The organism is Desulforhopalus vacuolatus (assembly GCF_016918505.1).
GTDB classification, from domain to species: domain Bacteria; phylum Desulfobacterota; class Desulfobulbia; order Desulfobulbales; family Desulfocapsaceae; genus Desulforhopalus; species Desulforhopalus vacuolatus.
In genome coordinates this window covers 1-230,686 of record NZ_JAFFPZ010000003.1, presented here as the reverse complement: position 1 = coordinate 230,686, position 230,686 = coordinate 1, and the positions used below count along the sequence as shown (strand labels likewise).

The following is a 230,686-nucleotide window of genomic DNA, read 5'->3' as shown; positions in this document are numbered from 1 at the left end:
GCCGCAGCAAAGCTGCTTCCTTCAAGGATCCGTCACCGAATACCCGTTGCAATAGCGCTACACCCTTCGCCTCCATCTGGCTGGGTCTGGGACTTGTCTAACATATAAGAGACTGCTATGCTAAACGCACCCTTAAGAACGTGTGCCGTGCCCGGCACACAACAAGGAGCTGCAAGGGACAAGCGGGCACGGCGGTTTTTCGAAGTTCAATCTTGCTGGCAACGTCTCAGTTTATTCAAAGTTCAGTGCTGCAAATCCCGCTTGCCCCTGAGCTTGAACGTTATGCAAAAAAGGAAATAATTATGTTCAAATTCAGTTCTTCTTCAGAGTGGTCTTTAGAAAATGAGTTAAGATGTTTTGTCATATTCAAACAACTCGAGGCTGAAAATTTTACCAGAGGGATGCAAAGTGATTTATGCAGGGAATTCGAAAGCAAATCGAATCTAAGTTTTAACACGATTAATGCAAAAGTTGGTAATTTCAAATCTGAGTCTGGAGTCACAGGAGACTCTCACGTATCAGAAGCGACAAAATACTTAGTGGCGCAATATGGTAGCATGTCACTTCCCGAAACCAAAGCATTGCTCTCTGGCTATTTACTCTGTCAAAAGGCAAATACATAACTTGCACATACAGTCGGACGGCCCTCGCGCATTTTGGTTCATACTTTGCCCAATGTAAAATGACTTGTTACTGCTCTGAACAAAACTCGGTGTGGGCCGCCGCTGATGACAATGTTATTGTAAAGAACCTATCTCAATCAATAATCATCTATATCAAATGCCTATATACATCGATTCTGAAGCAGATAAATTTATCGCCGAAAGTAAACAATTAGAAACCAATTATAAAGAAGCATGCGATTGGATTAATTCATTTGGCGTGAATTATAAAATCACAAGGTTTGGAGAGTATCAAAAAGATGTAGAATATTTTATCAAGAATAAAAATCAAGGTTCTGCGAAAGAAAGTGTTAAAACGTTTATGAACGCTCACCTAGAAGCGAATGAACTAATCCGTATAAAAACGACCTTTGAGAGTTTTGATAGCTCTCAATTGGTAGATACGATCAAGAAAATGGCTTCAGGAAAACGATTCAGAAATTCAAGTTCTACTGATCAATCTAGAGACTTTGCATTTGAACTTAACATTGCATCTAGATTTGCGAAAGCAGGTTTTCTTATTGATTTAAAAGGTATCTCCGATGTAGTAGTAATAATAGAAAACAGAAAACTTTTTGTGGAATGTAAACGACTAAAATCATACAAACAATTAGAAAAAAGAGTAAAAGCTGCAAATGTTCAAATATCAAAACGACTTGCTAACGATTTGTCTCCCAAATGTAGAGGTGTAATAGCACTTAACCTTACAGATATTTTAAATCCAGATGCTATGCCAATAATCGCTCCTAGTTTGAAAGAACATCAAACCATTTCTGCAAAAATACTGAGAGATTTCGTTTTATCAGAGCAAAATGCTCTATCAAGAAAACGTAATAAAAAATGCTTGGGTGTTTTTACGGAATTCTCAACTGAAGGATTTATTAACGCAGACACAGTTGAAGATGCCGCATTTGTATATATTCGTGAAGGAAATATTTATGAATATCCTTTAAACTCTGGTGATAGATCTTTTCTAAATAGTTTTTGGCCCAAATTAGGTAATCAGCATATTCTGTAAATTAATAAATAACCAGGCGTTTAACACCATTCGCTTCGGACTCGCAGAAGCTCGCAGGTTAACTTAACGTTAACGTACAAGAGGTGTCATGTTAAAAAAGAATAGGATTAGTAATCTTCAGAGGAAAGATCTCTCAAATTTATGGAAAGATTTGAATATAGAAGAAATGAAAGGATGAAAGGATGAAAGGAACGAGGGTCGGGTCAAGGTAAGTGCTTGTATTCGTGTGTAAGGTGTGTTCTTTTAACTCTTATACCTGTCAATAATGCGTTTTTTAGGCTCAAAAACGTTAATATAGATCTGCATTAGAAAATAATTTCTTATGGCGAGAGCAAAACGGCATTATATTCCTAGTCAAGTATGGCATCTTACCCACAGATGCCACAAGAGGGACTTTTTACTTAAATTGAAAATGGACCGTCGGAATTGGGTCCAGTGGTTGTATGCTGCCAAAAAGCGATACGGTTTGGTAATTCTCAATTACTGTGTTACTTCCAATCATATTCATTTACTCGTTCAAGATGCAGGAAAGAGAGATGTCATACCTCGATCTCTGCAGTTGATTGCTGGAAGAACCGGGCAAGAATACAATATGAGAAAAAAGAGGAAAGGAGCTTTTTGGGAGGATCGATACCATTCAACTGCAGTGGAGACTGAACAGCACCTGCTGAGATGCCTTGTCTATATTAATTGTAACATGGTTCGTGCTGGTGTCGTTGCACATCCCTCTGAGTGGCCTTTTTGTGGATATAATGAAATCCAGATGCCTAAAAGGAAGTCAGTGCTCATTGATTATCAAAAGTTAGCGAAATTTACAGGGTTTGCATCCTATAGTACCTTTCGAGAGATTCACAAAGAATTGGTAAATGAATCCGTTACCAACAGGACCTGCGGCAGGCAACCGGGTTGGAGTGAAAGTTTAGCTGTAGGAAGCCGAAGTTTTGTAGAAACAATTCATTCGAAATTGGGATTTCGTGGTAAAGGTCGGAAGGTTTTAGAACATGACATCGGATTTCAACTTCGTGAAAAACACAGAACCTATAATGTCGAATATGATGGTAGAAATGAAGATATAGGCTCAATAAACACCTCTGAATGGGACGTTAATTTCGAGTAATCAGATAGTTAACGTGGCCCGACCCCGTTCGTTGTCCGTCCCCATGCTGTAGGTAGTAAAGAAGAAGACTCGATAGCTCAGTTTGTTGGTTGCGATAAACAGTCTTTCCAATTGCCGGATAGAAAGGATGTCAGGAATTCTGGAAGTCTTTGGCGGTTTGATCAGGGGAAGTTTTTCCCAGCTTTTGTTCAGGACTCTGGCATAGAAAAACTTCAGGCCATACAAATCGAGTTTGACGGTGCTCCAGGAATGGTCATCCAGCAGGTCATAAAAATACTCAAGTAGCTGCTCAGAAGTGAGATCGTCTATTCTGGAATCAAAATAGTTGTCAATGCGCCTGATCGCTCTTGAGTAAGCATCAATGGTCTTGGGCTGCAGGCCACAGAGTTTTAAATATTTCTGATGTTTTTGGTACCAGACTGTAAATTGAGGATCAACAGGCATGTTCGTGTTCATTGTAACCTCCGCTTTATTCTGGATGATCTGTGTGGCAAATGGGTTTTGCCGATAGAACTTGATTCTATCACAGACAGCGCGGAGTGTTACAATTTGTCGATTATGAGCAGGTGAGTAGCACTTTGGTCTTTCTGCCGCGTAGCGGCTTCGTCCAACAAATTAATCAACCGGATGGAATATACGTCTGTGCTTTATTGAAAAGCAAAACCAAATTGCGGTGGGTCACGCAAGTTCGCGTCGCCGCCGGTTATCATGAACCGTTAGAGCAAGGGGAAATTTATGAGCGAAAACGCAACAACACAGCCAAACTGGTTTGTCCGAGCTCTCATTGTCGGATTGGCGCTGGTCATGATCACAATGGCATGTTTCGCGTTCTTTAAGGGGGAGCCTCAATTCGCCCTTTCGCCGAGTCTATTATCCCTTTTGGGGCTGATTATCGTCCTCTGTGTTTCGGAGTCTTTTGATAATCTTTCGTTAGGGAAATTGATCTCACTTCAGCGAAAAGTCGAAGAACAAGCCTCCGATAAGGCTTCGCTATCTGAGGAGAACGCGGGATTGCGCGGACAATTATTGACTCTTGTTTCAAATGTCCAACAGCGGCAGGTCAATGCCACCTTTAACGCCCCGCCGGATAGCTGGGGAAACCTCCTTGGGGTCGTTCAGGCGAAGGAACCGGTTGAAGAGGAGTCGAGCGATGCAGAGTCAGATGAACAGGAAAGCTCTCCTGCTCAGGTTCGTACACCCTCTGGTAGTGGTTCTGACAGAGTAAATCGATGGCGCGCCGCCGAAACATTAGCACTTCGAGCCTACTTTGATCGCCTAGATATTCCAACATCCGAGCGGATCAGGGACGCAGAGTTTTCAACAAACTTCCACGGAATTGATCCTATTATGGATCGTCGAATCGTATTTGATGCGTATGTGCGAGGTGATAACAAAGAGCATTTTGTGGAAGCCATGAGGGCCAACTCTCATTCGTTCATGATGGCTGATCGCTTGTACGTGATGCTCAACAAAATTCGCCTCTACAAGCAAGCAAAAAGCACGGATGCAGATCTCACGCTAATTTTTGTAGAGTTGGAAGATGACGACGAGGATCGGCCGGTGAGCCGCCGTGCGAACAGAATTCTGGAGTTTTTTCAGCCAGCAATTGCCAATAAGTTGCTTAAGGTAGAGACGGTCGGCGTATCTGCTGAAGAAATAGACGAGGAAATCAGTGATGGTCAGCGAGCCTTGCTCTAACAAATCGTTGCAGCGGGCATTTGACCCGCCACCCATTTTTGCTTCCGCAAAAACGGGCGTCGCCTCAAATGCCGCTGAACTCAGGCGTTATGTTTCAAAGGAGGATAAATGCGTATTCTGTGCATTCTGCTAAATGTAATTTTGTTTGCCGTTGTAGTATTTCTTGTGGCAAATGATGGTTGGCCAAGAAAAATAGAGCAACAACTAATGGTGTGTATTTTTTTCGCTACACCAGCTTTTAGTTTAATTACGTTGTGGGGTCTCAAGTTTGATAACTCAGATTCTTGGCTATCACTTTATCTCCAACGTAAAAAGCTAGAAGAGAAAACAAAATTGGAAAAACTGAAAAATAGTGAAGGCTAAAAACATAACAAATAAGGTTAGATCGTGAGAGCGGAGCGAACCAGGATCTGAACCGTTTGTTGGACAAGCCCGGCTATATATATATAAAATAGCTTTTTGGGTTTGAGGATTCTGGATTAAACAGAAGTGAAGTACAGCCTGTTTCGTTGCCAATCTCTCAAATTTTGGGAAAAAATGTTCTGATACATGAGGGTTTTCTCAATAAATGGAGCGTTTTTTGACAAAAGTATCCCTTGCCGGGAAATCCGGTTTTTTCAAAAACTGGTGATATCGAATAAAGCTTACACAGACACCCCCTTTTGTAGCATCAGATGTGGCGGGGGCATACACCTGGCTGGCGGACGTTGTATCCTGGTTTTTATGATTTTCATTGCCGCTCCACATACCGGACAAACAATTGTCGACCTCTTTTTTCGTTTACCGGCCAGCATCCTGAACGGATTGATCCGGAGTACCAGCTGCAGAAAACGGATAAGCTTCTTGCTGCATGGGTGGAGAAAACCGTAACATCTGACTTTGCGAAAGCCTTTCGGCAATACATGCAGCATGAGCAGGTAGAGAAAATATTCTCCAGTGACAGTCCTGGTCCTGTATTGGTTGGTTTTGGCATGAAGATACCTGAAAGTAACGTTGCCATTTTCGCACAGCAGAATATCTTTCTCGCGGATTACGCCCCGATAAAGATATCTCCCAAGATACACAATAGCTTTATCTCCGTTGCCAACATCTTTGCAGTCAACAACCCACGTTGAAGGGCAATCTTCTGGCACCTGCATTCCATGGCCGACCACAGCCTGCAAAAACTTTGCTCTGAATACCATGGCCAGGGGGTAAGGAACGAGGGGCGGGCCAAGGTAAGTGTTTGTATTCGTGTGTAAGATGTGTTCTTTTAACTCTTATACCTGTCAATAATGCGTTTTTTAGGCTCAAAAACGTTAATATAGATCTGCATTAGAAAATAATTTCTTATGGCGAGAGCAAAACGGCATTATATTCCTGGTCAAGTATGGCATCTTACCCACAGATGCCACAAGAGGGACTTTTTACTTAAATTGAAAATGGACCGTCGGAATTGGGTCCAGTGGTTGTATGCTGCCAAAAAGCGATACGGTTTGGTAATTCTCAATTACTGTGTTACTTCCAATCATATTCATTTACTCGTTCAAGATGCAGGAAAGAGAGATGTCATACCTCGATCACTGCAGTTGATTGCTGGAAGAACCGGGGAAGAATATAATATGAGAAAAAAGAGGAAAGGAGCTTTTGGGGAGGATCGATACCATTCAACTGCAGTGGAGACCGAACAGCACCTGCTGAGATGCCTTGTCTATATTGATTGTAAGATGGTTCGTGCTGGTGTCGTTGCACATCCCTCTGAGTGGCCTTTTTGTGGATATAATGAAATCCAGATGCCTAAAAGGAAGTCAGTGCTCATTGATTATCAAAAGTTAGCGAAACTTACAGGGTTTGCATCCTATAGTACCTTCCGAGAGACTCACAAAGAATTGGTAAATGAATCCGTTACCAACAGGACCTTCGGCAGGCAACCGGGTTGGAGTGAAAGTGTAGCTGTAGGAAGCCGAAGTTTTGTAGAAACAATTCATTCGAAATTTGGATTTCGTGGTAAAGGTCGGAAGGTTTTAAAACATGACATCGGATTTCAACTTCGTGAAAAACACAGAACCTATAATGTCGAATATGATGGTAGAAATGAAGATATAGGCTCAATAAACACCTCTGAATGGGACGTTAATTTCGAATAATCAGAGAGTTAACGTGGCCCGACCCCGTTCGTTTCGTTTGATATATTGTTAAGTTAGTAGTATATTGCTGGCTCAACTCAGTTGCTATGCACTATAGCAGCTTATTACAAGCCCCGTTAGCTTCCCAAGGAGTCTTGGTGGATCACGAACTGCGAAAACTGTTCGATTTGAGATGGAAAGAACGCGCTCAATTCCTTCAGAAGGAGTTTTTACGTGTAAAGCAGGAAATGAATGCCAGAGGCCTCTTGAATTCAAGCATGACCATCCAGGGTGGCCATGATGCCCTTGTGGAAGAGTTCAAGACACAACGAAAGTTGATTTCTACAACGATCATCGATTTTGTCGGCAAAACCCAGAAAGTATCATTGGTTTCTAAGTTTCAAGATCTAGCACAGGAAGAACTAACCAAGCGCCGATCAGTTCTTGAAAGTGAACTTAATACAGCGTTTAACAATCAAATAACTAGCCTGCAAAATTCAGCGATGATCGCCCCGCTTGTTTCACTTGATGATGTTTTTCCCCTTGCAACAGAGGAGCTGTCTGTAGAACTTAATACTGCTTTTGTGACTTACAATAAAGCATTCGGGAACAATCTTGCTGATCAGCTTAGGAATCGATTTTTGAATAACCCGATACTAGCGGTTTTGGTCTTGTCGGTTGCAGGTGCCACATTTATTCTTGGTCTACTGAATCTTTTGGGGATAGTTGATTTTGCTGAATAAAGCTAACAATCACATCAGCCGATCCACAACACTGCGCGGTTTTTTGCGCCTGCCTTCGGCATTGTTGCGCAAACGCCGCTACGTGTTGCGGTCGGCTGATGTGTGGCGTTATGTTCAATAATAAATCGATGCTGAAAAGAGACGTAAATGTCGCATAAAAAACTTAGTTATATTTTGATTTCAGGTGTGGTGGGTTGCGTAATATTATATGCAATAGTGATTCTATATTTTTCCTGGCCAATTTCATCATTCACAGTTACAAGCTCAGGTGTTTTTGGAGATAGTTTTGGATTACTTACAGCTCTATTTTCAGGCTTGGCATTTGCAGGTTTAATAATAACAATTGTAATGCAAAAAGAGGACCTGTCATTGCAGAGAGAGGAGTTATCCTTAACTCGTAACGAATTAAAAGCCCAGAAAGAAGAGTTTGCCATACAAAATGAAACCCTAAAATGTCAGCGTTTCGAAAATACATTTTTCCATTTATTATCACTACATAATCAAAATGTTGAGTCATTAAATTATAAGCCATCAAATAAACATGAGGTTAGCAAAAGAAGAGAATGTTTTCCAGATTTACTAGGCACATTAAGGCTTGATGTAATAGGGACTCACGATTTAGGGGATGGGGATGGGCCTAAAGAAATTACCGTAATTGACAATTACAATACGAACTATAGAAAAATTTCATCAATTATTGAGCATTATCAAAAAACACTTTATCAAATATTACTGTTTGTTGATAGTGACGTTGCAATTACAAACAAAAAAAAATACACTAATTTTATTAGAGCGCAATTATCACAACCTGAAATTGAATTACTGTTTTTTCATTGCTTAGGTGAATTCGGTGTAGAAAAATTCAAGGGCCTGGTTGAAAAATATGAGATGTTTGAACATCTTAAACTGACAGATCGTAGCTCAAAGTGTTTAAATTTTTACAATAGGCGAGCATTTGGCAAAAACGTTTTACTAATTAAAGAATACGATAAAGCATGAACCTTTTTGCCCAATAGTTTCTTGAAATAAATAATAAAAACATATCGGGATAGGAACGGCCATCACTGACCGCCCCTCCCGGGTGAGTAGCCCAAAGGAACTTCCCCTTCAGGCTCTCTCAAAACCGGACGTGAATCTCTCGACTCATCCGGCTCCAATCATTCAGCCGTTTTTATGCAAATTTTGGGAAAAAATGTTCTGATACATGAGGGTTTTCGAAGTAAATGAAGCGTTTTTTGACAAAAGTATTCTTTGCCGAGAAGTTCGGCTTTTTCAAAAGCTGGTGATATCTATAGTGCATAGCAGATGAATTGAGTCGGTAGATACTGCTAACTTACCAATATATCCATAGTTATAAATTCAAAATAGTATCGATTCATCAGCATGGGGCTATAGTCGTTGTCTTTCTTTCCTTCGCGTTCTTCGCGGTAAAAAATGTCTTATACCATTTACATTTTTTACTGACCCCAAAAAAACGACAGGACAAACAGGATGATAAATTAATTTCATTGCAGAAACGTCTGTTGTGAGATAAGCCACCTGTTGTGTTGAAGACGCCCAAATTGGGCGTCTCTACAAAGACCTTTTGCCTCCCTTCACCCCTTCCCGGTGACCTTCTTCTTCTCAGCCAGCAGGGTGCCGAACTTGCCATAGTTGACCTTAACGCCGTCGTCGAGATCAAGGGAAATCTGCTTGTCTGCATAATGGCGGAGTTCATCATCAAAGGTGCTCAGCTCGGCCAGCTTCTTTTTCATATCGTCGATCTCTTTCTGGAACTTCTTCCTGGCTGATGCGGAGTCGGCAGCATCCCATTCATTCTGCAGGTATTCCTGGCGGGCATGGAGGTTTCCGAAGAGGGGGGTCACGTACATACTTCGTACCCGTGACAGGGTGGCTTCATTATAGCGGTGCAGATAGATGAGGCACTGGAAGGCTTTCTGTTTGCCGCTGGAGAGGAGCCAGTAGATGGGACGTTTCTTGTAGGTCTGTACGTGGTCCTTGAAGAATTTGTCGCACAGGTAGCGGCGGATGGTGTCGCGACTTGACTCATTTTTCTTTGGAGAGAGGTTGTCGGCGAGGAAGGTGAGGTTGTCTTCGAGGTGGGACGCGCCCCAGGCAACAGAGATGAACTCAATGAGGCGGTTGGCTGTATCGTCGTCGAACCACTCGGTGTCGGTGAGCGTGAGGATGCCGTCGTCGTCTGCCGGGAAGGTGGTGTAGCGGGATGGATCAAAGTTTTCATTGCCGCTGCTGGCATAGATAAGTCCGGGTTCGTCAAGGCTGTAGCGGCCCATCATGCAGCCGATGGCGTAGGAGACCAGTTCGGCCATGGTGTCTTGGCGGAAGCGGGTCCACAACTCCTCGTCGGTGAGTTTGCCGCCGTAGCGGTAGGCGGGGTTTACTGTGAGGGTGATCTGTTCGATGGGGACGTCGGGGGTGAGCTCGTCGGTTAGGCCGTAGGCGTCGATGAAGAGGCGATTGTTCTCCTCTTCGAGGTGCTTCATCTCGGCGATGGTTTCGCGGTTCTGGTTTATCCAGGCGGTGTAGCTGGATTCGAGGGTTGGCGTTGGTTCGGTGGAAGCTTTCAGGATGGGGAGGGACTGGAAGTCCCACGAACGTTCGTAGGCGTTCCAATCCTGCTCGGAAAGAGAGACCAATCGGTCGATGACGACATCGCTGATGCCTACCAATTTGGTTGGAAAGGGCAGTTTTTGGAAGTACCCAATATCAAAGTGAAGAGTTGGACTGATAGAAGCAATGACATCGCTATAGAAGCAATTATTGCATGCGCTCAGGACTGCACTGGCATGATCTCGGGACAGTCGAAATACGGAGTGGCCGGTGTTTCCATGAATAAATCCCTGCGGATATCGACGGAATGCATTGATTGAAGATGTTACGTCTGTCCAGCTGACAGATTCCTCGAAATAATAATCACTTCCCTGGGGCCTAGAGAGAACCTTGTCTGCGTCATTCCGGTAGTTCCGTATCTCATAACCGTTGTTCTCCCAATTGACCACATGGGAATGGTTGCCAAACCATTTCCGGAATTCACCTCCTTTGTTAAACGGAAACCACTTCCGGCTGGACCTAATTGCGCCCTTCAATGACCCCAGCCCGAGACTAAGACAATTTAGGGATATCTCAGGCCAGAGTCGGACAAACCTCTCGTTGTTCGAAGTCTGCAAGCCTACAGCGGCCCTGACCATGCGGCCCATGGACGGTTCGGAGGCAAAAACGTTATGCACAGCATCACCAATCCAGTATGCGATCGGACTGCCTGGAATATCCCCAAAGTTGTCTTGAGTGGCCTCGAAGAACCACCCACACTCGCGATTCTGGATCGCTTCCACCGTCTTCGGTCCTTGACGATCAGAACCACGAAAGTTTGCCAAGCGGATATAGCAGCCCTTCTGTTTATTCACGTGGCTCTTCTGTAGTGTGAACGTACAAATGGGAACAGTGGCTCCATCAAAACCCGAGTATTCAAGCTGCACGAGAGAGGTGACAGTTTCCTCATTGATGAGTCGTGTTCGAAGATACTCATGGGCCGACAGGAACATCCATACAAAGGGCGACATAAATCCGAGTCTACCCCGCAGTTTACTAAATGTCAGGTCGCGGTCGATGAACGCTGAAAAAATGTCCCTCTCGTAACCTCTGTAATGATCTTTCAGATACTTTTTTAGAACCGGCGTTTGATATTGCCCTCCCATATAAGGTGGATTAGCCACCACCGCATCATACCGCGCCGCCAGCAATTCAGCCTGCTGTACAAGAAGCCCCAAACACTTCAGTGCATCGGACAAAAAGAGACCTTTAGCCGCTTCGCTCAACCTTTTCAGTGCTGGCAATTTCACCACCAACCCTTCAGGCACCTGAATCAACGAGCCAAAGGTAGTAGCGTGTTCAAAGAGCTCCTTCAGCTCAATGAGGTCATCTGGCTGCAACCCGTAGTCTCCCAGCTTCACCCCTTTCGCCACCCCCTCCACATCAAAGCCCGTGCTGTCCACCAGCGCCATCACATTAAGCTTCACTCCCCGCTCAAAAAGTCGCCGATCATCAGTCCGCCCCTTCATCATCAAGGCAAAACCCGTCAACTGTGCGGCCCGCCCGTCAATGTCGAGGCCAAAGAGGTTCTTCTCAAGGATTAGCTGCGGGACGTCTCTTTGTCGATAGCCGCGCTCCAGATAAATGGCCTTGAAGAGTTTGTATGCTTCCACCAAAATATGCCCGGAACCACAGGCTGGGTCGATAAGGGTCAACTCCTCAGGGTTGAGGGTGGCGGGTGTGATGGCCGCAAGCTGTGCCTTCACCTCATCGGTCTGCTCGGCAGGCTCAATGTAATACTCCATCTCTCCTTGAAGTGGTGAGTGCGGGTAGGTCGCCAGCCACTGCGCCCCCAGCGAGTTCTGCACCATGTACTTCACGATCCAGTTGGGCGTAAACAGCTGGGTCGCCGCCGGAATATCCTCCGACTTCACCACCGTGCCGATAACCTCATCCTTTTTCTCTGAGATATAGAACTGGTAGATCCAGCCGATGATTTCAATCTGCTGCCAGTCCTCTTCCGGGATTTTATTTACCAGGCTGCGAACCGGTGAATTGGAATGCAGCAGGTTGTCCGGCATTAGAAGCTCATCAGAGCCGCCAATCCTTTCAAAGAGAAAGGGCATGGCCCGGTTCAGCGCGTTGCATTGGGCGACAACAAGAATCTGGTAGAGTGTATTGTCTTCATCCCCGGCCAGGCGAAGACGAACAACCTCTTCTCTGTTGAGATCGGGCAGCTCTACGTCCGTGGCATGCTCCAGTATCTCCGGGATTTCCGAACCTGACCGATTACTCAAGACCCGATAGCCATGATCAAGGCAGTCATGCAGTTCCATATAGCGGATGGCAATAAAACGGTTGAACCAGGTATAGGCCATTTTCCGCATGGTCAGCTCAAAACCGTCCTGGCTGATGCGGTTTTCCAGATCCTGTCGTATTGTTCCAATGTCCTTCGGGTACGGGCGTCCGGCAATCAGAGCGACATTGCCCCTGGTTTCAATCGGCTCGATTTGATTTTCGGACAATCCCAGCAGATGAGCCTTTTCGGTTACCGCCTGGATGAAATCCCGCCGTGCCCCGGGGGCATAGGCTTTAATATTGGCTGTGTTCATTCTCTTTTCTCGACAGAGTTATTGAATTTTGACCCGCTTGTTGTCTTGAATTGCTTTGGTGATGGCTTCTTTCATGGTGTGCAGAAACTCATCCACATCCTCTTCCGTTTCCAGATAGGTTTTGGCAGAGAGGGTGGCAGGATGTATCGTTTTGACTTCTTTCTTCGGTGGTTTGGGAGTAATCGGATCTTGTGCATTTTCAATACGTTCAACAGCCGTTTCGTATATCTCTTCGATTCCAGCAGTGGTGTAGACAATGTTTGGAATATTTCCATCCTTTTGGCGGCTCTTCCTCGACTCCTGCAGGTCAAACAAAGCCTTGTTCCTTAAATCTGCAGAAGCATTGGCAGCATCCAGCAGTTTACCAACGTGAGCGATTTTCTTGTCGACAGCAAACAATGCCTTCTCCCGGGCATCCTGAACCAGCGTGTCATTCACCGTCTTTACAACGGTAACAAGAGTGTTGACCTCATGGAGCATTGCGTATGGGCGGGGAGCGGCAAGGATCTCCTCAAGCCGTGCGAGGGCACTGGCGGCACTGTCGTCTTTGGCAAGGGCCGCCTTGTTGGGCGTATACTCCGCAAGGGCCTTCCGGAGTATATGCCAGATGTTGATCTGGCTGGTGTAAAAATCGGTCAGGTCGTTGAGATCTTCGGCGACATCAAGCAGCTCGTTCTTTTTGGCATTAAAGGATTTGATACATTCAAAGGTGTCGCTGATGGCCAGAAGTGAGCGGATGCAGGCAAGACAGGCATCTATTTCACTGTTGCCCGGATAGTTTCCGGTATCTGCCAGGGTCTTGTATTTCTCCAGAGCGTTCAGCCATCCTGTCAGATTTTTACGGAGGAAGGCCGTGAGTTTGTCCGCACCTTCAGAGCAGATCGTTCCGAACAACTCCTTCCCGAGGTTTCTGGCGTTTTTTAATGCCTCCGGATTCGGAATCTTCCGCTTGATTATTTGTACATTTTTCCACTGGGAGGATTTGGAAAGAGTTGCGCAGGCATCCTTTGCCCGGGTTTTCACCTTGTCAATCAGCAGATGGATAAGGCCCCCGGTGAATATCTTTGCCACCAGCAGGACGATCTCCCATTCCGGCCAGCCATAGGGACGGCGGGCAAAATGGTCGATCAGTTCATTGAGCAACACCGGGTGATTGTTCTCTATCTTTAACTCGATGTACATCCTGATCTCTTTGATATCTGTCGTTTCTTCCCGAGCAAACTCAAGTTCAAACTGTCTCCGCCCCAGTTCGTCGGCGAGGAGAACAGCCTTTACTTCTTTCAGGGGTTCAGCGTGAAGCTGTTGAAGGTAACTGAATTTTCTGAACACATTGAGAATGATGTAATTCAACCCTTCATCAACCGCAGAGGTGCTCTTTGCTGCTTTGATCTCCAGGGTATTGCCCAGGGCGTAATAATCAGCTTTTTGCACGAGATCATCAAGCAGGGAAAACAATCTCTTCTGTCGCTGGCGGTTCTCTGTTGCCCGGTTACTCAATATCGTCTTTTGGGTGTCAGAGGCTGCCGCATCGCTTTTCAGCTTGATAAACTTATCTGTCTGCAGATATGTCCGCAGTTCCGTTTCCAGTTCTTTACTGTCCGGCAATTTGATCAGCAGGCAACCTTCTTTCTCTGAAACGTGGAAAATGCACTTTGGTGTTTCGTACATTGAATATTGATCATGAAACGGGGTGACAAACTCAAGAGACACATCCTCGCTGCCGCTGCCACCACACAGATGCTCGTCACAGATGCGGTTGAAGGGGTAGTCCCTGTGAAAGTCAACATACTTGTGTTTGGTTTTCCCCTTCAGGATATCCTCGAAAAGGATGTCACCGAGCAGCTTGTTTTCTTCTGTCGCCGAGATATCGACCTTTTTTATTTCCCGGGATATCTCCCGCTCCTCATTGGTGAGAAAGAAGAAGAGATTGCCGCTGCGGTTTATGAGGTTTTCACGCTCCAGACGCTGCAGGGCCGCCTCTATATTCCGCTTGAGGGTTATGCGGTCGGCATCCACCTGGTCAATGCAGAGGGTTATCAGGTTTTCGATATTCGGTGTAATGCTGTCCACATAGCGAATGAGGAAGAGGGCCTGCAGAAGTTGAATGTCAAAGGGGGGTTGCAGTCCGGCATTGCCCTTCGCCTGGTCAATGGAGAGTTTGACCGCCGTATCGAGAAAGCTCTCAATGCAGGGAAAGAACTCATACAGCGGTACCAGAACGCCGATTTCCTTCTCTGATACTTTTTTCGCCGCCGACTGGAAGGCATCGAGCATTGACCTCTCCCCACGGGCCAGGTGCAGACCGGTGGCTCCCGCCTTGCGGATTGATTCAAATATCTTCTGGACCAGCTGGAAGTGATAGGGCACAAAAGGGTAGTTTGCGGCAAAGTCTTTGCCATCGACATAGTTTCTCTGTGTGGCACTGTCGCTTGTAAAGCTCAGCTGGTTTTTCAGGATATCGCCCTTCGACGTGAAAAGTATTTCCAGTGTGTGCCTGGCAATATCCACCTTGTCAAGCAGCCGGGCTCTGATTACTTCAGCCACATCGGAACTGGAAAGAGAGAGTCTGGTGTAGAACCGGCCCTGGATCTTGGAAAAGTCATTGGCTTTTGCTCCTTTAATATCTCCAAGTACGGCGTCGATATCCTCCTGTGAAGTGACGATCACCCAGGCCCTGCCGTTGCAGAGGCGGCCCAGATCCTCTACGATAGTCTGGAGGTTGAGCATGAGGTGGGTGTCTTTGCCGATGAACTGCCCCATCTCATCTATGAGAAAGACAAGTCGGCTCTTCGGCCCTTTACTGTCCAGATATTCCCGAACCCGTCTGGCAAATCCTTCCACGGTGAGACTTGTTTCGTCTTCGGCCTTATCAAGCCATTTCTCCACGGCCTGTTGACTCATGCCCAGCGATTCATTGAGGGCGCTGCTGATTTCGTCGGCGTAAAAGTGGTAGGAGTCCCGCTGCTCTTCCCAGGCATCTCCTCCTGAGGCATCCCTGAAGGAATCACAGAAGATCTCATACGTGCCTTTTTGCATCAGGTGCCGTTCAAGTTCGGCGATATGGGGATGCTGGCTGCATAGTCCCTGCAGCTCGTTGAAAACCCTCCAGAGCACCAGAAGGATGGCCGCGCGGCCTTCGGAGGCATCGGCCCGGCTGTCGATATTGAAGAGGACAACATCGGTACTGTTTTGGGCGACTCGCTTGAAATCACCCAGCAGCAGGGGATCTTGTATCTTATCTGTGAAAAAGTCGATTGCCTTCTTCGTGTTGTCTGTGCCAGGCTCTTGAACGCTTCTGTTTTCAAGCAGGTAGGAGAGTATTTTCACAAAATGAGATTTCCCTGAGCCAAAAAAGCCCGAGATCCAGACACCCATTCTGCTGGTGACGTTTGGGTCTGTCACGTTGTCTATGGCGGAGAGATATGCCCGGAAAAGCTTCCTGAAGTGCTGGTTCAGTTCTTTGGTCACGACATATTCTTCAAGTTCCTGCCAGACAATCTCATCGTCCTGCTGCTCCGCCTTGACTACGCCGTTAATTGGTCTGGCAATATTTTTTGAGAAAATATCGGATATCAGCATATCATTCCTCTCCCTGTTCACGCAGGTAAATTGATAGAGTAACTGCAGTTCCCCTTTGCGGGGGTGTTGAAGGTTGCAAAACGTTTATGATACAAGGAATTTCTTAAAAAAGGGAGGGAGGAAAAAGGAGGCAGGAGACGGGAGACGGGAGACGGGAGACGGGAGACGGGAGACGGGAAAAAGCAAAAGACGGTACAGCGAAAAGACTTTTTGCCAACGAATAAAAGCTCGAATAATGCGAATAAGGGCTTTTATATGAAAAAGACAAAGGATTTCACCGCGAAGAACGCGAAGGACGCGAAGAGTAAAGAGAGAATAACAACAGCAATTCCCTGTTTAATTTACTTTTTCATGTATATTTGGAGATATCCTTTTGAATTTCTCCTTTTTGCTGTCCCTTCCCAGTATCCTTTACGAATATATTTTACTCTCGCAATTTCTTCACGACCTATGTTCCTGAAAATTATTACTGATGAACCTTGACGTTCCCACATTTTAACATCGCTGGAAAAGGGACATCTGCCACCAATACACCTGGCTTCAAATCTACTTCTATCGTGTTGTGATTTGTCATAAGTTAAATTTATCGAACCAGAAAAACTTCCTCCTACAGGCCCAACTTTCCAAAATCCTTTTACCTCTCCAGGAACATTTTTATTCTTTTCCTGCTTCAAATTTTCGCAGTATTTTTGACATTTCTGCCAATAAAGTTTTTTATTGTCTCTGTAAGATTTCCAGGATCTATAAATATCTGTTTGTATCCAGGTTCCATCAGCAGATTTTTTAGCTAACCCTTTTTGCTTAAGCCATTGAAACGCAGCATCTCCCTCTACAGAATAATAATGTACTTTGTATCCTTTTCTCTCACAATCACATGGATTCTGAGAATCTGTGATAATAGCGATTCGAAAAATATCCTCCCCACTTGTGTGGTGTGCCAGATCCTCCCATATATATTTCCTTTGGGGTTGAGCTTGAGTTGTTCCGGCTAAGAGGAGTACAATAAACGCAATGGAAAAAAAGTATGTAGAAAAGTGTTTTAATCGGTTGTTTTTTTTGTTGAGATATGCTCTTGCGCTCTCTTTTTGATTGTTCCTCATGATATGATTCTCCTTTTTTATCCATTAAGCAGAATAGACCATCTTGAAGAATTTCTACTGGCTACCTGTAGAATTACAATGGACATTTAGAATTTCTCTTTCCATGATTATAGATAAAACAACTGGCGGGGTTACCATTTTGAAAATAAGTTCTCATTTCTCCATGTAGCTTCCCCTTTACATAATGAGCTACACTCTTACGATTTCCATTGCTCCACCACACCTTTACCAGACCTTCACGTTGCCCCTGATCATTACGAAAACCTTGTTCTTGTATTTTTCCATTTGAAGTATGGTACGTTGTATAAAAACCATATTTATTTGCTGGAGAGGGTGTTGGGTGTGGTGGTTTAGGATTCGGGGAAACTTTATTTTTATGTGCTATATACGTATCCCAATCCACTGTAACTACAACATTGTAAAGATACATAGGGTACGTATCCCGAGGAGCCAAATTCTGTCCAGTCCAACCTTTCAAGCCATCTGGGCTGGGAGGACTGCTATACGCTAATTTAGCAAATCTTTCAAACCTTGGTGTCGTCTTCCAGGTGAGAACTCGTTTTCGATAAATTTTATTTCCAATTTTCTCATAATAAAATTTATAAACAGGGGCCTTTTCAATATACTCATTCTCAAGTAACCATTTTCTTGCATCATGCCCATCCAGTAACCTGTCTGCCTGCACCTCCGCAGGTGATACTACTATCAACATTAAAGCAGTTAAAACAGATGACATCAGCGTCATGAAGAGTATCTTTCTTTGTTCAAGTTTCATGTTATACCTCCTCTTTTAGAGTATGTAACATCTACCTGTTGTTATTATAGAATACTATTTTTACTTCACCAGCATATTTAAATTATTTTCTGTTCAGTCAGCAATATAAGGGGTATTTTATATAAAAACGTAACTTCTCAAAAAGCTACGGAAAAAGACAAAGACTTTCACCGCGAAGAACGCGAATAACGCGAAGAGTAAAGAGAGAATAACAACAGCAATTCCCTGTTTAATTTTAAAATCTTTATTCTCAAATACTTTTCCCTTTCTCCTGTCCTGCCCGCCTTAATTAAATAAAATCTTTGTCCTTAAATCTTTTTCGCTGTTCGCTTTCCTTCGCGTTCCTTAGCGTTCTTCGCGGTAAAAAATGTCTTACCGCTTTTTGCCTTTTCCCGTCTCCCGTCTCCCGTCTCCTGCCTCCTTTCTTTTTCTCCTTTCTTTGAAAAGTCACGGTACAAGCTGGAACGCCCTGTAGTAATTACTTTCTTCCAGAAGTCCGAAGAGCTTCATTCCCGCGCCGGTGTATTTCCCGGGAAAAAACAAGACTACCGGAGTTTTTTCTATCAGCGGGTGCAAATTATTGAGCAGATTATGGCTCCTCAGCATGGGCCAGGCACTGCCTGCTCCTGAGATCAGGATAAGGTCGTAGTTGTCTGGATCTACCCCCGCTGTGAAAATTCTGGCAATTTTCTTTGCATCAAGCGGTCCTTTGAGTGCCTTTGCCAGAGCCTGGTCTCCCTTTTTCTTTTGCATGGCAATTGCCTTGTCAAGAAACTTCGCCTCGGTGAGATACTCAACGATCAAGGTAAATAAATTGATATGTTTGACTCTGATTCCAGCCTTTTTCCTGCCGATATGCTTGAGGATGACCTCAATATAGTCTCGGACCTCAAGTTCATTTTCCGGGGGATAATCAAAGATGTAAAAACCTATATCGTTGCCCGGTCCCTGATTATTCAAGAGTTCATCAGATGTCAGACGGGGAATAATTTTGTTGAGTCGATCCTGAAGATTGCCAGTCATATATATTCTCTCATTTTGTACATTCCATACACCGCAGAACATGGTCCTCTGAATTTTTCACAAGATAATCCACTACTTCCGGGACCAGCGAGACCGGTTGCAGGTTCCGCTTCTTCGTAGTGTCAATATACCCCGCCTCGGCGAGCATACGAAAAACCACCTGCCGGAGCTTTGTGGTTGTTTTTGCAGTCCACGTCTCGACACTCGGATCCAGCAGGGCGCACGTTTCTAAAAACTCCTGCCAGTCTCTGAATGACAGCGCAGGGTTGAACGTCAGCCAGTGTTGTCGGCAGACGTTCTCCATAAAATCACTCAGCAGGTGACTCTGCTTCACGGCTGAGGCAAGCAGGGCCTGAGTGGTGACCTCTGCATTCCCCTCTTTGACCAGGACCCAGTGTTCCGGGGTCATGCGCTGCAGTCGGTTTCTGATTAAAACAGCCTGCCGTTGTGCAGAAGAAGGGCTTCTTTTCTGGAGAACATTGTGGATAACAACAGCATTATACCACTCTTCCGCCGATGTTTTTCGGAGAAGGAGGGCGGCAATTTTTCTGCTCTCTGGAATCAGTAAAGAACCCGCTGAGATCTCGCCGTTGTAGCGTTTTTGCCGGGCTTCTTTTTTGGTCATATTTTTACGATGTATTTTTCAAAGAGAGGACGTACAGAGACACCCTGAATTATAGCATAAAAAGAGTAGAGACGCCCACATTGGGCGTCTCTACCATGTCAGGGGATTAATTGTACAGGAAGGATTGTGCAGCTGACACCATTTACATTTTTTACTGATCCCCAAAAACACGATAGGACAAACAGGATGATACATTAATTTCATTGCAGAAACGTCTGTTGTGAGATGAGTCACCTGTTGTGCTGAAGACGCCCAAATTGGGCGTCTCTACAAGGACATCCTTTCCATAAAGACAACGCCATATTACCACCACGGGGTTCTCGTGGCAGAATTGTATCCGGATTTGTACAATCAATGCCCGTAAGATAAATTGCCGACATCGTAGAGACGCCAAATTTGGGCGTCTGTCCCACCTGCCTTTGAATTCGCCAATACATATTGAAAAAAATCTGTCAAATTCTCTCCCTTTTTGTCTCCGTAAGCTATCAATATCACGTCATTATATATAATAAGTAAAAATATAAGTTTTGTTTATATGCTTTTTAAGGGTATAAATATTGGACTAATGAGACTGCATGCCACCTAAATTTCCCCAAAATCAAGGTCACACAATGAATCAAAAGAACAGCACGGCCCTTACTCATGCGGAAAGACGGATATACCTGACTCAAAAATTGCATCCTGCTTCCTCCATGTGGAACGTCCCTGTATCTCTGCGGATAACGCTGGTTGATATGAAGCGGCTGCACAAAGCGCTGCGGTTCGTTATCGAACAAACGGTCGGGCTGCATGTTGTATTCACTGAAGAAAATGGTGCAGTGTGCAAGAGAATTGATGAAAACCTTCAGCCTGAAATTGAAATACTTGACTTCTCCCGGGAAGGCGAGCAGGCATATCTTGCGTGGGCAGAGACACAGGCGGGAAAGGCTCTCCCCATGCTCGATGTCCTGCCATACCGTCTCGGGATCGCCGATGTTGGTGACCAGACGACCTATCTGTTCAGCATTTATCATCACATCCTCGCAGATGGCACTTCCAGCGACCTGATTTTTCGCCATATCCTTGAAGTGTATGAAGCGTTTGGCAGGGGAGAATCCATTAAACTGCCTGAGGCTCTGCCGCTGCAGACCGCCTGGGAAGCTGAACAGGAATATCTTGCCTCCGCCGAGTGTGAAGAGGACAAGGAATATTGGAATACCCAGTTCAAGACCTTGCCCGATCCGCTGGATATCTCAGGCAAAACGGTGGCCGAATCAATAACCACTGCTTATTGTGATCATCGCTTCAGCCCTGGAAACGGGAAAGCTCTCCTCGCCTACTGTGCCGCAAACAGGGTGTCCCCCTTCCGCGTGGTCCTGGCGGGCATGTATCTGGTTCTCGCCCGCACCCTGCAGCGGGAAGACATCGTCATAGGTACGGGTACATCCAACCGTTACCCAAAAGAACTCATTCATTCCACAGGGATGTTCGTCAGCACTGCAGCCATGCGGATGCAGGTGGACCCGGATGCCACCTTCGACGAGCTGGTACACAATGCCAGCCAGTGCGTACGCAATACCCTGTCTCATCAGCGTTATCCATACGACAAGTTGACGGCTGATCTTCGCGAACGGTTTGGTGAGGCGCCCGATCTTGTGTCCTGCACGCTGGTCGAGATGGTCCGCACTCCGTATGCCGACAATGCAGAGACTGTTATCCATCGCTACGGCGAATCCCTGATCTCCCTGGCAGGATTCCTGACATATCCACACCGGTCGCAGAGGGATGACACCACCATCGATCTCCACCTCGTTTATAATGAGGAAATGTATGAAAAGTGGCGTATTGAAGAGCTGATTGAGCACCTCGAGCAGGCTGTTATGACGGGTATTTCCACCCCGGACAGCAAAATCAGGGATATCAATTTTTTGTCTGCTGCCGAGCGCCAGAAGCTGATCTATGATTTCAACGAAACCGATGCAGACTGGGAGGTGGAAACTACCCTGAACCAGTGCATCGCCGAGATAACACGCCGTTTCCCAGGCCACACGGCGGTTGTCTATCGAGGTGAAAGGCTCAGCTACGCAGAACTCGACGCCCGCTCCAACAGTATGGCTCGAACGCTCATGAACTTCGGAGCGGGGCCGGGCAGGGTGGTCGGCCTGCTGGCGGATCGATCCATCGATATCATCATCGCCCAGCTCGCCATTCTCAAGAGCGGCAGTGCATTCATGCCCATTGATGCCGAATACCCGGACTCCCGCGTCCAGTTCATGCTTGAGGATATCGCGGCTCCGCTCATCCTCACCCAGACCCGTTTCATTGAAGAGAAGGATTTCGGGGATGCCCTGGTGGTTAATATGGACGATCCGGTCATCTACAACACTGACGATTCGCCGGTAGAAAACCGTAACACCCCCCACGACCTGTGTGTCGTTATCTACACCTCCGGCTCAACCGGGAAACCCAAAGGTGTTTTGCAGGAACACCGGGCTATCTGCAATACCATCAACGCAACCATCAAAGACCATGGCATCACTCCAGACGACAAAGTGGCCAAGCATGCCAGCTTTTCCTTCGACGCCAGTCTGCTGGAGGTCTTCCTTGCCCTCATGAGCGGTGCGGAGCTGCATATTATTCCGGAGGAAATCCGTCTCTCCCTCAGCCATCTCAATGATTACTACGAGCAGCACGGCGTCACCTGGGCATTCTTAACTACTCAGCTTGGCGAGCAGTTCATGGATTTTATGGACAATAAATCCCTGCACACCCTGGCCATTGGTGGCGAGAAGATGCGTATCTTTACACCGAGGGACTACCGATTCCTCAACATGTACGGTCCCACCGAATGCGCCATCTATACCACCCAGTACACTGTCACGGAGTTTATGGACAACATCCCGATTGGCAGGCCCCTCCCCAATACCCGCATGTATATCCTGGACAGTTGTGGTCATCCACAGGCTCCGGGCTATGGAGGAGAACTGTGTATCGGCGGTCCGGGAGTGGCACGCGGCTACCATAATCGCGAGGACAAGACTGCTGAATGCTTTGTACCTGACCCGTTTTACCCCGGCGAGACCATGTATCGCACCGGCGACCTGGCCTGCTGGACGCCTGATGGCGATATTCTTCACCTTGGTCGTATGGACCGACAGGTCAAGCTGCGCGGCTTTCGTATCGAGCTGGGCGAGATTGAGAACGCCATGCTCTCTATTAACGGAGTTACAGAAGCTGCCGTCGGTGATTTTAAAGACAACGCCGGGCACGTTTACCTGTGCGGCTATTTCTGCGGTGATGCAGAACCTGAGGCTGTAACCAGGGGACTGGACGGCAAAGTGCCGCCGTTCATGATCCCGGCACAGATGATGCATCTCGATGCCATGCCTATCAACCCCAGCGGCAAGATTGATCGCAAGAAGCTGCCCGAGCCGAGGGCGTCACAGGAGGAAAAACAGGCGTATGTTGCCCCTGAAACTGCCCTGGAAGAAAGTTTGTGCGCCGTCTGGGCTAAAGTTCTGGGTCAGGAGAGGACCAGTGTAGAGGCAAATTTTTTCAACAGTGGTGGAGATTCTCTGCAGGCGGTAGCACTTCAGATCACTGTTGAAAAAGAGCTGGAGTACCAGATTGAGCTTGCCACGATTTTCGAATGTCCAACCCCGCGACTGATGGCCGCGCGGGTCCTGAGCGGCAAGATTTCCGGGGAAACCATTCTCCCTGCGGCACCGGCAGAGGCCTATCCCGCCACTGTCTCCCAGCAGCAGTTGTACCTTCTGAGTCAGATGAAGGGAATTGGCACCGCATACAATATACCGCTGTGCATTGCCTTTGAAGGCCCTCTTGACCACAAGCGTCTCTCCACAGCATTGCTGGCACTGCTTGATCGAAACGAGGCTCTGCGTACATCTTTTGTGATCAAGGACGGCAGATGTATGCAGCGTATTGCCGAAAGCTCCTGGCTGAAACTTGATTTCAGCCAGACGAACAGTGACGATCCGGCCGAGTTTGCCTCCGGCTTTTCCCGACCTTTTGACCTTGCAAGGTCGCCACTGATGCATGCCAGACTGGTAGCTCATACAGACGGTCGTCACTGGCTGCTGCTCGATTTTCATCACATCGTTTTCGATGGCGTCTCCTCCGGCATCTACCTGCGGGAATTGTTTGCTCTCTACAAGGGCGAAACACTGGAACCGCTGCCCATTCAGCAAAAAGACGTTGCTGCCTGGGAAGCAGACCATGTGGAAGAGATAACAGCCAGACATGAGTCTTTCTGGCACCAGCTTTTTGACGCTCCTCCGGAGTCTGAGTTGCCGACGGATTTCATCCGGCCTGGCCAGCAGGATTTTACAGGTGCCAATTATCGTCACCAGCTTGATGCTCAGACCACAACTGCGCTGCGGCAGCTGGCCAGGGATCGAGGAACGACCCTGCACCAGATTTTCATGACGTCCATCGGCATCCTTACCGGACGCTGGTCGGACAGCGAGGATATCTGCATTGGCACCAGTATGAGCGGGCGTGACCGTGCGGGTACCGCAGGGATCGTCGGCATGTTTGTGCGAACTCTGCCTGCGCGTATTCGTCCCGAGGGTAAGAAGAGTTTTGCCTGCCTGCTTGAGGAGACAAGGGAACAGCTGCTGGCCATTCATGAACACGGAGAGTATCCAATATCGAGCCTGTTCGAACATCTTGGGGCCAACCGTGGACCGGGGCGGCACCCTCTGTTTGATATCAACTTCGTCATGCGCAACATCGGCGCGAACGACCATTTCGAGCTCAACGACCTGAAGGCTGAGGTCGGCACCCTGGGTTCAGGTACGGCTAAATTCGACATATCCATCGCTGTGGAGGAAGGCGATCATGGCCTTGTGCTGGAGCTGGACTATCGCACTTCTCTCTATCGGCGTGAGAGCATTGCCCGCCTGACCAGTCACCTCTGTTCCATCCTTGCTGCTGTTGCTGACAACCCCGAGGTCCTGATCGATGCCATCAAAGTACTTGGTCCCGAGGAACGCATGGCCCTGCTTCATCAGTTCAACCCGAGACCGACACCTCCGCCGCAATGGGCGACGGTATGTCAGGCTATCGACGAACAGGCTCAAAAGCAACCGGATCACATCGCTGTAAGGGCTGAGAACGGCAGTCTGACCTACGGTGAACTGGTCAGACTTGCGAACCGCACTGCCCGTGGCATATCAAGAGCTGGAGGTACCAGGGACAGCATCGTCGCCGTGGTGGCGGACCGATCCACATGGCCGGTGGTTGGCATGCTGGCCGCCCTCAAAGCGGGGGCTGCCTACGTGGGGCTGGACACCCACTATCCGCCTGACCGGATAGCTTTTATCCTCGAAGACACCGGCGCACCCTGCGTCGTGGGAACGGAAGCCCAGCTCGCCGCCATTGATTTTAGCTGTGACAGTGTGACCATGGACGGCGAGCTGCCGGAAGACGACAGCGATCCGGGGCTGGCTGAAGGTGGCGATGCTCTTGCCTACTGTATTTTCACTTCCGGCTCCACCGGCAAGCCCAAAGGCGTCCTCATTGAGCACCACTCCATGGTCAATTTCATCGACTGGTATGCCACCCATCACAGGATGACGCCTGAATCCGGCTGTGCCGCCTTTGCCGCCTTTAGTTTCGACGTCTCCGTGGCCCAGATTTTTGCCCCGCTGATCTCAGGAGCCACGCTGCATGTTATCGAAGAAGATATGCGTCGTTCGCCCAAAGAACTCGATGCCTACTTCATGGCAAACGCTGTCACCCACGCACATTTCCCGACCCAGTTCGCCGAGCAGTTCATACAGATGTGCGACATGCAGTCCCTTAAATATCTCGTTGTTGGCGGCGACCGTCTCAAGTCATATCGTTTAGGTGATTTTCGCCTCACCAACGAATACGGGCCAAGTGAAACCACTATGGCCTGTCTCAGTTACGATGTGCCGGAGATCATGGTCAAACCTCCGGTGGGCTCTCCTGTGGCCAACACGCACATCTACATCCTCGATTCGAGGAGTCGACTCTGCCCCATCGGTGTCCCTGGTGAAATCTGTGTTTCTGGAACCCAGGTCGGTCGCGGTTATCTTAACCGGCAGGAGCTGACAGAAAAACATTTTGTGGAAGATCCCTTCCGGCCAGGCGAGCGCATGTTCCGCACGGGTGATAAGGGCAAATGGCTCGATGATGGCACCGTGGACTTTATCGGACGCATGGACTTCCAGGTAAAGATTCGCGGCTATCGCGTGGAGCCGGGTGAGATTGAATCGCGCATCAAAGAGATGGACGGAGTACTCGACTGCGTGATTGTCCCCCTGGAAGAGCCCAGCGGGAACAAGGTGCTGGCAGCGTACTGTACGGCTGTCGCCGAGCTGAACATGGAGGAAATAAAGACTGCCCTCAGGGATTCCCTGCCGGACTACATGGTTCCCGCCCATTTTGTTCAGCTCGAAAAGATGCCACTCAATCCCAATGGCAAGATCGATCGCGGTAAACTGCCACGTCCGGAGATCACCCCTTCTGCCTCAGGTCCACTGGAACCGCGCACTCCGAAGGAGGCCCGTATCGTGCAGGCGTGGGAAAACGTTCTCGGCCACAGGGGATTCGGCCTGTTCGATTCCTTTTACGATATCGGCGGCGACTCCCTGAGTGCTATTGCTCTGCTGGCTGCTCTGAGTGAGACCTTCGACATCTCGGCTTCCGATATCTTCGCGCACACCACTGTCGCAGACCAGGCAAGCCATTTTCAGGAAGCGGAGATCGGCCGTTCAGCCCGGCTGCTTCGTCTCAAGAATCTGGCAACACCGCCGGATGAAGACGAAGCTTTTGCCGCCCAGCTGAAAGCCTATGACAATGCGTGTGCTGCGGATGTGGCCCTCGATACTGACAGCGTTCGCCGGATAAACCACGTACTTATCACCGGCGGCACTGGCACCCTCGGTATCTACCTTCTGCGTGAGCTGCTTACAAACACCGACGCTCACGTTACCGCCATTGTTCGGGGCAAAGAGAGTGAAGCAGCCCGCAGGCGGCTCGCCGATCATTACCTGGAGCGTTTCGGCAGAGATCTCTCTCTCGACGGAGGTAATCGTGTCGAGGTGCTGACCGGCGATCTCTCGGTGAAGGGATTTGCCATGGAGAAATCGGTCTACGACAGGCTTGAAGCGGAAGTGGACACCATCCTGCACTCTGCGGCACTCACCAGCCACTATGGGAACTGGGACGTCTTTGTGGCTGCCAACATTACCAGCGTGGAAAATCTGGCAGATTTTGCCCGAAGTGGCACTCCCAAGACCATGCACCATGTTTCGACTACATCCATCGGCGCTGGCCTGATTGAAGGCCGAACTCAAGCCCTGTTCACGGAATTTGACGTGGATATGGGACAGTGTTCCGGCAATAACTACGTACGCTCCAAATTACTGGCCGAAGTTGCACTGGAAAAACTGCGCTCCGAGGGCTTTCCGGTCAATGTGTATCGCGCGGGTAATATCGCCTGCGACTCGGAAACTGGTGTCTTCCAGCACAACGTGGAAGACAACGCCTTCTACCAGCAAATCCGAGCCTACGTGAATCTCGGTGCGGCCCCAGACCTCATGGATGTCCGTAATCTCTCCTATGTGGATCAGTCGGCAAAAGCCATTGTCACCCTGATGACCCGTCCCGGACTTTTGGGGCAGACCTTCCACATTCACAACCCGCAGATGCTGTCACTTTCTACAGCACTTTCGGATCCGGCTGTCGGTCTGCGTGTGGAACGCATGCCTTTCAGCGACTTTATAGAGTTCTTTGCCGAACATGCCGGCTGCCCTGGCTTTGACGAGTATGTTGAACGTATTTTACTGCACCTTGGCTGGCAGGACTGGTTGTCCGAATCCGCCCGAACCGGTACCGTCATCCGGGTGGAACGATCGGCCGAACTGCTTGCGCGCTGTGGTTTTGTCTGGAAAAAACCGCAGCCCGAAGATCTGCGCCTGTTTGTGAACCACGCTCTGCAGGATCGTACTGAAAAGCTTGGCAGTATCCCGGGCTTCTCGCAGCTTGACGAAAAAGCACTTACTGACATCGCAGCCCGCATAAGGCCAGAGTATTTTGCTGAAGGGACATTACTGCAACAGGAGAATAACGCGGTGGACGGTGTGCGCGTGCTGCTGGAGGGAATGGTTGAAACCTATCGCCACAATATCAACGGCTGGGTGGGCACTGTTCGTGTCGGCGGCCCCGGATCCTGTACAGGGGAGGAGGCCGTACTTGAAGACGCAAATGCCATCAATTCGGTTGAGTCTCTGGACGACAGCTATGCGTACCAGCTGACCCTTGAAGACGTCCGCTCTCTGACCATGCGTCACCCAAAACTGGGGCTGGTTCTCCTTAAACTCGCAAACATGAAGACGGACCAGGCGGAACGTCTCTTCGTGGCTGTATAAACCGGAAGACTCTGATATGAATCGCAGCAATCACACAGCAACAAGAACCAGCGCTCTGCTGGACAGTAAATATTGGGAATTCTTTGTTCCTACTATTCTCATGGCCATGACGCTGACCATGTCCATCGTGGTGGACAGTATCATCGTTGGCAATATGCTCGGCGCGGATGCACTGGCCGCCGTGAACCTCGTCATGCCGTTGATGATGACGTACAACACAGTGGCGGTCTGCCTTGGTCTCGGGGCGGCCACTCTGATTTCCGTTGCCAAGGGCAGGCGCGACCCCAACTATGCCAACATCGTCTTCACCACCGTACTGTTCTTTCTCACCTTTATCGGTGTGTCCCTGCTGGCCTGCCAGGTGAGCTTTATCGACGGGATAATCCAGGTGCTGACCCGGGAGCCATCCCTTCGTCCTCTGGTGAAATCTTACGTACACGTTCTCATGTACGGCACGCCGCTCATCGTCATTGTGCCCGGGCTGGCCTATTGCCTTCGCGTAGACGGGCAGGTGAAACTCGCCTCCACTGTTTTGATCATCTCCAACCTGGTTAATCTGGCCCTGGATCTCGTTTTCATGGGCCCCTTACATCTGGGAATCGCCGGTTCCTCTCTGGCAACAGTTTCCGGCTACCTGATCGGCGCACTCTGTCTGCTGCCCTATGTTTTCAGTAAAACAAGAACCCTGCGTCTTGTCCCGGTTGCGTTCACCCGTGGGCTCGAGCTGCTGAGGGAATTGGTAACCATTGTCAAGACCGGCTTTCCAGCGGCCATGGGTTCCATTCTGATCACCTTCAAAATTCTGTGCATCAACCATATCGTCCTGGCCGTTGCAGATAAGTCCGGCATGGTTGCCTTTTCTGTCTGCATCTCCTGCCTCTCCTTTGTCTCCATGTTCATCTCCGGAGCGGCGCAGGCTATGACGCCTATCGTTGGCGTACTGTATGGAGAAAAGGATTACCTGGGCGTTCGTTTTATCGTCAGGCGTGCGGTTTTTACTCTGATGATCGCCAGCATCGCAGCAACGCTGCTGCTGGAAACAGCTCCCGCTCAGATTCTGGAAATCTTCGGTGTTCGCCACGCCATGGATATCGCCCTGGGTATACCCGCCATCCGTATTTTTTCTCTCAGTTTGATTGGGACGAGCACGACTTTTCTGTCCATGTACTACTACATGACCACGGGCCATACCAAACTCTCTACCGCCATCGCTGTTGTACAGGGGGCGGCGGTGGTTCCCATCGCTTTTGGCTTATCCCGTTTCATGGGCATTTCCGGGGTCTGGACAGCGTTTTCTCTGGCTGAGATTGTGACTATTCTCATGATCGCCGTCTGGTATCTCTCTCTCAAACGAAAGAACCCGGGGAAATATCAGTCTCCACTCCTGCTCGACCTGGAAAAGCTCCCGAAGGGGCCTTGCCTGGAAACGACAGGTACGGGGGAGGGGTTTGCAGAAGTGCTTCACCGGGTAGATGATTTCATTGAATCTCGTAAAACCAGCCGGGAAATCGCCGGGACTGTGCAGAGCGCGATAAGGGACACCACGGCCGTTATCTTTACCCACATATCAGGGCAGGAGCAGGCTGGACACGTGGATCTTAAGATGGATGTGCTTGAAGATAAAATTATTGTAACACTGCGCAGCAAAGGCAGAGGGCGATCCCAGAGCACTGATGCTGAACTTCTCGAAAAATTGGGGAAGACCTGTGATATCGAGTGCTCGCAAGCTATTGGCTTTAATAACTACACTGTCACGTTCGACATGGCGTGAGCATAACTGCACAGAAAATTTTATTCATATTTTACCATGAGGATCACCATGAAAACCGTCAGTCCCCAGGAAGCACTTAAACTGGTGCACGATGCCAACTCTTTATCCCGCGAGGCCATCGCCGCGCTGCAGAAGGAGCGACTGACCGCCATCGTTGCCCATGCCCGTGAGAACTCTCCTTTCTATCAGAAAAAATATGCAGGTCTACCGGACAACCCGTCTCTTGCGGATCTGCCGCCCGTCAGTAAACAGGAGTTGACCGCCTGCATGCAGGACTGGGTCACCGACCCTGAGTTTTCCGAAGAGGCGCTGGTGACATTTATTCGCGATATGGGAAGCCTGGGCCACCTGTTCATGGACAAATACAGCGTTTCCACCACCTCCGGTACTACTGGTGAACCACTGCGCATGCTGCGTGACAGTCGCCACATCAATATCAACGGTGCACTCCTCCAGGATCGCCTCTACAACAGCCCTTTGCTCAAGAATTTTCCAGAGATACTGGAGAAGAAGACAAAATTCGCCAGCATTCTTGGCACCGGTGGTCACCATGCCGCCGTCACCGCCTTTGAAAAACGCAGGACGGCGCTGGAAAAAGAAGGTATCACCGGTACCATGGAGCTGCTGTCCATCGGAGAACCGGTTGAAGAGATGGTTGCACGCCTCAACAACTTCCAGCCTGAAGTCATCACCGGCTACCCCTCGTTTTTACAGGTTCTTGCTGGCGAGCAGCAGGAAGGGAGACTGAATATCACGCCAAAAGTCATCCTGTGCAGCGCGGAACAGCTTACAGATGAGACACGACTCTTGATTGAAGACCGATTCTCCTGCCCGGTGGGCAACGTCTTCTGCAGTACCGAGGGGGGCGAGGTTGCCATCCTCTGTGATCACGGGCAGATGCATCTCAATTCTGACTGGATCATTGTCGAGCCCATCGACAGGGATGGCAACCCCGTGCCGCCTGGCACCATGTCCGACGCTATTCTCGTTACCAACCTGATGAACGCGGTACAACCCATTATTCGTTATCAGGTAGATGACTGCGTTATCCTCCATGAAGCACCGTGCGGATGCGGACTGCCGTTCCCTTACGTTGATATTCTGGGAAGGACCGACGATATGCCCGTATTCACGGGTGAAAAAACTACCGTCCGTCTCTCTCCCATTGTCTTTCTGAACGCGGTTTGTGATATTGAAGGGCTCTCCATCTTCCAGTTTATCCAGTTAGATCCCGAGACGCTGGTCATGCGGGTGCAATATTTAAAAGACGCCGATTCTGATGCTGCCAACCGCGAGATCAGAGAGAAGGTCCAGGAACAGTTTGTCAATCACGGCCTGAAAAACGTTGCCTTTTCCATAGAAGAAGGAGAGCCTCAAAGGGCTGTCAGGGGCAAGAAGATGAAGACATACATCAAAGATTTTCCAGGATAACCCGTATTGGATTACAGGTTCCTTTTGCTTTCAATTTTCATTATGCATGTTTTATACCATTCCTATTAAGTTGTGACCGTACTCAATGCCATTTTCACTTTCTATTGGCGAATTCAAAGGCAGGGGGATGGGAGACAGGAGAAAGGAGAAAGGAGAAAGGAGACGGGAGACAGGGAAAAGCAAAAGACGGAACAGCGAAAAACTTTTTGCCAAAGGAAAGCTCTAAACATGCGAATAAAGGCAAAAAAATTTAAAATTAAACAGAGAATTACTGTTGTTCTATCTTTACTCGTTCTCTGGTTAATACAAAATGTAAATGGTATTATTTATAAATACAACCGTTTAAGATAGTATTCTTTGAGTAAAAGTATCCTTATAACGTTCTACTATATACTACATTTTACTACATTACAAATGAATCTATACAATACCCAACATCCATCGAGAGAAAAGCACGGGAGCAGCAGGGTGTGTTCGCTCCTGCTGTTACTGATGATTTGTTTCTTTGTCAGTCCTGCTGCCGCTGCTGAGGGGAAAACTGTCCGTCTGGCTCTGCAATGGTATCCACAGACGCAGTTCGCCGGATACTACATGGCAAAGAAGAAAGGTTTTTACGCCGCAAATGGGCTGAATGTGGAAATCCTCCACGGCGACGCCGACAGCAATTCTTTAGATCGAGTGATCTCAGGTGAAGCCGAGTTTGGCACCGCTTTTCTCTCCACGGCCATGCAACGGTGGTCGCAAGGTGCCCCACTGGTCAATATCGCCCAGATCGTACAACGTTCCGCCCTTATGCTTGTGGTGCGTAAAGCCTCCGGCATAAAAACGATCAACGACCTGGACGGGGCGAGGATAGGTACCTGGGGCGATACCTTCCAATTGCAGCCTGAAGCTCTTTTTCTCCGAGAAAAATTGCACGTAACCTTTGTCCGCCAATCCCCGTCCTTCGAACTGTTCATGCGCGGCGGACTCGATGCGACTCTTGCCATGTGGTACAACGAATACCATCGCCTTATCGCCTATGGTTTGAACCCGGATGAGATGACGACCTTTTTTTTCAGTGACCTCAATCTGAACCAGCCGGAAGATGGCATCTACTGCCTTGATTCCACCCTGAAAAATGCACCAGAGAGTGCTGCCGCCCTGGTTAAGGCCTCTGTTCAGGGGTGGGAGTATGCCTTTGCTCACCCCGATGAGACTGTTGACAGCATTCTTGATATTATGAAAAAACAGAAAGTGCAGGCGAACAGAGCTCAACAGACGTGGATGCTGGCGCGTATGCGAGACATCATTCTGGTCGGAAAGCAGTCCCGGCTGACTCCTGTTCTCAACCCTGTTGACTTCGACAGCACTCAAAGAGAACTGCTGCGTTCCGGTGTCATAACGACCGATATTCCCTATAACGATTTTTACAAAGAGCTTCTGCGATGAGACTACACGGGATAGCATTTCGACTTGCTTCACTGACACTCGTGGGCGCTACATTGATCTTGACGGCGATCCTTGGCTATAATTATACCGTTTCACGGAGCATGATCGTCTCTTTAGCTGAAGAACGGGGAACACTGCTTGCGGATTATACTGCCGAGAACATTTCCGGTGTTTTCAACGCCATCCAGAAAGTGATGAATACCATCTCTTTTTCCCTGGAAGATGCAGGCTTGACGACAAAACAGGTTAATGACCTGGGCTGGATGGTGTTGAACGACAATCCCGAGATTTTTGGATCCGCCATTGCCTTTGAGCCGTATGCCTTCCAAAGTGACAGCAAATACTACGCGCCATATCATTACCGTTCGAATAACGATATTCTTTTCGAGAGGCTTGGCGGGAAGGATTACCAGTATTTTTACATGGACTGGTACCAGCTTCCGAGAGAACTTGAGCGTTCTGTCTGGACGGAACCGTATTACGACAAGGTCGGGGACTCTGAACTGATGACCACCTATGCCGTACCCTTTTACCGAATGAGAGACGGGCACAAGGTGCTGAAGGGAGTGGTCACTGCGGATATTTCTCTCAGCTGGGTACAAAAGCTTATCGCAGGTCTCAGCGATCGGGAATCCGGATATGTTTTCATGCTCTCCCGCTATGGGACCTTCATTGCACACCCGGATGCAAACCTCGTCATGAATGAGACTATCTTTACGAGGGCGGAAAAGTTGAAACATCCGCAGTTGCGAGAAGTGGGTCGCAGGATGGTGGCAGGGGAGTCCGATGTGGTGGAATTAAAGGATATGCCGGTTATTGGCGACAGCTTTCTGTATTTCTCTCCACTTTTAGACCAGCAATGGTCCATCGGCGTCGTTTTTCCCAAAAAAGAGATAATGGCAGACGTCTCTCGTTTGAACAGAGAGGTGGCAACATTGGGAATCCTTGGTTTTGTGGTACTGGTGCTGCTTATTACCTGTCTTGCCAGCCGGATCACCCGCCCTCTCCGAAAACTTACTGTTTCTGCACACGACATGGCTTCTGGCAACCTGGAAGCTGAGCTGCCTGTAACGACATCAAAAGATGAAGTGGGTGAATTGACCAGCGCATTCCAGACTATGCAGGACAGTATCAAGAACTACATCACCAACTTGACAGAGACCACTGCGGCCAAGGAGCGTATTGAGTCTGAGTTGCGCATTGCCCACGATATACAGATGAGTATTCTGCCAAAGCTGTTTCCTGCGTTCCCTGAGCGCAAAGAGTTCGACATCTATGCGTCCATAGAGCCAGCCAAAGAAGTTGGCGGCGACCTCTATGACTTTTTCTTTGTGGATGAGACGCATTTTTGTTTTCTGGTTGGTGACGTTTCTGGAAAAGGTGTCCCGGCGGCTTTCTTTATGGCCGTGACCAAAACCCTGTTGAAGGTGGTCGCCGAACGTACACTTGATCCTGGCGAGGTATTAATCAGGGTGAATAATGATCTTGCCGAGGATAATGACGCCTGTATGTTTGTAACGCTCTTTCTGGCGGTCATGGAGATCAGCACAGGCAAGGTTCGATATGCCAGCGCAGGACATAATCCGCCACTGTTGATGACAAAAAGAAAAGGTGTCGAGTGGATTCCACCTTTGAATGAGCTGGTAGCCGGGGTTATGGAAGATACTCACTACACTACGAAATCCATGACTTTGTCTCCAGGGGATACTCTCTTCATCTATACGGATGGGGTGACCGAGGCCATGGACAGTACGCAGGAGCTCTATTCTGAAGAACGATTAGAGGATGTAATGAATCAGTGTCAGGGGAAATCTGCCGAGCAGATCATCCGCACCATTGATGGGGCTCTGAAAGACTTTACCGGTGGAGCCGAGCAATCTGACGATATAACAATGCTTGCCATGCAATACCTTGGCACAAACAGCGAATCATGAGGAAACGACAAATGGATATTATATGTGACAAAAGAGAATCAGGAACCCTGTTGCAGGTGAGCGGCCGTCTGGATGCGTTAAGCGCTGCGACTTTTGAAAAGGATTTTTTGCAGGTTATGGAAGGTGGAGAGACAAAGGTGGTGGTGGATCTTGCCGATCTCAAATACATCAGCTCCGCAGGGCTGCGCAGTATTCTTGCCTCGGCGAAGAAGGCCAGGAAGGCGGGGTGTACCATGCATTTTTGTGGTCTGAAAGGAATGGTTCAGGAAGTCTTTCAAGTGTCCGGTCTGGGAACCATGTTCACCGTTTCTGCTACAGTTGAAGAGGCATTCGGGGCCTGATGTCAGAAACTGACGCTCATCTCAACATTACCGCCGATTTTGATAACCTCGCAGAAGTCACAGCCTTTGTCTGCCAGCGGGCGAGGGAACTGACGGTGCCTGAGCTGTTGTGGTCGAAACTTGAGCTGGTAGTGGAAGAGATTTTCCTGAACATTGTCAATCACTCCCGCCTGCCTCCTGAGGCGGTTGTCGATATCAGTTGCTCGTTGCAAAAAGTTGAAGATGTTCCTGATGATATGTTCTGTGTTTCCCTGCGAGACCATGGCCAGCCATTTAACCCTCTGAAGACTGAGGCCCCCGCGCTTGAGCAGGATGTGGATTCACGACCGATCGGCGGGCTGGGAATTTATCTGGTTACTCAAATGACTGACCATTGCAGCTATGCACGGCAGGATGACAGCAATATCTTTTCAGCCTGTTTTCGGATGAAACAGGCAGGGTGAAGAGAAAAGGAAGAAAGGAGAAAGGAGAAAGGAGAAAGGAGAAAGGAGACGGGAGACGGGAGACGGGAAAAAGCAAAAGACGGAACAGCGAAAAGATTTTTTGCCAACGAATAACAGCTCGAATAATTCGAATAAGGGCTTTTATATAAAAAAGACAAAGACTTTCACCGCGAAGAACGCGAAGAGTAAAGAGAGAACAACAACAGCAATTCCCTGTTTAATTTTTAAATTTTTATTCTCAAATGCTTTTCCCTTTCTCCTGTCCTACCCGCCTTAATTAAATAAAATCTTTGTCCTTAAATCTTTTTCGCCTTTATTCGCATTATTAGAGCTTTCCTTTGGCAAAAAGTTTTTCGCTGTTCGCTTTCCTTCGCGTTCTTCGCGGTAAAAAAATGTCTTACCGCTTTTTGCCTTTCCCCGTCTCCCGTCTCCCGTCTCCTTTCTCCCTTTTCCTCCCCCTGCCTTTGAATCCACCAATACAAAATAGGAATGGTATCACTCTCCAATGAGCTCTTTATACTTTTCGATCTCTTTCTGGTTTTTCAGCATAAGATTTTGACTTTTTTCTGGCCCGAGCCATTGCTTTCCCATGTGAATTTCCTGAAAAAGTTTCTGCGCATTGGGATTCAGCGTGGCCTGCCTGAACATCTCAACAAGTGTGTCGAAGTGTTCCGGATAGTTTCTTTTGACATCCGCGCTCACTGCGAATCCGCGCAGAACACCGGGGATAAGTGGAATTTCGAGCCCAAGAGGTGCAAGGGCTTCTTTTACGGTGGGGGTGTCCCACGCCGGATCTCTTTTTTCGCAGGAGATGGCGATGGGATGAAGCATCTTGCCGAGAAATTCTGTTCCCATGGAGCTGACCGCAATGATATCCACCTGACTCCCCAGAGCCATTCTTCTGACAACCTCATCTGAGTGGCAGAAAACGAGATGTATACTTCCTGGTGCCAGGCCCGCTTTCTTCTGGATCATCTTCAGCAGGAGATGGCCAGTTGAATTTCTCACGACTGCGGCACTTATCGATCCCGGTTCTTTTCTGAGCCTGTTGATAATGTCTGCAAGGGATCTGTATGGAGAATGTGCGGGGGCGGCGATCAATTCACTGTCCTGCCACTGAATATTGATGAAGGCAAGGTCATCCAGGGTATACCCGCTGTTTTTATGGAGGGTGTTGAGTGCAATGTAGGGAGAAAAGCTGGAAGCAAGAATCGTGTACCCATCGGCCGGTTTTTCCAGAACATAGTGCGCAGCCATGTTTCCAGAACCGCCGATCCTTGAATCGATGACGGCAAGCTGACCACTTGCATGGGAGAAAAACGGTGCCATTACGCGTGCCATTCTATCAGAGTTGCCCGCCACTCCGAACCCCGTTACAAAGGTAAAAGAACCGGAGGGAAAGGTGTCCGTTTTTGCCATGGCTGGCAGAACTGATAAAAACAGGAGAATGCAGAACCCGTAGAGAATTTTATGTTTCATTATTTCAGCCTTTAGAAAGTAAAGAGGCCCGCAGGTAACTCTATATTGAGTAATTTATTGAAAAAGAAAAAGAACAGCAGTGTTATGCTGATGCCTGAAATAAGAGCCATTTTCCAGCGGTGAATACCTTCAATGAAGAGAATGGTAATGGTTACCATGGCTGCCCCGCATAACAGATAACCGAGTTCCTGCATGACGGTGGTCATGAAAAAGAAGAGTATCCCTGTGATGACTCCCGCAAAAAGGTTTCCAATCGACACGCCCATCGGATATTTTCTGTCAATAACAGCGATGACTGTCCAGCAGATACTGAGAAGAGTAAAAAGTCCGCCGAGGGCATAGGGGAACGTCCTCGCGTTGGGAAGCGTGGTGCTGTAATCCTCAATCTGTGTTGGGATGATGTAGAAGAGAAATAAAATCCCGAGAAGAAACGCCAGCGTGGAGGCAATAATTTCAGATGTTCCTCGTCCTGTCGGTTGGATCATAGTAAACTCCCTGATAAGCCTTGAACCGATCCGGAATCTCTCTTCGCTAAAAAAGAGATTCCGGACTTCTTAAACTTCCTTTTTTCCTCTATTACTTCTGTTTCGAAGACTGGAGCAGCATATCCACCAGTTTACCACTGGAAGAAAGCATCTCCTCCAGAGGCTTTCCGCTCAGGTTGGCAGGCTGCATATCAAGTTTCTCAACAATATTGAGATATAACTGATCTTGAGACGCTTTTTCCAGCGCGGTGATAATCTGTTTTTCAATATCCGCAGGAAGCTCTTTGGGGCCAACAATAATGTAGGGTTCGCCATGAATGGTCAATTGCGGATAGCCCTCTTCAGCAATTGTCGGGACTCCTTCAAATGAAGGTTTGTCCCCAAAATCAAGAAGTTCCCGTGCGTTCCCAGATTTTATCTGCGGGATGTGACTTCCAGAACCGGCATATCCGGTGACCTGTCCGCCAAGAACCAGTTTCATCGCGGCGGAGCCCCCCTGGGCAGGTACCCCGTTCCATTGTATTCCCTCTTGTTCACCGATATATTTCATGACCAGAAACTGTGTTCCGGTCGTACCCACGGCTGTCCATGCAACTTTGCCGGGATTCTCTTTTGCGTAGGCGGTGTACTCTTTCCAGCTGTTCCACGGAGCATCTGCTCGTACGGCAAATCCGGACGGGGGACCGGCGTAGGCATAGATGTGCGTAAGATCGGTGGAGGGGGAATAGGGGAGTTTGAGCACATGCGGAGCGGTGGTTATTGTCGTTGCCTTGATAACTCCGAGAGTATATCCGTCCGGTTTTGCCTTGGAGACGGCACCGCCGCAGATAGTGGCGCTTGCCCCTTTCTTTTCTACGAGGACTACGGGTGTGCCGATCTCTTTTTCAAAGGCCTTCATCAGTGGCTGCAGAGAAGTGTGGCAGGTTCCCCCGGCCGAGTAGCCATAATAGACTTTGATTGGTTTTTCAGGATAGCCTGCAAATGCACATTGCGTACCGGCAAGGATGAGACTGAAGGAGAGAGCAAGTATTGAACCATATCCAGTTTTGAAGTGCATGAAAATACCTCCGGGAAACAGGTGTTGTTAAGATGCAGCGATTCTTTTATGAACAAGCAGAGCCTTTACAGGTCCCCAGAGAAGAATCGCGGCTGCCAGTCCCCACAGCACAAGAGCTATGGGTGATGTGAAAAATATTTCATATTGATTGCCTGAGATCATCAGTGCCTGACGGAAAGACCGCTCCATGATAGGCTCAAGGATAAAGGCGATAAGTGTTGGCCCGAGCGGGATGGAAAAGTAGCGGAGAATGCAGGAAAGAACGCCTGCGGCAGCCATTGAATAGACATCAATGATGTTGTTGTGTATCGCGTAGGAACCGGTGAAACAGAGCAGCAGGATAGCTCCGAAGAGAATCCCTTTGTTTATCTTGTAGATTCCTTTTGCGGCATAGCGGATGATCGACGTGGCCACCGGGTAAAGCAGGAAGCCGCCGAGGAGAAGGCCGATGAAGATGGCGTAGACCATGGGGCCGTTATCAATAAAAATTTTAGGCCCGGGGATGATTCCGTAGATTAAAAGGGCGCCGAAAAGAACCGCTGTGGTAGAACTGCCGGGGATTCCGAGGGTGAGAAGTGGAATCAGAGCGGGGCCGCAGGTCCCGTTATTCCCTGTTTCACAGGCAAGCAGTCCTTCAATACTCCCTTTGCCGAATTTTTCCGGGTGTTTGGACGTCTTCTTGGCAAGGCCGTAGCAGGTGAAGGCGGCAGCAGTAGAGCCAAGCCCGGGAAGTGCTCCGAGGCAGCAGCCGACCAGGGCGGATTGAATGATGGTTCTTGTGTAGGGAATGATCTCACGAAGTTTCAGGCGTTCGCCCTGAATCTCAATGGGATTAATCTCTTTTTCTTTCCCGCTTCTGCGTTCGTTCCATGCGTTGATCAGTGTGGCGATAACTTCCGGGATGGCAAAGAGACCGACAAGGAAGGGGATGAGGGAAATCCCGTCACTGAGTTCATAATTATTGAACGTGAGACGGGTGCTTCCAAGGACCGGATCGACACCGACGAGGGCAATGATTGCACCGAGTGTGGCGGCGATAAATCCCCTGATTTTCTCCTGCCCGAGAGTGGTGATGATGATGGTCATGGCAAGAAGGATCATCGGGACCATTTCTGCCGGGCCTATCTTCAGCGCATAGTGGGCGACAAAAGGAGCTGCCGTGACCAGAATCACGGTTCCGATCAGGTCCCCGCCGATAGAGGCATAGAGTGCCGCATCAAGAGCATGTCGCGCTCGTCCCTGCTGGGAGAGAGGATACCCGTCAAAAAGGGTGGCGGCGGCCTCCGGGGTCCCCGGGGTGCAGAGGAGAATGGCACTGATGGATCCGCCGTAGACTCCGCCTTTGTAAATTCCCAGCAGAAATGAAATTGCCGCGACGGGGGGCAGCCCAAAGGTAAACGGGGCAGCCAGGGCGATCGCCATGGAAGGCGATAATCCAGGCAGCGCACCAATAGTGCATCCCATGTACAGGCCGCAGACAATAGCGAGGATATTCTGCCATTGCATGATGATAAAAAAACCGGCTTCGAGATTTTCGAGCATCTTTCCCTCCTGTTGAGGTTGCTGTGAACGGTTTTTTACTGGACACTTGATTGATGCAATTATCAGTCCGGAATATAAGGGTACCTTGAATAATACCATTCCTATTAAGTTGTGACCGTACTAAATGCCATTTTCACTTTCTATTGGCGAATTCAAAGGCAGGGGGATGGGAGACAGGAGACAGGAGAAAGGAGACGGGAGACAGGGAAAAGCAAAAGACGGAACAGCGAAAAACTTTTTGCCAACGAATAAAAGCTCTAGACCATTTCTATTCAGTTATGCTCTTTTTACATCCTGCTTATTCATTCGTAATCACAAAAAAAGATGTCCACGCAGTCGCGCTCTCTGGTCAATATAAAATGTAAATGGTATAATACCATTTACATTTTGTATTGGCGGATTCAAAGGCAGGGACGGGAGAAGGGAGACAGGAGGCAGGAAAAAGCAGGGCAACAAAACCTGATGACATTCGTTGTGGGATGAAACGGCTTAAGGTGCTCTTGTGAAAGAGGGCACAGCGAAAAAGGGCATTTTATATAAAGGGAACCTTGAATAATCAGTCTTTCGCCCATCTTCTTCGTTACAGTCAAAAATTTATCCTCGCAATATCAAACATATAGCTCCGGTAAATTTTCTCCTGTGCCTCGAATATGAACGAAATACAAGATTATTCAAGGGACCCTAAAGAAGCTTTCGTGTATTTCGCGTGTTTCGCTGACCATCCAGTCTTTGTCTTTTCGCTTTTCCCTTTCTCCTGCCTCCCTTCTCCTGTCTCCCTTTCTGTCTTTGTCTTTTTTCGCCTGTTTATCATGCTCTGTCGATTCCGCAGGTTTTCATTTTTCTCCACAGGGTGGTTCTGCTCACTCCCAGCATGATGGCTGTCTTCTCTCTGTTGTATCTGCACTGCTGGAGAGCCTGGAGGATTTTTCCCTTTTCATTTTCCGGGTGGTGAAGCATTGCAGACGTGGAGGAGACAATTGGTTCCTGTGAAAAAGAGAGTGGAGACTGTTCAGTCTCTTTTTGTTTTGCTGGATGTACGGGCGGAAGATCTTTTGAATCCTGAATGTCCATGATTGCTTCAAGTTCCAAAAACCGCAGGGCAACGTTCTCTACGGGATTGCCGAAACTGGTGCTGAGAAGGAGCTGCTCGGCAAAGTTTCTCAGCTGGCGGACGTTGCCGGGCCACCTGTAGTCATGCAGTCTGGTCATGTATTCCGGCGGCAGGCCCGGAATAATAAGGTGGTGGGTATTGGCATGCTGGTAGAGAAAATGGGTGAAAAGGAGGGCAATATCCTCTCTCCTGTTTCGCAGCGGGGGGATAGTAATACGCAGGACATTCAGCCTGAAGAAGAGGTCTCTTCTGAATGTCCCTCTCTGGGTGGCTTCCCAGAGACCGCTGCCTGAGGCGGTGATGATGCGGACGTCAATCGGAATGGTGTGGTCCCCGCCGATGCGCATAACTTCTTTTTCCTGGAGAACCCGCAGAAGCCGGATCTGCACAGGTTTTGGCGTTGAATCAATCTCATCCAGGAACAGCGTTCCCTTATGCGCAAGTTCGAAGAGGCCTGCTTTCCCGCCTTTTTTGGAGCCGGTGAACGCCCCTTCCTCGTAGCCAAAGAGTTCACTCTCAAGAAGAGACTCAGGCAGGGCACCACAGTTGATGGTGACGAAGGGATTTTTTTTTCTGCTGCTGCAGTTGTGGATGCTCTGTGCGACAAGTTCCTTGCCGGTTCCCGTCTCTCCCTGAATGAGTACGGTGGAGCTTGTCCTGGAAATTTCTTTAATATTTTCAACCAGTTTGACCATTACCTGACTTTGGTGAAGAATATCATCTCTTTCATAACGGGCGACAAAGCCCCGGGACATTTTTCGCCGAACCTTGTTTTCCGCCTTCATGACCGCAGAGGCATCTCGAAAAGTGGCGACAAACCCTGCCGTTCGGTCTGCAAAAAAAACCGGTTCCTGGTTGAAGACATAGAGCTCACCGTTAATTTTTTCAATTTGATCCTGCACCGAGTTTCTGCGGGAAATGGCTCTTTTAATGGGACCCTCCTTAAACAGTGAAGAGGCACTCTGTCCGGTAACGAGCTGGTCTTTGAGATTGAGGATCTTTCGTGCCTTTTTGTTCAGGGTGATGATTTTTTTCTTCTCATTCATGGAGATGATGCCTTCGGCAACCATATCGTTCACGGTCTGATAACGCAGTCGGACAACTTTTTCCCGGCGGTTGGCAATGGTGACGGAACAGGCATTGTCGACGGTTTCCATGATCTCCTCATGGGTCGTCACCAGCTCCTGGTAGAAAAGGTTGTGACTTTCCGCAAAACGTTTCGTGGCTGTCCCGCCGATTACCCCTTGAAATCCTTCTTCTGCGGCTCTGGATATCAGTTCTTTCAGGCTTTCCGTGTCGTGATACACACCCTGGCGAAATTCGATGGGGAGCAGTTTATTGAGGATTTCCAGCCCGCTTATTCCAGCGCGGAAGTTGGGCATGAAGATACGAATCTTTTCATGTCCACGGTCCTGAATTCTTTTGGCGGCCTGATGTACAACGTTGATAATGCTGAGGGAAGACTGAGGAAGGCTGAGGACCGGGATTGTCAGATTTTCCCGAAGAAGCTGGCTGGTTCCCCGCCGGGCGATAATGATCTCAACGCCTCGTTTTTCAAAATTCTTTCCCACCTCAATGGCGTCTTCAAGGACCTCATCTGCCCGATAAAAGTACTCTTTTCTCTTCCGAATGATTTCGTTGAATTCAATATTTATAGAAGAGGCCGAGATAAAAACGCCGATATGGCAGGGAGCTTCTGACATGGATTCTTCTCCGAGAGAGGAAGGAAACAGGGGGTGGAGGGAGAAACATTATGTTTCATAAAGTAACGTTTCATTAAATTCGAAACAATATGTTTTATTTCGAACAAACAGTGCCTGACAGAAAGATAACCTCTGATATCGTTCCCTTTCCGTGTTCAAACAGGGCGAGGTGGTGAAGAAGAGGGTGCGGGAAGGCAGGAAAGGGAGAGAAAGACGATGGCCTGCATCCGCTGGAAGAGAGAATGCAGGCCATCGTGGAAGAAGAGGGAGAGTACGCTGTTCTTACATTGCTTTTTCCATATTCTCCGCGAGTTTCTCAAGAAACTCTTCAGTGGTGAGCCATTTTTGCTCTCCTTCAATGAGCAGTGCCAGATCCTTGGTCATAAAACCGGATTCGACGGTTTCAACACATACTTTCTCCAGCTTTTCCGCAAATTTGACAACTTCAGGGGTCTTGTCAAACCTGCCCCTGTAGCTGAGAGCTTTGGTCCATGCAAAGATAGAGGCAATGGGGTTTGTCGATGTTTTATTCCCCTTCTGATGTTCACGGAAGTGACGGGTTACCGTGCCGTGAGCCGCTTCTGCTTCTACTGTTTTGCCATCCTCGGTCAAAAGAACAGATGTCATGAGACCGAGGGAGCCAAATCCCTGGGCAACGATGTCGGACTGGACATCACCATCATAGTTTTTACAGGCCCAGACAAAACCACCATGCCATTTGAGGGCGGAAGCAACCATGTCATCAATAAGGCGGTGCTCATAGGTCATATTTTTTGCCTTGAATTTATCGGCAAATTCCTCAGTAAACACCTCCTCAAAAAGATCTTTAAACCGGCCGTCATATTTTTTGAGGATGGTGTTTTTGGTGGAGAGATAGAGCGGCCAGCCGAGGTCAAGGGCGTAGTTCATGCAGGATCTGGCAAAGCCGCGGATGGAGGCGTCAAGGTTATACATTCCCATGGCGACACCGCTTTCCTCAAACTGAAAAACTTTCTTTTCGATAACTTCCCCACCATTTTCCGGAACAAAACGCATGGTCAGTTCCCCTGCACCGGGGACCAGAAAATCGGTGGCTTTGTATTGATCGCCAAAGGCGTGACGCCCAATGACTATGGGTTTTTCCCATCCCGGGACCAGTCGCGGAACATTCTTGCAGATGATGGGCTGGCGGAAAATGGTCCCCCCGATAATATTGCGGAGCGTTCCGTTGGGAGATTTCCACATTTTTTTCAGATCAAACTCTCTTACCCGGCCTTCGTCCGGAGTAATCGTCGCACATTTCACGCCAACGCCATACTTCTTTATGGCCTCTGCCGCATCAACGGTTACCTGATCACTGGTCCTGTCGCGGTTTTCAATCCCGAGATCATAATATTTCAGATCAATATCGAGGTAGGGGAGAATGAGTTTCTGTTTGATGAAATCCCAGATAATACGGGTCATTTCATCTCCATCCAATTCAACAACGGGAGTATTTACTTTGATTTTGCTCATGAAGTTTTCCTTAAAATTCTCAGTGAAATAAAGCTTTTCGGTCGGCACTCTGCGGACCTTTACCTGTTTTATACCATAAAATGTTGTGCAAAATATATACCGAAGACTGGTGATGAAGGTTTCGCCGGTAGAAGACCCTCCATAAAATTCTTTTCAAAAAACACGAAAATAATTTCTAAGGTACTAATATACCTGCGGTAAATTTCCTCCTGTGCCTCGAATATGAAGGAATGCAGGCTGTTTCGAGGTACCCCTCATTCTTCTCTTTCTGAAAGGAAACGTTTCATCTCCTTGTGGACAGAATGTTCCATGTTGTAACAGAACGTTGTAACGGAAGTTTCTTTTTTCGTCGACTGGTCTTTCTCGTTTCCATTCCGTATGAGCAGGCGCGCCTTTATTCCTGCCTTTTTATCTCTTTGAAACAGTGGAATTAACAGCAGTCTACTGTTCTCTCCCAGGGAGAAATACACACCGTGGAGAAAAAGCACAGAAGGGAAGAGGGCTGTTTTTCCTTCACTGAGCATCCGTCTGGCACATTTCGTGAAATAAGCTTCTTGAAACAATTTTATCAGGCTCTTTCACAAAATTAATCCTGAAACAGGAGAATGTTATGACCAAAAAAAACAAGCCGGATCTGGAAAGGACATGGGATGTTCTGGTAATTGGCGGCGGGAATGCCGCTCTTTGCGCAGCCATGTCGGCGAAGGAAAACGGGGCGGGCTCGGTGCTGGTACTTGAAGCGTCTCCCAAAGATGTCCGTGGTGGAAACTCCCGACATACGAGAAATCTTCGTTACATGCACGGACAGGGCAACCGTTTTCTTACCGGCCCCTATCCGGAAGAAGAGTTTTATAACGATCTCCTTCAGGTAACAAAAGGGAATACCAACGAGGAGCTGGCCCGCTTTACCGTTCAGCAGTCAAACGATATCGGCGACTGGATGATGGCCCACGGCTGCATGTTTCAGCCGGCGATGAAAGGAACACTCAGTCTTGCCCGCACCAATGGTTTTTTCCTCGGAGGCGGCAAGGCTCTGATAAACGGATATTACCGCACTGCGGCGAAGCTTGGTGTTGCTGTGAGTTACGAAACAGAAGTGGTAGATCTGGAGATTGAAGACGGGGTCTTTACATCGGCCACCGTGGTTCATAAAGGGGAGAAAAAAAAGATCGTCGCCAAAACCGTAGTTCTTGCCTGTGGAGGTTTCCAGGCAAATCTTGACTGGCTTGAAGAGGCCTGGGGACCGGAGGCCCGCAACTTCCTCGTTCGGGGGACCCCGTTTGATAAGGGGACCGTACTCCGCCTGATGCAGAACAAAGGGGCTGTCACCATCGGTGATCCCACCCAGGGACACATGGTGGCCATTGATGGCCGCTCTCCAAAATACGATGGCGGAATTGTCACCCGCCTCGATTGTGTCTCGTTTGGAATTGTGCTCAATAAAAACTGCGAACGGTTCTACGACGAGGGAGAAGAGATCTGGCCAAAACGCTATGCAATCTGGGGACGTCTCGTAGGACAGCAGCCTGAACAGGTTGCCTACTGTATTATTGACGCCAAATCCATTGACCTTTTTATGCCGTCGGTTTTTCCGCCTGTTGAGGCTGGAACCATTGAAGAGCTTGCTGCAAAACTGGAACTTGATCCGATAAAAGTAAAAGAGACCGTGGATAACTTTAACAGGACTGCGGGTGGTGATCTGAGTCAGTTTAAACCCGGAGATATAAGTGACCCGCTTTCCACGCAGGGGCTTGAACCGCCAAAGACCCACTGGGCACGGCCCATCGACAAAGCTCCTTTCTACGCCTATCCGCTGAGACCGGGCATAACCTTCACCTATCTCAGCTTGAAGATTAATACCAGGGCTCAGGTCATCATGGCCGGGGATAAACCTGCTGAGAATATCTTTGCTGCGGGGGAACTGGTGTCAGGAAATGTACTCGGTCAGGGATATATGGCCGGATTTGGGATGACCATCGGCACGGTCTTCGGATGTGTCGCAGGAAAGGAGGCAGCCAATGTCTGAAAAAGAACGTTCTGAAGCTTTACAAGAGGCCGGTCGGGTGATGACCATCTGCAACTCCTGTCGTTACTGCGAGGGGTTCTGTGCCGTTTTCCCGGCTATGGAACTGCGCCGGACGTTTACCGACGGGGATTTGAAATATCTCTCCAACCTCTGTCATAACTGCAGGGACTGCTACTATGCCTGTCAGTTTGCACCTCCCCATGAATACAATCTGAACTTCCCGCAGGCCATGGCCAATCTGAGAGGGGAAACCTACCGCGAATTTGTCTGGCCTGGATTTCTCGCACCTCTGTTCAAGAGGAACGGGCTGACCATTTTTCTGGCAACCCTGTTTTCTGTTCTTGGGGTTTATCTTTTTGCCCGAATGAAAGAAAATGGTGTCGAAAATATTTTGGGAACATGGACCGGAGACGGTTCTTTCTACACTATTATTCCTGAGCATGAGCTCTTGATTTCCTTTTCCATTGTTGCTCTGTGGGCGCTGATTGCGTTTATTGGTGGAATCTGGAAGTTCTGGAAGACTATCAATCCGACAAACGAAAAATTCTTCAGTGGCTCCGGCAACAAGGGTGCACTTATGGATGTCCTGCGGTTGAAGTATCTTGAAGGCGGCAGTTACGGCTGTAACTATCCCGATGAGAAGTTCAGCATGTCACGAAGATACATGCATCATCTTATTTTCTATGGTTTTTTCTCCTGCCTTGCCTCGACAACCATTGCCGCAGTCATGGATCACGTGCTGGGCATGCCTGCGCCATACTCCTGGTACAGCCTTCCGGTGATTCTCGGGACCCTCGGCGGGACAGCAATAATTATCGGGCTTATCGGCATGATTTATCTGAAGACGAATCAAGATCAGCGTCCGCTGGCAGCAGAAGGCATGGTGATGGATTATGGCTTTATCATCCTCCTGCTGCTGGTCAATATCACCGGTCTCGCGCTGCTCTTTGTCCGTGATACACCGTTGATGGGTTCATTGCTCATTCTCCATCTCGGGGTGGTTTTCGCTTTCTTTTTGACTCTGCCCTGTGGCAAATTTGTCCACGCAATCTATCGTTATGTGGCTCTTGTCCGCCACAATCAGGAACAGGCGAACAGAAAATAAACACATACTGCCCGGTGCCGCCTTTGTGCTCTTTATACAAGAGAAAAGGCGGCTTTTTTTTACAGGAGAATCATGATGCTGGAAAAATATAAAAAAAATGCGATGAAAAGAGAGCAGAAGAATCTGCCTCCGCTTCCTTTGACGGTGGAAGAGACTGGTGCTTTTATCCAGCTTCTTGAGGCGAATGATAAAAGCAGTGAGGAGTTGCTGCAGTTGATTGCCGGTCAGATAGAGCCGGGGGTGAGCGCCTCGGCGAAAGTCAAGGCGGCATGGCTTGAGAAAGTGGCTCTCGGTGAGTCTGCCTGCACGGCTGCTGCTCCTGAAAAAGCAGTGGAGATGCTGGCCCTGATGGGTGGTGGCTATAACGTCGGTGTCCTTCTTAATCTGCTGGAAAAATCGATTCTTCCCACGCTGTGCGGTGAAGCTCTGAAGCACTGCATTTTGATCTACGAAGCGTTTGATCGTATACGCGCTCTCTCTGAAAAAGAGGGTGTTCCGGCCGGAGTTGCAAAAGAAATCCTGCAATCGTGGGCCGCAGCGGAATGGTTTACCTCGGCCATGGTGCTTGAGGAAGAGATGCGTTTTACCGTGTGTAAAATTAATGGAGAGATAAACACCGATGATATGTCCCCCGGAAGTGAAGTGCAGTCCCGGGCGGATATTCCCCTGCATGCGCAGAGTTTTTGTGCGAAGCGTTTTCCCGAAGTACAGGGGGAACTGCGGTCCATTCAGGAACAGGGACAGCTGGTCGCCTTTGCCGGTGATGTCATGGGAACCGGATCGTCAAGGAAATCGGCTTTGAACTCCCTTGTCTGGCTGATCGGTGAGGATATCCCCAATGTTCCCGGCAAGCGGGCTGGCGGCATTGTCATGGGGAACATTATTGCCCCTATCTTTTATGCCACGGCAAGGGATTCAGGAACGCTTGTCCTGGAATGTGATACCTCTAAAATTTCGTCCGGGGACGAATTGATTCTCAATTTTCCGGACTGGACTCTGCGCAAAAAAGATGGGGAGAAGATTGAACTTCATCCCGGACCTTCCACGGTCATTGATGAGTACCGTGCCAGAGGCCGGTTGAATTTGACCATCGGGTGCCAGTTAACGAAAAAGGCCTGCGCGTATCTTGGCTGCGAATTTCCAGCAATTTTTTCGGAACCGGAAAAGCCTGTTGCCAGACCTGGTCAGGGATATACTCAGGCACAGAAAATTGTTGGTCGCGCCTGCGGCGTGGAAGGCGTCTTACCGGGTACTGTTTGTGAACCTGAGATGACGACGGTGGGCTCGCAGGACTCAACGGGTCCCATGAATATGCAGGAAATTTCAGAACTTGCCTGTCTGGAATTTAAGACAGATCTTTTCATGCAGAGTTTCTGTCACACTGCGGCTTATCCGAAAGAGTCTGATTTTGGACGCTGGAAATTTCTACAGGAGATGACGGTTGCATGGGGCGGTGTGACCTTTCAACCTGGCGATGGTGTTATCCACAGTTTGATCAATCGGATGATTGTACCGGATACGGTGGGAACAGGGGCCGATTCCCATACGCGGTTTCCCATGGGATTGTCTTTCCCGGCGGGATCGGGACTGGTTGCCTTTGCAGCTGCTCTCGGATTCATGCCTCTTGAGATGCCGGAATCCGTGCGGGTACGCTTCTCGGGAAGGAGGGCACCGGGAATCACCATTCGGGATATGGTCAATGCCATTCCCTTCTTTGCCCGGGAGCAGGGGCTTCTCACCGTTGGGGGAAAAGCGAAAAAAAATGTTTTTTCCGGAGCGATTATGGAGGTGGAAGGGGTGGAAGATTTTACCGTCGCTGATGCCTTTGAACTGAGCAACTCTTCTGCAGAGAGGAGTGCGGCCGCCGCCACCTTGAAATTATCTCTTCATGCTGTTGTCGAACGCTTGAAAGAGAATATTGCCTTTCTGCAGTCTCTGCTTGCAGATGGTTATCAATCTGCGGAGGCGATACGCCGGCGGATAAAAAGACTGGAGAAATGGCTGGAGTCTCCGCGACTGCTTGAGGCGGATGATCATGCCGAATATCTCGCTACGCTGGATGTGGATATGAGCAGGGTGACCGAACCGCTTCTTGCCTGTCCCAATGATCCCGATGATGTTCGTTTGCTCAGTGCGGTTGCCGGAGACAGGGTGGATGAGGTCTTCATTGGCTCCTGCATGACCTTTCTGAAACATCTTCAGGCCGCAGAGGACATTTTAAAACGGGATGGAGGCTATGCGAAAACCGGACTGTGGATTGCTCCCTCAACAAGAATGGATCGTGATACCATCAGAGAAGATGGAGGCTTTGCTCTCTTTGTCGGATCAGGGGCACGGATAGAGACCCCTGGATGCAGTCTCTGTATGGGAAATCAGGCTCGGGTCCGGCCGGATTCTACTGTTGTCTCTACTTCTACGAGGAACTTTAACAACCGTCTGGGGGATGGCAACAGAGTGTATCTGGCCTCTTCTGAAGTGGCAGCGGTGACAGCACTCCTTGGTAAAATCCCAACGCCTGCCGAGTATCGGCAGAAGATGGGACTGGAATAATACCATTTACATTTTGTATTGGTAGATTCAAAGGCAGGGATGGGAAAAGGGAGACAGGAGACAGGAGACGGGAGACAGGGAAAAGCAAAAGACGGAACAGCGAAAAACTTTTTGCCAAAGGAAAGCTCTAAACATGCGAATAAAGGCAAAAAAAATTAAAAAAAGATGTGTACGCAGTCGTGTTCTCTGATCAATAAAAAATGTGACTGGTATGACTGGTTATTCCAGCTGCCCTGAAGCTTTTTCCGGCTGGCCTTCTACATGAAGGCCGGCCTTTTTTATGATATGGGCTGGCGGGGAATTACATTCGCCAGTGCATAAAAATCTTCGCCAGCAATGGTACCACCAGAAAGAGGGTAAACACACGGAACATGTGGAGGAAGGCGACCAGCGCCGCGTTGTGGCCTTCGGTCTGGGCGAGGACTGCCATGCCGGACATGCCGCCGGGAGAAAAGCCAAAGAGAGCTGTGCTGAAATCGATAATCCCCAGCCTGCTTGCCAGCCACGCCATCGTTATCGAAATGCCGAGCAGGCAGAGGGTACTGAGGATGGCCAGGGGCAGAGCTTTGGCTGCCACGGTAAAAAAGGAGCGGTCGAAGGTCATTCCGAGAAATACCCCGAGCATGATCTGTACGGCCAGACCGACTCGTGGTGAAATCCCGACGCCTGAAAAGAGCAGGGATGTCATTCCGGAACAGAGCATGGCACCAACCACGGCACCACCGGGGATGTGGAACCTGTTAGCGAGCATCCCGCCGATAACACCGGCGATGATGATGAAAAAATATCGTTCCATGGTCTTTGGTTTTCTCATTTTGTTGGAAGCGTTTACAGAGTCTGGAGAGTGCATTTAACCACTGACAATGCACCTGAGTTCAGGCAGGAAATCTCGTCAATTCACAGAAAAATATACCAGATGGACACTTCATTGAAAACGGGTAAAAAGAGGACGGGCTGGTTGCCTGTGGCGCAGCAGCGGAAAAGAGAAGCGCAAGGCGAAGTGCCGCAGAGGTTCCCTGAAGTTATTCTTCTCTCTTCCCGGTGTGGGAATTGCTTTTTAACTGGTGATGATGTTAAGGTATTCGGCCATTATTTGGGACATTCTGACAGCTGGAACAAGGAAAGAGTCTGCGAGGAGAGCACGATGAGTCAAACTACAAAAAAAGAAAACAAAAAAGGCTTTATCTCACTGCGTACAGGAGATAAAGCCTTGATTATTTTTTGGTGCCGAAGAGAAGACTCGAACTTCCATGAGGATACCCCCACCAGACCCTGAACCTGGCGCGTCTACCAATTCCGCCACTTCGGCAACGAGCTGACAATATGCTAAAAATGTCGGCCCTTGTCAAGAGTTTCTTGATACTAAATTGTGATAACCAGATTAAAAAGCAGAAAAAGGAATTTACTGCATGCAGATAATTCGCAGTCTCAATGAGATACCTCATAATATTCACTGTGCCTGTGTAACCATAGGCAACTTCGATGGTGTTCATCTCGGGCACCGCAAGCTTTTTTCACGTGTAATCGAACTGGCCGCCCGCTGCGGTGGGACCAGTATTGCCATAACCTTTGACCCGCATCCTCTGGAGGTCTTGCGTCCGGACGGAGTAAAGCGGATTTCGACGATGCAGCGAAAGATTGAACTGATTGAAGGTACCGGGATTGAAATTCTTATTCTCATTCCCTTTACACGAGAGTTTGCAGCTACCGGAGCAGATGAGTTTGTTCAGAAAATACTCGTTGACAAACTCGGGGTGAAAGAGCTGGTGGTCGGTTATGACTACGCCTTTGGGAGGGGGCGATCCGGCGATATCAATTTTCTGCGGGAGCAGGGAAAACAGTATGGATTTGCAGTGAATGTTGTTCCTCCGTTTCAACTCTATGGACAACCTGTGAGTTCCACGCGTATCCGGGAACTGGTCGCCGATGGGCGTATTGATCTCACCAGAGAATTGCTCGGCAGACCCTGGCAGATAAGGGGAAAGGTACAGAGAGGGCAGAATCGCGGCGGGGCGGAGATTGGGTTTCCAACGGCCAACCTCCAGTTCAGCGGCGAGGAACTGGTTCCTCGCTACGGTGTATATGCCTGTCGGGTACTGTTGCGCGGCAGGGAGTATGGCGGAGTGGCGAATATCGGTCGGAATCCAACGTTTAGAGAAGGCCTGCTTGTCGCTGAGACTTTTATCTTTGATTTTAAGGATGATATCTACGGAGAAGAGATCATTATCAGCCTGTTAGAGTACCTGCGGGGGGAGGTTCGTTTTGAGTCAATTGATGCCCTGCGCACGCAAATTAGTGCAGATGTAAAGGAGGCAAAACGTATCCTCGCCTGCAGGGCCTGAAACCTGCAGGGATTTCATGTTGCAACTCTGTGAGTTATGTCTATAGTAAAACCCTCTTTGCCGATTCTTTTTGTGTCGGTTTTCTTTGGAAAAATCCTGAATGACCTCAGGTCGCAGGGGTAACCTATAAGGAATGTTATGACAGATGAGTTGAAAGAAGACCTGGTGGCAGTAATCGCGGAACTTGAAAAAAAGTGCAAGGAACACCCCGATAATGTGATGGCATTTCAGCATCTTGGACTGGTTTATATGAAGGCCGGGCGGATGGAAGAGGCTGTTACTGCTTTGAAGCGTACTATAGAAATTGATGATCTGTGTACGGAGGCAATGATTAACCTTGGGGCCATTTATTTCGGTATGGGGGAGATTGACAAAGCACAGAAACTGAATGAGCAGGCTGTGGGGATTCAACCTGAAAATGCTCAGGCTCACGCCAACCTTGGCCTTATCTGGCAACAGCGCAATGAGCTGGAGAAAGCCCTCGAAGCCTATAACAAGGCTGTTCAATTTAACCCAAAACTGGCCAGCACATGGATCAATCTTACCTCCATTCTTACGATGAAGGGTGAAGATGAGCGTGCAGTAGAGGCGGCCCGCAAGGCTCTTAACCTGGAACCGGATTCCCCCCTTGGACATAACAATCTTGCTGTAGCACTGTACTTTGTTGAAAAGTATGAAGATTCAAAAAATCACATGCTTAAGGCAAAGGATCTTGGGTATTCGGTTGATCCGAATTTTGTCGAGAAACTTGAAGAAAAAATTTCATAATATCAGCAAAAAAGCATAAACATAAGGGGCCCTTGAAACAGTCTGCATTCGTTCATGTTCGAGGCACAGAAGGAAATTTACCGCAGGGATATGAGTACCTTGGAAATTATTTTCGTGTTTTTTTGAAAAGAATTTCGTGAAGGTTCTTCTACCGGCTTACTGTTCATCACCGGTGTTATTGATATCTCGACGTCTCGTTCCTCGCTTTGTCGGAGGATAAATTTTTTTTTGTACCGCAGAAGATGGGCGAAAGAGTGGTTCTTCAAGGTTCCCAAACAATAAAAGGGTACCTTGAAGAACCTTGTATTTCGTTCATATTGCGAAGTGCAGAAGGAAATTTACCCGCCTGTAACTTTGATATCGGAGTCTGGCGTTTCCCTCCGAGGGTAAATTTTTGACTGCAGCGAAGAAGATGGGCGAAAAACTGGTTCTTTGATGCTCCCATAAACATATAGGGCAGTTTTCTTCTTATGGCTAATAAGCACGAAACCGTACGCCCCTGGTGCCCATTTTGCGGATCCGATGTCGGCAGACCAACCGATGCTCCGGAACGCAGAATGACTGAGTTTCCTGTGGGACGTTGTCAATGTGGTGCTGTCTACAGTTGTGATGTTACCGGTCACAACGTTGGGGCTGCAATTGTTGAGACTCTTCTTTACGCCTGCGGAAACAATTCCGATCTGGCGTGGGAGTTGATGCCGGAGGATGATTATCTCACTGGACGTATTGAGAATTATGATCAGCCCCGGCATGAAGTCTTCGCCAAAGGGAATGTTGAAGGCCACGCGGCAAAAGGTGTCCTCTATTTTATTCGTCTGCATACTGAGATTCAGGAAATCGTTGAAAGTGTGAAGGGTAAAAAAGAGGCAACTCTAAGTACTGCAGCCGGGGATTCCCCCAAACAGCATCTTCCGGAAATGGAGCCGGCCGTTGAAAAAGGACATGTTCGCCGGAAGACAAATAAACGTGAGGTGAAAGAGCTGGTTGAAGCTGAAGATGAGGATACTCTTGTTGCTCTTTGCTTTGATGATAAAAAAACGCTTCGCCTGATGCAGCGCCTGCTTTATGATGCGGATGAAAATAATCGGTGGCATACGGCGTGGATGATCGGCTGTGTTTGTGCCCGGGTTTCAACGAGGGATCCGGGCAGTGTTTCCACATTCCTTCACCGTTTGTTTGAGTCATGTTCGGACTCTGCTGCAACTCCATGGGGTATGTTGGAGACTATAGGCTTCATCATTTCGAAACGACCTGATATCTTTGGTCCTTTTACCCGCTACCTGCTCAACTATGTTACTGAGGATTCAACCCGCAATCAGGCTGTCTGGGCACTGTGCGAAGTAGCCGAAATGCGGCCTGACCTCGTGCGCGACACGCCTTTTTTCACGGTATTTCATTTCCTTAAACATCCGGATGTGCAGATTCGGGGCCAGATGGCCCGCCTGCTCGGGAACCTCAAGGCGAGTGAAGCAACCATGCAGCTCATGGAGTGCAGTGAGGATAAAGAAACTTTTGTCTTCTGTCGCGAGGGAAAGATGATTACGTCTACTGTCGCTGTGGAAGCACAAAACGCAATTCAGAAAATACGTGGAGGATTAGATAAATGAGTGGGACTATTCAACCCCTGAGTAATATAAAAAAGATGCCGAATTTCGTTGAAAACAAAACTCCCCCGAATACTCCGGAACAGAAGGAATATGAGGAAGGGAAACGTTTGCTTGAGAACGGGAATTTTGGTCAGGCTGCGGCTGCACTGCATAATGCGCTGCTTTCCTTTGAGGAGAAAGAGAACAAGAGTGGTATCGCCAATGCCTCAAATCAGCTCGGACACCTGTGTCTTGAGAAAAAGGATTATGAGGGCGCGCTGAAACATTATCAGCGGGTACGGGACATCTGTGATGAGGCTGGCGACCGCATGAGTCTTATTGCTGTCCTTGATAAACGCATCGATGCCTGGCTCGGACTGGAAAATTACAGCAAAGCGCTGGAGGATAGTTTTACTATCCTGGATTTTCATGAAGATAATCGCAACGTCCAGGGAGTTGTGGTAATTATGGAACGTATCGCGGATATTCATCTGCTGGCGGGGGAGAAGGAGGAGGCTGCGGATACCTATCGTGTCATTGCATCCATCCACAGTAATTTTAAACACAAGGGATACTCCAAAAGGTTTGAAGAAAAAGCCGAAAAGGTACTGTCCTAGTCTGAACCGTCGAGGTCTTCCGTGTTTACTGGAATTATAGCAGGAGAAGGACGCCTTACAGGGCGGCGAAAGGTGGGCGGCGGCGTTGCTTTTGAGGTGGAAGCCGGATTTGATCTGGATAAACCTGAAGAGGGCGAATCTATTGCTGTGAATGGGGTTTGTCTGACGGCATACGATATCAAAGGGCGTTGCTTTTGTGCCGATGTCTCTCCCGAGACTCTTTCCCGGACAACCCTTGGCAAATTTATGCCGGGACAGCGGCTCAATCTGGAGCGGGCCCTGCGTCTTGCCGATCGACTTGGCGGACATCTCGTGTCCGGACATATTGACTGTACTGCCACTGTGAGCTCTATTCAACGGGAGGGAGACTATACCGTCTTCCATTTCATTGTCCCGGTTGAGCAGACTCGTTATATCATTGAAAAAGGATCTGTGGCAATTGATGGTATCAGCTTGACGGTGAACAGTTGTGATGCAAATGGATTCTCCGTCTCTATTATTCCGCATACCTTGAAATTGACTGCCCTCGGGCGAATGAAAGCGGGGAGCAGGGTGAATATCGAAGTTGATCTTATTGGCAAATATGTAGAAAAATTACTGTTGCCGAAAGGAGACGACAGTTTGCAGACAAGTGGACTGAACGGCACTTTCCTGGCAGAGAACGGATTCATATAAGGTTCCTGTAAAAAAACGGTATGAAGAAACGTTGTCTGTTGCTGTGTAACAAAAAATAATGAGGCAAGTTTATGGCTGTCAGTTCTATTGAAGAGGCAATTGAAGATATCAGGGCCGGAAAGATGATCATTCTGGTTGATGATGAAGACAGAGAAAATGAAGGCGACCTGACGATGGCCGCCGAGGCTGTGACCCCGGAGGCAATCAATTTCATGGCCCGTTATGGACGTGGCCTGATCTGCCTGCCGATGAGCGGTGAGCTTATTGATGGGCTTAAACTCCCGATGATGGTCGCTGAAAATACCTGTCGCTTCGGCACTGGTTTTACTGTCTCAATTGAGGCAAAAGATGGTGTGACTACAGGAATTTCTGCCGCAGATCGGGCAAAAACTATTAAAGTCGCAAGTTCTCCGGATGTCAACCCGCGGGATATTGTTTCTCCGGGCCATGTCTTTCCCCTGCGGGCAAAGAATGGCGGTGTGCTGGTGCGGACAGGTCAGACGGAAGGTTCGGTGGATCTCTGTCGGCTTGCCGGGATGCGTCCTGCAAGCGTTATCTGTGAGATCATGAAAGAGGATGGAGATATGGCGCGTATGCCGGATCTCGAGGAGTTCTCTAAAGAGCACGATATAAAAATTGTTACTGTTGCTGATCTTATTGAGTATCGCATGCACAAAGAGCGTCTCGTGCAGCGTGCTGCAGAGGCACGTATTCCCACGAATCATGCCGGAGAGTTTCGCGCTATTGCCTACAGTAACAGTGTAGATAATCTTGAGCATATAGCCCTTGTGAAGGGTGATATTAAATCTCAGGAGACCGTTCTCGTCCGGGTGCATTCTGAATGTCTTACCGGTGACGTATTTGATTCTGCCCGCTGTGACTGCGGAGAGCAGTTGCATGCAGCCATGAAACGTATTGACGAAGAAGGATGCGGAGTTGTTCTTTATATGCGTCAGGAGGGTCGTGGAATCGGGTTGATAAATAAGCTCAAGGCATACAAGCTGCAGGATGAAGGGCTTGATACCGTAGAGGCGAATCATCGTCTTGGTTTTAAGGCGGATCTCAGAGATTACGGGATAGGGGCACAGATTTTGCGCGATCTTGGAGTTCGGAAGATGGCAATTTTGACCAATAATCCTAAAAAAATCATTGGTCTTGAAGGATACGGACTTGAAGTTGTTGAAAGAGTGCCGATAGAGATAAAACCGGGTAAGGAGAATGAACGTTACCTTGCTACGAAAAGAGACCGTATGGGACATATTCTGAAGATGTGTAAGTGAAATGTTCTGCAAATCAAGATACCATAAGGGTCCCTTGAAACAGCTTGTATTTCGTTCATATTCAAGGTTCCCATAAATACAAAAGTGACTGAGATGGCAAATTTTATTGAAGGCGGTTTGAAAGCGGATGGTAAAAAGTTCGCAATCGTTGTATCTCGTTTTAACTCTTTCATCGTGGAAAAATTGCTTGAAGGGGCTCTTGATACACTGATGCGCTCCGGTGCGGAAGGAGATGACATTGATGTTGTCCATGTCCCGGGGGCTTTTGAGTTACCATTACTGGCAAAGAAGATGGCTGAGTCTCGGAAGTATGATGCAATTATAGGGCTCGGAGTTGTCATCCGTGGAGCAACTTCGCACTACGATATCGTAGTCAATGAGACATCCAAGGGCCTGGCCCAGGTGAGCCTGGCTACCGGCGTTCCTGTTTTGTTCGGTGTGGTCACAACAGAAACGATTGAACAGGCCATTGAACGCAGTGGTACCAAGGCCGGGAATAAAGGTTCTGATGTAGCATCCGCAGCGATCGAAATGGCAAACCTTATCAGTGGTCTTGATTGAGAAAATGGGCTGGTTTTCAGTTTGCGTTATTCAAGGTACACTGAAGGGTATTCTGAACTGAATACCCTCCCTTCAGGCCGGGGAGGGTGTCAAGGTGTTCTGATGTCTGCATCCTGCAAATCCGGCAATGGTATGAAGTTGTTTAATGAGGCCTGTCGGCATTCCAGCCGGCAGGCCTTCCTCTTATTTATTTATGGGATCAAATTATGGCTGCAGGAACACGGCGTATCGCACGAGAGACCGCTGTACAATTTCTCTATCAGGAAGACTTTACTGCCGGGAACGGTGGTTTCGGATGTGACCTCGCGGAGCGTTTTCCCCTGTTTTGTGCTCTGTTCAAGATAAACAAAAAAGCACGCAAGTATACGGAAGAACTCCTTTCTGGAATTTGTCCACGCCTTGCTGAAATTGATCAGCAAATTGAGGCATCTGCGAAAAACTGGCGGCTGGCCCGTCTTGCCGCGACAGACCGCAATATCATGCGGGTAGCTGTCTATGAGATAGTGTATCGAGAGGATATACCCGGACAGGTGTCTATCAATGAAGCGGTTGAGATTGCGAAAAAATATGCCAGTAAAGACTCACCAAAATTTATAAATGGCGTCCTGGATTCGATCTTAAAGTCTCTTTCTGTAAAAAGGGCACTTTGAAGAACTTTGTATTTCGTTCACATTCAAGGTACAGAAGAAAATTTACCGAAGGTATAATTTTGACCACGGAGTCTGACGCTTACCTGGAGTCTGACGCTTACTTCCGAGGATAAATTTTTGACTGTAACGAAGAAGAGAGGCGAAAGACTGGTTATTCGATGTTCCCAGAAGTTAATTTTGCTTTTCGGAAAGTTGAAGGGCCTTCTTTTGGGAGGAGGATGCGGCCTGTTGTTCTGTTGAAAAAAATGAGAGAAAAATAAAGCAATGACACGAAAAGCTCAAGCAAGTACCCGAAATCGAAAAAGACTGCGTAAACCTGTGAAAAAAGCCTCGAAGGTCAACAGAGGCAACGGTCGCCCGACATTCAGGCAGGAGGTTGTGGCGATGACGGGGATATTTCTCTCCTGTTTTATCTATCTCAGTCTGTTTTCATATGTCTATTCTCCGGATGCCAACTGGAGTGGCAGAGTTGGGGCAAATGTGGCCGCCAGCCTTTTTAATTTTATCGGCTGGGGTTCCTGTTTTCTTCCGACTCTTATCCTCATCTCCTCTGTCCTGTTTTTTCTTTCCCGTCTTTCCTGCAACCGTTTGCCTCATGTCTTTGCCGGGTTGTCCGGTGCTGTTCTCTCCTTCTGCGGCATCCTTTCAGCCTTTTCCTGGGATCAGAAAGCTGCCAATGCTCTCACGGACCCGACAGCCGGAGGTTTTGTCGGAAAGACTCTTTTTGTCTTGCTCAACCAGGTGGTTGGTTACGGTGGGGCACTGCTTATCTTTTTGTTGATTTTTATTGTTTCACTGATGGTGGCAATCCGTTTTTCTCCTTATGTCCTTGCCAATAAAACAACCCGTGGAATTGGAGTCCTTGCCAATAAAACAACGCATGGGATTGGAGTCCTTGCCAATAAAACAACCCATGAGATTGGAGTCGGGCTGAAAAAGTCAATCAGCAAGGTGGAAGAACTGCGGGCGGCGCATCATTTCGGAGGAGTTAAGGCTGCAGAGGAACAGGTTGGCATGTTGGCGCTGGAGGGAGGGGGGGCACCGAAACGCCGTCTCGGCAGCATTCCCAGAGACAAAGAGACAAACGAGAGACCGGCTGAGGTTGCACCCGTTGTGAAAATTGTTCTGCCTGCGGGAGAGGTTTCTGTTGTCTCTCCGGTCTCCCTGGTTGATCCAATAAAAATCGACCAGAGCTCGAAGGTGAAGCCTCGGACTGAGGTGAAGTCTCAGATTGAGGTGAGCCCTCAGACTGAAAAAGTGGCAGGTGACATTTCTGTTCTCCGGGAGAATAAAAAAGCTGTTTTAACCGCGACAGAGGATGACAAGTTTGCAGCTCAACCTGTTGCCCGGGGTGAGTGGGAATTGCCGCCGCTCTCTCTCCTGACAAAAGCTGAAGTGTCTGCTGACCAGATTGGTGAGGATGTTTACCAGCAAACTTCGCAGTTACTGGTGCAGAAGCTGCTGAATTTCAACGTGAAAGGCCGGGTAGAGGGAATTCGGCCGGGGCCGGTGGTAACGACCTATGAATATGCTCCTGCACCGGGGGTGAAAATCAACAAAATCGCCGGGCTGGCGGCAGACCTTGCCCTGGGCCTCAAGACGCCATCAGTACGGGTGGCAGGTTCGGTTCCGGGGAAAGCTGCTCTTGGTCTCGAAATTCCCAACAGGCATCGGCAGATGGTCAGAATCCGCAGTTTGCTGGCCTCTGAATCTTATCGAAAGAAAACTGAAAAAAAGAAACTCAACATTGTCCTTGGCCTTGATGTTTTCGGCGATCTGGTAGTCGCCAACCTTGCGAAAATGCCTCACCTGCTGATTGCCGGTGCTACCGGATCCGGGAAGTCGGTAGGCATAAATACCACGATTGCATCGTTGCTTTACAATGCTACGCCGGAAGAGGTTCGCTTTATCATGATTGATCCGAAGATGGTGGAACTTTCGGGGTATGAGGGCATTCCCCATCTCCTTCACCCGGTTGTCATTGATCCAAAACTTGCCGCCCGGGCTCTGAACTGGGCAGTGCGGGAGATGGAGCGCCGCTACAAACTCCTGCAGGAGGCAAAAGTAAAGAATTTTGACTCCTATAATGCCCACAGCAAGGAGAAACTTCCCTATATTGTGATCATTGTTGACGAGCTGGCCGATCTAATGATGGCAGCCTCGTCAAAGGATGTGGAGACGGCCATTGCCCGTCTCGCTCAAATGGCACGGGCAGCGGGAATGCACGTTATCATTGCCACTCAGCGGCCTTCTGTTGACGTCCTGACCGGTCTCATAAAGGCAAATTTCCCAAGTCGTATCTCTTTTACGGTTTCGACTAAAATTGATTCTCGCACTATTCTTGATTCCGGCGGCGCTGAACTCCTGCTCGGAAACGGAGATATGCTTTTCCTGCCAAACGGTGGAGCTCTGCGGCGTGTACATGGTGCTTTTATCAGCGAAGAAGAAAGTGCAAATATCGTGGAATTTTGGAAGAAACAGGGCAGCTCGTCTTACGACGAATCAATGATGCAGGCTATTGAGCATGATGAATCATCGGTGGGAGAGGGTGCTGATAAAGAGTATGATGAATATTACGATCAGGCTGTAGATTTTGTCACTGAACAGCGCCAGGCATCGATTTCATCGGTACAGCGTCGACTTCGAGTTGGATACAATCGGGCTGCACGGATGATTGAGATGATGGAACGGGATGGTATCGTTGGTCCTGCAGATGGCGCAAAGCCCCGTGAGGTTATTGTCACGCCTGCGTATGATAAATTTTAATTTAGTCAGAGGCTGAAAATGATTTTCATGGTAAAGTAAATTCGCTTGACAATCCGCAGGCAACTGAATATAAAAAGCTAAATAAATGAGGGCTCATTCATTTGTGAAGCAGTTCCTGTTGCTGTTTTTGAGTTCTCCTGTTTCAGTAGTGCAAGCGATAGATTACTTAGCTAAAAAGTGTTTTTTTAGAATTGTAGAGGTTTCACAGGCTTCGTCTCTACGAAGTCTGAACAGTTAATCCCAAACTGAGGAGGTATTTTAAATGCCAAGTTATGTAGATCCTTCCAAGTGTGACGGCTGCAAAGGTGGCGACAAGACTGCGTGCATGTATGTTTGTCCCAACGACTTGATGGTGCTCAATGTTGAAGAGATGAAAGCATACAACCAGGAGCCTGATGCATGCTGGGAGTGCTACTCCTGCGTGAAGATTTGTCCCCAGGGCGCAATCTTTGTTCGCGGTTATGATGACTTTGTACCGATGGGTGGCCAGGTTCATCCGCTGAGATCTTCTGACTCTATTATGTGGACTGTCAAGTTCCGTAATGGCAACCAGAAGCGTTTCAAGTTTCCGATTCGTACCACCGCTGAGGGCGCAGCTAATGCCTATGTCGGTCAGAACGGCGCAGACCTTGATAGTGAAAGTCTGTTCCTTGAGGGTGAACTTTCCTCTCCAGAATAAATCAGGCTTGTGCAATTGAATTCTGAACCTGCAGAAAAATTTTTATAGGAGATTTGAACATGGCATTACCTAATAAACCGAAAGGTGAATTGAAAGCCGTTGTAAACCCTGAGATTGTTGAGCATGATGTTGACATTCTCATTGTCGGTGGCGGTATGGCTGCATGCGGTTGCGCTTTTGAAATCAAAAAGTGGGCTCCTGCTGATATGAAAATTGTCCTCGTTGACAAAGCATGTCTTGAGCGTTCCGGTGCTGTTGCTCAGGGACTTTCCGCCATTAATACCTATATTGGCGAAAACAAAATCGAAGACTACGTCAAAATGGTTCGTAATGACCTGATGGGCGTTGTTCGTGAAGACCTTATCTACGACCTTGGTCGCCACGTTGATGAGTCTGTCATGCTGTTTGAAGAATGGGGCCTTCCTGTTTGGAAAAGAGCTGAAGACGGCGGCAACCTGGACGGCTCCAAGCCAGCCCCGACCCTGCGCGAAGGCGGTGCCCCGGTTCGTACCGGTAAATGGCAGATCATGATCAACGGTGAGTCCTACAAATGTATCGTTGCTGAGCCTGCTGCTACTTCTCTTGGTGCTGATAATATCTTTGAGCGTGTTTTCATCGTTAAAATGCTCCTCGACAAAAACACCCCGAATCGTATCGCCGGTGCAGTTGGCTTCTCTACCCGTGAAAATAAAGTACATGTCTTCCGTTGCAAGGCTTCTATGGTTGCCTGTGGTGGTGCTGTTAATATTTTCCGTCCCCGGTCTACTGGTGAAGGTAAAGGCCGTGCATGGTATCCGGTATGGAACGCAGGTTCCACCTACACCATGTGTGCTCAGGTCGGCGCTACTCTGACCATGATGGAAAACCGTTTCACCCCGTCCCGTTTCAAAGATGGTTACGGCCCGGTTGGAGCATGGTTCCTTCTTTTCAAAGCCAAAGTTCAAAACGGTCTTGGTGAGTTCTATGCCGGTGGCGATGCTGCCAAAGCAGAACTTGATAAATATCTGCCTTACGGCGCGTCTGCTGTTACCCCGACCTGCCTGCGTAATCACCTCATGATTAATGAGTTGAAAGAAGGCCGTGGCCCGATCTATATGGCTACAGATGTTGCCCTTGGTGCTTTCATGGATGAAAAGAAAGCTGCCGGTATGAATGAAAAAGACCTCAAGAAATTCTGGAAACATCTTGAGTCTGAAGCATGGGAAGATTTCCTTGATATGTCTGTTGGTCAGGCTGGCCTCTGGGCTGGTGCCAACATTGAACCTGAGAAAATCGGCTCTGAAATTATGCCGACTGAACCTTACATGCTGGGTTCTCACTCTGGCTGCTGCGGTATCTGGACTTCTGGCCCGAACGAAGACTGGGTTCCTGATGTAGGTGCAGACAAGGGTCGTTCGCATCAATACAAGTGGGGCTATAACCGTATGACTACCGTCGACGGTCTCTTCACTGCCGGTGATGGTGTTGGTGCTTCTGGTCATAAGTTCTCTTCCGGATCTCATGCTGAAGGTCGGATTGTTGCCAAGCAGATGGTCAAATTTGTTCGTGACCACGCAGATTTCAAACCAGAACTGAAGCAAACCGCTCAAGAACTGGCTGACGAACTGTATGCTCCCGTTAGACTCTATGACGAATTCTCTGGTGCATCTACTGCAGCAGACGTCAACCCGAACTACTGCAAACCCGCAGGTCTGATGATGCGACTGATGAAAGCCACTGACGAATATGGTGGTGGAGTTGCAACATATTATATGACCTCTGGAAAACTTCTTAACATCTGCCTTGATCTCCTCCTTCTCCTTCGTGAGGATGCTGCGAAAATGGCTGCCGGTGACTTGCATGAATTGCTCCGTTGCTGGGAAAACTATCATCGTATCTGGTGTGTTGAGACTCATATCCGTCATATCGAATTCCGTAAAGAATCACGTTATCCGGGCTTCTACTATCGGTCTGACTTCCCGAACATTGATGACGAAAACTGGAAGTGCTTCGTCAACTCTACTTACAATCCTGATACTGAGGAATGGAAGTGCGAGAAAGTTGACTGTATAAACATCGTTGAGACCGAACCCTGGATCTAATCCTGGAAGTCTTGACTTGATGTAAGAGAAAGCCTCCAGGAGTCGTGCGACTCCTGGAGGCTTTCTTGCTTTTCTGCGAGAGAGCTGCAGGGAAAGCAGTTAAATATGTGGATTCCCCGCTGATAAATATCAACAGGACTGAAGCGTTGCTTGCAACTCTGTCGCAGATAAGCTAAAAATTCAAAGTGGTAATGTGGCAAGGCCTGCTGGCTGATGTCGCGAGGTGATGCAATTTCAGTACAGCAGTTAATATTTTTTTCTATGGAGGTTAGGTATGACTGACGAGCAAGGTACCTCTGGTGCGGTATTGGTCGTAGGCGGGGGTATTAGCGGGTTAACCGCAACCCTTGAAGCCGCTGAGGTCGGAAAGGATGTATTTCTGGTTGAGAAAAATCCCTCCCTCGGAGGGCGAGTTTCTCAGATGTATCAGTATTTCCCAAAATTGTGCCCGCCGAGTTGCGGTCTTGAAATAAACTACCGTCGGATTAGAGACAATCGGGGAGTTCGCGTTTACACGATGACGACCGTGAAGTCAGTGAGTGGTACACCTGGAAATTATGAGGTGGTACTGGAAACCGCTCCGCGTTATGTCAACAGTAACTGTACCGCCTGTGGGGCATGCTCTGAAGCATGTCCTGACGAGGTGGACAATGAGTTTAACTTTGGCATGGACAAGCGTAAAGCTGCCTACATCCCTCACGAGATGGCTTTTCCCCGTCGCTATGTCATTGATAAGGAAGCTCTGAGCGCAGAGGGTGCCGAAGCAATTCAGGCAGCCTGCAAATATGATGCGATCGATCTTGATATGCCGGCAGAGACCCGTACAATCAGGGTCGGGTCCATCGTCTGGGCTACTGGTTGGAACCCCTATGACGCTTCAAAAATAGAAAACCTCAAGTTTGACCAGTCCGATGCCATAATCACCAACATGATGATGGAACGTCTTGCATCTCCGAATGGGCCCACGAAAGGAAAAATAGTGCGTCCGGGTGACAATAAAGAGATTGAATCGGTTGCGTTTGTGCAATGTGCCGGTTCACGGGATGAGAATAACCTTAGATATTGCTCCTACGTCTGCTGCATGGCAACCTTCAAGCAGATAACGTATATCCGTGAGCAATATCCTGCAGCAAAAATTTATGTCTATTACATCGACCTGCGAACTCCCGGAAAATACGAGCAGTTTAGTGATAAGCTGATGGATGATAAAAACTCATTCTTCATCAAAGGGAAAGTCGCAGATGTTATCCCCGAAGAAGACGGTGGTGTAACTGTAATTGCTGAAGATGCCCTGAACGCGAAGAAGATATCGCAGAAGGTGGATATGGTCGTTCTTGCTACCGGCATGCAGGCAGTTCAGGCACTTGCCCCTCTTCCGGTTGCTCTTCATACCGACAGTGATGGCTTTATCATCAGTGAAAATGAGAAGGGAATGATTGCTGCCGGTTGTGCGAAAAAGGCGTCTGACGTTGTTACATGTACTCAAAATTCAACTGCTGCCGCCTTAAAGGCGATTCAGATATCCGGGAGGTAAAAGACGATGGATAAAAAATATTGTGCTTATATTTGTTCCGGCTGTGGCATCGGAGACAGTCTTGATATTGATGCCTTGAGTGGAGTCGTTACCGAAGAAATGACCATGGAGTGCAAGGTTCACAAATGCCTTTGCAGTGCAGAAGGTCGTGCCCTTATTCAGCAAGACATTGATGACGGAGTGAACACGGTTGTCGTTGGTGCGTGTTCTCCGCGTGTAATGACGAATGAATTTAATTTCGGCGAAGATAAGATTACTGTCCGTGCCAATCTGCGGGAGCAGGTGATCTGGTCGGAAATGAAACCTGCGGAAGGTGAAGAGCCCTCTCCCGATGCAGCTGCATTTCTGAATGAATCGGCGGCGGACTACATGCGTATGGCCTGTGTCCGTGCCCAGAAGACGGAACTGCCTGATCCCTACCAGCTTGAGGTTTTAACGAGAAATGTGCTCGTTATGGGTGGCGGTATTGCTGGTCTCACATCTGCAAAAGAAGCAGCTGCAGCGGGATACGATGTTGTCCTCATTGAAAGAGAAGACGAACTTGGTGGCAAGGCCCTTGGCTGGAGACAATCTTTTCCGAGTCGGTCTCCATGGACGGCTCTCGAGACTAATCCCGTTAATGGTCTCATCGCAGAGGTTGAGGCTGATCCCCGTATCACTGTCAAGACTGGAACGGAGGTTGCCCGTATCTCAGGTGCCCCCGGGAATTTTGGAGTTACCCTCAAGGCTACCGGTACCACCTGTGAATGGGATGCACCGGCAAAGGTAACAGTCGAGGAACAGGACCTGATAAACAAGGGTGAGAAGAAAGATCCAAACGACGGTTTGCGTCCTTATACTCAACTTAATCCTGAAGCACTTAAAATTGGTGCGGTCGTCCTGGCAACGGGCTGGAAACCGGCGGATGTCTCACAATTCGAACATCTTGGTTATGGTAAAATCAAGAGCGTTGTTACCAATGCCGAGTTTGAGAAACTGGCCAAAGAGGGGAAAGTACCCGCAAAAGTCGCTTTCGTCCAAAGCCCCGGTGGAAAAGAGAACAGTAAGGATTTCCCCTACAGTAACTCTGTACTCTCCATGGTTGCCCTGAAACAGGCGCACTATGTTATTGATGACAATGAGGATGGGCAGGCATTTATCCTCTATCAGCATATGAGGACTCCGGGTTCCATGGAGCTTTTCTATAAAGACGCGCAGAATAATGACGGCGTTTTTCTGACGAAAGGTGCTGTTACTCTCGTCGAAGAAAAGGGCAGAGGGGCTTCCGTTACGGTAGAGGATACTCTCTTTGGAGAAACTCTGAATATTGATGTGGATATGGTTGTCCTTGCTGCCGGTATGGAGCCGATGACCCTGCATGAAAACTCTATTAATCTGGCGTATCGCCAGGGGCCGACGTTCAACGATCTTGACCTCTTTGACGGTTATGCCGACTCTCATTTTATCTGCTTCCCCTATGAAACTCGTCGAACGGGTGTCTATACCTGTGGTGGTGTGCGTAAAGCGGAGACCATGGAGGAGACAATTGATGATGCCACAGGGGCAGCTCTGAAGGCTATTCAATGTATAGAGTCTGCTGATCGCGGAGTGGCTGTTCATCCCCGCTCTGGTGACCAGACATACCCAGAATTTTTTATGCAGCGCTGTACCCAGTGCAAACGGTGTACTGAAGAGTGTCCATTCGGTGCTCTTGACGATGATGAGCGCGGTACGCCGTTGCCCAACCCGACTCGTTGTCGTCGTTGCGGAATCTGTATGGGAGCATGTCCTGAAAGGATTATCGGCTTCAGGGATTACAACATTGACATGATCGGTTCCATGGTCAAAGCCATTGAAGTTCCTGAGGATGATGCAGACCGTCTGCGGATTGTTGCTTTTGTCTGCGAAAACGATGCCTATCCTGCAATTGATATGTCAGGTATGAGACGTAATGGCATCAGCCACATGGTGAGGGTTGTGCCTGTACGTTGTCTTGGATCAGTCAACATGGCGTGGATTCGTGATGCTCTCTCCTCTGGGCTGGATGGTGTGCTCCTTCTCGGTTGTGCCTACGGTGACGATTACCAGTGTCACTTTGTTAAGGGCTCTGAAATAGCCAACCGGCGGATGGAAAACACTGCTGAGACTCTTACTACTCTCGGGCTTGAATCGGGACGCTGCAAAACAGAACAGGTAGCAATCACCGATTATGACAGAATACCAGGAATCATCAACGGCTTTGTTGACGAGATCGTTGAAATGGGACCGAATCCCTTCAAAGGTTTCTGATGAAGAATCCGGCCGTTTTATAAACCGGTCGGATTCTTTGAAATTCAATTCAGCTAAAAGCAGGAGAATGAAATGGATGTTCAACCGGATTTAGATCTTATCAGAACCTTGAAGGCGACAGGTGGTGACACCCTGAAGATGTGTTATCAGTGTTCAACCTGTGCTGTTGTATGCCCGCTGTCTACTGATGGAAATCCGTTTCCCCGTCAGGAGATGATTTACGCCCAGTGGGGGATGGCAGACAAGTTGCTCAAGGATCCCAACGTCTTTCTTTGCCATCAGTGTGGTGACTGCACAGCCAGTTGTCCCCGGGGGGCAAAGCCCGGGGATGTAATGAGTGCAATCAGGTCCTATGCCTACACCTTTTATGGCTGGCCGAAACCGCTGGCAAAATTGTGTGCCAATGAGAAAGGTCTGCCCTGGCTGGTAGGAATTCCCACCGTGATTATTCTTCTTATGTGGATGATCTCCGGGGGGATGACGATTCCCAGCCATGAGGAATTTGCACAGCATGGTTATACGCAATTCTTCGGGCATTGGGGTTTTAAATGGTATGCGAAGAATATTTTCTTTATTGTTCTTATTATGGTTCCAAGTCTTGGCCTTGCTCTCTATTCCGCCTGGAGAGGTTTGACCACCATGTGGAAAGCCATGCGGAAAGAGGCGGGTCTTGAAGGGGCATATCGGCCTTCGGCAAATCAGGCATGGAAAGAATTTATCTGGCCGTCATTTGTTGAGATTCTGCAACACAAACGGTTTGATGAATGCGGGGAACAACACAACCGGAAAACTGGGCATCTTCCCTTGATGCTGTCTTTCATCGGATTGCTTATTGTTACCCTGTGGTCTCTGTTTCGCCAGGATGTTCTCGGACTTATCTACCCGTCACTGCACGGCCCTCTGCCGATGACTGATCCTTTTAAAGTTTTTGCGAATGTTTGTGCCATTGCTTTAATCTTTGGGATTGCGGTTCTCTGGTCAAATCGAGTTAGACTGGAGAAGGACAATAAGACTCTGCCGACCTTTTTTGACTGGTTCCTGATCTGGGAAATTGCAGCTGTTGGTATCACAGGTATCGGTGCCGAGCTGTTCCGCTGGATGGGAATGCCTGTTGTCGGATATGTTATATATTTCCTTCACCTGGTGTCCATTATGATGCTGTTTCTCTATCTGCCCTATACAAAGCTGGCACATATCCTTTTCAGGACTACTGCCTATGCTTTTGACAAGTATAGAGAAAGCAGTTTTGCCAAACAATAATGCCTGCGCAGCTGCAGCATGATGAAGCCGCCCTTCGGGGCGGCTTTTTTTATGGGTATCCTTATCAGGAAGGTTTTTCTGCCAGCCGTTCTCCACGAGGGGAACGGAGGATCGTTGAAAGATTATGGGGGGAAAGTATTCTCTTAAAAAATGAAAATACGTGTTGCATAAAAAACATTCTTTGTGTAGAATTCTTCCTCTTGTGAGCTGGCGTAGCTCAATTGGTAGAGCTCCTCACTTGTAATGAGGTTGTTGTGGGTTCAAGTCCTATCGCCAGCTCCAATATAAAAAAAAGACTTTACAATTCGCAGGAAACACGATAAAAAGCTTCGTCTTATTCTTGACGATTAAGAAGAAAAGTGTGGAGGGGTTCCCGAGCGGCCAAAGGGAACAGACTGTAAATCTGTCGGCTCAGCCTTCGAAGGTTCGAATCCTTCCCCCTCCACCACTCCTGCAGGATTTAAATTTTGCTCAGCGGGCGGGAATAGCTCAATTGGTAGAGCATCAGCCTTCCAAGCTGAGGGTCGCGAGTTCGAGTCTCGTTTCCCGCTCCATACATTCCTGTTGCAGCAGGTGCCCACATAGCTCAGTTGGTAGAGCGCATCCTTGGTAAGGATGAGGTCACCGGTTCAATTCCGGTTGTGGGCTCCAGTGGGACACTGGTCGTAATTCTGAAGAAACACTTTTCAAAAAGCCTTAGGAGACAACAATGTCAAAGAAAAAATTTGAAAGGACAAAGCCGCATGTCAATGTAGGTACTATCGGGCATATTGACCACGGTAAGACCACCCTGACTGCTGCAATTACCGCTGTGCTGGCTACCAAAGGTCAGGCTGCGGCTACTGCTTTTGGCGATATCGACAAGGCACCGGAAGAGCGCGAGCGTGGTATCACCATTGCAACTGCCCACGTTGAGTATGAAACACCCAGTCGTCACTATGCACATGTGGATTGCCCGGGCCATGCCGACTATGTGAAAAACATGATCACTGGTGCCGCGCAGATGGATGGTGCTATCCTCGTTGTAGCTGCGACTGATGGCGCGATGCCTCAAACCCGTGAACACATCCTTCTCGCCCGTCAGGTAGGTGTTCCGGCAGTTGTCGTATTTCTTAATAAGTGCGACATGGTTGACGATGAGGAGCTGCTTGAACTCGTTGAGATGGAACTCCGTGAGCTTCTTGACAACTATGAATACCCCGGAGATGACATTCCGTTCATCAAAGGTTCTGCTTTGCAGGCACTTCAGAACCCGACAGATGAGGTAAAGACAAAATGTATCTGGGAACTCATGGATGCTATTGATACCTATATCCCTGAGCCGGTACGCGAAATTGACAAGCCGTTTATCATGCCGGTTGAGGATGTGTTCTCTATCTCCGGTCGTGGTACTGTCGCAACTGGTCGTGTCGAGCGCGGGATTATTCGCGTTGGCGATGATGTGGAAATCATTGGGATTCGTCCTACTCAGAAAACCACCTGTACCGGCGTCGAAATGTTTCGCAAACTCCTTGATGAAGGTCAGGCCGGTGATAATATCGGTGCGCTTCTTCGTGGTGTGAAACGTGAAGAGGTTGAGCGCGGTCAGGTCCTTGCTGCTCCGGGTACGATTAAACCTCACACCAAATTCAAATGCGAATGCTATATTCTCGGTAAAGAAGAAGGTGGTCGTCATACCCCATTTTTCAATGGCTACCGCCCGCAGTTTTACTTCCGAACAACTGACGTTACAGGTGTAGTTGAGCTTGCTGAAGGTGTTGAGATGGTAATGCCTGGTGATAATATCACTGCAGCGGTTGAACTCATTACCCCTATCGCCATGGATGTTGGACTTCGTTTTGCTATCCGTGAAGGTGGACGTACGGTTGGAGCTGGAGTTATCAGCGAGGTCATTGCTTAAGACTCTTTAGCATTAATAGAAGAGCACCCTGTCTGAATTGACAGGGTGTTTTTTCTGTATAGGAACCGGTTATGAGAGAGATTATTACACTTGCCTGTGAAACGTGTAAGCAGCGCAATTATACAACGACAAAAAATAAGAAAAGTACCCCTGGCAAGCTTGAATTGAAAAAGTATTGCCCTTTTTGCCGAACTCACACCCCACATAAAGAAACCAAATAAATAGTGCAGGCCAGTAACTCTAATTGGTAGAGTGCCGGACTCCAAATCCGGAAGTTGGGGGTTCGACTCCCTCCTGGCCTGCCATTTTGTGTCGAATGTGAGGATACGATTTATATCGGGAATCAGCAGGGAGTGCGTACGAGTATGGCTTCGAAAGGTAATAAGGCTGAAAACGTAAAAAAGACGATTCCATGGTTTGCTCCTTCGCAGATGAAAAAGTTTGCTGGCGAAGTTAAGGCAGAATCTCTGAAAATAGTATGGCCTAACTGGAAGACGACTCTTGGTTTAACCGGGATCGTCGTCGTTTTGTCTCTGGTCATATCAATTTATCTCGGTTCTGTGGATCTGCTCCTTGGACGTATTATCTCGTCTATCTTACGATAAGCTGACCGGCCCCCCCGCGTGTTGGTCTTTCAGGGGATTAATCTTTTATAAAGAGAAATATATGGCCAGGCAATGGTATATCATACAAGTCCATTCCAGCTTTGAAGAGAAGGTTAAAATTGCCCTCGAGAAGCAGATTAAAAAAGAGAATCAGGAGGAGTCCTTCGGCGAAATACTTGTTCCTACTGAACAGGTTGTCGAGATGGTGAAGGGTGTCAGGAAAACTTCTTCAAGAAGGTTCTTCCCTGGATATATGCTGGTCAGCATGGACCTTAACGATGCTACATGGCACACTATTCATTTGAATCATGTTGTGGGGTTTGTCGGAGATGATCAGAACCCTGTTCCACTGTCAGATGATGAGGCCGGTAAAATAATAGGACGCATTCAGGCTGGCTCAGAAAGACCTCGCCCCAAAGTAATGTTTGATATCGGTCAGGTCGTTCGAGTTATTGATGGGCCGTTTGCCAATTTTCAGGGTGCTGTTGATGCAGTATTTCCTGAGAAGGGCCGGGTGCGGGTCATGGTATCTATTTTCGGCAGGGAGACACCTGTTGAACTTGAGTTTGTCCAGGTGGCAAGCACATAATCTTTTATCAAGGCAGTGTTGGGTTTGCATCCGGCCTGCCATAAGTTTGTTTGGAGTAGAGCAATGGCTAAAAAAGAAATGGCGTACATTAAGTTGCAGATTCCTGCAGGGAAAGCCAATCCTTCTCCGCCTGTCGGTCCGGCACTTGGACAGCATGGCGTCAACATTATGGAATTCTGCAAGGCTTTCAATGCAAAGACACAATCTCTTGGTGATACAATCGTTCCGGTTGTAATTACCGTATATCAGGATCGTTCCTTCAGCTATATTACCAAGACGCCTCCTGCATCTGTATTGCTTCTCAAGGCTGTCGGCTTGCAAAAGGGCTCTAGTAACCCCAAAATTGATCGTGTCGCAGAACTGGGACGTGATAAAATTCGTGAAATTGCTGAGATAAAAATGCCCGATTTAAATGCGTATGATATCGAAAGTGCCATGAAAATTGTCGAAGGGACTGCTCGTTCTGCTGGAATCACTGTCGTCGACTGATTTAAAATTTTACTGCTGTCCGGACAAGATCCGGAAGAAGCAGGAGGCGAAGAACAATGCCGAAGCATGGAAAACAATTTAGAAATAAGCTGGAAAATATTGATCGTTCAAGTCAATACCGGATGGAAGAGGGGATTGCTCTTGTAATGAAGTCTTCTTATGCAAAATTTGATGAGACCTTTGATGTGGCAGTGAGACTTGGAGTTGATCCACGTCAGGCGGATCAAATGCTTCGCTCTTCAGTTTCTCTTCCCCATGGGAATGGGAAAGCCACTCGGGTTCTTGTTTTTGCGAAAGGACCAAAAGAAGAAGAGGCGAAAGAAGCCGGTGCCGATTATGTCGGTGGAGAAGATCTGGTTGAGAAGATTAAAGGCGGATGGCTTGAATTTGATAAGACTGTCGCTACTCCTGATATGATGGGGGTTGTTGGGAAGATTGGTCGTGTTCTTGGACCGAGAAATCTGATGCCGAATGCCAAGCTTGGGACTGTTACCATGGACGTTGGTACCATTGTCAAGGAAATCAAAGCTGGTAAGGTTGATTTCCGCGTTGACAAGGCTGGTATTGTCCATGCCGGCATTGGTAAAATCAGCTTTGGAGCAGAGAAACTTACTGAAAATCTCACTGCCTTTGTTGCCAAATTGATTCAGATGAAACCTTCCAGCAGCAAAGGTATTTATTTGCGCTCTATAACCATCTCTTCCACCATGAGCCCTGGGGTCAAGCTGGACCAGCTGGATGTTCGCTCCATGATAAAGAATTAATTAACGTAGAATTTCTTTTATCCCAACAGATACAAGAATATTTGGAACTGTAGTCGAAGACAGCAGGTACTTTAAGTTTAATCGTCGTATGGCGACCTGCCGAGACATTGGATTTGTGGAATTCTTTCCGCTGTGTCATGTAACTGCTGTTTCGAAAACCATTAATTTCAACTTAAGGAGGATTACTTTGAATCGTGATGAAAAAGTGGCGATTGTTTCCGCGTTGAGCGACTCGTTCAATCGAGCGAAGCTTACCGTTGTCGCTGATTATTGTGGTTTGAAAGTCTCTGAATTTCAACAGGTTCGTGTTGACCTGAAGAAATGTGATTCAGAGATTCGTGTGGCAAAAAATACTCTCCTGAAAAGAGCAGTTGAAGGTACAGACCTGGCGGGCATGGGTGATGCATTCACTGGTACTACCGCTGTCGTTACGGGTTATTCCGATCCGGTCGGGCCAGCTAAGGCGTTGGCTCAATTTGCGGATAAACACGACAAGTTTGTAATTCGTTCTGTTGCTCTTGATGGTCAAAGCATCCCCATTGAAGATCTGGTTGCACTGTCTAAACTCCCTTCCCGGGAAGTTATGCTTGGTCAACTTGTCTCGACATGGAACAATGTTCCTACTGGACTTGTTCGAGTCCTGAGTGGGGTGCCGCGTAATTTTGTCTATGCCTTACGGGCAATTCAGGAGCAGAAGGAAGCCGCTTGATTGTTTTTTTGAATGAGTGGCAAACTAATACAATACACCGTAAAACGATATAAAAGAGGGCAATATCATGGCTGTAACTAAGGAAGAAGTAATTGATTTTATCGCGGGAATGTCTGTTCTTGAACTCTCTGAACTTATCAAAGAATTCGAAGAAAAATTTGGTGTTTCTGCTGCTGCACCCGTTGCCGTTGCTGCTGCTGGTGCTGGAGATGGTGCTGCTGCTGTCGAAGCTCAAACAGAGTTTGACGTATTCCTGGCTGAAGTTGGCGGCGAAAAAATCAAAGTTATTAAAGAGGTTCGTGGTATTACCGGCCTCGGTTTGAAAGAAGCCAAAGCACTTGTTGAAAGTGCACCCGCTTCGTTGAAAGCAGGTGTCACAAAAGAAGAAGCTGAAGAGATCAAAGGAAAACTTGAAGCTGTAGGTGCCAAGGCTGAAATAAAGTAATTGCTCAAAGGTTGTTCTCTTTGACAACCCTGCCAACTTTGAAGACACGCTGCGGGGCTATGCTCCGTGGCGTGTTAATGTTTGTACAGGATTGTAGACAGAAACCTTTTTCCGAACTTAACTGTGCGGAATCAAATAGAAATTCCTTCCCGTTGCGCCATTAATTTCCCCTCTGAAAATGGCGCAATGGTTCCAAAAGGGAGAATCGAGGCGCCAGCCCGAATATGAAAGAGCTTTTGGAAGTGGATAAAGGAAAAATGAGCGGAAGTAATATACGGGGTGACTGGCCTCGTGATTAAGCCGAGGTGCATACGTGCGCCCCGGCATATTGTCGTTTGTGACTGCAATTTCAACGTGTTGTTCAGCAGCACTTCCAACCACGAACAGACATAGATTACTCCCCCGAAGATATATCGCAAGTTGAAAATACTCATTGGCAACAATATTCAGTCAGAAAAGGTCTGTATGGCCTGTTGAGGCTGTGTTTGTGATCTTTGATATATACATAAACCAGGCAATTCCGAGGAACAATATGGAAATAGTACGTAAGAACTTTGCCAAAGCAGATACTTTGCTTGAGCCACCGCATCTTATCTCCATGCAGAGAATCTCCTATGAGAAGTTTCTGCAGATGGAAGTGGGTCCCGATGACAGGGAAGAGGCTGGTCTGCAGGGGATTCTGAATGATGTATTCCCCATTAATGATTTTAATGGAAAGTGTTCGCTGGAATTCGTCAGATACACTTTTGGTGAGCCTAAGTATACAGTTCAGGAATGCCTGCAGCGTGGAATGAGCTATGATATTCCACTGAAGATTGTTGTACGTCTTATAACCTTTGATGTAGATGAAGAAACTGGAGTTCAATCAATCCGGGACATTAAAGAACAGGAAGTCTTTCTTGGTTCTCTGCCGTTAATGAGTGGCGAGGGTGTCTTTATTGTCAACGGCACGGAGCGGGTTATCGTGTCGCAACTCCAGCGTTCTCCGGGACTCTTTTATACACATGACAACGGGAAAAGTCATGCCAGTGGAAAGCTTCTCTACTCGGCACGAATCATCCCTGTGCGCGGGTCGTGGATCGACCTTGAATTTGATATCAAAGATGTTCTGCATGTTCGCATTGACCGTCGACGGAAGTTCCCGGTTACGACTCTCTTAAAAGCGATGGGGTATACGGCCGAAGAACTGCTCGAAAAGTTCTATGCCATTCGTACAGTCCTTGACAAGGAAGAGGCTGGCTACGCTATCAGTTTCGATGTGGAGCTTATCAAAGACCAGCGTCTTGAAGCTGACCTTATCAATCCAAAAGACGGTGAGCTTCTCGCAAAAAGGAATAAGAAGGTCTCCCGCGCCCTCTGCAAGAAGATTGTGGCTGCCGGAATCCACTCTATCACTATTGGACCTGAGCGTCTTGCGGGGATGATGCTGGCCAAAGGAGTCATTAATCCTAAAGATGGAGAACTCCTTGTACCCTGTAATACCGAGATAACGGAGACTCTTCTCGAAAGTTTTAAAGAGCTGGGGATTAAAGAGTTTCAGGTTCTTCATATTGACGGGGTTCAACATTCTGACTCTTTCAGTAAAACTCTTGCTCTTGACAAAGCAGCAACAAAGGACGCAGCACTTATTGAGATTTATCGCCGTCTGCGCCCTTCAACACCTCCAACCCCGGAGATTGCTGAAAATTTTTTCAACAATCTCTTTTTCAACATGGATACCTACGATCTTTCCATTGTTGGTCGATATAAGATTAACGCAAAACTCGGAATTGACGTAGATATTGAGAACCGGGCACTCACAAAAGATGATATCCTGCTCGCTGTGCGCCATCTTGTAACAATCAAGGATACCCAGGGCAAGATTGATGATATTGATCATCTTGGTAACCGTCGTGTACGTACTGTTGGAGAACTTGTCCAAAATCAGTATCGTACCGGACTGGTTCGCATGGAGCGCGCTATCAAAGAGCGCATGAACAATCAGGACGTTGAGACTCTCATGCCTCATGATCTGGTCAATCCCAAACCGATCACAGCTGCTATCAAAGAGTTCTTTGGTACGAGCCAGCTGTCTCAGTTTATGGACCAGACAAATCCTCTTTCCGAGGTTACTCATAAAAGACGCCTTTCAGCTCTCGGCCCCGGTGGTCTCTCCCGCGAACGTGCAGGCTTTGAAGTTCGTGACGTCCATCCCACTCACTACGGACGAATCTGTCCTATTGAAACTCCTGAGGGACCGAACATCGGGCTCATTGTTTCGCTTGCAATTTATGCCACCGTTAATCCGTATGGTTTTATTGAGACACCTTATCGTGTGGTCAAGGATAAAATTGCACTCGACGAAGTGAAGTATCTCAGTGCCCTGCAGGAACGCAAGCAATTCATCGCTCCTGCGTTGACACCCCTTGATGCAAATAAGTGCATTGTTCCAGATACACTCATTGTTCGTGAAGAAGGAGAGGTATCTGCAACTACTGCTGACAATGTCACCTACCTCGATATTGCGCCGAATCAAATGATTTCTGTTGCTGCATCACTTGTTCCTTTTCTGGAAAATGATGATGCCAACCGTGCATTGATGGGCGCGAACATGCAACGTCAGGCTGTTCCTCTTCTGGTTACAAAAGCTCCTTTTGTCGGGACCGGAATGGAACGGAGTGTGGCTCATGACTCTGGTGCATGCCTTTTGAGTGCCAGCTCAGGTGTTGTGGAAGAATCAGACGCCAGTCGTATTGTGGTTCGTTATGATGAGCCGGGAACTGATGGATACGAGACAGGTGTGGCTGTATATCGACTTGAAAAATATAAAAAGTCAAACCAGAATACCTGTTTCACCCAGCATCCTATTGTTACTCCGGGAACCCGGGTCAAAAAAGGGGATGTTCTTGCCGATGGACCCTCCTGTGAGGCCGGCGAGATGGCTATCGGTAAAAATATTACCATCGCCTTCATGCCATGGCGTGGATACAACTACGAGGACTCTATTCTGGTAAACGAACGTCTGCTCAAACAGGACGCGTTTACCTCTGTCCATATTGAGGTCTTCGAAACCATGGCTCGGGATACCAAGCTTGGCAAAGAAGAGATTACCCGCGATATTCCCAATGTCAGCGAAGAGACTCTTCGTAATCTTGATGACTCTGGAATTGTTCGCATTGGAGCTGAGATTAATGCCGGTGATACACTTGTCGGCAAGGTTACTCCAAAAGGGGAGACTGTTTTGTCTCCAGAGGAAAAGTTGCTTCGGGCAATTTTTGGGGAAAAGGCACAGGATGTCAAGGATTCCTCACTGCGGGTCCCCCCCGGAGTTACAGGAGTTGTTATCGATGCGAAGGTCTTCTCCCGCAAGGGTGTAGATAAAGATGAACGCTCTCTCTTGATTGAAGATCTTGAGATTGATCGTCTTGACCAGGATAAAAAGGATGAGATTCACAGTCTGAAAAAGGGTGTGTGCAGTGAGATCGGTTCCATTCTTGCGGGGCATACTGCCAAGATGGATCTGAAGTCACCGAATGGAGATGTTGTTGTTGCTCTTGGCAAGAAAATAAAGAGTGATGATGCCCTGAAAATTGGATTTGCGGCATTACGTGACGTGGAATTCTCAGAAAAAATCAGCTGTATTGACCAGATTGACGATATTTATGGGCGCTATGAAAAACAGGCCGGACTGATTACCTCCCGCTATGATGGTATTATTGAGCGCATGAAGAAAGGGGATGATCTGCCTCCTGGTGTCGTCAAAATGGTGAAGGTCTACGTTGCTACCAAACGGAAACTCTCTGTTGGTGACAAAATGGCTGGTCGTCACGGAAACAAGGGGGTCGTTTCAAGAATTCTTCCTGAAGAGGACATGCCGTTTTTTGAAGATGGGCGGACCGTTGATATTGTCCTCAATCCGCTTGGTGTTCCTTCACGGATGAATATTGGTCAGGTGCTTGAGGTCCATCTCGGGTTTGCGGCGAAAAAGCTCGGTGAAAAACTTGAGCTCCTGGCTCGCGAGGCTGCAGTGGGTGAGATTCGTGCAATGCTCGGAAAAATTTATTCCGAGAACGAAATTGAAAGAATCACCTCGGGCAAAAGTGACGAAGAACTCATCGAATGGGCCCGTGCACACGCTGAAGGTATTCATGTGGCAACACCTGTCTTTGACGGTGCTCCGGAAGAGTCTATTCGAGAACTGCTTACCCTTGCAGGCCTCGACGACGTCGGCCAGGTACAGCTTTATGATGGCCTTACCGGGTTGCCATTTGCAAACAAGGTTACCGTTGGTGTCATGTATATGCTTAAACTTCATCACCTTGTTGACAATAAAATTCATGCACGGTCCACTGGTCCCTACTCCCTTGTCACTCAGCAACCGCTCGGTGGTAAAGCGCAATTCGGTGGACAGCGTCTCGGTGAGATGGAGGTTTGGGCGATGGAGGCGTATGGCGCGGCCTATACCCTGAAGGAATTTCTTACCGTCAAGTCTGATGATGTGGAAGGGCGTACAGCAATGTACGAACGTATTGTCAATGGGAAAAACTTTTTGACTACCGGTTTACCCGAGTCTTTTAACGTTCTTATAAAAGAGCTTCAGGCTCTCTGCCTGGATCTGGAACTCATCGAAGAATGAACGTAATTTTGCTGTAACGTATCCGGCTTCGTAAGGGGCCGGAAGGTTTCGACTTTATCCCGGATGAATGCAAATCGGGTATCATATATTAAGTAGAGGTGATTTCGTGGAAGAGTTATTCAATTTTTTTCAAAAACCGAAAGCTTCCCTAAAATTCAACGCCGTTAAAATTTCTCTTGCATCACCTGAGAAAATACTGGATTGGTCTCACGGCGAAGTAAAGAAACCGGAGACGATTAACTACAGGACCTTCAAGCCGGAACGCGATGGCCTGTTCTGCGCCAAGATCTTCGGGCCGGTTAAAGACTTCGAATGCAACTGCGGCAAGTACAAGCGGATGAAACACCGTGGAGTTGTCTGTGAAAAGTGCGGGGTTGAAGTTATCCAGTCGAAGGTACGTCGTGAACGTCTCGGTCATATTGCTCTCGCAGCTCCGGTTGCGCACATTTGGTTTTTGAAAAGTCTTCCCTCAAAGATTGGTGCAGTTCTCGACATGACGCTTAAACAACTCGAGAAAATTCTCTACTTTGAGCAGTATGCAGTAGTTGAATCAGAAACGGAGGATCTCAAACCAGGTGAAACTCTGACTGAGGACAAATATCGCGAAGCACTTGATGCCTATCCTGGAAAGTTTCGTGTTGGTATTGGTGCGGAGGCTATTCGTGAGCTGCTTGCGTCCCAGGACCTTGAATCCCTCTCTGTGCAGTTGCGTGAAGAGATGTCTGCGACCAACAGTCAGACCAAACGGCAGAAGCTGGGCAAGCGCCTCTTTACCATTGAAGCATTTCGTGATTCGGGGAACCTCCCGGAATGGATGATTTTGACCGTTATCCCGGTTTTGCCTCCTGACCTTCGCCCACTGGTACCTTTGGAAGGTGGCCGTTTTGCGACCTCTGATTTGAACGATCTCTACCGGCGGGTTATTAATCGAAATAATCGTTTGAAGAGACTGCTCGAGCTTGATGCACCGGATATCATTATCCGAAACGAAAAACGGATGCTGCAGGAGGCTGTAGATGTTCTCTTTGATAATGGCCGCCGCGGTCGTGTTATTACTGGAGGAAACCAGCGTCCTCTGAAATCTCTTTCTGACATGCTCAAAGGGAAGCAGGGGAGGTTCCGGCAGAATCTTCTTGGTAAGCGGGTTGACTATTCCGGGCGTTCAGTAATTACTGTTGGTCCTCAACTTCGTCTGCATCAATGTGGCATTCCCAAGAAAATGGCTCTCGAGCTTTTCAAGCCGTTTATCTATAACAAGCTTGAAAGTAAGGGACTTGCTTCAACGATCAAATCTGCTCGAAAAATGGTAGAGAGGGAAGAAAAAGAAGTCTGGGACCTTCTTGATGAGGTTGTGACTGAATATCCGGTTATTCTCAACCGTGCGCCTACTCTGCACAGGCTCGGCATGCAGGCTTTCGAGGCGGTATTGATTGAAGGCAAGGCAATCCAGCTGCATCCGCTGGTCTGTACTGCATTTAATGCCGACTTCGATGGTGACCAGATGGCTGTGCATGTGCCGCTTTCTGTTGAGGCACAGGTCGAAGCCCGGGTCCTGATGATGTCCACGAATAATATTCTTTCTCCGGCAAATGGGGAACCAATTATTATTCCGTCGCAGGATATGGTTCTTGGCCTCTATTACATGACCCGTGAGCGGTTGAATGTTCAGGGCGAAGGCAAAATGTTCAGCTCTGTTGATGAGGCTATTATTGCCTATGACTATGGAGAAGTTGACCTCCAGGCTAAAGTCCAGGTCCGCATGGAAGTTGAGACCGACGACGAAGAAGGCAATGTTGTCAGAAAGGTTGAGATGGTTGATACGACCATGGGACGGATTGTTGTCGGGCAGTTGCTGCCAAAGTCCGTTCGCTTTCAGGAAATCAACAAAGTACTGACGAAAAAGGCGCTGGCCAAACTTATTGATCACGTCTACCGTCATGCCGGGACCAAGGATACTGTTATTCTTGCAGACCGCTTGAAGGACACCGGCTACGAATATGCAACTCGCGCCGGGATCTCCATTTGTGTCAGTGATATGAAGATTCCTGATGCGAAAGAGAAGCTGGTTGGTAATGCAGAGAAAGAGGTCGCGGCCATTGAACAGCAGTATGCCGATGGTCTCATAACCTCAGGTGAGAAGTATAACAAAGTTGTTGACTGCTGGTCCCGTGCGTCGGAAGACGTGGCCAACGCCATGATGAATGAAATCAAACTGGAAATTGTGACTGATAAAGACGGGAATAAGGTGGAAACACCAAGTTTTAATTCCATTTTTATCATGGCTGATTCCGGTGCCCGGGGTTCTCGTGACCAGATTCGTCAGCTTGCGGGAATGCGTGGCCTCATGGCCAAACCGAGTGGTGAAATTATTGAGATTCCCATCAAGGCAAATTTCCGTGAAGGCCTCGGAGTGCTGGAGTATTTTACTTCTACTCACGGTGCACGGAAAGGACTCGCTGATACTGCGTTGAAAACGGCGAACTCAGGATATCTTACCCGTCGCCTGGTTGATGTTGCCCAGGAGTCTACCATTGTCATGGAAGACTGCAAAACCCTGGATGGCATGGTTGCTGAACCTTTGATGGACGGAGGAGAAATAATCGTTCCCCTTGGAGACCGTATTCTCGGGCGGGTTGCCCTTGAAGATGTTGTCGACCCCTATGACGAAAGTCTGATACTTGTCAAAGCTGGTGAAGAAATTGATGAAGAGAAGGTCAAACTGATAGAAGAAAAGGGTATTGACAGGGTAGAGATTCGTTCTGCTCTCAGCTGTCGGGCCCGACGGGGAGTCTGTGCTGCCTGTTACGGACGTGATCTGGGACGGGGCCACATGGTGAATATCGGTGAGGCTGTCGGCGTTATTGCCGCCCAGTCAATCGGTGAGCCGGGAACACAGTTGACCATGCGGACTTTCCACGTAGGTGGTGCCGCGAATCGTTCTGTTGAACAGGCTGAGATTAAAACTAATCTTGGTGGAACCGTTGCACTTTCCAACCTGCATACGGTTACCAACTCTGAAGGAATTGAGATCGTCATGAATCGCAGTGCTGTTGTCACCATCAAAGATGACAAGGGCCGTGATCGTGAGCGTTTCAAAATCAATTATGGTGCACAGCTCAATGTCAAAGAGGGACAGCAGGTAGAACGAGACACGGTTCTTGCAGACTGGGATGCCTATACTTTCCCTATTGTTGCAGAGGTTGGTGGTGTTATTAAATACGGAGATATCATCGAAGGTGTTACCATGCAGGAAAAGGTTGACATCGTTACGGGGCGAGCCTCTCTTGTCATTATTCAAACGCAGGCAGGAGCGCAGTTAAACCCTCGTATCTCTGTAAAAGATGAGAAAAAGAAGACAAAGAAACTGGAGGATAGTGATTTTTACGCTCGCTACAGTTTGCCGGTAGGGTCTATTATCTCGGTAAATGAGGGTGATGAAATTCTCCCTGGTACCGTGGTTGGAAAAATTCCTCGTGAGACCAGTAAAAATAAGGATATCACCGGTGGTTTGCCAAGGGTTGCGGAACTCTTCGAAGTTCGTAAACCGAAAGATCCTGCAACAATCACGCAAATTGATGGTCGGGTGAGTTTTGGTAAAGAGCTTAAGGGGAAAAGACGGGTCGTTGTTACCCCTGAACTTGGGGAACCACAGGAATATCTGGTGCTCAAGTCAAAACATATTATCGTTCATGAAGGTGACTATGTTCAGGCAGGAGAACCTTTGATGGAAGGAACTATCATTCCAAATGATATTCTTTCCGTCCTGGGGGTAAAGGAACTTGCGAAGTTTCTCGTGAACGAAATCCAGGAAGTATACAGGTTGCAGGGTGTTAAAATAAATGACAAGCATATTGAAGTCATTGTTCGCCAGATGCTGAAGCGGGTTATGATCGTACAGACCGGAGATTCCAAATTTATGATCGGTGAGGCTGTCGAAATGTGGAAATTTGAAGAAGAACGTGATCTTCTGCTGGCAGAAGGGAAAAAACCGGCTGTAGCAGAGCCTCTTCTTCTCGGGGTGACCAAGGCGTCACTTTCGACAGAAAGTTTTATTTCTGCAGCATCGTTTCAGGAAACGACAAAAGTTTTGACAAATGCAGCAGTAGCCGGACGTATTGACAGACTTGTCGGACTTAAGGAAAACGTAATAATGGGACGGCTTATATCTGCCGGAACAGGCTTGTCCGGGAATTAACGGAGGCTTTCAGGAAAAAAAGTGGGGGAATTTATTCCTTGACAAGGCTTTGATATCGGGGTAAATTCCCTCACTTTCGTGTTTATCGACTGAGGCAGAGATTCAGGGTGCCTCTCAATAGAATTAAAAGGTCGCAACAGATGCCAACAATTAACCAGCTCGTCAGGAAGGGTCGGAAAAAGTCTGTGAAAAAGACCAATACACCGGCCCTTAAAGGGTCGCCTCAAAAACGGGGCGTTTGTGTAAGGGTCTATACAACTACACCGAAGAAACCTAACTCTGCTTTACGGAAAGTAGCAAGGGTCCGTCTCACTAATGGGATAGAAGTTACCTCCTACATCCCCGGGATAGGTCATAATCTCCAGGAACACTCTGTCGTAATGATACGTGGCGGTCGTGTAAAAGACCTTCCTGGTGTTCGTTATCATGTAATTCGTGGAACACTTGACACTCTTGGTGTGGCTGATCGTCGTAAGGGTCGGTCCAAGTATGGAACCAAGAAACCGTCCTGATTACTATCCAACCGGAAAGAGGATATAGATGTCTAGAAGAAGAGCAGCAGAAAGACGGCCGATTGAGCCGGATCCACGGTACAACAGCCTTTTGGTAACCAAGTTCACTAACGGAATCATGGAGCGGGGCAAGAAAAGTCTGGCTCAGCGAATCTTTTATGATGCTATGGATCTCGTTGATGGAAGGGTAAAAGACGAAGAACCTCTGGTTGTTTTTGAAGAGGCTATGGAAAAAGTTCGCCCACGGGTTGAGGTGAAGTCGCGTCGTGTAGGCGGGGCAACGTATCAAGTACCGATGGAAGTACGGCAGACTCGCCGAAATGCTTTGGCAATTCGGTGGATCATCAACTTTGCACGTTCCCGGTCCGGCAAGTCCATGTCCGAGAAATTGGCAGCTGAACTTGTTGATGCGTATAACAACCGCGGAGCTGCAGTGAAGAAACGGGATGATACCCACCGTATGGCAGAAGCAAACAAGGCGTTTGCACACTATCGCTGGTAAGTGTGGTCTTGGTGATCTCGGGCTGGCGGTAGAAAACTTCATTTGTAAAGGAGAGTTTTATGGCAGCCCGGAGCACTCTTGCTGATGTTCGTAACATCGGTATTATGGCGCATATTGACGCTGGTAAAACGACGACGACAGAGCGCATCCTTTATTATACGGGGCGCTCATACAAAATTGGAGAGGTTCACGATGGCGCAGCTGTCATGGACTGGATGGAACAGGAGCAGGAGAGGGGAATTACGATCACCTCGGCAGCAACAACCTGCTTCTGGAATGATAAAAAAATTAACATCATAGACACTCCTGGTCACGTCGATTTCACTGTTGAAGTCGAAAGATGTTTGAGGGTTCTTGATGGTGCTGTTGCAGTTTTTGACGCAGTTGCAGGTGTTGAACCTCAGTCTGAGACGGTTTGGCATCAGGCTAATAAGTATCACATCCCCCGTATCTGTTTTGTGAATAAAATGGATCGTGTGGGTGCTGATTATGCCCGATGCATAAGCATGATGGAAAAGCGCCTGGGTGCAAACCCTCTCCCTGTTCAGATCCCTGCGGGGCGGGAAGCAGATTTTGCTGGTGTTATTGATCTTATTGAGCAAAAGCTGGTGTTGTTCAGTGAAGAAAATCTTGGCCAGGATGTTGTGAAAACAGACATCCCGGCTGAGTATCTTGATACATTCACGGCCGCACGTATGAATCTTCTCGAGAAGTTGGCCGACTTCGATGAGGAGATCATGGAAAAATACTTAAATGATATTGAAATATCATCAAAAGAAATTCACCGTGCCATTCGTACGGCAACATTGAAGCTTGAACTGGTTCCAGTATTTTGCGGGAGCGCATTTAAAAACAAAGGCGTGCAGCCTCTTCTTGATGGCGTCGTTGCGTATCTTCCTTCCCCTCTTGAGGCGGGGATTGTGAAGGGGCTTGGGGCTGATGGAGAAGAGATTGTAAGGAAACCTGATGCCAGGGAGCCTTTTTCCGGTCTTGTTTTTAAGCTGATGTTTGATCCTTTTGTTGAAAACCTCGCTTTCTTGCGGGTTTATTCTGGAAAAGTGTCAATCGGCGACAAAGTGTATAACCCGGTGAAGAGGAAGCAGGAGAAAATCTCCAAGATTATGCGGCTTCACGCCAATAAGAGAGAAGAGGTCTCGGAGGTAGAGGCCGGTGACATCGTTGCTCTGGTGGGGCTTAAATTTACGACTACTGGAGATACTCTTTGCGGTAAGGGTGACAACATTGTCCTCGAAAGCATGGATTTTCCGGAACCTGTGATCGGTGTAGCTATTGAGCCTTCCAGCAAGGCTGAAGAAAAAAATCTTGAGGATGCACTCTCTAAAATTGCTCTTGAAGATCCTTCTTTTACGGTTGCAACAGATGGAGATACTGGTCAGACGATCATAAGAGGGATGGGGGAACTTCATCTCGATATTATAGTCGACAGATTGATTCATGAGTTTAAAGTTGCTGCACGGGTTGGTACTCCGCAGGTTGCATATAAAGAGACTGTTTCAATCTTGAGTCGAGCCGAAGGGCGTTTCGAACAACCGGCTGGAGGCAGGAATCAGTACGGGCACGTAGTCCTTGAGCTTGAACCTCTTGAACGGGACAAGGGTATCGAATTTGTCAATAAGGTCAGTGAGGATACCATCCCTTCAGCGTATCTTAATGCGATCAAAAAGGGTATCATCGATACTCTGGATTCCGGCCCGCTTGTTGGATATCCATTGACGGATATCCGGGTACAACTGGTCGGTGGTTCCTATCATGAAGAAGATTCCACGGAGATGGCCTTCGGTGTCGCAGCTGCTGTCGCTGTACGAAAAGGTGCAGCAGAGGCACAGCCTGTTTTGCTTGAGCCCGTGATGAGTCTGGAAGTAACAACTCCGGAAGATTATGTTGGGGATGTTATTGCCGACGTTAACATGAAAAGAGGAAAGGTCGTTGGGGTTGATTCTCTGGGGGTTGTGCAGGTTGTTCGAGCTGAAGCCCCACTCTCTGAATTGTTTGGCTACTCAACTTCTCTGAGATCCCGTACACAGGGACGGGCTAATTTCTCAATGCAGTTTAAACATTATGACGTGGTTCCTGCCCAGAAGGCAGAGAAAATTATTAAAAAGATTAGAGGGATTTAGTTCTCGGAGTTTTTGGTTCGTTATGTCAAAGAAAAAATTTGAAAGAACAAAACCGCATGTCAATGTGGGCACTATCGGGCATATTGACCACGGTAAAACTACACTGACTGCTGCAATCACCGCTGTCCTTGCTACAAGAGGTCAGGCGGATTCCACTGCTTTCGGCGATATCGACAAAGCTCCTGAGGAGCGTGAACGCGGTATTACTATTGCAACTGCTCATGTTGAGTATGAGACGCTCAATCGTCACTATGCTCACGTGGATTGTCCCGGCCATGCTGACTATGTAAAGAATATGATTACCGGTGCTGCACAGATGGACGGAGCCATTCTTGTCGTGGCTGCAACCGATGGTGCAATGCCTCAAACCCGAGAGCATATACTTCTTGCCCGTCAGGTTGGTGTTCCTGCAATCGTCGTATTTCTCAATAAATGTGATATGGTGGACGACGAAGAGTTGCTTGAACTTGTAGAAATGGAACTTCGTGAACTCCTTGATAACTACGAGTACCCTGGAGATGATATTCCTTTTATAAAAGGATCTGCACTGCAGGCTCTCGAAAATCCGGCTGATGAGGTAAAGGCAAAATGTATCTGGGATCTCATGGATGCTGTAGACGCCTATATTCCTGAACCGCAACGAGAAATTGACAAACCATTTATCATGCCGGTTGAAGACGTGTTTTCTATCTCCGGTCGTGGTACAGTTGCCACCGGTCGTGTTGAACGTGGCATAATCCACGTTGGCGACGAAATTGAGATTGTTGGTATTCGTGATACCCAGAAAACCACCTGCACCGGCGTCGAGATGTTTCGTAAGCTTCTTGATGAGGGGCGGGCTGGTGATAATATCGGGGCACTCCTTCGCGGGGTGAAACGTGAAGAAGTGGAGCGTGGCCAGGTTTTGGCTGCTCCCGGTACGATTACTCCTCATACAAATTTTAAGTGTGAGTGTTATATCCTTGGCAAAGAAGAAGGTGGTCGTCATACTCCATTCTTCAACGGTTACCGTCCGCAGTTTTACTTTCGAACGACTGATGTAACCGGAGTAGTTAAACTTGCTGAAGGTGTCGAAATGGTTATGCCCGGTGACAATATTGCCGCTGAGGTAGAGCTTATTACTCCCATCGCTATGGACGTTGGCCTCCGTTTCGCTATTCGCGAAGGTGGACGTACCGTTGGCGCCGGGGTCATTAGTGAAATTATTGCGTGAAAAAGGTGTGTGATGATACCTACTGAAAAAATTCGAATTCGTTTAAAAGCGTACGATCACAAACTTCTTGATCAATCAACATCTGAAATTGTTGATACTGCAAGAAGAACAGGTTCTGCGGTGGCTGGTCCCATTCCGCTTCCGACTTCAATTAACAAATTTTGTGTCTTACGTTCTCCCCACGTTAACAAGAAGTCTCGTGAGCAGTTTGAAATGAGGACTCATCGACGTCTCCTTGATATCCTTGAGCCGACTCAGCAGACTATTGATTTGTTGATGAAGCTTGAACTGAGTCCCGGGGTTGATGTTGAGATCAAACTGCCCTGATGGCAGTTAATATAAATTGAAGCTTTAGGTAATATTATGCCAAAGACAATGGGTGTATTGGGTAGGAAGGTCGGCATGACCCGCATTTACACCGAGGTCGGGGAGGCTGTCCCGGTTACGGTTGTGCAAGCAGGTCCCTGTAAAGTATTACAGGTCAAGACCAGAGGAAAGGATGGTTATAACGCTATCCAGGTTGGGTTTGCAGAAAAGAAAGCCCAGCGTATTAATAAAGCCTTGACCGGACATTTTAAAAAGTCGGATTCAGAAGGGTTCTATTTTATACGAGAATTTCGCGTTGATGGTGATTCAGATTATAAAGTGGGACAGGTTATCTCTCTGGATGAGGTTCTTAAAGCTGGCGATACGGTTGATATTCAAGGTACTGGTAAGGGTAAAGGATTTCAAGGTGTTATCAAACGCTATGGTTTTGCAGGTGGTGGGTCAGGACATGGCTCCATGTTCCATCGCGCTCCAGGTTCAATCGGATGCAGTGCCTGGCCAGCCAGGGTTGTTAAGGGGAAGAAACTCCCTGGCCGCATGGGTGGAGATACCGTATTGCGGAAGAATGTAGAGATTGTTGCAGTTCGGGCTGATGAGAATGTTGTCCTTTTTAAAGGACCTCTGCCAGGTGCGCAAAACGGTCTGCTTAAAATATTCACTAAGTGATATCAGGCAGTGTAAGGTTCGAGGAGATAGTTATGTCAACTGTAAATATAGTAAATACCAGCAACGAGAATGTCGGTGAGATTGAGCTGAATGACGCCGTCTTTAATCGTGAGGTAAAAATCCACATTTTGCATGAAGTGGTGCGAAAACAACGTGCTGCAAAGCGCTCAGGGAATGCCTGCACCAAGACTCGGATAGAGGTTCGTGGTGGAGGACGTAAACCCTGGAGACAAAAAGGGACGGGCAGGGCTCGGGCTGGGAGCAACACATCTCCAGTATGGAGAGGTGGTGGTGTCGCATTCGGACCAAAACCTCGGAGTTATGATTTTAAAGTTAATCGTAAAGTTCGGCAACAGGCCGTTGCAATGGCTTTGAGTGCCCGCCTTCAGGAAGGAAATCTTATTGTTCTGGATGACTTCCAGATGTCTCAGGTTAAAACAAAAGACTTTGTCGGAATTATGTCGGGTCTGGAAATTCAAAATGGCCTCATCATTATGGACGAAGGTACTGACAACCTTCAGAAGTCTTCTCGTAATGTCCATGGCTATAAAGTTATGTCCAGCGAAGGATTAAACGTCTACGATATTCTTTTGCACAAGAAGCTCATTCTGGTGAAACCAGTTATTGAAAATATTGAGAAGAGGGTACTTGCATGAAAAATATTTATGAGGTACTTCAGGGGCCCTGTCTCACTGAGAAAGCATCAATTTTGCAGGAAGTCACCGGAAAAGTAACTTTTAAAGTAAATCCTGACGCCAACAAGATTGAAGTCAAAAGGGCAGTGGAAAAGATGTTTGATGTGAAGGTGAAGAACGTTCACACCGTTTCAGTGCCGGGTAAAGAAAAAAGGACAGGAAAGGCTATCGGTTCTACACGAAAGTGGAAAAAAGCCTATGTTACCCTGGCTGAAGGGACAATTGATTTTACCAGTGAACTGTAGGTCGTTACTGGGAGAATCTTCGCTGAAGAAATCATAATCTATCACATTCATAATGATGGAGCGATTGGGAAATCATGGCTATTAAAGTATACAAACCAACATCTGCAGGGAAGCGGCAACATGTCTCTGCCCGCAGCTCGGAACTTTCCGCTCAAGGACCAGAGAAGAGTCTTGTCTGCAGCTTGAATCGCAGTGGCGGTCGTAATAATTACGGACGGATGACATCACGTCATATCGGTGGCGGACATAAAAGAAGATACCGAATCATTGATTTTAAACGAAACAAGGTTGATATTACGGCAAAAGTAATCTCAATCGAGTATGATCCAAACCGATCGGGTAATATTGCGCTGCTCTGTTATGCTGATGGTGAAAAGAATTACATTCTTTCTCCTGACGGAGTTTCAGTCGGGGACAATATTGTCGCCGGTAACAGTGTGGACATCAAGCCTGGGAATTGCCTGCCTCTCGTGAGCATCCCGCTTGGTACAGTTATTCATAATATTGAGATGAAGATCGGGAAAGGTGCGCAGATGGTGCGCAGTGCCGGAACCTCAGCTCAATTGATGGCGAAGGAAGGGGCGTATGTTCTTGTTCGCCTTCCCTCTGGTGAAGTTCGCAAGTTCAACAATCTCTGTCGTGCCTGTATTGGGCAGGTCGGTAATCGTGAACACGAAAGCCAAAAACTTGGTAAAGCTGGTCGTAATCGCTGGAAAGGGCGTCGCCCCCATGTTCGTGGTGTTGCCATGAACCCTGTTGATCACCCGATGGGTGGTGGTGAAGGTCGCAGTTCTGGTGGACGTCATCCCTGTACACCCTGGGGTGTCCCAACAAAAGGCTACAAAACGAGGACGAATAAGTCTTCAAATAAAATGATTGTCAAGAAAAGATCGTAAGCGGAGGGGTAGCTATGTCACGTTCGATTAAAAAAGGTCCTTTCATTGATGACCATCTTCAAAAGAAAATAGATATCGCCAATGATAGTGGATCCCGTAAAGTAATTAAAACCTGGTCTCGTCGTTCAGATATCAGCCCGGAAATGGTTGGGTTGACTTTTGCTGTACATAATGGCAGAAAGTTTATTCCGGTGTTCGTTTCTGAAAATATGGTAGGTCATAAACTCGGTGAGTTTTCTCCAACGAGAACGTTTTATGGACACACATCCGATAAAAAAGGAATCAAGTAAGATGTTAACAGGGCTTTCTACTATGGCCCATCGGGAGTAAAAAACAAATGGAAGCAACTGCAGTTGGAAAGCATATCAGGATATCTCCACAGAAGGCGCGGCTGGTTGCTGATGTCGTCAGAGGTCTGGGCGTGGATGAGGCAATTACCACTCTTCGGTTTATGCCAAAAAAAGGTGCAGCTATAATCCAGAAGGTTGTTGAGTCAGCGGTAGCTAATGCTACGCAGAATGCCGCAGCTGATGTAGATAATCTTTACATTAAGAAAATCTGTATTGATGATGGCCCGTCCCTCAAGAGGATTCGTCCCCGTGCACAGGGAAGGGCTACGGGAATCATTAAAAGAACAAGTCATATTACCGTTATTCTTGATGAAAATTGATTTTGTTTGCTCTCTAGAATAATACACTTATAGTAACTGATGAATCGTTGGAGGTTATTTTGGGCCAGAAGGTTAATCCAATCGGACTTAGATTGAACATTACCCGTACTTGGGGTTCAATCTGGTATGCGGACAAAGAGTATTCTTCATATCTGGTTGAAGATCAGAAAATAAAAAAATATCTTAAAAAGCGTCTCCAGCATGCTGGTCTTGCAAGTATTGTTATTGAGCGGACCGGAGAACAGGTGCGGCTGAAGTTATCTACCGCCCGCCCTGGGATTGTGATCGGTAAAAAGGGTTCTGAGATAGAGCTTCTTAAAGTTGATCTGGAGAAACTTATATCAAGAAAAGTCTCTATAGATATTCAGGAAGTAAGACGTCCTGAAGCTGATGCACAGCTTGTAGCTGAAAATATTGCGCAACAGCTTGCAAGACGGGTCGCATTCAGAAGAGCGATGAAAAAGGCTGTTACTTCAGCGCTTCGGTTTGGGGTCCAGGGGATTAAGATTTCCTGTTCCGGCCGACTTGGTGGCGCCGAGATGTCCCGTTGCGAATGGGTTCGCGAAGGGCGTGTGCCTCTTCACACTTTGAGAGCTGATATAGACTATGCACTTGCCGAGGCAAATACCACGTACGGTATTATCGGCGTGAAGGTCTGGATATTTAAAGGCGAAGTCTTGAAAGAAGGTGAGGTTACCGCAACTCATTAAGCGGTTACTTGTTTTTTTGGAGAATATTCATGTTAAGTCCTAAGAAGGTTAAACACAGAAAGGTTTTCAAAGGCAGATCTAGAGGGATGGCTTATAGAGGCTCATCTATCGCCTTTGGTGAATACGCGCTTAAAGCTCTGTGTTGTGGAAAAATGAGTTCCCAGCAGATTGAATCTGCTCGGATTGCGATTAACAGAACGATGAAACGTGGTGGTAAGGTTTGGATTCGGGTTTTCCCTGATAAGCCATTAACCAAAAAGCCCGCTGAGACTCGTATGGGAAAAGGTAAAGGAGCTCCTGATTCATGGGTTGCAAAGATAAAACCTGGTACTATCCTGTACGAAGTAACAGGTGTCAGTGAAGATGTGGCAATAGAGGCACTTACTCTGGCTGGGAATAAACTTCCCTTTGCTACCAAAGTGATTGCAAAAAGGAGCGTATTATGAAAATCGATGAGATCCGTAATATGTCGGCCGAAGATATGGACGATAAGCTCAAGAATCTTCGTGTTGAACTGGGGCGTATCAGTTTTCAACATCGGTTGCGCCCTCTTGAGGATACTTCACGTCTTAAAAAAATTAGAACAGACATTGCCAGAATTGAAACTGTCAAGCGGGCTTCTGCCAATTAATTAGAAGCGACAATATTCTGGCTTAGTCGATGACTGGGAAATAGACAATTGACTATTATGAGCGATACAATCAATAAATCCAGAAAGACAAGAACAGGTTCTGTTGTCAGCAACAGGATGGAAAAAAGTGTAGTTGTCAAAGTCGAACGTAAAGTGCGCCATAAACTTTACGGTAAATTTGTTAAAACATGTGTCAAATACCTGGCGGATGATCCGGAAAATCAGTGCAATATCGGGGATACTGTTCTTATTGAAGAGTGTCGTCCTCTGAGTAAGCGTAAAAGATGGCGGGTCAAATCAATTGTGGAACAGGCAGTTTGATAATCGTTCAGTGAGGTCTGGTCCGGTATTTTCAGACCTTTACAACAGGTGATATTATGATACAAACAGAAACAGTACTCAATGTTGCTGATAATTCTGGAGCCAAAAAGATCCTTTGTATTCGGGTTCTTGGGGGGTCTGGCAAACGGTATGCCTCGATTGGAGATGTTATCGTGGTTACTGTTAAGGAGGCTTTACCCAATGCTAAAGTCAAAAAAGGTGATGTGATGAAGGCAGTTGTCGTTCGCACTGCCAAAGAGATCCGTCGCACGGATGATACATGGGTCAAGTTTGATGATAATGCAGCTGTTATGCTGGCGACGGGCGGAGAGCCGCTCGGTACGCGTATTTTTGGCCCTGTTGCCAGGGAGCTTCGTAATCTTGGCTTTATGAAGATTATTTCCCTTGCACCTGAGGCTCTTTGATTGCGACTTTTCAGTAACAGTATTTTGAATATAGAAGGGTTAACACAATGAGACAAGGTAAGACATACCTGAAAAAGAATGATCAGGTTGAGGTTATTGCCGGTAAAGACAAAGGCAGAGTTGGTAAAGTCCTCCGGGTTCTACGTGATGAGAACAAGGCCATTGTTGAAAGGATTAATATAATTAAGCGTCATACCAAAGGACGCGAGATGAATCAACAGGGGCAAATTGTTGAAAAAGAGGCCCCTCTTCATGTTTCAAACATTCAGCTTATCTGTCCCGAGTGTACGAAAGCAGGTCGCATTGGGAAGAAAATTCTTGAAGATGGAACAAAGGTTCGATTCTGCAAGAGCTGTGGCGAATCCATCGACAAAAAATAATTAATCCTAAGATGATCTACGGAGAGTGACAATGAGTGCACTTAAAGACATATATATTAATGAATGTATTCCTTCACTTAAGAAGGAATTCGGGTATAAAAGCGTCATGCAGATCCCGAAGATTGAGAAGGTTGTTCTCAATATGGGGTTGGGGGAGGCTGTTCAAAACCCAAAAATTGTGGACGGTGCTGTTGAAGAAATGACGGCTATTTCCGGCCAGCGTGCGGTAGTAACTCATGCCCGGAAATCGATAGCTACATTTAAGCTGAGAGAGGGGATGCCTATTGGTTGTCGAGTTACTCTCCGCAGGCAGAAGATGTATGATTTCTTAAGTAAATTGATAAATATCGCTCTCCCGCAAGTTCGTGACTTCAGAGGTATTTCGCCCAAAGGATTTGACGGTCGGGGGAATTATTCTCTTGGTGTTCAGGAGCAGATTATTTTTCCTGAAATTGATTATGACAAGATTGATAAAATCAAGGGACTCAATATTACTATCGTTACGAGCGCAAATACTGATGAGGAAGGCCGTTGTCTGCTTCGTGATCTTGGGATGCCGTTCAAAAAATAATTTAATAAAGTACTTTTGTATATTTGGAGGTCGTTTTGGCTAAAAAGTCTATTATCGCAAAGGCGGCACGTAAACCGAAGTTCAGCGTGCGTAAATACAATAGATGTCCCCTCTGTGGGAGACCGCGTGGTTTCATCCGCAAGTTTGGTGTTTGTCGAATCTGTTTTCGTAAATTTGCGTCCAGTGGTGAAATTACAGGTGTTACCAAGTCGAGTTGGTAATTGTCACTTTACGTATAATAAGTTGAAATAAAGGAGTGTTCGCCATGTCCATGAGCGATCCGCTGGCAGATATGCTGACCAGGATTAGAAACGGTGTTAGAGCTAAATTTGAATCAGTAGAAATGCCGAGTTCGAATATGAAAGTCAATGTCGCCAAGGTTCTCAAAGAAGAAGGATTTATCTCGGGTTACACTGTCCAGGATAACAGTATCCAAGGGGTCTTGAAGGTAGATCTCAAATATGGTGCAAATCAGCAGCCCGTTATTATCGGGATAAAACGTGTCAGTAAGCCTGGACTTCGTCGCTATTGTAAAGCCTCTGATATCCCCCGTGTCCTTGAGGGATTTGGTATTGCTATTGTATCAACTTCAAAAGGTGTTGTAACTGATCGTGTTGCACGTTCACTGAACGCAGGTGGCGAGATTATCTGCGAAGTATGGTAACTATATCCGGAGGAAGATAAAATGTCTCGTATAGGTAAGCAACCCATTGCCATTCCGGATGGTGTTAAGATCGAATTGTCTGGTCAGAAAATTACCGTAACAGGTGGAAAAGGTAGCCTTCAGCGTAATATTATTAAAGATATTGGTGTGTTAGTTGAAGATAACCAGATCAAAGTTTCCAACAAAGTCGAATCGACCCGTGTCAATGCTTTTCGTGGTCTTACACGGAGCCTGATTCATAATATGGTTATTGGTGTTACTGACGGATTTAAGAAAGTTCTTCTCATCGAAGGCGTGGGGTATAAAGCTGCTGTCAAGGGCTCCAGTCTGGTTCTTAACGTCGGATACTCAAATCCTGTAGATTTCCCGTTGCCAGCAGCTGTTAGTGCAAAGGTTGACAGTAATACTACTATTCTTCTCGAATCAATAGATAAAGAGCTCCTTGGTCTTGTTGCAGCGAAGATTCGTCAGGTGCGTAAACCTGAGCCGTACAAAGGAAAAGGTATTCGCTATGCAGATGAGCATATTGTCCGGAAAGTTGGTAAATCCGGTGCCTGATCGAAATGTCTGGCTGGGTTGTCCAGACTATTGTCTTTTACGCAAACTGATGACTGAATAAGGAAAAACGGTATAGTCATGTCAAAAACAAATTCAAAAGCTGTCGCGCGGTTGAAGCGCATTCGCAGAATCAGAAAAAAAATATCTGGAACGACTGAACGCCCGAGACTTCGAGTGTTTAAAAGTAACAAGCACATATATGCTCAGATTATAGATGATTCTCAGGGGCATACTCTTATCTCCATGTCGACTCTTGATAAAGGGTATGTCGCAGGAGAAGAAACAGCAAAAGTCCCTGCAGCTAAATCTATTGGTAAAGTTCTTGCCGAACGTGCCAGGGCTGCTGGACTGAACAAAGTTGTATTTGATCGTGGTGGTGCTGCATATCATGGTCGTATTAAATCTCTTGCCGAGGGTGCAAGAGAAGGTGGTCTTGATTTCTAATTTATCCTATGGATTGCAAAAGCACTGGCTTCTTAATAGAGGGGCCTGTCTTCGGAATCTGGAATTTTATATATTTAGGGGGTTCCCTTGTCTGACATGAAACGGGCCAAAGGGTCGGCAGCTGACGATTTGATTGAAAAGATTGTTTTTATCAACCGTGTTGCCAAAGTGGTAAAAGGTGGGAGAAGATTTAGCTTTAGTGCCATTGTTGTTGTCGGTGATGGTAAAGGGAAGGTTGGTTATGGGCTTGGTAAGGCCAACCAGGTTCCTGAAGCGATCCGTAAAGGTGTAGAAAGAGCCCGTAAATCCATGTTTGCTGTTGCTCTTACAGAGTTCTCAATCCCGCATACTGTTGAGGGACATTTCGGAGCCGGACATGTACTTCTCAAGCCTGCTTCTGACGGTACCGGTGTTATTGCTGGTGGCCCTGTTCGTGCGGTGCTTGAAGCGGCTGGTGTATCTAATATTCTTACCAAATGTATTGGATCCAACAACCCTCATAATATGGTAAAGGCGACTCTTGCCGGCCTCAGGGATCTCCGTTCTGCAGAAGAAATTGCAGCGTTGAGGGGGAAAACCGTTGAAGAAATAATGGCCTGATCCAGGTTATCTTATACACCAATATTTCTTATACACCAATATTGTTAGCAGGATGGTTACTATGGCTGAAACAATTACTTTTACACAGGTAAAAAGTGGCATTGGGAGCACCAAAAAAATCAATGCTACTCTCTGCGGTCTTGGACTCACCAGGATGCATAAAACTATTACACGAAAAGACACTCCTGAAATCCGTGGCATGCTTGCCAGGGTTCAGCATCTGATTCGTATTGAGGAGAACTGAAATGATAGATCTTAGTAATCTTTCTCCCAGTGCAGGGGCAACGAAGCAACGCAAGCGTCTTGGACGTGGTCCCGGCAGTGGCCATGGAAAGACTGCAGGTCGCGGTCATAAGGGATTTAAGTCTCGCTCCGGTTCTGGTGTAAAGCCCGGATTTGAAGGTGGACAAATGCCTTTGCAGCGGCGACTTCCTAAACGGGGTTTTACCAACCCTTTCAGCAAGGTGTATGCTTTGGTTTCACTTGATCAGCTTTCGTCTTTCGAAGCAGGATCAATTGTCTCGAAAGATGCTTTGGTTGAAGCTGGTATTGTTCAGTCTGATGCCCTGGTCAAAGTCCTTGCAAACGGGAAAATTGACAAGGCCGTAACCGTGCAGGTTGACAAGGTATCCAGGGGGGCTCGCTCCCTGATTGAGGCTGCCGGTGGACAAGTTGTTGATTAAGGCCCGGAATACGCTTTTGCTTATATAAGTATCACCATGGACAGACAGTCCGGGGTGATACTTTTTTTGCTTATATGAAATTAGTGGCTGTCGGAATATGACTACGCCGCTTACCACTTTTAAAGGGTAGGTTATCATGAGTGGAATTGGAAGTGCTGCCGGGATCCCAGAATTGAGGCGGCGTATTCTGTTTACGTTGATTATGCTTGCTGTCTATCGTATAGGAGTTCAAATTCCGACGCCTGGAATTAATGGCGAAGCTCTTGGTGCTTTTTTTGATCAGAACAGCAAGACACTGTTCGGCATGGTGAATATGTTCTCTGGCGGTGCATTGAAGAACTTTTCTGTGTTTGCTCTGGGGATTATGCCCTATATCAGTGCCTCTATTATTATTCAATTGCTTACAGTAGTGATTCCTCAGCTTGAAGATTTGAAAAAGGACGGGCAGGCCGGCCAGAGGAAAATCACTCAATATACCCGTTACGGGACGGTTTTACTCAGTATTATTCAAGGGGCTTTTATCGCAAGAGGTCTGCAGGGGATGAGCGGGCCTAATGGAGCAGCCATCGTTCAGGATCCCGGAATTCAGTTTATTCTGATGACTATTCTCACGCTGACGACCGGCACGGCTTTTATCATGTGGCTTGGTGAACAGGTGACTGAAAGGGGAGTTGGAAATGGTATCTCTCTCGTTATTTTTGCCGGGATTGTTGCATCCGGTCCTGCTGCAGTTGGCAGTTCTATAAAGCTGATTGAGGCTGGAACGATACCTCCGTTTTATATTCCCATTTTTCTCCTCTTTATGTTTTTTGTTGTTGCGGTAATTGTTTTCTTTGAAACGAGTCAGAGGCGGATACCCATATCCTATGCAAAGAGAGTTGTCGGCAGACGTGTCTATGCCGGGCAGAATTCTCATCTGCCGTTGAAAATAAATATTTCCGGGGTTATTCCACCAATTTTTGCATCCTCTATTATGATGTTTCCTGCGACAATTGGTGCTTTCATCCAGGTTGACTGGGTTCAGAGAGTGAGTTCTGCACTGTCTCCGGGGTCTGTCTGGTATTACCTCTGTTATGTTGTAATGATTGTTTTCTTCTGCTTTTTTTATACAGCTGTTACTTTTAAACCAGATGATGTTGCTGATAACTTAAAGAAAAATGGCGGGTTTATTCCCGGAATTCGTCCAGGGCAGAAAACTGCGGATTTTCTTGATAAGGTATTAACCAGACTTACCGTGGTTGGGGCTGCCTACCTCAGTGTTGTCTGTGTATTGCCTACTGTTCTTATCAGTCAGTTTAATGTGCCTTTTTATTTCGGGGGTACTGCACTTCTTATTGTTGTGGGTGTTGCTATCGATACTATTTCGCAGATAGAATCTCATCTTCATATGCGAAATTATGAAGGTTTTATGAAGCAGGGCAGGGTCTCTGGGCGGAGATGAAGACAATGACCCGAGAGAGATCGTGGCGATTACTCCTTCAAAAATAAAAAAAAAGCTTCCAAAAATCGTGTAAGCTGGTTATAATACCGTTTTTTTAGGACGTTTAAAGGAAATCTCGAGGGATACATGTCAAAAGAAGAAGCTATTGAGGTCGAGGGTACGATTGTTGAGCCTTTACCGAACGCGATGTTTCGTGTTGAACTGGATAATGGACATAAGGTGCTTGCTCATATTTCTGGGAAGATGCGTATGCACTTCATTAAGATTCTGCCTGGTGATCGTGTTACTGTAGAGCTTTCACCCTATGATTTGACCCGGGGGAGAGTTACTTTTCGTACTAAAAATGCTAAAAAGAGAAAATAGAGGGCTTAATTATGAAAGTACGTTCATCAGTTAAAAAGATCTGCAGCGATTGTAAAGTCTATAAGCGCAAGGGTGTTGTGCGCGTTGATTGTAAAGTAAAAAAGCATAAACAAAGACAAGGGTAATTAGCCGTCTATATATCTATAAGCTTTTTCAAGGAGAATTATCTTGGCACGTATAGCAGGGGTTGACCTTCCTAAAAATAAACACATGGACAGGGCATTGACTTATATCCACGGTATTGGATTGACGTCAGCCCGTAAAATTCTTGATGAAGTCGATTTGCCTTACACCATGAGCAGTGATGATCTTGATGGTGAAGATGTGAATCGCATTCGTAAGGTTCTTGAAGCAGAATATGTAGTTGAGGGTGATCGGAGGCGTGCGGTATCCATGGATATCAAACGACTCACTGATCTTGGTTGTTATCGGGGTAGGCGACACAGAATGGGCCTTCCATGCCGTGGACAAAAAACTAAAACCAATGCCAGAACCTGCAAGGGGCCGCGTAGAGGCGCTTCTCGGCGTAAGTAATCGAAATTTAACAGGTGTTAACAATGGCTGTCGCTAAAAAGAAAAAGGTAAAAAAGAACGTATCTGAGGGTGTGGTGTTTGTTTATTCTACATTCAACAATACGATCGTTACTATTTCAGATAAGCAGGGCAATGTCGTATCCTGGTGCAGTGCCGGAGTTCTCGGATTTAAGGGCTCACGTAAAAGCACCCCCTTTGCCGCTCAAAATGCTCTCACTGATGCTGCAAAGAAGGCCTCTGATCTTGGTATGCGCAAGGTTGAAGTACGTGTTAAAGGTCCTGGTCCAGGAAGAGAAGCAGCTCTGCGTGCACTGATTAACACGGGGTTTGAAGTAAACAAAATCAGTGACGTCACACCCATCCCGCATAACGGCTGTAAACCGCCTAAGCGTCGGCGTGTGTAAGCTCATTTTATTTGAATTTTCATTAAACTGAATGGAGGCCGAGGTTGGCTAGAAATGTCGGTGCCGCATGTCGTCGATGCAGGCGAGAAAATATGAAGTTGTTTCTTAAGGGAGATCGCTGTTATTCCGACAAGTGCTCCTTTGAACGTCGGGCGTTCGCGCCCGGGCAACATGGGCAGGCTCGCTTCAAAAAGCAATCGGACTATGCTGTTCAGTTGCGTGAGAAGCAAAAAGTAAAGAGCCTTTATGGACTTCTTGAGGGACAGTTTCATCTTACGTTCCTGAAGGCAGAACGTCAAAAGGGCGTGGCTGGTGAAAACCTTCTTGTCCTTCTGGAGCGCAGACTTGATAATGCAGTGTTTCGCATGGGGTTTGCAGCGTCTCGGAATCAGGCTCGACAGCTTGTCCGTCACAGCCATGTTCTTGTGAATGGTAAAAAAGTGAATATCCCTTCTTTTTTGGTTTCTGAAGGTGATGTTGTGAGTATTCGTGAAAAAAGCCGTACTAATACTGCTGTTATTGACAGTCTTGAAATAGTTGCCCGTCGTGGTGTACCAAGTTGGATTGAGTTGGACAAAGACAACTTCAAGGCCACTGTGAAAGCTCAGCCCAACAGGGACGAGATTACCATGCCTATTCAAGAGCATCTTATCGTTGAACTTTACTCTAAATAATTGAATGGCATTGTAAGGTTTATCGTTTTGTCAGGTCTGTATGGCCATGTCAAAATGATAAACCTTTTTGTCGTAACTTCTTTTATTTATAGTTTTTGTTGTCCCTTTAACATTTTGTTGTCCCTTTAACAGTAAAGGAAATCCATGACTCAGGCAGCAGATGATAAAATTCCGTTTCACCGTAATTGGCTTGAGCTGATTACTCCGGATCGGATTGAAATTGATCCTGACAAGAATTCCGACACATATGGTAAATTTGTCTGCCAGCCTCTTGAAAGAGGCTTCGCGACGACTATTGGTAATTCGCTTCGTAGAATTCTTCTTTCGTCTATTCAGGGTGTAGCTATAACCTCTGTTAAGATTGAGGGGGCGCTCCATGAATTTACTCCCATGAAGGATATCATGGAGGACGTGAGTCAGATTATTCTTAATTTGAAACAGATACGTCTTCGACTTCTCTCTGGTGATTCTCAAAAAGTTACTCTCTGTAAAACCGGACCAGGTATAGTCACTGCAGGAGATATTGATGGGAACCTGATGGTTGAAGTTCTGAATCCTGAGCAAATTGTCTGCACTCTTACCGGAGATGTTACATTCCAGGCTGAGTTGACAGTTGAGTGGGGGAAAGGGTATCAGCCTTCTGAAAAGATGAATAAGGACGATTTGTCGATTGGACAGATTCCGATTGATGCTATTTTTACACCCATCAAGAAGATGCAGCATGTGACATCGCAGGCTCGTGTAGGTCAGCAGACTGATTATGATAAATTGACTCTTGAAATTGAGACGGATGGCAGCCTGAAACCTGAAAATGCATTGGCGTATGCTGCCAAAATTCTCAAGGAACAGATGACCATTTTCATCAATTTTGATGAAGAAAAAGCCCGTTCTCAGGTCGTTAAACGTCAGGAAGAAGAGGTCGAACCTCTGAATCCCTATCTTGACAAGCCTGTAGAGGATCTTGAACTGTCTGTCCGCTCAGCGAACTGCCTCAAGAATGCAGATATCAATTATATTGGTGATCTTGCTCAGAAAACAGACCAGGAAATGCTCAAAACCAAAAATTTTGGTCGCAAATCTTTAAATGAAATCAAGGTTCTTCTCGCTGAGATGGATCTCTCGCTGGGCATGAAATTTGATAATTGGATTCCGCCTCACCAGCGGGCCGAGAGTGAAGAATCGTAATCTTTTATTTGTGATACCCAAGTGGTTGCAAACATTTTGAGGAAAAAGACATGAGACATCAATATGCAGGAAGAAGACTTGGACGGACCACCTCTCATCGGGTGGCCATGCTCAGGAATATGGTTACTTCTTTGTTTGAACATGAGCGTATTGTTACAACTACTGAGAAGGCAAAAGAACTTCGCCCTGTTGCCGAGAAAATGATTACTCTTGGCAAAAGGGGCGATTTACATGCGCGCCGGCAGGCTCTCAGTTTTATTCGAAGCGTAAGTGTAGTTGACAAACTTTTTAATGAAATAAAAGATAAGTTTGAAGATCGGAAAGGTGGGTATACACGTATTCTCCGTACCGGAACCCGGCAAGGTGATTGTGCGAGCATGGCTATCATTGAGCTTGTTGGGTACGAAGAAAAAATTGAGACCCCTGAAGCTTAATTGCTTCTTTTCCCTGATTTTTTTTTGAGCCGGTGTGAAAGATTTTCCTTTCACACCGGCTTTTTTTTTCGTGTTTATCCGTATCCATTTGTGGTTCCTTTTGCAATTTGTAACCACGAATTTTCACGAACAGGGACAACGCATTAAACGAAAACGTTTGTATCCGGAGTTAAGCCGTACAGTGTACCAGAATTATTATGAATAAGATTGGCTGCCACGGAAAACACGGAAGGACACGGAGAACATCAATTATCTCAAAGCAACCACAAGGGCATTCTCATCTGGTTTTTCCAGTAATAATTCGTGGTTCCTTTTGTCGTTTGTAACCACGAATGGACAAACAGGATGCAAAACGGGTTACAACTTAATAGGAATGGTATTATTCGTTGGCAAAAAGTTTTTGCCTTTAAATTCGCCAATAGAAAGTGAAAATGGCATTAAGTAAGGTCAGAACTTAATAGAAATGGTATAAGTTTGATATCGGAGTCTGGGGCTTCCCTCCGGGGATAATTTTTGACTGCAACGAAGAAGAGGGGGCGAAAGACTGGTTCTTCGATGTACTCCTCTGTTTCCCACACAGCCGGATATACCGGAGATGATGCTGTTGAACAGTTGCAAGGTTGCATTAACTTTCTCCTTATGCTAAAATACGGGGTTTATTTTTGCAGGTTGACCAAAGGGGTCTCCCTGTTATTACACACATCCCTGCAGAAACTGGTGCCGTATGTTGCGGTTGATGGGGATGGAGGATTAAACCAGATGGAGAAATACCATGGTTAACGTTTCTGTTCGTGACATGTTACAGGCTGGCGTCCATTTTGGCCATCAGACCAGACGCTGGAATCCAAAGATGAAGCCCTATATTTATGGACCGCGTAACGGTATTTATATCGTTAATCTTGATGTCACCAAAAAACTTTTTGACAAAGCATGTAATTTTATAACGAATGAGGTGAAGCAGGGCGGGGACGTACTGTTCGTCGGGACAAAGCGTCAGGCTCAGGCAATCATTAATGAAGAAGCCTGTCGTTGTGGCATGTTTTATGTCGATCATCGCTGGCTTGGTGGCATGTTGACAAATTTCCAAACGATTAAAAACAGTATTGATCGTTTGAAATCTATTGAATCCATGCAGGCTGACGGCTCCATTAACCGCTTTCCCAAGAAAGAAATTTTGCTTATGGAGAAGGAACGCATCAAGTTGGAGCGCAATGTCGGGGGGATTAAAAATATGAAAAGCCTTCCTTCTGTGATCTTCATCATTGATCCACGAAAAGAATCGATAGCCGTTACTGAAGCAGTGAAATTAGGAATTACGGTCGTTGCTGTTACTGATACGAACTGCGATCCAGACAATATTGATTATATTATCCCTGGGAATGATGATGCCATTCGTTCCATTACACTCATGAGCCATAATATTGCCGAGTCTGTGCTTGCCGGTAAGGCTCTGCGTGATGGTGAAAATGCTTCTGATGAAGCCGTTGCTGCCGCTATGTCTGATGCTGGTGCCGAGATGGCAGCAGCAGGGGACAGCCAGGGGGCAGATGCCTGATTCATGTTGACCCCTTCAATGTGTTAAGAAAAAGGGGTCGCTGTGACGACCCCTTTTCTTTGTACAGGAGACGGTGACTGCGTTCCCTTTTTTAATTGTGCCGCTACCTTTGCGGCCTGCGTTATAGTAACCAGGGCCCTGTCATTTCATGGTCCGGCAATAGAATATTCAAGGAGATAATCATGGCAATTACCAGCAAAATGGTAAAAGAGCTGCGGGATAAAACTCAGGCTGGGATGATGGATTGCAAAAAAGCGCTTGAAAAGACTGACGGCGATATGGAGCAGGCTGTTGATCTGCTCCGCCAGAAAGGTCTTTCTGTCGCTGCAAAGCGCGCTGATCGTGCAACCAGTGAAGGTGTTGTTGAAACATACATTCATGCGGGGGGAAAACTCGGTGTGCTTGTCGAGATAGGTTGTGAAACTGATTTTGTTGCCAGAAATCAAGATTTTACAACGTTTGCACGGGACGTTGCCATGCACATTGCCGCAACAAACCCGGTCGCAGTTGTGCGGGAAAATATTCCTGAAGAAATTCTTAACCGCGAAAGAGAAATTTATATTCAACAGGCTCTTGATTCTGGAAAACCTCAAGCAATTGCTGAGAAAATGGTTAAGGGGAAGCTTGATAAATTTGTCGCTGAGGTTGCATTGCTTGAGCAGAAGTTTGTCAAGAATCCAGACCTTACTATTCAAGATCTGTTGAGTGACATTATAGCCAAGATGGGTGAAAATATTTCAATTAAACGTTTCGCCCGTTTTCAGGTCGGCGGGAATTAATTCCTGTTCGATTTTCGCAGACGACGGTTTCTCCGCCGTCTGCAACTTTTCCCCACTTGTTGTGCATTCCTTCTAACATTTATCCTGCCGTATAAGAGGAGTCCCGCCATGTCAGATTTGAAATATAAACGTATTCTCCTTAAACTCAGTGGTGAAGCCCTGATGGGCAGTGACAGTTATGGTATCAATACGTCGGTGCTGGATTTCGTGGCTGGAGAGGTAAAGGACCTTGTTGCCTTCGGGGTCGAGCTCGGCATTGTTGTCGGTGCAGGCAATATTTTTCGCGGTGTAGCCGGAGCATCCAGGGGGATGGACCGTACCACAGCGGATAATATGGGCATGCTGGCTACCGTTATCAACAGTCTCGCCATGCAGGATGCGTTAGAACGCAAACTGGTTACCACCCGTGTAATGTCCGCTATTCCCATGCAGACAGTTTCGGAGCCCTACATCCGGCGACGGGCTACCCGTCACCTCGAAAAGGGCAGGGTCGTTATTTTCGCTGCAGGTACGGGTAATCCCTATTTTACAACCGATTCTGCCGGGGTTTTACGGGCACTTGAAATTGATGCTGATGTTATTATTAAAGCGACCAAGGTTGACGGCGTTTATGATAAAGATCCTGTAAAATTTCCTGATGCAGTAAAATATGAAGAGTTGACATCTTCTGATGTCCTGCGGAAAAATTTACGCGTCATGGACGCTGCGGGTATTGCCCTTGCGCGTGAGGATAATTTGCCGATTATGGTGTTAAACATGAATGTGAGAGGTAATATTCTTAAAGCGGCGATGGGCGGGAAAGTTGGTACTGTAATTCATGCATGAATCTGTTGTTGTCAAATATGAGGAACGAACTATGAGTGATGTAATTGCAGAAATGTCAGATAAAATGAGCAAAAGTATTGAGGCGTTCAAGGTTGATCTCTCCAAAATTCGTACAGGGCGGGCCAGCATCAGTATCCTTGATGATATAACTGTAGATGCCTATGGTGGCAGTATGCCGCTTAATCAGGTCGGAACGATAACCATTCCGGAAAGCCGTATGATTGCCATTCAGCCCTGGGATCCCCAGATGCTGCCAGCCATTGGGAAGGCTATTCTCAAGTCTGATATCGGTCTTAACCCTGACAATGACGGCAAGATTATCCGCCTCAATATTCCGCAACTTACCGAAGAACGCCGTAAAGTCCTTGTCAAACAGGTGAAGAAGATTGCTGAAGAGTTCCGCGTTGCTGTTCGCAATGTCCGCCGCGATGCTATTGAGACTCTCAAAAAACAAAAGAAAGATAAAGAAATCTCCGAAGACGATCTGTTCAAATTGCAGGATGATGCTCAAACTGCCACAGTTATGCATATCAAGCAGATTGATGAAGCCACTGCCAGCAAAGAAAAGGAGGTCATGGAAGTCTGACGTCTGAGGGCGCGGTCTTCTGTTTTTAATTCATGGACAACATTCTCGACTCTCTTGATCTTACCCGCCTCCCCCGCCATGTTGCAATAATCATGGATGGAAACGGGCGATGGGCCAAACGACAAATGAAGCCCCGTCTTTTTGGTCATCGAGCCGGCGCAGAATCTGTACGTGATATTGTTGAGACGTGCAGGGAGATTGGTATTGAATATTTGACGCTCTATGCTTTTTCATCAGAGAACTGGCGTCGCCCCCAGGAGGAGGTCAGTGGATTGATGTCGATCCTGCAAAAATACCTTCAGTCCGAACTGCGTAAGATGCTGCAGAACAGCATCCGGCTTTGTTCCATAGGTAATCTCAGTCGCCTTCCAGCTTTCGTTCGAGAGACGCTGGAAGAAACTATTGAACAAACGAAAAACAACTCCGCTCTCACTCTTACCCTCGCTCTCAGTTATGGCGGCCGTGATGAGATCGTGCGGGCTGTTCGCAGTACCGCGAATTGTTGTCTTGATGGACAGCTGCAGGTTGAGGATATTGATGAAAAGTATTTTTCTTCCCTCCTTGATACCAGGGGAATCCCTGATCCTGATTTGATGATCCGTACCGGGGGCGAAGCACGTCTTTCCAATTTTCTCCTCTGGCAGCTTTCCTATGCTGAGATTTGCTTTTCCGATGTTATGTGGCCGGATTTCAGGCGAACAATTTTTCTTGAAACACTGGTTGATTATCAACGCCGCGAACGTCGCTTCGGGCGCACTGGCGAACAACTGAGGTGCCAGTCACGATGAAACGTATCATTCCCGGAATTTTGCTTGCCGCCTTCTGGTTATTGATTCTGCTGTACGGTTGTGTCTCTCTTTTCAACGTTGTTGTGGCTGCTGCGGCAGCCATTGCCGCTGATGAGTATGTGCGTATGACCATACCCCGGGGGGAGGAGAGTCGTCGATTTGCTCTCTTTCAGCGTCTCTTTTATGATCTGCTTCTCTGCTCTCCCGTTCTTGCGGCGATGATCTGGCCACTCCCAAAAAGTTTGCTGGCTGCAGCGCTTCTCAGCTTTCTCCTTCTTTCCTGTGAGCAGATCATTCATTTTGGTCGTAAAAGTCCGAAGGATAGCTTTCTCTGTTTTACCCGCATCTTCTTTGGCATCTTCTACGTCGGGATTCTCTCTGCCCATCTCTGCCTTACCCGCAACCTTCCGGAAGGAAATATCTGGATCCTGCTCGCCACTGCTGTTACTGCGGGCTCCGATACTGGTGCCTATTTCTGCGGCAAACAATTTGGACGCCATACACTCTGTCAGGCCGTAAGCCCTAAAAAAACTATAGAAGGGGCAATTGGAGGCGTTCTCAGTGCCATTGCCGCCATCCTCATATTCGGTTTCTGGCTTCTTGAAACGCCTGATGTTCTGTTCCTCTCGGGGCTGGCCATTATCCTTTCCCTTTTGGGAATTCTTGGTGATCTTACCGAGTCCATCATTAAACGCGGTACGGGAATAAAAGACTCCGGTGTTATCCTCGGCGGGCACGGCGGTGTTCTCGACCGGGTTGACTCGTTGCTCTTTGCTGTTCCGGCACTGTACTGGTTTCTCATCTGTTTTACCGATTCTCCTGTGATCCCATGACAACACTCTCTCTGCTTGGTGCTACCGGTTCCATCGGTGTGAACACCCTCAATGTTGTCCGGCAGTATCCGCAGCGCTTTAAGGTCGCCGCCATGGCTGCCGGAAAAAACGTGCAACTTTTTGCCCGTCAGATTCGCGAATTCAAGCCGGAACTGGTCTCAGTGCTTGATGACGTGCGGGCCGTGGAACTGCGCAGTCTCATCCCGGAATTTAAAGGGGAAATCCTTCATGGTGCCGAGGGAAACCGCACAGTGGCAACTCATGGTGATTCCACCCTTGTTCTTTCCGCCATTGTTGGCGCAGCGGGCCTGCTGCCCACTCTTGCAGCAATTGAGGCGGGAAAGGATATTGCTCTTGCCAATAAAGAGACACTCGTCATGGCCGGTCGGCTGGTGATGGAGTCTGTGCGTCGCAAAGGGGTAGCTCTTCTGCCGGTGGATTCGGAACACTCTGCAATTTTTCAGTCTCTTGCCGCCGGTCGCCGGGAGGATCTGCATAAGATACTTCTCACGGCATCCGGCGGGCCGTTTCGTGGCAGGAATATGGCGGAGCTTGCTGACATTACCCCTGAGCAGGCACTGGCACACCCCAACTGGAACATGGGGCCGAAAGTATCCATTGATTCTTCTACCCTGATGAACAAGGGGCTTGAGGTTATTGAAGCGCGCTGGTTGTTTGATGTTACCGCAGAAAATATTGAGGTTCTTGTCCATCCGCAGTCCATCGTCCACTCCGCAGTGGAGTTTCGCGACGGCTCCATCATCGCACAGCTCGGTATTCCCGACATGCGACTGCCGATCGCTTATGCACTTTCCTGCCCTGAACGAATGGAGCTGGGAATGAAGCGACTCAGCCTTACAGACTGTGGCTCTCTTGAATTCTACAAACCCGATCTTAAGGTCTTTCCTGCTCTGCAGCTTGCCTTTGATGCAATCGCCGGAGGCGGAGTACTTCCCGCAGTTCTCAATGCTGCCAATGAGGTTGCCGTGGCGGCGTTTCTTGCGGGCCGACTGAAATATCTGCAAATCGCCGAGACAGTTGCGAGGACAATTGATATAGTTCATGATGGGCGGGAAGATGAACTTGAAGCTATTCTCGCTGCGGACAGCCGTGCCCGTAAAGAAGCATCACACATTATTGATTCCCTCTAATTCTTCTTCTGAGTTTTATGACTACTCTGATTGCATTTATAATTGTTCTTGGTGTTCTTATCTTCATCCACGAATTTGGGCACTTCTTTTTTGCCAAAATGGCTGGGGTGCGGGTACTCAAATTTTCCCTTGGTTTCGGGCCGGTTCTCGCCAGTAAAACCATAGGGGAAACGGAGTATGCCCTCTCAGCAATACCTCTGGGGGGTTTTGTCAAAATGTTTGGTGAGAACCTGGATGAGCAGGATATCTCCGAGGCTGACCGCGATGCGTCCTTTATATACAAACCTTTGTGGAAGCGTTTTCTCATTGTTCTCGCCGGGCCACTCTTCAATTTGCTTTTTCCCATTCTGCTCTTCTTTTGTGTTTTCCTCGTCGGTGGAGTCCCTTCCGGTGTTAATATGTATGCCGAGGTCGGAGGGCTGGTGAAAAGCTCTCCCGCCGACCGTGCGGGTGTGCAGGAGGGAGATCTTATCCGTGAAATTGATGGGACCCGTATCGAAAAGTGGAGCGATGTGGTCACAACGGTGGGGGAAAGCAAGGGAGAAAAATTAGATTTTCTCCTTGAACGGGAGGGGAAACAGGTTGAGCTGACGATCACCCCGGAAAAAGAGATGACGCGGGATATCTTCGGCAAAGAAGCGGGCGAGCGCTGGCTGGTGGGCATTAACGGACGGTCCGATGTTATCTATACACGGGTTGGCCCGGTGGATTCTCTGAAGGAGGCAACCCTCAGTACATGGAACATCTTTACCCTCATTCTGAAAGGGATGGAGCAGCTTGTACTCGGCAATGTACCTGCGTCTCAGCTCGGTGGCCCGATTCTCATTGCCCAGGAGGCAGGCAACAGACTGCAGCATGGCTGGGGGGAGCTGGCCTTCTTCATGGGGCTGATCAGTATCAACCTTGGTATTCTCAACCTGCTGCCCATTCCAGTGCTCGACGGTGGGCACCTGATGTTTTTCACCATTGAGGCAATCACGCGCAAACCGATGAACGAGAAGGTCATGGTTTTCGCCCAGCAGATTGGTGTTGGCCTGCTTGGCACACTGATTATATTTGCTTTTTATAATGATATCATGCGGTTGATTGGGTGAAAATTCTTTCCTTTGACACCGCAACTCCATTCTGTACCGTTGCCATTACTGAAGGCACCATTCGGCAGGGCCAGGTTCTTGCTTCATTGACATTCAGAGGAATCACTCACTCGCGACGGCTGCTTGCCTCGGTTGACATGTTGATGCGGGGGCTGGAACTCGGCTGGTCTGATCTTGCCGGGGTGGCTGTCGGTTTCGGACCGGGAAGCTTCACGGGGCTGCGCATTGGCATGGCCACCGCCAGAGGATTGACCTTTTCTGCCGGACTGCCGCTGCTCGGCTGCTCAACCCTTGAGCTGGTCGCGGCCGGGGCCGGTGAACATTTCCCGGGAGAACGGATCTGTGCGGTGCTGGATGCCCGCAAAAAAGAGGTCTATGCCCAGTGTTTTCAGCTTGAAGAGGGGCGAATTACCAGGCGTGAAGAACCGATGGTTCTTCCACCCCTTGAACTGGCATCCTGCCTTGCCGGGTCTGTTCTCTTTGCTGGAGATGGTGCGGTTCTGTACCACGAAATACTGAAAAAGGAACTTGGGGAAAGGGCACGCTTCGCTCCTGCGTGGTGCAACCATCCTGCCGCAGATGTTCTTGGCTTTCTCGGCGCTGAACAGCTTGAAGCAGGGGAGAAGGTGGCGGGGGCAGATGGTGCGCCACTCTATATCCGCAAGTCGGATGCTGAACTTAATCTTGCACAGAAGAGGACGTAATGATAACGCGACGCGCAACAAAGGAGATCTCAGTTGGTACGGTGAAAATCGGTGGCGACAACCTTATCTCCGTACAGTCGATGACCAATACCGATACCCGCGATGTGGATGCTACTGTCGCCCAGATCAAACGCCTTGAAGCTGCCGGTTGTGATATTATCCGGGTAGCTGTCCTTGATGAAGAGGCCGCCGGAGCCATTCGAGCCATTCATGACGCCATTTCCATTCCCGTGATCGCCGATATCCATTTCAAGTATCGCCTCGCCATTGCTGCCATGGAAAATGGTGCCGATGCCATTCGCATCAATCCCGGCAACCTTGGCGGGGAAGAGAAGACCAGGATGGTGGTGGAAGCTGCAAAAATGCACCGTGTTTCCATCCGGGTGGGAGTGAACAGTGGTTCTATTGAAAAGGATCTGCTGGAAAAATACGGTTACCCTGACGAAAAGGACAGCAGTGCATTGATTGAGAGTGCCCTGCGCAACGTTCGTCTGGTAGAAAAATATGGCTGGGATCAAATTAAGATCTCCATTAAATCTCCAGACGTCCTCACTACTATCAGCAGTTACCGCCAGCTTTCTGCTGCCACCGACTATCCGCTGCATATCGGCGTAACAGAGGCAGGCGGACTGATTGCCGGGACGGTAAAATCGAGTCTGGCCCTCGGCATGCTGCTCTTCGAGGGTATTGGTGACACCCTGCGCGTTTCCCTGACCCGTGATCCGGTTGAAGAGGTTCGGGTTGGCTTTGAGCTGCTGCGTTCTCTGAAGATTCGGGTCCGTGGTCCCGAGCTGATCTCCTGCCCGACCTGCGGCCGAACTCAGATTGACCTTTTCAGTCTCGCCGAAGAGGTCGAGCGAATAGTGCAGACCATGGAGAGTCCGCTGAAGGTGGCGGTAATGGGCTGTGTTGTGAATGGTCCGGGAGAGGCCAAACAGGCGGATATAGGTATCGCCGGAGGGAAAGGATTCGGACTCATCTTTAAAAAAGGCGTTATCTGGAAGAATGTTCCCGAGGATGAACTGCTCACTGTCTTTGTCGGTGAGCTGCGTAAGATGGACACAGAATATAAAAACAGAGGGTGAGGCTGCGCCCGCCCCCCCCCTATAAATATTTTACAGGAAGCAATTATGCGATATTCAGAAACTCTGCTCCCCACCCTGAAAGAAACCCCCGCCGACGCCGAGGTTATCAGCCATCAGTTGATGCTGCGTGCCGGTTTCATCCGTAAACTTACTGCCGGAGTGTATTCCTATCTGCCGCTTGGCCTTAAAGCCATCCGCAAGGTGGAGAATATTGTTCGTGAAGAGATGAACCGTGCCGGAGCGCAGGAGCTGCTGCTGCCGATGGTGCAGCCCGCTGAACTTTGGAAAGAGACCGGCCGCTATCAGAAATATGGTCCGGAGCTGTTGCGTTTCAAAGACCGGCACGAACGTGAATCCTGCCTCGGACCGACGCATGAAGAGGTGATAACCGATCTGGCCCGTCGCGAAATTCATTCCTGGCGTAATCTGCCGATTAATCTTTACCAGATTCAAACGAAATTCCGCGATGAAATTCGTCCGCGTTTTGGCCTGATGCGGGGCCGCGAATTTATTATGAAAGATGCCTACAGCTTTGACGTGAGTGACGAGGCGGCCTTGATTTCCTATCAGAAGATGTTTGATGCCTACAAACGCATCTTCACCCGCTGCGGATTGGATTTCCGCGCCGTGCAGGCGGATTCCGGTGCTATCGGCGGTAATTATTCCCACGAATTCATGGTACTGGCCGCTACGGGTGAGGATACCATCGTTGTCTGTAATGAGTGCGATTACGCTGCCAATATGGAGAAGGCCGAGGTTGCAGCACCTGCTGCAGGTAACGATGATGCACCTCTGGATCTCGAAAAAGTGGAGACCCCTGGTAAGCGCAAGGTTGTCACAGTCTGTGAATTTCTCGGTATCAATCCGCAGCAACTGGTGAAGACCATGGTGTACCGGGTGGAGAAAGGCGACGAGGTTGAGTTTGTTGCAGTCTGTGTACGTGGAGACCGGGAGGTTGAGGAGGTGAAGCTGAAAAATCTTCTTGGTGCCTCAGAAGTTGAACTGGCAGAAGATAAGGCTGTGTTCGATGCTACCGGCGTTCCCACAGGGTATCTTGGTCCTGTAGGGATCAGGATTCGCCTTGTCGCTGATCAGGAAGTGGCAGCCATGCGCAATTTCTACGCTGGTGGTAACGAAAAAAATATCCATATGAAAAACATCAACTGCGGCCGCGATTTTACTCCGGAAGCAGTCGCTGACCTGCGCCAGATCACCATCGAAGACCCCTGCCCGCAATGCGGCGGCAGGCTTAGTCTCACCGAGGGAATTGAGGTCGGGCATGTCTTCAAACTGGGTACCCGCTACTCTGAGGCAATGAATGCCACCTTCCAGGACAGCGACGGGCTGGAAAAGCCGCTGGCCATGGGGTGCTACGGTATCGGTGTTACCCGTGTTGTGGCAGCAGCCATAGAACAGAATCATGACAGAGACGGGATCATCTTCCCCCTGCCTCTTGCGCCGATGCAGGTGGTAATCGTGAATCTTGGTACCGATGATGAAGAAATCACCGGTGCGGCGGAAAATCTCTATGCTGAACTGCAGGCCGAGGGAGTTGACGTTCTCCTTGATGACCGTGAAGAGCGGCCAGGAATCAAGTTCAAGGATGCTGATCTGCTTGGTATTCCCTGGCGGATTACCGTGGGACGCGGTTTTAAGAAGGATGGTAATTTCGAGTTGCGCAATCGCCGCAGCGGCGAGGTGGAGTCTCTTGCACCTGAAAGTGCAGCCAGAGAGTTGAAATCCCGTATTGTCAGAGAGTTGCAGATCGACTGAGAGAATAAGTTATGAGTGAGTATTCCGAAATAACGGAGCTTAAGGTTCTGCTCGGCAACTACCTGCCGCCGGAGACTACGGTAAATCTGGATGAAGCGTGGGAGTTTGCCTGCAAGGTACATAAGGGGCAGCACCACTTTTCCGGTAAACCGTACCTTGAGCACGTCAGTGCGGTGGCGCAGACGCTTGCCTCCATGCAGCTTGATTATGACACTGTACTTGGCGGCCTGCTGCACGGCGTAATGCGTCATGGCGGGATACCTTTTAAGGAACTGGAGCACAAATTCGGGGAAGATGTCGCCTCCATTGTAGACGGAATGAGTCGGGTGACCCGTGTGGTTTATAACACTCAGCTCGCCTCCAAGGCGAATTCGATGCGGAAGATGCTGCTGGCTGTTGCCAGTGATATCCGGGTATTGCTTATTCGCCTCGTTGACCGGTTGCAGGATATGTTTTCACTGGATACCGTTAATCGCGAAATGCAGATTAGCATATCACGTGAGACCATGGATATTTACGCGCCGCTGGCCAGCCGCCTCGGGATTGAGTGGCTTAAGCGTGAGCTGGAAGACACGGCCTTCAGTTATCTGTATCCTGAAGAGTATGCCTCCCTTGAGGCGAAAATGAAGGTCTCTCTTGAGGACCGTCAACGGTACGTTGATGAAGTCCTTGCTCTTCTCAAGAAAAGTCTCGCTGACGGAGGAGTGTATCCACTCCGTGTCTACGGTCGGCCAAAACATCTCTATTCTATCTACAAAAAACTCATTGCCCAGAATATCACGCTGGAGAAGGTGTATGACAAGGTTGCGTTCCGTATCATCGTCAATACTATCCCGGAATGCTACGGAGCTCTTGGAGTTATCCACTCCATGTGGTCGCCTATTCAGGAACGCATCAAGGACTTTATCTCCGTTCCCAAAACCAATAACTATCAGTCTATGCATACCACCGTGCTGGGCCCGCGCGGTCACTTCATTGAGATTCAGATTCGCACCGATGAGATGGACAAGGTTGCCCAGGAAGGGGTTGCCGCCCACTGGGCCTACAAAGAGGGAGCCAGTGCCAACACCCGTGACACGAAACTTTTCCATGAACTGAAGAAGCTGGTCGCGTCTTTACAGGAGGTTGAAGATCCCCGGGAGTTTATGGACAGTCTGATGGCTGAGCTTTACGATCCGGAGGTTTTTGTCCTTACTCCCGGCGGTGAGGTGCGTGAGCTGCCAGCGGGGAGCTGTCCCATCGATTTTGCCTACTCTATCCACACTGAGATTGGGGATCACTGCATCGGTGCCAAAATCGGTAATCGCCATGTACCCCTGAAGTATGAGCTCCAGAACGGTGACGTCGTAGAGATCATCACCTCGGCAACTCAACAGCCCAAACGGGACTGGCTGGATCTGGTCAAAACAGGGCGGGCCCGTGCCCGGGTACGTTCCTGGCTGCGCCGTGAGGAGAAGGAGAAAGCCCTGCAACTTGGTCGGGAGATCTGCGATCAGGCGATTCGCCGTCATCAGATGTCCCTGAAGAAGATTATTAAGTCGGGTCATATTCGCCTCCTGCTCAAAGCCGTGCATTGCAACTCCCTTGATGATTTATTGATCAAGGTGGGCAGTGGCGTGATTGCGGTTGAGAATATCACTCGTGCACTGCAGCCCGCTGAGGTACCTGCTGCTGGTACCGGCCCCATGGAAATGAGCCTTGAAAGGATTGGCGAGATTGCGGCTGGCGGTAAATCACAGAGTGTGAAGGACGGCTCCGGGGTCGATATTGACGGTGTGGAGGGGATACTGGTCAAACTCAGTAAGTGCTGCAGTCCCATTCCGGGAGATGATATCGTTGGCTTTATCACCATCGGACATGGAGTATCGATCCACAAGGCAAACTGTCCAAACCTCAAGCATGCTGATCCCAACCGTCTGATTGCGGTGAACTGGGCGGGAATTGCGGAGAAAACCTTTCAAACTACAATCTTTCTCCAGGCTGACAATAAACGCGGGCTCTTCGCCGAAGTTGGGGGAGTTATCACAGCTGAAGGCTCCAACATTGTTGAAGTCACTGCCCACTCTTCTCCTGAGGACCAGGCGCAAATGACCATTGTTGTCGAAGTGGAAGGTGCTGAGCAGATGCGAACCCTTTTGCAGCACCTCCGCCAGCTTCCCGGAGTTATATCCGCACGTCGAATGTAATGGAGTTGTAATGGCGGGGGAAAAGATGAGAGGGTAGTATCATGTTCGTTCACTGTGAGACCTGTGGAAATAGAATTAGAGCTGAGAGCGCAGTTTGTCCATTTTGCGGCAGCAAACAGACTCCTGGAGGCGGACGGAAAAAATTCCGCCGCAGGACGATTAACTTGAAATATGACCTGCCCACCGTTGAGGATGCCCTGCAGCGGATGACGCAGCGAATTGGAGAGGCAAAGCACAGCGGAATCACTCTTCTTGTTCTGATTCATGGTTACGGATCGAGTGGTCGCGGCGGCAGCATTCGGGTGGAGTGCCGCAAGGTGCTTGATTACCAGGCGAGTCTTGGAGAAATTGGCGGCTATCTTGCCGGAGAGGCATTTTCACAGAACCTCCGGGCAGCAAAGCACTGGTTGCAACGCTACCCAAAACTGGCTGAGAGTGAATATCTTAACCGTGGAAACCAGGGAATAACCCTTGTTTTCCTTCGCTGAATTATCCCGAACAGGGAACAATTTAAAGGAGAATACAATGAAAAAATATCTGGTAACAGTACTGTTGAGCATGACCATTGCTGTTCCGGCCATGGGTGCCGACGGGCCAAAAGATTTTGCAGATCAGCTGAGCTACAGCCTCGGCTATGAAATGGGGAGTTATCTCAAGAGTCTTGATGCCGGGATTAAATCGGAGATTCTCTTTAATGGCGCCGAGATGGCCCTGAAAGGGGAAAAACCGCTTATGAGCAAAGATGAGATGCTGCAAGTCAAAGAGACCTTTGCCAAACAGATGCAGGTTAAACAGATTGCCGAATTTGAAAAAATGAAAGAGGACAACCTTGCTGCCGGGAAAGCCTTCCTTGAGAAAAATAAGGCAGAAGAGGGTGTTGTTGTAACCGAAAGTGGTCTGCAGTACAAGATTGTCAAAGAAGGAAAAGGTCCCAAAGCAAAACCAGAAGATACGGTAACAGTGAATTACACAGGTACTCTTGTTGATGGAACTGTCTTTGACAGTACTGACAAACATGGTAAGCCTGCCCAATTTCAGGTAAACCGTGTTATCCCCGGCTGGACCGAAGCCATGCAGTTGATGAATCCCGGGATGAAGATGCATCTCGTTATTTCCTCTGAGCTTGCGTACGGTGAGCAGGGAGTTCCCCCTGTCATTGAGCCGAATTCAGTACTCGTATTTGATGTTGAACTCTTGAAAGTTGATGCCCCTAAAGTGGAGAAAAAAGTTGAGGCAGCTCCGGCCACTCCGGATGTTGCCGAACAGGCAAAAGCCGCCGCAGAAAAAGTAGAGGCTGCCGCCAGTAAAGTAGAGGCTGCTGCAAGTAAAGTAGAAGCTGCTGCTGAAAAAACTCCAGTGAAAGCCGCAGAATAAAAACCCTTCATAAGGGTCACAAAAAAAGGGAAGAGAGTCCACCAATGGACTCTCTTCCCTTTTTTTATGACCCCATTTATCAAGGCAGCCCTCAAGAGATTCGTTCTACCTGTCGTTCTTTTTCAGCAGATAAACTCCTGTGAGAGTAAAGAGAATATGCAGTGCACTTGCTGCAAACCATGGGGGAATATAGCCGGCTATCGACAGCGACTGCAATGCGCCCCACAGTCCCCAGGCAAAAAAGGCCAAACCGCAACTCACCGGGATTGCCACCGAGAGATCCCGTCCCCATTTCCGGTATGAATAGAGCAGGATGGGCAGTCCCAGCAGCAGCAGCGGCATTCCAAGAAGCAGGAAGGAGATACGGCCGAGAAAGGAGGTCCACGCTATATGCTTTTCGTTGGGAGTTCTGGCACGCTCCGTCTCCCAGAAAAGATCGGTGAGTGAGTATTCGGCAGCCTTGTTGACTGGCACGAGGAAGTCTGCCGGTGTTTCGTTGAAGGTAAACTTTTTGAGGCGAAAATCGTCGATTTTGTAACTGTGGTCAAGCTGCTGAAGCTGTATCTGTCCTCCGTGGAGTTCCCATTTATGTTGTTCGGCATGCCAGAAGGCGTATTTCGCTGTGATCAGTTTATTCAGGTTATACTCTTTGTCCCAGGTCGAATAGGAGAAGTTATTAAAGACATACTGCTTTGGATTCGGCCAGGCAAAGGAGTAGAAGCCCTCTGCTCCGCGGTAGTAGTAACGGCCATTGCGTACAATCCCCAGAGGGACCTTTCCTTTGAGTTCCTGATACCAGATATTGTTGGTAGCAGAGACGGTGACCGGCAGCAGCCACTGGGCAGCGGCGAGGTAGATCGTGGTGAGAAGAAGACCACCAAAAATGATCGGCTGAATGATTTTTTTCAGCGGAAGTCCACCTGCTTTCAGTGCAGTCAACTCATTGCTGTGGTTGAGTATGCCGAGCGTAATTACTCCGGCAAGAAGAATAAATACCGGGCCGAGCTGGTCCATGATGGAAGGGATGGTCAGCACAAAATAGGTCAATGATATCGACAGCGATTTCCCGGCATTACTGAAATCATCGCCTTTTTCAAAAAAGTCGATGAGCAGCCAGATGGAGACAAAGGCCATGTTTACGGTAAAAAAGTAACGAATAAACTGGCCGAAGAGATAACGATTGAGCAGATTCACAAATATACCTGTAGGTCAAAGTCCTGCCTTCAACGGAGGATTTTGGAGCAGATGAAAAAGCCGAGTGTAACCATGCCAATTCCAAAAATGTTGCTGATCGTCATATAGAGAATTCCGTTCAGCCCCTCACCAATTCGAAAAAATTGTTCGGATTCACGGGCATACGTTGAAAAAGTTGTCAAACCGCCGAGAAAACCAGTAAAGAGAAAAAGGCGGAAGTGATTGCTGATGGGAATACGGTCAAAAATTCCCCAAAGCAGACCAATCAACAGACAACCAAGCAGGTTGACGACAAGGGTGCCCAGCGGGAATTCAACCGGCACCAGCCGAGTTACAAGTTTGTCCATACCATAGCGACTTGTTGCGCCGAGGGCGCCGCCAAGGGCAACTGCAAAAAGTGTATACATGATTGAAGGCCATATTTTGAGAGTCCGGGAAGAAAAGTTCGCAATATTTATCAACCGGTGCTTTTATTTACAGTGTGTAACGGTTGGCAGCAGGGTGATATCTTCAAGAAATCTCATGGATAAAATTTGTGCAACAGTTTTACTCAGCATTGGAGCGCGAGGCAAGTAGCAAAAAAAGTAAAATGGCTGGCCGGGCATGTCTTTTTCAGCTGTGTATTTTCTTCGTTGATCCCGGCGAGAGTCTTCTGCTGCGGTTGTTCATTAAGGGCCAGACTTGCAATTCCTGCCCTCAGCGTGTAATTTCTAAGAGATTTTACGGAGAAGACTGGAGCCGGAAGTGTTACTTAACCTCTTGTTTTCTCTTAATTGTTCCGCTTTTTTTTGGCTTCCGGTCTGCGGAATATCTCTGAACGAGGAACAAGACCCTTCTTTATCCTCCGACGTCTCTGTCGGCGGGAATTCGGCACAGGACAGTGATTTTGATCTCTGGAATTATTCAGTGTGGGAGTGGGGTTTTTGTCTGTGAAAAATGAGTATAAAAAAACATGCTTGCGAAACGGAACTGCAGAAAAGTTGCAGCCAACTTTCTCTAAAAACGGCGAAAAATCGACTTCTTGCCTTTTGGGATATTTTTGAAAAAGAAGATACTGTCCTCGTGGTGATCAATGCGGACCCCGATGCCCTTGCGGCAGCGCTGGCAGTCAAAAAACTTCTTCGTTATAAAGCGAAAAGCGTTACCATTGCTCACCCCAATGAGATTCGCCGGGTGAACAATCAGTCGATGGTTGACCGGTTGAAAATTCCTCTCGTTCGCCTGAAAGATGTAAAACCCGATGACTACTCAAAACGGGTGATGGTGGATTCCCAGCCGCACCATCTTCCTGTTTTTGAAAAACTCCACTTTAACGCTATCATAGATCACCATCCCCTGGGGGGGGAATGGAGCGAATCCAGTTTCGTGGATATTCGTCCTGACTATGGTGCTACTTCCACCATGATGGTTGAATATCTGCGTGCGGCTGGCCTCAAACCGAGTATCGCCCTTGCCACAGCACTCTTTTATGGTATTAAGGTCGATACGCAGAACTTTGAACAGAAGTCACTGCTGGCTGACGGGGTTGCCTTTCGTTACCTCTTCACCATTGCCAACCGCGACCTGGTCCGCAAGTTCGAATTGACCGATCTGCGCCGTTCCGAATTGAAATATTTTGCTCAGGCGCTCGACGCTCTTAAATACTCGAAAGGTCGATATTACACCCATGTTGGTAAGGTGCGCAGTCCCGATGTGCTCGTTATTGTTGCTGACTTTCTTAACCATGTCGGAGAAATTGACTGGGTCTTTGTCTCCGGGATTCACGGTGAGAAGCTGGTCGTTATTTTTCGCTGTGATGGTTATCGTAAAAATGCTGGAAGAATTGCCGAACGAAGTTTTGGTGAGCTTGGTTCTGCAGGTGGACACAAAGGTGCAGCTCGCGCAGAGGTCCCATTAAAGAACCTTGAACTCGGTGATAAAGAATTTACCACGGAGACATTGAAGCGTTTTATCATGAGACATATTGAAGCGAAAAAGCCGTAACTGAAAAAAGAATATCTGTATTTATGAACCATATCCACATTGTCAAAGGGTTCCAGGCTTTACCTTGCCCGTCTTTTGGAATTACCGTATACTGCCAGTCTGAAAGAAAAGTAAACTCTGTGTACTCGTCAGTATCTGAACACAGGTGGAAATGTACCGCCTATGACTTTGATATAGGAGTCTGGCACGTACCTCCGAGGATAAATTTTTGACTGTAACGAAGAAGATAGATGGGCGAAAGACTGATTATTCAAGGTACCCTGAAGTCTTTACCACAGCAAACGAGGTTATTTTATGCCCAGGTCTTCAACGCTTGCAATGATTCTGGCTGGCGGTCGTGTTGATGAACTTAATGTTCTGACCCACCACCGTCCAAAGTCTGCCGTTCCTTTCGGGGGCTTTGGACGAATTATTGACTTTTCTTTGAGTAATCTCATGAACTCGGAGATCTGGCAGGTTTCTATCCTGAGTCAGTATCGCAGTTTCTCTCTCATTAACCATATTGGTACAGGTGCTGCCTGGAATATGATCGGGCGTGATCGTCAGGTCCTGGTTATGCCACCATACCAGGGGGCAAATAATGAGGGCTGGTATCGCGGTCCCGCAGATGCCATCTATAAAAATCTCGATTACGTTCAATATAACGATCCTGAAGAGGTTCTGATTCTCTCTGGTGATCACATTTACAACATGGATTATCAGCAGCTGTTGAATTATCACCGGGAGAAAGATGCCGATATCACAATGGCCTTCACCCGCGTGCCGAAGGATGCGGTTGGGCGCTTTGGCATTGGCATGCTCGACGATGCAGATGGTGAGACAGGTGGAAGGTTGACGAAGTTCTGGGAAAAATCAGCCGAAGCTGAAAGTAACTGGGCTTCAATGTCAATTTTCTGTTTTAAACCAGAGATCCTCTACGAGGTGCTGCAAAAGGCGCAGGATCAAGACTGGCATCACTTCGGGCGAGAAATTATTCCTGCTCTGCTGCAGAGTAATCGCAAAATATATGGGTATAAATTTAACGGATACTGGGGCTACACCCGAACTATCAATGAGTATTGGCAGTCGAATATGGATATGCTCGGTGATAACCCTCCCATAGATCTTGAAAAATGGGTTTTTCGCACCAATCTCAACCATCGTCGTATCCGCGACAACGGCCCGACTCTGATTGCTGAAGGCGGGATCGCTACGAACACGATGATATACAACGGCAGTGAGGTTTACGGTACAGTTCGCAATTCGATTATTTTTCCCGGTGTACAGATAAAAAAGGGTGCTGTCGTTGAAAATTCGGTTCTTTTCTTCGGCAATATCATTGGCGAAAATTGTCATCTGAACAAGGTGGTTTCCGATGTGAATAATCGTTTTGGACGAAACTGCACTGTCGGTACCACAGGGGACTACAAAACGGCTGAGGTAACAGTTGTTGGCTGGAATAATGTGATTCCGCTGGAAACTGTAATCGGAGCAGGGGCTACCATCAATCCACAGCTCGCTGCCAATCGGTGGCACAAAGATGTTGCCGCAGGGGAGGTGCTGGAATGAAAGGTAACGATGCACTGGTTCTCATACTCGCAGGTGGCGTTGGCAGTCGCTTGAATATTCTTGTGCAGAAGCGGGCAAAACCGGCTGTTCCTTTTGGCGGGTTGTATCGGATTATTGACTTTGCCCTGAGTAATGTTATGAACTCGGGACTCTCGCAGGTGGGAGTCCTCACCCAGTATAAACCGCTCTCACTGATGAGGCATCTTGCGGACGGGGAACCATGGGACTTTATCGGGCGGGACCGGGGTATCAGCATTCTGCCGCCAAGAACGGGGGAAAAAGAGTCGGACTGGTACAAGGGGACGGCGGACGCAGTGCGCCGTAATCTTGACTATCTGGAGGCTCATCCGGTACGGGAAGTGATAATTCTCTCGGGTGATCATATTTACCGTATGGATTTTAATGCCATGATCGCCTTTCACAGATCAAAGAAAGCTGATTTTTCCATTGGTATGATGATCGTCCCACGCAGTGAAATTCATCAGTTTGGTGCAGGTATAATTGATGATAACAATCGCATTATCGACTGGGAAGAGAAGCCGAAAAAGCCGAAGACCAATCTGGCCTCCATGGGGATATATGTTTTCGACTATAAATATCTTATTAAAACGCTGAAGGAAAACCCTTCCGAACTTGATTTCGGAGCTGACATTTTGCCGAGGGCGATTGTTCAGGATAATGTTTTTGCCTATCCCTTCTATGGTTACTGGCGCGATGTCGGAACAATTCAAGCCTATTGGGAGGCCAATATGGACGTCCTGCATCGTAACGGAATCTCTCCGCAGGACTGGGATATTCATAGCAATGTGCACAGTGACAGGCATTATGCAGATCGACCGCCGGCACGTCTTGGCTCAAAGGCAGCTGTGGATACAGCACTTATCTCCGGCGGTTGTAAAATTGATGGAAAGGTGCATAACTCTGTGTTGTCCCCCGGTGTTGTGGTAGAAGAGGGTGCGGAGATTGAAGGTTCGATTATTTTTGAAGACTGTATTATTCGCAAAGGTGCCCATATCGATCTCGCTATCATCGACAAGAGGGTTGAAGTTGGGGCGGGCGCTGTTGTAGGTGCCGGAACGAACTATACATGTGTTAACCGTTACAAACCGGATCATCTTTATTCCGGCATCAGCCTGATAGGCCAGGATGTCGTTATCCCGGAGGGATTTCGCATCGGACGCAACTGTGTAGTCAACAGTTCAACCACAGAGGTCGTCTGGCCCGAAACAGAACTCAAGGACGGAGAGTCTCTCTTTTTTTGAAAAATAGGGTGCAAGCTGTAGAATTTACGGTTATAAAAACCTACATTTGATGAATATACGCCCTCGTAGCTCAGGGGATAGAGCACAGGATTCCTAATCCTGGTGTCGGCGGTCCGATTCCGCCCGGGGGCACCAATATATTAACGACTTACCTGCTTAAAAGCGGGTAGGTCGTTTTTGTTTTTGTCTGAGCCATTTTTTACGGCACCATAAAGGAGGAGGAGAATGAAAGAAATACATCCTGCCGATTTTATTTCGGTAGATATTTCCGAGCATGATGTGATTGAGGCAATGAAACATATCCCAGGCTATATAGATATTACCCCTGGTGATTTTAAGGCAGTGTATCAATTCGCCTGTACCTTTGCGAGAGATCGCCTCTTAAGCAGCCTTACTGCGGAGAAGATCATGACCGTGCCTGTGATTTTTGTAGACCAGGAAATGCCCCTTGTTGAGGTGGCAGAGCTGCTGGCTGAAAAACACATTTCCGGGTGCCCGGTCGTCGGTCAGCAGGGCAGAATAGTGGGGGTGGTATCCGAAAAAGATTTTCTTAAAGAGATGGGATTTGGTGTTACACCTTCCTTTATGCAACTGGCCGTTCACTGCTTGAACAGTAAAAGTTGTATGATACATAAATTACACAACAAGACGGTTGGATCTATTATGACAACACCACCGATAACCGCAGATACAAAGATAACCATCGGCGCGATCTCGACTCTTTTTGCTCAACACCAGATTAACCGCGTGCCGATTGTCGATAATGAGGGAAAACCTGTCGGTCTGGTCAGCCGTACTGATCTGGCACACTCCTATCAGCGTTTAGGAGAGAGGGCGCACGTATGAACTACCTCAAAAAGATGAAAGGTGGCGGCCAGAGTCCTCCTCAGGTTGGTCTGCAGGAAGTTTTCTGGTCCTGGATAGGGAGTTTTTTGGGTCTTGGGGCAGTGTCTCTGATTCATTACAAAATACTCGAGGAGACGGGTTTAATGATGATTATCGGCTCCTTTGGTGCTTCGGCGGTACTTATCTACGGCGCTGTTCGAAGTCCTTTAGCGCAACCACGAAATCTCCTTGGGGGGCATATCCTTTCCGCCATTGTCGGCGTGTCAGCCTTCCAGTGGCTGGGTGGCCAGCCCTGGCTGGCAGCATCCATTGCTGTTTCTACTTCTATTGCCGTAATGCATCTCACCAAAACTCTTCACCCACCCGGTGGTGCTACAGCCCTTATCGCGGTTATTGGTGGTGATGGTGTGCATAATCTCGGTTACCTCTATGTTGTGATGCCCGTTGCTCTCGGGGCAATTACAATGCTTGCTGTTGCTCTTATAATTAATAATATTCCGAAGAATCGAAAATATCCGGAATCCTGGTATTAGGGTTACAGTACATCTTTTCAACTGGAGACCAGTGTAATGCTCCAGTTGGAATTGGAGAAAGCCCTTACTTGAGAGAGTGCGGGCTTTCACTTCCTTTATGTTTTGCCAGAGAATTTTCTTTTGTGGAATCAATAGTTAAACATTTTTGCCCTTCTTCTGTCCATAAATCGTGGGAACCCGGGACGCCTTTAGAGTTTCGCTGATGTGTCAACACACATCTTTTTTTGGCCATGAGGAATGGATAGGATGTAACATTGATTTCATTGTAGAAACGTCTGTTGTGCTGGAGACGCCCAAATTGGTCGTCTCTACAAAGACCTTTTGCTTTTTCCTGTCTCCTGCCCCCCTCTTTTTCCTGCCTCCCGTTTTTTCCCATAAATACAAAACCATGTTGTCACCACGGGGGGGAGCAGCGGGATTGTATTCAGATCCGCACAATCAATACCTGTAATACCATTCCTATTAAGTTATACCCCGGTTTGTATCCTGTTTATCCATCCGTAGTTACAAACAACAAAAGGAACCACGAATGGACACGGATAAACACGAATTATTACTCATTCGTCATCGCCAAAAAAGATGTCTACGTAGTCTCGTTATATGGTCAATACAAAATGTAAATGGGATAGATTGTATTGTATGTCACCAATTCCTGGCAGCTACTTCGGGAAACTTGTAGAGCATGATACCTCGGCTGGACAAGAAACTCAGTCTGCTGTTTCATTCAAACTTCCTTCACCGATTGTTCTTTACAAAGTACGCTGCTGTCTGCAGAGGTTATACACTTGCATCATACGAGTTCAGGTATTTTGAAATTTTGAAATGTGAAATAAACCTGATAGACATTTTTCACTTTAAAAATGAAAAAAAGACACATGGGTGATGCGGCAGTGAGGTGTCTATTCCTCTTGTCCTCTTGCTAACTTTCTGTTATTCTGTAATTGTTTTATTTTAAATCAGAAACTACAAGGCTGTTTTTATTAACCTGACGGGCATTAAAATCTAAAAAATACAAGTCTTTAGTGACCTGTTATCAGGGGGGTATTCTTAATCAAAGTTGATCTCATTACCCGCCGAATTAATAATGAAATGATAGTGATGTAAAAGCTTCGATTAGATAAAAGTGAGAAGGAATTCCAAATAAAAGTTTGAAAATTTTGAAGACAAATTTTGTGTATACCGTCTTACTGTCAACGGAGAAATAGAGCGTGTTAACAAGACTGCACCACCTCTCATTTCTATGGACTGGTGCGCTTACACTGAGGAGGGGAGGGAATGACTGACCAAGAGGGATTATTTCACAGATGGGTTGCTGGAAAAGGGTGCTCCATGGCCCTGTTACTCTGTTTGTTGAGTGTGATGTTGTGTGAAAAAGCTGGTGCTTTAGACCTCTCCGAGGTGTTTCGGCTGGCTGAAAAGAACGATCCGTCTTTTCGCAGTATCTCTTTCCAGAGGGAGGCTACCTATGAAGGGAAGAGACAGGCAATAGGGCTTATGCTGCCGACTTTAACTGGAAATGCCGGGTACACCTCTACCTCCCAGGATGTGGAAAGTACCGACAACGATGTTTTTGATCTGGGGAAAACTGATTATGACACCACAAGCTATGGTCTTACCCTGACTCAACCATTGTTTCACTGGGATTTGATTGTGGGGTATCAGCAGGCCAGGGCGGAAAACTTTTGGGCAGATGCCGAACTGCTTGTTGCCCGTCAAGCTCTTATGGTGCACGTAACCGATCTCTATCTCAAGGCGCTTAGTGCTCAGGATCAGCTGGATTACGCCACTGCGGAACTGAAGTCAGTGGAGAAACATTATGAACTTGCCCAGGGAAGGCACCAGATGGGGCTTATTCCCATAACGGACCTGTATGACGCAAAAGCCAGACTGGCTTCTGTTCAAGCAATTTCAATAGAGACCCGCAACCTGCTGGACGATGCGAAGGTTGCCCTCGAAGAAGTTATTGGAGAGCCCGTTACCGCAATTAATCCGTTGCGGGAGAAGATCGCTCTCCTCCCCCCGGACCCGGTTTCTCTGGAGTCGTGGCTTGAACGTGCTCTGGAGCAGAATCCTTCCATCAAATTGCAGCAACATGCTGTTGATGTGGCCGACTACGAGGTGCGTCGGCAGTTTGCGGCCCATTATCCTACCCTTGATGTCGTCGGTCATTATACGAATGAAGATTCAGACGGTACTGTTTTCGGCGGAGGTGGTGTGGTTGATACATATGATGTGATGGTTCAGCTCAGCATACCATTTTATCAGGGCGGGATCGTCAATTCGAAGGTTCGGGCAGCAAAACACAAATTGAGCTCTGCCCGTCAGGATCTCACAAAAGAAACTCGGTCGGTAGCTCGTCAGACCCGTGCCGCGTTCCTTGGTGTTGATACAGCACTGAAAAAAATAGATGCGCTCGATCAGTCGATGACGGCGAACCGGATGGCGCTTGAAACCAAACAGGAAGGATATCTCTCCGGCCTGTTTACCTCTTTGAATATACTTGATGCTGAGAGAGACGTGTCTCTTGTGAGTATTGATTATGCGAAGGCGAGGTACAGATATGTTCTTAACAGTCTTCAACTTAAGCAGGCAGCTGGGAGTCTCACTGCGAATGATTTGGACAATCTCAACAAGTGGTTTACCGCTGGTGAGTGAATGTCGGGAGTGATCAGGTTGCGTCCGAACCAGTTGAAACCCTTAAATATTTTAAACGTGGCGGAAATTGTTGAGAAAAGAATGGGGTGATCGTTCGGATACATGTTTTGTCGGGTTGTCACGTTGCCCTGTTTCAGGGCTTGAAGAAAATACCGGATTTGGATCTGTCAGGATTATCAGGCCGGGATTGTCTGTCGGGTGCACCGTCTTTTACACGAGTTGGATGTACAGATCGTTTCTATAGATGTCTGTGGTGAAAGAGAGAACAGGATCTACTTAATTACATTGATGGGGGTCGCTATGCTGCGCCGTCTACAAAGAAAACTGGCACAAAAAAAGAAACAGCAGGGAAAGGTTGAAGCACGCCGGAAAATACGGTTTGAATCGCTTGAGCCGCGTATTTTGTTATCTGCTGACCTGGGTATCGAAAAACCTGCTGGAGATGTTGTCACGGACGACGTTCAGGCTCCACTTGAACAGGTTCTTGAGCAGACACTCAGCCCGGATGTAGAGAGCGCAGGTATTGAAGATTCTGACAGCACACTCCAATCAGCGGAAGAAGTCTCCCCTTCTGGTGCTGCAGCGGCAGAGCAGCCTGCAGCTGAGCCGGAAACGGCAACATTCGGCGATACGGTCGGTGATACGGCTGGTGACTCCATCAACATGGTGGAGGCGACCGCCGGTGTAACCGAATTTGTTTTTCTTGATAATTCGGTGCCGGACAGTGAACAGTTGCTGAGCCAACTCCAGCAGAACAGCCAGAACAGTAACATTGAAATAATCGAACTCACAGCCGATTCCGACGGGGTCTCGCAGATCGATCAGGCGCTTGACGGGCGCTCGAATATTGGGGCTATTCATATTTTATCCCACGGTTCGGAGGGCGAAATCCGTCTTGGCAGTTCCACCCTGACGATCGACAGCCTGAGCAGTGACAGGTTCAACCAGTGGAAATCCGCTCTTAATGAAGATGGCGACATCCTGCTGTACGGATGTAATGTGGCTGGCAATGAGGCGGGTGTCGACTTTGTCGAGCGTTTAGCTGACGTTACCGGTGCCGATGTGGCGGCGTCAACGGACGCTACCGGATCCTCGGAATATGGCGGGGACTGGGATCTTGAAGCAGTGCAGGGCAGTGTGGAAACCGTATCGCTGGGGCAACGGGTCGACCTGAATACTTATTCAGGTCTGCTCGCTGACATCGACGGGACCGCCGGTAATGACACCATCAGTACCTTTGCGGACGGAGATGTCCTGCGCGGTGGATCTGGGGATGACACCTATGTTTTCACGAACGGCCAGGGTGATATCGAAATCGAGGAATACGTCAACAGCGGTAGTGATACTCTTAATTTCTCGGCAGTCTCCGACAACCTTACCTTCACAGTTCATGCCGATGGGACAATCTCTATCTCCGGCGGTGGGAACACGGTAACCACTTCTGCATATATTGAAAATATTACCGGTGGCTCGGGTGACGATACATTTATTTTTGAGAATGGCGCGGAGGTTGAAGGTGTTCTGGATGGCGGGAGCGGTACGAACACCCTCGATTACAGTGCCTATGACACCACAGTAACCGTCGATCTCTCTGTTTTACCCGCTGCTCCGGTTACCACGGATCCCGCGGCTGATCCATTTTCGCAGCCAGCCTATTCGCCAACTGGTGCCCAGGGAATCCGTAACTTCCAGCGTGTTCTCGGCGGCTCCGGGGCGAACATAATCTCCGGCTCCTCCACTGGTGCCGTTCTTCAGGGTGGCGATGACAATGATGAGCTGACTCCTGCAGGCGGCATAAGCCTGCTGACCGGCGCGAATGGTGATGACACCTATATCTTCATGGATGGCTGGGGAACGGCTGCCTGCACCGAGTCGACCGGAAATGGTGATGACACGCTTGATTTCTCGGCGGTAACAGCGAATTTGAGTTTTACCATCAATACAGATGGCTCGGTATCCGTGAGTGATGGCACGAATACTCTTACGGCCATTTCGACAGGTCAGGGCATTGACCAGTTGATCGGTGGGCTGGGCGACAATACCTATATTTTTGCAAACGGCTCCAATTTTGATGGCACCATCATCGGAGGAACATCTGATACGGATGGTAATCTTGGCACCAACACCTTTGATTTTTCCAGCAGCACCTCATCTGTTACTATCGATCTCACCTCCGGGAAATTCGGCAATATCAGCTTCAATAATATCAACAGTGTTATCGGTGGCAGCGTGGGTGACGAATTCTCGACCTCTACGGAAGACAATACCCTGATCGGTGGTGCTGGCAACGACACATATAACTTCGAAGACGAGTGGGGACAGGATATCATCGTCGAGCTGGCCGGGCAGGGGAGTGATACCCTCGATTTCTCGGCTGTGACCACGGACCTGACCTTTACTGTGCACAGCAACAACAGTGTCTCGGTTACTGACGGGACCAATAATGTGTCCACCACCTCTGTCTCTGTCATTGAGACCCTCATCGGCGGTGGTGGTAATAACACCTTCGTTTTCGAGGATGGAGCTTCGTTCAACGGGACCGTTAATGGCGGTGTTGATCTCAATGATGACAAAGGGAACAACACCCTCGATTTTTCAGCGTTTACAAAGGGTCTTACGGTCAACGTCGCAACCGGTTCTGCCATTGAGTCAGGTGGTCCGTTTTCTGCGAGTTTCAGCAATATCAAAAATGTAATCGGCGGTGGCGGTAACGATACTGTTTATGGATCCGATGACGACAACACTCTGGCGGGTGGCGGCGGGGCAGACACCTTTTACTCAAGCACAGGTACAGATATAATCACTGGTGGAGACGGGAGTGACAGGTATATCGCAAGTGGAGATGAGGACGTCAGCGTTTTCGATTTCAGTGATACGGATGCAACGGATGATGCTGTTCTTGAGATCGGCGAGAAAAGTGATCTCATCAGTTCCATCGAGACTGTGGAATACACTGCGGGTGCTGGTGACAATACGCTGCAGGCTGGCAGTTATACTCTTGGCAACATAAGCTATAATGGTGTTGCGGGGGAGAATACTGTCGATCTTTCCCTGAGCGGCAGTGATATTGCTTTTACCTTCAGCTCCCTGACCGGACTCACCGCGCTCGTGGGTGACAGCGGTAATTCGGTTTCAGCCCAGTCCGTGAAAACCGTCAAAGGTGGCACGGGCGGTGATACCGCTGATTTCTCGGCGATTACTGAAAATCTTACGTTTACCATAAAAGCTGATGATACTGTTGAAGTAACCGATGGGATTGAAACCCTTATTCTTTCAGGTATCAACAATCTTGTCGGTGGTACTGGCAAAGACACCTTCGTCTTTGAAGAAAACGCTTATCTGGATGGAACCATTGACGGCGGCCTCGGTACGGAAAACACCCTGGATTACTCCGCATTCACAGATCTCAGCATTTATGTTGATATGAAGACGCCGGACAGTGACAGTGCTGCATCGACTGGTTCAGCCTCTAATACCGAAGGTATCACGCGGATTCAGAATGTTATCGGCGGCGAGGGTGATGATCGTATCTACGGCAGTGATGAAGCCAATGTTTTTCATGGTGGCGAAGGTGACGACAGTCTGCATGGCGCAGGTGGTGCCGATGAGCTTTGGGGCGGTTCAGGTGGTGATGTATTCTCTGGCGGTGAAGGAGTTGACCAGATCTATGGCGAGGGTGGAATCGACTCGCTGGAAGAGGAGCAGGATGGAACTTCCATGGTGCTGGCTGACAATACGGCAATTGCTGGTGTGACTGATGATGCTCTCTTGACCATTGATGGGGTGACAGATACGCTGACCGGAATTGAGCAGGTGGTTCTCACCGGTGGTGACAGTGTGAACACTCTTGATGCATCCGCATTCTCCCTTGGCAGAGTGGCACTCATCGGTGGAGAAGGTAATGATACACTCATCGGTGGTTTGGGTGACGACTTCTTTACCGGCGGCCTGGGTACAGATGATATCCAGGGTGGCGGTGGAACCAATACCATTGTCGAGGAGCGTGACGCAGATTTTGTCCTGACCAATAGCAATTTGACCATTGCCGGGGAGGTGGACGATCTCACTAATATTCAGCAGGCTCAGCTTACAGGTGGAGCTGGTGACAATAGTATCGATGCCTCAGGATTTACGCCGGGAAGTGTAAGCCTTGATGGTGATGCAGGTGACGATATCCTGAGAGGCGGTTCGGGTGACGACTTCCTCAGCGGTGGTGCAGGCTATGATCAGCTCTTTGGCGGCGCGGGAACGGATACTGTGGTCGAGGTAAACGACAGCCGTTTTGTCCTCACCGATTCGACCCTTGATATGGGCGAGGGCACGGATGAAACCGTGACCATAAATATTGATGACACTGTTACCGGCGGGACCTTTACCCTTACCTGTAACGGTGAGGAAACTGCTCCCATCGCCTTTGACGCCGATGCTCAGACCGTGGCGCAGGCGCTTGGACTGCTCACTTCTCTGGCAAGTCAGGATATAAATGTTTCCCGCACTCGGGTCGCTGTTCCGGTAACTACACTGGTTGGCGATCTCAATGACGGGGATGGCATAACCACCGTCGCGGGTTCAGATCTGCAGATTACCCTCACGGATGAAATAACAACTGTTGAAGTTGACCTGAGCAGTGCGACAGACTTGCAGGATATTCTGGATCAGATTTCCGATGCAGACGCCCGACTGACAGCAGTCCTCAATGACCAGGGGACAGGTATAGATATTATCGACACCACGGATGACGGTGGATATCTCACCGTATCGGCGCTGAACGATTCAACTGCGGCGGAAGATCTGGGTATCCTCGGTACGACCTACGGTTCAACGCTGTACGGTGGGGTTCTCACTGACACATTGGGACCATGGATCATCACCTTTACGGCCAACGAAGCAGGGCAAAATGCAGCCGATATTTCTGTTGATGACACTGGTCTGGCTGGTGGCAATATCGGTGTGCCTGTAATTGTGCAAGGTGCCACAGTTGAAAACACGCTGGCCAGCATCGAAAAAGCAGACCTGACCGGTGGCGCTAAAGCCAACTTTATGACCGCCGCAACCTTTTCCGGCGATGTCATACTCTCGGGTGGCGAGAACGATGATACCCTGATCGGCGGGGTCGGTAACGATGAATTATATGGCGGGGCAGGCAACGATATCCTGACAGGCGGCCTGGGAAATGACAGTATCGAGGGCGGCGAGGATATTGATCTGCTCATCGAAACGAAGAACGGGGCGGTTATTACCTTGACGAATACCCTGTTCACCTCGGATGGCGAAACCAATACGCTCTCCGGTATCGAACAGGCTGACATAACCGGTGGCGCTGCTGGCAACACTCTCGACGCATCTGGTTTCAACGGCGTCTCCGTTGATACTGATGTAAATTATCTCAATAATGGCGATGGGTTAAGTACCACCGATGAATCTCAGGTCAATCTCACCGGATCTGAATCCACAACTCCGCTTTCAGCACTTAACAATGGCAACGGGGTTGAAACTGTTACCGGCAATGATGTTCAGATTACCCTGAGTGATGGTACTTTCTACAATGTTGATCTTTCCGGTGCTGTCACCCTGCAGGATCTTATTGATATCATTGATGATCTTGACAGCAATCTCTTCGCATCTCTCAACAGCGACGGCAACGGTCTGGAGCTGACTGATGCCAGCGGCGGTGGCGGGTCTTTTGCCGTTTCCGCGCTGAATGCTTCCGATGCATTGGCTGGCCTGGGACTCAGTGGTGTTACGGAGTCCGGTGGTACAATACATGGAACACCATTTGCCGGGGCGTCTGCGGATATCCGAATCGTTCTCTCCGATTTAACTGCTGTCGATGTCGACCTCAGCAATGTTGCGACTCTTCAGGATGTTATTGATGCTGTCAGCTACAGCAGTGATAGGTTGACAGCCACACTGAACAGCTCCGGTGGTATTGAGATTATTGATAGTTCCGGCGGGAGCAATGTTGTCACTATCAGCTCCATTAATGGCTCAGGTGCTGCCGCAGCCCTTGGCTTTACTACTGGCACCGGTTCTTCTGCAGGTTTTGTCGGTTCGGCGGTTCTCGCTGGCAGTGTCGTGATTGATGGCGGCGGAGGCAGTGATATCATCACCGGAACCAGCGGCAATGATACTCTGACTGGCGGCACCGGCGCTGATACAATTGATGGCGGAGCCGGCGCAGAAGACCGGCTGGTTGAATCCCGGTCCACTGGAGTTGATTTTGATCTTGATAATGATCAGCTGATTATTGGTGCGGAAGGCACAGATAACTTGGCGAACATTGAGCTCGCCACCCTGGAAGGCTCAGCTGCTGCGCAGACAATTGATGCCTCCGACTTTTCCGGTGACACCATTCTGATCAGTGGCGGTGGTGCTGATACCCTTCTGGGAGGAGATGGCAACGATATCTTCCGGGTGGACATTTCCAATCTGACCGGTGCGCAGAAGGTTGATGTCTCTCCCGGAGGCGGTACTGACAATGAACTTGTCATCCTCGGCAGCGGAGATTTTGTCCAGCAGTCAGACTTCAACTGGATCACCTTTACCCCCGATGCTTCAGGCACGACCATAACGGTGGAATCCGATGATACCCTGACCATAGAAGATGATATCACAAGTGCAGGTATCAATCTTGGTTTCAGGGCGGAAACGATCAATGTGCTGGGAGCCACCATCAGCACCGATCATAATACCATGGCGGGCAGTATCACCTTCGAAGCTGATCATATCTTGATAGACGAAGACAGCTCAGGCAATCGTGCCGATATCCATGCCATTACTACCTCGGGAAGCAGTGCCGACGGTGATATCAGTTTTCTCGCAGCCGATGTCTTTAAGGACTTCACCGGCCTGGGTTTTGCTAATGTTGATTACAATGAAGCGGATGTAACCATAGGCAACGCCCTCATAACAGGTGGAACTGTCACTGTTCAGGCCACCGCTGAAGCTGAAAAGTATAATATCGATTTTGGTGAGACCTGGATTGGCGATAAGCTCGAATCCCTCGCGGGCGGTGTCCTGAAAGGAATGGAAGGTTTCTCACTGATCGCAGGGGTTTCTGTGGCCACCTCCATTGCAAAGATCAATGTTGAGGAAGATGCCGAGATCCATGCCGATAATTTTATTGCGCACTCGATGGCAACCACCCTTGTAAAGGCCTCGCCCAAGAGTATTTTTCTCGGTGTTGCCGTGGGTATTGGCACCACTGTTTCAGAGACGGTGATTGATGGAACCATAATCACTTCCGAAGACCTTACTGTTCGCGCCAGCGGAGATAATACGATAAGCGTTTCAGCCTCGGTAGAAGACAAATCCAATGCTGCAGCAATAGCCGTATCTGTCCTTGATTCCACTGTTCGCGCACAGGTTGGCGATACGGCCACTCTTACCGTTGGCCAAAATCTGTTTGTACGTGGCGACACGGTGGACCATAATTCAACAACGGCGTCAACAAAATCAGAAAAAGACGGCAAGGTTGGGATTGCGGTAGCGGTCAGTGTTGAAAATGGTACGACGAGTGCCTTTCTCGACGGTGACGCCGATGTTGCAGGCAATATCGATGTTGAGGCCGTGCAGGAGAAAGAAGCTGTCAGTGGTAAAAAACTTGGTTTTATCCCCACGTTATCTAATGGGATTTCGGCCAGTGTCGAAATTCCCGGTGAGAAAACCGGTATTTCCAAAAAAATTGATGATTTTACCTCCGGCATAAAGAAGAAGATCACAGACAAGGTGGACTCCACCAAAGTCTACAAAGATAATACAGTTAAGAGCCTCAGGGAGAAACCCGGCCAATACGTCACGGATTTCCTGAAAAAGAACGAGACCATTAAAAAGATGATGGAATCGCCGGTCACCAACAAATACGATATTGGTGGTGCAGTCGCGGTCTCGATTGATACCAACAAGGCAGAAGCCCGCATAGGTGACGGGGTAAATCATGCCGATGTCGAGGCTGATGGTTACATTGAAGTCTCTGCCACCACTTCCAACCGTCCGAAAGTTTCGGCGAGTTCGTCGGTTACCAACGAAACGACCAGCACCGATCCGGCACAATCCCAGGCGAAATTCGGTGGCTCTGTCGCAATAGCCGTCGGCGTCTATAACGATGATGCGGATGCATACATTTCAGGCAATACCAACGTTGACTCCAAAGGCTTCCTGACCGTCGATGCAACAACGCTCAATCAGATCGATCCCTTGTCGCTCTGGGGTGCCAACCTTATCTCACCGCTGCTCGATGAGAACAGGATCGCAACCCATACTACTGATACCGAAGGTCTTACGACGGTAAATCTCCAGGATACTGTCGAAGTGACCGATAATCACACCGGCAACGGTGATGTTGGCAACTGGTATAAATATGTTGGCAGCACTCCGTCTACTCAATTTGATCTGAGTGAGGCTGATTTTACAACTGATGACTGGGAAGATCTCGGTAATCCCGCCGCCAATATTGGCACGGAGTATATTGCCACCATCGGTACTTACCTCGACAGCAATGCCGGGTTAATGGGCAACCTGGTCGATACTTCTTCAAGCGCTGCTGCCACAGGGCAGAAACTGGCCCTTGCTGGAGCTTTTACCTCGGTCGTACTCACCCATGATGCCCATGCCGTTATCAAAGACGGCGCTGAAATTAACCAGGACCCGAATGGTGTGAACAACGACACCAACTTTCGCACGGGGAGCCAGGATGTCATCGTTGAAGGTCTGAGTGTTAACCATGCTGTAAATATGGTCGGTGATCTGTCGGTTATGGATGCCAAAAAACTGGTCACTTTCTGGAAAGATCTCTCGGAGGCTGCATCACCAACTGCCGCTGGTGCCAGTACCGGTCTCTACTGGTATGAAAATGATGTCAGTGCAACCATCGACAAAGGTGTGCTTTTGTACGCTGACAGCCTTGAAGTGGATGCCGCCAACGAAGGGATGTCGATTGTTCTGCTGACCTCGGGAGGAGAAGCCGGAAATTTCGGCTTCAACGGCGCTTTCGGAGGAACGGTGGTCAACAACAGTACTGTGGCCCGTATTGCGGAGGGTTCGACAATTGAAGTTGGCAGCGGTGAAGTTGCGGACAGTGATGGCAACCACGCATCCATATTTGTTCATGCAACTGATACCACGACTGTTATTACGGCTTCCGGTGCTATGACTGAGTCTCAGTCTGGAGGGGTTGGAGCCTCTCTGGCGGTTGCCGTCAGCCAGCGCCATACCGAGGCAGTCATTGGTGACACAACAGGGACGGAAGCTGCTGCTGGAACTCTTACTTCTGGCGGAGATGTCCTCGTATCCTCTAAGAACAGCGGATTTATCGGCAGCTTCGCCGTTGCCGGCTCGAAAAGCTCGCCGGCGTCAGAGTCGCCTTCCAATACTGCCAGCGACCCTGGTGTAACACCTTTTGCAGGTACCGGCGGTACCCAGGGTTCTGACGGCAGTGCGCAGTCGGATAGTGACCTGCTCAACTGGCAGACCGGTATGCTCAGTGTCCTGACAGAAATGAAAGACAATGACAAGGTCAGTGGCAAGGTCACTGGTGCCGCTGCCGCTACTGATCAGGCTTCGAAAACTACTGAAAAGGGCAAAACCGGTTATGCTATATCAGGTGCGGTAACTGTCAACTATGTTCACGATGATGCGCTTGCATATCTGCGCAACATTGTTTCATTGGAAGCGCAAAGCCTCACTCTTGAGGCCGATGATGCAACGATAGTCGCTTCGCTGGCCGGTTCCGTTGCCATTACAAGCAGTAAGTCTGATCAGAAGGCTGTGAGTATTGCAGCTGGAGTTGGTATTAACGTTGTTACCGGCACGACCTCCGCTTTTGTTGATGGAGCTGATTTAACCCTCACCGGTCTTGAAGTACTGGCGGATCGAGATGGCTGGGTTGTCTCTCTGGCTGCCGGAGTTGCTGGTGCTACTGGCAAAAAAGGCTACGCAATTGGTGGTTCAGTTGGTTTCACGCACAGTGAGACGGTTACAGAGGCAGCTCTCAGGAATGCCACCGGCCTGGTTAACGGGACGATCAAAGTGGAAGCAAACGATGATACCAACATTATCATCGTCGCAGGTGCCGGAGGCTTTGGCGGTAAAGCCGGCGTTGGTGCAGCGATAGCTTTTTCCGACATCTCCAATAAAGTTATCTCCCAGATAGAAAACGTTACAGACTTTACCCATCACGGTAATGTTGATGTCAACGCCATTTCCGATGGCATGATACTCTCCGTCGTTGGAGCTGTCGGTGTGGCTACTGGTGGTGGTGGTGAAGCAGGTTACGGTATCGGCGGCACGATCGCCGTCAACTATATTAACAATGAGGTTGATGCGGCAATTCTCGGCAGCACGACTCTCAGTGGCTCGACAGGTAATATATCCCTGTTGGCGGATGACAGCGCTGCCATTTATTCCATGGCCGGAGGTTTTGCTTATGGCAAGAGTGCCGGTATAGGACTGGCATTTGCCGTCAACCTGCTTGACAATGAAATTACCTCAAGGGTGGAAGGCTCTACGCTCATTACCACTGGCAGTCTTACCAGTGAAGCGAAAGAAAAAGGTATGCTGGTTACCGTCAGTGTTGGTGGTGCCGGATCAGAGAAAACTGCTGTCGGCGGTTCGGTGTCGGTCAATGTCGTGAGCAACACCATAGATAGTCATATCTCTGCCTCCAGTGATATTGATGTAGATGGTGCTGTCCTGGTGGATGCATCTGATGCTACGACACTGGTATCCGTTGCCGGTGGCATTGCTTTTTCTAAAAAAGGTGCCGTTGGTGCGGCAATAGGAGTCAACGTTGTCGACAACGAGATCAACGCAGCCATTGACAGCAGCAGAGTCATTGCCGGAACGACCCTCGATGTCAGTGCACAAGCCGAAGAGACTATTGTGGCTGTCGCGGTTGGCGGAGCAGGTGCCTCTAAATTAGCCATCGGAGGATCTCTTTCCACCAACGTGATCGACAACACGGTAACGGCAAAAATAGCCAACACCGAGAGCCTGGCGCAGACATCGGCTGACCCGAATGTGGTTGTCGCTGATGTTTCGGCGGCAGGGAATATTGGTGTGCATGCCAGCGACAAAACGAACATGATCGTCATTGCCGGTGGTTTTGCCGGTTCCAAAGAGGCTGCCGTTGGCGCCGCGATTGGGACTACCTGGCTTGGTAACGATATCACCGCAACCATAGACAATACAAAAGTTACGTCAAATACCGGCAATATTAATGTCATCGCCGGAATGGCGAAGCCTGCGGATGACAGCGCCTTGTCAGGAATCAACTCCAACATGCCTGGTGTCGATCTCCCGACAGAAAACAGCGGCCAGTTGCTGACGCTGGTGATCGGCGGGGCAGGTGGCGGCAAAGTCGCGGCTGGTTTCGGGGTTTCCGTCAACAACGTTGCTAATACTGTTGTCGCATCCATTGCCAATGGCAGTGATGTTAAGGCAACGGCCGGAGCAGTTTCCGTGACCGCGACAGATGCATCAGTCATCGATGCCCTTGCCTTTGGCGGGGCCGGGGCAGGGAAAGTAGCAGGCGGTGGGGCAATTGCAGTCAATACAATTACGAACACTATCAGTGCTGCGATCTCCGGTTCCACGGTTGTCGCAGGAACCAGCGTTGAGGTAACAGCAACTTCATCATCTATCATCCGGACTCTTGGCATGGGCGTCTCCGGAGCAGGTAATGTTGCCGTCTCCATCTCCGGTATAGGTAATGGTGTCGCCAACAATGTTACTGCGTCGATAGATGGCGGTTCAACCGTGTATGCTGGTGGCGATGTAGTGCTGACAGCCAGCGATGAGGCACCATCTGCGCTTCCAGACTGGATGTTGCCGGATGAAATGGATGCCGATTTCAATGAGGCACTGGATGGTTCGCCCATTGACCTTGATGCCAATATTCTTGCCCTCCAGCTCAGTATAGCCGGTTCCGGCAAAGTAGCGGTCGGGGTCTCGCTGATGGGTAATGTGGTCGCTAATACGGTGACTGCTGACATAGACGGCTCAACGGTAATTGCCGGTGCCAATGCAACCGGTACCATCGTCAGTAGCGATGGAGACATTATTATAGAAACGTTGAGTGATTCAGGTATTATTGCATTGTCAGTCGGTGTGGCAGGTTCTGGTAACGTTTCAGTGAACGCCAGTGGTTTTGGTAACGTAATAACCAATGGGACCATTGCTGAGGTGACGGGTGGTTCAACTGTCAAGAGCGGCGGTCGCATTGATCTTTCTGCCACAGATCAGTCGCAGATCAGATCGCTTGGTATTGGCATTGCCGCATCCGGTTCTGCTGCCGTCTCCGTGCTGGTAGGTGCCAACGTCATAACCAACGATGTGAAGAGCCGGATTTCCGGTTCAACGGTGGACAGCGCTTCCACCCTCGATCTTACTGCCGCAAACGAGGCCGACATTCTTAGTTTTACCGCTGGTATCGCAGCCTCTGGTTCAGCTGCGGTAATGACCTCGCTGTCGGGGAATGTCATAACCAACTCAACCTCTGCGGTAATCGAAAATGGTGCAGCTCGCTCGAATATCGATGCAGTCGGTGCCATAACCCTTTCAGCAACTGACAGCTCGAACATTGATTCACTGGCCTTTGGTGTTGCCGGTTCGGGCGGTGTTGCGGTGGGCGTTGCGGCTTCGGCCAACGTTATCGTCAATACTGTGGAAAGCCGTATCAGTGGCAGTGACGTAGACGGGAATTCGACCCTTTCTCTTACCTCCCTCTCGTCTTCCGGTATTCATACTCTCGCTGTTGGTGTTGCCGGTTCCGGTACCGTAGCAGTACAGGTGACCGCCATGGGTAATGTTGTGGCGAACAATGTCAGCGCTGTTATTGATCAGGCATCAATTGTCAATATGGACGGTACGATAACACTTACTGCAAGTGATGCGGCACCAGGCCTGATTCCTGACTGGCTGTCGAGTCCTGACAGCAACAGTCTTGTTCCCGGTGAGTATTCAAGTGATATCAGTGACGGAACTGCGGGCACACCGTTCAGCATTGATTCAAATATCCTTTCGGTGATGATCAGTGTGGCGGCATCCGGCACAGTCGCCGTCAATGCCGCCTTTGTCGGTAATGTGATTGCCAATACCATTGAAACATCGATAAACAACGCCTCTGTCGCTTCCGTTGCCGGAGATGTTATTCTCGACAGTGATTCGAACGCAGGTATAATTGCGCTTACCGTGGGTGTGGCAGGCTCTGGTGCAGTTGCCGTTAATGCTACAGGTTATGGTAACGTGATTACCAACAGCGTCGGCTCATATATTGAAAATGATGCAGTTGTCACAACTGAGGCTGCCGATGGTACTGTGTCCCTTGATGCAGACGATATATCACTTATCAGGTCGGCAGGCATCAGTGTTTCAGGGACCGGTGCCGTCGCTGTTGGTGCGCTTATCGCTGCAAATGTGGTAACCAACAGTGTGGAATCAAAGGTTGCCGGATCAAAAGTCGACAGTGATTCCACTATAGCTCTGAGCGCAACAAACGACAGCAGCATTCTCGGGCTTACGGTGGGGGTTGCCGGTTCTGGTGCTGTTGCTATCTCCCTGTCCCTGACGGGTGCGGTTGTGGTCAATACAACAGTATCCGGCATTACCGGTTATGAACGACTGGATGGTGACGGCAATGTAATTGCTGCTTACAACTCCGATGTCGACGCAGTTGGCGATATTACTCTTGCCGCACTGGACAGCTCAGAGATCAACACGCTTGCTGTCGGAGTTGCCGGAACTGGTGCTGTTGCCGGTGGCGGGGCGCTTGCCGCAAACGTTATCAGCAATACCGTCAGCACTGAAATCAGTGATGCTGATGTCCTGACAACATCAGGCCGTATTGATCTTGATGCGGCTTCAGAGGCGATAATCCGCACTCTGTCCGTTGGTGTTTCCGGTTCTGGAGCAGTGGCTGTTCAGGTCTCGGCGATGGGTAATGTCATCACTAACAATACCTCCTCAAAAATATCCAGATCGATTGTTCAGGCAGACGGCGATATCAATCTGAGCGCCCAGGACAGGGCACCTTCAGCAGCTCCGCTGGGCTGGATTCTCGACATGCTGCCTGATGATGACTCCGGCAATGGTATGAAGGATGCCGTCGATGATTCGACCGCAGATACCCTTATTGATACGTCAACCAATATCCTTTCCCTCATGGTCAGTGTCGCTGGAACTGGTGCTGTCGCAGTCAATGGGGCTTTTGTCGGTAACGTTATTGCCAACACCATTACAACGGATATCGATGACTCCTCCGTTACCTCGACTGGCGGTGATATCATTCAGGATGCGCAGTCGAAAGCCGGAATCGTCGGTCTTACTGTGGGTGTTGCCGGCTCTGGTGCCGTGGCGGTCGACGTCACTGGCTATGGCAACGTGATTACCAATAGTGTCGGTTCCACCGTCAGTAATTTTTCGACGCTCCGAACCGTGGCTGACACTGGCGGCAATATCGCCCTTTCTGCCAGCGATTCCTCGATGATCCGTTCCGGCGGCATATCGATTGCCGGTACCGGTGGTGTGGCCGTTGGCGCGCTCATCGGTGCAAACGTGATCACCAACTCGGTGGAGACCAGTATTGACACGTCAACCGTCGACAGCAACGGTACGCTTGATCTGACGGCTGCCAATAATGCAGATATCCTTGGGATAAGTCTGGGCGTCGCTGGTTCAGGTGCCGCTGCAGGTATCCTGTCACTGACAGGTAACGTTATCACCAACACCACCTCGGCGAAGATTACCGGTACAGCCGATCACCTTTCCGATATTGATGCAGACGGAGCCATCAGTCTGCTGGCAACCGACAGCTCAGAGATCAATACTCTTGCCATCGGCGTGTCCGGCAGCGGCGGCGGGGCAATTGGTGCGGCTCTTGCGGCCAATGTCATTGTCAATACCATTGAAACGGAAATAAATTACAGTACGGTTGATTCCGAGGCAACTCTCGCGCTTGCATCTCACTCGGAAGCAATAATCCGCTCTCTTGGCATAGGCGTGTCCGGCAGCGGCGGTCTTGCCGTCCAGCTCACAGCCATGGGCAACTGGATAGAAAACACAACCTCTGCACTCATTGCCGACTCAACAGTCAACGTTCTTGGTAATGTCACGCTGCTGGCAGACGATCTTGCTCCGGCCGCGAGTCCATTGTCGGCCATTATCAACATGTTTGTCCCCGATAATGATGGTGACAGTAGTGCTGCTGCCGACGATCCGGATAGTGACAGCACCAGAACGCGTCTCAATGATTCTCTGGCAGATTCTCCGATTGCAGATCCGGATGCCAACATCCTGTCGGTAGTGGTTTCCATTGCGGGCAGTGGCGGTGTCGCGGTTTCTGCTATTCTCACCGGTAATGTGATCAACAACGATATCTCTTCAGTCATTGATCACTCAAGTGTCACCTCAACGGCGGGCAGCATTTCCCTTGATGCTGATTCCAAAGCTGCCATCGTCGGGCTGTCGGCAGGTGTCGGTGCCTCTGGTGGCGTTGCCGTCCAGGCCTCTTTCTTTGGCAACGAGATCAACGTGTCGACAGAAGCCCTGGTTCTCGATGGTTCCGTGTTGAACGCCCTGGGTGATGTGCACCTTGAGGCTGTCGATCAATCCTCGATCCAGTCCATCGGTCTCTCAATTGCAGCCTCGGGTGTTGCTGTTTCCGGCATCGTTGGTCGTAATAAGATCGAGAATACGACACGCGCCCGAATCAGCGGCTCCAACACGACGTCCAACGACCTCTCTGTTACAGCGCTTTCGGACTCTTATATCCGCAGCTTCGTGGGTGGTGTCGCAGTTTCTGGCGCTCTGTCGGCGCAGCTTTCCTTCACCTGGAACGACATCAGCAATAATGTGGAAGCTTCCATTGTCGCCGACAGCACCCATGATTCGATAATCAACGCCGTTGGAGATGTTGTCCTGAATGCCGAAGATACCTCAGAAATTGATTCCACTGCCGTTGCAGTTGCTGCATCGCTGGGTATCGGAATCAGCGGCTCCTACGTCAATCATGAGGTCAGCAACACTGTTAGCGCATATATTGAAGGAACGTCGTCTACTCACACTGTGGAAATTCAGAAGGCGGACGAGGTGCGTATCGATGCACTGTCCATGCCAAAGATCACCGGAGATACCTATGGCATAAGCCTTGGGACTCTTGCTGCCGGTGCGACCCTCATCGAGGTTACTGTCGGCGGCAGTGTCGATGCCCATATCGGGCCTTATGTTAATGTGGGTCAGTCTGCTGGTAAATCAGTGCGGACTCTTGATATCTCTGCACTGGCCAAGGCTGATGCGGAAGCCACTGTCTTCGCTCTTGCCGGTGGTATTGGGGCTGGTTCTTATAACTGGGCCGAGGTAACCGTCAATCCACAGGTTGTCGCCTTTATCGACAACAGCACCATAGACGTGACAGGCGCGATTGCTGTTGAAGCTGCCAGTAAGATGCGTGCCGTATCAGATGTCACCGGCATTAACGCCGGTCTGCTGGCTGTTGGTGTTTCAAAGGCTGAAACGGTTCTCGATGCGACGGTGACAGCTTCTGCCAGCGGTGATATCGGGGCCCGGTCCCTGACGATTAATGCAGCGCAGGGGGCTCTGGACGGTCAGACATACAGTGCGACGGCCACGGCTTCAGGGTCTGCCGGCGGGCTGGTGGGGGTTGACGCCACTATCGCCAATGTCACCAATAACAGCGATACCAGTGCATTCATTGGTGATAACTCTGTTATACGCGTTAATGACAATGTTTCAGTTATTGCTCAGACGGCACTGCGTCAGAAGGGTACGGCTGAATCTGATGTCGGCGGTGTTATCGCCGTGGGCATTACTGCCTCAGACGCCTCTTCCAATACCACGATTAATGCCTCGCTTGGTGCTCATGCGAATATCTACAGTTCCACTCTTGAAATTACCGCAAGTGGCCTTGATGATAACTACGCAGATACTTCTGCCGGTGCTGGCGGTGTCGTCGGTGCAGCTGCGGCTCGTCCTCAAACCACCAATATCAGCACGACAACTACCTCAATAGGGGCGGATACTGTTGTCGATTTGACCGAATCAGGCACCGGAGAGCTGGATGTCAAGAGCTATCACCAGGCGCTTTATGGTACCAGGGTGAACACCAGTGCCTACGGTGCTCTGTCAGGTGCAGGCGCAGAGGCCGACAGCACTATAACGGCTACGGTAACCACCACAATTGGCAGCGGGGCGAATATTACCGCCCGCGATATTGATCTGCTTGCGACCAATCGGATTGAAGGGGACAGCTATATGAAGGGCAGCACCGGTGGCATTGTCAGTGAAGCCGGAGCTGACAGCGAGACCATTATATCTCTTGATACCGAAGTGATTGTCGGCAACAACGCCAGCCTCAAGGTTATTGGATATTCTTCCAATGATGACAATTTCAATCTGGCGGCCTTGAATATCTTCGATATAAAAGAAGAGATCATCTTTACAACCGGCGGGGCTCTCGCTGGAGCCGGGGCAGACCTCACTATAGAGACTGCCAGGGATCTTGCTCAGGTGACAATTGGCACCGGGGCCACACTGCTGGGTGTCGGCGCCATGAACCTTTCTGCCCGAGGTCAGGGGGAAATCCATGGTACCGTATCGGTTGAAACCTATGGTGCAGGCACAGTCTCGGTTGGGGAGAGTTATGTTGAAATTAAACCAGAGAATGTGATTGACATCCTGAGCGGTGCCCACCTGCGATCATTAGGTGATCTCAATCTTTCTGCTGGACGTTCCACTGCTGCAGGCTTTGAAAACTATTCGGACATTTATACTGTTGAATCCCGCTGGGATGGTTTTGCCGGGTCCGCGATCCCGATTTCCGATATCGACGCCAAAGCCTTTATCGTTCAGGAAAACAGTATCGATGTACAAAGCGGTGCCCTGCTGCAGACTGGTCGAGAGGCGAGACTCTTTGCTGATAACCTCGGCCTGGTATATCTGACTGGTAAGGCCAAAGCGGTGAGCTGGGTCAGCGAGGCGGCTGATGGTCTCAATTCTCTTTTGGGCGGCGGTGGTGATGAGCAGTTTGAAGGCAAGGAACTGGCGGAATCCCACGGCTATGTCAATATCGACGGCACCATTGAAACCGGTCTCACCCGGGAGCAGACACTGAAGATAACGGGCTGGAATGTTACCCCTGTTTACGGTACTGATTCCGAAGGCAATACCATTGTTGTGGATCAGAATGTAGACATTACCTCCGACGCCGATCTTGGCATAACCTATGAGACGGGTTTCAAGGAAATTGACAGCGAGATGGTGCAGGAGCTGCAAAACGCCGAGTCAATGCTGGCCGAGTATGGCCAGACCAACGGTACCCTGAAGAGCTTTTATGAGGGGGAGATAGCACGTCTTAAGGCAGCCCTTGATGCTTCCGGCCTTGGTGAAGAGGTCACTGCACCCGATGGAACAGTTTCCACCATTTATCCCAAAAAACAAGTTCTTACCATTACCGTCAATCCAATCTGGGCCCAGGCAGGTGTTATCAACGTGCGCTCCGATGTGCTTGACGGCACCGGTACGTTTATCGCGCCCAATGATGTTACCGTCACTATCACAAATGAGACTCCCGCATTTATTGAGTTGATGGGGATAACCATTCCCGATACCAACGGCGGTCTGTATTTCAATGGCAGACTGGTGGATGTGCTGCAGGATATCAGGGACGAGAATCAGATTAATGCCGATCTTGATAATGCACAGGGATTTACTGGTATTGATGATCCCGTTATTGCGGAAGCTGTCACCTTTGATCTTTCCGAGGTGGCTGATCCGGCAACAGGAGACGGCCCGGCGATTCTTGTGGAGAATACGCTCAATGTCAACACGGTAACGCCTCCAGACGGCGGCAGCTATCCATGGCCTGATATAACGGTGCTTGGCCCCGATGACGGCGGACTGGGAATATACAACGATGGCGGTTCAGCAACATTCACCACAGTTGGCGGTGATATCCGCTTTGAGGGAACAGTTCGGGCCATGGATATTACGGTTATCGCCGGTGGTGACGTCTATATTACCGGCCTCACATCTTATCCGGTGGGTGGTGAACCGGCCAGTCAGCTTGGTGATGTCTCTGGCGGAACCTCCGGGGACTACGGGGCCGGTACTGATGGTGCCGGTGTCAAAGAGGCAAGCGATACCGCAGTACAGACAGTAGTCAACAGTACTGGTACGCAACCGTATGCAATGTATGGTGATCGTATTCATATCGATGCTGAATATATCAACATTAACGGCATCATGCAGAGCGGCAGGGACTCGTATGAGGTGACCATTGATGCAGATGCATACTCAGAGGCCCTGACGCAGATCTATACCTATGGCAAGACGGGAAAGGTGTATCTGGAAGACGCATCCGAAGCCAGTGATGGCTTTGAGATCTATTTCAATACCTCAACCTGGCAGTTTGAGGTGGGCGAGCTGAGGACCAGCGGTGGGTATATAGAACTTTTCGGCAATATCCTGAACACCGGTACCGGTGAGATCAGGGTGCTGGGTGAATATGCGGCTGTAACGATCAACAATGAAACAACCTGGGATGTTCTGGTTAACGAGCTTGATATCTCTCAGCGTGGTCAGGGAACCCTGATCATCGTGGATAAGGCGAATGGTACACCGACGGATACCACTGTGCTGGACGCAGATACCGCAGATTCCTACACCTCATTGTACCAGTGGACTGAAAACGGTATTGAGTTGACTACAAACGGCTCAGACGACCCGGATTATGAAGGAATATCAACCCTGCTGACTGGTGACACCTTCTCCTATCAGCCGAACGAACAGCTTCGTTACGGCTGGACGACGGTGGTCACCAGTCAGACAACAAACTACAAATATATCAAGAGCGGCGGCTGGCTCGGGGTGATACCAGATGTTTTCCAGGACGACTATGATGAGTGGGACAGTACGGTGGTGGCGACGCCGCCTACCTATGCAGGTACTGGACCGTACTACTACTTTGACAGTTCAGCTGGCGCGGACGCCGACTATACTTTTGTTGCGGATAGTGCGATTGTAGAGTCAGGAGATGTTATCAGATACTGGCACAATGATTATTGGACCTGGTACGGCAGCCATGTGTATGAGGCCAAGTATAAGCAGGTTGAGGGTAAGGAAGACTATTACACCCATACCCTCAATGCTCACCGCCCGATAACCATCAGCTATATCGGCCAGGCAGAAGGCAGTGTAACAATTAATTCCACCGGTGGCGGGGATGTTCTCCTGGTCGGCGCAGTCATTACCACTGCGGGAAATATTGCCATTGATTCGACCGGATCCATTGAAGCCGTCAGTGGCGGGGCCTGGCTGGCAGGCAAATACATAAGCCTTGAGGCAGATAAAAATATCGGCACCACACTGCAGCCGATAACCATCAACCTCTCAGACCCGAGCGGCAACTGGTCTGGCAGCGAGGGGATTTATGCGGTCTCCGGCAGTGGCGACATCGCCATTACCGAGGTCAGCGGTGATATGTATGTAAACTCAATCAGCGCAGCGGATGGAGATGTGGTTCTTCATGCAGATGGGGCAATTACTGTGGCGCAGAATACGGCCACCACATACCATGCGGGAACAGTGACCGGTGCGTCAATATCTCTGACCGCTGCAAGCGGTGGCATCGGTAATGGCACCACCGCCGATAATCCATGGCTGGTTATTGATTCAGGGGTTCAGGTTGACAGTACGGCGGCCACCACACCAACCACCAGCGTTACCGCTTCCGCCACCGGCAATATCTATCTGCAGGAAGCAAGTGGTGATCTGCGGGTTGATCAGATTTCCACGACCGGTGATGTCTATATAGACGTCGTCAGTGGTGACCTGCTTGATGCAAATGATTTCCAGGAGCGGGATGAGCGGACCTATAATGAGTTGAAAGGTGGCGTCTGGGCTGATCTGCAGCTGGTTGGTGACGACGCAACGGACAAGCTTAAGGACACCATCAGTGCCTTTGAGTCCTCGAAGGAAAGAGAGTATCGCAGCTACTGGATCTATCGGAACCAGCAGGCTGACTCCACGGTTTACGACAGCAGTTTTCAGGTGACACTGGCGCAGGCGGAAGAGGACTATTATCGCACGGAGCTGAGCTATGACGATGACGCCATAACCACTTTGGAAAATAAGCGGACTGCGGAGTATCACACCCTGCATTCACAGTTTGAGAGTTATTTCACTGAGGTGGGTAGTGCAATGCCCACCAGCTACGATCAGGGCTTCGACTATACTGTGACCGACGGCGAAGAAACTGCCCTTACTTCGTCCATCAAGGTCTGGACAGAAGAAGAGCTGCTGAACCTGATCGGCGGTGGCTTACTGAAATCAGTCACTGATACACAGATCAACATCGAGGCAGCAAATATCGTCGCCAGCAACCTGACAATTACCGTTGGCGATGCTGTTGGTGAGACGGGTGATCCCACTCAGATCATGCTCGACGGCGATGCTTTTACCACCGACGAGCGGGTCGCTATGGCAGCGGCAGAGCGGGCCGATGTCTCCTATCTGTCCACTGACCTGATCAACGCCAGGGTTACCTTTGACAACTCTCTCTGGACCATGACCCGTGAAGACAGCTCAAACTGGAGCGGTTTCAGCGTGGGCATGAACATCATCGTGCGCGGTAATACGGCAAACGAAACCGTGGGACTAAGCTATTACACCATTGGCTCGATCAGCGGTAACAAGATGACCCTGATCGCCGATTCGGCGCTGGTTGCGGAAGTTGGCAAGGATGTGCAGGTTGCAGGCATTACGCTTGATCCGGCTTTTGAAACGGTTGCGATGAATGAAGGCGTGGAGGTAACCTTCCAGAACAACGGCTGGAATTCAACCGGCCGGGTGGGTGACACTATCACCCGCAGCAGTGGCAGCTGGATTACAGACGGTTACGTGGAAGATTCTCTGATCAAGATCAGTGGCTCGGCCAGTAATGATACCGCTACCTCGGAATACTACCGGGTTGAGTCGGTCTCCGCCCTCGTCCTGATCCTGTCAGGCAGAAATGAGCTGGCCCAGGAAGATACTCCGGTGGCAATTTCCCTGGAACGGGGTGACAGTCCAACTCTTCTCTCTATTCTCATTGAAAACCGTGATGATCTTAACGTCAACACCAGCGGGTTGTTCACTGCTGATGTCGATGGTGATATCTTCCTGGGCTCTGCACCGGTAGACTCCGTTGAGCGGCTGCTGCAGGTCGATAGCATCGTCGCCGGAACAGTTGCCAATCCTGGCAGCGTCAGAATCAAGGTTGGGGCTGGTATCAGCAATGGTGCAGCAGACGGTGTAATCAACATCCAGAGCGGCAACCTGCTGCTCGAAGCTGGTGATGGCGGCATCGGTACCGCAGATAAACCTTTCTACACTGACCTGTTTGGTACCGGTACGATTACCGCAAGGGGTACCGAGTCGATATACCTGAGTGAGCATAACAGTACAGGAACAGCGGGTGACATGCGGATTGAGTCGATATATTCGAAAACCGGCGTCGCGGATCTTACTGCCGACGGTTCCATCATCGACGCGCTCAACACTGATTTCACCAAGGTCAAAGCTGTCTCTATCATTTTGAACAGTGGTGGTACGATTGGCGAGACCGGAGCTCCTGCCGATTATCTGGAAACTGATACATCTCAATCGGGAAGCCTGACTGCAATCGCCCAGGGTTCGATCTGGCTGGCAGAGACTTCTAATGACATGAATATCAACACTATCACTTCTGTCACCGGTGATGTGGATCTGGTTGCGCATCAGTCCATTCTCGATTTTGTCGATGATGGCAGCGGTCTTGAGAGCAGGCCGGAGGTTGATATCTTCGCTAACAATATCTCGCTCCGGGCACGATTTGGCGGAATCGGAAATTCCGGTAATGATCTGGACCTCGACAGCCACAGAAATGGCAGCGGGACCCTGACCGCCGAGTCATTCCTCAACACCTATATCATCGAAACCACTGGTGATCTGTACCTGAATACCGTGTCAACCGGCGGCTACAGCAGCTTATATACTGCTTTTATAGCAACGCCTGTCGGCTCAATCAAAAACGGCAGAACCAGCGGTTCCAACATCCTCTCCGGTAAAACATATCTCTTTGCTTCACAGGATATCGGTGAAGCTGACAAGTCGATCAGCACAGAAGTGGCTAATCTTGAAGGAAAGTCAACTGCAGGTTCCACCTGGATTGATAACTACGGTGCCATGACGGTTGGTGGTGTTGTCGATGATGACGCACCCGGTATGCTGGCAGGTGGGTCAATTACCACCGTGACACACAGCCCCCTGATCATCTCAGAAAACGTCATAGCGGAAACAGGCAACATCGTCAAAACGTCCACCGACGGTGTTGATCCTGCCGACGATTACCTGACGGTGCTTGCTGGTATTACCGTGCAGGCCGAAGCTGGTGATGTCTCCCTGAATGCTGGTGATGATCTCACCATAGGGATTGGCGCTGAGATTCTTGCCGATGTTGGCAATGTCTATCTCAATGGTGATTATGGTAACGCTGATCCTGGCGTTGGCAGCACCATGACCATCAGCGGTATTGTGCAGGGTATCAACATTGAGGTAAACGGTAACGGTGATGACGACAGTATCATCTTCGATACGACCAGCGAGACAACGGCAAGCGGTCTGATTACCATCTCGGCCCATGGTGGCGATGATACCATCTTCATCAATACTGACGTCTTCGTGGGAGAAGCTGAGGTATATGGCGGCACCGGCGATGATACCATTACTGTCACTGAGCTGCCCTCCAGAACGGCCGAACTTACTCTCGATGGTGAGGGCGGCACAGATGAATATACGGTCAATGTCGATGGCGCCAGCAATTACATCATAAATGTTGCTGACAGCGGGGCGGCCGATGACGGTACCGATCATCTTACCATCAACGGTACGGCAGACAGTGACACCTTCCTGCTCAGGAAAGAGTTTGTTGCTTATCTGAACACCACTGGCGGCGACGGCGCATTTACCCAGGCCGAACGCATCAATTATGATCAGAATATCAATGCCCGATTGCGAATAAATGGTCTGGATGGCGACGATTATTTTTACAGTGATGACAACTCCAGTCTCACTACGCTTGACGGTGGTGCTGGCAGGGATACTTTCCAGATCGGCCAGCTCTACGCAGCAGACCGGATTGCGCCTTACGTGGCTGCAGGCGATGAGGTTGTGACCAGGGAAACCACCCTTGGCTTCCTCAGCATCGGCATCAGTGAATCGATGGTTATCTATGGCGGCACCGGTGACGACAAATTCTCGGTCTATAGCAACAAGGCCCTGCTGAAAATGTTCGGCGAGGAAGGCAATGATGAATTTATTGTCCGCGCATTCCTTGAGAAAGACAGCACTGAGATTGCTGGTGGTGGCGATGCCGAACTGTTCGGCGGAGCTGGCGATGATACAATCTTCTATTCAATTAATGCACCTCTGGCCATTGACGGCGGCAGTGGTACCGACAAGGTGGTTGCGCTTGGTACTGAGGCAAATGATGATTTTGTGATAACCCGCGACGGTATCTACGGTGCAGGGCTCAATATCGGTTTTGAGAATGTCGAAATTGCCGAGCTTGATGGCCTGGAAGGGGACGACGAGTTTTTTATCCTCTCCACTTCCGAAGATATGGTGACCTCTATCATTGGCGGACTTGGCAGTGACATTTTTAATGTCGGCGGTAATGTAACTTCCACCATCTACAGTTCCAGTGGTTCAGGAAACAGTGGCTACATCAATCATTCCGTAACGAGTGATGATCCACAGTATAACGGAATTTTCGTCGACGGCGTGCAGTTGAACGTTGGGAACAGTGCCAGGGGGCAGGTGGTGCTGACTCCGACCGACGGACTTACCCTGGTCGAGGACGATGCGACATCATTCGGCACGTATACGCTTGATCTTGAAACTGCTGTACCGACCGCCGCATCCATCGCCTGCATAACGGTTTCTGCGGCCCGGTCCACAACGGAAGACAAGGATCAGGATGGCAGCGCCGGCACCGTTCTGGTATCGATAGATGGCACCAACTACACCGATTCACTGGTGCTTGTCTTTGATTCTGAAAGTAACTGGAATACAACCCGGACAATCTACGTCAAGGCTGCGTCTGATACTGCTGAAGAAGGAGTCCAGACCGCAATTATCAGCCATTCAGTGATTGTTGAGGCTAAGGACCCCTCGAGTGTCACGGCCGGGCAGCAGGAAGAACTTGATGCTGTCAGTGATATCTTCATGCCGAACTTCGAGGTTAAGGTCTACGATGACGACAAGGCCGATCTTATTGTGGCCGAAGTTGTTCCCGGCTCGACTGTCGTGGAAGGCAGTTTGACTGATGCGATCAGTGTGGCGCTGACCAGGGCACCGGCGGCAGGTGAAACAGTAACCGTTACCCTGACGCATGGTTCACAGATAAGTCTTGATACCACTACCCTGACATTTAGCGCCATCGACTGGGATATAACCCGGTTTGTAACCATTACCGCAGTGGATGACAGCCTGCCGGAAAACCGTGTCCGTGAATCGATAGAGTTTACAGTCACCAGCAGCGTTCCCGGTTCAGCCTTTAACGACAGCGAACCGGAAGGTGTCGAGGTCGTGGTAGAGGACAATGACCGGGGCGGTGTACTCATTACCCAGTCCGATGGCTCTACCTTTGTCAACGAGTCAATTTCGGACACGTATTCAATCAGCCTGCAGAAAGCACCGGCGGCTGGTACTACTGTCACCGTCAATTTGCTTTCCGACGGACAAACCCTTCTGACGAGTACAGACCTGCGGTTCGATGATGCCGCGCAAGCGGTTACCTTCACCTATGCAAACTGGAATGTGGCAGCAGTCATCACTGTTGATGCCAACTCGGCGTCCACGGAGGGCAGCTCGATTGTCCAGACCTTTGCTCTGCAGTCGCATACGGTTGATCAGATAGAGGGGCCGCTGTTCATCGAAGGCAGCGTCCCAGCGGGTAAGGACAGAACGCTGGAACTGGCGGTTATGCTGCCGACTGAGAGCGATGAGGTGTTGACCTCGACTGCTGTCGATATCGATGAATTGATCCAGACTGATACCCTTAACGTTTTTAATGACGGCTCGGAGAATGAGGACATTGGACTTCTGACCGACAGCAATATCTCCGGTCTTGGTCTGGGCGGCGACCTCACCTTGAATATGGGCTCCGAGGCCAGCCCGGACCTTGTTACCTACGTGGGCGGTATCACTTACAGCGGGTTTGAAACCGTTGAGATTCTGCTCGGTGATAAAGATGACACTTTTACTGTTGAAAGTACTCTGGCAGATACCATCACCACCATCCACGGCGGTGGCGGCAGTGATCAACTGACGGCCGACATCGGCGCAGATAACGGTGTTCTCATTCTGTTCGGTGACACTTCGCAGGATGGCAGCAGGTATGATGCGGATATCGCCACCACAGCGACCGCGTTGACCGGGGGGGCCTATGAGTTTAATAATCCGGGCAATGATATTATCGACGCCAGCGGTTCAAACTCCTCTGTGACCATTTTTGGCGGTATTGGTAATGATGTCATCTACGGCAGCAAGGTGGGCGACAATCTGGCTGGCGGATCGGGCAATGATGAGATCCATGGCCTTGGAGGCAATGATCATATCTACGGTGACAGCGGTTTTAATGTCGATGTTAACACCAGATTAGACCTGGCGGGACAGATTCTGACCGTGGTCAACACGCCAGCCGCGACTGACAATCCGGAGACCCATGATCCTCTGGTGGCAGGCAAAGATAATATTACCGGAGATACCGGCGAAGACATCATCTTCGGAGATTTCGGCGAGATTCAGCAGAAAGCTGGAACTCAGCGGATAACCGATATGGACAAGGTTATCGCCATTCGTACCGTGAACGAAACTGAAGGGGCCGATGATGTCATCAACGGCAACTCTTCTCTGCCAGACGGCCGCGATAACGATATAATCTTCGGTGGCGCAGGCGCGGATACCATTACTGGCAATGGTTTGATGGATATTGTCTTTGGTGATACCGGTTTGATTACCTTTGCAGAGAACGGCGACATGCAGGAGATAGCAACCACTGTTGCCGCAAACAGCGGTGATGACAGGATCACCACCGGTCAAGGTGACGATATCCTGCTCGGTGGTGGCGGATCCGATACCATTCCTGGCGGGGCTGGCAATAACATCGTTCTGGGAGACTTCGGTGTACTGCAGGTCTCAGGCACTACGGTTACCCACATTACAGCCAGCAACGGCTCTGACAGCGGTAATGATCAGATTACCACCCAGGACGGCAACGATATCCTCATCGGCGGCAGCGGCTCCGACAAGCTCACCTCCGACGCAGGCGATGATATACTGCTGGGCGATAACGGAGTCCTGGTCGTCTCCGGGACAACGGCCTCGCGCATTGAAACTACCGATGGCAGCGGTGACGATGAGCTCAACGGCGGCACAGGCAGCGACATCATGCTGGGTGGCAACGGCTCTGATACCCTGATCGCAGTGGGTGAAAATAATGTGCTGCTGGGCGACACCGGGGTCATTACCCTCTCTGAGGGTAGTCCAAATCAGATCGAAGCCAACGGTGATGGCGGCGGTGACGATCGCCTCACCGGCAGTGACGGCAACGATATCCTCATCGGCGGCAGCGGCTCCGACAAGCTCACCTCCAACGCAGGCGATGATATACTGCTGGGCGATAACGGAGTCCTGGTCGTCTCCGGGACAACGGCCTCGCGCATTGAAACTACCGATGGCAGCGGTGACGATGAGCTCAACGGCGGCACAGGCAGCGACATTCTGCTGGGTGGCGACGGCTCTGACACCCTGATCGCAGCAGGCAGCAATAATGTGCTATTGGGCGATACCGGGGTCATTACCCTCTCCAGTGGTCGTCCAAATCAGATCAAAACCAACGGTAACGGCGGCGGTGACGATCGCCTCACCGGCAGTGGCGGCAATGATATCCTCATCGGCGGCAGCGGCTCCGACAAGCTCACCTCCAATGCAGGCAATGATATACTGCTGGGCGATAACGGGGTCCTGGTCGTCTCCGGGACAACGGCCTCGCGCATCGAAACTACCAACGGCAGCGGCAACGATCAGCTCAACGGCGGCACAGGCAGCGACATTCTGCTGGGTGGCGACGGCTCTGACACCCTGATCGCAGCGGGCGGCAATAATGTGCTGCTGGGTGATACCGGGGTCATTACCCTCTCCAGTGGTCGTCCAAATCAGGTTGAAGCCAACGGTAATGGCGGCGGCAACGATCGCCTCACCGGCAGTGACGGGGACGATGTTCTCATTGGCGGCAACGGCTCCGATACCATCAGTGGCAGCAGTGGTAATGACGTTCTCATCGGAGATACCGGGTCGGTGCTCTTCAGTGGTGGAGCGCCCGGTCAGGTGACAGGTTTTGCCGAGTCCGGCGGCAACGATCAGCTCGATGGCGGTAACGGCCGGGATTCTCTCTTCGGCGGTGGCGGCAATGATACGCTCTCCGGCGGTTCGGGAGAAGATGCCCTGTTTGGTGATGGCGGCAGGGTTATTTACAGTGACGGTACTTTCAGGAGTATGGAAACCATTTCCTTCAGCACCGGTGGTAACGACCGTCTTGACGGTGGCAGCGATAATGATTTCCTCTTTGGTGGCGCTGGCTCAGACAGCCTCTATGGTTCTTCCGGCAACGATATCATGTTTGGTGACATTGGTTACGCCTACTATCCTGCTGCCAATCTGTTGATAGCGGAAACCATGGGGTATTCCATTGGCGGTAATGATATCTTAGACGGCGGCAGCGGCAATGACATCATGTTCGGCGGGCATGGCCGTGATACCTTCTCCGGCGACTGGTCTGAGGATGTCATTTTTGGTGATTATGGCCGGGTGGAAATTCTAGACGGGAATTTTATAAGTCTCATCTTTGTCGGGCTTGGACAGATTGATCCATTCTCCTGCGGACTCTTCTCGTTTAACACCGGGTTTGACAATTTCATCACCCTGTCCGGCGATACCGCTGTCAAGGATGTCCTCAGCGGATTGACAAGCGGCCTGTCCCCGCAGCAGGTTGCCAGCGACTGGGGAATGCGCAGCCATCTCGACCGGCTGAGTCATGGCGGTGCAAATGTCAGGGACGGGGAAGGTTTGGCAGGTTATTATGCCACCGTTGATAATATCCCCACTGAGCTGGCACCTGTGCAACAGCAACAGGCACTGCCTGCGACCGGAAATCCTGTAATAACTGTTCCGGATAATGACTCCGCCGGTCAGTTGCCTGCGCAGGAAGGCCAGAACGGTGACAATACTCAGACCTTTAATCTGCAGCGAGAGGATCTGGTTCCAATGGAAACAATGATTGCTGGACTGGTCGGTTGGTCGGTTGGGACTGGTAGTCGGAATCGCGGTAAAAAACATCTGCGTGAAGATGAGATTGCAACCCTGATGCAGCCGAAAGAAAAAAGCTGGCGCTGGGATGGCAAAGATCTTCACAAAGAAAGTAAGGGTACGAAACTCTCCTGGCATAACAGCCAGGGGCAACAGATTCCCATTGTTTTTACAAAGAAGACAGACGGTAAGGCAGCAGAAAGCATAAACAGTATCGCCGTTTAGAAATTCTTCGACAACAGGGGAACATGACCTGTCCCCCTGTTGCCGCCCACGGCTCACCAACAATAAGGAGAAAAATAATGAAAGAAGAAAAGGCTCTGGAAGAGAAAAAAGAAGATGCAGCTGAACAGGCCCAAACCAAAATTCGCTGGGACGGTTCAAAAATGCGCTCGACCTATGCCAACGTTTGCAATGTTTCCAGCACTAGGAGGCTGTCCGAGAACGCTCTTTTGCCCGAACTTCTCGTTATTTTCAAAAAACAATGCTCGTAATATCAATAATATAGCTGTTCTCGTTTTTTGAAAATGCCTCGATTTTGGATAAAACGCCTATTCTCGGACAGACTCCTAGAGAAGAAGTAACCCTGCTGTTTGGTACCAACCAGAACTGGCACGCCGGACAGTCAGAGCTCACGGTTGAGCTTTCCGACCGGATTACGGTTAATCCATACGCTGCAAAACGTCTTTCTATCCTTCTGACCAATACCATCGCTGAATATGAGAAGCGATTCGGTAAATTGGAATTGAACTTGCCTGAAAACGCGGAATAGACCCCATTGTTGTTTGATATTGCCCGGAGCGTTCTGCGCTCCGGGCATTTTTTTGGAGTAACGATATCCCTCGGTATTTGCTATACTCTTCGGGACAAAGAAAATTACCGCCCGACTACCAACCAGTCATACCAGGTGCAGCGACCTGACTGGGCCATGAACAAATTGGTGAGAACCAGGATATGGAAAGTACAACATCTGGAACTTTAGACGCCCACGAGCAAAACCCGGAACTGTGGCAGTCGTTTGTGGAGGCAGACAGTGAAGAGGAGTATTTCCAGAGCTGGCTGTCGCTGCAGATAAACATTGTCGGTAATGCTGCGTTGCAGGGCTTGATGGTTGTGCAGCGGGGGGACAGCAGCTTCAGTCCTGTTGCCGCCTGGTCCGAATCCGGTCTGTCTCCGGAACGGCTCTCCGGTGTGGTTGAAAGGGTTATCGAGGAGCAGGTCGGGCTGCTGGTGGAGATGGCAGAGCCGGAGCGATATGCTGCGGCCTATCCAGTCCTTATCGACGACGCCTTGTTCGGGGTTGTCGCACTTGAGTTAAGAGCACATCAGCCGCAGGAGCTGCAGCTGGCAATGCGGCAATTGCAATGGGGAACAGCATGGCTGGAATTGCTGGTACGGCGCAATCAGCTTGAAGCGGATAAAGCACTCCTGCACCGGCTGAAAGCCGCCGTCGATTTGCTTGGGATTACCCTGGGCGAGTCGACCTTTACCGGTGCTTCACTGGTTTTCGTTACTGAACTGGCAGCTGCCAGTGCTTGTGAACGGGTCAGTTTCGGTTACCGCCGGGGAAGGTCGATACGCCTTGAAGCAGTTTCTCACAGCGCGGAAGTCAGCGAGAAGATGAACCTGACCCGGGCTATTGAGAAGGTTATGGATGAAGCCATCCTGCAGCGTACCGAAGTGACGTACCCGGAACTCGATGATGAGCTGCTGATTACCCGCGAGCATGAGGCGTTGTCACGCCAACAGGCGATGGCTTCCATTGCCACCTTTCCGCTGTTCCACGAAGACCATTATTACGGTGCCCTGACCTGCGAGAGGGCTGCCAATACTCCGTTCACAACCCGCGACATGGAGTTCATTCGTGCCGTTGTCACTCTCGCGGGACCGGTCCTGGAAGCCAGATACAAAAATGATCTTAATCCGGTCGTTGCCCTGTGGCATGGCATGGTTCGCCTGACGGGTGGGGTGCTCGGCTCCCGCCACCTCGGCAAAAAAATAATCATCCTCGCCCTTGCAGTGGCTGTTGGTTTTCTCTACAACAGCACCGGGGAATACAGGCTTACCGCCGATGCCAGGCTCGAAGGTGCCATTCGCCGGGCGATTGTCGTGCCGTTTGATGGCTACCTCGATGAAGCGCCGCATGCAGCCGGAGACAAGGTCGATCAGGGGGAGCTGCTCTGCTCCCTTGACGATCGAGACCTGTGCCTCGAAAAACTTGCCAAACTCAGCAGAATACGGCAGATGGAACAGCAGTATCAGGAGTCTGTGGCCAAACACGATCGTGCCCGGACCGTGGTTATTCGCGCCCAGCTCGAACAGTCACAGGCGGAGCTGGAACTGCTCGAGCAGAAACTGGAGAGGACAATCCTTACCGCGCCGTTTGCAGGTCTGCTGGTAAGCGGTGATCTCAGCCAGCGACTGGGCAGTGCGGTGACGCACGGTGAGATCCTTTTCGAGCTGACACCGCTTGACGCCTACCGCATAATTCTCAAGGTGGATGAGCGTAGAATAGCCGATGTAAAACCGGGGCAGAAGGGCAGTCTCATGCTTTCCTCTTTACCGCAGGAGCGGTTCAGTTTTGTTGTGAAAAAGCTGACCCCGATTGCGAGAGCAGATGAAGGCCGCAATTATTTCAAGGTCGAGGCGGAACTCACGAAACTGAATGAAAAACTGAGGCCCGGCATGGAAGGAGTTGCCAAAATCGATATAGATACCCGCCGACTGGTGTCAATCTGGACGAGGGATTTCAGCGAATGGGTGCGCTTGTCCTTCTGGGCGTGGCTCCCCTGAGGTGAAGTGGCGAGTGCAGAATATGCTGAAAGCAGCCGGGGGCACCGCTGGTATATCTCCGGGAGGTTTGTTGCTGACATGAGCGAATCACTGTTTAGCCGTTCCTGGTACAGGGTTGCGCCACTGAAGCCAAGACTGCGCAGCCATGTACAGATCTTCAAGCACAATTACCGTGGTGAGGACTGGTACGTGATTCAGGACCGGTTCACCGGCAAACATCACCGTTTCTCACCTGAGGCATATCAGATTATTGGCTTCATGGACGGTAAGCGCACCCTCGGCGATATCTGGGATCAGGCGTGCAGGAACCTCGGTGACCACATGCCGACGCAGGACGAGGTTATCGCCCTGCTGGCTCAGCTGTTCAGATCTGATTTACTGCAGTCATCAACATTACCGAATATAGCAGATCTTGAGCAGCGGAAGACCACCGGCAGGCGCAAACGAATGCTTGCCGCCGTTCGGTCGCCAATGTTTATGCGTATTCCCCTGCTCGACCCGGACCGCTTTCTCAGCGTCGCCATGCCGTTTGTCAATCCGTTGCTGAGCTGGCCAATGCTGGTTATCTGGATCTTGACCTTTTCGCTTTCGCTGGTGTTGGCGATAATGCACTGGCCGGATTTGACCAACAATTTTACGGATCAGGTACTGGCGCTTGAGAACATTCTGCTGGTGACGCTGATCTATCCATTCCTCAAGGTCATACACGAATTCGGGCATGCCTTCATGGTCAAAAAGTGGGGTGGTGAAGTGCACGAGATGGGCATCATTCTCCTCGTCTTCATGCCGATTCCCTATGTTGAAGCATCCTCTTCGCTGGCGTTCACCTCCAAATATAAGCGCATGCTGGTTGGTGGAGCAGGAATTATGGTTGAGGTTTTTATTGCCGCCGTGGCCCTTTTGGTGTGGCTTAACGTTGAATCGGGACCAGTCCGGGTGGCGGCTTTCAACATCATGCTTATTGCCGGGGTATCGACGTTGTTGTTCAACGGCAACCCTCTGCTGCGTTTCGATGCCTATTATGTCCTGTCGGATTTTCTGGAGATCCCCAATCTGGGGCAGAAATCAAACCGTTATCTCGGTTATCTCTGCCAGCGTTATCTGCTGGGTATCAATCGACTCGATTCGATGGCCAACACGGGAGAGGAAGCGGCGTGGCTGTTTTTTTATGGTGTGGCCTCTTTTATTTATCGGATCTTTATATCCTTTCGTATTATTTTATTTGTGGCTGCAAAGTTCTTTTTCATCGGTCTGGTGCTGGCGCTCTGGGCGGCAGTGGGGATGATCGTTCTGCCAGCTTCCAGGCTCCTGGTCTTTACCATAAAAAATCCAAAAATGAAGACAAAAAGACTCAGGCTGCTGCTGGTTATAATCCTCCCGTTCTTGCTTGGCAGCGGGCTTCTGCTCTTTTATCCCCTGCCATCCTACACGCTTTGTGAGGGGGTAACCTGGGCGCCGGAAGAATCCCGTCTGCATGCCACCGCCACCGGATTTGTCTCGGAAATAATGGTGGAGAGCGGCAGCAGGGTGACAGCCGGAACAGTGCTTTTACGTTTTACTAACGATGAGCTCGACAGCAGGGTGAAGCAGATCAGCGCCCGGCGTGATGAGTTTCTCGCGAAATATGACCAGAGCAGGCAGAAGGACATCAACGAGGCGATGCTGTTTCGGGAAGCGGTGATGCAGATCGAGGCTGAGCTGACTGAGGTACAATCCCGCCAGGCAGAGTTGACCATGACGGCTCCTGAAGACGGCATTTTTATTCTTGAGCGGCAAAGCGATATGCTGGGACATTATTTTACCAGAGGAACACAGCTTGGCTACATCCTTGACCCGGATGGACTCTATCTGCGGGTGGTGGTACCACAGTCCGACATTGAAAAGGTGCGCGGGGATACTGTGGCCATTGCAGTGAGGCTCTCTGATAAGATTGACACGGTCCTGCCAGCCAGAATCATCAGAGAGGTGCCAGCCGCCACCAGGGAATTACCGAGCATGGCCCTCAGCACCCAGGGTGGCGGCCCTTTTGGTCTTGATCCCCGGGAGAAGGAGCGCCCGATGGTCCTTGAGTATCTGTTCCAGTTTGACATTCAGGTTGAAAAACCTCTCGAACCATGGCTTGAACAGCGTGCGTATGTGCGTTTTGAGCATCATCCGGAGCCGTTGGCACTGCGCCTGTATCGGTCAGTCAGACGTCTGCTGCTCAGTCGATTTTCCTTCTAACTGCCCTGCCGGTGACCATGACCAGACCCTTCGCCATTCCATTGCCACCCTCCGCACATGACCAGAGGGCTGAACGCCCAGACAAGGTAAACACCCGTTTGGAAAATCTCGGCAATCAGCTCTACGGAGGCATACGAAGATTTTTCTCCGGGAGGAGAGGGATTCAGGCTGCTGTCGCCAGAATAGAGGGGCTTTCAGAACAGTTTGTCGAGAGTAGTGACAAGGAATTAAGTGACATCCGTGCAAAGGTTCGAGAGGATTTGCTCAGGGACGGTTTTACTGACAGCGCCGTTGCTGCGAGTTTTGCTCTCATTCGCGAAACCAGCAGGCGAATTCTTGGCTTATACCATTATCCCTGTCAGCTGTTTGGGGGGATTGCCATGCTGCAGGGCAAAGTCGCGGAGATGGACACCGGTGAAGGGAAAACTCTCACAGCTACGCTTGCTGCCGCAACTGCCGCCATGGCCCGCATTCCAGTGCACGTGGTCAGTGTAAACGACTACCTCACGGGGAGGGACGCGGAGACCATGGGACCTCTTTATCGTGCACTGGGGCTTGAGGTTGGTTGCGTTACCCACAATATGAAGCCGGATGAGAAACGTCATGCCTACAGCCGCGATATAACTTATGTAACCAACAAGGAACTGGTGTTCGATTATCTCCGTGATCGGTTGACGCTGGGCGACCGGACTGATGTCCGGCTCCTGCGGGCCGAGTATCTGCACAGTCGATCCCAACGCAGTGATCGTCTGCTCATTCGCGGCCTTTATTTCGGTATCGTCGATGAAGCTGACTCCATCCTCATTGATGAGGCGCGTACCCCGCTTATCATCTCTGGTACAGCCGGGGAGGAGGATGAAAAGGAATTCCTGCGCCAGGCCCTTGATATCGCGGCAACGCTTGAGGAAGGAGATGATTTCCTCCTCGACAGGCAGCGAAAAAGCCTGCGGGTGACTGAGCAGGGCAGAAAGCAGATTGAGACGAAGGCAGCAGGTTTAGGGCCCATGTGGAACGGCCTTGTACGGCGTGAATCCACTGTCTTTAAGGCACTGCAGGCGCAATATATGTTTCATCTGGACGAAAATTACCTCGTTCGTGACGGCAAGATACAGATCATTGACGAGTTCACCGGCAGGGTGATGGAGGGCAGGTCCTGGGAGCAGGGACTGCACCAGATGATCGAGATGAAGGAAGGTTGTGATTTGACGAGCAGGAGGGAGACGCTTGCAAAAATCAGTTACCAACGTTTTTTCCGCCGTTACCTGCATCTCTCCGGTATGACCGGTACCGCCCGCGAGGTTGCCGGTGAACTCTGGAACGTATATAATTTGCAGACCCTGAAGATTCCGCCCAATAAGCCGCCGAGGCGCAAACATCTTCCGGACAAGGTCTTTGCACACGAAGTGGGAAAATGGCAGGCTGTGAGTACGCGTATACTGGCCATCCATGAAGAGGGACGGCCGGTGCTGGTCGGTACCCGTTCGGTCAAGGCGTCTGAAAAGCTGGCAGGAATAATGCGGGAGCACGGGCTGGCGTACGAATTGCTTAACGCCAAACAGGACGCCGAGGAAGCCGCGATCATTCAAAAAGCGGGGGAGGTCGGTGCAGTGACCATAGCCACCAATATGGCGGGCCGGGGCACTGATATCAAGCTTACCGAAGAAGTGCAGAATCTCGGTGGACTGCACGTTATTTCCACAGAACGGCATGAGGCCGCCCGCATTGACCGGCAGCTTGCCGGGAGATCCGGGAGACAGGGTGATCCCGGGAGTTATGAGGCTTTGCTCTCTTTTGACGATATGCTCTTTACAGGGCAGCGGGGCAGGCTGCTGGCAAAAGTTGGAAGGATGATTCCAGCACCGCATAAAGGGCTGGGCGGAGTTCTTTCGCGCTGGCTGTTGAACAGGGCGCAAAAGCGCCTTGAAAAATATCATGACAAGATGAGAAAAGAGCTGTTCAAGCAAGACCAGGCGCAGGGAAGTCTGCTTTCCTTCTCGGGCAATCTTGAATAGTTCATCAACAACGGATGATAATATATATGAGATCTCTATTTTTCCTGCTTTTGTTTGTTCTTCTCCTTGCTCCACGAAGTATCCAGGCTGAAGAATTGCCGCCCCTGGAAGGTCTTATCGAACCAAATGAGCTGGTGCAGTATAGCAGCCAGGTGCCGGGTATTCTCGAACAAGTTCTGGTCGAACGCGGTACCTGGGTAAAAAAAAGGCAAACAATTGCCACCCTCAAATCCGGGGTTCAGAGGGCAGCGCTTAAGCTTGCCAAAGCGAGGGTCGACTTTGGCAAACGTAAGCTGTTGAGGAACGAACAACTTATAAAAAAGCAGCTGATTTCCATCAACGATAAGGATGAGATCGAAACTGAGGTCCGGTTCTCTGAGTTGGAAGTTTCCCAGGCAGAAGAACAACTGGCCCTCAGAACAATCAGATCCACAATCGCTGGTGTGGTGGTACAGCGGACCGGGTCTCCTGGTGAATATGTGGGGGAAGATCCGTTTCTGACCATCGCCTCCATTGATCCCCTCTCCGTTGAGGTCGTTGTCCCCTCAGGTTATTACGGAGCGATTAAAAAGGGAGCTGAGGCGACCGTTGAAATAGAGGGACCGCTTGCCGGGCAATATAAAGCCAGGGTCATTATCGTCGATCAGATAATCGATGCAGCCAGTTCCACCTTTGGCGTAAGGCTTGAACTGCCTAACCCGAAGAAAAAGCTTCCTGCCGGTTTGAAGTGTATAGTTACTTTTTGAGGATGTTGTTTCCCCAAAAAGTAACTATAGTCAGAGAGTAACGCAAAATGGCCCCTGGCGTAAATTACGACTCACGGATTTCCAGACGGAAAGATTTTTTTGTGCCAGGGGAAACATCAGGATACCTTGAATAACCACTCTTTCGCCCATCTTCTTCGTTACAGTCAAAAAATTATCCTCGAAGGTAAGCGCTGGATTCCGATATCAAAATTATAGGCGGTAAATTTCCTCCTGTGCCTCGAATATGAATGAATGCAGTCTGTTTCAAGGTACCCTTGTGAAAATGTGAGTGACCACATTATTTTTATCCCTTGCGATTCTCTTACCTCCGAGGTCCCAATCCGAACCCGCGATATGGCTGGTGCCAATAACCGTGGTTCCAGCTCCAGCGATCTCCGAGCCACAGCCATGTACCGGCTACCCAGAAATAGTCCGGCCCGGGAGGGGCATATCTTGGGTCAGACAGCGGGGCTGGCGGAAGGGGGCCCACAACACCTGTTACGTACGTGTGATCAGTCTGCGTCCGGGTATTGATCATAAAATCAATAACAGTTTCACTGACCCCGTTGTTTTTCAAGCGGATGATATCAGCCGTGTTGAGACTGTAAACGGTGCGGGAATTGCGGATCTGACTGATGATCAGTTCATCACTGATTCCAGCGCTCGACAGAGCCTGCACATCTGATACTGACAGGGGCTGCCCCTGTTCGACCCGCTGCAGGGTCTGAGGAGCCTGAGCCCGCAGCAGCTCCTCCTGCTGCTGATCAAGACTGTGACCGATAAGGCCGCCAAATATTGCTCCCACAGCTGTGCCGACAGCCGCACCGGCGGCGTGATTGTGTGTCAGGCTTCCGATCACTGCCCCGGCGGCTCCGCCGACCAGGGTTCCAGAGGCTGTATAATCAGTTCCTCCATGTGGTGTGGCGCAACCGGTTAAAGAGAGACCCGCAACAATTGCTGTTACTGCCAAAGTTGATTTTTTCATGCTTTTACCCTCCAATTGGGTTTTATCACATACGGGTACCTTGAATAATCTTGTATTTCGTTCATATTCGAGGCACAGGAAGAAATTTACCGTAGGTATATGACTGATATTCCGAGGATAAATTTTTTACTGTAACGAAGAAGATGGGCGAAAGACTGATTATTCAAGGCAGCCATACTTGAATTCAGCTTGCCTTCCTGCTGGACCACTCAAGGTCAACGCTTTTTACGGCAATACTTCCCCATGATACAGGTTCTGACCGGTATCACCGTGAAACACTGTGTCGGGGCGGTAGACAAGCATAACCGCAGACTCAGAAAAGGCTTTCCCTTCAAAAGGTATCTTAAGAAGTCTTTGAGGAACGAACTGGGGGAAATTGCGAAAATATAATGGGCTTTGTCCGGTCACAAGGAAGTTCTCCTTCGCTGATTGCCCTGCCGAGAGAATCTCCTGGGGTGTCTTTTGTCGAAGCGGAGGGGTATCTGGGAGGAAAAACAGACTGCTGCATGAAAATGAAAAGCAGTAACACCTCGTGAAAAATTAAGGTGTTACTGCCCGATGTTTCTACAGATCTCAGGGCCTGTTATGGCATGGTGATCTGACCACTGGCGATCAATTTTTCAATCTCTGCGACATCTTTATCGCCGCGACCAGAGAGGTTGACAAGGATTGTCTGGTCGGCTGAAAGTGTTGGTGCCAGTTTGAGAGCGTATGCCAGTGCATGAGAAGATTCCAGCGCCGGGATGATACCTTCCGTTTGTGAAAGTTTGAAGAACGCATCAACAGCCTCCATGTCTGAGGCGTGCTCATAGGTGGCCCTGCCGATATCCTTAAGATAAGAATGCTCAGGTCCTACACTGGGGTAATCAAGTCCTGCTGAAATTGAATAGACAGATGCCGGTTCACCGTTCTCATCTTTAAGCATATAAGAGTTGAATCCGTGCATGATACCAGGGGTTCCAAGGCAGAGTGTCGCCGCGTGGTCGCCTGGTTCAAGGCCACGTCCGGAAGGTTCCACGCCAACGAGTTTAACCTCTTTATCTCCTACGAAATCAGTAAACATTCCAATTGCATTAGAACCACCACCAACACAGGCTATACAGTAGTCTGGAAGTTTTCCCTGTTCATCGAGGAACTGTTGTCGGGCTTCTCTGCCAATTATCGATTGAAAGTCACGTACCATCGATGGATAGGGGTGAGGACCAACTGCTGAACCCAGAAGGTAGAAGGTGTCATCGGCGTGTTCAATCCATGCACCAAGCGCTTCGTCAACGGCTTCTTTAAGGGTTCTTTGTCCTGACATTGCAGGGACAACCTCTGCACCCATCATTTTCATGCGGAATACATTGAGTTTTTGACGCTCAATATCTACTTCACCCATATAAACAGTGCATTCCATACCCATGAGAGCGGCTGTGGCGGCAGCTGCGACACCGTGCTGGCCCGCACCTGTTTCAGCAATAATCTTCTTTTTACCCATACGTTTGGCAAGAAGGATCTGACCTATGGTGTTGTTGACTTTATGGGCACCGAGGTGATTGAGATCTTCGCGTTTAAGCCAGATCTGAGCGCCGCCGCACGCCTTCGTGAGATTGGCGCAGCGGTATATGGGAGTTGGACGACCGGAGTATTTGGTGAGGTAATATGTGAACTCTTTTTGGAATTCCGGATCATTTTTAGCTTTATCGTAGGCTGCGGCAAGCTCATCCAGGATAGGAATAAGGGCTTCTGGAACATATTGTCCACCATATTCGCCAAAAAATCCTTCTGCAGTAACTGTTGTTTCGGTTGTCATTTCTTCTCTCCAATCGTAGTGGCAGGTGAATGTTGAAGACAATCAACTCTTCAAGAAAACACCTGGAATATTGAATAAAAAAGTCTGTAAGGATAAGAAAATAATCCTATTAAGAGAAATTGTTGTTGTCAACACTTTGGCGGTTTTCAAGCTGCAAAAATACAGGAAGGAAGAGAAAGAGGGAGGCTTCCTCGGTTATCGCAACGCGAAATAAAAAAAGGTCGGCGGACAGAAAATTCTGTCTGCCGACCTTCGAGGTATCAGAAAAAAATCTTCACTCTCACATCATACCGCTGAAAAAGTCATTCCCTTTATCATCCACAAGAATGAAGGCCGGGAAGTTTTTAGCTTCAATCTGCCATACTGCTTCCATACCCAGTTCAGGATAGTCAATACATTCGACTTTGGTGATGTTTTCTTCGGCGAGAATTGCAGCAGGTCCGCCGATGGAGCCGAGGTAGAAGCCACCATTATTCTTACAGGCGTCAGTCACCTGTTGTGAACGGTTGCCCTTGGCAATCATCACCATGGAACCACCTGCTTTCTGCAGGAGGTCAACATAGGAATCCATCCGTCCGGCAGTCGTCGGTCCGAAGGAACCGGAGGGTTTACCCTCTGGCGTTTTGGCCGGACCGGCATAGTAGATGGGATGTTTCTTAAGATAATCAGGCAACTCTTTGCCAGCGTCGAGCAGTTCCTTGAATTTAGAGTGGGCAATGTCACGGCCGACGATGATGGTGCCGTTGAGGGAGAGCTCAGTTCCTACCGGATGTTTGGTCAGCTCGGCGAGCACATCTTTCATCGGTTGATTGAGGTCTATTTTTACTGCTGAGCGGGCGGCGTCGCGCAAATTTTCAGGGATAAGACGGCCGGGATTGGTATCCATTGTCTCAATCCACATGCCCTCTTTGTTGATCTTCGCCTTGAGGTTACGGTCAGCAGAGCAGCTTACGCCCATTCCTACCGGACAGGAAGCACCGTGACGCGGCAGGCGCACGATACGTACGTCATGGGTAAAGTGGCGTCCGCCAAACTGTGCGCCAAGGCCAATTTCAGCTGAGGCTTCCTGAATCTCTTTCTCCAGTTCCAGATCGCGGAAGGCCCGTCCGTGCTCGTTGCCGCTGGTGGGCAGCTCGTCGTAGTATTTGGCAGAAGCCAGCTTCACTGTCTTCAGATTGGCTTCGGCGGAGGTGCCGCCGATAACAAACGCAAGATGGTAGGGCGGGCAGGCTGCGGTGCCGAGGGTCTTCATCTTCTCAATGAGAAATTTCACAAGGGACTTCGGATTGAGCAGTGCCTTGGTTTCCTGATAGAGATAGGTCTTATTGGCGGATCCGCCGCCCTTGGCGATAAAAAGGAATTTATATTCCCCGCCCTGGGTGGCGTAGATATCAATCTGTGCAGGCAGATTGGTGCCGGTGTTGCTTTCTGTATACATATCCTGTGCTACGGTTTGCGAATAGCGCAGATTTTCATTGGTGTAGGTTTCGAACACGCCTTTGGAAAGGGCCTCTGCCTCGTCAAAGCCGGTCCAGACGTTCTGTCCCTTTTTACCCATGACAATTGCTGTCCCCGTATCCTGACAGAGAGGAAGTTCAAAGTTACAGGAAACTTCAGCGTTTTTCAGGAATTGCAGGGCAACACCTTTTTCGTTGTCGGAGGCAGCGGGATCTTCGAGAATTGCCGCTACCTGCTCGTTATGGCCTGGACGCAGCAGGAAGGAAACCTCGCGCATGGCAACGCGGGCCAGCTCAGTGAGTCCTTCACTTTTTACCTTGAGAATTTCTTCGCTGCCAAATTTTTCCACGGAGACATATTTCTCTGAGCCTTCGATTTTGTGGTAAGGGGTGGTGTCTTTGCCGACTGGGAAGGGCTCCTGATAGATGAACTTCGTCATGGTCATACTCCTTTCGCTCTCCTGAAGAGAGCAGTAGATGGTTTTTCTGTGCTCCTTTATACGCACAGGCAGGGAGACACAGACAGGGAAGACAGCGGAGGTGCAGCAAAATTCACATAAAACATAACAAACTTTGATATTGTAGCGCAAATATCAGGAAAAAAAAGTGCTTTCGTATCATTGGGAAAGTGCAGATGGATTGAATTGGACCTGTAATATACCGAAGGCGTGTACAGCCTGCCACGAATCTGCGTACAGCCTGGTTCAAAGGTCCCTCTCAGGAATTCTTTTTATCCCTTTTAAAATGCTTGTTTCCTTCCTGATTTTTTGATCAAATTGAGAGCTGAAGGGACTATCAAAACCTTGAATAAATGATATATTCATGAGTTATTGTTACTTTTAAGGCTTTTGGGTCCCTTTTACCGAAGGACCCTGGTGTTTCCTCCCGGGACATCAAATTATGACTGTACAGGGAAGAAGTTGGAAGAAAGGTCAATTATTCAATGCACCTGCCAGTTCCAGAGCCTGCTGATAAATCGGCAGCAGCTGACATTTTACGAGGAATACTACTATGAAGATGAACGACCTTGAAAAGGTGAAAAGTGAAGACCTCAGCGGTCTTCGCTCCAGCGAACGCCGGAATTTTCTGGGGCTTGGACTCGTCATTACCGGGATGTATCTCGGTGGGACAGTGCTGTCGCTGACCCCGGTGAAAAGTGCAGAGGCTATCGGTTTTGAAGAGGTAGTGCCGGTACCGGGGAAATATCCTTATGCCCCACATTACACCATGGTGCTGCGAGAGCACCTCTGCATCGACTGTGGCCGTTGTATGGAGGCCTGTGTGAAGACCAACCACGTTCCCGAATATGGTTCGCGCACGACCATTCTTGAGAAGCAGCGTCCTCTTGAGGGAAATGCTATTGAGACGATCTTTACACCGGTACTCTGCAATCAGTGTAACAATCCGCCATGCGTGCGGGTGTGCCCCACCTCTGCGATCTGTAAGGATGAAAAGACGGGTATTGTGCGAATAAAAAAAGACCTCTGTATTGGCTGTAAGGCCTGCATGACTGCCTGTCCCTATGACGCGTGCTATTTTAACGAGGAGCCGGATGTCCGGGCGGTTGACAAATGCGACTTCTGCTGGGAGTCGCGTCTCTCCAAAGGGGAAACGACCACTGCATGCGCCGAGGCCTGCCCCACAGGATGCCGGGTATTTGGTGACCTGGCCGACAAAAAAAGTGAGGTGTATATTCTGCTCCATACTCCGGGGACTACCATCTGGGTCCTGCGTCCGGAATCCGGGGCGCTGCCAAATGTTTACTACATCAATACATGAGCCGGATTGGCGAGATGTTGTAACTCCTATCAACAGGAAGAGGTTTATTATGAAGAAAATTATGATGATTCCGCTGGCTCTGGTTCTCTTTGCGGTGCCCGCTTTTGCCGAGGGTGATACTGCTGCGGTGAAAGGGAATGGTGGAGCAGTGGAACAGGTTGCCGCTCAAGGTGAAAATGTCGGGAAGGCTGGTGTTGAGGAAGGAGAAGACTCGGTGAAAGCGAAGGTCTCCGCAGCTCTGGACAAGGCGGGAGAAGCCATGGAAAGTGCCAAAGTTAAAGCCGGTGAGGCCGTCGACAGCACGAAGGCAGCCATATCTGAGGCGGGTGATAAGGCAAGAGAGGCTGCAGGTGATATGGCGGATGCGGTAAGTGAGGCGACTGGAAGAGCGAAAGATGCCTTTTCTGATGCAGCGGATTCTGTTGGTACTGCCGCTGGCAAGGCTGCTGATGCGGTGGTGGACGCCGCCGGAGATGCCAGTGATGCTGTTGTCAGGGCTGGAAGCAAAGCGGGCACCGCCGTTGCCGGTGCTGCCGGTGAGGCCGTGGAGGGTGTAAAAGCCGCGGCAGCTCAACTTGCCGGGAAGAAAGAAGCCGCCCCGGACATTCATGCGCCGGAAAAACCGATAGTGTGGACAAAACCGGTGCCGGGGGCTGTCTTTTCCCATCAAGTTCACACGGCAGGTGCTGGACTGGATTGTGACTCCTGCCATGATGACCTTTTTGTAATGGAGGCCGGTACAGCCGAGCAGAACGAAGATTTCAATATGCAGAGCATGTATGACGGCAAATTCTGTGGCAGCTGCCATAATGGCGAGACAGCTTTTGCCGCCAATACCCGCTGTACCGCCTGCCACATAGGCGTTCTTGGGGTAGAACGAATGAATAAAAAGGATCAGTAACAGACAGCTGCTGTCGGAAGGGAACATCGACTCATCGCCCATCTTCTTCGTTACAGTCAAAAATTTATCCTCGGAGGTAAGCGCCGGACTCCAGGTAAGCGCCAGACTCCGTGATCACAGTTATACCGGTGATGAACGGTAAGCCGGTATACGTACCTTCGATAAATTTCCTCCTGTACCTCGAATATGAACGAATGCAGGCTGTTTTAAGGTACCCGGAAATAATTATCAAAGGAGTTTACAATGAACAACACTGCAACTCAGAAAACGGCGGTGACCTCCCTTCTGGCCAGCAAGGTCTGGTGGTTGAGTCTCGCCATGATTGCTGCCGGAGTGGGAGCAGGGATATACGCTCTCTATGTAGGTCATGGAGAGGCTTTCAGCAATACCCGTGAAATACCGTGGGGATTGACGATCTCGGTGTCTACCTGTTTTGCCATTATCTCTACTGGCCTCGCACTGCTCTTTACTTTCAGTCGGGCCTGGGGCGGCAACAACATGGGTGTGCTGGGCTCTCGTATGGTCTGGCTTTCCATCTTCATGCTCTGCGGAGCTTTTCTCGTTATCGGCCTTGAGATGGAAAACATCTGGCGGATATCTCTCGACCTCATTCTGCACCCCAACTTCACCTCCAATATCTGGTGGATGGGTGTACTTTACGGTGCGGCGGTTATTGTCATGATACTTGAGGTCGTGCTGATTGTTCTGCGCTGGTACAAAACGGCTGTGGTGCTCGGTGTTCTCTGTGCCATCACTGAGGCCTGCGCCATTTTCAACCTTGGTGCGGTCTTTTCTTCTCTCAAGTCCCACCCCTTCTGGTATGGGGGACAGATTCCCGCCTTCTTTCTCGGTTCTGCAGTGCTCTCCGGAGCGGCAGCTTTGCTGGTTATGACTGCACTCAGCTACGGTATTCAGAGACGCAGGATGAGTGAGGAGGTGCGTGCCGCGATGACCACCGGTGGAAAGATAATGCTTCTCATCTGCTTTTGCCTGTTGATTGCCAACGCCTGGAAGATTCTGAACGCGTATTCCGGGGACTATGAATTGATCACTGCCGCCAGATCTCTTACGGAAGGGCCGCTTGCCATTAACTTCTGGGTGGTAGAGATCGGTACGGGTCTGGTTGCACCGATTGTATTGCTGATGATTACCCATCTGCGATATGTCAGTGTGATGGTTTTCTCCGCTATTCTGGTGCTGGTCGGCCAGTTCATCTCTTGTTTCAACATGGTGGTTTCCGGTGCCATTGTTCCCTGGGATCACGGTATAGTCGGTGTCCCGACATATCTACCCTTCATCCCGACTCCGGCTGAGTATATTGTTGTACTGGCTGGTTTTGGTGTTGTCGGCGCGGGCTTTATCCTTGGTGAGCGTTTTATCGACAAGACCTTTATGGCAGAGGATTCCAGCCACTGAGGCTCTTTTTAATATTCTTTTTGTGTATATGTCAGAAAAGTGTTGGCAGAGAAAAAATGGAAAGTTTATACTCAATTCCAATACATCAGGTGCGTTGTAAAATGCGAAGAGGAAAGCCGGTTAAAATCCGGCGCGGGCCCGCCGCTGTAACCGTAACGAACACTGAAGAATGCCACTGGCTGAAAAATACCGGGAAGGCTCAGTAAGTAGGAAGATCGGAAGCCAGAAAGCCTGCCTGATGAAGAGATGAAATATGCATCCGTGGAAAAGGGCATATTTTACGATACGAGGTAGAGGGCACCCCGGATCATTTATATGGTTCGGGGTGTTTGTTTCTCCGGACCGAATTATTGGTTACAGGAGTAAATATGAAACAGTTTGTAAAAGTATCTCTTCTCGCATTATGCATGGTGGCAATGGCAAGTATGGCCTGCGCTACGGGAATGCAGATTGAACGGGGCAAGTCGGCTATTGTAATTGCCTCCTTTGGGACGACTGTTCCCTCAGGAGTAAAATCCATTACCAACATCCTCAGCCACGTGAAAAAGGCGTATCCGAAAACCGAAGTTCGCCTTACCTTTACCTCAAATATTATTCGTTCTGTCTGGAAAAAGCGTCAGGCTGAACCCCAAAAATGGCTGGATCAGGGTATCCCGAAAGAAGTCCTCTATGTACAAAATATCATTGCCACTGTTGGTGATCTCGTAGAAGATGGATATACGAACATTGTTGTTCAACCGACCCATATCTTTTTTATGGAAGAGTCGACAGATCTCCTGCAATATGTTGATGCACTGGGTTCCATTAGAACGCTGAAAGACAAATGGATGCCCATCAATAACATCGTCATGGGGCGGCCTGCCCTTGGCGAACCCGGCGATCTTCATCCCTACCATGAAGACGTCGCCGAGGCAGTGAAAACCCTGGCTCCGGATGTTGCCCTTGCAAAAAAAGAGGGAAGAACCCTCGTCTATATGGGGCATGGTAACGAACACTGGTCAACAGGTATTTACAATTCTCTGCAACGGGAAATGAAAAAACAGTACCCGGATGTGAAGACCATTGTCGGGGTTGTAGAAGGTGCCCCCACAGTTGAAGATGTTGCCCGTCAGTTGAAACATAACAAGGCCGATAAAGTTATGCTCAAAGCCTTTATGATCGTTGCCGGTGACCATGCCACCAATGATATGGCCGGGGATGATGATGATTCCTGGAAGAGCATTCTTACTCAAGACGGTTTCAACGTGAAACCCGTTCTGCATGGTCTGGGGGAAAATGATGCCTTTGCAGAAATTTTTGTGAAACACATTGCTGATCGCGCCAGAGAAGCTGGAATTACCCTGAAGTAAAAAATTTCTCCGAGTTGTGAAACACAAAAAAGTCTGTCGGGGGTAACCCGACAGACTTTTTTGTGTTTTGTCCTGCAGTGATACTCTTTACATTTTGTATTGGCGGATTCAAAGGCAGGGACGGGAAAAGGGAGAAAGGAGACGGGAGACGGGAGACGGGAAAAAGCAAAAAATCCCCGTAGAGACGATCAATTTTGGCGTTTCCAGCACAACGGATGTTTCTAAAATTGATCGCGATGATGATAACGGTGGTATTCATTATCATTGGTGAATAATTGGTACAACAGTGATTACGGCGATTAGAGACAAGGCATGCTTTGTCTACACGGTGACGATAAACGTAATGATAACGGTGGAATGATTTGTGGGAACCTTGTAATCTTTTTTAAAGTTTTTCGCTGTTCCGTCTTTTGCTTTTCCCTTTCTCCCGTCTCCTTTCTCCCGTCTCCTTTCCCCTGCCTTTAGAAATCGAACAGCTCCACAGGAGGAGGCAGGGGCATCTCGCCCGGGTCGGGCGGAGCTTCCTCCAGTACTTCAGGAACTGGCGTGACATCTTCTGACGAAGAGGGCAGGGAGTCAGACTCCGTCGCTTCTGCTTTTATATCCTCAAAGGTGGTAAGGTCTTCTTCTGCTTCTGGAGAGGGCTGGGACTCTGGAGGTTGGGCCTCTGGATTCGGCGAAACAATCTGTGTTGCCTCTCCGACCGGCATTTTTTTGCCGATATAACGCCAGTGCCAGCTTTCCCATGCGAGGGGCATTCCGCCGGGACGCCTTATTTCAGGATAGGATTCAATAAAGCCAAATTCTCCTGCGTGACCTTTCAGCCAGCCGTAGGCTTTGGTGGAGGCAAAACGCCAGCCGGAGGGATAGAAATCGAGAACTGTGCCGAGCAGGTGTTCCGAATAGCCCGGTGGGGCGACATAGCGTACCACGTCCTTCCAGGTGCGCCCTTCACGAAATTTTCGCCTGAAGATATCCACCTGAGTATCGTAACTGCGATAGGCCGTTTCGGCCTGAAGGATGACTCCATCCTTTCGTGCAGCAAGAATCATCGCCATCAGAGGTCCCCAGGCACTCTTTTTGAGATATGCCTCATTGCCGTCATGAACATGAATCGTCGGAATCTGCTTAAAAGTGGCAAGAGAAAAAACAGGAGCTTTCAGCCGGTTGCCCGCCCAGGGAGAGGGGATGGTGTAGCGGGTGCCGTCAATAGTTACCACTTCTTCGGGCACTGTGGATGAGTCTACTATCGGCTGTGGCTGCTCGGCGGGAGGCAGGTACATTGCTGACGACTCTCCGCTCGTCTTTTCACTCCCGGTTTTAACCTCTGTCTCCCCCGGTATTGGAATATCATTGGTGTAGATTTCGAATTTTGGATCTTGAATTCTCTGACGTACTGCCACTTGTATTTCTTGTGTGGTCTGCTGTTGAACATTCACCGGAGGTATTGCTGACTCCGGGTGCTGTGACGTACTGGCGCAGGACGTAAGGAGGGAAGAAATTCCAACCGCGAGGAACAGAGAGAGAGAGTAATATGTGAACTGTTTTTTCATGAATGTGTTATGGCAGGGGTCCGGTCTACTCCCCCTCCTGAGCTGCTGCCGGGAAATCGGCATCTTGTTTCAACTGCTGGAGAATTCCGGCTTCACTGCGCTCGGGCTGGCCGTGCCAGCGGTCGAAGGAAATGAGATTGCGAATGTCCAGGCGGGGAAGCCACCCGTCGTTTTCCAGCTCTGGCTTCTTGAGAAAATGGCTGACATAACCAACGCAGAGATAACCCACCGGTATGACATGGTCGGGAATCTCCAGAATTTCTTTGAGAGTTTCTTCATCGATAATACTTACCCAGCCGACGCCCAGCCCTTCCGCACGGGCGGCCAGCCAGAGATTTTGGATGGTGCAGATACTGGAAGAGGTATCCATGGTATTGGCGGGGTGACGGTTGAATACCACCGAGCTGGTGCGCGTGGTATCGCAGGTAACGCAGATATTGAGCGCACAGTCGAGAATCCCTTTCAGTTTGAAGTTAGAGCGGGCATTCTGCTTTTCTCCAGAAAACATCGTTGCAGCCTCGGCGTGTGCCTGGGCGAACGCTGCATGCACCTTTTGGCGGGTTTCGCTGTTACGGATGAGCAGAAAGTCCCACGGCTGCATAAAACCAGCAGACGGTGCATAGTGAGCGGCATAGAGAATACGGCTCAGAACTTCATCGGGAATTGCAGTATCAAGAAACTGCGTGTGGACATCACGTCGCGAGAAGATCGTTTTATACAGCCCTTTTCGATCCTCTTTGCTGATATTTTGATTTTGCTGTTCAACTTTTTCCATTGTGCTTCTCTTTGGCAAAAATACTAAAGGGGAACGCAGCATGGAGGCACGCTGCACGGGCCGCAACTCACTGAAATACGGGAGGCAGAATAACATAAAAGCGAATTTCGAGAAAGGGGGATATACAGACCCTCCAGAAGGGTGAAAAATTACCTTCTGTCAAAGTGATGCCGCGGTTCAGGTGAGACGGGCAGTAATGTACTTTTCGGTAAGGCGGCTCTCTGGAGTGGTGAATATTCGTGCAGTGAGACCAATCTCAACGAGAAATCCCTTGTGGAAAAAGGCTGTGCGTCGGCTTACCCTCGAAGCCTGCTCTATGGCGTGGGTGACGAGGATGATAGAGTAGCTTTCACTGAGGTTGTTGATCAGGGTCTCAACCTTGCTGGTGGCGATGGGATCAAGCCCGGAGCACGGTTCGTCCATCAGGATAACCTCGGGCTCCACGGCGAGAGTGCGGGCAATGCAGAGGCGCTGTTGCTGGCCGCTGGAAAGTGCCATGGCGGTGCTGGTAAGGCGGTCTTTCACCTCATCCCACAGCCCGGCATTCTGCAGCGAACTGGTGACAATCTCATCCAGCTCACTTCTGCTGGATGCAAGCCCGTGGATGCGGGGCCCGTAGGCAATGTTGTCATAGATCGATTTGGGAAACGGATTCGGCTTCTGAAAGACCATCCCCACTCTCGTGCGCAGGGGCACCACATCCACATTTTCATCGTAGATATTGACTCCATCAAGGGTTATTTCGCCCTGTACGGTACACTCCTCAATACTGTCGTTCATCCGGTTGAGGCAGCGGAGAAAGGTGGACTTGCCACAGCCCGAAGGACCGATAATGGCCAGCACCTCTCTGTGACCGATATCAAGACTTACCTTGTGCAGAGCACACTGTTCTCCGTAGAACACCTCTATCTCCCGGCAGCTGATGAGGGGATCATTAAGAAAGGGCGTGCCACAGGTCTGTCGGTCGTTGTGCTGCAGCATCTCCAGATCAAGATCATCCCCGGCGGAGGAGATGGTGGGAAAGGAGCTGGTTCCGGAACTGTTGGTATCCATGAGGTATCCTGAGCTGGTTATACGGAAGAAGTTGAATGGCTGATGAAAATTTATTCCAGCCATGATTAATACCAATCACATTTTTTACTGACCAGAGAACGCAACTGCGTGGACATCTTTTTTGGCGATTACGAATGGATAAACAGGGTGTAAAATGAGCATAACTTAATAGAAATAGAACAACAGCAATTCTCTGTTTAATTTTAAAGTTTTTTGCCTTTTCCCGTCTCCCGTCTCCCGTCTCCTGCCTCCTGCCTCCTGTCTCCTGTCTCCTGCCTCCTGCCTCCTGTCTCCTGTCTCCCGTCTCCCGTCTCCCGTCTCCTGTCTCCCGTCTCCCTTTTCTTCACTTCTTCTGCATGGATGTAACTCTTTCCCTGTTTATCTGCTGCTCTCTGGCCGAAAGTGGAATCATCCCGCGGTGCGCAAGATAGCCCCGTTTGCCTGATGCCCTCTGTGAAGTAAATTCTTTGAGATAGGCGGGGAGTCCCGAAACCATTGAGCTGTTCTGTTTCTTGACGTAGAGAAACAGTGATCTCGATACGGGGTATTTACCATCGGCAATATTGGCAGGATCGGGGGAAAAGCCGTTGAGGGAGGCGGCCTGCAGGTTCTCCTCATTCTGCTTGAGAAAAGAGAAGCCGAAGATACCGCAGGCATCTGGATTGGTTTTGAGTTTCTGCACAATGAAGGAGTCATTTTCCCCGGCGTTAACCCAGCGGCCATCCTCCCGCATGCGATTGGCGACCTGTTTAAACTCGGCAGGATTCTCTTTTTTCATCTTCCGTAACAGGGGAAAAGTCATCGCCCCCCTTTCCATTACGAGGCTGTCAAAGGCGTCGCGGGTGCCGGAGGTGGGGGGAGGGCCGTAAACATGGATGGTGATATTCGGCAGTGCGGAGTTGATTTGCTGCCAGCGGGAGTAGGGATTGGCGATGAGTCTCTGCCGATTTTCGGGGTCGGGAACCTGCATCGCCAGCGCCAGATAGATATCCTGCAGGGTAAGGTTGAGTTTTGGCCTTGTCCGTGAGGTGGCGAGGACGATGCCGTCCCGGCCGATTTTCATTTTGACGATCTCCGTTACGCCGTTGGCCAGACAGGTGGCCCGTTCTTCGGAGGTCATGAGCCTGGAGGCGTTGGTAATATCGGGATACTGCAGGCCACTGCCAGCGCAGAAACGTTTGAAACCGCTGCCGGAACCGGTTGATTCGATATGTGGCGAGAGGTTGCCAGTGGTCCGGGTGAAATATTCTCCAACCAGTGCGGCGAAAGGATACATCGTGGAGGAGCCGACAATGGAGATGGTTCGCCGCTGACTCTGTGCGAAACAGGGTGTGGCAGAGACCAGCAGAACAAGGAAGAGAATGAAGTTTTTCATAAAGTTGTGACTGTCAGGAGGTGTGTGGATGACTGTTCTCAAATTTTCTGCGCAACCAGAGAACAACGGTGTTCACAATGACCAGAAACAGCATCATGATGACGATCGCGGCTGCGGTTTTTTCGGGAAAGCCCTGTCCCGGATTGTCTGCCCAGAGATAGATCTGCATGGGGAGTACTGTGGCAGGGTCGGTTATTCCGGCAGGAACGTTGCCGACAAAGGCCACCATGCCGAGCATCAGCAGCGGAGCGCACTCGCCAAAGGCCTGGGCAAGCCCCAGAAGGGTTCCGGTGAGAATCCCCGGCATTGCCGCTGGCAGAATGTGGTGCGTAATACTCTGCATCCGTGAGGCACCAAGGGCCAGTGCGGCATCGCACACCGACCGTGGCACAGCAGCAAGGGCATTGCGTGAGGCCATAATGATGGTGGGAAAGGTCATCAGGCTGAGCACCATCCCTGCCACCAGCGGTGTGGCGCGGGGCAGGTGGAACAAGTTGATGAAGACAGCAAGACCCAGCAGGCCGTAGAGAATCGGCGGTACTGCAGCGAGATTGCTGATGGTAACATTAATGGTGGTGGTCAGTCGGTTGCGCGGGGCGAACTCCTGGAGGTAGATCGCCGTTCCCGCGCCGAGGGGAAAGGAGAGTACCAGGGTGATGAACATGGTCAGCAGACTGCCCTTGACCGCACCATAAATTCCAGCCAGTTCCGCCTCAGTGGAATTGGAGGCGGTGAAGAACACCCGGTTGAAATGACGTTTGATACGTCCCTCAGCGTTCAACTGGTCATACCACTTGAGCTGGAGCCTGCTGAGCCGACGCAGCCGCTCGGGCGTTGTCCGATCAAATTTTCCCTTGCGCAGCATGTCGATGTCGGCGTTCGCGGGGAGCCAGAGCTGTTCGACAGTTCCGATCCGTTTCGGGTTGGAATCCACCATTCGCTGCAGCTGCCAGGCGGCACCGGGGCTCATCATCCCCAGCAGATCTGCTTTCTCCCCGGGATCGGTTACGCCGGGAATTACCCGGGCCAGTGCCTGTGCAACCAGAAGGTCGTAGTTGGCCCGATCGATATTTTCGTCACTGAAAGCGGTCTCCTCAAAATGAACCGGCAGCCTGATACAGCTCTGGGTAAAGGCTGGCAGGCTGGTATAGAGAATGGCGAGAAAGATCAGGCCGATGGTAGAAAAAGAGGCAAGAACGGCGAGACGCCCGGCGAGGAGAAACAGGCGGTCACGCCGATACCTGCGACGCAGAGCAGTGGATGGCCTGAGCAGGGACATCTTCTCTCTTGCCATTACATTCCCTCCTGATATCGGGCGTGATATCGCCGGACGATATGCAGCGCGATAATATTGACCGTGAGAGTAAAAAGAAAAAGCAGCAGACCGAGAGCAAAGGCGGCGAGGGTACTCGGGGTATTGAACGTGCCTGCTCCACCGACCAGATTAACCATCTGTACCGTGACCGTGGTGGCCGATTTCAGTGGATTAAAGCTGAAGTTGCCAGCCATACCTGCTGCCATCACGACGATCATGGTTTCTCCCGCCGCCCGCGACAGGGCGAGAAGCAGAGAGCCGATAATACCCGGCATGGCCGCTGGCAGCACTATATGGAGAATCGTTTCGCTGCGGGTGGCCCCGAGTCCGCGGGAGCCTTCACGGAGTCTTTTTGGTACGGCGTGGATGGCATCATCAGAGAGGGATGAGATGTAGGGAATGATCATGATGCCGATCACCACTCCTGCCGCGAGGGCGGATTCGGTGGAAGTCTCTACGTCAAGCAGCAGACCCAGGCGGCCGATGAAGGGACCGACAGCAAAGACGGCAAAAAAACCATAGACAACGGTGGGGATTCCAGCGAGTGTTTCGAGGATCGGCTTAAGCACTTGTCTGCGCCTGCTGCTGGCGTATTCCGAGAAATAAATGGCCGTCAACAGTCCCGTGGGCACGGCAATAAGCATGGCAGTCAGGGTAATCATCAGAGTTCCACCGATTACCGGCAGGGCACCGAAATGGCCGCTGGCACCAACCTGCCCGGCGTGCATGGCTGTCTGAGGACTCCATGTATGCCCGAAGAAAAACTCCACAGGGGAGACAAACTGGAAAAAGCGGAAGGTCTCCATTGCCACCGAGGCAATAATGGCGAAGGTAGTGAAGATTACTATCCCCGTGCAGGCCGCAAGGATTCCCCGCATGAATTTTTCCATTGCCAGGCGGGCAGGCAGGGTAGAATCGATTTTCTTCAGGAAAAGTCCGGCGGAAAGTGTGCCGATCAGGAGAGATCCCGCCCAGCCCAGCCTGAGAGTAAACACGGTGAGCTGTTTGAGCTGCCAGCCGGCCTGAACAATGGCAGAGGCGTTGCTGCCGGGGGCAGACGGGTTTACCGAGGTGTGGATAATCACCTGTCTCAGCAGTTTTGCCTGCTCCTCCGGGAGAATGCGCAGCTGTTCCGGCAGGCTGTTCCACACGAAGTGCATGGCGATGTTATCGGCGAAGAGGGCAGTAAGACCTGCGAGAATAAAGGCCGGAACAGCGAAACGCAGCGCCATATAGCTGCCGTAGTGCCGGGGTAGAGAATGCAGTTTGCGCAACCCGCCGCTGCGGGCCGCAATCCGCAAAGCACGCATGCGTCCGAGTTGAAAGGCAATGCTCGTCAAAAGAGTCAGAAGGAGAAATATATAAAGGCTCATAGAGCTGAAATCACCGTGGCTCAGGGAAATCTGGTAACTTTGCCTTCCACCAGATAGATAACCTCTTCAGCAATATTAACGGCGCGGTCGGCGATACGTTCAAGGTGCTGGGCGAGAATATATGTATTGAGATACACCCCGGGATGCTGCGGACAGTTTTTCAACGCTTCGGTGACCATTTCGTAACACTGATTCCGGGCGTTATCGACGTCTTCATCTTTGTCGAAAATGGCGCGCGCCAGTTCCGCATTCCGGTTAATGAGACTGTCAATGCTTCTTCTCAGTATAACCCGAACCCGGTCAGACATATCAGTAAAATCAAAAGGCAGGTCTTCGCCGCTGCCGCCGATACGCATGATAAGCATGATGCGCATGGCAATATTGACGGTGATGTCGGAGATACGCTCCAGCTCGCGGTTAATCTTGATGACTGAAATAAGAAAGCGCAGGTCAGTGGCGAAAGGCTGGTGAAGCGCAAGAATTCGGATACACAGCCCTTCAATTTTCACCTCAAGCTCATCCACCTCGTCATCCCCGTCGATCAGTGACTCTATCAGCGTCGGATCAGGGCTGGCGATGAGCTGAGTGGCCTCCTGCACGCGTTCCTCAACCATGGTGCTGAGTTTGAGAAACTCCTTGTTAAGATTGGTCAGTTCCTGATCGAGAGGGGCGGGGTGAGATGAACGTGTAGTCATAATGTACCATGTGCAACAGTAAAGGGCAGAATTGCCAGGTCAGCAATCAAGCATAAAGGAACCTAGAAAATAGAGCTCGAATATTACAGTGTTGTCAGCATAATGTTAAGATAGAGTTACAAACGAGTCGAGGGGCTTGCAGTCATCTGTAAAATGTTTCACCATGTTTCTGCATAATTCTGCATGTCGGGTGACATCTATTCTGAAGAGATTGAACGCCTGATGCAACCATGTATCAAAAGGGTACGCAAAAGAGGAAAATAAGCTATGGCCAAGGCAAACATACTTGTCGTTGAGGATGACGCGGATATACAGCAGCTGGTGAGTTACAACCTCATCAGAGCAGGCTTTCACGTCACCTGTGCCGACAGCGGGGAGGAGGCGCTGGAGCGATTGCGCAGCGAAGAGATTGACTGCGTACTGCTTGACCTCATGCTTCCCGGAATGAGCGGTATGGACGTGTGCAGGACCATGCGCAAATCTGAAGCCGTCAGTTTGAAACCCATCTCCGTGATCATGCTCACCGCCATGGGCGAGGAGGAGGATATGATCAAAGGTTTCAACTGCGGTGCTGACGATTATATCACAAAACCCTTCAGTCCAAAAATTCTTATTGCCCGGGTCAAGGCAGTGGTGAAACGCTCGGTGCAGGCTTCTGCGGAGAGTGCCGGGGAGAACTCGAAGGAGGTTATTACAGTGGATAAACTGCAGATCGACAAGCGCCGCCATGAGGTCATCCTGGCCGGTGCACCGCTGCAGCTTACCATCACCGAGTTTTCCATTCTCGTACTGCTCGCCGGCAGACCGGGCTGGGTTTTTTCCCGTCAGCAGATCATCGATTCTGTACGCGGCTATGATTTTCTTATTACCCCGAGGGCTATTGATGTGCAGATATTCGGCCTGCGCAAAAAAATGGGTGACAGCGGCTGCCTCATTGAAACCGTCCGGGGTATCGGCTATCGCTACAGTTCTGCCCGGAGAGAGGAGTGTGACGGCGCATGACCCCGAGACGGCTTCTCTGGCATATTTTCCCTGCCAATGTCCTGACTATTTTTGTGGCTGTCGGTCTGGTTCTCTGGTGCGGCGCGGTCGCGCTGCATGATTTTCATCTGCACAGCACTGAAGACGACCTTGAGGCGCAGGCGGTTATGGCGCGTTCTCAGGTGCGTGATTTTGTGGTCAGCGGGAAGATCCAGTCCCTGCGCCGCTGGGTACGCACTGTTGGTCGGGAGACGGGCAGCCGTATCAGTGTCATTGCCCCGAATGGCGTGGTTCTGGCGGATTCTGAGGAAAATCCGGATGTTATGGAACTGCACAATACCCGCGCCGAGGTCGTCGCCGCCCTTGAGGGCAGGGTGGGACGGGCGATTCGCTACAGCAAAACCCTCGGTGAGGAGAGACTCTATGTTACTCTGCCGGTCCCTGCGGCGGGGGAGGGAAAACTCTGCTGTGTGCTGCGCCTGTCCAGGCCCCTTTCCTCACTCAACAAGGGCATTTCAGCGGTTATTCTCCCGGTCATCCTCGTCTCCCTTGCAGTGATGTTCCTGGCCGCACTTGTCACCTGGTTTATTTCCCGTAATATCAGCAGACCGCTTGAGAAGATGACCCGCTGTGCCGAGGCCTTTGCCGATGGTAATTTCCACGAACAGCTGCAACTGCTCCCGGGACGCGGTGCGGCGGAGGAGGTGGTTACACTCTCCAGTGCCATGGCCCGCATGGGTGCACTGCTTGATGAAAAGATTCAGGACATCGTCACCCATCACAACCAGCTCTCCACAATGTTTTCCAGCATGGTTGAGGCGGTGGTTGCCATAGACAATGAGGAACGGATTATCAGCCTGAACGAGGCTGCCGGGGATCTCTTCGGCGTGGAGTACAGCACCGCCGACGGTCGCTTGATGCAGCAGGTGGTGCGCCATGTCGGTCTGCAGCAGATGATCTCGAAGACACTGGTGAGCCGGGAGGCACAGGAAGAGGAGGTCAGTCTGCATGACGACAGTGGTGTGCGCTGCCTGCAGGCCAGTGTGGTGAGCCTCAGTGACGGGCAGCACCATCATGTCGGGGTGCTTGTCGTGCTCAACGATGTTACCCGGCTGCGACGGCTGGAGGAGATCCGGCGAGACTTTGTTGCCAATGTTTCCCATGAACTGCGCACGCCGGTGACCTCCATCCAGGGGTATGTCGAAACCCTGCTCGACGGTGCGCTGGATGACCGGGAAAATGCCGAACATTTCCTCAGAGTTGTGCTTCGCCAGGCACAGCGGCTGACGGCAATCTTTGATGATCTGCTGGCGCTGTCGCGTATTGAAGACAGCTCCAGCGAAGGGACAATTGTCAGACAACCCGGTGAATTGCGGCCGGTCGTTGAAGAGGCACTGCAGACCTGTCAGTTGAAGGCTGAAGAGAACGGGGTTGAGCTGAAATATACCTGTCCGAACGGTATTGAGATGATTATGAACCGCACTCTTCTCGTGCAGGCGCTGGTCAACCTGATTCTCAATGGTATCACCAGTGCACGGGAGGGTTTTGTGGCAGTGGATGTGAAGAAGTGCTGTGGTACAGAGGGTGAGGAGATTCTCCTGCAGGTGACGGATAACGGTATTGGTATCGGCAGGGAGCATCTTGACCGGATCTTCGAGCGATTCTACAGGCCGGACAAGGCACGCAGTCGAAAATTCGGCGGTACGGGTCTCGGCCTTGCCATTGTCAAACATATCGTACAGGCCCATAACGGCCGGGTCGGGGTGGAAAGCGTGAAAGGCGAGGGGACGACTTTCACGCTCATCTTCCCGGGAGCAGCGACGGAGAGGAAAGACCTTGTACAGAGTTCAGAAAAGGACTGGACAGAAGAGGGGAAATTGAGTAATTAAAAGTGCTCACAGTAGATCTTTGCGGGAATAACTCAGTGGTAGAGTGTCAGCTTCCCAAGCTGAAGGTCGCGAGTTCGAATCTCGTTTTCCGCTCCAGTAATATCAGGCACTTACAGAATATTTTCTGTGGGTGCCTTTTTTTGTTCTTTGCACCCGGACCATTGAGCAGGTGGACGCTCATACCATTTACATTTTTTATTGACCAGAGAATGCGGCTGCGTGGACATTTTGTTGGGTGATCACGAATGGATAAACAGGATCTAAAATTGTTCTCTGTATTCAAGGGGGTTCGGTTGTTTTGACCTCTTTTCAAAACCCCACCAGCCGACAGGCTATAATCCTCATGAAACATTACCCGTTGGCTCACCCGGGGCCGCGAAACCGACAGCCGTAACAGTCTCCTGCCTCTTGCTGCATCATCATTGGAAGTATCAACAATACCATCTTTAGCGCCGATTATTTGTTTTCGAGACTTGGCCTGCCGCGCTATGCCGAGGTAGACAGAGATCTTTTTTCAGGCAGCACGGTAATTGGCACCATCAAACGTGCTGAACTTGAGCAGTTGCTTTTCAATTACATTGACAGGTTTATTTTTGGGCAAAATTCTTTGTCCTTTTTTTGAAATCTTCAGGATTTATGGTGGGAATATATGATGCGAAAAAACAGTCCTCAATTGCAAGGCTGGGATTTGAACCACGGGGAACTGATGACCTTCGCCAATCCGGGTTTCGATCTGTCGCCCATCAATCGGCTGGAGACATTCAATCTAAATGGCTGCAGCATGTACCAGATGGCTCTGTTAGCGATTGGAAGCTTAAATTTCCTGCACGCTTGCTGGACATATTATGGCTTTGATCATCTTTTTCGGGGTTATGTTTACCTCAGTGGATACTGAGGCGGCAATAAAATCTTCTAAGTTCTTCTAAATTCGGCTAAATCCGGGAATAAAGCTTGGTTTTTTCATTTCATCTATATATCTTTAACCCTGTTTAACCTAATGCAGCCGGATTGCGCCTATCTGGGATGCTTTCCGGTCAACTACCTGGTGAGCCTTTAGGCGGCCCTCAAAAGAATGATGGAGGCGAAAATGGAAGACAGATGGCTATCCGTAGATGAAATTGGAGACTATCTCGGAATCAAGCGAGATACGGTCTATAAATGGATAAGTGAAAAAGGTATGCCTGGCCATAAAATCGGCCGTCTTTGGAAATTTAAAAAAGATCAAGTGGATAAATGGGTGGAAAGCGGTGCCGCTGAAACATCCTTTTCTAATGATAGTGAGGAAAAGAAATAATGGGTAGTAAGGGCGTAAATAAAAAAGAGACTGTTTCATTGCACTCAATATGTGCAGTGGATTTGTTTTGCGGTGCCGGAGGATTGACTCATGGGCTCGAAAAATCAGGTATAGCCGTCAATCTTGGTATTGATATTGATCCGGCCTGTAAATACCCATATTCAGCAAACAACAACGCCAGCTTTCTCCTGAAATCCGTCGATGATGTAGAAGCCTCCGAACTACTTGGTGCATACAACGGCTCCCGACTGAAACTTCTGGCAGGTTGTGCACCTTGTCAGACCTTTTCTTCATATAATCAAAAGGCTGACTCGTCTGACAAACGCTGGTGGCTGCTCCTTCAATTTTCACGTTTGATTCGAGAGACAGAGCCTGAACTGGTGACCATGGAAAACGTACCCGGGTTGATGGATCAGGATGTTTTCAAGGAATTCGTTGCCGACTTGAAAGCTCGGGGCTATCACGTTGATTATCAGGTCGTTAATTGTGCTGAGTATGGGTTACCGCAGCAACGGAACCGTTTGGTATTGCTCGCTTCGCAATTGGGTTCAATCAAATTGCTAAGCCCGAAGGAATTCAAGAAAAAGACCAAAACCGTCAAGGAGGCTATCGGCAAGTTGCCTTCGATTGAAGCGGGAGCGATTGACTCTAAAGATCCATTGCATCAAAGTTCCAGCCTTTCCAAAACCAACTATCAGCGCATACTTGTTTCCACGCCTGGTGGAACGTGGCGGGATTGGCCCGAGGAACTGGTTGCCGATTGTCACAAGAAGAAAAGCGGAAAGACCTACCGGAGTGTTTATGGACGTATGCGTTGGAATGAACCGGCTCCGACCATAACTACTCAGTTTTTCGGTTTCGGAAACGGCCGATTTGGCCACCCCGAACAAAATAGGGCAATCTCTCTGCGTGAAGGTGCGATACTCCAGAGTTTCCCCAAGAAATACAAATTTACGGCTCCCGGCGAGCCTATCAGCAAAAAGGTGCTCGGTCGGCTTATCGGGAATGCAGTTCCTGTGCAGCTTGGGGAACTCATTGGAAAAAGCATTTTGAAACATGTGACGGAGTACAACCTTTCCGTCTGTGATGAAGTATAGACGGAGAGCACCATGTTGAAAAAATTTGAGAAAGAAAAAGAATTTCAAGGAGTCTCTTCCGTCGTCCCGGAGCCTGGTCAACTTGTCGAAGTGAGAAGGCGTCAGTGGGTCGTCAGTGATGTCCAGGGGCAGTCATTTGAAGCCAGAGGTAAACAACATATCGTCACGCTGTCTTCACTGGATGAAGATTCACCAGGCGAAGAGTTGCAGGTCGCCTGGCAGATAGAACCCGGAGCCCAGATTCTCGAAAAGGCAGGGATGCCTCGTATTACCGGAATCGACTCCGAAGACAAATCGGATGCTTTTTTGGATGCCGTTCGCTGGGGTGCAGTGACGAATGCCGACAGGTCTTTCCTGCAGGCCCCGTTCCGGAGTGGAATAACCATAGAAGATTACCAGCTCGACCCATTGGTGCGAGCTATCGACATGGCGCGTGTCAATCTGTTGATAGCGGATGATGTTGGTCTGGGTAAAACCATCGAAGCTGGTCTCGTTGTACAGGAACTCCTTGTTCGACACCGAGCGAGAACGGTTTTCATTGTGTGCCCGGCATCTCTACAGGTCAAATGGCAGGTCGAGATGTGGGAAAAGTTCGGGTTGGAATTTCGAATTGTAGATACCGATTACATCAAACAGTTGCGCCGTGAACGCGGCATACACGCCAACCCCTGGACTTCATTCCCAAGGCTCATCACTTCCATGGACTGGATGAAGAGTGGTGAAGGGCTTCGATTGGTCAAGAACTGCTTGCCTCCAACTATTACCTATCCACGAAAGTTCGACATCCTGATTATTGATGAAGCACACAATGTCGCACCTTCGACCGCCTCGAAATATGCCCTCGAAAGCCAGAGGACCCGTTTGATCAGGACTATCGCGCCGCATTTCGAACATAAGTTGTTTTTGAGTGCCACTCCGCACAATGGCTATCAGGAATCGTTCACCTCTCTTTTGGAATTACTGGATGACCAGCGCTTTGCACGATCCGTCATGCCGGACGAAAAACAGTTGCAACGTGTGATGGTGAGACGGCTCAAGACAGACCTCGTTGATGCGGATGGAAATCCGTTGTACCCGAAAAGGCGTTTGATGCCTTTGGAAATCGAATATTCGAAAGAAGAACATGAAATCCATGACCTTCTAAGACAATTCACGGCTTCTCGAGCAATGAGTGTTAAAGGCAGTTCTTTCAGGTATGGATCTGATTTCGTTCACAAGTTACTGAAGAAACGCCTTTTCTCGTCTCCTCTGGCTTTCGCCGGAACGCTGGCCAAACACCGGGAGAGTCTGGAACGGCCCAGATCGAAACAAAAGACCGGTGTTATGGATGACAAGATCCTCAAGAAAGCTATCCTTAAGGCGGAAGAGGATTTTGCCAATGATCAGCTTTATGAAGCGGCTCAATACGAAGCGGTGGAAGCCGCCGGTGAGCTGTCTGTTCCCCTTGATCAGGAACAACGGCAGATGCTCGACAAACTGACGGCATGGGCTGAAAAAACGAAAAACAGGATGGATGCCAAAGCCATCGCCATCGTCGACTGGCTTGAGACTTACTTGAAGACGGATGGGCAATGGAACGGAAAACGAGTAATTCTCTTTACAGAATTCCGTGCGACTCATGTCTGGATGGAACAAATCCTGACCTCTCATGGATTCGGTGGAGAACACCTGATGCTGATGCATGGGGGTGTCGATCAGAAAGATCGTGAAAAAATCAAGGCCGCCTTTCAGGCACATCCAGACATATCACCCGTTCGCATTCTCCTGGCAACTGATGCGGCCTCCGAAGGTATCGACCTGCAGAATTACTGTAATTACATGATTCATATCGAAATTCCATGGAATCCGAACGTCATGGAACAGAGGAACGGTCGAATTGACCGACACGGCCAGAAGGAATCCGAGGTCTTCATCTGGCATCCTGTGGGAAAAGGTTTCGAGTCGAACACGTCGATCTATTCGAAAAAGGTCGGTCAGATAGAAGGTGACCACGAATATTTGATGAGAGCGGTGCTCAAGATTGATACCATCCGGGAGGACCTTGGAAGTGTCGGCCCGGTCATCGCCCAGCAAATAGAAGAAGCCATGCTGGGCAAAAGAACAGTTCTTGATACGACCGATGCCGAAGCCAAGGCCGCAAAGGCAAGAAAATACGTTGCCGCCGAACGGCGCCTTCAAGAAAAGATAGGCAAGCTGCATGAAAGGCTCATGGAGGCGAAAACCGACTTCCATCTTTCTTCCGAGCATGTTTATAGAGCCGTTTCCATTGCATTGGAGCTTGCAGAAAAGCCACCTCTAAAACCGGCCACTCTGCCCGGAACATCTGATGGCAGCGTTTGGGAGGTTCCAGTTCTGCCCGGTTCGTGGGGACGTGCCACAGCGGGGCTGGAGCATCCACACACGGGTGAAAGGAGACCGATAACCTTCGATCACGAAGTTGCCAAAGGCCGCGACGATGTTGTCCTGGCCCACCTGAACCATCGACTGGTCCAGATGTGCCTTCGGCTCTTGCGGGAAGAACTCTGGAAACTGGATGACGTGAAAAAACTTCACCGGGTGAGTGTCAAGGCCGTTCCCGACAAGGAACTGGAAACGCCTGCCGTGCTTGTCTGGTCCCGTCTGGTCATCACCGGAGGTGACCATCACCGCCTGCACGAAGAGATAACGATCTCGGGTGGTGAACTCAAACACACCGGGTTTACGAGAATTCCCCAACAAGGCCGACTGCAGGATTTATTGAACAAGGCTGTGGCGTTTGACCCGAAAAGCGGTTTTTTGGACATCCTGACCGAGCGCTTCGAAAAACAGGAAAGTTCCATTCGTGCCACTCTGGAAGCCCGTTCGAAAGACAGGCTTCGTTTCCTTGAAAACACCTTGGGTCGCAGGAAAGATGGTGAGATTGACGATTTGATGAATGTCCTCGGTGAACTCGAAAGGACGATCCACAATGAATTGAAGGATGATGCCCTCCCGAAGCAGATGGTTCTTCCCGGATTCGAACCGGAAGAACGCAACCAGATTCGAAAGGATATCGAAGCGCTTCGGATACGACTCGCACGAATCCCTGAAGAGCGAGAGCTGGAAAAAGCGGCAATAGAGAAACGTTACGCAGGATTAACTGACCGAACCTTTCCGGTAGCCGTGGTCTTTCTTGTGCCTGAGTCACAAAAGGGAGGCTGCTGAGAATGAAATACATGTCACAACATAACGAGTGGCTCTCAATGATCGAAGTGTCCGGTCCTTTTCTGGCGTTATCCGTGCTGGAAAAGATATTCCCTCAGGGACTGGAGTCACTGGAAAATTATAGAAAGAAACGACTTTGGTCTGCTTATGACGAGTGGTGTGACGCTGTGGAAGAAGGCGATCCGCAGCTACCCGAACTACATCGGGCCTGGAATGAACTGGTGCTCAGGGAGCTGCTGGAATACGAAGATGCGGTTTTGCAGCCAGCGAAGAATGATTTCATCTACAAGTCTATTGACGGAGATGGACAGTTTTCACCTGACTTCGTTTTACGGCCAGAGAGTGGCGGCGATCCAATGCTGTTCGTGTCTATCCTTCCGGAAGGGACGGATCTGGAAAAAGTGAAGGTCGGAGACGGCTGGCCCGTTCCTCTTTTCGAGCGTATGACATTGCTCTGCCGGAACAACGGCGTTCGGCTGGGTCTCATTACCAACGGTGAGCGTTGGATGATCGTGAATGCCCCTGTTGGTAACACCTCTTCCCATATTTCGTGGTATGCCCGCCTCTGGTTTCAGGAGCCCGTGACGCTGAAAGCGTTTCAGTCGCTGTTGAGTGTTCGCCGATGGTTTGGTCCCAAAGAGGAAACCCTTCCTGCCATGCTCGAAGATTCCCTTCAGCATCACGAAGAAGTCACGGACACCCTCGGTGAACAGGTCAAGCGTGCTGTCGAAGTGCTCGTGCAATGTCTGGACAAGGCTGATCAGGACAGAAATCGGGAGCTCCTTCATGACGTTCCGCCAGCGGAACTGTACGAAGCAGGGTTGACCGTAATGATGCGGCTGGTTTTCGTATTGTGCGCAGAAGAACGAGGTCTTTTGCTGCTTGGTGATTCGATTTACGATCAGTATTACGCGATCAGTACGATACGTGGGCAGCTGGCCGAAGAGGCTGACCAGCACGGCTATGAAGTGCTGGAAAGAAGGCACGATGCCTGGACACGACTGCTTGCCGTGTTCAGGGCCGTTTATGGCGGAATTGAACACGAATCATTGCGGATGCCCGCACTGGGAGGCTCGCTATTTGACCCAGACCGGTTCCCATTTCTCGAAGGCAGGAGCAAAGGAACACACTGGCTTGACACACCAGCTCAGCCTATCCCCATTGATAATCGAACCGTGTTGCTGCTTCTCGAAGCGTTGCAGGTCCTGGAGCAACGAGGCGGAGCGCTACTGCTCTCCTACAAGGCATTGGACGTGGAACAGATTGGCCATGTCTATGAAGGTCTCTTGGAACATACCGTCCGAAGATTGCCAAAGGATACCCTGGGACTCTTCGGCTCCCAGAAGGCGAAGAATCCCAATATCGCGCTGGCCGAACTCGAATCGGCCCAACTGGATGGTGACGAAGCGCTGATATCCATCATCGAAACCACAACACTGAGAAGCAGGAGCGCCATTTCAAAAGCGCTGGCGAAAGAGGTCGATGATGCTACCTTCGGCAAGATCGTCACGGTCTGTGGTGGTGACATGGAACTGGCCAAGCGACTGAAACCGTTTGCCCATCTCTTGAGGTCCGATGCATGGGGCGACTTTATCGTTTACCGGGCTAACTCTTTTGCCGTCACTCTTGGTGCAGATAGAAGGGAAACCGGCACGCATTACACGCCGAAATCCCTGACAGAAAGTATCGTCGAGACCACTCTCGAACCGGTGGTCTACGTCGGTCCGGCAGAAGGAAAACCTCGTGATGAATGGAAGCTGAAGTCGTCATCCGAATTGTTGAGTCTGAAGATCTGCGATCCCGCCATGGGCTCCGGGGCCTTTCTCGTTCAGGTCTGCCGCTGGCTCTCCGAACGGTTGGTCGAAGCGTGGGGCAAGGAAGCAGGCCAAGGAAAATTTATTACGGTGGATGGTGTTACTCTGGAATCGGCTGGAAGTGCCGAGCCTATGCCCGATTCACTGGATGAGCGGTTATTGATTGCCCGTCGCCTGGTGGCGGAAAAATGTCTGTATGGTGTTGACCTCAATCCGCTGGCCGTGGAGCTGGCCAAGCTTTCCATCTGGCTGATCACGCTGGCCAAGGGAAGACCCTTTGGCTTTCTCGGCCACAACCTGCATTTCGGCGACAGCCTGCTCGGACTGCACAAGTTGGAGCAGTTGACCAAATTTTCGCTGCATCCGGAAAAAAAACAGACCATATCCATGTTCGCTTCCAGTATTGAAGCGGCGGTCAAGGATGCACTTGCACTTCGCAAACAGCTCCGGGAAACCCCAATTCGGGATATCCGGGACGTTCAATACATGGAGCGATTGGACCAGCAGGCTCGGCAGAAACTGGAACATATCGAACACATTGCCGATGCCATGATCGGTGAAGCTTTGGCCTCCGGTGGTAACAAGCGAGTGCTGGATAGTGCCATGGACAACCTTTCTACTTGGGCAGCCGCCTATATCGAAGGTGATAATGAGACCGGCCGGAAGATCATTGCTGAGGCGAGAAAATCACTTTCTATAGACATTCCGGCAGGCAAGCCATCACGGAAGCCCTTTCATTGGGCACTGGAATTCCCGGAGGTGTTCGAACGGGGTGGATTTGATGGGATTGTTGGAAATCCACCATTTCTCGGTGGGCGTCGAATTCGAGGTGTGCTTAGCGGCAGCTACCTTGTTTGGTTGACCAAAACTCTATATCCAGGTAGCAGTGGGAACGCTGATCTGTGTGCCTACTTTTTCCTTAGGGTTTGCGATTTTCTGAAAACAAGCGGCAGTGCAGGGCTACTCGCAACGAACACGATTTGTCAGGGAGATACCAGAGACGTTGGATTGGCTCGTATTATCGCAGGTGGACTCCGCATTTACAGGGCCAAACGAAGCGAACGTTGGCCTGGTTCAGCCAGTTTGGAAATTTCGCATGTCTGGTTGCGGAAAGGGCCTTGGCAGGGAGAAACTCTGTTAGACGGATTGCCAGTTACGGGCATTACCTCTTTTTTGTCAGATAAAGACGTCGTGTCAGGTGAGCCATTTACATTGATTGCGAGCAGTGATTTGTCGTTCCAGGGCTCAATAGTACTTGGGATGGGTTTTATACTATCTCCTGAAGAAGCAAACGTCTTGATTACCCAAAACAAGAAGAACAAAGACGTCATTTTTCCGTACTTGGATGGTGACGATCTGAATTCGTCGCCTGAGCAGACTGCGCGCAGGTGGGTAATCAATTTTCGGGATTGGCCACTTAATCGAAAGGATGCGCCACTTGGATACGAAGGTCCAGTTGCCTCCAACTATCCCGATTGCTTAGCGATAATTAAGCAGCGGGTCAAAGAAGACCGGCTTGGCCGGTCTTCGTCCGTCGCAAAGGCCGCCTGGTGGCAGTTCTGGAGGTCTCGTGTAAATCTATATCGAAAAATTGCAGAGTTAGATAGGGTTGTTGTAACCGCAAGGGTGAGTCCCAGTAATTCAGTTGCAATGTTGCCTCCCGACTACGTCTTCCATGAGAAGATAATTGTTTTCCCGGTTCAAAGTGCCTCGTTCTTTACTTTCCTTCAAAGTAGTTTCCATTGGGAATGGGCTCGACATTATACTTCGACACTTGGGGCAACTACGCTTAATTATTCTCCAACTGATTGTTTTCAAACGCTTGTCATTCCTCCGCAGTCAGTACTAACGGAGTCTGCTGGTGAGGTGTATTCTACGGTTCGCTCGACTATAATGCGGAAACGTTCGGTTGGACTTACAGATATCCAGAACCTGTTGAGTAATTCTGATGAAACATCAATGGACATCCGGAAACTTAGAGATCTCCATGTTCAACTTGATGAGGCAGTCGCAAGTGCATACGGCTGGGATGATCTGGATCTCGGCCATGGATTCTACGAAACGAAGCAAGGCATCCGCTTCACTATCTCCGAAGAAGCCCGGCGTGAAGTTCTGCAACGCCTGCTCAAGCTGAATCACGAACGCTACGAAGAAGAGGTCGCCCAAGGGCTACACGACAAAAAAAAGAAGACCTCGACTCCCCACAAAAAGAAAAAATCCCCGGCCAAAGACGATGGCAATTTAGATTTGTTCAATTTCATGAACGTCTCTCCAAAGGGGTCGAAATAATATGGAGAATATTAATATGATTGAAATCATTAAAGGCTCAACACAAAAACCGATTAGTTCAGAGCAACTTATCAACGCCCTCTCAGAAACCAAAGAGTTGAATGGACTTTTGTATGTAGGATATCCAATATTTTCAACGCCTGAAGGGCGGTATCCCATAGATGCGATCCTCATCTCACCTGAAAAAGGTGTAATTCTAATCCATATTGTGGAAGGAAGAATTCTGCCAGATAATTATCAGGATACCCAAGATGACATTTATAACAAATTGGAAGCCAAACTTCGTAATCATAAGGCTTTGATGAAAGGCCGAAACCTTGACGTTCCCATATCGGTATTAACGTTTTCTCCTGCAGTCACTACTCAACAAGATGCTGATGATGAATATCCCGTTTGTTCGAAAGACAATCTGATCACGACCATTGAAAACATTAAAGATGAAAAATTTGAAAAATACAATCATTTGCTTTCGGTGCTTCAATCCATTTCGACAATTCGTAAAGGGATCAAGAAAAGAAACATTGCCAAGTCTGATTCCAGAGGGGCGAAGCTACAAAAACTTGAAGACTCAATCGCCAATCTGGATAACCAACAAGGCCGGGCAGTAATCGAAACCATAGATGCTGTTCAGCGTATACGTGGACTGGCGGGCTCTGGTAAGACAATCGTTTTGGCTCTGAAAGCGGCCTACCTCCATTCGCAGCACCCGGAATGGAAGATAGCTGTAACGTTTAATACCCGTTCATTGAAAGGACAATTCAAACGACTGATTACTACATTCACGATTGAGCAAACCGGTGAAGAACCAGAGTGGGAAAACTTGAAAATTATTCATGCATGGGGCTCTGGAAGCGGTGAACGTGAAGGTCTTTACTACAATTTTTGTAAACAAAATGAGCTTGAGTACTTCGATTACGGAAGGGCAAAGAGCAAATTTGGTCGCGGGCGTGAATTTGATGGTGCGTGTTCCAATGCAGTAGATGCAGCAAAAAAAATATTGCCATTGTACGACGCTATTTTGATTGATGAGGCACAGGATTTCCCACCCTCGTTTCTTCGGCTTTGTTTCAGTGTTTTAGGAGACAAAAAACGACTGGTTTATGCTTATGATGAATTGCAAAGCCTGAATACGTTATCCCTCCCAAGCCCTGAAGAAATTTTTGGTTATGACTCTCATAGTAACCCTATAGTAACACTGACTGAAAAATCACAAGACATCATTCTTGAGAAGTGTTACAGGAATTCCAAACCAGTTCTCACGACTGCGCATGCACTTGGTTTTGGAATATTTCGTAATAAAGATCCCAAAACAGGAACGGGATTGATTCAAATGTTTGATGACTCTCATCTTTGGGAAGATGTCGGATATTCTGTTGTAAGCGGCAGGTTGGAAGATGAAATACAAGTAACACTTGAAAGGACGGAAAACAGTAGTCCTGCATTTCTTGTCAACCAATTTGACATTGATGATCTTATTCAATTTCACTCGTTTGCCACTGAAGGAGATCAGATACAATGGGTTGTTGAAGAAATCAAACGTAATTTAAGAAAAGATGAACTGAGAGTCGATGATATCATAGTCATAAATCCAGATCCGCTTAAAACTAAAAATGCTGTTGGGCCAATACGAGCGGAGCTTTTCAAACATAAAATAAATTCCCATCTTGCTGGTGTTGACACTACCCCAGATGTATTCTTTTACCCTGAATTGGATTCAATAGTCTTTACCGGGATTTACAGGGCGAAGGGAAACGAAGCTGGGATGGTTTATATCATTAACGCACAAGACTGTTATGAGTCTTTTGGCCGTTTGGCGACAGTTAGAAACCAACTTTTTACAGCTATAACAAGAAGTAAAGCATGGGTACGAGTGCTTGGTATTGGTCCCAATATGGACAAACTCAAAAAAGAGTTTGAAAGAGTGAAGGAAAATGAGTTTAAGCTCACTTTTGTTTATCCGAACGCTGAACTCAGGACAAAATTAAATATTGTCAATCGTGATATGTCAGAAGCTGAAAAAAAGAGTCTTAAAAAAGCGGATAGATCATTACACGAGCTCTTAGAAGGTGTTGAAAGTGGTGATGTTCATATTGACGATTTAGATGCTGGTCAAGTTGAAAAATTGAAAAATTTTCTATTAGAAAAGGATTAACATCATGATTACTCCTGAAATTGTTCGTAATCAAATGCAGAGAATAGCGGAAGAATTAATATTTGTTAGCCTAAGCGTCGACCAAACATTTCCATCCAAAAGAATAGAAGGGTCAGAAACAAGAATTGATTTTGGTAAAGCTGATATAAGCGTCGCTCTCAGAAACAAGCCTTACAAAGAAATATATAACGAACTCTCCAATGCGAAGTCTTATAACTTTAAACTAATTGACGGTGCTATAGTTCAACTTATGTACAGATTTGAAGAGAATGAACTCAAAAATCACAGGTTGGCATTTTTCCCTTCTCCCTACTTGGAAGAATATCAAAACAACCCGGAATTATATGAAAATGATGAAATTTATGCCGATGTAATCAGGAAGGATATCGTCCCTTTTCCAATTAGATTTGATTTTGATTCAAGAGCTGAAGTCGTTGTTGATGTCGAACATCCCCAATCTCATCTAACTCTGGGACAGTATTTGAATTGTCGAATTCCTGTATCTGCTCCGCTAACGCCATCTCTTTTCATTCTTTTTATTTTGCGGAATTTTTATAATATGGCGTTTGTAAAATTTTCAAAACAAATCACGTTATTTAATGATTCGTTCGATCAAACGATTACTGGTAACGAGAGAGATTTAATTCATATTCAAATCCCGTAACTTGGAGTTACATCATGAGCCAAGAGAATAAAGTTACAACTATCAACTCATGGATAGTGAGACTTGGTGACGAGGTCCATCTTGATGGTTATGTTTTGACCATCAAATTCGGCTCTTTCAACTTGCGGGGCATCCAGACGGAAGATGCCATGCTGGTCACCGAAGAGCGTGATGGAAAATTCACAGTGATCGGTGTTGGCCGGGTATTCAGGAGGCGGTATTCGCTCGAAGAGACCTCGTTTTATTTCGACGGCTATCTCCCGGCGTCACCGATCGCCACATTGGACGAACTGACAATTCCTGTTCCGGAAAACAAGGCACCGATTAACCGACTGGATTGGGCGCTGTTCGAAACTGCCTTGAAAACTACTACTGGTGTGAGTTGGACAGCATTCCCTGTCATTTCGGGTGGTACCCCTCACGAACAGGCATACGTGCGGGAATTAATGCAGGCTGCCATAACGGACGATCTCCTCGGTCCGGCTGACGGCCCGGTCGAAGAGATCATCGGCATGAGCGTCCGAGACCGCTATTTGGTCGGTAAGCTGGCTCCTATGTCTCGCACGGAAGATAGATCTGAACTTATTTATAGGCAGCGTGAAGGTGATTCTGATGATAAGGACGGCCAGGATAACTTAGTCCCATATGTTAATCCGGATCATATTTCCAGAGACAAGATCACTTCTTCCGGTGTTGATGATGAAGATAAAGAGGTAGATGCCTCGACCAACCAGTCACTTGTTCCCTCATCTTTTGGTTTTACCTTCTGTGTGGACTCAACGGTCGACGAGGTGGAGCTTATTGCCAATTGGGGACGGTACGAGAGAATGAAAAGCGAGCGAATTAACGAAAAGACCGGAAAACCTTTCCGTTACTGGAAGCGCATCCCCTCGGGTGGCTCAGTCATCATTCCAATGACAAAACGAAAGATCGAACCACTTGCCATAGATAACCAGTGTCCTGAAGTCTTGGTCCAAGGCTCCATAAGTTTGCCCTTGGACAATGGTGACCGACTGGTGACTCTGTTTTTTATCAATGATCAGTCCATGCCGGAGAAGAATCAGGATCAGGCATGGGTGTTCCAGCCAGAACTGATTGTCAGAGATCCTGAGAAGCGTCCGATCTTCAGGAGACGGCCGGTTTTGGATTCCGACGGTGCAGATGCCGAACGTGAAGCGTTGGAAATGATTTATCGCAAACAGGTCGAGTTTGCCGTCGGCCATGGTGTTTCCGTTCATGCGACTACGGCTGAGAATGACTCAGAACACGCTGTCGAAGTCAGGACATCCATATTGCCTGAATACGAAGTACCGGTGACCGAAACACCCGGTTTGGCTGATGAAGACCGTCCGGGAATGAAGCGTATGATTGCTGAAGGGTTTCTCGACATGGAAAACCTTGCGGTGTTTGACAAAGACGCTCTTGCCGCCGGATTGAAAATATTAACCGAAGATTATGCGCTGTGGATCTCGGAACAAAGAGAACGCATCGGTAAGGATGTTTTTGGTTACGACAGTGCGGCATCGACTGCCATGGATCGTTGTTCTCACGTGCTGAAGAGGCTGGAAGAAGGTATTGAGACCTTGAGAACCAACGAACACGCACTTGAAGCATTCCGCTTCGCTAATCGTGCCATGGCGCTTCAGCGTATCCGCAGCATCTACGCCTTGAGCAGGAGACGTGGTGAAGAGCCGGAGCTCGCTGCATTGAACATTCGAAAAAACAGGTCTTGGAGGCCGTTCCAGTTAGCCTTCATGCTCCTTTCGTTGCCTGCTATGTCTAATCCTGAGCATAAGGATAGAACAGAACCGTTAGAAGCATATGCCGACCTTATATGGTTTCCTACCGGTGGTGGTAAGACTGAAGCGTATTTGGGTGTGGCCGCTTTTACTATGGCCATCCGTCGCCTGCAGGGCGAGTTGGGAGGTTTGGATGGCAGCCGTGGCCTTGCGGTGATCATGAGATATACCCTTCGGCTTTTAACCCTTCAACAATTTCAACGTGCGACTACCTTGATTTGCGCGTTGGAGTCAATGCGGCGCGAAGATCCCACGAAATGGGGAACGACTCCCTTCACCATCGGACTTTGGGTCGGAAATCGGGTGACTCCCGGAAACACAGAGGAATCACATACCGCTATTCAACGATTTAGAGAAGGACAACGTTATGGAAGTAATTCACCCGCCCAGTTGACCACCTGTCCGTGGTGCGGATCAGAAATTGCCGAAGGCCGGGACATCGAAGTGAAAAAAGATGTTGGACGGACTTTCATCTATTGTGGTGACAAGTTCGGGCGATGTGATTTCAGCAGAAGTAAGTCCAGGGATATGGGGATTCCCGTTCTGGTAGTGGACGAAGAAATCTACAGACATCCCCCGACCATGTTGATCGCGACGGTGGACAAGTTTGCCATGATGGCATGGCGTGGGCAGGTACGGACGCTTTTTGGCCGCGCCACCCAGGAATGTGAACGACACGGCCTCTTGTGGCCAAACGCGGATTGCTCCGGCAATCACAACGCCAAAGGGAAACTTCCCAGGGTCACGGTAAAAGAAATCACCCCGATTCGACCACCGGATTTGATCATTCAGGACGAGTTTCATCTCATCAGCGGGCCGTTGGGAACGATGGTTGGGCTTTATGAAACGGCCGTGGATGAACTGTCGACATGGCAGGTCGGTGACAAGTCGATCCGACCAAAGGTAATTGCTTCGACGGCTACGGTACGCAAGGCTGATGAACAGGTGAACAATGTGTTTCTGAGACAGGTCATGGTCTTTCCTCCTCATGGGCTGGATGTGGAGGATAATTTCTTTTCCGTCCAGCGGCCGATTGAGGAAAAACCTGGTAGACGCTACATGGGGATATGCTCTCCGGGAAGTTCGCGTCCGGCTGTATTGATTCGTGTTTACGTGGCCATGTTGACGGCAGCTCAGTCACTTTTCGAACGGTTCGGTCAGGTTGCCGATCCATACATGACTGTTGTCGGATATTTCAATTCATTGCGGGAACTCGGGGGCATGAGACGCCTTGCCGAAGATGACGTCCAGACCCGTGCCTACAGAGTGCAGATGAGCGATGTCAGTCGCCCGGGACTGGGACAGAGATCGGTCAGGAACGTGGATGAGTTGACCTCTCGTGTATCAAGCAAGGACATCCCCAAAAAACTGGACCAGCTTGAAGTAAAATTCAACGCGACTCTGGAAAACGGCAAATACGTCACGAAGTGGGAAAAAGGTGAAACCCGGGCCATCGACATCGTTCTGGCCACCAACATGTTTTCGGTGGGGGTGGACGTGAATCGTCTTGGCATTATGGCGGTAAATGGGCAACCCAAAAACACGGCGGAATACATTCAAGCGACGAGTCGTGTCGGTCGTCAGTTCCCGGGGCTCGTTTGCACGGTATTGACGTGGTCCAGACCGCGTGATCTCTCTCACTACGAAACTTTCGAGCATTACCATGCTACCTTCTACAAACATGTAGAGGCTCAATCGGTCACTCCTTTTGCACCGAGAGCCCTTGACAGAGGATTGACGGGAACGTTGATCAGCCTGATACGGCTGGGATACGCCTCGCTGAATCCAAACCTTGGTGCCATGGCGCTCGACAACGCCGCCTCTCCTGATGAACTGGCGGAAGCAAAAGAAAGTCTCACCAGCAGAGCCTGGAAGGTGACTAACAAGAAAACTATCAAAGATAATGTAAATGGAATGATCTCCGAGCGCTTTGACTGTTGGGGGAAGGAAGCCAGAAGAGCTGGACGACGTTTGGGCTATGAAACCGAGAGACGGCAAGGTGACGTGGCGGCATTGCTGAAAAAACCAGGCGTGGCAGCTTGGGATAAATTCACCGTGCCCATGTCGATGCGTGAAGTGGAACCAGGCGTGAAACTGATTATGGATAGTGCGACTCTGCCGGAGCCTCCGGCTTGGCGATTGAGAAGAACGGAAGATAGTGACGGAGGTAAAGCATGAGTACATATCCTGTAGGACAAGTGAGACCCAGCCAGTTGTTGTGGACATACGGACCGGGTGCGTTAATTGACCTGCCCAACTTGTCGGTGATCACGATGGGACTGGATAGATGGGATATCGATAGATGTCCTTCGGTGGAAGAAGCCCGATTGCTGGCTGCTGTGCGTCGAGTACTCGGTCCGCAGGTAACCCATTTGCGGATTCCACCGTTCCTGAATGACGATGGTGCGAGTCCGTTTTCCGCTGAAGGGAAAGTCGGTGTTCCGGTCAGGCCGTTTCCTCGCTGGCTTCGATGCGTGAGATGCGGTCTTCTGGCTGAATACGATTCGGGGCTGTTCAGCATCAAAGCCAATCCATACAGACCGGAACTGACCCACTTTGTCCATACAAACTGCATAAAAGGGGCAAATGCCGATGCCGTACCAGCGCGCTTCTTGTTGGCTTGCCGTAACGGTCATCTAGACGATTTCCCGTGGCATTGGTTCGTTCATGGCGGTCAATCCGATTGCAAAGGTACTCTGCGTTTCTTCGAGTCAGGGGCTTCGCTACAGACTGAAAACCTTTGGGTAAAATGCGATGCTTGTGGGGCTTCGAAACAGTTGGCGAAAGCGTTTGGCAAAAGTGGTCGAGACAACCTTCCAGCTTGCAGAGGGCGCCATCCTCATCTCGATAAATTTGATTCGGAGTGTAACGAGCAACCTCGGGCGGTGCTTTTGGGTGCCACCAACAGCTGGTTTCCAATCACGCTTTCCGTGTTGGCTATCCCTCTCGAAAAGAACCAGCTGTCGCAATTGATTCTTGATGGATGGGACTATTTTGCAGATGCCGATTCTGTTGATGAGATAAAGATTATCGTAAAAACCCTTACCAAGACAAGCAGCCTCCCCGGGATCGACAAATATCAGGCGGATGAAATCTGGCTGGCGGTGCAGAATCGCAAAGATGGAAACGCTGCTGAGGTTATTTCCGAAGGTGACCTTAAAGGGCCGGAATGGGATGTGCTGATATCTCCAAATCCACCGACGGATTGGCCACACTTTTTGAGTAGCAAGGTCGCAAGACCCGATACATATAAAGATATTATGGATTCGGTTCTCTTGTTGGAGCGTTTGCGAGAAGTGAATGCGTTGATTGGGTACACTCGTGTGGAAGCTCCAGAGGAATCGGCTGACGAAGACGAACGACCACCGATGGCTAGTCTTTGCAAAGGAAAACCCAGCTGGATTCCTGCCAGTGAGGTTCATGGAGAAGGAATATTTATCCGTTTCAACGAAAAGGCTATTTCCGATTGGGAAAAGCTGGAAGCCGTCAAACGCAGAGACCAAAAAATCGAACAAGGTCACCGTGGCTGGAGAAATGCCCGTGGACTTGATCCAGAAGTCGGCTATCCCGGAATCAGATACACCATGCTTCACACATTCGCACACCTGTTGATCAGAGAGCTGGCACTGGAATGTGGTTACAATGCGGCAAGTATTCGGGAGCGGATCTATGCCGGTACCGGTGAGTCTCCAATGGCAGGGATTCTCATCTATACCGCATCGGCAGATTCCGACGGAACTTTGGGGGGCTTGGTGGATCTGGGTAAACCCGATAACCTTGGCCGTCTGATAGATCAGGCGTTAAACAGATCTCAAGTGTGCTCATCCGATCCTCTCTGCTCTGAACACAATCCAAGCGAGGACCGTTCTCTCCATGCTGCGGCCTGTCACGCCTGCACGTTCGTGGCCGAAACGTCTTGTGAACGAGGCAATCGCTATCTGGACAGAGCGTTACTGGTGAAAACGTTCGAATGCAAAGATGCCGCATTTTTCAGAAAAGTGACCAGGGATTACTATTGCGTCGCTGAGGAACGGGGACCCTACGGATCGGCGAAGAGGTGATGAACACTGATATCTGGCAGGTTATAGCGGACATCGGGATTGAACTCCATCCCGACAGAGTTAATGCAATCGCGGGCAAGATTGCCGGTCTGACTTCAGTGGACGAATTTGACAAGGCGATTTCCGGGTTTGGCCCGGTTGCCAACAAACCAATGATGAACGCTTTGGAAAGGGTTTGGCGAAGAGATCCCCGGGTTACGCCTCTGGAAGTTGCTGCTGCTTTACGTGGAGCTTCTGGAACTGCCTCCATGATGGAAAAGCGTGAAGCGGTCGACATGGTTTGGACAGGTCCTTGTACGGGGTTGGTCGCCTCCCGACATACAGAGCAGGTTCTTCTTGAGGTGATAGATTCCGCGAGATGGCGACTCTTCATTGTCAGCTTCGTCGCCTATAACATTGATTCGGTCAAGAAAGCTCTTCAGGATGCAGTTGGCAGGAACGTGAAAATCGAAATTTTGCTGGAATCCTCGAAAGCCCATGGAGGAAAAATAGATATCGACTCAATTGACGTATTTAAAAAAGCGATTCCGTCAGCTAACGTCTATGCGTGGAATTCTGAATCCAAAACCTCAGCTCGGTGGAACGGCGCGGTTCATGCAAAATGTGCTGTTGCCGATGGCTCTCTCGCTTTTATTACGAGTGCTAATCTCACCAGAGCGGCCATGGAAAACAACATGGAACTCGGTGTATTAGTTCGTGGAGGAAACCTGCCAGAAAAACTCGAACGACATCTTGAAGTGTTGGTGACGACGGGAGTGATAGAGAAAATATGATGAATAGCTGAATTCAAGTAATACCATTTACATTTTGTATTTGCGGATTCAAAGACAGTGGGACAGATCCCCAATTTGGGCGTCTCCAGCACAACGGACGCTTCTACCATGAGATCATTTTACAGCCTGTTTATCCCTTCGTGATCACCAAAAAAGATCTCCACGCAGTCGCGTTCTCTGGTCAGTAAAAAATGTAATTGGTATTAGTGAAAATTCGTGTCCATTCGTGGTTCCTTTTGTTGTTTGTAACCACGAATGGACACGGATAAACACGAATTATGCTTCTTTTTTACAATTTCACCCCTTTGAGTCTGAGTGAATTGCTGATCACAGAAACCGAACTGAAACTCATGGCAGCGGCAGCAATCATGGGCGACAGCAGTATTCCAAAGAATGGATACAAAATCCCCGCAGCAATGGGAATGCCCGCTGTGTTGTACACAAAGGCAAAGAATAAATTTTGCCGGATATTACGCATGGTGGCGCGGCTCAATCGCCTGGCTCTGACAATCTTGCGTAAATCCCCTTTAACTAAAGTGATGCCGGCACTTTCTATTGCCACATCGGTTCCGGTGCCCATGGCGATACCCACATGGGCCTGTGCCAGTGCGGGAGCATCGTTAATGCCATCACCTGCCATTGCAACGATAGACCCGTCTGCCTGCAGTTGTCTGATAAGTTCTGCTTTTTGTTCTGGTGTTACTTCAGAATGCACTTCGTCTATGCCCAGTTTGTTGGCAACCGCTTTTGCCGTCGTATCACTGTCACCGGTGAGCATGACGATACGGATGCCTTCTGCATGCAGGTCACGAATGGCTTCGGCTGTCGCTTTTTTGATGGGGTCAGCAACGCCGATTAAACCTGCTGCTTTGTCATCAATCGCAATCAGCATGACGGTCATTCCCTGGACGCGCTGTTTGTCTGCCTGCTGAGGCAGGTCTCCTGTTTTGATATTCAGTTCTTCCAGCAATTTTATGTTACCGACGGCCACCCTGTGTTCACCAACTTCGCCGATAACACCTTTGCCTGTAATTGACTGAAAGCTGCTGGCTTTCACCAGCGTGATTCCCTTCTCTTCTGCTCCATGGACGACAGCCTCCGCCAGAGGATGTTCGCTGGCGCGTTCGACACTGGCGGCCATGCGCAATATTTGATCTTCGGTAAACCCGGTTTCCGCCTGTACAGCAACCAGCTTTGGCCTGCCTTCAGTCAACGTTCCCGTTTTATCTACAACCAGAATTTTAACTTTTTCCATAATCTCAAGGGCTTCGGCATTCTTAATTAACACTCCTTCCAGAGCCCCGCGCCCGGTACCTGTCATAATGGAAATTGGTGTCGCAAGTCCCAGTGCGCATGGGCAGGCGATAATAAGAACAGCAACCGCATTCACCATTGCATGTGCCAGGCGCGGCTCCGGACCCCACACCCACCAGGCAAGAAAGGCAAGGGCTGCCGCGGCAACTACCGCGGGAACAAAATAGCTTGCCACCAGATCCGCTAATTTTTGTATGGGAGCCCGGGTGCGTTGTGCATCCGCCACCATTTTTACGATTTGTGACAGCAGGGTATCGGCGCCCACTTTTTCCGCCCGCATTACCAGACTGCCTGTGCCATTCACCGTTGCTCCGATGAGTTTCTCACCGTCTGATTTTGCCACAGGAATGGGCTCACCGGTAACCATGGATTCGTCTACATTACTTTCACCCTCAATGACCATTCCATCCACCGGAACTTTCTCGCCCGGTCGAATCCGCAACGTATCGCCAGGCTCGACCTCATCCAGCGGGACATCTTCTTCTGTTCCATCATCGCGCACCATGCGGGCCGTATTCGGAGCAAGTCCAAGCAGGGCCTGGATGGCTGCATTGGTTCGTGAGCGGGCGCGCAGTTCGAGAACCTGTCCCATGAGAACCAGCGCTGTAATCATGGCCGCTGCTTCAAAGTAGACTGCTACCAAACCGCCTTCCATCTGCATGACGGGTGGGAAAATGTGTGGAACCAGCAGGGCCACAACGCTGTACACCCAGGTGACAGAGACACCCAGTGCAATCAGGGTAAACATGTTGAGGTTCCAGGTTCGAAGAGATTGCCAGCCACGTACAAAAAAAGGCCATCCGCCCCAGAGTACAACAGGTGTTGCCAGCGCGAACTCAATCCACTGGACAGAGTGCATTGAAAGCCAGTTCGGCAACCAGGCAGGGACCATGTCAGCGGTCATGGCCAGGAAGAAAATCGGCAGAGCGAGCACGGTGCATACCCAGAATCGGCTGCTCATATAGATCAGTTCTTCATTTTTTTCTTCACCGGCGGAGATGTTGACCGATTCAAGCGCCATCCCGCATTTAGGGCAGCTGCCGGGATGATCCTGTACAATCTCAAGATGCATGGGGCAGATATAGGTGTTCCCCTCGCTGTACTCTTCATGCTCTACCGGGGGACGCGGGTTGAGATAGTATTCTGGCTGCTCCTTGAATTTATGCAGGCAATGTTCACAGCAAAAGTAATACTCTTTGCCTTTATGGTGATAATGAAATTTGGAATCGCTTGATACCACCATGTTGCAGACGGGGTCTTTGTGTTGTTGCTGAATTGTATTTTGCAGACTGTTCATATTTTTATCTCCCTGAGGTGCTGACCGACGGCACCGTCATTATTTTTCAGACAGCGGGAATGGATTTCGCTGCAACGATCTCTCCAGATTTTATGGGTATTGTTTTTGTGAAGGAGCAGCTTATGACCCGTATCTCCTGTTTCTTTCCCGCAGCTTCACCACAAAAGGGTCATGATTACTAAACTGATAAATATTGAAAGGGATGATGCAAGCAACGGGGTGTTGAAACCTCAGGCATCGGGGAATTAATTTTTGGCGATTACGAATGGAGAAACAGGATGTAACATTGATCTCAATGGTGATAACGGTGGAATTATATCATCATTGGTGGAAAATCGGCACGGCGGTGGTTTCCCGCAATGTTGTGGTGTAGACAAGGCATGCCTTGTCTCTACGATGGCGGCAATCCCCGAAATGGTAACTCTCAGCGATACCCCGCGAAACAATACACGATATGTTGTCACCACGGGGTAATAACGGTGGAATTATATCACCATTGGTGGAAAATCGGCACGGCGGTGGTTTCTCGCGATGTTGTTGTGTAGACAAGGCATGCCTTGTCTCTACGGTGGCGGCAATCAGCGAAATGGTAACTCTCAGCGATACCCCGCAAAACAATACACGATATGTTGTCACCACGGGGTAATAACGGTGGAATTATATCACCATTGGTGAAAAATCGGCATGGCAGTGATTTCTCGCGATGTTGTGGTGTAGACAAGGCATGCCTTGTCTCTACGGTGGCGGCAATCCCCGAAATGGCAACTCTCACCGATACCCCGCAAAACAATACACGATACGTTGTCACCTCGGGGTAATAACGGTGGAATTATATCACCATTGGTGGAAAATCGGCACGGCGGTGGTTTCTCGCGATGTTGTGGTGTAGACAAGGCATGCCTTGTCTCTACGGTGGCGGCAATCCCCGAAATGGTAACTCTCACCGATACCCCGCGAAAAAATACACGCTACGTTGTCACCACGGGGTGATAACGGTGGAATTATATCATCATTGGTGGAAAATCGGCACGGCGGTGGTTTCTCGCGATGTTGTGGTGTAGACAAGGCATGCCTTGTCTCTACGGTGGCGGCAATCAGCGAAATGGTAACTCTTAGCGATACCTCGCGAAACAATACACGATATGTTGTCACCACGGGGTAATAACGGTGGAATTACACAACCATTGCCGAAAAATTGCCACAACAGTGATTTCAGCAATGGTGTTGTAGAGACAAGGCATGCCTTGTCTACACGGTGACGGGAAACGTAACGATGACGGTGGAATGGTCTTCTCTTTTCATAATAAAAGGCACATCTCAAAATGAAAACAAGAATCATTACTGTTGACTAACTCCTGAGGTTCACTATGTTTAAGAGATCTCTTTGGCAACCTGAACACCCTGTTTAAGGAGCCAAATCTTCCCTCAATCGTATCAAAAGAGAGGTTCGTATGAAGAAAATTTCCCTTTTCCTCGCAGTCCTTTTGGTTTCAGGTGGTTTTTTCATTTCGAATGCATTTGCCCATTGTGAAATCCCCTGCGGAATTTATGATGATCAGGCCAGAATGGACATGATTTCCGAGCATGCTGACACCATAGAAAAGTCTATGCGAGAAATTACCGCACTTGAAGATGGAAAAAACATGAATCAACTCGTGCGGTGGGTTACAACTAAAGAAAAACATGCTGATCTTATCCAGAACATCGTCAGCCAATATTTTATGACCCAAAGAATTAAGCTTGATGCTGTCGACTATGACAAGAAAATCACAGCCTTGCATAAGATGCTTATTTTCAGCATGAAATGCAAACAAACCACAGACCCTGGCAATGTCGAGAAGTTACGTGCTGCGGCTGAGGAATTCCAAGTACTTTATTTTGATCACAAGCATTCTTAAATAATATTTCAGTTAAAAAAAGCAAAACCCCTGAAAACGACACGGTCATTTTCAGGGGTTTTTGTTTTTTTATAATACCATTTCCACTTTGTATTGACCAGAGAACGCAACTGCGTAGACATCTTTTTTTGGCGATGACGAATGAGTAATAATTCGTGTTTATCCGAGTCCATTCGTAGTTCCTTTTGCAGTTTGTAACCACGAATGGACACGAATTTTCACGAACAGGGACCACGCATTAAACGAAAACGTTTGTATCCGAAGTTAAGCCGTACGGTGCACCAGGATTATTAATCAACTTTGGGAGTCATCCGCAAGGGCATTCTCTTATGGTTTTTTCAGTAATAATTCGTGTTTATTCGTGTCCATTCGTGGTTCCTTTTGTCGTTTGTAACCATGAATGGATAAACAGCAGACAAAACGGGGTATAACTTAATAGGAATGGTATAAGGGGCGATTACAAAGTTTAGCAGCATAAATTCTGAGTACTGTCTTTTGGTACTATCATTGGATGACCGTTAATATTGTGAATCTCTACAGGGAGTCCATATACTGACTCGATCATCTGTTCAGTGACCAGGGAGGGATGAAGATGACTAAAAACCTTCCCGTCTTTTAACATCAGAACGCTGTCCGCATAGCGCATGGCTTTGTTGAGATCGTGCATGGTCATAATAGCCCCAATATGGTGATAATCAACAACATGTCGCAGTAACAGCATTATTTCGACTTGATTTTTTAAATCAAGGGCACTGGTTGGTTCGTCAAGGAGAAGGAGTTTCGGCTCTTGCACCAGCGCTCGTGCAATACAGACTTTTTGCAGCTCCCCGCCACTCAATTGATCGATAAAACGCAGGCTCATCTCTTGAAGGTGAAGGTGACGAATTGTGGCCTCAACAATTTTAAGATCACGGTCACTGGGACGCCACCGTATATGAGGTTTGCGTCCCATGAGTACGGCATCAAAAAGGGTCAATCGAGCTTTCTCATTCTTTTGTGAAACGTAGCCTATTTTAGTTGCAATTTCCATGGGCCGCATTTTAAGAATATCCACACCCTCGACCATAACAGTACCCGCAGAAGCGCGGTGCATGCCATTTAAGCATTTAAGAAGTGTTGTTTTGCCGACTCCGTTGGGACCGAGAATAGCGAGGAGTTCTCCGGGCTTTACTGTAAAATCGATTTTTTTAAGAATTTCAGAATCCCGATACGCGAAATTCAGATGATGGATATCTACAATCATTTTCGGCCTCCCCGCAAAATCAATATGAGAAATACAGGTGCACCAATAAAAGCGGTTAACACCGACACGGGAAGAACATGCGGGGCCAGTATCAGCCTGGCCACCGTATCTGATGTTAACAGCATCAATGCTCCACCAATAAAAGAACCCGGCAGCAGGAATCGGTTATCAGAACCGATTATCCGCCGCACTATATGGGGTACTACGAGGCCAGCAAAACCGATGATTCCAAGAAAACCAATTATCGTGGCTGTAAGGACTGAAGCTAAAAGCATGCCGACTGCACGCACCCGCTCTACTCGAACTCCAAGCCCTTTAGCGGTTTCCTCTCCTGCATCAATGGCATTATAATTCCAACTGTTACAGAAAAAATAAATCCCGGTAATTGTGACAACGATGGACATCACTGCCAGCTCGCTCCAGCTGGCCCGGGCAGTATCGCCAAAGGTCCAGAAGACCATTGCTGCAAGTTGTACGTCGTTCGCAAAAAATTGCAGTAACATCGTGGCTGCTGTGAAAAAGGATCCGAGAGCGACTCCGGTCAGTACCATCACTTCGGGTGTTGTCCCTCTCATCCTGGCGATAGCAACAATTACAGCCGCCGTTGCAATGCTGAAAAAGAAGGCTGCAACGGTTGTGAGATACGGATTTGTGATTTGTACAGCTCCCATGCTGTTTGAAGTCATGATTCCACCCCCCAGCACCATGACGCCAAGAGCTGCACCAAAAGCAGCAGCGTGGGCAATCCCGAGGGTGAAAGGTGATCCCAGAGGGTTGCGAAGAATGGATTGCATTACAGCGCCAGAGAGTGCCAGGCCTGCTCCTGCAACCATTGCCGAAATTGCTTGAGGCAACCGGATATTCCAGACAATGATTTCGATTTTTTTGCTTGTCTCAAGACCGATCAGACTGGAAACTACATCAGTAAGGGAGATGTGTGCTGCTCCAGATGAAATGGAAAAGAGGAGAGCTATAAGCAGTGAAACGCAAAGGAGAAGAAGAAAGACAAATTTTCGGCCTATGTATTTCCGATATTCCTCGGGAATTTGTCCATCATGCAGATGCATCTTATTGTACCTGTATCTGTTGAAATACTTTGTGGTTGTACATGGCTTCAAAGTGGGCGAAAACAGGCTGGCCATCAAAAAAAGAAAATATTTCGTCGGCTTTTTCTGCTGGTTTGATATCTGTAAAGGCTTCGGGGTAAAGCAATTTGCCGATATAAAAGGCATTTGCGAGGATCGATTCAAAATTCTGATTATATGAGTTATACGGTAACAGTCCGAAAACTCTCCCCGACTTGACTGCGGTGAGAATCTGGTAGGCGGGGGCGTTACGAAGTTCATAGAGGCCTCCGGCCTTATCGCCAGATTGAAGTGTGGAAAGATCCAGAAAAAGATAATCGGGATCCCACTCTACGATTTTTTCTTTTGCAATTGTGCTGGTATTGATTCCTTTGGCGTCAGAGTTGGCACCATCCACAAGATTGTTGACAGGTAAGAGACGGAAAGGTGGATAGGCCGGCTCGGTGGATTGAAAGCCATGGGGACCTGCATAGGCCACACCGCCGAGGTACACTGATGGTTGTTGATCTTGATCGATATTTTGAGTGCGATTTTTGAGATCTTTCATCAACTCTTCAAAAGAAGAAATCACCTCTTCAGCGCGGGAGGTGTTGTTTATCACTTCTCCTATTATGTGTAAGGACTCGTAGAGATCAGCTTTCAATGAAGTCAGATTACCATATTTAAGAGCAATCACCGGAATACCTGTCTTCTCCTGCAAAGTGCCAGGGGCTGCGCCAGCTGTTCCCCTGCCGGTTCCAACCAGTTTAAAGATCACTTCAGGCTGGGGATCAAGAGTCAGAATGAGCTCCGGGTTGTCCCTGCCTCGAAACTCACCAAATATCGGTAGATTATGAAACTGCGGGTTGGCAAGTGCGTAGGGGCGCGAATTGAATTGGACGTCTCGGCCTTCGATATCATCGACTGCCACCACAAATTCTTGTCCCTGCATGTATGTGAGCAGTCTCAGGCAGCCTGAACCTGAACAGATCACTCTTTGCACGACATCAGGTATGGTTACATGTCGTCCTGAAGAATCCGTTATTACACGTGCGGAGGCAATGTTGAGAGAAAAAAATTGTATTGCAAGAAAGACGATGATAAAGCGCATGTTTGTAACCACGAATGGACACGAATTTTCACTAATACTAATTTATGGCTACCTTGAATAATCAGTCTTTCGCCCATCTTCTTCGTTACAGTAAAAAATTTATCCTCGGAGGTAAGCGCCAGACTCCGATATCAATCATATACCTGCGGTAAATTTCTTCCTGTGCCTCGAATATGAACGAAATACAAGATTATTCAAGATACCCTTATGGTATAATACCATTTACATTTTGTATTGACCAAAGAGCGAGACTGCGTGGACATCTTTTTTTGTGATTACGAATGGATAAACAGGATGTAAAACGAGCATAACTTAATAGAAATAGTCTAATCATGCGAAAAAGGGCATTTTTTATAAAAGCGTAACTTCTTAAAGTTTTTTGCCTTTATTCGAATGATTAGAGCTTTTATTCGTTGGCAAAAAGTTTTTCGCTGTTCCGTCTTTTGCTTTTCCCTGTCTCCCGTCTCCCGTCTCCCTTTTCCCATCCCTGCCTTTGAATCCGCCAATACAAAATGTAAATGATATTATTCAAGGTACCACTACAAGGTAGGATTCATCATCAAGCACCACTGTTCTATGCGATCAAAGGCCTCATCAATCACTGCTGATTCACCACCAAATGACAGGCGCAGATGTCCTTCTCCGCCTTGACCAAACGCGCCGCCGGGGATGGTGATGACCTTTGCCTCTTCAAGCAGACGGGTGGCCACCTCCTGGGAAGATGCTGCAGGAAACAGGTATTTGGCCATGACGTAAAAAGCACCTTTGGGTGGCACATAGGAAAAATACTTCTGCAGCCTGTCGAGTCTGGCGCAGCACAGAGCCCGCCGCCTGACCAAGGCATCGTGCATTACCGCAACACACTCCTGCTCTCCGTCGAGGGCGGCAAGGGCGGCAAACTGCGATGGAGTCGGGGCACAGATGGCTGTCGCATCATGGACTTTCATGATCTGTTCCATCCACATCTCTGCTGCGGCAACCCAGCCCACCCGCCAGCCGGTAAGGGCATATTTTTTGGAGAGAGAAGAGACGGAAATCACATTATTACGAAAGGCATCAATGCTGAGGGGATCCAGCGGCGCCTTCCCGTCATAGACCATATAGTCATAGGCCCCATCAATAATGACCACAAAATCGTGGGCAACAGCCAGCTCACAGAGGGCGATGATCTCAGCATCAGAAAAAACTGTCCCGGTAGGATTGCCGGGATTACAGATCATTATGGCCCTGGTTTGAGCGGTAACCGCTTCACTGATCGCTGTCAGATCAAGGCCCCAGGTGCCGGTCAAGGGTACGAAGACCGGAATGCCCCCGGCGAGTTGAATCTGTTCAATATAGGAGGCATAGGTAGGGGAGGGCAGAAGAACCTCATCGCCCTCGTCAACTACTGCCATAACCGTGGCCAGCAGCGCTTCCATACCGCCGACAGTGACGCAGATTTCACTTTCCGGATCTACCTCTACATCTTTTTCATCGAGCATATACTTCCCGATCCGCTTTCTCAGCGCTGACATCCCGGTCTGCAGCGAATATTGACCGCTGCCGGGATCTTCCCGCAAGGCCCTGATAACCTCCTCGACAACATGCGGCGGCGTGGCAAACGAAGGAACTCCCTGGCCGAGTGAAACACAGCCGCCAATTCCTGCGGCAAGAAGCGCCATCTGTTTGGTGGCTGACGGAGAAATATTGCGTACTCTTCTACTGAGGCGTGTCATAATCTTTATGGGCCTTAACCTTGTGGAAATATTTTGCCCGGGTTTAACACCAGGTTGGGATCGAACAACTTTTTGATATTTCTCTGCAGTTCGATACTGTGTTGCGACAGCTCCATGGACAGATACGGTGCCTTGGCCAACCCAATGCCATGTTCGCCCGAGATTGTCCCCTGCAGCTGCAGGGTCAGTTCAAGCAGAGCCCTTGTTCCTTCATTGGCTAAATCGGTATTGTCGAGGTTCTGGGTGGTTATATTGAGGTGGATGTTCCCGTCCCCCGCATGACCGAAGGCAAAAATCTCGAGACCGTATTTCTCTTCATAAAAAGGCAGTGCATCAACCAGTTCGGCAATGGCGGTAAGAGGGACAACGATATCTTCTGGAATGTAGAGCTTCGCATAGTCATGGATGCGCAGACTGACCTGGCGACGAACCGCCCAGATTGTTTCCCGTTCTGCGCTGCTCCCGGCTTTAATCAGCTCAATGGCTGCTTCTGCCCGGGCAATGGCGCAAACAGCCTCCATTTCGTCCGCAACCTGACTTTCTGGTCCATCGACCTCAATGATTAAGATGGATGGTTTGCCGGCAGGCAGGGAAAAAGGCAGCAGTTCTCCGATAAGAGACAGGCACCGGTGGTCAAGAAATTCTATGGCACTGGGCAGGTATCCCTGGCTCATAACAGCTGTCACACAGTTCATGGCCGAGACCATGTCCTGGAAAACACACATCATCGTTTTGGTGGCCGCAGGTTTGGCGAGCAGCTTCAGGGTAAGCGAGGTGATAATTCCCAGCGTTCCCTCACTGCCAACCAGCAGATTCGTCAGATCATAACCAACGACGCCCTTTCTTGTTTGTACGCCGGTGGTAATCAGCTGGCCGTCGGGCAGGACGGCCTCCAGACCAAGAATATAATCACGGGTGGTGCCGTATTTGACACAGGCCGGACCTCCGGCGTCGGTTGCCGCGTTGCCGCCAATAGTGCTCAGATCCATGCCAGCCGGATCAGGCGGGTAGAACAGGCCGGCTGCATCTGCGGCCAGACGTACCTGCTGGCTGATAACTCCCGGCTCAACCTTCATGATAAAATTTTTACCGTCAATCACCGTAATCTGGTTGAGTTCTCCGGTAAGCAGCACGACTCCACCGAGAGATGGCAGGCAGGCACCGGCAAGTCCCGATCCTCCGCCGCGCGGGGTGACTGGAAAATGGTAGATGTTGGCCAGCTCCAGCAGGGCTTGTATATCCCCGACACTCCGGGCACGGACAACCAGCTCGGGGGTATAAGTCAGAGTAGAGGAATCGCCACTGAATTGAGCACATTCTTCCGGGGTGCTGAGAATCAACTCAGGATCGATTTTTTGGCGTATGGCCGCTTTAATCGTGTCGGTAATGGGGGAATATTGAACCATGGTTGAATAAGATAAAGGATGCGAACAGGATCTCAATGATGACCAAAACCTGGGATAAAAAGACGATGTTCAATTTTTTTGAGAATGATGATAGCGAGAGAAACCAGCGCGAGATAATAGAGGCCGATAATACCGAAGACCTCGGTAAAACGAAAATACTCAGTGGCAACAGTTTTTCCCGCTCCGGTTAATTCGATACAGGTGACGATGAACGCCAGAGAAGAATATTTGATCAGATAGATAATTTCATTGCCGCAGCCATGTATGGCCCGGCGGAATGCCTGGGGAAGAATGATCCAGACAATAGTCTGGAAAGTGGTAAAACCCAGAGCCTGGGCCCCGAGATATTGACCGCTTTTAATCGACAGGAGTGCCCCACGCACGTATTCTGACTGATACGCTCCGCTGCACAAGGTAAAACCGACAACTGCGGCCAGATAGGGCGTCAGATAGATACCGATATTGGGCAGGCCGAAATAGAGGACAAACAGCTGGATAACCAGCGGTGTTCCGCGAAATACGGCTGCATAGCAATCAATGATTGTCCTGAAAAAGCGGTTGCCATAGGTACGAATAGCACCGGCGGTAATCCCGATCAGGACTCCGCCCATCGCCGAAGGCACGATAAGGGCAATGGACATGAGCAGCCCGCTGTTGAGGCTGGTAAACAGATCCTGGTAAAAGGGCGACAGTTCCACGATTACTCCTCGACCTCAGAGAGTTTATCGAGCAGGTCGCAAAACCCCTGGGATTTACTTGTATTGCCAGCTGCCAGAAGTGCGCCCGGAGGCCCCTGTTCGACGATCCTGCCGTCTTCCATAAAAAGTATCTCGTCGGCGAGATTATGAATAAGGCTGATCTGGTGGGTGGCCATGATCATCGTCATCCCTTTTATGGCCAGTTCTTTGATGACGCTGATGACTTCGCCGATCAAGGTTGGGTCCAGAGCAGAAGTCGGTTCATCAAGGAGTAAAATCTTCGGATCCATTGCCAGCGCCCTGGCAATCGCCACCCGCTGTTTCTGTCCCCCGGAAAGTTGCGCCGGATAGAGATCCTCTTTGTCGTCCAGACCGACCTGCTTCAATTCCAGTCGTGCCCGTTTTTCGGCCTCTTTTTTCGACATCTTTTTTACTTTACGCAGGGCAACAGTAATATTATCAAGAGCCGTCAGGTGGTCAAAGAGATTGAAATCCTGGAAAATCATGCCAACCTGCTGTCTCAACCGGTAGATATCCTGCTTCCGGGTGAAGTGGATGCGCTTATTATCCAGCTCGATCTCACCTGAATCCGGCAGAACCAGGCAGTTAATGCATTGCAAAAGGGTACTTTTCCCCCCGCCGGAAGGACCGATAAGGATCTTTATGTCGCCCTTTGCAAGCTCGATGCTTACCGATTTGAGAATTGTGATGTCCCCAAAAGATTTCGTTATATTGGTTACCCGAAGAATCGGCTTTTTGTCAGTCATCATTGATTTCCATGCTGAGAATAGCCCGGAATACGGACATACTGCTCCAGTTTCCGCAGGCCGATGACTCCGGCCCAGGTGAGGAGAAAATAGATAATTCCAGCGGTAATGTACAGTGAAAGGTGCTGGTAGGTACGAGAGGCAACAAACTGGGTCCGGGCCATAATCTCAGGGGCCCCGATAACAAAGGCCAGTGCTGAATCCTTGAGGATGATGGAATACTCATTGGACCAGGCCGGAATTGACAGCCTCAACATCTGAGGCAGCACAACACTCTTTATTGCCTGTATGTCGCTCATGCCGAGGGCACTGGCGGCTTTGAACTGGCCCTGCGGGAGTGACAGGATGGCTCCTTTAAAAATATTGGCCTGATACGCTCCGGTCGTCATACCCAGAACTATAGAGACCGTAGCAAAGGCGCTGAAATTGAGTCCCAGAAAAGCAAAAAGGCCAAAATAGAAAAGAAAGAGCAGAACGACAACCGGCACTCCGCGAAAGATCCATACGTAGACGGTCAATATATATCGGATATACCGATTGCCATAGACAAGGCCGACCGACATGAAAATGCCGATAAAAAGGCCAAGAAACATGGCGAAGACCACTATCCCTGCGGTAAGGAATGATCCCTGCAGGAGATACGGCAGGGAGTCAAAGACGACGGATAACGCATTTTGCATCGAGGTACCTGAACTGTTGAGACAAGGATGGTTGCAGCAATGAGGGGTAAAAAACCCGAGAACACAAAAAAAACGGGTCTACATTCAAACGTTGCTGTGCTGTAGACCCGTCTTTGCCCGATCTTATTTGTTTAAATTGTATTTTTCAACCAGTTTATTCCATTCAGGGGTGGCCATAAATGTGGTGAGAGACGTATTCACTTTTTCCAGCAGCTCTGTCTCGTCTTTACGAACAGCATAGCCGAACTCCTCGTCTTCCATACCGAAGGTGCCGATAATGTGGACATCTTTTTTAGAGGCTGCGTCGTTTGCCGGAGCATCGTCCATTGCTGCTGCATCAATCCTGCCGTTCAGTACATCTTCTATGGCAAGCGGCGAAGAGCTGTAGTAGCGGAGTTCAAAGTTCCAGCCATTTTTCGGAGCCTCTTTCTTAAACCATTTGGCTTCGGTGGTTCCCTGCTGTACGCCGATGGTTTTTTTATCGTTTAAAACCTGGTCAACGGTCAGCGGAGAGTCCTTCTTCGTAACCAGAACCTGTTTGATAACCCAGTACGGAATGGTGAAGTTGACCTGTTTGGACCTTTCTTCGGTAATGCTCATCCCTGATGCAATGATATCGATTTTTTTGGTCAACAGGCTGGTAATAATTCCATCCCATTCGATTGGCTGATGGGTAACGTCCATACCGATATCGTTGCCAATCCAGGTCATTACTTCCACATCAAACCCGCTTGGCGTACCGGTCTTGTCGATAAAGGCAAATGGTGGGAAATTTGCGTCAATACCATTAACCAGTTTCTCGGCACCAAAAGAGCTTCCCGCACAAAGCAGTGTCAGCAGACTGCACAAAAGACATAAATTTTTTTTCAGCATTTTCCTCTTCCTTTGTTATTCGTTTTCTTTATTGGTTCCTTGAAGACCCACTCTTTCGCCCATGTTTTTTTGACGCAGTCAGGATTTTACTGTCATAATATCAAAGATATAGGCTGCAAATTCCCTTCTGTGTTTTGAATATGAACAAAATAATAGGTTTTTCAAAACACCATCTGTTGTGGATTTTTCTCCATATCCACACCCTCATTACAGGCCATATAACATATCCTATTTTGATTATTTGGTAAAAACATAAAATTTCTGTTCCAATAAAGACGATCATGCACTGGTCAGGGCAAGGGTTCCTTCGTCATCCTGAAAGACCTGGTCTTTCCCTTTTGTTCTCAATGTCCCACGTTCCTGGACGGCCGATCTTGAGGAAGATATCCCGCTATGCCGACTATAAATCGTATCAATCCATAGCTGAGCCAGCTTGCCAGACGCAAAAGAATATGCTGTGATCTCCAGGTTTCCTCCGATATCTGCCTCGCCCCCATAGTGATTGCCTCACTCAGGCTTGCCTTCAGCGTTGCACTGAAAGCCGGATCGTCAATCACGACATTTGCCTCAAGGGCAAGCAACAGGCTGAAAGGATCGAGATTAGAAGATCCCACCGTTGCCCAGGATGTGTCGATTACTGCTACCTTGGCATGCAGGAAACTCTGATGATATTCATAGATTTCAATCCCCGCATCGAGGAAGGTGCCGAAGAGGGCGCGGGATGCATAATGGAGCAGGCGGTGATCCCCTTTTCCCTGCAGGAGCAGGACAACCCGGACGTCACGCCGAGCTGCGGCCATCAGTGCATGGCGAAAATTCAAGCCCGGTAAAAAATAGGCGTTGGCCAGGATAATTTCCCTTTTCGCCTGACCGATTGCCTCCAGGTAGGCGTTTTCTATATCGCGACGATGATGAAAATTATCACGGATCAGAAAGCTGCCGCGCATATTTCCCGCGACTTGTGGTGGAGCAGCTGGATGTGCTTTGGCCCGGTGTGTAACCAGGGACAGGCGGCGTGACCAGGTAATTCTTGACCACAGCCGACGAGCAGAGGCATGGATAACCTTGACCAGTGGCTCTTCCACCCGTACCGCATAATCATACCGAGGTGGATCCGGGCCGGTCATGTCATCGATGATGTTTATTCCGCCGACGAAGGCCAGGTTTCGGTCGATGACCGCAAGTTTGCGATGCAGGCGCCGCAACCTCTGACGTTTGAGGGTCCACGGCGATATCCTGGGGCGAAACTTCAGCACCAGAACTCCTCCCTCCTCAAGGTAGTCAATCATGCTTTTCGGGAGATCCTGCGAGCCAAAGCCATCGATTAACAGACAGGTTTTCACCCCGCGCAGGGCGGCTCGTCTGAGGGCTTCGGCAATTCGGCGTCCGGTACAGTCATTTTCAAAAATATAACTCTCAAGGTATATTTCCTGATTCGCGTGGTCAAAAGCTGTTTCAAGTGCCGGGAAATACTCCTTCCCATTATGCAGCAAGGTAATCTGATTATTTGAATACATTTCAGTAGTGATGGTGACGTTACTTCAGGGGAATGTAATAAGGGTGCCTTGAACAATCTTGAGATTTGTTCCTATTCGAGGCACAGGAGGAAATTTATTACAGCCATGTCTAATATCTCGACGTCTCGTTCCTTGCTTTGTCGGAGGATAAATTTTTGACTGCAACGAAGAAGATGGGCGAAAAACTGGTTATTCAAGGTTTCCTTTACATCACATGCAATTGATTGACCCTTCTTAAATCGTTTAATACACTATTATGCCTATGATTTTTCAGCTGTTTTTTTGATACTGGTCCAGGTAATAATCAATTGCCGATTCAAGAGCTATATTAAGAGGGTGTTGATTCTTTGAGAATGGCAAAGGAGATATGTTTTTAATACATACTCGCCTGCCATTAATTCCAGCATCGATATAGGTGATTAACACGTTAGTTTTATTTGGATTCTCTTTTTCTGTGTAGAGGCCATGTTTATATTCGTCCTTAGTATTCGTTGATTCTAACAGAACTGGATCAACGATTGACGAATGAGATGTAATATTTTCGTCATTCGAACCTGCTGCAGCTACTGCCCCCCCCACGGGTCCGGCAAGAGTGCCCCAGAGGACGCTTCCCTTCATTTGCGCCTGCATGTTTGAATAGACCACCATATGGTAAACTGTCAATTCAAGGGCACTGTTTGAACCCCCAAGCTTTTCATAAACTCGATGCTGCAGAATCCGAGGCATAGATGGCTCCAGACTGTCACCCCCTTCTCTGTTAATTCCATAGGCATTACTGGTTATTAAGTAGCTGAGTACTTTAATTGATTTTTCTTTTTCAGGACGAAGATCTTTCAGGGTAACAGAATCCGATTTGGAGATATCAGGTATAGTGATAAAGTTTACTGCTGGCTTTGCGCATCCAAGCGTAATGAGAGTGAGAAAGAGTAAGAGGAAACAAAATATGTTCTTCATCATATGCTCCTTTGGTAAGTAATGGATCTTAAATAAATTTAAGATCAAAAACATGTGAGTAGTTTCTCGCTGGATGAATACAATAAGTGCAACACCGTGATATGAAAAAGAGTGAGCTGCCGGTATGGTTACGTCACCACAACTTAACCGGAGGTTACCATGCACAGGTACCAGCCCCGCCTGCCCCGGTAACGCATTCTTTTAAAGAATATACCAGATTATGGTTTTTTAAAAACAGGAAGATCTCAGACTGATATTGCTGATACACTGAATCGTTCTAAGAGTACAATTTTACGTTAAATTCGTGATAACTCTTTTGAAGGGGAAAATGATCCTCCTGGTGCCCAGGTTGCAGCGATGGTCAGACGGAAATTTACTGAGAAGGCCACAAAACAAACCCCTGAAGTATGGCAGATTATACGAAAGTGGCTCCGACTGGGGTGGTCGACAGAATATATAAACCATCGGTTTTCTGTTGAATTTCCACTGCAAAAACACTTTTGCCATACGACGATTTATGATTGGATTGATAAAGACAGGCAGAGGGGAGGAAAACTCCACACGTATTTGCCTCGCTATGGCAAACATCGCTGGAAAGGCGGTAAACGCAAGCAGGTCGGGGTTCTTTTATTTCTGACCGCGTAGACATTGCAGAACGTCCTCAGATCGTGAATGAGAGGAAGCGGATTGGAGACTGGGAGGGAGACACTGTATGGGCAGAATGTATCCCTTGTTACTCTTGTGGAGCGTACCAGTCGTTTCACGCTTTGTGGGCGAACACAGACGAAGTGCAAGGATGAGGTCGCTTCCGTTATAAATGGTATTTTCGACACAATTACGGGGCGGAAGGAGACATTGATACTGGATAATGGCAGTGATTTTTCTACTCACACCAAAATTAATAAACATCATTCCATTGATGTCTTTTTTGCAAAACCATACGCAAGTTGATAGAGAGGAACAAATGAAAATACCAATGGCAGAAGACTCTGGCCAAAAAAAATTAATATAGCGACTTTTTCTCAAGAGGAAATAAACAACGGAGTTCTGTTGTTGAATTTGACACCGAGAAAGGTCTTAAAGGGGCTAACTCCACTGGAAGTCTTCACTGGTAAACGGGTTGCAATTATTACTTGAATTCAAGAATATCCAACAAGCATATTAATGAAGTCTATCGACGAGAATCCTACGGAGTAACACCAAATCGTGTCGGTCAGAAGATCTATCTATGGTTTCTTCGAGGTAGGCTGATGCATGGTCAAGGATTACCTTGTCCTCACATCTGCCAAACGGTATAAATAGTTTGGCTAGTGATTTGCTCATTGAAGTAATAGCTGCTCGTAAAACAGACTCCTGGTTGTCGTCTATTTTTCTGAAAGGTCCCCAGCCTTGGTAGATTCTGTATTGTCCAGTTGTTACCGAGGCCTTTTTTTTGAAGAGGGGCATATTATCCTGTTGCAATACAATTTCAACGTCTATTTTCCACTGATTTTCATCGATGATCTCAATGCGGTAACTGCCTTCTATGGTTGCGTTGGATGATTCAACAAACTTATAGGTAGGGGTGAGCTCGGTTTGCAAAATTGATTTGATCATCTCGTTGGTAATTCCTTTCTGATCTAGCCATTCGTCAAGTTCTTTGTCCGGTACTTTGGCCGTTACTGGACCTGACTGCAGAAGTTCAAGACCGCATGCTTGCTCAGGAGTTATAATATCGCAGTTCTGAGAAAGCTGTACCTCAAGTTTTTTCCTCCCATAGCGTAGTGCCTTGTTTAGCAATGCGTCGTAAACCTTCATTTGCTCCAACAACTTCTTTGCTTCTCGATTGCCGTAATTGAGAGACTGGCGGAAAAGGATAGTTGCTTGTTCAATGTCCTTTTTATGGAAACTCGACAACCCCTGTTGGACAAGGTGACTGCCGTAAGCTTCTTGCATCTCGTTTTCAAGCATTCTTATAGTATGGCCGCCAACCTTGGAGAACTGTTCCTGTTGTAACTCCTCAAGAGCATTTTTTGCCATTCGCCAGTCTTTTTTTGCCATCAAGCGCCTGATAGACAAGCTTCTTCCCTGAACATATTCATTCCTGATCAGAATAATGGCATCTCCGTTTATTTTGTTGTCTTCCGAAGAGAACTGTTCGATGCCTGAAAGCGCTTTCCCCCATTGCTGCTTCTTAATGTTTTCCCTGATTAACTGGCAACGCGTTATTATAAGAGCATGCTTAACCTCCCCGACTTTCTCTGGTTTGTCCCCCCAGTTTTTTTCTAAGGCCTGCTGGAACATGAGGATGGCACCCATATAGTCGTTGTGGCTGAGCTTTGACCTTGCTTGTTCGAGGTCGTACTCTCTCTCCACCCTGTTGACCATGAACTTGTATTGATTTTCTAGTTTCTCCAGTTCACGTATTTTCTGGAGGATATCGTTGCTACTGCCCGAGTCGTAAATCTCATTATATCTGCTTGATTCTCGGTACCATCTGGCAGCAGACTGAAGGGTGCTTATTGCTTGTTTGTAATAGCTTTTAGCTGAGGGCATTCCTGCGGCATGCCCCTGTTTCATGAGTTTGTCAGCTTCCTTGATCTCATCTTGGGCAATACCAGTGGTAGACTTGGCTAGACCGTTCGCAAGAGATGAGCCTTTTGCTGGCTTTCCGGGAACTTTCTGGAAATTATCGTAGGCTCGGGTGTACTGGCTCTTGTTAAGTGCCGCATTCCCCTTTGTCAGGTAAGGGGATGTACATCCTTCCATCATGAAGAACGTAAACAGGAGTAAAATAAGTAAAAAACACCGCCTGTACTGATTCATATTACGTAATAAAATCCTTAATATCATAAAATAACTCTAGTGTTGTTGGGCAATCTGGTGGCCTGTACCCTTGATATTATACGAACCCGTTCACTTTCTCCACTGCAGTTTTCCCTTTTCGAAATTAGCACCTCCTGCTTTGATGTTGTCTACCGTTTTTGTCATTGTATCCAGTATGCAATCTATAGCTTTTTGTTGAATCAGAGGGTGTGGATTCTTCATCTTGGCTATAGTTGACACGGATTCATTGGCAATCTCAGAAGCCTTCTCGATAGATTTCGAAATTGTGTTCTGCATCGAGAGGTCTGTAACTGCGGTAATCTCTTGGGCCCAGGCACGGATCTTTTCGTGGACTCCTCTCAGTGATGATTCTGAAAGCGCCGCGTTGGCTTGGACAGTTTTCTGGAGTTGGTCCTTCATTATTTCTGTATGAGCCTTGGCATAATGCTTTAATTGGGTGACGTATTCGTTCTGACTGATCTTGGCCGCTTTATAATTTGTTAGGTACTGCATCATCTTCGGCTTGTCCGGAATATTCGTGTCTAGTTCTGTTGGCGCGGTAGGTACAGTTACTCTGGCAGCAGTAGGCATATCCGGATCTATAGATGGTGAAGCGGGTTCTTGTGGTGCCTGTTGGGTTTGCGGTAAGAACTGGTTCCAATCAATATCGCCGTTCTCATTGTTGTTTGTATTGTCGCTCATTTTTTCTCCATAAACGTAATTATATATTACTTTAAAGTAATATATAGGTTAAGACAACGCTTCAAGGGTCCAGTTGGTTATTTGTTGGACCATTTCGTTTTTCTCTTTTGGGGTCAGGGTTTTGGATTCGAGGATTTTCCTCACTTGGTCATCATGCCGTTTAGTAATTTTTTCCGTCAATTTTGTTTTGGCTTCCTGTAGATCTGTCTCCATTCCCAAGCCATTATCCTTGTATTTCTCCAGAAAATCTGCTTCCTCCATCTTTTTATGAAGTAGCTCTTGCTGCTTTGCAGCATGCTTTTCAAGAAGTTTAGGAACGATAGTGATTGTATAGTAATGTTGGAGAACATACCCAGAAATGTACAGAATAATTGTTAACACGAAAAGCCAAATGGTGGTACTTTGCAACAGTTTCAACGTGTCACTTTCTTGGATTTGAATCGAGTCGGCTGGTATGAATCCCACCCTGCCGTCATTTGTCGAGATCCTGACACAGGAAGAGTTTGATGGTCGTTCCGTCTCAATATTTACTGTCATCCCCGGAGAGAGTTGTTTGCCAACAGAAATATTAGAGTTGCAGTTCAGTGTAAGAGTTGCATTTTTTTCTACAATGGCAAGAGCGAAAGACTGTATGCCAAATTGCTTGGGAATAAGAAAGAACAATATAAAAAAAATCAGAGCGATGATGGGTAGAGTGATAATGCCTGTTGGGGCGGGTAGGAGCGACATTGAACGCTGCCATCCCCCCCAGAGGTGGCGGTTGCTCCAACGGGCGATTATCCATAGAAGGATAGGCCCAAAAATCAGGCAATAAGGAAGATAGTTCCAGTTACAGCTTATGAGTACCCAGGTGATGAGCAGAATATAAAATGAAAGAAAGCCAATACTGAGCAGAATTTCCCTCCAGAGAAGGTTGCTGTCTATCTGGTCTTTAACGCTTTTCTTGAGTTCATTAAGTTGGTTGCGGAGTAATTGTTCGGATGTGCCATCTGCTGTCTGAGTTGTGTTTGTCCAAGGCGAGAAACCTGTTAGACAGTCTTTTTTCAGGCTTAGGGTCCATAAAGATCTGAGATCCGAAAAGTTAAGCTCTTTGATTTTTTCCGTATTTTTAAGATATGTTTCAATTGAGTTATCCAAAGCCATATGCACCTCTTCTTCAGTAGCCTTTAAAAATACAGGACCAAGTGGCCTGTTCTCCATAAAAATGTAATCTTTCCTAGGGGGAGAGAAATACAGCAAATCCAATTTCCAACATTTACTCTCTATGAGTTTGTAAAGTATTTTTTTGTAACTGTTGGAATGTGTTATTACTGCTGTTGTTAGTGATTGTGGCCCGATGGCGAATGTTTATATTATTAAAAGTTGAATTCAAGGGCCACCACGCAGTCGAGGGGAAGGCTAAAAACCGCCTCCATAGGTCCGTTACAACGACAAACTATATTTCAAAATTAGGTGTAACTAAAATGGAATTTCACTTCTTTATTTACATTTTTTATAGCATGTGCTGTGAGCTACGTTGCACGTCCTAAAATTAGTGCTATCTATTAGAGCGCTAAATTCACCAGAGCCTTCTCTAGCACGATTTTCTGTGGCATTCTGCATACATTCTTTATAAGATGTCTGACATCTCTCCTTACATGAAGGCGTTTTGTATTGAGACATTGCCCCAGTTCGTATTTTTTTCTGTTGTATATTTTTTGGAGTAGAGCACAAAATTATTGCTTGTTGGGGCAATCCACACCATCGAGAACCGTCATATTTTGTTATACATGTAGCGATAGGACTATTGCATGGATTATCAGAATTCCCAGCAAAACATTGATCAGCCTCTGCAGATATACAGAATAATTCTAACAGAATATAAAAAACATATTTTTTCATTGCCATCTCTTTCGAGCATAAAATAATGTTTTTGCACTTTAATTAGTATTGGTTTCTTTCCATTATCATGGTTACTCAAATATAATGGGAAACTCGGTGTCAAATTCAACAACAGAACTCCATTGTCTATTTCCTCTTGAGAAAGAGTCGCCATATCAAATTTTTTGGGCCAAAGCCTTCTGAGTCTATCATTAGTATTTTCATTTGCTCCTCTCTGCCAACTTGCGCATGGTTTTGCAAAAAAGATATCAATGGAATGACGTTTATTGATTTTGGCGTGAGCCGCAAATTCGCTTCCATTGTCCAGTGTCAATGTTTCTGTACTTTTAGAACGATTCAGGGTACCAGCAATCTCAGTCTGAGATCTTCCTGTTTGAAGAAAGGCCATGATCTGGTATCTTTCTAAAAGAGTGAGTTGTTGGTAGCGAGGACCTGTACATGTGTAACCTCCGGTTAGGTTGTCGTGACATAACCATACCGGCAGCTCACTCTTTTTTCATATCATAGTGCTGCACTTATTGTACCAGCTATTCCCGGAGTAAAATCCTGTAAGTGTTTGTAATTATTACTATTAACCCTTTAGAGTTTACGAAAGGCAATAGTAACCTATTGATATTACAATAAAAACAAAAAAGAAAGAATCCTGTAAAATCAAGTATTTAGAAATAGTTTTCGTAAACTTTTCTTAGTTTTTAGTAATGGTTTCAGCATATTAGGCCTTTTCGCTCCGGGAACTGCTGTTATTGTACTAATCCAGCTCTTGTCTTAAAAAGTAAATCTTTGTTACCTGAGTCTTTTACTTGGACCACTGTTTTTCCTTGTTTTTCATAAACTAAGACTGGAAAATTAGAATAAACGATTGCATGTCCTTTTGGTAGAATAAAAAAAGTTGGATGAACTGTTGAATATTTAAAAACATGCCTTCCTTTAGAGTCAATAGATATCCCATTTGTTGTTGCTTCGACACTAATTTGCAATTTATAATTACCGCCTTTTGGAATCGGATTGGGATATTCGATTTTTAATGCCTCATAATTTTGAGCTTTTGGGGCTTTTACGACTACAAAATCAAGTTCTTGTTCAGTGTTTTTTTCTATTACTGAAATATTTTTAAGTGAAGATGTTGCGTAATCAAAACCGTCAGAGGGGTATGTTAAGAATCTCTTTCCAGCAAGATTATCAGTAATGCTATAAGAAACCCTCATTACCTTCTTTTCTGTATCAATAATTTCTATCGTAAGATCTGCAAAAGCACTTCTTGTTATAATTAAACAAATTAAAGTTACTGTAATGAGTAAAACTTTCTTCATGTAATCTCCCCTTTTTTGAGCATAACTATTAGAGGGTAACGGCGATAAAAAGAATAAATATAAATCATTTTATTCTTTTTTCCTAAAAGTTAAATTATCTGTTATTTGCAGGGCACCCATCCTGTATCATCGATTCGTTCTTCCATCAGGTTTGTTTTCTTATTGTAGCTCTTCCATGTGGATGAACGAACTTCCGTAACCCCTTTATTTGCGCCAAAACGAAACATGTGAGAACCTCCAACCCAACCGAATTTACTTTTTTTAATGGGAGGTATATCAATAATTTCTCCAGATGATGTTCGCGCAGAAAATCCAACCCATTTCCCATCAGTATTGGCAATAACTACTGTAGCCGTTCCGCCTCTTGCATCACATACAGTGACATCAATCATTCCCGCAGTGGCTTGACTATATGCAAAAAATATTGCACTAAGAATAAATATTTTTAATTTCATGATTTTCTCCATTAATTAATTAATTTTTAAGCTAAATAAAACACCAATTTTTTTCTTAACCTTGCGTTAAGTTGATCAAGGAACTTCGGCTCTTTCACGATATAATATTATTTGGTATGCTTTTTTTTCATCATGTTTTCTACATTATACTTGCAATTTGAGTTGTAATTAAGAGTGAGGCTTTTTTGAAATCTGTCTTACAGTACAAATAATCTATTGTTAGAGTTGCTGGGTATCAAATAAAAAATAATTGCATGTTACTTTTCCATGAAAATTTATCATGTATCTGTGCTACTTCAAAAAAATGATTTTAACTGTAAATGAGTTGAAAAATAAAAATAGGGAATAGTCTATTGTCTAAATATGCTTAACAAGTTTGATGCCCATTAAATGGAATTAATTATTTAATTTATTCAAGAATGCTCGTGCAATCATTTTTTCCAATTTTGTAATTACCATTTGTCCCCCCATCACTTGATCTGACATGTAAAATGAAATTCCCTCTTATTCGATATGATTTTTGGGGATTATGACGTGGTATTCCCGCAAATATATAATGCCAATTATCTTGTCTGAATGATATTTTTTCTCCAGGATGTAACACTGTCCACTTTGTATGATAATAATCACTATAATATAGTAAAATTCCTACAGCTTCGTTGCTCTTATTGTCTCCAATGTTTAAAGATCCCGACAATGAAACAGTGTAGTTTTTCTTGGGAACAACATTGATCTTTTTCAAGCCTTTACAGTCAGCATGGAGTTCACTTGCCGTGGTAATTAAATAACAACATATAACTCCAAAAAATAAAATATTTTTTTTCATTAGGGTTTATTAGTTTATTTTTTGTTATTAAGCTACGGACAATTAAATGAATTTCAGATAAAATTAACTTGCTGAAAATAAATTTATAAAACATGACAGAGACTTGTAATGTTAAATTTATTATTTCGAGTAATTTCTTATTTTTTAGACTGGAAATAATTAATGAAATTAATTCGCCTAATAATCTTTTGCATCATTTTTCGGAACTAATCATAAGATCTTGAGATCAATATTAGTATGTCTTTGGGTGCATCAGAACTAACAACATACATGGCATCAGAATGGTTTTTCGAATCATTTTCAAAACAAAATATATAAAATGGTTACAGCATTTCCTTTATTCTTGCAATAAGTATTTTTTTACATATTGGTAAAATATTCTTTGCTTGTCTTCTTGGAGTTTAGAGTTTCGTAAAAGAGGAGAAAAGCAACATAAGGAGCAGAAAAACATTGACATAACCACGGTATATGGAGGCCACCATGGAAAACAGGAGATGCTCCACCATCCCCAGAATCCTTTTTGATATTATCACATTTCTCTGCGAGGTTCTACCAATTCGTTCAGTTCCAACCTTTATTGAGCTGCTCATTGGGGCAATGATTACGCAGTCTGGGTTCGTAACACAAGCATGGCTTGCCATCAATCCGCTAAGAACGGGGACGAGCTACTATAAATGGTTACAAAAAGGGAAGTGGTCATGGGTCGCAGTTGGTCTGCAGTTAGCACGGGGCAGTGTTGGGTCAGCCTCGCCTTGTCGATTTCAAAAGGATTCAAACATGCTGCAATCCCGCTGTTGTCTCGGTTGATGAGGGGCGATGGTAACACTGGGAAACTGGTAGCAGCCAAGGTGTTGCTTTGAACTATTGATCAAGTATTCGCAGCGAGAAAGACCACAGTCCTTATGGATAGATGGTATATGAAATGGCCGCTGCTCAGTTTCATCCTTGATCTTGATTTTCATGCTATTGGCCAGGTTCGTCGGGATACGGCGCTGTATGGTATGCCCGTTCTCACGGGAAAAAGAGGAAGGCCTGCAAAATATGGTTTGAAGTATACGCCGGAGAGAGTTGAAGAGCTTAAAGAAACAGTAGAAGAGCTTTGGCTTTACGGTAAAAAACAGAAAATCCATTACCGCAGTGTCCAGTGCCTTGCAAGATTCCTGAAAGGGCGTTTAGTCAAGGTCGTATGGACGCAGTTTGAAGATAGCGTCGGAAATCTGGGGAAATCCAGATTACTCTTGTCAACGGATCTGGCTCTGAGTGCTCGGGAGATCATCCTGAGGATCTGGCTCTGAGTGCTCGGGAGATCATCCTGAGTTACGGGAAAAGGTGGGCAATCGAAGACCTTTTCAATCAGATGAAGAACAGCTGGGATGGCGCGAAACGTGGCAGCAATCACGTCAGGTTCTTCATCGTTGGGCCCAGATATTATCTGCTGCCTGTGCCATTCCTCAACTGATGGCAATCTATAAACCCGAACTATGGATGAAGTCCCTTGAGGTGATGCCATGGCGGAAAGAGAGTGTCGTCACTGCGGGTCTCGTCAGGGTGGTGATGCAAAGGTTTTTTCGGCAATGTCAGGGTGCGAGATTGGTGGAACCCGAAATGCCGTAAATTCGAAAACACTAACTATGCGTTATTGAAGGAATATGCTCGGAGGCCGCGGAAGCTGTCGGGTGTAGAGAGCAGTCACAGTCGAGGGCACAACTTCTGGTCGCCACTTGGGTAATGTTGAACTTTTGTAAAACTTTAAACTCCAGTTGTCTTCTTGACAGAATTGAAAATAAAAAAGCGTTGCACTTACAGTTTTTCTCGCTTTGGGAATGAGGGTTGGTTTACGAAAGTTTTTAGAACTTTTTCGTGAACATTTTTCGGCGATATTACAAAAAGATACAGTTCTTGCAAATGAGGAAATTTCGCGTAAAAGACGATAATTACGAGTAAGTCGGGGGGCGTCGCTGTAGGGACCAGATCTTAACACTGTCTCTGGTTTATCCCCAGCCAACAGTCCGCCGCAGGTCAGACCAGAGATCTTTTTGCAACAGGCTGTGCAGGAGGGATGGGTGATGGAAAGAGATGGCATGACTTAAGGAAACATCAAAGAACTGGGATAATCTGGGACTGTGGCAGGGAGTATCTATTGACGATATTGAGTTGCGCTTCAGGTGGATGCCGCCCGGAGAGTTTATGATGGGTTCCCCTGAAGAAGAACCTGAGCGTTTGGATAATGAAGGACCGCAGCACAGGGGGGGGAG

General features: G+C 48.7%; 172 protein-coding genes, 8 tRNA genes, 2 pseudogenes and 1 riboswitch. Of the genes and pseudogenes, 134 read left to right on the top strand and 48 right to left on the bottom strand.

Annotation, left to right across the window (positions count from 1 at the left end):
* The first annotated feature begins 212 nt into the window (after window positions 1–212).
* The 3 genes from JWG39_RS03655 to JWG39_RS03645 all read left to right on the top strand — a co-directional run bounded on the left by JWG39_RS03655 (window position 213) and on the right by JWG39_RS03645 (window position 2,797).
* Window positions 213–623 carry a hypothetical protein gene (locus JWG39_RS03655; RefSeq protein ID WP_205217999.1) on the top strand — a complete coding sequence of 137 codons (411 nt, stop codon included), beginning with the start codon at window positions 213–215 and terminating at the stop codon, window positions 621–623.
* 157 nt (window positions 624–780) lie between these two features.
* Window positions 781–1,680 carry a hypothetical protein gene (locus JWG39_RS03650; RefSeq protein WP_205217998.1) on the top strand — a complete coding sequence of 300 codons (900 nt, stop codon included), beginning with the start codon at window positions 781–783 and terminating at the stop codon, window positions 1,678–1,680.
* A gap of 322 nt (window positions 1,681–2,002) precedes the next feature.
* Entirely contained in the window at window positions 2,003–2,797 is a 795-nt protein-coding gene (locus tag JWG39_RS03645) for a transposase (RefSeq protein WP_205217997.1), read from the top strand.
* A 39-nt stretch (window positions 2,798–2,836) separates the two neighbouring features.
* Here the strand turns inward: JWG39_RS03645 and JWG39_RS03640 are convergent.
* Window positions 2,837–3,253, bottom strand: a pseudogene (locus tag JWG39_RS03640) (site-specific integrase); the annotation flags it as partial.
* Between the two features lie 279 nt (window positions 3,254–3,532).
* Here JWG39_RS03640 and JWG39_RS03635 point away from each other — a divergent pair.
* A complete protein-coding gene (locus JWG39_RS03635; protein WP_205217995.1) occupies window positions 3,533–4,495 on the top strand; it encodes a hypothetical protein in 963 nt (320 codons plus the stop codon).
* Between the two features lie 108 nt (window positions 4,496–4,603).
* Window positions 4,604–4,858: a hypothetical protein gene (locus JWG39_RS03630; RefSeq protein WP_205217994.1), complete on the top strand. Its 255-nt coding sequence runs from the start codon at window positions 4,604–4,606 to the stop codon at window positions 4,856–4,858.
* Window positions 4,859–5,139: 281 nt separating this feature from the next.
* Here the strand turns inward: JWG39_RS03630 and JWG39_RS16995 are convergent.
* Window positions 5,140–5,685, bottom strand: a pseudogene (locus JWG39_RS16995) (transposase); the annotation flags it as partial.
* Window positions 5,686–5,826: 141 nt separating this feature from the next.
* On the opposite strand from JWG39_RS16995, the gene JWG39_RS03620 reads away from it, so the two are divergent.
* From JWG39_RS03620 to JWG39_RS03610, 3 genes are all read left to right on the top strand, one after another.
* Complete coding sequence (locus JWG39_RS03620) at window positions 5,827–6,621, top strand: transposase (RefSeq protein ID WP_205217993.1); 795 nt, start codon at window positions 5,827–5,829, stop codon at window positions 6,619–6,621.
* Between the two features lie 137 nt (window positions 6,622–6,758).
* Window positions 6,759–7,343: a hypothetical protein gene (locus tag JWG39_RS03615; RefSeq protein ID WP_205217992.1), complete on the top strand. Its 585-nt coding sequence runs from the start codon at window positions 6,759–6,761 to the stop codon at window positions 7,341–7,343.
* A 147-nt stretch (window positions 7,344–7,490) separates the two neighbouring features.
* Entirely contained in the window at window positions 7,491–8,342 is an 852-nt protein-coding gene (locus tag JWG39_RS03610; RefSeq protein ID WP_205217991.1) for a putative phage abortive infection protein, read from the top strand.
* A gap of 596 nt (window positions 8,343–8,938) precedes the next feature.
* On the opposite strand, the gene pglX is transcribed toward JWG39_RS03610, so the two are convergent.
* The 6 genes from pglX to JWG39_RS03580 form a co-directional block, all read right to left on the bottom strand.
* The gene (gene pglX, locus JWG39_RS03605) at window positions 8,939–12,505 is read right to left on the bottom strand and encodes a BREX-1 system adenine-specific DNA-methyltransferase PglX (protein ID WP_205217990.1); all 3,567 of its coding nucleotides are present in this window, start codon (window positions 12,503–12,505) and stop codon (window positions 8,939–8,941) included.
* 18 nt (window positions 12,506–12,523) lie between these two features.
* A complete protein-coding gene (gene brxC / locus JWG39_RS03600; RefSeq protein WP_205217989.1) occupies window positions 12,524–16,084 on the bottom strand; it encodes a BREX system P-loop protein BrxC in 3,561 nt (1,186 codons plus the stop codon).
* 341 nt (window positions 16,085–16,425) lie between these two features.
* The gene (locus tag JWG39_RS03595) at window positions 16,426–17,184 is read right to left on the bottom strand and encodes a hypothetical protein (protein WP_205217988.1); all 759 of its coding nucleotides are present in this window, start codon (window positions 17,182–17,184) and stop codon (window positions 16,426–16,428) included.
* Between the two features lie 73 nt (window positions 17,185–17,257).
* Window positions 17,258–17,959, bottom strand: a complete 702-nt coding sequence (locus JWG39_RS03590; protein ID WP_205217987.1) for a toxin-antitoxin system YwqK family antitoxin — start codon at window positions 17,957–17,959, stop codon at window positions 17,258–17,260.
* A 447-nt stretch (window positions 17,960–18,406) separates the two neighbouring features.
* A complete protein-coding gene (locus JWG39_RS03585; RefSeq protein ID WP_205217986.1) occupies window positions 18,407–18,982 on the bottom strand; it encodes a DUF1788 domain-containing protein in 576 nt (191 codons plus the stop codon).
* A gap of 10 nt (window positions 18,983–18,992) precedes the next feature.
* Window positions 18,993–19,607 (bottom strand): DUF1819 family protein, encoded by a 615-nt coding sequence (locus JWG39_RS03580; protein ID WP_205217985.1) that lies wholly within the window; start codon window positions 19,605–19,607, stop codon window positions 18,993–18,995.
* A gap of 611 nt (window positions 19,608–20,218) precedes the next feature.
* On the opposite strand from JWG39_RS03580, the gene JWG39_RS03575 reads away from it, so the two are divergent.
* The 7 genes from JWG39_RS03575 (at window position 20,219) to JWG39_RS03545 (ending at window position 35,357) form a co-directional block, all read left to right on the top strand.
* Window positions 20,219–28,006 (top strand): non-ribosomal peptide synthetase, encoded by a 7,788-nt coding sequence (locus tag JWG39_RS03575; protein WP_205217984.1) that lies wholly within the window; start codon window positions 20,219–20,221, stop codon window positions 28,004–28,006.
* A 16-nt stretch (window positions 28,007–28,022) separates the two neighbouring features.
* On the top strand, window positions 28,023–29,777 hold the full coding sequence (locus JWG39_RS03570) for an MATE family efflux transporter (RefSeq protein WP_205217983.1): 1,755 nt from the start codon (window positions 28,023–28,025) through the stop codon (window positions 29,775–29,777).
* Window positions 29,778–29,825: 48 nt separating this feature from the next.
* Complete coding sequence (locus tag JWG39_RS03565; RefSeq protein WP_205217982.1) at window positions 29,826–31,208, top strand: phenylacetate--CoA ligase family protein; 1,383 nt, start codon at window positions 29,826–29,828, stop codon at window positions 31,206–31,208.
* Between the two features lie 492 nt (window positions 31,209–31,700).
* Window positions 31,701–32,639 (top strand): ABC transporter substrate-binding protein, encoded by a 939-nt coding sequence (locus JWG39_RS03560; RefSeq protein WP_205217981.1) that lies wholly within the window; start codon window positions 31,701–31,703, stop codon window positions 32,637–32,639.
* Entirely contained in the window at window positions 32,636–34,573 is a 1,938-nt protein-coding gene (locus JWG39_RS03555) for a SpoIIE family protein phosphatase (protein ID WP_205217980.1), read from the top strand. The genes JWG39_RS03560 and JWG39_RS03555 overlap by 4 nt, the downstream gene beginning before the upstream one ends.
* Window positions 34,574–34,584: 11 nt before the next feature.
* On the top strand, window positions 34,585–34,914 hold the full coding sequence (locus tag JWG39_RS03550; RefSeq protein ID WP_205217979.1) for an STAS domain-containing protein: 330 nt from the start codon (window positions 34,585–34,587) through the stop codon (window positions 34,912–34,914).
* Window positions 34,914–35,357 (top strand): ATP-binding protein, encoded by a 444-nt coding sequence (locus tag JWG39_RS03545; RefSeq protein WP_205217978.1) that lies wholly within the window; start codon window positions 34,914–34,916, stop codon window positions 35,355–35,357. Before JWG39_RS03550 ends, JWG39_RS03545 begins: the two co-directional genes overlap by 1 nt.
* 495 nt (window positions 35,358–35,852) lie before the next feature.
* Here the strand turns inward: JWG39_RS03545 and JWG39_RS03540 are convergent, their stop codons facing one another.
* The 6 genes from JWG39_RS03540 to JWG39_RS03515 form a co-directional block, all read right to left on the bottom strand.
* Entirely contained in the window at window positions 35,853–36,836 is a 984-nt protein-coding gene (locus tag JWG39_RS03540) for a tripartite tricarboxylate transporter substrate-binding protein (protein ID WP_205217977.1), read from the bottom strand.
* Window positions 36,837–36,847: 11 nt separating this feature from the next.
* Window positions 36,848–37,321 carry a tripartite tricarboxylate transporter TctB family protein gene (locus JWG39_RS03535; RefSeq protein ID WP_205217976.1) on the bottom strand — a complete coding sequence of 158 codons (474 nt, stop codon included), beginning with the start codon at window positions 37,319–37,321 and terminating at the stop codon, window positions 36,848–36,850.
* 91 nt (window positions 37,322–37,412) lie between these two features.
* Window positions 37,413–38,378 (bottom strand): Bug family tripartite tricarboxylate transporter substrate binding protein, encoded by a 966-nt coding sequence (locus JWG39_RS03530; protein WP_205217975.1) that lies wholly within the window; start codon window positions 38,376–38,378, stop codon window positions 37,413–37,415.
* A gap of 27 nt (window positions 38,379–38,405) precedes the next feature.
* Window positions 38,406–39,920, bottom strand: coding sequence for a tripartite tricarboxylate transporter permease (locus JWG39_RS03525; protein ID WP_205217974.1), 1,515 nt, complete (start codon window positions 39,918–39,920; stop codon window positions 38,406–38,408).
* Window positions 39,921–40,727: 807 nt separating this feature from the next.
* Window positions 40,728–42,734 carry a sigma 54-interacting transcriptional regulator gene (locus JWG39_RS03520; RefSeq protein WP_205217973.1) on the bottom strand — a complete coding sequence of 669 codons (2,007 nt, stop codon included), beginning with the start codon at window positions 42,732–42,734 and terminating at the stop codon, window positions 40,728–40,730.
* 282 nt (window positions 42,735–43,016) lie between these two features.
* Entirely contained in the window at window positions 43,017–44,228 is a 1,212-nt protein-coding gene (locus JWG39_RS03515) for an NADP-dependent isocitrate dehydrogenase (RefSeq protein WP_205217972.1), read from the bottom strand.
* 610 nt (window positions 44,229–44,838) lie between these two features.
* On the opposite strand from JWG39_RS03515, the gene tcuA reads away from it, so the two are divergent.
* The 3 genes from tcuA to JWG39_RS03500 all read left to right on the top strand — a co-directional run bounded on the left by tcuA (window position 44,839) and on the right by JWG39_RS03500 (window position 49,909).
* Entirely contained in the window at window positions 44,839–46,254 is a 1,416-nt protein-coding gene (gene tcuA, locus JWG39_RS03510; protein ID WP_205217971.1) for an FAD-dependent tricarballylate dehydrogenase TcuA, read from the top strand.
* Window positions 46,247–47,359: a tricarballylate utilization 4Fe-4S protein TcuB gene (tcuB, locus tag JWG39_RS03505; protein ID WP_205217970.1), complete on the top strand. Its 1,113-nt coding sequence runs from the start codon at window positions 46,247–46,249 to the stop codon at window positions 47,357–47,359. Before tcuA ends, tcuB begins: the two co-directional genes overlap by 8 nt.
* A 72-nt stretch (window positions 47,360–47,431) precedes the next feature.
* Window positions 47,432–49,909 (top strand): bifunctional aconitate hydratase 2/2-methylisocitrate dehydratase, encoded by a 2,478-nt coding sequence (locus JWG39_RS03500; RefSeq protein WP_240191963.1) that lies wholly within the window; start codon window positions 47,432–47,434, stop codon window positions 49,907–49,909.
* Window positions 49,910–50,210: 301 nt separating this feature from the next.
* Here the strand turns inward: JWG39_RS03500 and JWG39_RS03495 are convergent, their stop codons facing one another.
* Both JWG39_RS03495 and JWG39_RS03490 read right to left on the bottom strand, forming a co-directional pair.
* Window positions 50,211–50,723 carry an AbrB family transcriptional regulator gene (locus tag JWG39_RS03495; protein ID WP_205217969.1) on the bottom strand — a complete coding sequence of 171 codons (513 nt, stop codon included), beginning with the start codon at window positions 50,721–50,723 and terminating at the stop codon, window positions 50,211–50,213.
* A 408-nt stretch (window positions 50,724–51,131) separates the two neighbouring features.
* A tRNA-Leu gene (locus JWG39_RS03490) sits at window positions 51,132–51,218 on the bottom strand.
* 100 nt (window positions 51,219–51,318) lie between these two features.
* On the opposite strand from JWG39_RS03490, the gene JWG39_RS03485 reads away from it, so the two are divergent.
* From JWG39_RS03485 to JWG39_RS03110, 76 genes are all read left to right on the top strand, one after another.
* Window positions 51,319–52,251 (top strand): bifunctional riboflavin kinase/FAD synthetase, encoded by a 933-nt coding sequence (locus JWG39_RS03485; RefSeq protein WP_205217968.1) that lies wholly within the window; start codon window positions 51,319–51,321, stop codon window positions 52,249–52,251.
* Between the two features lie 138 nt (window positions 52,252–52,389).
* Complete coding sequence (locus JWG39_RS03480) at window positions 52,390–53,019, top strand: tetratricopeptide repeat protein (RefSeq protein WP_205217967.1); 630 nt, start codon at window positions 52,390–52,392, stop codon at window positions 53,017–53,019.
* A 557-nt stretch (window positions 53,020–53,576) separates the two neighbouring features.
* Window positions 53,577–54,626 (top strand): DVU0298 family protein, encoded by a 1,050-nt coding sequence (locus JWG39_RS03475; RefSeq protein WP_205217966.1) that lies wholly within the window; start codon window positions 53,577–53,579, stop codon window positions 54,624–54,626.
* A complete protein-coding gene (locus JWG39_RS03470) occupies window positions 54,623–55,222 on the top strand; it encodes a tetratricopeptide repeat protein (RefSeq protein ID WP_205217965.1) in 600 nt (199 codons plus the stop codon). The genes JWG39_RS03475 and JWG39_RS03470 overlap by 4 nt, the downstream gene beginning before the upstream one ends.
* A gap of 21 nt (window positions 55,223–55,243) precedes the next feature.
* Window positions 55,244–55,897, top strand: coding sequence for a riboflavin synthase (locus JWG39_RS03465; protein WP_205217964.1), 654 nt, complete (start codon window positions 55,244–55,246; stop codon window positions 55,895–55,897).
* Between the two features lie 71 nt (window positions 55,898–55,968).
* Window positions 55,969–57,177, top strand: a complete 1,209-nt coding sequence (locus JWG39_RS03460) for a bifunctional 3,4-dihydroxy-2-butanone-4-phosphate synthase/GTP cyclohydrolase II (RefSeq protein WP_205217963.1) — start codon at window positions 55,969–55,971, stop codon at window positions 57,175–57,177.
* 93 nt (window positions 57,178–57,270) lie between these two features.
* On the top strand, window positions 57,271–57,738 hold the full coding sequence (ribH, locus tag JWG39_RS03455) for a 6,7-dimethyl-8-ribityllumazine synthase (protein WP_205217962.1): 468 nt from the start codon (window positions 57,271–57,273) through the stop codon (window positions 57,736–57,738).
* 206 nt (window positions 57,739–57,944) lie between these two features.
* A complete protein-coding gene (gene nusB / locus JWG39_RS03450) occupies window positions 57,945–58,388 on the top strand; it encodes a transcription antitermination factor NusB (protein ID WP_205217961.1) in 444 nt (147 codons plus the stop codon).
* Window positions 58,389–58,652: 264 nt separating this feature from the next.
* On the top strand, window positions 58,653–61,154 hold the full coding sequence (locus tag JWG39_RS03445; protein WP_240191961.1) for a DNA translocase FtsK: 2,502 nt from the start codon (window positions 58,653–58,655) through the stop codon (window positions 61,152–61,154).
* Between the two features lie 262 nt (window positions 61,155–61,416).
* Complete coding sequence (gene aprB / locus JWG39_RS03440; RefSeq protein ID WP_205217960.1) at window positions 61,417–61,833, top strand: adenylyl-sulfate reductase subunit beta; 417 nt, start codon at window positions 61,417–61,419, stop codon at window positions 61,831–61,833.
* A gap of 59 nt (window positions 61,834–61,892) precedes the next feature.
* A complete protein-coding gene (gene aprA, locus JWG39_RS03435; protein ID WP_205217959.1) occupies window positions 61,893–63,914 on the top strand; it encodes an adenylyl-sulfate reductase subunit alpha in 2,022 nt (673 codons plus the stop codon).
* A gap of 274 nt (window positions 63,915–64,188) precedes the next feature.
* Entirely contained in the window at window positions 64,189–65,448 is a 1,260-nt protein-coding gene (locus JWG39_RS03430; RefSeq protein WP_205217958.1) for a CoB--CoM heterodisulfide reductase iron-sulfur subunit A family protein, read from the top strand.
* A gap of 6 nt (window positions 65,449–65,454) precedes the next feature.
* Window positions 65,455–67,716 carry an FAD-dependent oxidoreductase gene (locus tag JWG39_RS03425; RefSeq protein WP_205217957.1) on the top strand — a complete coding sequence of 754 codons (2,262 nt, stop codon included), beginning with the start codon at window positions 65,455–65,457 and terminating at the stop codon, window positions 67,714–67,716.
* 72 nt (window positions 67,717–67,788) lie between these two features.
* Window positions 67,789–68,976 (top strand): quinone-interacting membrane-bound oxidoreductase complex subunit QmoC, encoded by a 1,188-nt coding sequence (gene qmoC / locus JWG39_RS03420; RefSeq protein WP_205217956.1) that lies wholly within the window; start codon window positions 67,789–67,791, stop codon window positions 68,974–68,976.
* A gap of 206 nt (window positions 68,977–69,182) precedes the next feature.
* Window positions 69,183–69,258: transfer RNA gene (locus JWG39_RS03415), tRNA-Thr, on the top strand.
* Between the two features lie 81 nt (window positions 69,259–69,339).
* Window positions 69,340–69,424 (top strand) — tRNA-Tyr (locus tag JWG39_RS03410).
* Window positions 69,425–69,454: 30 nt separating this feature from the next.
* Window positions 69,455–69,530, top strand: a tRNA-Gly gene (locus tag JWG39_RS03405).
* Between the two features lie 21 nt (window positions 69,531–69,551).
* A tRNA-Thr gene (locus JWG39_RS03400) sits at window positions 69,552–69,627 on the top strand.
* A gap of 58 nt (window positions 69,628–69,685) precedes the next feature.
* Window positions 69,686–70,876: an elongation factor Tu gene (gene tuf, locus JWG39_RS03395; protein WP_205217955.1), complete on the top strand. Its 1,191-nt coding sequence runs from the start codon at window positions 69,686–69,688 to the stop codon at window positions 70,874–70,876.
* Window positions 70,877–70,947: 71 nt separating this feature from the next.
* Entirely contained in the window at window positions 70,948–71,097 is a 150-nt protein-coding gene (gene rpmG, locus JWG39_RS03390; protein ID WP_205217954.1) for a 50S ribosomal protein L33, read from the top strand.
* A gap of 7 nt (window positions 71,098–71,104) precedes the next feature.
* Window positions 71,105–71,181: transfer RNA gene (locus JWG39_RS03385), tRNA-Trp, on the top strand.
* Window positions 71,182–71,241: 60 nt separating this feature from the next.
* Window positions 71,242–71,481 carry a preprotein translocase subunit SecE gene (gene secE / locus JWG39_RS03380; protein ID WP_205217953.1) on the top strand — a complete coding sequence of 80 codons (240 nt, stop codon included), beginning with the start codon at window positions 71,242–71,244 and terminating at the stop codon, window positions 71,479–71,481.
* A gap of 61 nt (window positions 71,482–71,542) precedes the next feature.
* Window positions 71,543–72,070: a transcription termination/antitermination protein NusG gene (gene nusG, locus JWG39_RS03375; RefSeq protein ID WP_205217952.1), complete on the top strand. Its 528-nt coding sequence runs from the start codon at window positions 71,543–71,545 to the stop codon at window positions 72,068–72,070.
* Between the two features lie 63 nt (window positions 72,071–72,133).
* Window positions 72,134–72,559 (top strand): 50S ribosomal protein L11, encoded by a 426-nt coding sequence (gene rplK, locus JWG39_RS03370; protein ID WP_205217951.1) that lies wholly within the window; start codon window positions 72,134–72,136, stop codon window positions 72,557–72,559.
* Between the two features lie 56 nt (window positions 72,560–72,615).
* Window positions 72,616–73,323, top strand: coding sequence for a 50S ribosomal protein L1 (rplA, locus tag JWG39_RS03365; RefSeq protein WP_205217950.1), 708 nt, complete (start codon window positions 72,616–72,618; stop codon window positions 73,321–73,323).
* A 187-nt stretch (window positions 73,324–73,510) separates the two neighbouring features.
* Entirely contained in the window at window positions 73,511–74,032 is a 522-nt protein-coding gene (rplJ, locus tag JWG39_RS03360) for a 50S ribosomal protein L10 (RefSeq protein ID WP_205217949.1), read from the top strand.
* Between the two features lie 67 nt (window positions 74,033–74,099).
* Entirely contained in the window at window positions 74,100–74,477 is a 378-nt protein-coding gene (rplL, locus tag JWG39_RS03355; RefSeq protein WP_205217948.1) for a 50S ribosomal protein L7/L12, read from the top strand.
* 532 nt (window positions 74,478–75,009) lie between these two features.
* Window positions 75,010–79,092: a DNA-directed RNA polymerase subunit beta gene (gene rpoB / locus JWG39_RS03350; RefSeq protein WP_205217947.1), complete on the top strand. Its 4,083-nt coding sequence runs from the start codon at window positions 75,010–75,012 to the stop codon at window positions 79,090–79,092.
* Window positions 79,093–79,198: 106 nt separating this feature from the next.
* Window positions 79,199–83,287, top strand: a complete 4,089-nt coding sequence (gene rpoC / locus JWG39_RS03345; RefSeq protein ID WP_338032172.1) for a DNA-directed RNA polymerase subunit beta' — start codon at window positions 79,199–79,201, stop codon at window positions 83,285–83,287.
* A 140-nt stretch (window positions 83,288–83,427) separates the two neighbouring features.
* Window positions 83,428–83,799 carry a 30S ribosomal protein S12 gene (gene rpsL / locus JWG39_RS03340; RefSeq protein ID WP_205217945.1) on the top strand — a complete coding sequence of 124 codons (372 nt, stop codon included), beginning with the start codon at window positions 83,428–83,430 and terminating at the stop codon, window positions 83,797–83,799.
* Window positions 83,800–83,827: 28 nt separating this feature from the next.
* Complete coding sequence (rpsG, locus tag JWG39_RS03335) at window positions 83,828–84,301, top strand: 30S ribosomal protein S7 (RefSeq protein ID WP_205217944.1); 474 nt, start codon at window positions 83,828–83,830, stop codon at window positions 84,299–84,301.
* 59 nt (window positions 84,302–84,360) lie between these two features.
* The gene (gene fusA, locus JWG39_RS03330) at window positions 84,361–86,439 is read left to right on the top strand and encodes an elongation factor G (protein WP_205217943.1); all 2,079 of its coding nucleotides are present in this window, start codon (window positions 84,361–84,363) and stop codon (window positions 86,437–86,439) included.
* A gap of 22 nt (window positions 86,440–86,461) precedes the next feature.
* Entirely contained in the window at window positions 86,462–87,652 is a 1,191-nt protein-coding gene (tuf, locus tag JWG39_RS03325) for an elongation factor Tu (RefSeq protein WP_205217942.1), read from the top strand.
* 15 nt (window positions 87,653–87,667) lie between these two features.
* Complete coding sequence (gene rpsJ, locus JWG39_RS03320; protein ID WP_205218009.1) at window positions 87,668–87,979, top strand: 30S ribosomal protein S10; 312 nt, start codon at window positions 87,668–87,670, stop codon at window positions 87,977–87,979.
* Window positions 87,980–88,015: 36 nt separating this feature from the next.
* Window positions 88,016–88,645 carry a 50S ribosomal protein L3 gene (rplC, locus tag JWG39_RS03315; RefSeq protein WP_205217941.1) on the top strand — a complete coding sequence of 210 codons (630 nt, stop codon included), beginning with the start codon at window positions 88,016–88,018 and terminating at the stop codon, window positions 88,643–88,645.
* 32 nt (window positions 88,646–88,677) lie between these two features.
* Entirely contained in the window at window positions 88,678–89,301 is a 624-nt protein-coding gene (rplD, locus tag JWG39_RS03310) for a 50S ribosomal protein L4 (protein WP_205217940.1), read from the top strand.
* Window positions 89,298–89,585 (top strand): 50S ribosomal protein L23, encoded by a 288-nt coding sequence (rplW, locus tag JWG39_RS03305; protein WP_205217939.1) that lies wholly within the window; start codon window positions 89,298–89,300, stop codon window positions 89,583–89,585. Before rplD ends, rplW begins: the two co-directional genes overlap by 4 nt.
* 74 nt (window positions 89,586–89,659) lie before the next feature.
* Window positions 89,660–90,481 carry a 50S ribosomal protein L2 gene (rplB, locus tag JWG39_RS03300; protein ID WP_205217938.1) on the top strand — a complete coding sequence of 274 codons (822 nt, stop codon included), beginning with the start codon at window positions 89,660–89,662 and terminating at the stop codon, window positions 90,479–90,481.
* 14 nt (window positions 90,482–90,495) lie between these two features.
* Window positions 90,496–90,771: a 30S ribosomal protein S19 gene (rpsS, locus tag JWG39_RS03295; RefSeq protein WP_205217937.1), complete on the top strand. Its 276-nt coding sequence runs from the start codon at window positions 90,496–90,498 to the stop codon at window positions 90,769–90,771.
* Window positions 90,772–90,818: 47 nt separating this feature from the next.
* Window positions 90,819–91,151 carry a 50S ribosomal protein L22 gene (gene rplV, locus JWG39_RS03290; protein WP_205217936.1) on the top strand — a complete coding sequence of 111 codons (333 nt, stop codon included), beginning with the start codon at window positions 90,819–90,821 and terminating at the stop codon, window positions 91,149–91,151.
* A gap of 59 nt (window positions 91,152–91,210) precedes the next feature.
* Window positions 91,211–91,861 (top strand): 30S ribosomal protein S3, encoded by a 651-nt coding sequence (rpsC, locus tag JWG39_RS03285; RefSeq protein WP_205217935.1) that lies wholly within the window; start codon window positions 91,211–91,213, stop codon window positions 91,859–91,861.
* Between the two features lie 29 nt (window positions 91,862–91,890).
* Window positions 91,891–92,307, top strand: coding sequence for a 50S ribosomal protein L16 (gene rplP, locus JWG39_RS03280; protein ID WP_205217934.1), 417 nt, complete (start codon window positions 91,891–91,893; stop codon window positions 92,305–92,307).
* Window positions 92,304–92,492, top strand: coding sequence for a 50S ribosomal protein L29 (gene rpmC, locus JWG39_RS03275; protein ID WP_205217933.1), 189 nt, complete (start codon window positions 92,304–92,306; stop codon window positions 92,490–92,492). The genes rplP and rpmC overlap by 4 nt, the downstream gene beginning before the upstream one ends.
* A 57-nt stretch (window positions 92,493–92,549) precedes the next feature.
* Window positions 92,550–92,813 (top strand): 30S ribosomal protein S17, encoded by a 264-nt coding sequence (gene rpsQ, locus JWG39_RS03270; protein ID WP_205217932.1) that lies wholly within the window; start codon window positions 92,550–92,552, stop codon window positions 92,811–92,813.
* 56 nt (window positions 92,814–92,869) lie between these two features.
* Window positions 92,870–93,238 (top strand): 50S ribosomal protein L14, encoded by a 369-nt coding sequence (gene rplN / locus JWG39_RS03265; RefSeq protein ID WP_205217931.1) that lies wholly within the window; start codon window positions 92,870–92,872, stop codon window positions 93,236–93,238.
* A gap of 47 nt (window positions 93,239–93,285) precedes the next feature.
* Window positions 93,286–93,618, top strand: a complete 333-nt coding sequence (gene rplX, locus JWG39_RS03260; RefSeq protein ID WP_205217930.1) for a 50S ribosomal protein L24 — start codon at window positions 93,286–93,288, stop codon at window positions 93,616–93,618.
* A 31-nt stretch (window positions 93,619–93,649) separates the two neighbouring features.
* Window positions 93,650–94,189 (top strand): 50S ribosomal protein L5, encoded by a 540-nt coding sequence (rplE, locus tag JWG39_RS03255; RefSeq protein ID WP_205217929.1) that lies wholly within the window; start codon window positions 93,650–93,652, stop codon window positions 94,187–94,189.
* Between the two features lie 35 nt (window positions 94,190–94,224).
* Window positions 94,225–94,410 carry a type Z 30S ribosomal protein S14 gene (locus JWG39_RS03250; protein WP_205217928.1) on the top strand — a complete coding sequence of 62 codons (186 nt, stop codon included), beginning with the start codon at window positions 94,225–94,227 and terminating at the stop codon, window positions 94,408–94,410.
* Window positions 94,411–94,454: 44 nt separating this feature from the next.
* Entirely contained in the window at window positions 94,455–94,853 is a 399-nt protein-coding gene (gene rpsH / locus JWG39_RS03245; protein ID WP_205217927.1) for a 30S ribosomal protein S8, read from the top strand.
* A gap of 21 nt (window positions 94,854–94,874) precedes the next feature.
* Window positions 94,875–95,411, top strand: coding sequence for a 50S ribosomal protein L6 (gene rplF / locus JWG39_RS03240; RefSeq protein ID WP_205217926.1), 537 nt, complete (start codon window positions 94,875–94,877; stop codon window positions 95,409–95,411).
* Window positions 95,412–95,489: 78 nt separating this feature from the next.
* Window positions 95,490–95,855: a 50S ribosomal protein L18 gene (gene rplR, locus JWG39_RS03235; RefSeq protein WP_205217925.1), complete on the top strand. Its 366-nt coding sequence runs from the start codon at window positions 95,490–95,492 to the stop codon at window positions 95,853–95,855.
* Between the two features lie 96 nt (window positions 95,856–95,951).
* Window positions 95,952–96,455 carry a 30S ribosomal protein S5 gene (gene rpsE, locus JWG39_RS03230; protein WP_205218008.1) on the top strand — a complete coding sequence of 168 codons (504 nt, stop codon included), beginning with the start codon at window positions 95,952–95,954 and terminating at the stop codon, window positions 96,453–96,455.
* A 61-nt stretch (window positions 96,456–96,516) separates the two neighbouring features.
* Window positions 96,517–96,699 (top strand): 50S ribosomal protein L30, encoded by a 183-nt coding sequence (gene rpmD, locus JWG39_RS03225; protein ID WP_205217924.1) that lies wholly within the window; start codon window positions 96,517–96,519, stop codon window positions 96,697–96,699.
* Window position 96,700: 1 nt separating this feature from the next.
* Entirely contained in the window at window positions 96,701–97,138 is a 438-nt protein-coding gene (gene rplO / locus JWG39_RS03220) for a 50S ribosomal protein L15 (protein ID WP_240191959.1), read from the top strand.
* A gap of 136 nt (window positions 97,139–97,274) precedes the next feature.
* Window positions 97,275–98,579: a preprotein translocase subunit SecY gene (secY, locus tag JWG39_RS03215; RefSeq protein ID WP_205217923.1), complete on the top strand. Its 1,305-nt coding sequence runs from the start codon at window positions 97,275–97,277 to the stop codon at window positions 98,577–98,579.
* A 126-nt stretch (window positions 98,580–98,705) separates the two neighbouring features.
* On the top strand, window positions 98,706–98,942 hold the full coding sequence (infA, locus tag JWG39_RS03210; protein WP_205217922.1) for a translation initiation factor IF-1: 237 nt from the start codon (window positions 98,706–98,708) through the stop codon (window positions 98,940–98,942).
* 11 nt (window positions 98,943–98,953) lie between these two features.
* Window positions 98,954–99,067 (top strand): 50S ribosomal protein L36, encoded by a 114-nt coding sequence (rpmJ, locus tag JWG39_RS03205; RefSeq protein WP_205217921.1) that lies wholly within the window; start codon window positions 98,954–98,956, stop codon window positions 99,065–99,067.
* Between the two features lie 43 nt (window positions 99,068–99,110).
* Window positions 99,111–99,476, top strand: a complete 366-nt coding sequence (gene rpsM / locus JWG39_RS03200; RefSeq protein ID WP_205217920.1) for a 30S ribosomal protein S13 — start codon at window positions 99,111–99,113, stop codon at window positions 99,474–99,476.
* Between the two features lie 23 nt (window positions 99,477–99,499).
* Window positions 99,500–99,880 (top strand): 30S ribosomal protein S11, encoded by a 381-nt coding sequence (rpsK, locus tag JWG39_RS03195; RefSeq protein ID WP_205217919.1) that lies wholly within the window; start codon window positions 99,500–99,502, stop codon window positions 99,878–99,880.
* 44 nt (window positions 99,881–99,924) lie between these two features.
* Entirely contained in the window at window positions 99,925–100,554 is a 630-nt protein-coding gene (gene rpsD, locus JWG39_RS03190) for a 30S ribosomal protein S4 (protein ID WP_205217918.1), read from the top strand.
* A gap of 144 nt (window positions 100,555–100,698) precedes the next feature.
* A complete protein-coding gene (locus tag JWG39_RS03185; protein WP_205217917.1) occupies window positions 100,699–101,739 on the top strand; it encodes a DNA-directed RNA polymerase subunit alpha in 1,041 nt (346 codons plus the stop codon).
* A 50-nt stretch (window positions 101,740–101,789) separates the two neighbouring features.
* Entirely contained in the window at window positions 101,790–102,173 is a 384-nt protein-coding gene (rplQ, locus tag JWG39_RS03180; RefSeq protein ID WP_205217916.1) for a 50S ribosomal protein L17, read from the top strand.
* A gap of 772 nt (window positions 102,174–102,945) precedes the next feature.
* The gene (gene rpsB, locus JWG39_RS03175) at window positions 102,946–103,728 is read left to right on the top strand and encodes a 30S ribosomal protein S2 (protein WP_205217915.1); all 783 of its coding nucleotides are present in this window, start codon (window positions 102,946–102,948) and stop codon (window positions 103,726–103,728) included.
* Between the two features lie 164 nt (window positions 103,729–103,892).
* Window positions 103,893–104,507, top strand: a complete 615-nt coding sequence (tsf, locus tag JWG39_RS03170; RefSeq protein ID WP_369130560.1) for a translation elongation factor Ts — start codon at window positions 103,893–103,895, stop codon at window positions 104,505–104,507.
* Window positions 104,508–104,615: 108 nt separating this feature from the next.
* The gene (gene pyrH, locus JWG39_RS03165) at window positions 104,616–105,332 is read left to right on the top strand and encodes a UMP kinase (RefSeq protein ID WP_205217914.1); all 717 of its coding nucleotides are present in this window, start codon (window positions 104,616–104,618) and stop codon (window positions 105,330–105,332) included.
* A 31-nt stretch (window positions 105,333–105,363) separates the two neighbouring features.
* Window positions 105,364–105,918, top strand: coding sequence for a ribosome recycling factor (frr, locus tag JWG39_RS03160; RefSeq protein ID WP_205217913.1), 555 nt, complete (start codon window positions 105,364–105,366; stop codon window positions 105,916–105,918).
* 32 nt (window positions 105,919–105,950) lie between these two features.
* The gene (gene uppS, locus JWG39_RS03155) at window positions 105,951–106,706 is read left to right on the top strand and encodes an undecaprenyl pyrophosphate synthase (protein WP_205217912.1); all 756 of its coding nucleotides are present in this window, start codon (window positions 105,951–105,953) and stop codon (window positions 106,704–106,706) included.
* On the top strand, window positions 106,703–107,539 hold the full coding sequence (locus JWG39_RS03150) for a phosphatidate cytidylyltransferase (protein WP_205217911.1): 837 nt from the start codon (window positions 106,703–106,705) through the stop codon (window positions 107,537–107,539). Before uppS ends, JWG39_RS03150 begins: the two co-directional genes overlap by 4 nt.
* On the top strand, window positions 107,536–108,690 hold the full coding sequence (locus JWG39_RS03145; protein WP_205217910.1) for a 1-deoxy-D-xylulose-5-phosphate reductoisomerase: 1,155 nt from the start codon (window positions 107,536–107,538) through the stop codon (window positions 108,688–108,690). The genes JWG39_RS03150 and JWG39_RS03145 overlap by 4 nt, the downstream gene beginning before the upstream one ends.
* 17 nt (window positions 108,691–108,707) lie before the next feature.
* Window positions 108,708–109,784 carry an RIP metalloprotease RseP gene (gene rseP, locus JWG39_RS03140; RefSeq protein WP_205217909.1) on the top strand — a complete coding sequence of 359 codons (1,077 nt, stop codon included), beginning with the start codon at window positions 108,708–108,710 and terminating at the stop codon, window positions 109,782–109,784.
* The gene (gene tsaB / locus JWG39_RS03135) at window positions 109,781–110,488 is read left to right on the top strand and encodes a tRNA (adenosine(37)-N6)-threonylcarbamoyltransferase complex dimerization subunit type 1 TsaB (RefSeq protein WP_205217908.1); all 708 of its coding nucleotides are present in this window, start codon (window positions 109,781–109,783) and stop codon (window positions 110,486–110,488) included. Before rseP ends, tsaB begins: the two co-directional genes overlap by 4 nt.
* On the top strand, window positions 110,488–111,573 hold the full coding sequence (gene ispG / locus JWG39_RS03130) for a flavodoxin-dependent (E)-4-hydroxy-3-methylbut-2-enyl-diphosphate synthase (RefSeq protein WP_205217907.1): 1,086 nt from the start codon (window positions 110,488–110,490) through the stop codon (window positions 111,571–111,573). The genes tsaB and ispG overlap by 1 nt, the downstream gene beginning before the upstream one ends.
* 45 nt (window positions 111,574–111,618) lie before the next feature.
* A complete protein-coding gene (locus JWG39_RS03125) occupies window positions 111,619–113,346 on the top strand; it encodes a proline--tRNA ligase (RefSeq protein ID WP_205217906.1) in 1,728 nt (575 codons plus the stop codon).
* An 11-nt stretch (window positions 113,347–113,357) separates the two neighbouring features.
* Window positions 113,358–115,532, top strand: a complete 2,175-nt coding sequence (locus JWG39_RS03120; RefSeq protein WP_205217905.1) for a RelA/SpoT family protein — start codon at window positions 113,358–113,360, stop codon at window positions 115,530–115,532.
* Window positions 115,533–115,573: 41 nt separating this feature from the next.
* Window positions 115,574–116,020 carry a hypothetical protein gene (locus JWG39_RS03115; RefSeq protein WP_205217904.1) on the top strand — a complete coding sequence of 149 codons (447 nt, stop codon included), beginning with the start codon at window positions 115,574–115,576 and terminating at the stop codon, window positions 116,018–116,020.
* A gap of 37 nt (window positions 116,021–116,057) precedes the next feature.
* Entirely contained in the window at window positions 116,058–116,906 is an 849-nt protein-coding gene (locus JWG39_RS03110; RefSeq protein WP_205217903.1) for an FKBP-type peptidyl-prolyl cis-trans isomerase, read from the top strand.
* Window positions 116,907–117,011: 105 nt separating this feature from the next.
* Here the strand turns inward: JWG39_RS03110 and JWG39_RS03105 are convergent, their stop codons facing one another.
* Window positions 117,012–118,100 carry an LptF/LptG family permease gene (locus JWG39_RS03105; RefSeq protein WP_205217902.1) on the bottom strand — a complete coding sequence of 363 codons (1,089 nt, stop codon included), beginning with the start codon at window positions 118,098–118,100 and terminating at the stop codon, window positions 117,012–117,014.
* 29 nt (window positions 118,101–118,129) lie between these two features.
* Window positions 118,130–118,507: a fluoride efflux transporter CrcB gene (gene crcB, locus JWG39_RS03100; protein WP_205217901.1), complete on the bottom strand. Its 378-nt coding sequence runs from the start codon at window positions 118,505–118,507 to the stop codon at window positions 118,130–118,132.
* Between the two features lie 529 nt (window positions 118,508–119,036).
* Here crcB and JWG39_RS03095 point away from each other — a divergent pair.
* The 14 genes from JWG39_RS03095 (at window position 119,037) to JWG39_RS03030 (ending at window position 164,098) form a co-directional block, all read left to right on the top strand.
* Window positions 119,037–120,083 (top strand): DHH family phosphoesterase, encoded by a 1,047-nt coding sequence (locus tag JWG39_RS03095; RefSeq protein ID WP_205217900.1) that lies wholly within the window; start codon window positions 119,037–119,039, stop codon window positions 120,081–120,083.
* Window positions 120,084–120,377: 294 nt separating this feature from the next.
* Complete coding sequence (locus JWG39_RS03090) at window positions 120,378–121,631, top strand: glucose-1-phosphate adenylyltransferase family protein (RefSeq protein ID WP_205217899.1); 1,254 nt, start codon at window positions 120,378–120,380, stop codon at window positions 121,629–121,631.
* The gene (locus JWG39_RS03085) at window positions 121,628–122,893 is read left to right on the top strand and encodes a glucose-1-phosphate adenylyltransferase family protein (protein WP_205217898.1); all 1,266 of its coding nucleotides are present in this window, start codon (window positions 121,628–121,630) and stop codon (window positions 122,891–122,893) included. Before JWG39_RS03090 ends, JWG39_RS03085 begins: the two co-directional genes overlap by 4 nt.
* Before the next feature lie 59 nt (window positions 122,894–122,952).
* Window positions 122,953–123,028: transfer RNA gene (locus JWG39_RS03080), tRNA-Arg, on the top strand.
* Window positions 123,029–123,118: 90 nt separating this feature from the next.
* Window positions 123,119–123,739: a CBS domain-containing protein gene (locus JWG39_RS03075; RefSeq protein WP_205217897.1), complete on the top strand. Its 621-nt coding sequence runs from the start codon at window positions 123,119–123,121 to the stop codon at window positions 123,737–123,739.
* Window positions 123,736–124,272: an HPP family protein gene (locus JWG39_RS03070; protein ID WP_205217896.1), complete on the top strand. Its 537-nt coding sequence runs from the start codon at window positions 123,736–123,738 to the stop codon at window positions 124,270–124,272. The genes JWG39_RS03075 and JWG39_RS03070 overlap by 4 nt, the downstream gene beginning before the upstream one ends.
* A 1,275-nt stretch (window positions 124,273–125,547) precedes the next feature.
* A complete protein-coding gene (locus JWG39_RS03065; protein WP_205217895.1) occupies window positions 125,548–126,927 on the top strand; it encodes a TolC family outer membrane protein in 1,380 nt (459 codons plus the stop codon).
* A 198-nt stretch (window positions 126,928–127,125) separates the two neighbouring features.
* Complete coding sequence (locus tag JWG39_RS03060) at window positions 127,126–156,549, top strand: DUF4347 domain-containing protein (protein WP_205217894.1); 29,424 nt, start codon at window positions 127,126–127,128, stop codon at window positions 156,547–156,549.
* Window positions 156,550–156,626: 77 nt separating this feature from the next.
* On the top strand, window positions 156,627–156,818 hold the full coding sequence (locus JWG39_RS03055) for a DUF3467 domain-containing protein (RefSeq protein ID WP_205217893.1): 192 nt from the start codon (window positions 156,627–156,629) through the stop codon (window positions 156,816–156,818).
* Between the two features lie 44 nt (window positions 156,819–156,862).
* On the top strand, window positions 156,863–157,096 hold the full coding sequence (locus JWG39_RS03050) for a DUF3467 domain-containing protein (protein WP_205217892.1): 234 nt from the start codon (window positions 156,863–156,865) through the stop codon (window positions 157,094–157,096).
* Between the two features lie 182 nt (window positions 157,097–157,278).
* The gene (locus tag JWG39_RS03045) at window positions 157,279–159,117 is read left to right on the top strand and encodes a GAF domain-containing protein (protein WP_205217891.1); all 1,839 of its coding nucleotides are present in this window, start codon (window positions 157,279–157,281) and stop codon (window positions 159,115–159,117) included.
* Window positions 159,118–159,123: 6 nt separating this feature from the next.
* On the top strand, window positions 159,124–161,340 hold the full coding sequence (locus tag JWG39_RS16905; protein ID WP_205217890.1) for an HlyD family efflux transporter periplasmic adaptor subunit: 2,217 nt from the start codon (window positions 159,124–159,126) through the stop codon (window positions 161,338–161,340).
* 17 nt (window positions 161,341–161,357) lie between these two features.
* A complete protein-coding gene (locus JWG39_RS03035; RefSeq protein WP_205217889.1) occupies window positions 161,358–163,352 on the top strand; it encodes a preprotein translocase subunit SecA in 1,995 nt (664 codons plus the stop codon).
* 26 nt (window positions 163,353–163,378) lie between these two features.
* On the top strand, window positions 163,379–164,098 hold the full coding sequence (locus tag JWG39_RS03030; RefSeq protein ID WP_205217888.1) for an efflux RND transporter periplasmic adaptor subunit: 720 nt from the start codon (window positions 163,379–163,381) through the stop codon (window positions 164,096–164,098).
* Window positions 164,099–164,420: 322 nt separating this feature from the next.
* Here the strand turns inward: JWG39_RS03030 and JWG39_RS03025 are convergent, their stop codons facing one another.
* From JWG39_RS03025 to JWG39_RS03015, 3 genes are all read right to left on the bottom strand, one after another.
* Window positions 164,421–165,083: a glycine zipper domain-containing protein gene (locus tag JWG39_RS03025; protein WP_205217887.1), complete on the bottom strand. Its 663-nt coding sequence runs from the start codon at window positions 165,081–165,083 to the stop codon at window positions 164,421–164,423.
* A gap of 583 nt (window positions 165,084–165,666) precedes the next feature.
* Window positions 165,667–166,878, bottom strand: a complete 1,212-nt coding sequence (gene trpB / locus JWG39_RS03020; protein ID WP_205217886.1) for a tryptophan synthase subunit beta — start codon at window positions 166,876–166,878, stop codon at window positions 165,667–165,669.
* Between the two features lie 280 nt (window positions 166,879–167,158).
* Window positions 167,159–168,775, bottom strand: coding sequence for a fumarate hydratase (locus JWG39_RS03015; RefSeq protein ID WP_275888945.1), 1,617 nt, complete (start codon window positions 168,773–168,775; stop codon window positions 167,159–167,161).
* A 571-nt stretch (window positions 168,776–169,346) separates the two neighbouring features.
* On the opposite strand from JWG39_RS03015, the gene JWG39_RS03010 reads away from it, so the two are divergent.
* From JWG39_RS03010 to JWG39_RS02995, 4 genes are all read left to right on the top strand, one after another.
* Window positions 169,347–170,114, top strand: coding sequence for a 4Fe-4S dicluster domain-containing protein (locus JWG39_RS03010; protein ID WP_205217884.1), 768 nt, complete (start codon window positions 169,347–169,349; stop codon window positions 170,112–170,114).
* 49 nt (window positions 170,115–170,163) lie between these two features.
* Complete coding sequence (locus JWG39_RS03005) at window positions 170,164–171,015, top strand: cytochrome c3 family protein (protein ID WP_205217883.1); 852 nt, start codon at window positions 170,164–170,166, stop codon at window positions 171,013–171,015.
* 243 nt (window positions 171,016–171,258) lie between these two features.
* Window positions 171,259–172,431 carry an NrfD/PsrC family molybdoenzyme membrane anchor subunit gene (gene nrfD, locus JWG39_RS03000; protein WP_205217882.1) on the top strand — a complete coding sequence of 391 codons (1,173 nt, stop codon included), beginning with the start codon at window positions 171,259–171,261 and terminating at the stop codon, window positions 172,429–172,431.
* Between the two features lie 70 nt (window positions 172,432–172,501).
* A riboswitch (cobalamin riboswitch) is annotated at window positions 172,502–172,684 on the top strand.
* 115 nt (window positions 172,685–172,799) lie between these two features.
* Window positions 172,800–173,780: a sirohydrochlorin cobaltochelatase gene (locus tag JWG39_RS02995; protein WP_205217881.1), complete on the top strand. Its 981-nt coding sequence runs from the start codon at window positions 172,800–172,802 to the stop codon at window positions 173,778–173,780.
* Between the two features lie 461 nt (window positions 173,781–174,241).
* Here JWG39_RS02995 and JWG39_RS16430 read toward each other — a convergent pair whose 3' ends face one another.
* From JWG39_RS16430 to phoU, 7 genes are all read right to left on the bottom strand, one after another.
* A complete protein-coding gene (locus tag JWG39_RS16430) occupies window positions 174,242–175,183 on the bottom strand; it encodes a D-alanyl-D-alanine carboxypeptidase family protein (RefSeq protein WP_205217880.1) in 942 nt (313 codons plus the stop codon).
* Window positions 175,184–175,358: 175 nt separating this feature from the next.
* Window positions 175,359–176,108: a 5,6-dimethylbenzimidazole synthase gene (gene bluB / locus JWG39_RS02985; protein WP_205217879.1), complete on the bottom strand. Its 750-nt coding sequence runs from the start codon at window positions 176,106–176,108 to the stop codon at window positions 175,359–175,361.
* Between the two features lie 177 nt (window positions 176,109–176,285).
* Window positions 176,286–177,161 (bottom strand): phosphate ABC transporter ATP-binding protein PstB, encoded by an 876-nt coding sequence (gene pstB / locus JWG39_RS02980; protein ID WP_205217878.1) that lies wholly within the window; start codon window positions 177,159–177,161, stop codon window positions 176,286–176,288.
* 343 nt (window positions 177,162–177,504) lie between these two features.
* Window positions 177,505–178,536: a substrate-binding domain-containing protein gene (locus JWG39_RS02975; RefSeq protein WP_205217877.1), complete on the bottom strand. Its 1,032-nt coding sequence runs from the start codon at window positions 178,534–178,536 to the stop codon at window positions 177,505–177,507.
* A gap of 13 nt (window positions 178,537–178,549) precedes the next feature.
* Window positions 178,550–179,830, bottom strand: coding sequence for a phosphate ABC transporter permease PstA (gene pstA, locus JWG39_RS02970; protein WP_240191957.1), 1,281 nt, complete (start codon window positions 179,828–179,830; stop codon window positions 178,550–178,552).
* Window positions 179,830–181,224 carry a phosphate ABC transporter permease subunit PstC gene (gene pstC / locus JWG39_RS02965; protein WP_205217876.1) on the bottom strand — a complete coding sequence of 465 codons (1,395 nt, stop codon included), beginning with the start codon at window positions 181,222–181,224 and terminating at the stop codon, window positions 179,830–179,832. The genes pstA and pstC overlap by 1 nt, the downstream gene beginning before the upstream one ends.
* Before the next feature lie 20 nt (window positions 181,225–181,244).
* On the bottom strand, window positions 181,245–181,919 hold the full coding sequence (gene phoU / locus JWG39_RS02960; protein ID WP_205217875.1) for a phosphate signaling complex protein PhoU: 675 nt from the start codon (window positions 181,917–181,919) through the stop codon (window positions 181,245–181,247).
* A 267-nt stretch (window positions 181,920–182,186) separates the two neighbouring features.
* Here phoU and JWG39_RS02955 point away from each other — a divergent pair, with 267 nt between their 5' ends.
* From JWG39_RS02955 to drmC, 13 genes are all read left to right on the top strand, one after another.
* Window positions 182,187–182,921 (top strand): response regulator transcription factor, encoded by a 735-nt coding sequence (locus tag JWG39_RS02955; RefSeq protein ID WP_205217874.1) that lies wholly within the window; start codon window positions 182,187–182,189, stop codon window positions 182,919–182,921.
* Complete coding sequence (locus tag JWG39_RS02950) at window positions 182,918–184,789, top strand: sensor histidine kinase (RefSeq protein ID WP_205217873.1); 1,872 nt, start codon at window positions 182,918–182,920, stop codon at window positions 184,787–184,789. The genes JWG39_RS02955 and JWG39_RS02950 overlap by 4 nt, the downstream gene beginning before the upstream one ends.
* Window positions 184,790–184,810: 21 nt before the next feature.
* A tRNA-Gly gene (locus JWG39_RS02945) sits at window positions 184,811–184,885 on the top strand.
* Window positions 184,886–185,438: 553 nt separating this feature from the next.
* A complete protein-coding gene (locus tag JWG39_RS02940; RefSeq protein WP_205217872.1) occupies window positions 185,439–185,684 on the top strand; it encodes a hypothetical protein in 246 nt (81 codons plus the stop codon).
* A gap of 192 nt (window positions 185,685–185,876) precedes the next feature.
* Window positions 185,877–186,083 (top strand): methylation-associated defense system helix-turn-helix domain-containing protein MAD1, encoded by a 207-nt coding sequence (mads1, locus tag JWG39_RS02935; protein ID WP_205217871.1) that lies wholly within the window; start codon window positions 185,877–185,879, stop codon window positions 186,081–186,083.
* Window positions 186,083–187,180 carry a DNA cytosine methyltransferase gene (locus JWG39_RS02930; RefSeq protein ID WP_205217870.1) on the top strand — a complete coding sequence of 366 codons (1,098 nt, stop codon included), beginning with the start codon at window positions 186,083–186,085 and terminating at the stop codon, window positions 187,178–187,180. The genes mads1 and JWG39_RS02930 overlap by 1 nt, the downstream gene beginning before the upstream one ends.
* A 12-nt stretch (window positions 187,181–187,192) precedes the next feature.
* Window positions 187,193–190,363 (top strand): DISARM system SNF2-like helicase DrmD, encoded by a 3,171-nt coding sequence (drmD, locus tag JWG39_RS02925; RefSeq protein WP_205217869.1) that lies wholly within the window; start codon window positions 187,193–187,195, stop codon window positions 190,361–190,363.
* 2 nt (window positions 190,364–190,365) lie between these two features.
* Window positions 190,366–194,466, top strand: a complete 4,101-nt coding sequence (locus JWG39_RS02920) for an Eco57I restriction-modification methylase domain-containing protein (protein ID WP_205217868.1) — start codon at window positions 190,366–190,368, stop codon at window positions 194,464–194,466.
* A 16-nt stretch (window positions 194,467–194,482) separates the two neighbouring features.
* Window positions 194,483–196,618: a DEAD/DEAH box helicase gene (locus JWG39_RS02915; protein WP_205217867.1), complete on the top strand. Its 2,136-nt coding sequence runs from the start codon at window positions 194,483–194,485 to the stop codon at window positions 196,616–196,618.
* 4 nt (window positions 196,619–196,622) lie between these two features.
* Window positions 196,623–197,282, top strand: coding sequence for a DUF2290 domain-containing protein (locus JWG39_RS02910; RefSeq protein ID WP_205217866.1), 660 nt, complete (start codon window positions 196,623–196,625; stop codon window positions 197,280–197,282).
* A 14-nt stretch (window positions 197,283–197,296) separates the two neighbouring features.
* A complete protein-coding gene (gene drmA / locus JWG39_RS02905) occupies window positions 197,297–201,259 on the top strand; it encodes a DISARM system helicase DrmA (protein WP_205217865.1) in 3,963 nt (1,320 codons plus the stop codon).
* Window positions 201,256–203,142, top strand: coding sequence for a DUF1998 domain-containing protein (gene drmB / locus JWG39_RS02900; protein ID WP_205217864.1), 1,887 nt, complete (start codon window positions 201,256–201,258; stop codon window positions 203,140–203,142). Before drmA ends, drmB begins: the two co-directional genes overlap by 4 nt.
* The gene (gene drmC, locus JWG39_RS02895; RefSeq protein WP_205217863.1) at window positions 203,142–203,915 is read left to right on the top strand and encodes a DISARM system phospholipase D-like protein DrmC; all 774 of its coding nucleotides are present in this window, start codon (window positions 203,142–203,144) and stop codon (window positions 203,913–203,915) included. Before drmB ends, drmC begins: the two co-directional genes overlap by 1 nt.
* A gap of 289 nt (window positions 203,916–204,204) precedes the next feature.
* Here drmC and JWG39_RS02890 read toward each other — a convergent pair whose 3' ends face one another.
* A complete protein-coding gene (locus JWG39_RS02890) occupies window positions 204,205–206,526 on the bottom strand; it encodes a heavy metal translocating P-type ATPase (RefSeq protein ID WP_205217862.1) in 2,322 nt (773 codons plus the stop codon).
* A gap of 252 nt (window positions 206,527–206,778) precedes the next feature.
* On the opposite strand from JWG39_RS02890, the gene JWG39_RS02885 reads away from it, so the two are divergent.
* The 6 genes from JWG39_RS02885 to JWG39_RS02860 all read left to right on the top strand — a co-directional run bounded on the left by JWG39_RS02885 (window position 206,779) and on the right by JWG39_RS02860 (window position 208,424).
* Window positions 206,779–207,000, top strand: a complete 222-nt coding sequence (locus JWG39_RS02885) for a hypothetical protein (protein WP_205217861.1) — start codon at window positions 206,779–206,781, stop codon at window positions 206,998–207,000.
* Between the two features lie 25 nt (window positions 207,001–207,025).
* A complete protein-coding gene (locus tag JWG39_RS02880; RefSeq protein WP_205217860.1) occupies window positions 207,026–207,172 on the top strand; it encodes a hypothetical protein in 147 nt (48 codons plus the stop codon).
* A gap of 25 nt (window positions 207,173–207,197) precedes the next feature.
* Window positions 207,198–207,344, top strand: a complete 147-nt coding sequence (locus JWG39_RS02875; RefSeq protein WP_205217859.1) for a hypothetical protein — start codon at window positions 207,198–207,200, stop codon at window positions 207,342–207,344.
* 25 nt (window positions 207,345–207,369) lie between these two features.
* Window positions 207,370–207,516: a hypothetical protein gene (locus tag JWG39_RS02870; protein ID WP_205217858.1), complete on the top strand. Its 147-nt coding sequence runs from the start codon at window positions 207,370–207,372 to the stop codon at window positions 207,514–207,516.
* 25 nt (window positions 207,517–207,541) lie between these two features.
* Window positions 207,542–207,688, top strand: a complete 147-nt coding sequence (locus JWG39_RS02865) for a hypothetical protein (RefSeq protein ID WP_205217857.1) — start codon at window positions 207,542–207,544, stop codon at window positions 207,686–207,688.
* Window positions 207,689–207,977: 289 nt separating this feature from the next.
* Complete coding sequence (locus JWG39_RS02860; protein WP_205217856.1) at window positions 207,978–208,424, top strand: superoxide dismutase [Ni]; 447 nt, start codon at window positions 207,978–207,980, stop codon at window positions 208,422–208,424.
* Between the two features lie 8 nt (window positions 208,425–208,432).
* On the opposite strand, the gene JWG39_RS02855 is transcribed toward JWG39_RS02860, so the two are convergent.
* The 19 genes from JWG39_RS02855 to JWG39_RS02765 form a co-directional block, all read right to left on the bottom strand.
* Complete coding sequence (locus tag JWG39_RS02855; RefSeq protein ID WP_205217855.1) at window positions 208,433–208,597, bottom strand: hypothetical protein; 165 nt, start codon at window positions 208,595–208,597, stop codon at window positions 208,433–208,435.
* A gap of 293 nt (window positions 208,598–208,890) precedes the next feature.
* Entirely contained in the window at window positions 208,891–209,667 is a 777-nt protein-coding gene (locus JWG39_RS02850) for an ABC transporter ATP-binding protein (RefSeq protein WP_205217854.1), read from the bottom strand.
* A complete protein-coding gene (locus JWG39_RS02845) occupies window positions 209,664–210,734 on the bottom strand; it encodes a FecCD family ABC transporter permease (RefSeq protein ID WP_205217853.1) in 1,071 nt (356 codons plus the stop codon). The genes JWG39_RS02850 and JWG39_RS02845 overlap by 4 nt, the downstream gene beginning before the upstream one ends.
* A gap of 1 nt (window position 210,735) precedes the next feature.
* The gene (locus JWG39_RS02840) at window positions 210,736–211,662 is read right to left on the bottom strand and encodes an ABC transporter substrate-binding protein (protein ID WP_338032171.1); all 927 of its coding nucleotides are present in this window, start codon (window positions 211,660–211,662) and stop codon (window positions 210,736–210,738) included.
* Window positions 211,663–212,381: 719 nt separating this feature from the next.
* Window positions 212,382–213,557, bottom strand: coding sequence for a pyridoxal phosphate-dependent aminotransferase (locus tag JWG39_RS02835; RefSeq protein WP_205217851.1), 1,176 nt, complete (start codon window positions 213,555–213,557; stop codon window positions 212,382–212,384).
* 14 nt (window positions 213,558–213,571) lie between these two features.
* Window positions 213,572–214,963, bottom strand: a complete 1,392-nt coding sequence (locus tag JWG39_RS02830; RefSeq protein ID WP_205217850.1) for an FAD-binding oxidoreductase — start codon at window positions 214,961–214,963, stop codon at window positions 213,572–213,574.
* A 32-nt stretch (window positions 214,964–214,995) separates the two neighbouring features.
* Entirely contained in the window at window positions 214,996–215,664 is a 669-nt protein-coding gene (locus JWG39_RS02825) for an amino acid ABC transporter permease (protein WP_205218004.1), read from the bottom strand.
* On the bottom strand, window positions 215,664–216,431 hold the full coding sequence (locus tag JWG39_RS02820) for an amino acid ABC transporter ATP-binding protein (protein ID WP_205217849.1): 768 nt from the start codon (window positions 216,429–216,431) through the stop codon (window positions 215,664–215,666). Before JWG39_RS02820 ends, JWG39_RS02825 begins: the two co-directional genes overlap by 1 nt.
* The gene (locus tag JWG39_RS02815) at window positions 216,428–217,108 is read right to left on the bottom strand and encodes an amino acid ABC transporter permease (protein ID WP_205217848.1); all 681 of its coding nucleotides are present in this window, start codon (window positions 217,106–217,108) and stop codon (window positions 216,428–216,430) included. Before JWG39_RS02815 ends, JWG39_RS02820 begins: the two co-directional genes overlap by 4 nt.
* 123 nt (window positions 217,109–217,231) lie before the next feature.
* Window positions 217,232–217,981, bottom strand: coding sequence for an ABC transporter substrate-binding protein (locus JWG39_RS02810; RefSeq protein ID WP_205217847.1), 750 nt, complete (start codon window positions 217,979–217,981; stop codon window positions 217,232–217,234).
* 344 nt (window positions 217,982–218,325) lie between these two features.
* Window positions 218,326–219,498, bottom strand: coding sequence for a cardiolipin synthase ClsB (clsB, locus tag JWG39_RS02805; protein ID WP_205217846.1), 1,173 nt, complete (start codon window positions 219,496–219,498; stop codon window positions 218,326–218,328).
* A gap of 270 nt (window positions 219,499–219,768) precedes the next feature.
* Window positions 219,769–220,455, bottom strand: a complete 687-nt coding sequence (locus JWG39_RS02800) for a hypothetical protein (protein ID WP_205217845.1) — start codon at window positions 220,453–220,455, stop codon at window positions 219,769–219,771.
* A 1,158-nt stretch (window positions 220,456–221,613) separates the two neighbouring features.
* Window positions 221,614–223,257, bottom strand: a complete 1,644-nt coding sequence (locus tag JWG39_RS02795) for a hypothetical protein (protein ID WP_205217844.1) — start codon at window positions 223,255–223,257, stop codon at window positions 221,614–221,616.
* Window positions 223,258–223,347: 90 nt separating this feature from the next.
* A complete protein-coding gene (locus JWG39_RS02790; RefSeq protein ID WP_205217843.1) occupies window positions 223,348–223,959 on the bottom strand; it encodes a hypothetical protein in 612 nt (203 codons plus the stop codon).
* A 48-nt stretch (window positions 223,960–224,007) separates the two neighbouring features.
* Window positions 224,008–225,159, bottom strand: a complete 1,152-nt coding sequence (locus JWG39_RS02785; RefSeq protein ID WP_205217842.1) for a hypothetical protein — start codon at window positions 225,157–225,159, stop codon at window positions 224,008–224,010.
* 622 nt (window positions 225,160–225,781) lie between these two features.
* Window positions 225,782–226,324: an IS30 family transposase gene (locus JWG39_RS02780; protein WP_275888948.1), complete on the bottom strand. Its 543-nt coding sequence runs from the start codon at window positions 226,322–226,324 to the stop codon at window positions 225,782–225,784.
* A 256-nt stretch (window positions 226,325–226,580) separates the two neighbouring features.
* The gene (locus JWG39_RS02775) at window positions 226,581–227,150 is read right to left on the bottom strand and encodes a hypothetical protein (protein WP_205217840.1); all 570 of its coding nucleotides are present in this window, start codon (window positions 227,148–227,150) and stop codon (window positions 226,581–226,583) included.
* A gap of 101 nt (window positions 227,151–227,251) precedes the next feature.
* Entirely contained in the window at window positions 227,252–227,605 is a 354-nt protein-coding gene (locus JWG39_RS02770) for a hypothetical protein (RefSeq protein WP_205217839.1), read from the bottom strand.
* A gap of 409 nt (window positions 227,606–228,014) precedes the next feature.
* Window positions 228,015–228,431 (bottom strand): hypothetical protein, encoded by a 417-nt coding sequence (locus JWG39_RS02765; protein ID WP_205217838.1) that lies wholly within the window; start codon window positions 228,429–228,431, stop codon window positions 228,015–228,017.
* 480 nt (window positions 228,432–228,911) lie between these two features.
* Between JWG39_RS02765 and JWG39_RS02760 the strand changes: the two genes are divergently transcribed.
* The 3 genes from JWG39_RS02760 to JWG39_RS02750 all read left to right on the top strand — a co-directional run bounded on the left by JWG39_RS02760 (window position 228,912) and on the right by JWG39_RS02750 (window position 230,045).
* Window positions 228,912–229,238, top strand: a complete 327-nt coding sequence (locus JWG39_RS02760; RefSeq protein WP_205217837.1) for a hypothetical protein — start codon at window positions 228,912–228,914, stop codon at window positions 229,236–229,238.
* Between the two features lie 95 nt (window positions 229,239–229,333).
* The gene (locus JWG39_RS02755) at window positions 229,334–229,726 is read left to right on the top strand and encodes a hypothetical protein (protein ID WP_205217836.1); all 393 of its coding nucleotides are present in this window, start codon (window positions 229,334–229,336) and stop codon (window positions 229,724–229,726) included.
* Between the two features lie 34 nt (window positions 229,727–229,760).
* On the top strand, window positions 229,761–230,045 hold the full coding sequence (locus JWG39_RS02750) for a hypothetical protein (protein WP_205217835.1): 285 nt from the start codon (window positions 229,761–229,763) through the stop codon (window positions 230,043–230,045).
* Window positions 230,046–230,686 lie beyond the last annotated feature (641 nt).

Excerpts from the sequence above, each read along its gene's own strand:
- JWG39_RS03650 (WP_205217998.1), top strand. The coding sequence starts at position 781 with ATGCCTATATACATCGATTCTGAAGCAGATAAATTTATCGCCGAAAGT.
- JWG39_RS03645 (WP_205217997.1), top strand. The coding sequence starts at position 2,003 with ATGGCGAGAGCAAAACGGCATTATATTCCTAGTCAAGTATGGCATCTT.
- JWG39_RS03635 (WP_205217995.1), top strand. The coding sequence starts at position 3,533 with ATGAGCGAAAACGCAACAACACAGCCAAACTGGTTTGTCCGAGCTCTC.
- JWG39_RS03630 (WP_205217994.1), top strand. The coding sequence starts at position 4,604 with ATGCGTATTCTGTGCATTCTGCTAAATGTAATTTTGTTTGCCGTTGTA.
- JWG39_RS03620 (WP_205217993.1), top strand. The coding sequence starts at position 5,827 with ATGGCGAGAGCAAAACGGCATTATATTCCTGGTCAAGTATGGCATCTT.
- JWG39_RS03610 (WP_205217991.1), top strand. The coding sequence starts at position 7,491 with ATGTCGCATAAAAAACTTAGTTATATTTTGATTTCAGGTGTGGTGGGT.
- pglX (WP_205217990.1), bottom strand. The coding sequence starts at position 12,505 with ATGAACACAGCCAATATTAAAGCCTATGCCCCCGGGGCACGGCGGGAT.
- brxC (WP_205217989.1), bottom strand. The coding sequence starts at position 16,084 with ATGCTGATATCCGATATTTTCTCAAAAAATATTGCCAGACCAATTAAC.
- JWG39_RS03595 (WP_205217988.1), bottom strand. The coding sequence starts at position 17,184 with ATGAGGAACAATCAAAAAGAGAGCGCAAGAGCATATCTCAACAAAAAA.
- JWG39_RS03590 (WP_205217987.1), bottom strand. The coding sequence starts at position 17,959 with ATGAAACTTGAACAAAGAAAGATACTCTTCATGACGCTGATGTCATCT.
- JWG39_RS03585 (WP_205217986.1), bottom strand. The coding sequence starts at position 18,982 with ATGACTGGCAATCTTCAGGATCGACTCAACAAAATTATTCCCCGTCTG.
- JWG39_RS03580 (WP_205217985.1), bottom strand. The coding sequence starts at position 19,607 with ATGACCAAAAAAGAAGCCCGGCAAAAACGCTACAACGGCGAGATCTCA.
- JWG39_RS03575 (WP_205217984.1), top strand. The coding sequence starts at position 20,219 with ATGAATCAAAAGAACAGCACGGCCCTTACTCATGCGGAAAGACGGATA.
- JWG39_RS03570 (WP_205217983.1), top strand. The coding sequence starts at position 28,023 with ATGAATCGCAGCAATCACACAGCAACAAGAACCAGCGCTCTGCTGGAC.
- JWG39_RS03565 (WP_205217982.1), top strand. The coding sequence starts at position 29,826 with ATGAAAACCGTCAGTCCCCAGGAAGCACTTAAACTGGTGCACGATGCC.
- JWG39_RS03560 (WP_205217981.1), top strand. The coding sequence starts at position 31,701 with ATGATTTGTTTCTTTGTCAGTCCTGCTGCCGCTGCTGAGGGGAAAACT.
- JWG39_RS03555 (WP_205217980.1), top strand. The coding sequence starts at position 32,636 with ATGAGACTACACGGGATAGCATTTCGACTTGCTTCACTGACACTCGTG.
- JWG39_RS03550 (WP_205217979.1), top strand. The coding sequence starts at position 34,585 with ATGGATATTATATGTGACAAAAGAGAATCAGGAACCCTGTTGCAGGTG.
- JWG39_RS03545 (WP_205217978.1), top strand. The coding sequence starts at position 34,914 with ATGTCAGAAACTGACGCTCATCTCAACATTACCGCCGATTTTGATAAC.
- JWG39_RS03540 (WP_205217977.1), bottom strand. The coding sequence starts at position 36,836 with ATGAAACATAAAATTCTCTACGGGTTCTGCATTCTCCTGTTTTTATCA.
- JWG39_RS03535 (WP_205217976.1), bottom strand. The coding sequence starts at position 37,321 with ATGATCCAACCGACAGGACGAGGAACATCTGAAATTATTGCCTCCACG.
- JWG39_RS03530 (WP_205217975.1), bottom strand. The coding sequence starts at position 38,378 with ATGCACTTCAAAACTGGATATGGTTCAATACTTGCTCTCTCCTTCAGT.
- JWG39_RS03525 (WP_205217974.1), bottom strand. The coding sequence starts at position 39,920 with ATGCTCGAAAATCTCGAAGCCGGTTTTTTTATCATCATGCAATGGCAG.
- JWG39_RS03520 (WP_205217973.1), bottom strand. The coding sequence starts at position 42,734 with ATGTCAGAAGCTCCCTGCCATATCGGCGTTTTTATCTCGGCCTCTTCT.
- JWG39_RS03515 (WP_205217972.1), bottom strand. The coding sequence starts at position 44,228 with ATGAGCAAAATCAAAGTAAATACTCCCGTTGTTGAATTGGATGGAGAT.
- tcuA (WP_205217971.1), top strand. The coding sequence starts at position 44,839 with ATGACCAAAAAAAACAAGCCGGATCTGGAAAGGACATGGGATGTTCTG.
- tcuB (WP_205217970.1), top strand. The coding sequence starts at position 46,247 with ATGTCTGAAAAAGAACGTTCTGAAGCTTTACAAGAGGCCGGTCGGGTG.
- JWG39_RS03500 (WP_240191963.1), top strand. The coding sequence starts at position 47,432 with ATGATGCTGGAAAAATATAAAAAAAATGCGATGAAAAGAGAGCAGAAG.
- JWG39_RS03495 (WP_205217969.1), bottom strand. The coding sequence starts at position 50,723 with ATGAGAAAACCAAAGACCATGGAACGATATTTTTTCATCATCATCGCC.
- JWG39_RS03485 (WP_205217968.1), top strand. The coding sequence starts at position 51,319 with ATGCAGATAATTCGCAGTCTCAATGAGATACCTCATAATATTCACTGT.
- JWG39_RS03480 (WP_205217967.1), top strand. The coding sequence starts at position 52,390 with ATGACAGATGAGTTGAAAGAAGACCTGGTGGCAGTAATCGCGGAACTT.
- JWG39_RS03475 (WP_205217966.1), top strand. The coding sequence starts at position 53,577 with ATGACTGAGTTTCCTGTGGGACGTTGTCAATGTGGTGCTGTCTACAGT.
- JWG39_RS03470 (WP_205217965.1), top strand. The coding sequence starts at position 54,623 with ATGAGTGGGACTATTCAACCCCTGAGTAATATAAAAAAGATGCCGAAT.
- JWG39_RS03460 (WP_205217963.1), top strand. The coding sequence starts at position 55,969 with ATGGCTGTCAGTTCTATTGAAGAGGCAATTGAAGATATCAGGGCCGGA.
- ribH (WP_205217962.1), top strand. The coding sequence starts at position 57,271 with ATGGCAAATTTTATTGAAGGCGGTTTGAAAGCGGATGGTAAAAAGTTC.
- nusB (WP_205217961.1), top strand. The coding sequence starts at position 57,945 with ATGGCTGCAGGAACACGGCGTATCGCACGAGAGACCGCTGTACAATTT.
- JWG39_RS03445 (WP_240191961.1), top strand. The coding sequence starts at position 58,653 with ATGACACGAAAAGCTCAAGCAAGTACCCGAAATCGAAAAAGACTGCGT.
- aprB (WP_205217960.1), top strand. The coding sequence starts at position 61,417 with ATGCCAAGTTATGTAGATCCTTCCAAGTGTGACGGCTGCAAAGGTGGC.
- aprA (WP_205217959.1), top strand. The coding sequence starts at position 61,893 with ATGGCATTACCTAATAAACCGAAAGGTGAATTGAAAGCCGTTGTAAAC.
- JWG39_RS03430 (WP_205217958.1), top strand. The coding sequence starts at position 64,189 with ATGACTGACGAGCAAGGTACCTCTGGTGCGGTATTGGTCGTAGGCGGG.
- JWG39_RS03425 (WP_205217957.1), top strand. The coding sequence starts at position 65,455 with ATGGATAAAAAATATTGTGCTTATATTTGTTCCGGCTGTGGCATCGGA.
- qmoC (WP_205217956.1), top strand. The coding sequence starts at position 67,789 with ATGGATGTTCAACCGGATTTAGATCTTATCAGAACCTTGAAGGCGACA.
- tuf (WP_205217955.1), top strand. The coding sequence starts at position 69,686 with ATGTCAAAGAAAAAATTTGAAAGGACAAAGCCGCATGTCAATGTAGGT.
- rpmG (WP_205217954.1), top strand. The coding sequence starts at position 70,948 with ATGAGAGAGATTATTACACTTGCCTGTGAAACGTGTAAGCAGCGCAAT.
- secE (WP_205217953.1), top strand. The coding sequence starts at position 71,242 with ATGGCTTCGAAAGGTAATAAGGCTGAAAACGTAAAAAAGACGATTCCA.
- nusG (WP_205217952.1), top strand. The coding sequence starts at position 71,543 with ATGGCCAGGCAATGGTATATCATACAAGTCCATTCCAGCTTTGAAGAG.
- rplK (WP_205217951.1), top strand. The coding sequence starts at position 72,134 with ATGGCTAAAAAAGAAATGGCGTACATTAAGTTGCAGATTCCTGCAGGG.
- rplA (WP_205217950.1), top strand. The coding sequence starts at position 72,616 with ATGCCGAAGCATGGAAAACAATTTAGAAATAAGCTGGAAAATATTGAT.
- rplL (WP_205217948.1), top strand. The coding sequence starts at position 74,100 with ATGGCTGTAACTAAGGAAGAAGTAATTGATTTTATCGCGGGAATGTCT.
- rpoB (WP_205217947.1), top strand. The coding sequence starts at position 75,010 with ATGGAAATAGTACGTAAGAACTTTGCCAAAGCAGATACTTTGCTTGAG.
- rpsL (WP_205217945.1), top strand. The coding sequence starts at position 83,428 with ATGCCAACAATTAACCAGCTCGTCAGGAAGGGTCGGAAAAAGTCTGTG.
- rpsG (WP_205217944.1), top strand. The coding sequence starts at position 83,828 with ATGTCTAGAAGAAGAGCAGCAGAAAGACGGCCGATTGAGCCGGATCCA.
- fusA (WP_205217943.1), top strand. The coding sequence starts at position 84,361 with ATGGCAGCCCGGAGCACTCTTGCTGATGTTCGTAACATCGGTATTATG.
- tuf (WP_205217942.1), top strand. The coding sequence starts at position 86,462 with ATGTCAAAGAAAAAATTTGAAAGAACAAAACCGCATGTCAATGTGGGC.
- rplC (WP_205217941.1), top strand. The coding sequence starts at position 88,016 with ATGCCAAAGACAATGGGTGTATTGGGTAGGAAGGTCGGCATGACCCGC.
- rplD (WP_205217940.1), top strand. The coding sequence starts at position 88,678 with ATGTCAACTGTAAATATAGTAAATACCAGCAACGAGAATGTCGGTGAG.
- rplW (WP_205217939.1), top strand. The coding sequence starts at position 89,298 with ATGAAAAATATTTATGAGGTACTTCAGGGGCCCTGTCTCACTGAGAAA.
- rplB (WP_205217938.1), top strand. The coding sequence starts at position 89,660 with ATGGCTATTAAAGTATACAAACCAACATCTGCAGGGAAGCGGCAACAT.
- rpsS (WP_205217937.1), top strand. The coding sequence starts at position 90,496 with ATGTCACGTTCGATTAAAAAAGGTCCTTTCATTGATGACCATCTTCAA.
- rplV (WP_205217936.1), top strand. The coding sequence starts at position 90,819 with ATGGAAGCAACTGCAGTTGGAAAGCATATCAGGATATCTCCACAGAAG.
- rplP (WP_205217934.1), top strand. The coding sequence starts at position 91,891 with ATGTTAAGTCCTAAGAAGGTTAAACACAGAAAGGTTTTCAAAGGCAGA.
- rpmC (WP_205217933.1), top strand. The coding sequence starts at position 92,304 with ATGAAAATCGATGAGATCCGTAATATGTCGGCCGAAGATATGGACGAT.
- rpsQ (WP_205217932.1), top strand. The coding sequence starts at position 92,550 with ATGAGCGATACAATCAATAAATCCAGAAAGACAAGAACAGGTTCTGTT.
- rplN (WP_205217931.1), top strand. The coding sequence starts at position 92,870 with ATGATACAAACAGAAACAGTACTCAATGTTGCTGATAATTCTGGAGCC.
- rplX (WP_205217930.1), top strand. The coding sequence starts at position 93,286 with ATGAGACAAGGTAAGACATACCTGAAAAAGAATGATCAGGTTGAGGTT.
- rplE (WP_205217929.1), top strand. The coding sequence starts at position 93,650 with ATGAGTGCACTTAAAGACATATATATTAATGAATGTATTCCTTCACTT.
- rpsH (WP_205217927.1), top strand. The coding sequence starts at position 94,455 with ATGTCCATGAGCGATCCGCTGGCAGATATGCTGACCAGGATTAGAAAC.
- rplF (WP_205217926.1), top strand. The coding sequence starts at position 94,875 with ATGTCTCGTATAGGTAAGCAACCCATTGCCATTCCGGATGGTGTTAAG.
- rplR (WP_205217925.1), top strand. The coding sequence starts at position 95,490 with ATGTCAAAAACAAATTCAAAAGCTGTCGCGCGGTTGAAGCGCATTCGC.
- rpsE (WP_205218008.1), top strand. The coding sequence starts at position 95,952 with ATGAAACGGGCCAAAGGGTCGGCAGCTGACGATTTGATTGAAAAGATT.
- rpmD (WP_205217924.1), top strand. The coding sequence starts at position 96,517 with ATGGCTGAAACAATTACTTTTACACAGGTAAAAAGTGGCATTGGGAGC.
- rplO (WP_240191959.1), top strand. The coding sequence starts at position 96,701 with ATGATAGATCTTAGTAATCTTTCTCCCAGTGCAGGGGCAACGAAGCAA.
- secY (WP_205217923.1), top strand. The coding sequence starts at position 97,275 with ATGAGTGGAATTGGAAGTGCTGCCGGGATCCCAGAATTGAGGCGGCGT.
- infA (WP_205217922.1), top strand. The coding sequence starts at position 98,706 with ATGTCAAAAGAAGAAGCTATTGAGGTCGAGGGTACGATTGTTGAGCCT.
- rpmJ (WP_205217921.1), top strand. The coding sequence starts at position 98,954 with ATGAAAGTACGTTCATCAGTTAAAAAGATCTGCAGCGATTGTAAAGTC.
- rpsK (WP_205217919.1), top strand. The coding sequence starts at position 99,500 with ATGGCTGTCGCTAAAAAGAAAAAGGTAAAAAAGAACGTATCTGAGGGT.
- JWG39_RS03185 (WP_205217917.1), top strand. The coding sequence starts at position 100,699 with ATGACTCAGGCAGCAGATGATAAAATTCCGTTTCACCGTAATTGGCTT.
- rplQ (WP_205217916.1), top strand. The coding sequence starts at position 101,790 with ATGAGACATCAATATGCAGGAAGAAGACTTGGACGGACCACCTCTCAT.
- rpsB (WP_205217915.1), top strand. The coding sequence starts at position 102,946 with ATGGTTAACGTTTCTGTTCGTGACATGTTACAGGCTGGCGTCCATTTT.
- pyrH (WP_205217914.1), top strand. The coding sequence starts at position 104,616 with ATGTCAGATTTGAAATATAAACGTATTCTCCTTAAACTCAGTGGTGAA.
- frr (WP_205217913.1), top strand. The coding sequence starts at position 105,364 with ATGAGTGATGTAATTGCAGAAATGTCAGATAAAATGAGCAAAAGTATT.
- uppS (WP_205217912.1), top strand. The coding sequence starts at position 105,951 with ATGGACAACATTCTCGACTCTCTTGATCTTACCCGCCTCCCCCGCCAT.
- JWG39_RS03150 (WP_205217911.1), top strand. The coding sequence starts at position 106,703 with ATGAAACGTATCATTCCCGGAATTTTGCTTGCCGCCTTCTGGTTATTG.
- JWG39_RS03145 (WP_205217910.1), top strand. The coding sequence starts at position 107,536 with ATGACAACACTCTCTCTGCTTGGTGCTACCGGTTCCATCGGTGTGAAC.
- rseP (WP_205217909.1), top strand. The coding sequence starts at position 108,708 with ATGACTACTCTGATTGCATTTATAATTGTTCTTGGTGTTCTTATCTTC.
- ispG (WP_205217907.1), top strand. The coding sequence starts at position 110,488 with ATGATAACGCGACGCGCAACAAAGGAGATCTCAGTTGGTACGGTGAAA.
- JWG39_RS03125 (WP_205217906.1), top strand. The coding sequence starts at position 111,619 with ATGCGATATTCAGAAACTCTGCTCCCCACCCTGAAAGAAACCCCCGCC.
- JWG39_RS03120 (WP_205217905.1), top strand. The coding sequence starts at position 113,358 with ATGAGTGAGTATTCCGAAATAACGGAGCTTAAGGTTCTGCTCGGCAAC.
- JWG39_RS03115 (WP_205217904.1), top strand. The coding sequence starts at position 115,574 with ATGTTCGTTCACTGTGAGACCTGTGGAAATAGAATTAGAGCTGAGAGC.
- JWG39_RS03110 (WP_205217903.1), top strand. The coding sequence starts at position 116,058 with ATGAAAAAATATCTGGTAACAGTACTGTTGAGCATGACCATTGCTGTT.
- crcB (WP_205217901.1), bottom strand. The coding sequence starts at position 118,507 with ATGTATACACTTTTTGCAGTTGCCCTTGGCGGCGCCCTCGGCGCAACA.
- JWG39_RS03095 (WP_205217900.1), top strand. The coding sequence starts at position 119,037 with ATGAGTATAAAAAAACATGCTTGCGAAACGGAACTGCAGAAAAGTTGC.
- JWG39_RS03090 (WP_205217899.1), top strand. The coding sequence starts at position 120,378 with ATGCCCAGGTCTTCAACGCTTGCAATGATTCTGGCTGGCGGTCGTGTT.
- JWG39_RS03085 (WP_205217898.1), top strand. The coding sequence starts at position 121,628 with ATGAAAGGTAACGATGCACTGGTTCTCATACTCGCAGGTGGCGTTGGC.
- JWG39_RS03075 (WP_205217897.1), top strand. The coding sequence starts at position 123,119 with ATGAAAGAAATACATCCTGCCGATTTTATTTCGGTAGATATTTCCGAG.
- JWG39_RS03070 (WP_205217896.1), top strand. The coding sequence starts at position 123,736 with ATGAACTACCTCAAAAAGATGAAAGGTGGCGGCCAGAGTCCTCCTCAG.
- JWG39_RS03065 (WP_205217895.1), top strand. The coding sequence starts at position 125,548 with ATGACTGACCAAGAGGGATTATTTCACAGATGGGTTGCTGGAAAAGGG.
- JWG39_RS03055 (WP_205217893.1), top strand. The coding sequence starts at position 156,627 with ATGAAAGAAGAAAAGGCTCTGGAAGAGAAAAAAGAAGATGCAGCTGAA.
- JWG39_RS03045 (WP_205217891.1), top strand. The coding sequence starts at position 157,279 with ATGGAAAGTACAACATCTGGAACTTTAGACGCCCACGAGCAAAACCCG.
- JWG39_RS03035 (WP_205217889.1), top strand. The coding sequence starts at position 161,358 with ATGACCAGACCCTTCGCCATTCCATTGCCACCCTCCGCACATGACCAG.
- JWG39_RS03030 (WP_205217888.1), top strand. The coding sequence starts at position 163,379 with ATGAGATCTCTATTTTTCCTGCTTTTGTTTGTTCTTCTCCTTGCTCCA.
- JWG39_RS03025 (WP_205217887.1), bottom strand. The coding sequence starts at position 165,083 with ATGAAAAAATCAACTTTGGCAGTAACAGCAATTGTTGCGGGTCTCTCT.
- trpB (WP_205217886.1), bottom strand. The coding sequence starts at position 166,878 with ATGACAACCGAAACAACAGTTACTGCAGAAGGATTTTTTGGCGAATAT.
- JWG39_RS03015 (WP_275888945.1), bottom strand. The coding sequence starts at position 168,775 with ATGACGAAGTTCATCTATCAGGAGCCCTTCCCAGTCGGCAAAGACACC.
- JWG39_RS03010 (WP_205217884.1), top strand. The coding sequence starts at position 169,347 with ATGAAGATGAACGACCTTGAAAAGGTGAAAAGTGAAGACCTCAGCGGT.
- JWG39_RS03005 (WP_205217883.1), top strand. The coding sequence starts at position 170,164 with ATGAAGAAAATTATGATGATTCCGCTGGCTCTGGTTCTCTTTGCGGTG.
- nrfD (WP_205217882.1), top strand. The coding sequence starts at position 171,259 with ATGAACAACACTGCAACTCAGAAAACGGCGGTGACCTCCCTTCTGGCC.
- JWG39_RS02995 (WP_205217881.1), top strand. The coding sequence starts at position 172,800 with ATGAAACAGTTTGTAAAAGTATCTCTTCTCGCATTATGCATGGTGGCA.
- bluB (WP_205217879.1), bottom strand. The coding sequence starts at position 176,108 with ATGGAAAAAGTTGAACAGCAAAATCAAAATATCAGCAAAGAGGATCGA.
- pstB (WP_205217878.1), bottom strand. The coding sequence starts at position 177,161 with ATGGATACCAACAGTTCCGGAACCAGCTCCTTTCCCACCATCTCCTCC.
- JWG39_RS02975 (WP_205217877.1), bottom strand. The coding sequence starts at position 178,536 with ATGAAAAACTTCATTCTCTTCCTTGTTCTGCTGGTCTCTGCCACACCC.
- pstA (WP_240191957.1), bottom strand. The coding sequence starts at position 179,830 with ATGGCAAGAGAGAAGATGTCCCTGCTCAGGCCATCCACTGCTCTGCGT.
- pstC (WP_205217876.1), bottom strand. The coding sequence starts at position 181,224 with ATGAGCCTTTATATATTTCTCCTTCTGACTCTTTTGACGAGCATTGCC.
- phoU (WP_205217875.1), bottom strand. The coding sequence starts at position 181,919 with ATGACTACACGTTCATCTCACCCCGCCCCTCTCGATCAGGAACTGACC.
- JWG39_RS02955 (WP_205217874.1), top strand. The coding sequence starts at position 182,187 with ATGGCCAAGGCAAACATACTTGTCGTTGAGGATGACGCGGATATACAG.
- JWG39_RS02950 (WP_205217873.1), top strand. The coding sequence starts at position 182,918 with ATGACCCCGAGACGGCTTCTCTGGCATATTTTCCCTGCCAATGTCCTG.
- JWG39_RS02940 (WP_205217872.1), top strand. The coding sequence starts at position 185,439 with ATGATGCGAAAAAACAGTCCTCAATTGCAAGGCTGGGATTTGAACCAC.
- mads1 (WP_205217871.1), top strand. The coding sequence starts at position 185,877 with ATGGAAGACAGATGGCTATCCGTAGATGAAATTGGAGACTATCTCGGA.
- JWG39_RS02930 (WP_205217870.1), top strand. The coding sequence starts at position 186,083 with ATGGGTAGTAAGGGCGTAAATAAAAAAGAGACTGTTTCATTGCACTCA.
- drmD (WP_205217869.1), top strand. The coding sequence starts at position 187,193 with ATGTTGAAAAAATTTGAGAAAGAAAAAGAATTTCAAGGAGTCTCTTCC.
- JWG39_RS02920 (WP_205217868.1), top strand. The coding sequence starts at position 190,366 with ATGAAATACATGTCACAACATAACGAGTGGCTCTCAATGATCGAAGTG.
- JWG39_RS02915 (WP_205217867.1), top strand. The coding sequence starts at position 194,483 with ATGATTGAAATCATTAAAGGCTCAACACAAAAACCGATTAGTTCAGAG.
- JWG39_RS02910 (WP_205217866.1), top strand. The coding sequence starts at position 196,623 with ATGATTACTCCTGAAATTGTTCGTAATCAAATGCAGAGAATAGCGGAA.
- drmA (WP_205217865.1), top strand. The coding sequence starts at position 197,297 with ATGAGCCAAGAGAATAAAGTTACAACTATCAACTCATGGATAGTGAGA.
- drmB (WP_205217864.1), top strand. The coding sequence starts at position 201,256 with ATGAGTACATATCCTGTAGGACAAGTGAGACCCAGCCAGTTGTTGTGG.
- drmC (WP_205217863.1), top strand. The coding sequence starts at position 203,142 with ATGAACACTGATATCTGGCAGGTTATAGCGGACATCGGGATTGAACTC.
- JWG39_RS02890 (WP_205217862.1), bottom strand. The coding sequence starts at position 206,526 with ATGAACAGTCTGCAAAATACAATTCAGCAACAACACAAAGACCCCGTC.
- JWG39_RS02860 (WP_205217856.1), top strand. The coding sequence starts at position 207,978 with ATGAAGAAAATTTCCCTTTTCCTCGCAGTCCTTTTGGTTTCAGGTGGT.
- JWG39_RS02855 (WP_205217855.1), bottom strand. The coding sequence starts at position 208,597 with ATGGACTCGGATAAACACGAATTATTACTCATTCGTCATCGCCAAAAA.
- JWG39_RS02850 (WP_205217854.1), bottom strand. The coding sequence starts at position 209,667 with ATGATTGTAGATATCCATCATCTGAATTTCGCGTATCGGGATTCTGAA.
- JWG39_RS02845 (WP_205217853.1), bottom strand. The coding sequence starts at position 210,734 with ATGCATCTGCATGATGGACAAATTCCCGAGGAATATCGGAAATACATA.
- JWG39_RS02835 (WP_205217851.1), bottom strand. The coding sequence starts at position 213,557 with ATGACACGCCTCAGTAGAAGAGTACGCAATATTTCTCCGTCAGCCACC.
- JWG39_RS02830 (WP_205217850.1), bottom strand. The coding sequence starts at position 214,963 with ATGGTTCAATATTCCCCCATTACCGACACGATTAAAGCGGCCATACGC.
- JWG39_RS02820 (WP_205217849.1), bottom strand. The coding sequence starts at position 216,431 with ATGATGACTGACAAAAAGCCGATTCTTCGGGTAACCAATATAACGAAA.
- JWG39_RS02815 (WP_205217848.1), bottom strand. The coding sequence starts at position 217,108 with ATGCAAAATGCGTTATCCGTCGTCTTTGACTCCCTGCCGTATCTCCTG.
- JWG39_RS02810 (WP_205217847.1), bottom strand. The coding sequence starts at position 217,981 with ATGCTGAAAAAAAATTTATGTCTTTTGTGCAGTCTGCTGACACTGCTT.
- clsB (WP_205217846.1), bottom strand. The coding sequence starts at position 219,498 with ATGTATTCAAATAATCAGATTACCTTGCTGCATAATGGGAAGGAGTAT.
- JWG39_RS02800 (WP_205217845.1), bottom strand. The coding sequence starts at position 220,455 with ATGATGAAGAACATATTTTGTTTCCTCTTACTCTTTCTCACTCTCATT.
- JWG39_RS02795 (WP_205217844.1), bottom strand. The coding sequence starts at position 223,257 with ATGAATCAGTACAGGCGGTGTTTTTTACTTATTTTACTCCTGTTTACG.
- JWG39_RS02790 (WP_205217843.1), bottom strand. The coding sequence starts at position 223,959 with ATGAGCGACAATACAAACAACAATGAGAACGGCGATATTGATTGGAAC.
- JWG39_RS02785 (WP_205217842.1), bottom strand. The coding sequence starts at position 225,159 with ATGGAGAACAGGCCACTTGGTCCTGTATTTTTAAAGGCTACTGAAGAA.
- JWG39_RS02775 (WP_205217840.1), bottom strand. The coding sequence starts at position 227,150 with ATGAAGAAAGTTTTACTCATTACAGTAACTTTAATTTGTTTAATTATA.
- JWG39_RS02770 (WP_205217839.1), bottom strand. The coding sequence starts at position 227,605 with ATGAAATTAAAAATATTTATTCTTAGTGCAATATTTTTTGCATATAGT.
- JWG39_RS02765 (WP_205217838.1), bottom strand. The coding sequence starts at position 228,431 with ATGAAAAAAAATATTTTATTTTTTGGAGTTATATGTTGTTATTTAATT.
- JWG39_RS02760 (WP_205217837.1), top strand. The coding sequence starts at position 228,912 with ATGGAAAACAGGAGATGCTCCACCATCCCCAGAATCCTTTTTGATATT.
- JWG39_RS02755 (WP_205217836.1), top strand. The coding sequence starts at position 229,334 with ATGGATAGATGGTATATGAAATGGCCGCTGCTCAGTTTCATCCTTGAT.